This window comes from Stenotrophomonas sp. Steno-Z2, assembly GCF_056393235.1.
In genome coordinates this window covers 170,410-395,634 of record NZ_JBWJOY010000001.1, presented here as the reverse complement: position 1 = coordinate 395,634, position 225,225 = coordinate 170,410, and the positions used below count along the sequence as shown (strand labels likewise).

The 225,225-nt window shown below is 70.2% G+C and carries 199 protein-coding genes, 1 other RNA gene, 1 pseudogene and 2 riboswitches (2 of these 203 cut by a window edge); of the genes and pseudogenes, 102 read left to right on the top strand and 99 right to left on the bottom strand.

What is annotated here, in order from left to right:
* Positions 1 to 164: the beginning of an alpha/beta hydrolase gene (locus AC06FP_RS01730; protein WP_456117069.1), read on the bottom strand. The gene continues 664 nt to the left of window position 1, outside the view; 164 of the gene's 828 nt are visible here — the first part of the coding sequence; it begins with the start codon at positions 162 to 164; its stop codon lies off the left edge, out of view.
* Positions 165 to 273: 109 nt separating this feature from the next.
* Positions 274 to 1,719, bottom strand: a complete 1,446-nt coding sequence (gene ahcY, locus AC06FP_RS01725) for an adenosylhomocysteinase (RefSeq protein ID WP_478074252.1) — start codon at positions 1,717 to 1,719, stop codon at positions 274 to 276.
* A 32-nt stretch (positions 1,720 to 1,751) separates the two neighbouring features.
* A riboswitch (S-adenosyl-L-homocysteine riboswitch) is annotated at positions 1,752 to 1,856 on the bottom strand.
* Between the two features lie 110 nt (positions 1,857 to 1,966).
* On the opposite strand from ahcY, the gene AC06FP_RS01720 reads away from it, so the two are divergent.
* From AC06FP_RS01720 to AC06FP_RS01710, 3 genes are all read left to right on the top strand, one after another.
* Positions 1,967 to 4,468: a S9 family peptidase gene (locus AC06FP_RS01720; protein ID WP_478074251.1), complete on the top strand. Its 2,502-nt coding sequence runs from the start codon at positions 1,967 to 1,969 to the stop codon at positions 4,466 to 4,468.
* Positions 4,469 to 4,645: 177 nt separating this feature from the next.
* Complete coding sequence (gene ppc, locus AC06FP_RS01715; protein ID WP_478074250.1) at positions 4,646 to 7,357, top strand: phosphoenolpyruvate carboxylase; 2,712 nt, start codon at positions 4,646 to 4,648, stop codon at positions 7,355 to 7,357.
* 27 nt (positions 7,358 to 7,384) lie between these two features.
* On the top strand, positions 7,385 to 10,273 hold the full coding sequence (locus tag AC06FP_RS01710) for a protein kinase domain-containing protein (RefSeq protein WP_478074249.1): 2,889 nt from the start codon (positions 7,385 to 7,387) through the stop codon (positions 10,271 to 10,273).
* A gap of 37 nt (positions 10,274 to 10,310) precedes the next feature.
* On the opposite strand, the gene AC06FP_RS01705 is transcribed toward AC06FP_RS01710, so the two are convergent.
* Both AC06FP_RS01705 and metK read right to left on the bottom strand, forming a co-directional pair.
* The gene (locus AC06FP_RS01705; RefSeq protein ID WP_478074248.1) at positions 10,311 to 10,817 is read right to left on the bottom strand and encodes an acyl-CoA thioesterase; all 507 of its coding nucleotides are present in this window, start codon (positions 10,815 to 10,817) and stop codon (positions 10,311 to 10,313) included.
* 218 nt (positions 10,818 to 11,035) lie between these two features.
* On the bottom strand, positions 11,036 to 12,271 hold the full coding sequence (gene metK, locus AC06FP_RS01700; protein ID WP_456117063.1) for a methionine adenosyltransferase: 1,236 nt from the start codon (positions 12,269 to 12,271) through the stop codon (positions 11,036 to 11,038).
* A gap of 231 nt (positions 12,272 to 12,502) precedes the next feature.
* Between metK and olsF the strand changes: the two genes are divergently transcribed.
* The 8 genes from olsF to AC06FP_RS01660 all read left to right on the top strand — a co-directional run bounded on the left by olsF (position 12,503) and on the right by AC06FP_RS01660 (position 21,784).
* The gene (gene olsF, locus AC06FP_RS01695) at positions 12,503 to 14,212 is read left to right on the top strand and encodes a bifunctional ornithine lipid synthase OlsF (protein ID WP_478074247.1); all 1,710 of its coding nucleotides are present in this window, start codon (positions 12,503 to 12,505) and stop codon (positions 14,210 to 14,212) included.
* Entirely contained in the window at positions 14,209 to 15,012 is an 804-nt protein-coding gene (locus AC06FP_RS01690) for a UDP-2,3-diacylglucosamine diphosphatase (RefSeq protein ID WP_478074246.1), read from the top strand. The genes olsF and AC06FP_RS01690 overlap by 4 nt, the downstream gene beginning before the upstream one ends.
* Before the next feature lie 74 nt (positions 15,013 to 15,086).
* Positions 15,087 to 16,469 (top strand): TolC family protein, encoded by a 1,383-nt coding sequence (locus AC06FP_RS01685; RefSeq protein ID WP_478074245.1) that lies wholly within the window; start codon positions 15,087 to 15,089, stop codon positions 16,467 to 16,469.
* Positions 16,466 to 17,476, top strand: a complete 1,011-nt coding sequence (locus AC06FP_RS01680; protein WP_478074244.1) for an HlyD family secretion protein — start codon at positions 16,466 to 16,468, stop codon at positions 17,474 to 17,476. The genes AC06FP_RS01685 and AC06FP_RS01680 overlap by 4 nt, the downstream gene beginning before the upstream one ends.
* Positions 17,461 to 18,645, top strand: a complete 1,185-nt coding sequence (locus tag AC06FP_RS01675; RefSeq protein ID WP_478074243.1) for an ABC transporter permease — start codon at positions 17,461 to 17,463, stop codon at positions 18,643 to 18,645. The genes AC06FP_RS01680 and AC06FP_RS01675 overlap by 16 nt, the downstream gene beginning before the upstream one ends.
* Positions 18,642 to 19,751, top strand: coding sequence for an ABC transporter permease (locus AC06FP_RS01670; protein ID WP_478074242.1), 1,110 nt, complete (start codon positions 18,642 to 18,644; stop codon positions 19,749 to 19,751). The genes AC06FP_RS01675 and AC06FP_RS01670 overlap by 4 nt, the downstream gene beginning before the upstream one ends.
* A 226-nt stretch (positions 19,752 to 19,977) precedes the next feature.
* Entirely contained in the window at positions 19,978 to 21,039 is a 1,062-nt protein-coding gene (locus AC06FP_RS01665) for a metal-dependent hydrolase (RefSeq protein ID WP_478074241.1), read from the top strand.
* A gap of 145 nt (positions 21,040 to 21,184) precedes the next feature.
* Positions 21,185 to 21,784: a nitroreductase family protein gene (locus AC06FP_RS01660; RefSeq protein ID WP_456117055.1), complete on the top strand. Its 600-nt coding sequence runs from the start codon at positions 21,185 to 21,187 to the stop codon at positions 21,782 to 21,784.
* A 252-nt stretch (positions 21,785 to 22,036) separates the two neighbouring features.
* Here AC06FP_RS01660 and dusB read toward each other — a convergent pair whose 3' ends face one another.
* From dusB to AC06FP_RS01645, 3 genes are all read right to left on the bottom strand, one after another.
* Entirely contained in the window at positions 22,037 to 23,023 is a 987-nt protein-coding gene (dusB, locus tag AC06FP_RS01655) for a tRNA dihydrouridine synthase DusB (protein WP_456117054.1), read from the bottom strand.
* Between the two features lie 128 nt (positions 23,024 to 23,151).
* A complete protein-coding gene (locus AC06FP_RS01650) occupies positions 23,152 to 24,105 on the bottom strand; it encodes a ribokinase (RefSeq protein ID WP_456117053.1) in 954 nt (317 codons plus the stop codon).
* Positions 24,106 to 24,161: 56 nt separating this feature from the next.
* A complete protein-coding gene (locus tag AC06FP_RS01645; RefSeq protein ID WP_456117052.1) occupies positions 24,162 to 25,460 on the bottom strand; it encodes a NupC/NupG family nucleoside CNT transporter in 1,299 nt (432 codons plus the stop codon).
* 133 nt (positions 25,461 to 25,593) lie between these two features.
* On the opposite strand from AC06FP_RS01645, the gene AC06FP_RS01640 reads away from it, so the two are divergent.
* From AC06FP_RS01640 to AC06FP_RS01625, 4 genes are all read left to right on the top strand, one after another.
* Positions 25,594 to 26,634 carry a potassium channel beta subunit family protein gene (locus AC06FP_RS01640; RefSeq protein WP_478074240.1) on the top strand — a complete coding sequence of 347 codons (1,041 nt, stop codon included), beginning with the start codon at positions 25,594 to 25,596 and terminating at the stop codon, positions 26,632 to 26,634.
* A 125-nt stretch (positions 26,635 to 26,759) separates the two neighbouring features.
* Positions 26,760 to 26,957: a hemin uptake protein HemP gene (hemP, locus tag AC06FP_RS01635; RefSeq protein WP_456117050.1), complete on the top strand. Its 198-nt coding sequence runs from the start codon at positions 26,760 to 26,762 to the stop codon at positions 26,955 to 26,957.
* A 145-nt stretch (positions 26,958 to 27,102) separates the two neighbouring features.
* Entirely contained in the window at positions 27,103 to 29,286 is a 2,184-nt protein-coding gene (locus tag AC06FP_RS01630; RefSeq protein ID WP_478074239.1) for a TonB-dependent hemoglobin/transferrin/lactoferrin family receptor, read from the top strand.
* A gap of 76 nt (positions 29,287 to 29,362) precedes the next feature.
* Positions 29,363 to 30,295: a DUF6607 family protein gene (locus AC06FP_RS01625; RefSeq protein ID WP_478074238.1), complete on the top strand. Its 933-nt coding sequence runs from the start codon at positions 29,363 to 29,365 to the stop codon at positions 30,293 to 30,295.
* Between the two features lie 61 nt (positions 30,296 to 30,356).
* On the opposite strand, the gene AC06FP_RS01620 is transcribed toward AC06FP_RS01625, so the two are convergent.
* Positions 30,357 to 30,710 carry a DMT family protein gene (locus AC06FP_RS01620; protein WP_478074237.1) on the bottom strand — a complete coding sequence of 118 codons (354 nt, stop codon included), beginning with the start codon at positions 30,708 to 30,710 and terminating at the stop codon, positions 30,357 to 30,359.
* 141 nt (positions 30,711 to 30,851) lie between these two features.
* Here AC06FP_RS01620 and AC06FP_RS01615 point away from each other — a divergent pair, with 141 nt between their 5' ends.
* The 10 genes from AC06FP_RS01615 (at position 30,852) to AC06FP_RS01570 (ending at position 38,857) form a co-directional block, all read left to right on the top strand.
* Positions 30,852 to 31,565: a response regulator transcription factor gene (locus AC06FP_RS01615; RefSeq protein ID WP_057505422.1), complete on the top strand. Its 714-nt coding sequence runs from the start codon at positions 30,852 to 30,854 to the stop codon at positions 31,563 to 31,565.
* A gap of 101 nt (positions 31,566 to 31,666) precedes the next feature.
* Positions 31,667 to 32,968: a sensor histidine kinase gene (locus tag AC06FP_RS01610; protein ID WP_456117046.1), complete on the top strand. Its 1,302-nt coding sequence runs from the start codon at positions 31,667 to 31,669 to the stop codon at positions 32,966 to 32,968.
* Between the two features lie 272 nt (positions 32,969 to 33,240).
* Complete coding sequence (locus AC06FP_RS01605; protein WP_456117045.1) at positions 33,241 to 33,621, top strand: diacylglycerol kinase; 381 nt, start codon at positions 33,241 to 33,243, stop codon at positions 33,619 to 33,621.
* A gap of 50 nt (positions 33,622 to 33,671) precedes the next feature.
* Positions 33,672 to 34,421 (top strand): TerC family protein, encoded by a 750-nt coding sequence (locus AC06FP_RS01600; protein ID WP_456117044.1) that lies wholly within the window; start codon positions 33,672 to 33,674, stop codon positions 34,419 to 34,421.
* A gap of 133 nt (positions 34,422 to 34,554) precedes the next feature.
* A complete protein-coding gene (locus tag AC06FP_RS01595; RefSeq protein ID WP_456117043.1) occupies positions 34,555 to 35,190 on the top strand; it encodes a LemA family protein in 636 nt (211 codons plus the stop codon).
* Between the two features lie 4 nt (positions 35,191 to 35,194).
* Complete coding sequence (locus AC06FP_RS01590; RefSeq protein ID WP_478074236.1) at positions 35,195 to 36,076, top strand: TPM domain-containing protein; 882 nt, start codon at positions 35,195 to 35,197, stop codon at positions 36,074 to 36,076.
* On the top strand, positions 36,076 to 36,567 hold the full coding sequence (locus AC06FP_RS01585; protein WP_478074235.1) for a TPM domain-containing protein: 492 nt from the start codon (positions 36,076 to 36,078) through the stop codon (positions 36,565 to 36,567). Before AC06FP_RS01590 ends, AC06FP_RS01585 begins: the two co-directional genes overlap by 1 nt.
* Positions 36,568 to 36,631: 64 nt before the next feature.
* Positions 36,632 to 37,537 (top strand): prolipoprotein diacylglyceryl transferase, encoded by a 906-nt coding sequence (gene lgt, locus AC06FP_RS01580; RefSeq protein WP_456117040.1) that lies wholly within the window; start codon positions 36,632 to 36,634, stop codon positions 37,535 to 37,537.
* Between the two features lie 28 nt (positions 37,538 to 37,565).
* Positions 37,566 to 38,360 (top strand): thymidylate synthase, encoded by a 795-nt coding sequence (locus AC06FP_RS01575; RefSeq protein ID WP_478074234.1) that lies wholly within the window; start codon positions 37,566 to 37,568, stop codon positions 38,358 to 38,360.
* Positions 38,360 to 38,857 carry a dihydrofolate reductase gene (locus AC06FP_RS01570; protein ID WP_478074233.1) on the top strand — a complete coding sequence of 166 codons (498 nt, stop codon included), beginning with the start codon at positions 38,360 to 38,362 and terminating at the stop codon, positions 38,855 to 38,857. The genes AC06FP_RS01575 and AC06FP_RS01570 overlap by 1 nt, the downstream gene beginning before the upstream one ends.
* Positions 38,858 to 38,902: 45 nt before the next feature.
* Here the strand turns inward: AC06FP_RS01570 and AC06FP_RS01565 are convergent, their stop codons facing one another.
* From AC06FP_RS01565 to AC06FP_RS01525, 9 genes are all read right to left on the bottom strand, one after another.
* Positions 38,903 to 39,889, bottom strand: a complete 987-nt coding sequence (locus AC06FP_RS01565) for a symmetrical bis(5'-nucleosyl)-tetraphosphatase (protein ID WP_478074232.1) — start codon at positions 39,887 to 39,889, stop codon at positions 38,903 to 38,905.
* On the bottom strand, positions 39,889 to 40,272 hold the full coding sequence (gene apaG, locus AC06FP_RS01560; RefSeq protein ID WP_153193194.1) for a Co2+/Mg2+ efflux protein ApaG: 384 nt from the start codon (positions 40,270 to 40,272) through the stop codon (positions 39,889 to 39,891). The genes AC06FP_RS01565 and apaG overlap by 1 nt, the downstream gene beginning before the upstream one ends.
* Positions 40,273 to 40,308: 36 nt before the next feature.
* Positions 40,309 to 41,121 carry a 16S rRNA (adenine(1518)-N(6)/adenine(1519)-N(6))-dimethyltransferase RsmA gene (gene rsmA, locus AC06FP_RS01555; protein WP_478074231.1) on the bottom strand — a complete coding sequence of 271 codons (813 nt, stop codon included), beginning with the start codon at positions 41,119 to 41,121 and terminating at the stop codon, positions 40,309 to 40,311.
* Positions 41,118 to 42,098: a 4-hydroxythreonine-4-phosphate dehydrogenase PdxA gene (gene pdxA, locus AC06FP_RS01550; protein WP_478074230.1), complete on the bottom strand. Its 981-nt coding sequence runs from the start codon at positions 42,096 to 42,098 to the stop codon at positions 41,118 to 41,120. Before pdxA ends, rsmA begins: the two co-directional genes overlap by 4 nt.
* Positions 42,099 to 42,102: 4 nt before the next feature.
* A complete protein-coding gene (locus tag AC06FP_RS01545) occupies positions 42,103 to 43,452 on the bottom strand; it encodes a peptidylprolyl isomerase (protein ID WP_478074229.1) in 1,350 nt (449 codons plus the stop codon).
* Complete coding sequence (gene lptD / locus AC06FP_RS01540) at positions 43,449 to 45,881, bottom strand: LPS-assembly protein LptD (protein ID WP_456117033.1); 2,433 nt, start codon at positions 45,879 to 45,881, stop codon at positions 43,449 to 43,451. Before lptD ends, AC06FP_RS01545 begins: the two co-directional genes overlap by 4 nt.
* 100 nt (positions 45,882 to 45,981) lie before the next feature.
* Positions 45,982 to 46,899, bottom strand: coding sequence for a histone deacetylase family protein (locus AC06FP_RS01535; RefSeq protein ID WP_478074228.1), 918 nt, complete (start codon positions 46,897 to 46,899; stop codon positions 45,982 to 45,984).
* A gap of 67 nt (positions 46,900 to 46,966) precedes the next feature.
* Positions 46,967 to 47,521, bottom strand: a complete 555-nt coding sequence (locus tag AC06FP_RS01530; protein ID WP_456117031.1) for a cob(I)yrinic acid a,c-diamide adenosyltransferase — start codon at positions 47,519 to 47,521, stop codon at positions 46,967 to 46,969.
* Between the two features lie 15 nt (positions 47,522 to 47,536).
* Positions 47,537 to 48,118, bottom strand: coding sequence for a hypothetical protein (locus AC06FP_RS01525; protein WP_478074227.1), 582 nt, complete (start codon positions 48,116 to 48,118; stop codon positions 47,537 to 47,539).
* Between the two features lie 117 nt (positions 48,119 to 48,235).
* Here AC06FP_RS01525 and ubiH point away from each other — a divergent pair, with 117 nt between their 5' ends.
* Together ubiH and AC06FP_RS01515 are read left to right on the top strand one after the other, a co-directional pair.
* A complete protein-coding gene (gene ubiH, locus AC06FP_RS01520) occupies positions 48,236 to 49,447 on the top strand; it encodes a 2-octaprenyl-6-methoxyphenyl hydroxylase (RefSeq protein ID WP_478074226.1) in 1,212 nt (403 codons plus the stop codon).
* Positions 49,444 to 50,622, top strand: coding sequence for a UbiH/UbiF family hydroxylase (locus AC06FP_RS01515; RefSeq protein ID WP_478074225.1), 1,179 nt, complete (start codon positions 49,444 to 49,446; stop codon positions 50,620 to 50,622). Before ubiH ends, AC06FP_RS01515 begins: the two co-directional genes overlap by 4 nt.
* Before the next feature lie 140 nt (positions 50,623 to 50,762).
* Here AC06FP_RS01515 and AC06FP_RS01510 read toward each other — a convergent pair whose 3' ends face one another.
* The 7 genes from AC06FP_RS01510 to AC06FP_RS01480 all read right to left on the bottom strand — a co-directional run bounded on the left by AC06FP_RS01510 (position 50,763) and on the right by AC06FP_RS01480 (position 57,476).
* Positions 50,763 to 51,119, bottom strand: coding sequence for an EF-hand domain-containing protein (locus AC06FP_RS01510; RefSeq protein WP_478074738.1), 357 nt, complete (start codon positions 51,117 to 51,119; stop codon positions 50,763 to 50,765).
* A gap of 90 nt (positions 51,120 to 51,209) precedes the next feature.
* On the bottom strand, positions 51,210 to 51,521 hold the full coding sequence (locus tag AC06FP_RS01505; RefSeq protein ID WP_478074224.1) for a hypothetical protein: 312 nt from the start codon (positions 51,519 to 51,521) through the stop codon (positions 51,210 to 51,212).
* A 127-nt stretch (positions 51,522 to 51,648) separates the two neighbouring features.
* Positions 51,649 to 52,371 (bottom strand): hypothetical protein, encoded by a 723-nt coding sequence (locus tag AC06FP_RS01500; RefSeq protein ID WP_456117025.1) that lies wholly within the window; start codon positions 52,369 to 52,371, stop codon positions 51,649 to 51,651.
* A 72-nt stretch (positions 52,372 to 52,443) separates the two neighbouring features.
* Entirely contained in the window at positions 52,444 to 53,358 is a 915-nt protein-coding gene (locus AC06FP_RS01495; RefSeq protein ID WP_478074223.1) for an SMP-30/gluconolactonase/LRE family protein, read from the bottom strand.
* A gap of 254 nt (positions 53,359 to 53,612) precedes the next feature.
* The gene (gene rlmM / locus AC06FP_RS01490; RefSeq protein ID WP_478074222.1) at positions 53,613 to 54,662 is read right to left on the bottom strand and encodes a 23S rRNA (cytidine(2498)-2'-O)-methyltransferase RlmM; all 1,050 of its coding nucleotides are present in this window, start codon (positions 54,660 to 54,662) and stop codon (positions 53,613 to 53,615) included.
* A gap of 330 nt (positions 54,663 to 54,992) precedes the next feature.
* Complete coding sequence (locus tag AC06FP_RS01485) at positions 54,993 to 55,553, bottom strand: nucleoside deaminase (protein WP_478074221.1); 561 nt, start codon at positions 55,551 to 55,553, stop codon at positions 54,993 to 54,995.
* A gap of 171 nt (positions 55,554 to 55,724) precedes the next feature.
* On the bottom strand, positions 55,725 to 57,476 hold the full coding sequence (locus AC06FP_RS01480; RefSeq protein WP_478074220.1) for a glutamine--tRNA ligase/YqeY domain fusion protein: 1,752 nt from the start codon (positions 57,474 to 57,476) through the stop codon (positions 55,725 to 55,727).
* Between the two features lie 97 nt (positions 57,477 to 57,573).
* On the opposite strand from AC06FP_RS01480, the gene AC06FP_RS01475 reads away from it, so the two are divergent.
* Genes AC06FP_RS01475 through AC06FP_RS01460 form a run of 4 tightly spaced genes read left to right on the top strand, consistent with a single transcriptional unit; the run spans position 57,574 to position 59,731 of the window.
* Positions 57,574 to 58,242 (top strand): glutathione S-transferase, encoded by a 669-nt coding sequence (locus AC06FP_RS01475; protein WP_456117020.1) that lies wholly within the window; start codon positions 57,574 to 57,576, stop codon positions 58,240 to 58,242.
* Between the two features lie 24 nt (positions 58,243 to 58,266).
* The gene (locus tag AC06FP_RS01470; protein ID WP_478074219.1) at positions 58,267 to 58,533 is read left to right on the top strand and encodes a putative signal transducing protein; all 267 of its coding nucleotides are present in this window, start codon (positions 58,267 to 58,269) and stop codon (positions 58,531 to 58,533) included.
* 33 nt (positions 58,534 to 58,566) lie between these two features.
* Complete coding sequence (msrA, locus tag AC06FP_RS01465; protein WP_478074737.1) at positions 58,567 to 59,217, top strand: peptide-methionine (S)-S-oxide reductase MsrA; 651 nt, start codon at positions 58,567 to 58,569, stop codon at positions 59,215 to 59,217.
* Position 59,218: 1 nt separating this feature from the next.
* Positions 59,219 to 59,731, top strand: a complete 513-nt coding sequence (locus tag AC06FP_RS01460) for a flavodoxin family protein (RefSeq protein WP_478074218.1) — start codon at positions 59,219 to 59,221, stop codon at positions 59,729 to 59,731.
* A gap of 110 nt (positions 59,732 to 59,841) precedes the next feature.
* On the opposite strand, the gene AC06FP_RS01455 is transcribed toward AC06FP_RS01460, so the two are convergent.
* The 5 genes from AC06FP_RS01455 to ahpC form a co-directional block, all read right to left on the bottom strand.
* Positions 59,842 to 60,801, bottom strand: a complete 960-nt coding sequence (locus AC06FP_RS01455; RefSeq protein ID WP_478074217.1) for a transaldolase — start codon at positions 60,799 to 60,801, stop codon at positions 59,842 to 59,844.
* Between the two features lie 35 nt (positions 60,802 to 60,836).
* Positions 60,837 to 61,262, bottom strand: coding sequence for a nucleoside diphosphate kinase regulator (rnk, locus tag AC06FP_RS01450; RefSeq protein WP_433852422.1), 426 nt, complete (start codon positions 61,260 to 61,262; stop codon positions 60,837 to 60,839).
* Between the two features lie 264 nt (positions 61,263 to 61,526).
* On the bottom strand, positions 61,527 to 62,432 hold the full coding sequence (locus AC06FP_RS01445) for a LysR substrate-binding domain-containing protein (protein WP_478074216.1): 906 nt from the start codon (positions 62,430 to 62,432) through the stop codon (positions 61,527 to 61,529).
* A 187-nt stretch (positions 62,433 to 62,619) separates the two neighbouring features.
* Positions 62,620 to 64,212: an alkyl hydroperoxide reductase subunit F gene (gene ahpF, locus AC06FP_RS01440; protein WP_478074215.1), complete on the bottom strand. Its 1,593-nt coding sequence runs from the start codon at positions 64,210 to 64,212 to the stop codon at positions 62,620 to 62,622.
* Between the two features lie 177 nt (positions 64,213 to 64,389).
* Positions 64,390 to 64,953: an alkyl hydroperoxide reductase subunit C gene (gene ahpC / locus AC06FP_RS01435; protein WP_104939538.1), complete on the bottom strand. Its 564-nt coding sequence runs from the start codon at positions 64,951 to 64,953 to the stop codon at positions 64,390 to 64,392.
* 303 nt (positions 64,954 to 65,256) lie between these two features.
* On the opposite strand from ahpC, the gene prmC reads away from it, so the two are divergent.
* Positions 65,257 to 66,105: a peptide chain release factor N(5)-glutamine methyltransferase gene (gene prmC, locus AC06FP_RS01430; RefSeq protein ID WP_478074214.1), complete on the top strand. Its 849-nt coding sequence runs from the start codon at positions 65,257 to 65,259 to the stop codon at positions 66,103 to 66,105.
* 245 nt (positions 66,106 to 66,350) lie between these two features.
* A complete protein-coding gene (locus AC06FP_RS01425) occupies positions 66,351 to 66,572 on the top strand; it encodes a SymE family type I addiction module toxin (protein WP_478074213.1) in 222 nt (73 codons plus the stop codon).
* Between the two features lie 117 nt (positions 66,573 to 66,689).
* On the opposite strand, the gene AC06FP_RS01420 is transcribed toward AC06FP_RS01425, so the two are convergent.
* The 15 genes from AC06FP_RS01420 to AC06FP_RS01350 form a co-directional block, all read right to left on the bottom strand.
* The gene (locus AC06FP_RS01420; protein WP_478074212.1) at positions 66,690 to 67,202 is read right to left on the bottom strand and encodes a hypothetical protein; all 513 of its coding nucleotides are present in this window, start codon (positions 67,200 to 67,202) and stop codon (positions 66,690 to 66,692) included.
* A gap of 70 nt (positions 67,203 to 67,272) precedes the next feature.
* Complete coding sequence (locus AC06FP_RS01415) at positions 67,273 to 67,989, bottom strand: hypothetical protein (protein WP_478074211.1); 717 nt, start codon at positions 67,987 to 67,989, stop codon at positions 67,273 to 67,275.
* Positions 67,990 to 68,047: 58 nt separating this feature from the next.
* The gene (locus AC06FP_RS01410; protein ID WP_478074210.1) at positions 68,048 to 68,860 is read right to left on the bottom strand and encodes an abortive infection family protein; all 813 of its coding nucleotides are present in this window, start codon (positions 68,858 to 68,860) and stop codon (positions 68,048 to 68,050) included.
* Between the two features lie 388 nt (positions 68,861 to 69,248).
* A complete protein-coding gene (locus AC06FP_RS01405; RefSeq protein WP_478074209.1) occupies positions 69,249 to 69,713 on the bottom strand; it encodes a hypothetical protein in 465 nt (154 codons plus the stop codon).
* Between the two features lie 514 nt (positions 69,714 to 70,227).
* Positions 70,228 to 70,998 carry a TIR domain-containing protein gene (locus AC06FP_RS01400; RefSeq protein WP_478074208.1) on the bottom strand — a complete coding sequence of 257 codons (771 nt, stop codon included), beginning with the start codon at positions 70,996 to 70,998 and terminating at the stop codon, positions 70,228 to 70,230.
* 298 nt (positions 70,999 to 71,296) lie between these two features.
* Positions 71,297 to 72,646, bottom strand: coding sequence for an NADP-specific glutamate dehydrogenase (gene gdhA / locus AC06FP_RS01395; RefSeq protein ID WP_478074207.1), 1,350 nt, complete (start codon positions 72,644 to 72,646; stop codon positions 71,297 to 71,299).
* Positions 72,647 to 72,721: 75 nt separating this feature from the next.
* Entirely contained in the window at positions 72,722 to 73,783 is a 1,062-nt protein-coding gene (gene leuB / locus AC06FP_RS01390) for a 3-isopropylmalate dehydrogenase (protein ID WP_478074206.1), read from the bottom strand.
* 169 nt (positions 73,784 to 73,952) lie between these two features.
* The gene (leuD, locus tag AC06FP_RS01385; RefSeq protein WP_456117008.1) at positions 73,953 to 74,531 is read right to left on the bottom strand and encodes a 3-isopropylmalate dehydratase small subunit; all 579 of its coding nucleotides are present in this window, start codon (positions 74,529 to 74,531) and stop codon (positions 73,953 to 73,955) included.
* A 169-nt stretch (positions 74,532 to 74,700) separates the two neighbouring features.
* Complete coding sequence (leuC, locus tag AC06FP_RS01380; RefSeq protein ID WP_478074205.1) at positions 74,701 to 76,119, bottom strand: 3-isopropylmalate dehydratase large subunit; 1,419 nt, start codon at positions 76,117 to 76,119, stop codon at positions 74,701 to 74,703.
* Positions 76,120 to 76,155: 36 nt separating this feature from the next.
* The gene (locus tag AC06FP_RS01375; RefSeq protein ID WP_478074204.1) at positions 76,156 to 77,709 is read right to left on the bottom strand and encodes a 2-isopropylmalate synthase; all 1,554 of its coding nucleotides are present in this window, start codon (positions 77,707 to 77,709) and stop codon (positions 76,156 to 76,158) included.
* Positions 77,706 to 78,803, bottom strand: coding sequence for a threonine dehydratase (locus AC06FP_RS01370; RefSeq protein WP_478074203.1), 1,098 nt, complete (start codon positions 78,801 to 78,803; stop codon positions 77,706 to 77,708). The genes AC06FP_RS01375 and AC06FP_RS01370 overlap by 4 nt, the downstream gene beginning before the upstream one ends.
* A gap of 240 nt (positions 78,804 to 79,043) precedes the next feature.
* The gene (locus tag AC06FP_RS01365) at positions 79,044 to 79,301 is read right to left on the bottom strand and encodes an ACT domain-containing protein (protein WP_478074202.1); all 258 of its coding nucleotides are present in this window, start codon (positions 79,299 to 79,301) and stop codon (positions 79,044 to 79,046) included.
* A complete protein-coding gene (ilvG, locus tag AC06FP_RS01360; protein WP_478074201.1) occupies positions 79,285 to 81,012 on the bottom strand; it encodes an acetolactate synthase 2 catalytic subunit in 1,728 nt (575 codons plus the stop codon). Before ilvG ends, AC06FP_RS01365 begins: the two co-directional genes overlap by 17 nt.
* Before the next feature lie 37 nt (positions 81,013 to 81,049).
* Positions 81,050 to 82,024, bottom strand: a complete 975-nt coding sequence (gene ilvC / locus AC06FP_RS01355; RefSeq protein WP_456117002.1) for a ketol-acid reductoisomerase — start codon at positions 82,022 to 82,024, stop codon at positions 81,050 to 81,052.
* A 53-nt stretch (positions 82,025 to 82,077) separates the two neighbouring features.
* Positions 82,078 to 82,293 (bottom strand): hypothetical protein, encoded by a 216-nt coding sequence (locus AC06FP_RS01350; RefSeq protein ID WP_478074200.1) that lies wholly within the window; start codon positions 82,291 to 82,293, stop codon positions 82,078 to 82,080.
* 488 nt (positions 82,294 to 82,781) lie between these two features.
* On the opposite strand from AC06FP_RS01350, the gene AC06FP_RS01345 reads away from it, so the two are divergent.
* Entirely contained in the window at positions 82,782 to 83,603 is an 822-nt protein-coding gene (locus AC06FP_RS01345) for an AfsR/SARP family transcriptional regulator (protein ID WP_478074199.1), read from the top strand.
* 239 nt (positions 83,604 to 83,842) lie between these two features.
* Here the strand turns inward: AC06FP_RS01345 and AC06FP_RS01340 are convergent, their stop codons facing one another.
* Genes AC06FP_RS01340 through AC06FP_RS01270 form a run of 15 tightly spaced genes read right to left on the bottom strand, consistent with a single transcriptional unit; the run spans position 83,843 to position 102,068 of the window.
* Entirely contained in the window at positions 83,843 to 85,180 is a 1,338-nt protein-coding gene (locus AC06FP_RS01340; protein WP_478074198.1) for a type II secretion system protein, read from the bottom strand.
* Complete coding sequence (locus AC06FP_RS01335; protein ID WP_478074197.1) at positions 85,177 to 86,277, bottom strand: prepilin-type N-terminal cleavage/methylation domain-containing protein; 1,101 nt, start codon at positions 86,275 to 86,277, stop codon at positions 85,177 to 85,179. The genes AC06FP_RS01340 and AC06FP_RS01335 overlap by 4 nt, the downstream gene beginning before the upstream one ends.
* The gene (locus AC06FP_RS01330; protein WP_478074196.1) at positions 86,274 to 89,465 is read right to left on the bottom strand and encodes a hypothetical protein; all 3,192 of its coding nucleotides are present in this window, start codon (positions 89,463 to 89,465) and stop codon (positions 86,274 to 86,276) included. Before AC06FP_RS01330 ends, AC06FP_RS01335 begins: the two co-directional genes overlap by 4 nt.
* A 53-nt stretch (positions 89,466 to 89,518) precedes the next feature.
* The gene (locus tag AC06FP_RS01325) at positions 89,519 to 90,271 is read right to left on the bottom strand and encodes a type II secretion system protein (protein WP_478074195.1); all 753 of its coding nucleotides are present in this window, start codon (positions 90,269 to 90,271) and stop codon (positions 89,519 to 89,521) included.
* Between the two features lie 10 nt (positions 90,272 to 90,281).
* Entirely contained in the window at positions 90,282 to 91,538 is a 1,257-nt protein-coding gene (locus tag AC06FP_RS01320; RefSeq protein WP_456116995.1) for a type II secretion system F family protein, read from the bottom strand.
* Positions 91,535 to 93,241 (bottom strand): GspE/PulE family protein, encoded by a 1,707-nt coding sequence (locus AC06FP_RS01315; protein ID WP_478074194.1) that lies wholly within the window; start codon positions 93,239 to 93,241, stop codon positions 91,535 to 91,537. Before AC06FP_RS01315 ends, AC06FP_RS01320 begins: the two co-directional genes overlap by 4 nt.
* Entirely contained in the window at positions 93,228 to 94,667 is a 1,440-nt protein-coding gene (locus tag AC06FP_RS01310) for an AAA family ATPase (protein ID WP_478074193.1), read from the bottom strand. The genes AC06FP_RS01315 and AC06FP_RS01310 overlap by 14 nt, the downstream gene beginning before the upstream one ends.
* Positions 94,664 to 95,602 carry a tetratricopeptide repeat protein gene (locus AC06FP_RS01305; RefSeq protein ID WP_478074192.1) on the bottom strand — a complete coding sequence of 313 codons (939 nt, stop codon included), beginning with the start codon at positions 95,600 to 95,602 and terminating at the stop codon, positions 94,664 to 94,666. The genes AC06FP_RS01310 and AC06FP_RS01305 overlap by 4 nt, the downstream gene beginning before the upstream one ends.
* Positions 95,599 to 97,353: a pilus (MSHA type) biogenesis protein MshL gene (gene mshL, locus AC06FP_RS01300; protein ID WP_478074191.1), complete on the bottom strand. Its 1,755-nt coding sequence runs from the start codon at positions 97,351 to 97,353 to the stop codon at positions 95,599 to 95,601. Before mshL ends, AC06FP_RS01305 begins: the two co-directional genes overlap by 4 nt.
* Positions 97,354 to 97,407: 54 nt before the next feature.
* Positions 97,408 to 98,196: a type II secretion system protein gene (locus AC06FP_RS01295; protein WP_478074190.1), complete on the bottom strand. Its 789-nt coding sequence runs from the start codon at positions 98,194 to 98,196 to the stop codon at positions 97,408 to 97,410.
* A gap of 1 nt (position 98,197) precedes the next feature.
* Entirely contained in the window at positions 98,198 to 98,794 is a 597-nt protein-coding gene (locus AC06FP_RS01290) for a hypothetical protein (RefSeq protein WP_478074189.1), read from the bottom strand.
* The gene (locus AC06FP_RS01285; RefSeq protein WP_478074188.1) at positions 98,791 to 99,309 is read right to left on the bottom strand and encodes a hypothetical protein; all 519 of its coding nucleotides are present in this window, start codon (positions 99,307 to 99,309) and stop codon (positions 98,791 to 98,793) included. The genes AC06FP_RS01290 and AC06FP_RS01285 overlap by 4 nt, the downstream gene beginning before the upstream one ends.
* Complete coding sequence (locus tag AC06FP_RS01280) at positions 99,306 to 100,706, bottom strand: hypothetical protein (protein ID WP_478074187.1); 1,401 nt, start codon at positions 100,704 to 100,706, stop codon at positions 99,306 to 99,308. Before AC06FP_RS01280 ends, AC06FP_RS01285 begins: the two co-directional genes overlap by 4 nt.
* On the bottom strand, positions 100,703 to 101,239 hold the full coding sequence (locus AC06FP_RS01275) for a hypothetical protein (protein ID WP_456116986.1): 537 nt from the start codon (positions 101,237 to 101,239) through the stop codon (positions 100,703 to 100,705). The genes AC06FP_RS01280 and AC06FP_RS01275 overlap by 4 nt, the downstream gene beginning before the upstream one ends.
* Before the next feature lie 4 nt (positions 101,240 to 101,243).
* Positions 101,244 to 102,068 (bottom strand): prepilin-type N-terminal cleavage/methylation domain-containing protein, encoded by an 825-nt coding sequence (locus AC06FP_RS01270; RefSeq protein ID WP_478074186.1) that lies wholly within the window; start codon positions 102,066 to 102,068, stop codon positions 101,244 to 101,246.
* A 263-nt stretch (positions 102,069 to 102,331) separates the two neighbouring features.
* Here AC06FP_RS01270 and ggt point away from each other — a divergent pair, with 263 nt between their 5' ends.
* On the top strand, positions 102,332 to 104,035 hold the full coding sequence (gene ggt / locus AC06FP_RS01265) for a gamma-glutamyltransferase (RefSeq protein ID WP_478074185.1): 1,704 nt from the start codon (positions 102,332 to 102,334) through the stop codon (positions 104,033 to 104,035).
* 72 nt (positions 104,036 to 104,107) lie between these two features.
* On the opposite strand, the gene AC06FP_RS01260 is transcribed toward ggt, so the two are convergent.
* Positions 104,108 to 105,685, bottom strand: coding sequence for a BCCT family transporter (locus tag AC06FP_RS01260; RefSeq protein WP_478074184.1), 1,578 nt, complete (start codon positions 105,683 to 105,685; stop codon positions 104,108 to 104,110).
* Positions 105,686 to 106,052: 367 nt separating this feature from the next.
* Positions 106,053 to 106,153, top strand: a riboswitch (TPP riboswitch).
* 99 nt (positions 106,154 to 106,252) lie between these two features.
* Here AC06FP_RS01260 and thiC point away from each other — a divergent pair.
* From thiC to AC06FP_RS01240, 4 genes are all read left to right on the top strand, one after another.
* Positions 106,253 to 108,160, top strand: coding sequence for a phosphomethylpyrimidine synthase ThiC (gene thiC, locus AC06FP_RS01255; protein WP_478074183.1), 1,908 nt, complete (start codon positions 106,253 to 106,255; stop codon positions 108,158 to 108,160).
* A 432-nt stretch (positions 108,161 to 108,592) separates the two neighbouring features.
* Complete coding sequence (locus AC06FP_RS01250) at positions 108,593 to 110,923, top strand: winged helix-turn-helix domain-containing protein (RefSeq protein WP_456116981.1); 2,331 nt, start codon at positions 108,593 to 108,595, stop codon at positions 110,921 to 110,923.
* A gap of 112 nt (positions 110,924 to 111,035) precedes the next feature.
* Positions 111,036 to 111,938 carry a helix-turn-helix transcriptional regulator gene (locus AC06FP_RS01245; protein ID WP_456116980.1) on the top strand — a complete coding sequence of 301 codons (903 nt, stop codon included), beginning with the start codon at positions 111,036 to 111,038 and terminating at the stop codon, positions 111,936 to 111,938.
* A 45-nt stretch (positions 111,939 to 111,983) separates the two neighbouring features.
* The gene (locus tag AC06FP_RS01240; protein WP_478074182.1) at positions 111,984 to 114,842 is read left to right on the top strand and encodes a TonB-dependent receptor; all 2,859 of its coding nucleotides are present in this window, start codon (positions 111,984 to 111,986) and stop codon (positions 114,840 to 114,842) included.
* 312 nt (positions 114,843 to 115,154) lie between these two features.
* On the opposite strand, the gene AC06FP_RS01235 is transcribed toward AC06FP_RS01240, so the two are convergent.
* Positions 115,155 to 116,270 carry an HDOD domain-containing protein gene (locus tag AC06FP_RS01235; protein WP_456116978.1) on the bottom strand — a complete coding sequence of 372 codons (1,116 nt, stop codon included), beginning with the start codon at positions 116,268 to 116,270 and terminating at the stop codon, positions 115,155 to 115,157.
* A gap of 153 nt (positions 116,271 to 116,423) precedes the next feature.
* The gene (ppa, locus tag AC06FP_RS01230; protein WP_456116977.1) at positions 116,424 to 116,960 is read right to left on the bottom strand and encodes an inorganic diphosphatase; all 537 of its coding nucleotides are present in this window, start codon (positions 116,958 to 116,960) and stop codon (positions 116,424 to 116,426) included.
* A gap of 149 nt (positions 116,961 to 117,109) precedes the next feature.
* Between ppa and AC06FP_RS01225 the strand changes: the two genes are divergently transcribed.
* From AC06FP_RS01225 to AC06FP_RS01215, 3 genes are read left to right on the top strand one after another with little or no spacing between them, the layout of a single operon-like run.
* Positions 117,110 to 117,808 carry a hypothetical protein gene (locus AC06FP_RS01225; RefSeq protein ID WP_478074181.1) on the top strand — a complete coding sequence of 233 codons (699 nt, stop codon included), beginning with the start codon at positions 117,110 to 117,112 and terminating at the stop codon, positions 117,806 to 117,808.
* Positions 117,784 to 118,326 carry a hypothetical protein gene (locus AC06FP_RS01220; protein WP_478074180.1) on the top strand — a complete coding sequence of 181 codons (543 nt, stop codon included), beginning with the start codon at positions 117,784 to 117,786 and terminating at the stop codon, positions 118,324 to 118,326. Before AC06FP_RS01225 ends, AC06FP_RS01220 begins: the two co-directional genes overlap by 25 nt.
* A gap of 47 nt (positions 118,327 to 118,373) precedes the next feature.
* On the top strand, positions 118,374 to 119,048 hold the full coding sequence (locus AC06FP_RS01215) for a Vgb family protein (protein ID WP_478074179.1): 675 nt from the start codon (positions 118,374 to 118,376) through the stop codon (positions 119,046 to 119,048).
* Positions 119,049 to 119,342: 294 nt separating this feature from the next.
* On the opposite strand, the gene AC06FP_RS01210 is transcribed toward AC06FP_RS01215, so the two are convergent.
* Positions 119,343 to 121,373, bottom strand: a complete 2,031-nt coding sequence (locus tag AC06FP_RS01210) for a sodium-translocating pyrophosphatase (protein ID WP_478074178.1) — start codon at positions 121,371 to 121,373, stop codon at positions 119,343 to 119,345.
* A gap of 245 nt (positions 121,374 to 121,618) precedes the next feature.
* Here AC06FP_RS01210 and AC06FP_RS01205 point away from each other — a divergent pair, with 245 nt between their 5' ends.
* Positions 121,619 to 122,140, top strand: coding sequence for a hypothetical protein (locus AC06FP_RS01205; RefSeq protein ID WP_478074177.1), 522 nt, complete (start codon positions 121,619 to 121,621; stop codon positions 122,138 to 122,140).
* Positions 122,141 to 122,254: 114 nt separating this feature from the next.
* On the opposite strand, the gene AC06FP_RS01200 is transcribed toward AC06FP_RS01205, so the two are convergent.
* Complete coding sequence (locus AC06FP_RS01200; RefSeq protein ID WP_478074176.1) at positions 122,255 to 123,511, bottom strand: 6-phosphofructokinase; 1,257 nt, start codon at positions 123,509 to 123,511, stop codon at positions 122,255 to 122,257.
* A 149-nt stretch (positions 123,512 to 123,660) separates the two neighbouring features.
* Between AC06FP_RS01200 and AC06FP_RS01195 the strand changes: the two genes are divergently transcribed.
* Both AC06FP_RS01195 and mpl read left to right on the top strand, forming a co-directional pair.
* The gene (locus AC06FP_RS01195) at positions 123,661 to 124,224 is read left to right on the top strand and encodes an adenylate kinase (protein ID WP_456116971.1); all 564 of its coding nucleotides are present in this window, start codon (positions 123,661 to 123,663) and stop codon (positions 124,222 to 124,224) included.
* A gap of 299 nt (positions 124,225 to 124,523) precedes the next feature.
* Positions 124,524 to 125,987: a UDP-N-acetylmuramate:L-alanyl-gamma-D-glutamyl-meso-diaminopimelate ligase gene (gene mpl, locus AC06FP_RS01190; RefSeq protein ID WP_478074175.1), complete on the top strand. Its 1,464-nt coding sequence runs from the start codon at positions 124,524 to 124,526 to the stop codon at positions 125,985 to 125,987.
* A gap of 94 nt (positions 125,988 to 126,081) precedes the next feature.
* On the opposite strand, the gene AC06FP_RS01185 is transcribed toward mpl, so the two are convergent.
* Positions 126,082 to 126,915, bottom strand: a complete 834-nt coding sequence (locus AC06FP_RS01185; protein ID WP_456116969.1) for an IclR family transcriptional regulator — start codon at positions 126,913 to 126,915, stop codon at positions 126,082 to 126,084.
* A gap of 57 nt (positions 126,916 to 126,972) precedes the next feature.
* Positions 126,973 to 127,641 (bottom strand): hypothetical protein, encoded by a 669-nt coding sequence (locus AC06FP_RS01180; protein ID WP_478074174.1) that lies wholly within the window; start codon positions 127,639 to 127,641, stop codon positions 126,973 to 126,975.
* A 149-nt stretch (positions 127,642 to 127,790) separates the two neighbouring features.
* Here AC06FP_RS01180 and AC06FP_RS01175 point away from each other — a divergent pair, with 149 nt between their 5' ends.
* The 8 genes and pseudogenes from AC06FP_RS01175 to AC06FP_RS01140 all read left to right on the top strand — a co-directional run bounded on the left by AC06FP_RS01175 (position 127,791) and on the right by AC06FP_RS01140 (position 135,139).
* Positions 127,791 to 129,056, top strand: a complete 1,266-nt coding sequence (locus AC06FP_RS01175) for an MFS transporter (protein WP_456116967.1) — start codon at positions 127,791 to 127,793, stop codon at positions 129,054 to 129,056.
* 19 nt (positions 129,057 to 129,075) lie between these two features.
* A pseudogene (locus AC06FP_RS01170) lies at positions 129,076 to 129,279 on the top strand (tautomerase family protein); the annotation flags it as partial.
* Positions 129,276 to 130,073: a fumarylacetoacetate hydrolase family protein gene (locus tag AC06FP_RS01165; protein ID WP_478074173.1), complete on the top strand. Its 798-nt coding sequence runs from the start codon at positions 129,276 to 129,278 to the stop codon at positions 130,071 to 130,073. The pseudogene AC06FP_RS01170 and the gene AC06FP_RS01165, both read left to right, overlap by 4 nt.
* Positions 130,074 to 130,111: 38 nt before the next feature.
* Positions 130,112 to 131,050 (top strand): acetaldehyde dehydrogenase (acetylating), encoded by a 939-nt coding sequence (locus tag AC06FP_RS01160; protein WP_456116964.1) that lies wholly within the window; start codon positions 130,112 to 130,114, stop codon positions 131,048 to 131,050.
* Positions 131,051 to 131,060: 10 nt separating this feature from the next.
* Positions 131,061 to 132,101 carry a 4-hydroxy-2-oxovalerate aldolase gene (dmpG, locus tag AC06FP_RS01155; protein ID WP_478074172.1) on the top strand — a complete coding sequence of 347 codons (1,041 nt, stop codon included), beginning with the start codon at positions 131,061 to 131,063 and terminating at the stop codon, positions 132,099 to 132,101.
* A complete protein-coding gene (gene dmpH, locus AC06FP_RS01150) occupies positions 132,098 to 132,886 on the top strand; it encodes a 2-oxo-3-hexenedioate decarboxylase (protein WP_478074171.1) in 789 nt (262 codons plus the stop codon). Before dmpG ends, dmpH begins: the two co-directional genes overlap by 4 nt.
* Positions 132,887 to 133,082: 196 nt before the next feature.
* Positions 133,083 to 134,450, top strand: coding sequence for a DcaP family trimeric outer membrane transporter (locus AC06FP_RS01145; RefSeq protein WP_478074170.1), 1,368 nt, complete (start codon positions 133,083 to 133,085; stop codon positions 134,448 to 134,450).
* Between the two features lie 80 nt (positions 134,451 to 134,530).
* Positions 134,531 to 135,139 (top strand): LON peptidase substrate-binding domain-containing protein, encoded by a 609-nt coding sequence (locus AC06FP_RS01140; protein ID WP_478074169.1) that lies wholly within the window; start codon positions 134,531 to 134,533, stop codon positions 135,137 to 135,139.
* A gap of 60 nt (positions 135,140 to 135,199) precedes the next feature.
* Here the strand turns inward: AC06FP_RS01140 and AC06FP_RS01135 are convergent, their stop codons facing one another.
* On the bottom strand, positions 135,200 to 137,203 hold the full coding sequence (locus tag AC06FP_RS01135) for a bifunctional DedA family/phosphatase PAP2 family protein (protein WP_456116959.1): 2,004 nt from the start codon (positions 137,201 to 137,203) through the stop codon (positions 135,200 to 135,202).
* Positions 137,204 to 137,337: 134 nt separating this feature from the next.
* Here AC06FP_RS01135 and AC06FP_RS01130 point away from each other — a divergent pair, with 134 nt between their 5' ends.
* On the top strand, positions 137,338 to 138,000 hold the full coding sequence (locus AC06FP_RS01130; protein WP_478074168.1) for a phosphotransferase: 663 nt from the start codon (positions 137,338 to 137,340) through the stop codon (positions 137,998 to 138,000).
* Between the two features lie 258 nt (positions 138,001 to 138,258).
* Here AC06FP_RS01130 and AC06FP_RS01125 read toward each other — a convergent pair whose 3' ends face one another.
* Entirely contained in the window at positions 138,259 to 138,951 is a 693-nt protein-coding gene (locus AC06FP_RS01125; RefSeq protein WP_478074167.1) for a hypothetical protein, read from the bottom strand.
* Between the two features lie 140 nt (positions 138,952 to 139,091).
* Between AC06FP_RS01125 and AC06FP_RS01120 the strand changes: the two genes are divergently transcribed.
* Positions 139,092 to 139,910 (top strand): SDR family oxidoreductase, encoded by an 819-nt coding sequence (locus AC06FP_RS01120; RefSeq protein ID WP_433852364.1) that lies wholly within the window; start codon positions 139,092 to 139,094, stop codon positions 139,908 to 139,910.
* Between the two features lie 51 nt (positions 139,911 to 139,961).
* On the opposite strand, the gene AC06FP_RS01115 is transcribed toward AC06FP_RS01120, so the two are convergent.
* Positions 139,962 to 140,837, bottom strand: a complete 876-nt coding sequence (locus tag AC06FP_RS01115; RefSeq protein ID WP_478074166.1) for an ion transporter — start codon at positions 140,835 to 140,837, stop codon at positions 139,962 to 139,964.
* A gap of 72 nt (positions 140,838 to 140,909) precedes the next feature.
* Here AC06FP_RS01115 and AC06FP_RS01110 point away from each other — a divergent pair, with 72 nt between their 5' ends.
* Positions 140,910 to 142,136 (top strand): acetylornithine transaminase, encoded by a 1,227-nt coding sequence (locus AC06FP_RS01110; RefSeq protein WP_478074165.1) that lies wholly within the window; start codon positions 140,910 to 140,912, stop codon positions 142,134 to 142,136.
* Positions 142,137 to 142,593: 457 nt separating this feature from the next.
* Here the strand turns inward: AC06FP_RS01110 and AC06FP_RS01105 are convergent, their stop codons facing one another.
* Both AC06FP_RS01105 and hemL read right to left on the bottom strand, forming a co-directional pair.
* On the bottom strand, positions 142,594 to 143,193 hold the full coding sequence (locus AC06FP_RS01105) for an HAD family hydrolase (RefSeq protein WP_478074164.1): 600 nt from the start codon (positions 143,191 to 143,193) through the stop codon (positions 142,594 to 142,596).
* A gap of 88 nt (positions 143,194 to 143,281) precedes the next feature.
* A complete protein-coding gene (gene hemL, locus AC06FP_RS01100; RefSeq protein WP_478074736.1) occupies positions 143,282 to 144,571 on the bottom strand; it encodes a glutamate-1-semialdehyde 2,1-aminomutase in 1,290 nt (429 codons plus the stop codon).
* Between the two features lie 154 nt (positions 144,572 to 144,725).
* Between hemL and AC06FP_RS01095 the strand changes: the two genes are divergently transcribed.
* Positions 144,726 to 146,000 (top strand): dipeptidase, encoded by a 1,275-nt coding sequence (locus tag AC06FP_RS01095; protein ID WP_478074163.1) that lies wholly within the window; start codon positions 144,726 to 144,728, stop codon positions 145,998 to 146,000.
* Positions 146,001 to 146,468: 468 nt separating this feature from the next.
* On the opposite strand, the gene thiE is transcribed toward AC06FP_RS01095, so the two are convergent.
* The gene (gene thiE, locus AC06FP_RS01090) at positions 146,469 to 147,101 is read right to left on the bottom strand and encodes a thiamine phosphate synthase (protein ID WP_478074162.1); all 633 of its coding nucleotides are present in this window, start codon (positions 147,099 to 147,101) and stop codon (positions 146,469 to 146,471) included.
* 70 nt (positions 147,102 to 147,171) lie between these two features.
* Here thiE and AC06FP_RS01085 point away from each other — a divergent pair, with 70 nt between their 5' ends.
* Positions 147,172 to 147,363, top strand: coding sequence for a rubredoxin (locus AC06FP_RS01085; RefSeq protein WP_433852357.1), 192 nt, complete (start codon positions 147,172 to 147,174; stop codon positions 147,361 to 147,363).
* 90 nt (positions 147,364 to 147,453) lie between these two features.
* Here AC06FP_RS01085 and AC06FP_RS01080 read toward each other — a convergent pair whose 3' ends face one another.
* The 3 genes from AC06FP_RS01080 to AC06FP_RS01070 all read right to left on the bottom strand — a co-directional run bounded on the left by AC06FP_RS01080 (position 147,454) and on the right by AC06FP_RS01070 (position 149,468).
* Positions 147,454 to 148,302: a SirB1 family protein gene (locus AC06FP_RS01080; protein WP_456116950.1), complete on the bottom strand. Its 849-nt coding sequence runs from the start codon at positions 148,300 to 148,302 to the stop codon at positions 147,454 to 147,456.
* Between the two features lie 136 nt (positions 148,303 to 148,438).
* A complete protein-coding gene (locus tag AC06FP_RS01075) occupies positions 148,439 to 148,891 on the bottom strand; it encodes a DUF192 domain-containing protein (protein ID WP_478074161.1) in 453 nt (150 codons plus the stop codon).
* A 55-nt stretch (positions 148,892 to 148,946) separates the two neighbouring features.
* Positions 148,947 to 149,468, bottom strand: coding sequence for a hypothetical protein (locus AC06FP_RS01070; protein WP_478074160.1), 522 nt, complete (start codon positions 149,466 to 149,468; stop codon positions 148,947 to 148,949).
* 135 nt (positions 149,469 to 149,603) lie between these two features.
* Between AC06FP_RS01070 and AC06FP_RS01065 the strand changes: the two genes are divergently transcribed.
* Both AC06FP_RS01065 and AC06FP_RS01060 read left to right on the top strand, forming a co-directional pair.
* Positions 149,604 to 150,002, top strand: a complete 399-nt coding sequence (locus AC06FP_RS01065) for a hypothetical protein (RefSeq protein ID WP_478074159.1) — start codon at positions 149,604 to 149,606, stop codon at positions 150,000 to 150,002.
* Between the two features lie 82 nt (positions 150,003 to 150,084).
* Positions 150,085 to 151,059, top strand: a complete 975-nt coding sequence (locus AC06FP_RS01060) for a hypothetical protein (protein WP_478074158.1) — start codon at positions 150,085 to 150,087, stop codon at positions 151,057 to 151,059.
* Positions 151,060 to 151,092: 33 nt separating this feature from the next.
* Here AC06FP_RS01060 and rpiA read toward each other — a convergent pair whose 3' ends face one another.
* The 6 genes from rpiA to AC06FP_RS01030 form a co-directional block, all read right to left on the bottom strand.
* Positions 151,093 to 151,740, bottom strand: coding sequence for a ribose-5-phosphate isomerase RpiA (gene rpiA, locus AC06FP_RS01055; RefSeq protein WP_478074157.1), 648 nt, complete (start codon positions 151,738 to 151,740; stop codon positions 151,093 to 151,095).
* Positions 151,741 to 151,845: 105 nt separating this feature from the next.
* A complete protein-coding gene (locus tag AC06FP_RS01050; RefSeq protein WP_478074156.1) occupies positions 151,846 to 152,331 on the bottom strand; it encodes an EVE domain-containing protein in 486 nt (161 codons plus the stop codon).
* On the bottom strand, positions 152,328 to 152,918 hold the full coding sequence (locus AC06FP_RS01045; RefSeq protein WP_478074155.1) for a 5-formyltetrahydrofolate cyclo-ligase: 591 nt from the start codon (positions 152,916 to 152,918) through the stop codon (positions 152,328 to 152,330). The genes AC06FP_RS01050 and AC06FP_RS01045 overlap by 4 nt, the downstream gene beginning before the upstream one ends.
* Positions 152,919 to 153,191: 273 nt before the next feature.
* Positions 153,192 to 153,376, bottom strand: a non-coding RNA gene (ssrS, locus tag AC06FP_RS01040) — 6S RNA.
* Between the two features lie 86 nt (positions 153,377 to 153,462).
* Positions 153,463 to 153,762: a cell division protein ZapA gene (locus AC06FP_RS01035; RefSeq protein WP_478074154.1), complete on the bottom strand. Its 300-nt coding sequence runs from the start codon at positions 153,760 to 153,762 to the stop codon at positions 153,463 to 153,465.
* On the bottom strand, positions 153,759 to 153,980 hold the full coding sequence (locus AC06FP_RS01030) for a TIGR02449 family protein (RefSeq protein WP_104939479.1): 222 nt from the start codon (positions 153,978 to 153,980) through the stop codon (positions 153,759 to 153,761). The genes AC06FP_RS01035 and AC06FP_RS01030 overlap by 4 nt, the downstream gene beginning before the upstream one ends.
* 125 nt (positions 153,981 to 154,105) lie before the next feature.
* Between AC06FP_RS01030 and AC06FP_RS01025 the strand changes: the two genes are divergently transcribed.
* The 3 genes from AC06FP_RS01025 to AC06FP_RS01015 all read left to right on the top strand — a co-directional run bounded on the left by AC06FP_RS01025 (position 154,106) and on the right by AC06FP_RS01015 (position 158,090).
* Positions 154,106 to 154,651 (top strand): YecA/YgfB family protein, encoded by a 546-nt coding sequence (locus AC06FP_RS01025; protein ID WP_478074153.1) that lies wholly within the window; start codon positions 154,106 to 154,108, stop codon positions 154,649 to 154,651.
* A gap of 6 nt (positions 154,652 to 154,657) precedes the next feature.
* Complete coding sequence (gene pepP / locus AC06FP_RS01020) at positions 154,658 to 155,989, top strand: Xaa-Pro aminopeptidase (protein WP_456116941.1); 1,332 nt, start codon at positions 154,658 to 154,660, stop codon at positions 155,987 to 155,989.
* 115 nt (positions 155,990 to 156,104) lie between these two features.
* Positions 156,105 to 158,090 carry an MGH1-like glycoside hydrolase domain-containing protein gene (locus AC06FP_RS01015; protein WP_478074152.1) on the top strand — a complete coding sequence of 662 codons (1,986 nt, stop codon included), beginning with the start codon at positions 156,105 to 156,107 and terminating at the stop codon, positions 158,088 to 158,090.
* 75 nt (positions 158,091 to 158,165) lie between these two features.
* Here the strand turns inward: AC06FP_RS01015 and pepQ are convergent, their stop codons facing one another.
* The 7 genes from pepQ to rph form a co-directional block, all read right to left on the bottom strand.
* Positions 158,166 to 159,503, bottom strand: coding sequence for a Xaa-Pro dipeptidase (pepQ, locus tag AC06FP_RS01010; protein ID WP_478074151.1), 1,338 nt, complete (start codon positions 159,501 to 159,503; stop codon positions 158,166 to 158,168).
* A gap of 80 nt (positions 159,504 to 159,583) precedes the next feature.
* Positions 159,584 to 159,931 (bottom strand): PilZ domain-containing protein, encoded by a 348-nt coding sequence (locus tag AC06FP_RS01005; protein ID WP_456116938.1) that lies wholly within the window; start codon positions 159,929 to 159,931, stop codon positions 159,584 to 159,586.
* The gene (locus tag AC06FP_RS01000) at positions 159,928 to 162,408 is read right to left on the bottom strand and encodes a DUF1631 domain-containing protein (RefSeq protein WP_478074150.1); all 2,481 of its coding nucleotides are present in this window, start codon (positions 162,406 to 162,408) and stop codon (positions 159,928 to 159,930) included. Before AC06FP_RS01000 ends, AC06FP_RS01005 begins: the two co-directional genes overlap by 4 nt.
* A gap of 79 nt (positions 162,409 to 162,487) precedes the next feature.
* On the bottom strand, positions 162,488 to 163,699 hold the full coding sequence (gene hemW, locus AC06FP_RS00995) for a radical SAM family heme chaperone HemW (RefSeq protein WP_456116936.1): 1,212 nt from the start codon (positions 163,697 to 163,699) through the stop codon (positions 162,488 to 162,490).
* 7 nt (positions 163,700 to 163,706) lie between these two features.
* Positions 163,707 to 164,306 carry an RdgB/HAM1 family non-canonical purine NTP pyrophosphatase gene (gene rdgB, locus AC06FP_RS00990; protein ID WP_478074149.1) on the bottom strand — a complete coding sequence of 200 codons (600 nt, stop codon included), beginning with the start codon at positions 164,304 to 164,306 and terminating at the stop codon, positions 163,707 to 163,709.
* Positions 164,303 to 164,692 carry a VOC family protein gene (locus tag AC06FP_RS00985; protein WP_456116934.1) on the bottom strand — a complete coding sequence of 130 codons (390 nt, stop codon included), beginning with the start codon at positions 164,690 to 164,692 and terminating at the stop codon, positions 164,303 to 164,305. Before AC06FP_RS00985 ends, rdgB begins: the two co-directional genes overlap by 4 nt.
* Positions 164,689 to 165,417: a ribonuclease PH gene (gene rph, locus AC06FP_RS00980; RefSeq protein ID WP_456116933.1), complete on the bottom strand. Its 729-nt coding sequence runs from the start codon at positions 165,415 to 165,417 to the stop codon at positions 164,689 to 164,691. Before rph ends, AC06FP_RS00985 begins: the two co-directional genes overlap by 4 nt.
* Before the next feature lie 157 nt (positions 165,418 to 165,574).
* On the opposite strand from rph, the gene AC06FP_RS00975 reads away from it, so the two are divergent.
* The 10 genes from AC06FP_RS00975 (at position 165,575) to AC06FP_RS00930 (ending at position 177,361) form a co-directional block, all read left to right on the top strand.
* A complete protein-coding gene (locus AC06FP_RS00975; protein ID WP_478074148.1) occupies positions 165,575 to 166,435 on the top strand; it encodes a YicC/YloC family endoribonuclease in 861 nt (286 codons plus the stop codon).
* A gap of 239 nt (positions 166,436 to 166,674) precedes the next feature.
* Positions 166,675 to 167,940: a serine hydrolase domain-containing protein gene (locus AC06FP_RS00970; protein ID WP_478074147.1), complete on the top strand. Its 1,266-nt coding sequence runs from the start codon at positions 166,675 to 166,677 to the stop codon at positions 167,938 to 167,940.
* Positions 167,941 to 168,040: 100 nt separating this feature from the next.
* Positions 168,041 to 168,652, top strand: coding sequence for a guanylate kinase (gmk, locus tag AC06FP_RS00965; RefSeq protein ID WP_456116930.1), 612 nt, complete (start codon positions 168,041 to 168,043; stop codon positions 168,650 to 168,652).
* A 199-nt stretch (positions 168,653 to 168,851) separates the two neighbouring features.
* Entirely contained in the window at positions 168,852 to 169,151 is a 300-nt protein-coding gene (gene rpoZ, locus AC06FP_RS00960; RefSeq protein WP_054667378.1) for a DNA-directed RNA polymerase subunit omega, read from the top strand.
* 236 nt (positions 169,152 to 169,387) lie between these two features.
* The gene (locus AC06FP_RS00955) at positions 169,388 to 171,547 is read left to right on the top strand and encodes a RelA/SpoT family protein (protein WP_456116929.1); all 2,160 of its coding nucleotides are present in this window, start codon (positions 169,388 to 169,390) and stop codon (positions 171,545 to 171,547) included.
* A 299-nt stretch (positions 171,548 to 171,846) separates the two neighbouring features.
* A complete protein-coding gene (locus AC06FP_RS00950; protein ID WP_433852296.1) occupies positions 171,847 to 172,230 on the top strand; it encodes a RidA family protein in 384 nt (127 codons plus the stop codon).
* Between the two features lie 9 nt (positions 172,231 to 172,239).
* The gene (gene recG, locus AC06FP_RS00945) at positions 172,240 to 174,384 is read left to right on the top strand and encodes an ATP-dependent DNA helicase RecG (protein ID WP_478074146.1); all 2,145 of its coding nucleotides are present in this window, start codon (positions 172,240 to 172,242) and stop codon (positions 174,382 to 174,384) included.
* 65 nt (positions 174,385 to 174,449) lie between these two features.
* On the top strand, positions 174,450 to 175,391 hold the full coding sequence (locus tag AC06FP_RS00940; protein WP_478074145.1) for a nucleoside hydrolase: 942 nt from the start codon (positions 174,450 to 174,452) through the stop codon (positions 175,389 to 175,391).
* A gap of 83 nt (positions 175,392 to 175,474) precedes the next feature.
* Complete coding sequence (locus tag AC06FP_RS00935; protein WP_250060891.1) at positions 175,475 to 175,717, top strand: type B 50S ribosomal protein L31; 243 nt, start codon at positions 175,475 to 175,477, stop codon at positions 175,715 to 175,717.
* 369 nt (positions 175,718 to 176,086) lie between these two features.
* Positions 176,087 to 177,361: a citrate synthase gene (locus AC06FP_RS00930; protein ID WP_478074144.1), complete on the top strand. Its 1,275-nt coding sequence runs from the start codon at positions 176,087 to 176,089 to the stop codon at positions 177,359 to 177,361.
* 490 nt (positions 177,362 to 177,851) lie between these two features.
* Here the strand turns inward: AC06FP_RS00930 and AC06FP_RS00925 are convergent, their stop codons facing one another.
* Both AC06FP_RS00925 and AC06FP_RS00920 read right to left on the bottom strand, forming a co-directional pair.
* Positions 177,852 to 178,478, bottom strand: coding sequence for a hypothetical protein (locus tag AC06FP_RS00925; protein ID WP_478074143.1), 627 nt, complete (start codon positions 178,476 to 178,478; stop codon positions 177,852 to 177,854).
* 79 nt (positions 178,479 to 178,557) lie between these two features.
* The gene (locus AC06FP_RS00920) at positions 178,558 to 180,990 is read right to left on the bottom strand and encodes a penicillin-binding protein 1A (RefSeq protein ID WP_478074142.1); all 2,433 of its coding nucleotides are present in this window, start codon (positions 180,988 to 180,990) and stop codon (positions 178,558 to 178,560) included.
* A 216-nt stretch (positions 180,991 to 181,206) separates the two neighbouring features.
* On the opposite strand from AC06FP_RS00920, the gene AC06FP_RS00915 reads away from it, so the two are divergent.
* The 15 genes from AC06FP_RS00915 to AC06FP_RS00845 all read left to right on the top strand — a co-directional run bounded on the left by AC06FP_RS00915 (position 181,207) and on the right by AC06FP_RS00845 (position 197,849).
* Complete coding sequence (locus AC06FP_RS00915; RefSeq protein WP_456116923.1) at positions 181,207 to 182,265, top strand: pilus assembly protein PilM; 1,059 nt, start codon at positions 181,207 to 181,209, stop codon at positions 182,263 to 182,265.
* On the top strand, positions 182,265 to 182,978 hold the full coding sequence (locus AC06FP_RS00910) for a PilN domain-containing protein (protein WP_478074141.1): 714 nt from the start codon (positions 182,265 to 182,267) through the stop codon (positions 182,976 to 182,978). Before AC06FP_RS00915 ends, AC06FP_RS00910 begins: the two co-directional genes overlap by 1 nt.
* Entirely contained in the window at positions 182,975 to 183,655 is a 681-nt protein-coding gene (locus AC06FP_RS00905) for a type IV pilus inner membrane component PilO (RefSeq protein WP_456116921.1), read from the top strand. Before AC06FP_RS00910 ends, AC06FP_RS00905 begins: the two co-directional genes overlap by 4 nt.
* On the top strand, positions 183,652 to 184,188 hold the full coding sequence (locus tag AC06FP_RS00900) for a pilus assembly protein PilP (RefSeq protein ID WP_456116920.1): 537 nt from the start codon (positions 183,652 to 183,654) through the stop codon (positions 184,186 to 184,188). The genes AC06FP_RS00905 and AC06FP_RS00900 overlap by 4 nt, the downstream gene beginning before the upstream one ends.
* A gap of 21 nt (positions 184,189 to 184,209) precedes the next feature.
* Complete coding sequence (locus AC06FP_RS00895) at positions 184,210 to 186,078, top strand: type IV pilus secretin PilQ (protein WP_456116919.1); 1,869 nt, start codon at positions 184,210 to 184,212, stop codon at positions 186,076 to 186,078.
* 113 nt (positions 186,079 to 186,191) lie between these two features.
* Entirely contained in the window at positions 186,192 to 187,202 is a 1,011-nt protein-coding gene (locus AC06FP_RS00890; RefSeq protein WP_478074140.1) for an AAA family ATPase, read from the top strand.
* 113 nt (positions 187,203 to 187,315) lie between these two features.
* Positions 187,316 to 188,194 carry a DUF58 domain-containing protein gene (locus AC06FP_RS00885; protein WP_478074735.1) on the top strand — a complete coding sequence of 293 codons (879 nt, stop codon included), beginning with the start codon at positions 187,316 to 187,318 and terminating at the stop codon, positions 188,192 to 188,194.
* Positions 188,191 to 188,646, top strand: coding sequence for a DUF4381 domain-containing protein (locus tag AC06FP_RS00880; protein ID WP_478074139.1), 456 nt, complete (start codon positions 188,191 to 188,193; stop codon positions 188,644 to 188,646). The genes AC06FP_RS00885 and AC06FP_RS00880 overlap by 4 nt, the downstream gene beginning before the upstream one ends.
* The gene (locus tag AC06FP_RS00875; protein ID WP_478074138.1) at positions 188,646 to 189,641 is read left to right on the top strand and encodes a vWA domain-containing protein; all 996 of its coding nucleotides are present in this window, start codon (positions 188,646 to 188,648) and stop codon (positions 189,639 to 189,641) included. The genes AC06FP_RS00880 and AC06FP_RS00875 overlap by 1 nt, the downstream gene beginning before the upstream one ends.
* Positions 189,620 to 191,407: a VWA domain-containing protein gene (locus AC06FP_RS00870; protein ID WP_478074734.1), complete on the top strand. Its 1,788-nt coding sequence runs from the start codon at positions 189,620 to 189,622 to the stop codon at positions 191,405 to 191,407. The genes AC06FP_RS00875 and AC06FP_RS00870 overlap by 22 nt, the downstream gene beginning before the upstream one ends.
* Entirely contained in the window at positions 191,404 to 193,104 is a 1,701-nt protein-coding gene (locus tag AC06FP_RS00865) for a BatD family protein (RefSeq protein WP_478074137.1), read from the top strand. The genes AC06FP_RS00870 and AC06FP_RS00865 overlap by 4 nt, the downstream gene beginning before the upstream one ends.
* A 196-nt stretch (positions 193,105 to 193,300) precedes the next feature.
* Positions 193,301 to 194,623, top strand: coding sequence for a dicarboxylate/amino acid:cation symporter (locus tag AC06FP_RS00860; protein ID WP_478074136.1), 1,323 nt, complete (start codon positions 193,301 to 193,303; stop codon positions 194,621 to 194,623).
* 171 nt (positions 194,624 to 194,794) lie between these two features.
* Positions 194,795 to 196,801 carry a transketolase gene (gene tkt / locus AC06FP_RS00855; RefSeq protein ID WP_456116912.1) on the top strand — a complete coding sequence of 669 codons (2,007 nt, stop codon included), beginning with the start codon at positions 194,795 to 194,797 and terminating at the stop codon, positions 196,799 to 196,801.
* Between the two features lie 274 nt (positions 196,802 to 197,075).
* Entirely contained in the window at positions 197,076 to 197,456 is a 381-nt protein-coding gene (locus AC06FP_RS00850) for a VOC family protein (protein ID WP_478074135.1), read from the top strand.
* A 24-nt stretch (positions 197,457 to 197,480) separates the two neighbouring features.
* The gene (locus AC06FP_RS00845; protein WP_456116910.1) at positions 197,481 to 197,849 is read left to right on the top strand and encodes a VOC family protein; all 369 of its coding nucleotides are present in this window, start codon (positions 197,481 to 197,483) and stop codon (positions 197,847 to 197,849) included.
* Positions 197,850 to 197,864: 15 nt separating this feature from the next.
* On the opposite strand, the gene AC06FP_RS00840 is transcribed toward AC06FP_RS00845, so the two are convergent.
* Entirely contained in the window at positions 197,865 to 199,820 is a 1,956-nt protein-coding gene (locus AC06FP_RS00840; RefSeq protein WP_478074134.1) for an acetyl-CoA hydrolase/transferase C-terminal domain-containing protein, read from the bottom strand.
* A gap of 121 nt (positions 199,821 to 199,941) precedes the next feature.
* Here AC06FP_RS00840 and AC06FP_RS00835 point away from each other — a divergent pair, with 121 nt between their 5' ends.
* Genes AC06FP_RS00835 through AC06FP_RS00825 form a run of 3 tightly spaced genes read left to right on the top strand, consistent with a single transcriptional unit; the run spans position 199,942 to position 202,479 of the window.
* Complete coding sequence (locus tag AC06FP_RS00835; protein ID WP_456119469.1) at positions 199,942 to 200,313, top strand: BlaI/MecI/CopY family transcriptional regulator; 372 nt, start codon at positions 199,942 to 199,944, stop codon at positions 200,311 to 200,313.
* On the top strand, positions 200,300 to 201,886 hold the full coding sequence (locus AC06FP_RS00830; protein ID WP_478074133.1) for a TonB family protein: 1,587 nt from the start codon (positions 200,300 to 200,302) through the stop codon (positions 201,884 to 201,886). The genes AC06FP_RS00835 and AC06FP_RS00830 overlap by 14 nt, the downstream gene beginning before the upstream one ends.
* Positions 201,883 to 202,479, top strand: coding sequence for a hypothetical protein (locus AC06FP_RS00825; protein ID WP_478074132.1), 597 nt, complete (start codon positions 201,883 to 201,885; stop codon positions 202,477 to 202,479). Before AC06FP_RS00830 ends, AC06FP_RS00825 begins: the two co-directional genes overlap by 4 nt.
* Before the next feature lie 51 nt (positions 202,480 to 202,530).
* Here the strand turns inward: AC06FP_RS00825 and AC06FP_RS00820 are convergent, their stop codons facing one another.
* Together AC06FP_RS00820 and AC06FP_RS00815 are read right to left on the bottom strand one after the other, a co-directional pair.
* Complete coding sequence (locus AC06FP_RS00820) at positions 202,531 to 203,361, bottom strand: S1/P1 nuclease (protein ID WP_478074733.1); 831 nt, start codon at positions 203,359 to 203,361, stop codon at positions 202,531 to 202,533.
* 146 nt (positions 203,362 to 203,507) lie between these two features.
* Positions 203,508 to 204,152 (bottom strand): OmpW/AlkL family protein, encoded by a 645-nt coding sequence (locus AC06FP_RS00815; protein WP_456116906.1) that lies wholly within the window; start codon positions 204,150 to 204,152, stop codon positions 203,508 to 203,510.
* A 250-nt stretch (positions 204,153 to 204,402) separates the two neighbouring features.
* Here AC06FP_RS00815 and gap point away from each other — a divergent pair, with 250 nt between their 5' ends.
* From gap to AC06FP_RS00800, 3 genes are all read left to right on the top strand, one after another.
* The gene (gene gap, locus AC06FP_RS00810; protein WP_478074131.1) at positions 204,403 to 205,404 is read left to right on the top strand and encodes a type I glyceraldehyde-3-phosphate dehydrogenase; all 1,002 of its coding nucleotides are present in this window, start codon (positions 204,403 to 204,405) and stop codon (positions 205,402 to 205,404) included.
* Between the two features lie 184 nt (positions 205,405 to 205,588).
* Positions 205,589 to 208,324: a DUF2339 domain-containing protein gene (locus tag AC06FP_RS00805; RefSeq protein ID WP_478074130.1), complete on the top strand. Its 2,736-nt coding sequence runs from the start codon at positions 205,589 to 205,591 to the stop codon at positions 208,322 to 208,324.
* Positions 208,321 to 209,700 (top strand): DUF3999 domain-containing protein, encoded by a 1,380-nt coding sequence (locus tag AC06FP_RS00800; RefSeq protein WP_478074129.1) that lies wholly within the window; start codon positions 208,321 to 208,323, stop codon positions 209,698 to 209,700. The genes AC06FP_RS00805 and AC06FP_RS00800 overlap by 4 nt, the downstream gene beginning before the upstream one ends.
* A gap of 110 nt (positions 209,701 to 209,810) precedes the next feature.
* Here the strand turns inward: AC06FP_RS00800 and AC06FP_RS00795 are convergent, their stop codons facing one another.
* A complete protein-coding gene (locus AC06FP_RS00795; protein WP_478074128.1) occupies positions 209,811 to 210,371 on the bottom strand; it encodes a GNAT family N-acetyltransferase in 561 nt (186 codons plus the stop codon).
* 82 nt (positions 210,372 to 210,453) lie between these two features.
* Here AC06FP_RS00795 and AC06FP_RS00790 point away from each other — a divergent pair, with 82 nt between their 5' ends.
* The 4 genes from AC06FP_RS00790 (at position 210,454) to AC06FP_RS00775 (ending at position 215,276) form a co-directional block, all read left to right on the top strand.
* Positions 210,454 to 211,632: a phosphoglycerate kinase gene (locus AC06FP_RS00790; protein WP_478074127.1), complete on the top strand. Its 1,179-nt coding sequence runs from the start codon at positions 210,454 to 210,456 to the stop codon at positions 211,630 to 211,632.
* Positions 211,629 to 212,273, top strand: a complete 645-nt coding sequence (locus AC06FP_RS00785; RefSeq protein ID WP_478074126.1) for an HAD hydrolase-like protein — start codon at positions 211,629 to 211,631, stop codon at positions 212,271 to 212,273. The genes AC06FP_RS00790 and AC06FP_RS00785 overlap by 4 nt, the downstream gene beginning before the upstream one ends.
* A gap of 368 nt (positions 212,274 to 212,641) precedes the next feature.
* On the top strand, positions 212,642 to 214,108 hold the full coding sequence (pyk, locus tag AC06FP_RS00780) for a pyruvate kinase (protein WP_456116899.1): 1,467 nt from the start codon (positions 212,642 to 212,644) through the stop codon (positions 214,106 to 214,108).
* A gap of 163 nt (positions 214,109 to 214,271) precedes the next feature.
* Positions 214,272 to 215,276, top strand: coding sequence for a class I fructose-bisphosphate aldolase (locus AC06FP_RS00775; protein WP_478074125.1), 1,005 nt, complete (start codon positions 214,272 to 214,274; stop codon positions 215,274 to 215,276).
* Positions 215,277 to 215,641: 365 nt separating this feature from the next.
* On the opposite strand, the gene AC06FP_RS00770 is transcribed toward AC06FP_RS00775, so the two are convergent.
* The 3 genes from AC06FP_RS00770 to cysG form a co-directional block, all read right to left on the bottom strand.
* Entirely contained in the window at positions 215,642 to 216,223 is a 582-nt protein-coding gene (locus tag AC06FP_RS00770) for an O-acetyl-ADP-ribose deacetylase (protein ID WP_456116897.1), read from the bottom strand.
* A 238-nt stretch (positions 216,224 to 216,461) separates the two neighbouring features.
* A complete protein-coding gene (gene cysK / locus AC06FP_RS00765) occupies positions 216,462 to 217,421 on the bottom strand; it encodes a cysteine synthase A (protein ID WP_456116896.1) in 960 nt (319 codons plus the stop codon).
* A 21-nt stretch (positions 217,422 to 217,442) separates the two neighbouring features.
* A complete protein-coding gene (gene cysG / locus AC06FP_RS00760; RefSeq protein WP_478074124.1) occupies positions 217,443 to 218,906 on the bottom strand; it encodes a siroheme synthase CysG in 1,464 nt (487 codons plus the stop codon).
* A gap of 160 nt (positions 218,907 to 219,066) precedes the next feature.
* On the opposite strand from cysG, the gene AC06FP_RS00755 reads away from it, so the two are divergent.
* The 4 genes from AC06FP_RS00755 to AC06FP_RS00740 all read left to right on the top strand — a co-directional run bounded on the left by AC06FP_RS00755 (position 219,067) and on the right by AC06FP_RS00740 (position 223,322).
* Positions 219,067 to 220,050 carry a LysR family transcriptional regulator gene (locus AC06FP_RS00755; RefSeq protein WP_456116894.1) on the top strand — a complete coding sequence of 328 codons (984 nt, stop codon included), beginning with the start codon at positions 219,067 to 219,069 and terminating at the stop codon, positions 220,048 to 220,050.
* Between the two features lie 175 nt (positions 220,051 to 220,225).
* Entirely contained in the window at positions 220,226 to 220,663 is a 438-nt protein-coding gene (locus AC06FP_RS00750; RefSeq protein WP_478074123.1) for a DUF2946 family protein, read from the top strand.
* Between the two features lie 70 nt (positions 220,664 to 220,733).
* Complete coding sequence (locus AC06FP_RS00745; RefSeq protein WP_478074122.1) at positions 220,734 to 222,794, top strand: TonB-dependent copper receptor; 2,061 nt, start codon at positions 220,734 to 220,736, stop codon at positions 222,792 to 222,794.
* An 81-nt stretch (positions 222,795 to 222,875) separates the two neighbouring features.
* The gene (locus AC06FP_RS00740; RefSeq protein WP_478074121.1) at positions 222,876 to 223,322 is read left to right on the top strand and encodes a BLUF domain-containing protein; all 447 of its coding nucleotides are present in this window, start codon (positions 222,876 to 222,878) and stop codon (positions 223,320 to 223,322) included.
* A 74-nt stretch (positions 223,323 to 223,396) separates the two neighbouring features.
* Here the strand turns inward: AC06FP_RS00740 and AC06FP_RS00735 are convergent, their stop codons facing one another.
* Both AC06FP_RS00735 and cysI read right to left on the bottom strand, forming a co-directional pair.
* Positions 223,397 to 224,131, bottom strand: coding sequence for a phosphoadenylyl-sulfate reductase (locus AC06FP_RS00735; RefSeq protein WP_478074120.1), 735 nt, complete (start codon positions 224,129 to 224,131; stop codon positions 223,397 to 223,399).
* Positions 224,128 to 225,225, bottom strand: partial view of an assimilatory sulfite reductase (NADPH) hemoprotein subunit gene (gene cysI, locus AC06FP_RS00730; protein WP_478074119.1) — the 3' portion only. Its footprint extends 609 nt past the window's final position; only the last 1,098 of its 1,707 coding nucleotides appear in the window; the start codon falls outside the window, past its right edge — the gene reads right to left on this strand; its stop codon occupies positions 224,128 to 224,130. Before cysI ends, AC06FP_RS00735 begins: the two co-directional genes overlap by 4 nt.

Sequence of the window (225,225 nt, the reverse complement as noted above, 5' to 3'; positions counted from 1 at the left end):
GCCGCGTCGGCGGGCGGCAGGTAGACATTGATGGTGCGCGCTTCCTGCAGCCGCTGCGACTGGATGACGAAGCTCTCGTGCGCGGGTGCCGCCGGCTGCGCGTGGGCGGTACTGGACAGGGCCGCCATCAGCAGCGCCGCGATGGCCGGGAACATCGTTTTCATCGTCGCCTTCGGGGCCGGATCGGAGCAGGGCGCGCAGCGTAGCAGCAAAAATGCGACGGGCGCCGCGCGGCGCCCGTCGTGTATTGCACGCGGTGACCCGGCAGGCCGGTCAGTAGCGGTAGTGCTCCGGCTTGAACGGGCCTTCCACCGGCACGCCGAGGTAGTCGGCCTGTTCCTGGGTCAGGGTGGTGAGCTTCACGCCAATCTTCTCCAGGTGCAGGCGCGCCACTTCCTCGTCCAGCTTCTTCGGCAGGCGGTAGACGTCGGCCTTGTAGCTGTCCCTGTTGGCCCACAGGTCGATCTGCGCCAGGGTCTGGTTGGCGAAGCTGTTGGACATCACGAAGCTCGGGTGGCCGGTGGCGCAGCCCAGGTTGACCAGGCGGCCTTCGGCCAGCAGGAAGATCGCATTGCCGTTCGGGAACACGTACTTGTCCACCTGCGGCTTGATGTTGATGTGCTGCACGCCCGGGAACTTCACCAGCGCATCGACCTGGATCTCGTTGTCGAAGTGGCCGATGTTGCAGACGATGGCCTGGTCCTTCATCGCGCTCAGGTGCTCGATGCGGATGATGTCCTTGTTGCCGGTGGTGGTGACGTAGATGTCGGCGCGGCCCAGGGTGGATTCGATGGTGTTGACCTCGAAGCCCTCCATCGCCGCCTGCAGCGCGCAGATCGGGTCGATCTCGGTGACGATCACGCGCGCGCCGTAGGCGCGCAGCGAGTGCGCCGAGCCCTTGCCGACGTCGCCATAGCCGCAGACCACGGCCACCTTGCCGGCCAGCATCACGTCCATCGCGCGCTTCAGGCCATCGGCCAGCGATTCGCGGCAGCCGTACAGGTTGTCGAACTTGCTCTTGGTGACCGAGTCGTTGACGTTGATCGCCGGCACCAGCAGGGTGCCGGCTTCGGCCAGCTGGTACAGGCGGTGCACGCCGGTGGTGGTTTCCTCGGACACGCCCTTCCAGTCCTTGACCACGCGGGTCCAGTAGCCCGGGCGCTCGGTGGCCACTCGCTTGAGCAGGTTCTTGATGACCTGTTCCTCGTGCGAGCCGGACGGGGTGTTGACCCAGTCGCTGCCGTTTTCCAGCTCATAGCCCTTGTGGATCAGCAGGGTGACGTCGCCGCCGTCGTCGACCACCAGTTCCGGGCCGAGCAGGGTGCCATCGCTTGCCTTGAAGGTCAGCGCCTCCAGGGTGCAGTCCCAGTATTCCTCCAGGGTCTCGCCCTTCCACGCGAACACCGGGGTGCCGGTGGCGGCGATGGCGGCGGCGGCCTGGTCCTGGGTGGAGAAGATGTTGCACGAAGCCCAGCGCACGTCGCCGCCGATGTCCTTCAGCGTTTCGATCAGCACCGCGGTCTGGATGGTCATGTGCAGCGAGCCGGTCACGCGCACGCCCTTGAGCGGCTGCGAGGCGGCGTACTTGCGGCGGATCGACATCAGGCCCGGCATCTCGTGCTCGGCGATGTCGATTTCCTTGCGGCCCCAGTCGGCCAGCGAGATGTCGCGGATCTTGTAATCGCCTTCGGTGGAGAAGGTCTTGGCAACAGCGTTCATGTAAAGCTCCGGTGTGGTGCGAGCAGGCTCGCGTTCGCCGGGCGCCGTTGTTGCATGCGGGCCGTCCGAGCCTGGCCGCCGTGCCGGTCCGGCCCTTGCGGGGGACTCGCACGACGGTCGCAGCGCCCCTCGGACGGGCCGGCGATTATATCGCGGGCCGGCCTGGCCCAACCAAAGGCAGGGGAGGCGGCGGCCGGGGATTGTTAACGTGGGCGGTCGATTCAGCCGAGAGAGGATTGCCATGACGATGTTCGCTTCCCGCCGCGCCCGGCGCGCTTCCGCGGCGCTGGTGCTGTGCGCCGGCCTGCTGCTGGCCGTGCCGCCGCTGCTGGCCGCCGCCCCGGCAGCCAACGCCCCCGCCGGCGACGCCCAGGGCTACCGCCTGCCGTCGGCCGCGCTGCAGGCGGTGGTGGATGCCCCGCGCGCGCCCACCCTGCGGCTGTCGCCGCGCCGCGACCTGGCGGCGGTGCTGCAGACCCCGCCGCTGCCGTCCATCGCCCAGGTGGCGCAGCCGGAGCTGAAGCTGGCCGGCCTGCGCATCAACCCGAAGACCTTCTCCGACAGCCGCTTCTCCTTCGGCAGCAGGCTGTGGCTGATTTCCACCGTGGATGGCAAGGAGCGCCAGATCAGCGGCCTGCCGCAGCCGCTGTCGGTGGCCTCGCTGGCCTGGTCGCCGGACCAGAAGTACCTGGCCTTCAACCAGGTCGACCCGGCCAGCGGCAGCAACGAGCTGTGGCTGGTGGACGTGACCGCCGGCAGCGCGCGCCGCGTGGCCGAACGACTGAACTCGGTGGTCGGCAATGGCTACGCCTGGCTGCCCGGCGGCGACGCGCTGCTGGTGCTGCAGCGCCCGGCCGGGCAGGGCGCCGCGCCGGTGGGTGACGGCATTCCCACCGGCCCGGCGGTGCAGCAGACCGAGGCGGGCACGGGCGTGCGCTCGGTGCGCACCTACCAGGACCTGCTGAAGAACGAACACGACGCGCGCCTGTTCGAGTACTACCTGCAGGCGCAGCCGGTGCGGGTGGCGATCAACGGCGAGAGCCGGCCGCTGGGCGCGGCCGGCCTCTACCTGGGGCTGTCGTCCTCGCCGGACGGCAACTACCTGCTCAGCCAGCGCGTGGAGCGGCCGTTCTCCTACGCGGTGCCGGTGAGCCGCTTCCCGCGCCGCATCGAAGTGCTGGACGCGCAGGGCCGGGTGGCGCACACGGTGGCGAAGCTGCCGCTGGTCGAAGGCCTGCCGACCGGCAACGACGCGGTGCCGACCGGCGTGCGTTCGATCGGCTGGCGCGCCGACGCGCCGGCCACCCTGGTGTGGGCCGAGGCGCAGGATGGCGGCGATCCGGCGCGCGAGGCGGCGATCCGCGATGCGGTGCTGGTGCAGGCCGCGCCGTTCGACCGGCCGCCGGTAACGCTGGCGCGGCTGGGGTCGCGCTATGCCGGCATCACCTGGGGCCGCGGCGACGTGGCGCTGCTGGACGAATACTGGTGGAAGACCCGCCAGGTGAAGCAGTGGAAGATCGCGCCGGACCACCCGGAGCAGGCGCCGACGCTGCTGTACGCGCGCTCGGAGGACGACCGCTACGGCGATCCGGGCGAACCGCTGCTGCAGCCCGACGACGGCGGCCGCGCGCGCCTGCAGTTCACCGCCGACGGCACCGGCTTCTACCGCGTCGGCGACGGCGCCTCGCCCGAAGGCGACCGCCCGTTCCTGGATCGCGTCGACCTGGCCAGCGGCAAGAGCGAGCGCCTGTTCCATTCGCAGGCGCCGTACTACGAGGCGCCGGTGGCGGTGACCGACGGCGACGCGCCGCGCGTGCTGTACAGCCGCGAGTCCAACGACGAGCCGTCCAACCTGTATGCGCGCGCGCTCGGTGGCGATGCGGCGCCGGTCGCCCTGACCCACACCCCACACCCGCTGCCGCAGCTGCGCGGGGTGAAGAAGGAGCAGATCCGCTACAAGCGCAACGATGGCGTCGAACTCACCGCCGACCTGCTGCTGCCGCCCGGCTACGACCCGAAGAAGGACGGCCCGCGCCCGCTGCTGATGTGGGCCTACCCGGCCGAGTTCAAGTCGGCCGACGACGCCAGCCAGGTCATCGGCTCGCCGCACCGCTTCAACGCGATCAGCTACTGGGGTCCGCAGGCATTCCTGGCCAAGGGCTACGTGGTGCTCAACAACCCGACCATGCCGATCGTCGGCGAGGGCGACGCCGAGCCCAACGACACCTATGTGCAGCAGCTGGTGGCCAGCGCGCAGGCGGCGGTGGACGAGGTGGTGCGCCGTGGCGTGGCTGACCGCGGGCGCATCGCCGTCGGCGGCCATTCCTATGGTGCGTTCATGACCGCCAACCTGCTCGCGCATACGCGCCTGTTCAAGGCCGGCATCGCCCGCTCGGGCGCCTACAACCGCACGCTGACCCCGTTCGGTTTCCAGGCCGAGGAGCGCAACTACTGGCAGGCGCAGGACACCTACCTGAAGATGTCGCCGTTCAACTACGCCGGCGACATCAAGGACGCGATCCTGTTCATCCATGGCGTGGACGACAACAACTCCGGCACCTTCCCGATGCAGAGCGAGCGCATGTTCGCGGCGGTCAAGGGCCTGGGCGGCAATGCGCGGCTGGTGATGCTGCCCAACGAATCGCACGCCTACCGCGCGCGCGAATCGATCATGACCATGCTCGCCGAGAGCGAGGACTGGCTGGACCGCTGGCTGGCGGCACCGGCCAGGGACGAAAAAAGGCGCTGACATCCCGGCGTCATGGCATGACCACGACGGGGCGTTCGCGCCCCGTCGTCGTGTCTGTGCGGACAGCGCGCGGACAACATGCAGATGCAACCATTTTGCGCATTGGTGCACTGCAAAAACCGCGGGATTTTTCGGGTAGGCTTGGGGCGTTCCCGCTCTTCAGGTCCTGCTCCCCGGATGAACGAGTACCGCAGCAGCGTCGTCTTCGCCACGCCCGATCTGCCCCTGCGCGACGATGTCCGCCGCCTTGGCGCGATGGTCGGCGATCTTCTTTCCGAACAGGTTTCGCCCGCGTTCCTCGATGAAGTGGAAGAGGTGCGCACCGCCGCGATCGCGCGCCGCGAGAGCCAGGCGCCGCTGGCCACGCTCAGCGCGCAGCTGGCCGGGCGCACGCCACGCCAGGCCGAGGCGCTGGTGCGCGCGTTCAGCACCTACTTCCAGGTGGTGAACATCGCCGAGCGCGTGCACCGCATCCGCCGCCGCCGCGACTACCAGCGCGCCGGCACCAAGCGCCCGCAGCCCGAAGGCCTGCAGGACGCGCTGCAGCAGCTCAAGGCGCAGGGCGTCACGCTGGACGAACTGGTGCAGTGGCTGCCGCGCATCGACATCGAGCCGGTGTTCACCGCGCACCCGACCGAAGCGGTGCGCCGCGCGCTGCTGGAAAAAGAGCAGCTGATGGTGGCCAGCCTGGTGGACAACCTCGACGGCCAGCGCACGCCGGGCGAGCAGGCCGCCGACGCCGCGCGCCTGCGCATGGCGCTCACCGCCTCGTGGCAGACCGCCGATTCCTCGCCGGTGCGGCCCAGCGTGGAGGACGAGCGCGAGCATGTCGGCTTCTACCTCACCCGCGTGCTGTACCGGGTGATGCCGGTGTTCTACGAATCGCTGGAACAGGCGCTGCTCGACACCTGGGGCCGCAGCCTGCCGCTGCCGCGGCTGGTGCGCTTCGGCACCTGGGTGGGCGGCGACATGGACGGCAACCCCAACGTCGACGCGGCCACCATCGCCGCCACCTTGAACGCGCAGCGCGCCGCGGTGCTGGAGCTGTACCAGAAGGACCTGCTCAAGCTGGCCAGCCTGCTCAGCCAGTCCACCGAACTGGTGGGCGTGAGCGATGCGGTGCGCGCGCGGGTGGAGCAATACCGCGCGCTGCTGCCGCAGGTGCAGTCGCGCCCGCGCCACGCCGACATGCCCTACCGCCTGCTCAACGACCGCATGCGCGCGCGCCTGCAGGCCACGCTCGACGACGCGCACGGTGCCTACGCATCGCCGGAGGAACTGACCGGCGACATCCAGCTGATCCTCGACAGCCTGGACGCCAACAAGGGCCGCCATGCCGGCTGGTTCTCGGTGCGCCGCCTGCTGTGGCGCGTGCGCACCTTCGGCTTCCACCTGGCGCGGCTGGACGTGCGCCAGGAGTCGAGCGTGCATGCGCGCGCGCTGGCCGAAGTGCTGGGCGGCCAGGACACGTTCGACGCGCTGGACGGCGCGGCGCGCGCGCGGCTGCTGACGCCCTATGCCGCCGGCGAGGCCGCGCTGCCGCGTGGCGCCGACGAAGCCGGGCAGCGCCTGGACAAGGTGTTCGCGGCGCTGGCCGACGCGCACCGCCGCCACGGCGCCGATGCGCTGGGCAGCTACATCATCTCGATGGCGCACGACCGCGGCGACGTGCTGGCGGTGCTGGCGCTGGCGCGGCGCGGCGGCCTGGTCGACGCCGGCAACGCGGTGCCGCTGGACATCGCGCCGCTGTTCGAGACGGTGGACGACCTGCGCCGCGGTACCGCGACCCTGCGCGACCTGCTCGCCGACCCGGTGTACCGCGCGCACCTGGCCGCGCGCGGCGACGTGCAGATGGTGATGCTCGGCTATTCGGACAGCGGCAAGGACGGCGGCATCGCCGCCTCGCGCTGGGGCCTGCAGCAGGCGCAGGTGGAACTGCTGGCGGTGGCCGCCGGGCACGGCGTGCGCCTGACCTTCTTCCACGGCCGCGGCGGCTCGATCAGCCGCGGCGGCACCAAGACCACGCATGCGGTGGACGCCTCGCCGCGCGGCAGCATTGATGGCCGCCTGCGCGTGACCGAACAGGGCGAGGTGATCCACCGCAAGTACGGCATCCGCGCGCTGGCGCTGCGTTCGCTGGAACAGTCGGCCGGCGCGGTGCTGCGCGCCAGCCTGCGCCCGCGCGCGCCCGAGCCGCGCGAGCGGCAGTGGACGCCGGTGATGGACATCGTCGCGGCGGAAAGTTCGCGCCGCTACCGCGCCTTCGTCGGCGACGCGCGGTTCATGGACTACTTCCGCGCCGCCACCCCGATCGACGTGATCGAGCGCATGACCCTGGGCTCGCGGCCGTCGCGCCGGCTCGGTCAGGACGCGGCGCTGTCCAACCTGCGCGCGATCCCGTGGGTGTTCGCCTGGAGCCAGGCGCGGGCGGTGATCCCCGGCTGGTTCGGCGTGGGCAGCGGCCTGCAGGCCGCCGCCGACGCGGGCAACGAGGCGCTGCTGCGCGAGATGGCGCACGACTGGCCGTTCTTCGCCACCTTCATGGACGACATGGCGATGGTGCTGAGCAAGGGCGACATCCACATCGCCGAGCAGTTTTCGCGCCTGGCCGGGCCGCTGCACGAGCGTTTCTTCCCGCTGATCCGCGAGGAACTGGCGCTGACCGCGCACTGGGTCAAGCGCCTGAGCGGGCAGCAGGAACTGCTCGAGCACGATCCGCGGCTGGCGCTGTCCATCCGCCTGCGCAACCCCTACATCGACCCGATCAGCGCACTGCAGGTGGACCTGCTGCAGCGCTGGCGGGAAAGCGGCCGCGAGGACGAGGCGCTGCTGCGCGCGCTGGTGGCCTGCGTGAACGGCGTGTCGCAGGGCGTGCAGAATACCGGCTGACGGCAGCACGCCGCACGGGGGCGGACGATGCGCGAGGGGGAGGGGAACCGGGGCGACGCGGCGCGTTACCACCGGGTCAAGCAGATCGTGCTGCAGGCGCTGGACCTGCGCGGGGAGGCCCGCGAGGCGCTGATCGCGCGCGAAGCGATGAACGACACGGCAATGGCGCGCGAGGTGCGCGCGCTGCTCGCCGGCATGGAGGCCGACCAGACGCTGGTGGTGTCGTGGCGTTCGCCCGGAGCGCCGGCGCCCGATGCCGGGCAGGACCTCAGTGGCCAGCAGACCTCGGCCGATGCCGCGCGCGACTACCGGTTGCTGCAGCGCCTGGGCGCCGGCGGCATGGGCGTGGTCTACCTGGCCGAACGCCGCCACGGCGGTTTCGTGCAGAAGGTCGCGTTGAAGCTGCTCAATCCGGTGGCCGAGGCCTCGCCGGAACTGCGCGAGCGCTTCGCCCGCGAACGCGAACTGCTGGCGCGGCTGGACCACCCGGGCATCGCGCGCCTGCTCGACGGCGGCATCCTCGCCGATGGCCGCCCGTTCCTGGCGATGGAATACGTGGAAGGCGAACGCGTGGACGCCCATGCCGCGCGCCTGCCGCTGGACGCGCGCATCGCACTGTTCGTCAAGGTGTGCGAGGCGGTGGCCGAGGCGCACCGCTGTCTGGTCATCCACCGCGACCTCAAGCCGGCCAACATCCTGGTCGACGCGCGCGGCCAGCCGCGCCTGCTGGACTTCGGCATCGCCCGCCTGATCGACGAGGACAGCGCGGCCGGCGACACCCGCACCGGCCAGCACGCGCTCACCCTGGCCTATGCCAGCCCCGAGCAGCTCGCCTGCCAGCCGCTGACCACCGCCACCGATGTCTATTCGCTGGGCGCGGTGCTGTACCAGCTGGTCTGCGGGCAGCTGCCGTTCGCCGACATCGACAACCCGGCCGGCCTGTACAACGCCATCGCCCATACCGACGTGCCGCCGCCCAGCCGGCGGCTGCGGCGCGACGGCGGGCCGCGTGCGCAGGCCCGCGCGCTGCCGGCCGACATCGACGCCATCGTGCTCAAGGCGCTGCGCAAGGAGCCGGAGCGGCGCTACGCCTCGGTCGCGGCGCTGGCCGAGGACCTGCGCCGTTACCTGGCCCATTGCCCGGTCAGCGCGCGCGACGGCGAACGCGGCTACCGCGCGCGCCGTTTCCTGCGCCGCCACGCCTGGCCGCTGGCCGCCGCGGCGCTGGTGCTGCTGTCGGTGCTGGGCGGCCTGCTGGCCTCGGTGCTGGCGCTGGGCCAGGCGCGGGCGCAGCAGGCGCTGGCGGAAAGGCGCGGCCACGACCTGCAGCGGCTCACCGACTTCCAGCAGGCGATGCTGGAAAGCGTGGACATCGACGCGATGGGCCATGCCATGACCGATACCCAGCAGCGCAAGGTGCTGGAGGTGCTGCAGAAGCAGGCGCCGGGCCAGCCGCTGGACGTGCGCCTGCGCCAGGCCTTCGCCCAGGTCGGCGCGCCGAGCATCGCCCGCGACGCGCTGGACCGGCAGGTCGTCAGCCACGCGCTGGCGCGGCTGGATGCCGACTTCGCCGATGCGCCGCTGCTGGCCGCCGACATGCGCCAGTCGCTGGCGCGGGTGCTGATCGCCATCGGCCAGTACCCGCATGCGGTGGCCGAACTGCGCCGGGTGCTGCAGGTACGCGAAGCGGCCTTGCCGGCCACCGACGCGCGCGTCGTGTCCGCGCGCATCGACCTTGGGCAGGCGTTGTCGCTGCAGGGCGAACTGGCGCCGGCGGCGCAGGCCTTCGAGCGCGCGCTGGCGGCCACGCGCACCCTGCCGGCGCTGGACCCGCAGCGCCGCGCCGCCGAGGCGGGCGCGGCGCGGGTGCTGGCCGCGCGCGGCGAACCGCAGGCGGCGCTGGCCCGGCAGCACGCGCTGCGCGAGGCGTGGATGGCCGCGCTGCCGGCCGACGACGAAGCCCTGCTGCTGCTGCGTGGCGACTACGCGCGCACGCTGGACACGCTGGGCCGGCGCGACGAGGGCAGCGCCGAGATGGAGGCGCTGCTGCCGCTGTACCGCGCCCGCTTCGGGCCGGACTCCAACCGCACGCTGGCGGCGATGGATACGCAGGCCGGGCTGCGGTTCGCCTATGCCGACTACGAGCACGCCGCGGCCCTGGCGCGGCAGGTGGCCGAGGTGCGCGAGCGCCGCCTCGGCGCCGAGCATCCGGACACGCTCAAGGCCTGGGGCACCGCCGCCACCAGCCTGGTGCGCCTGGCCGAGTCGCCGGAAAGTTACGCCGAAGCCGAGGCGCTGCTCGACCGCCTGCTGCGCGCGCAGGGGCAGGTGCTGGGCATCGAGCACCCGGCCACGCGCCAGTTCGTCGTGGACAGGATCCGCCTGCTGTCCAAGCAGGAGCGCAAGCAGGAGGCGATCGCGCTGCAGCGCCGGCATCTGGCCGACTGCCTGCGCGTGCTCGGGCCCGATCACCCCGACACGCTGTTCGCGCGCGGCGGCCTGTCCAGCATGCTCAGCGACCAGCCCGGCGGGCTGGACGAGGCGCGCGTGCTGGCGCAGGCGACACTGGCCGCCATGCGCCGCCAGCTCGGGCCGGAACACCCGCGGGTCACCGCCACCCTCGACCTGGTGGGGCGCATCGAGCGCAACGCGGGCAACTGGGAAGCCTCGCGCGACGCCCATGCGCAGGCGCTGGAGATCCGCGCGCGCACGCGCGGCCAGCTTGACGGGCATACCCTGGAAAGCGCGACCCGGCTGTACATCGCGCTGTACCGGCTGCACGACGAGGCCGGCATGCGCGATCTCCGTACCCGCTTCCTCGATCCGCTGCTGGCGCTGGACCCGGCCACCCTCAATGCCAGCCGGCGCAGCCACCGCCGGGCGATCCTGATGGCGCTGGAAGGGCGCTGGGACTAGGCGGCGCGACGACCGGCCGGCGCGTGGCCCGGCGCCTTCAGCCCTCCGGCGTGGAGGACGGGGAGCTCCTGAGCAGTTCCAGGTGCCGCTGTTCCATCTCCTGCCGCAGCTGCCGGCGGATCTGCGCGGCGGCGTAGCGGCGCTGCTCGTCGCCGCTGCGCGGCTGCAGCGGCGGCACCGGCGTGGGCCTGCCGTCGTCGTCCACCGCCACCATGGTGAAGAAGCAGCTGTTGGCGTGGCGCACGCTGCCCTTGCGGATGTCCTCGGCCACCACCTTGATGCCCACTTCCATCGACGAGGTGCCGGTGTAGTTCACCGAGGCCAGGAAGGTGACCAGTTCGCCCACCGCGATCGGCTGGCGGAACGTCACCTGGTCCACCGACAGGGTGACCACGTAGTTGCCGGCGTAGCGGCTGGCGCAGGCGTAGGCGACCTGGTCGAGCAGGCGCAGCACCGCACCGCCATGCACCTTGCCGGAGAAGTTGGCCATCTCCGGCGACATCAGCACGGTCATCGACAACTGGTGGGGCGTGGGTTCGGACATGGTCGGCGCCAGACTGGGACGGAGCCGCAGGCTACTCCAGCGCGGCAACCGGATGCACGCAGAACCCCGTAGGAGCGGCTTCAGCCGCGAAGGGGCATTCCCGGTAAAACCCCCTTCGCGGCTGAAGCCGCTCCTACGGGAAGCGAAGCGTGGCCCGTCAGAAACGAAAAGGCCGCCCCTGCGGGCGGCCTTTCCGGTCACGCGGTGCCTGGCTTGCCTTACTTGAGCTTGGCGGCCTTGCGCAGCGCTTCGGCGCGGTCGGTCTTCTCCCACGAGAACGCCGTGGCGTTCTGGGCCTTGCCGTCGCCGTCGACGTACGAGAATTCCTTCGGCTTGCGGCCGAAGTGGCCGTAGGCGGCGGTCTGCTGGTACATCGGGTGGATCAGATCGAGCATCTTGATGATGCCGTACGGGCGCAGGTCGAAGTGCGCGCGGATCAGCTTCTCGATCTGCGCGTCCGGAATCCTGCCGGTGCCGAAGGTGGTGACCGAGATCGAGGTCGGCTCGGCCACGCCGATGGCGTAGGAGACCTGCACTTCGCACTTGTCGGCCAGGCCGGCGGCAACCACGTTCTTGGCGACGTAGCGGGCGGCGTAGGCGGCCGAACGGTCGACCTTGGACGGGTCCTTGCCGGAGAACGCGCCGCCACCGTGGCGGGCCATGCCGCCGTAAGTGTCGACGATGATCTTGCGGCCGGTCAGGCCGCAGTCGCCCACCGGGCCGCCGATCACGAAGATGCCGGTCGGGTTGATGTGCACCTTGTTCTTCGGCAGCTTGTCCAGCCAAGCCTTCGGCAGGACCGGCTTGAGGATGTGCTCGCGCACGGCCTCGATCAGGTCCTTCTGCTTCACGCCCGGGTCGTGCTGGGTCGACAGCACCACCGCGTCCAGGCCTTCGATCTTGCCGTCCTGGCCGTAGCGCAGGGTGACCTGGCTCTTGGCGTCAGGGCGCAGCCACGGCAGCGGCGAGTTCTTCTTCTTGCGCACCTTGGCCTGCTGCTCGACCAGGCGGTGCGAGTAGTAGATCGGCGCCGGCATGAACTCCGGGGCTTCGTTGCAGGCATAGCCGAACATCAGGCCCTGGTCGCCCGCGCCCTGTTCTTCCGGCTTCTTGGCCTTCTTGTCGGTGCCGTCCACGCCGGCGGCGATGTCCGGCGACTGCTTGCCGAGCATGTTGATGATGGCGCAGGTGTGGCCGTCGAAGCCGACGTTGGAGTTGTCGTAGCCGATCGAGTTGATGACGTTGCGGGTCAGCTCCTCGATGTCAACCCACGCCGAGGTGGTCACTTCGCCGGCGACGATGGCCGCGCCGGTCTTGACCAGGGTTTCGCAGGCGACGCGGGCGCGCTTGTCCTGGGCCAGGATCGCGTCCAGCACCGCATCGGAAATCTGGTCGGCGATCTTGTCCGGATGGCCTTCGGAGACCGACTCGGAAGTGAAGAGATAGCTGGACATGAGCTTGTATCCCTGTATGCGGATGAAAAGATAGCCGCGCATGATACACGGCCGGGGCGCCCCCGGAATAGTGCAGGGGCGGCTGTTGCCATCCGGTTAATAAACCGGTTCACCTGCCGCGCCGCAGCGGCAGGTGGCAGGGCGCGCGTCATGGAACTGCCGCAAAACCGCAACCGCAGTGCCGCCTGGCGGGCGCAGGCTGCCGGCCAACCGGGCCGTCGGACTACCGTCATGCACCAGATCGAACACCGCCTGCAGCAGCGCTATCCCGATTGGTTCCACGGCCCGCGCGGCCACCTGGCGCGGCCGCTGCTGCGCACGGTGGGGCGCTGGTCGCGGCTGGACCGGGTGCAGGACTTCCTGCGCCGCAACGACCGCAGCGGTCTGGACTTCGTCGCCGCGGCGCTGGACTTCCTCGGCAGCCGCTACGAAGTGGAGGTCGCCGCGCTGGCGCGCATTCCCGCCAGCGGGCGCCTGCTGGTGGTCGCCAACCACCCCTCCGGCGCGCTCGACGCGCTGGCGCTGCTGGACGCGGTGGGCCGGGTGCGGCGCGACGTGCGCATCGTCGCCAACGACCTGCTGGCCGAGCTGGAACCGCTGCGCGAGCTGCTGCTGCCGGTGCGCATGCTCGGCGGCCGCGCCGGGCGCGCCAGCCTGCAGGCGGTGGAGCAGGCGCTGGCGGCCGGACAGTGCGTGATCGTCTTCCCGGCCGGGGAGGTCTCGCGGCTGTCGCTGCGCGGCATCCGCGACGGCCGCTGGAACCGCGGCTTCGTCCGCTTCGCCAACGCCACCCGGGCGCCGGTGCTGCCGGTGCGGGTGCAGGCGCGCAACTCGGCGCTGTTCTACGGCGCCTCGACCCTGTTCAAGCCGGCCGGCACCGCCCTGCTGGCGCGCGAGATGTTTGCCCGCGGCGGGCGCCCGCTGCGGCTGCAGGTGGGGCAGGCGATGCAACTGGACCCGGCGCTGGACCCGGCGCTGCAGCTGCAGGCGGTGCGGCGCGCGCTGTACGCGCTGGGCCGCGATGCCGCGCTGGCCGACGCCGCCAGCGGCGGGCCGGAACCGCTGGCCGCGCCGGTCGCGGTGGAGCAGGTGCAGGCCGAAATCGAGGCCGCCGAGCTGCTCGGCCAGACCGGCGACGGCAAGCAGATCCGGCTGGCGCGCTGCGCCGCCGGCTCGCCGCTGCTGCTGGAACTGGGCCGGCTGCGCGAGCTGACCTTCCGCCGGGTCGGCGAAGGCACCGGCCGCAGCCGCGACCTGGACGACTTCGACCCGCTGTACCAGCACATCGTGGTCTGGGATGCGGCGCAGCGGCGCATCGCCGGCGCCTACCGCATCATGCGCGGCGCCCAGGCGCTGGCGCGCAGCGGGCTGGCCGGGCTCTACACCGCCGGCCTGTTCCGCTATTCGGACGACGCCATCACCCGCATCGCCGAAGGCATGGAGCTGGGCCGCAGCTTCGTCGTGCCCGACTACTGGGGCAGCCGCAGCCTGGACTACCTGTGGCAGGGCATCGGCGCCTACCTGCGCTGCCGGCCGGGCATCCGCTACCTGTTCGGCGCGGTGTCGATCAGCGCGGCGCTGCCGCGCGAGGCGCGCGAGCAGCTGGTCGCGTACTACCAGCGCTACTACGGCGGCGGCCACGGCCTGGCCGAATCGAACCGGCCGTTCCAGTACTTCGCCGCGCCCCCGTGCTTCGGCGACATGGACGCCGAGGCCGCGTTCGAGGTGCTCAAGGCCAACCTGGCCGCGCTGGGCGCGGGCGTGCCGACGCTCTACCGCCAGTACACCGACCTGTGCGAACCCGGCGGCGCCCGCTTCCTGGCGTTCGGCGTGGACCCGGACTTCAGCGATTCCATCGACGGCCTGATCGAAGTGGACCTGCAGGCGATCCGGCCGAAGAAACGCAAACGCTACCTGCACGACGCCGGGGCCGTGGCATGAGCGCGCCGGCGCAGCTGCTGCCGCACCGGCGCGCGGTGTTCATCTCGGACACGCACCTGGGTGCGCGCCACTGCCATGCCGCCGAACTGGCGCGCTTTTTGTCCACGCTGCGCTGCGAACGGTTGTACCTGGTGGGCGACATCGTCGACCTGTGGTGGCTGGCGCAGCGGCGCGCCAGTTGGACGGCGGCGCACAACGAGGTGATCGAGGCGCTGCATGCGCTGCGCCGCGCCGGCACCGAGATCGTCTACATCCCCGGCAACCACGATGCGCCGCTGCGCCGCACCTGCGGGCTGATGCTGCCGGCCATGCAGGTGCGCCGCCGCGCCATCCACGTCACCGCCGACGGCCGCCGCCTGCTGGTGGTGCATGGCGACGACTACGACGGTGCAACGCATTTCGGCGGCCTGCAGGAGCGCTTCGGCGACTGGCTCTACTACCGCATTCTCACCGGCAACCGCCTGCTCAATGCCCTGCGCCGCCGCTTCGGGCTGCGCTACTGGTCGCTGGCCGAGTTCCTCAAGCGGCGCAGCGCCGCGGCCGAGCGTTATATCGAGCGCTTCGTGCAGGCCGGGCTGGACGACGTGCGCCGCCGCGGCCTGGACGGCATCGTCTGCGGCCATATCCACCGCGCCGCGCTGGTCGAGCGCGACGGGCGGGTGTACGCCAACGACGGCGACTGGGTCGAGAGCCTCACCGCGCTGGCCGAGGACCCCAACGGCACGCTGCGCCTGCTCGACCACGCCGGCCGCAGCCTGGCGTGGCTGCCGCCGCGGCCCGCGCTGGCGCGCGCTGCCTAGGTGCCGGCGCGCATGCTTCTTCCTCACGACACCGGCGCTATGCTGGCGCGGGTGTGGGGAAAGGAGCATCCGCGGTGGCAGGCAAGCAGCCGACAACGAGGGGACGGGCGCGGCTGGTAGCAGCAGCCTGCCTTCTGCTGGCGGGCGGCGGCGCCGCCGATGACGCGCCGGTACTGAGTTTCGAGCAGGCGCGCGAACGCCTGGAGCAGGTGTCCGACGCGCTCGCCGCGGCCCAGGCCGGGGTGCGCAACAAGCAGGACCTGCAGGACGCCACCCGCTACCTGCGGCTGCCGGAAATCACCGGCGACGTGCGCCGCATGCAGTTCCAGAAGACCCTGGAACTGCCGCTGGGGTCGCTGGCGCCGGTGGCCGAGGCGTTCGGCATCGAATCGCCGCTGCGCTTCGTCGAGCGCGACTGGCGCACCCGCCCGATCGTCACCGCCAGCGTGCCGCTGTACAGCGGCGGGCTGATCCCGGCGGCGCAGCAGGCGGCGCAGGCGGCCACCGCGCAGGCGCAGGCCGAACGCGAGGCGCAGCGGCAGTCGCTGGCGCTGCAGCTGGTGCAGGCCTACTTCGGCCAGCAGCTGGCCGGGCAGGCGGTGCAGGTGCGGCGCGAGGTGCGCGACGGCCTGCAGCGGCACCTGGACGACGCGCTCAAGCTCGAGCGCGAGGGCTTCGCCAGCCGCGCCCAGCGCCTGCAGGCCAACGTCGCCCGCGACAAGGCCGAGCGCGACTACCAGAAGGCGCTCAACGACCTGGCCACCCTGCAGCAGGCGCTGGCCACCCTGCTGCGCAGCGGCGGCGCGGTGGCCACCGCCTCGCCGCTGTTCGTGATCGACGCGCCGCTGGGCGCGCGCGAGGAGTTCGAGCGCAGCGCGCTGCAGCGCCACCCGCAGATCGAGCGCCTGCGCGCGCTCGCCGCGCAGGCCGAACAGGGCGTGCGCGTGCAGCAGGCCAGGCTCAAGCCGCAGGTCTACCTGTTCGGGCAATACGACCTGCACCGCCGCGACGCGCTGCTGACCGACGCCGACTGGGCGTTCGGCATCGGCCTGCGCTACACCTTCCTGTCGCCGACCGCGCGGCCGCTGCAGGTCAGCGCCGCGCGCGCGCAGCTGGACCAGGCGCGCGCGGGCGTGGGCGAGGCCGAGAACCAGCTGCGGCTGGGCGTGGCCAAGGCCTGGAACGAGCTGGACACCGCGCGCACCCAGTTCCGCCTGCTGGACAGCAGCATCGCCCAGGCCGAGGAAAACCTGCGCCTGCAGGAGCTGTCCTTCCGCGAAGGCCAGGCCACCTCGCTGGACGTGATCGACGCGCGCCTGGCGCTGGGCGGCGCGCGGGTGGAACGGGCGCAGGCCGCCTACCAGTTCGACGTGGCGCTGGCGCAGCTGCTGGAAGTGAGCGGGCAGATGGAACGATTCGACGACTACCGCCGACGTGCGGACAAGGTGCTGGAATGAGCGACTCCCTGGGACAGGGCGCGGGCCCGCGGCATCGCCGCGCCTTCGCCATCGGTGGCGGCCTGTTGTTGGTACTGGTCGCGCTCGGCCTGTGGCTGGGCCTGCGCACCCCGGCCGACCAGGTGCAGGGCATGGCCGATGCCGACAACGTCAACGTCGCCGCCAAGGTCACCGCGCGGCTGCAGAAGCTGCACGTGCGCGAGGGCGACCGGGTCGCGGCCGGGCAGGTGCTGTTCGAGCTGGACAGCCCGGAAGTCGCCGCCAGGGAGCGCCAGGCCGACGCCGTGGTGGCCGCCGCGCAGGCGGTGGCGGAGAAGGCCGAGGAGGGCGCGCGCAGCGAGGACATCCGCGCCGCCGAGGCCAACTGGAAGCGTGCCGTGGCCGGCGCCGAGCTGGCCACGGCCACCTTCCGCCGCGTGGACAACCTGTTCCGCGAAGGCGTGGTGACGCGGCAGAAACGCGACGAGGCGCAGGCGCAGGCGCGCAGCTCGGAGGAGCTGGCGCGCGCGGCAAAGGCGCAGTACGACCAGGCGCTGGCCGGCGCGCGCCGCCAGGACAAGACCGCGGCGCTGGCGCAGGTACAGCAGGCCGAAGGCGCCAGGGCCGAGGTCGAGGCCGCGCGGCAGGAAACGGTGGGCCGCGCGCCACTGGCCGGCGAGGTGGGCAAGCGCCTGTCCGACATCGGCGAACTGGTGCCGGCCGGCTACCCGGTGTTCACCCTGGTCGACATCGACCATATGTGGGTGGCGCTGACCCTGCGCGAGGACCAGTTGCACGGGCTCACGCCGGGCGCGACGCTGCAGGGCACGATTCCCGCGCTGGGCGGGCGCAGGGCCGCGTTCGAGGTGTACTTCATCAGCCCGGCCGGCGACTACGCCACCTGGCGCAGCACGCGCCAGTCGTCCGGCTACGACGTGCGCAGCTTCGAGGTGCGGGCGCGGCCGCGGCAGCCCATCGATGGCTTCCGCCCGGGCATGAGCGTGCTGTTCGCATGGCCGCAGGGCTGACAGCGGGCACGCTTGCCGCGTTCTCCGCCGCGCTGCGGCGCGAACTGCGCCATTGGCGCGAGGACCGCTGGGAACTGGCGCTGGTCACGCTGATGCCGCTGCTGCTGATGGCGCTGATGATGTGGCTGTTTTCCGCCTCGGTGCTGCGCCAGGTGCCGGTGGCGCTGGTGGACCTGGACGGCAGCGCGGACAGCCGCGCGCTGGCGCGCGCCATCGACGCCAGCCCGGGCGTGGCCATTGCCAGCCAGCCGGCATCGCTGCCGCAGGCGCAGGCGCAGCTGCGCGCGCTGGAGGTGTTCGCCATCGTGCTGGTGCCGCGCGACATGAGCCGGCGCGCGCTGCGCGGCGAGGCCGCGCCGGTCTACGCGTTCTACAACGCCACCTACATGGCCACCGGCCAGTCGGCCGCGCGCGACATCGCCGACGCGGTCGGTGCCTTCAACGCGCGCATGCTGCGCGAGCGGATCGGCCGCCAGGTGGGGCCGGCGCGCCTGCGCGCGGCGCCGGTGACGGTGCAGGCCACGGTGCTGCACAACCCGGCGCGCAGCTATGAACTGTTCCTGCTGCCGCTGATCTTCCCGGCGGTGCTGTCGCTGCTGGCCGCGCTGGCCGCCGGCGGCGCGGTCGGCCGCGAGCGCCGCGATGGCCGGCTGGCCGCCTGGCTGGGCGCGCGGCCTTGGGCCGCCATCGCCGGCAAGCTGGCGCCCTACGTGGCGCTGTTCTCGCTGTATGGCGCGCTGGGCGTGCTGTACGTGGCCTGCGTGCGCGGCGACGGCGTGGCCGGCAGCCTGTGGCTGCTGTTGCTGGCGCAGCCGCTGTTCTACCTGGCCTGCTGCTGCTTCGCGCTGCTGTTCATCGCCGTCACCCGCGACATGGGTACCGGCCTGTCGCTGGTGGGGCTGAGCATCGGCACCGCGCTGGCGTTTTCCGGCGCCACCTTCCCGGTGATCGAGGCGCCGCTGTTCACCCGCGTGTGGAACGCGCTGCTGCCGCTCACCGCCTATGTGCAGGTGCAGATGCAGCAGCTGTTCATGGGCGCGCCGTGGGCGCTGTCGCTGCGGCCGCTGGGCGTGCTGCTGCTGATGGCGGCGCTGGCCGGCGGCCTCGGCGCGCTGCTGCTGGTGCGGGCCGCGCGCCCGCCCGCCGATGCGCCGCCGGTGCCGGCATGAGGCGCGTCGCCGCCACCTTCCGCGCGACGTTGCAGGCGGTGTTCGCCGATTCCTCGGCGCGCGCGGTGATGATCGGCGCGATCCTGCTGTATTCGTTCTTCTACCCGGCCGCCTACCGCCACCAGGTGGCCAGCGACCTGCCCATCGCGGTGGTCGATGCCGACCGCAGCGCCACCAGCCGCGACCTGGTCCGGCATATCGACGCGCTGCGCGCGGTGCGGGTGGTGGCGCAGCCGGCGGACCTGGCGCAGGCGCGCGCGCAGCTGGAAGCCGGGCAGGTCGATGGCATCGTGCTGATCCCGGCACGGCTGGAGCGCGACATCCTGCGCGGCGGCAGCGGCCAGCTGGTGCTGCTGGGCAATGGCGCCTACCTGAGCCGCGCCAGCGCCATCCTCAACGGGCTGGCCGAAGCCGTCACCGCCTTCGCGCGCGGGCAGGCGGTGCGCCAGGCCGCCTTCATGGGCGCGCCGCAGGCCGCGCCGCTCCAACTGGTGCAGCGGCCGCTGTACAACACCCGCGAGGGCTATGGCAGCAGCGTGGTGCCGGGCGTGGCCGAGCTGATCGTGCACCAGACCCTGCTGCTGGGCATCGGCGTGCTGCTGGGCAGCCGCCGCGCGCAGCTGGGCCGGCGCCTGCATTTCGCGCCGCCGGTGCTGCTGGGCATGGCGGCGGCGTTCGCGCTGGTCGCGGTGTGCGGGCTGCTCTACTACGCCGGCTTCACCGCCTGGGCGCAGGACTATCCGCGCGGCGGCAACGTGCCCGGCCTGCTGCTGGCGGTGCTGCTGTTCGCGTTGGCGACGGTGCCGTTCGGGCTGTGCGTCGGCAGTTTCTTCCGCACCCGCGAGCGCGCGTTCCAGTACGTCACCGCGGTCTCGATCCCGCTGTTCTTCCTGTCCAACCTGTCGTGGCCGGCGCTGGCCTCGCCGCCGGCGCTGGTGGCGTTGGCGAAGCTGCTGCCGACCACGCCGGGCATCAACGCCATCGTGCGCACCCAGCAGATGGGCGCACGGCTGCCCGAGATCGGCGGCGAACTGCTCAACCTGCTGCTGCTGGCGCTGCTGTACGGCGCGCTGGCGCTGTGGCGGTTCCGTCCACCGCAACCGTAGGAGCGGCTTCAGCCGCGAAGAGGCTTTCCCAACGGAATCAAGCTCCCGGTCTGCGGGAACAGTCATTGGCAAGCCCCTCGCGGCTGAAGCCGCTCCTGCGAGGTGGGCCGGGCGGCCAGTGGGCTGGAATGGCTGCGTACGTCGAGTGCTCGGTGTTCGTCGGGGCCGCTCCTTCGGCCGAAGCGGTTCCTGCGGGAGGAGGGCAGTGGAACGGCATAATGCGGGCATGGATTCCCTGACCCAGATCGTCCTCGGCGGCGCGGTCGCCGCCGCCATCGCGCCCGCCGGCCACCGCCGCGCGGCCCTGCTCGCCGGCGCCGCGCTGGGCACCCTGCCCGACCTCGATGGCCTGCTGATCGCCGCCTTCACCGCGGACCCGGTCAGCCTGATGACCGTGCACCGCAGTTTCAGCCATTCGCTGTTCGTGCTGCCGCTGCTGGGCACGCTGATCTGGTGGCTGTACCGGCGCTTCGGCCACGGCCGGGTGGCGGCGGCGCCGGCGCGCTGGTGGTGGGCCATGGTGCTGGCGCTGGTCACCCATCCGCTGCTGGACGCCTTCACCGTCTACGGCACGCAGCTGTGGTGGCCGCTGATGCCGCACCCGACGATGTGGTCGAGCGTGTTCATCATCGACCCGCTGTATACCGTGTGGCTGGCGCTGGGCTGCGCGGTGGCGTGGTTCGCGCGCGCGCGTCCGCTGGCGCAGCGTGCGCTGGTGGCCGGGCTGGCGCTGAGCTGCGGCTACCTGGGCTGGTCGCTGCTGGCCAAGGGCATGGTCGAGCGCGAGGCCGACCGCGCGCTGGCGGCGATGGGGCTGGCCGACGCGCCGCGCTTCTCGGTGCCGATGCCGTTCAACACCCTGCTGTGGCGGGTGGTGGCGATGACCCCGCAGGGCTATGTGGTCGGCGACCGCTCGCTGTGGGCCGACCACGGGCCGATGCGCTTCAACGGCCATCCTTCCAACGTGCAGGCGCTGCGGCAGGCCGCGCCGGTCCCGGCGGTGGCGCGGCTGCAGTGGTTCAACCGCGGTTTCATGCGCGCGCAGGTGCTGGACGGCGAACTGGTGCTCAGCGACCTGCGCATGGGCCTGGAGCCGGACTACAACTTCAGCTTCGCCGTGGCCCGGCAGGACGGCGACGGCTGGGTCGCGATCCCGCCCCGGCAGCTGCGCCCGGTTTACCGCGAGGCCGGTGGCCGCGCGCTGCTGGAGCAGCGGCTGGCGCGGGTCTGGCACCGTATCTGGAACGATGAGGGCATTGCGCCCGCGGAGGTGATGGCTGGCGGATAGAAGGTTTCCGGACAGGAAAAGTCATTGTTTTGAATTTGGAACAAATAGTGGTTTCTATGCTGTTTGTCCTGAATTTGATGGCAATTACACTGGCGCCCAATCCACGAACGGCCGCCTGCCGGCTTTCCTTCCTTCCGGAGTCAACATGAACAGCCAAGCCATTGCCCTGTACAAGCAGCGCCGTTCCCAGTACGCGCTCGGTCGCAACCTGCCCATCGGCCAGGACGCGGTCACCGACTTGATCAAGCATGCCGTGCGCGAGGCGCCGTCGGCCTTCAACTCGCAGCCCACCCGCGCGCTGATCCTGCACGGCGCGCAGAGCGTGAAGTTCTGGGAGCTGGTCAAGGACGCGCTGCGCCCGATCGTGCCGGCCAACGCCTTCGCCGCCACCGAGGGCAAGCTGGACAGCTTCGCTGCCGGCGCCGGCACCGTGCTGTTCTTCAACGACGTGGACGTGACCAAGGGCCTGCAGGACCAGTTCCCGTTGTACGCCGACAACTTCCCGGTGTGGGCCGAGCACGCCAATGGCATCGCCCAGTTCGCGGTGTGGACGGCACTGGCCGAGGCCGGCGTCGGCGCCAGCCTGCAGCACTACAACCCGCTGGTGGACGAAGCCGTGCGCCGCGAGTGGGGCATCGCCGCAAACTGGCAGCTGCGCGCGCAGATGCCGTTCGGCTCCAACGAAGCTCCCTTCGGCGAGAAGAACTACATGGAAGACGAGGCCCGCTTCAAGGTCTTCGCCTGACCCTTCCGGCGCGCGCCTCCCCCCGCGCCGATCCAGGCCCGCCGGCTCCGCTGGCGGGCCTTTTTGTTGCGGCCTTCTCATGGCCGCAAGCCTTCGGCTTCGCCTGTGGGGAAGCCCGAAGGCCGCGCAGATCCGTGGCCGTGCCGCGTAATCGCAAGCGCGGGATCGGGGCGTCGCAGGTGCGGGGCTGGCCCCGCGCACGCAAGCCCCCGCGGCAACGCCCCATGCGGGGCCAGCCCCGCCTCTGCGGAATCAGGCGGCCAGCGGCTGCCCGGCGATCAGGCCGTCGAAGTAGTCGCGGGTCAGGCGCAGCTGCGCCTCGGCGCTCTCGGCGGCATTGACCACGGCGCGGAAGGCCGCGTTTTCCGGCCGGTCCTTCGCGTACCAGCCCAGGTGCTTGCGGGCGATGCGCACGCCCTGCGGCTCGCCATAGAAGGCATGCAGGTCGGCGAGGTGGCCGAGCAGGATGTCGCGCACCTCCTGCAGCGTCGGCGGCGGCAGTTCCTCGCCAGTGGCCAGGTAATGCGCGATCTCGCGGAAGATCCACGGCCGGCCCTGCGCGGCGCGGCCGACCATCACCGCATCGCATCCGGTATGGGCCAGCACCTGCGCGGCCTTGCGCGGCGAATCGACATCGCCGTTGGCCAGCACCGGGATGTCGAGCATCGCCTTGATCGCGGCGATGGTGTCGTACTCGGCGCTGCCGGTGTAGTGCTGGTCGCGGGTGCGGCCGTGGATGGCCAGCGCGGCGATGCCGCTGTCCTGCGCGATGCGCGCGATGGCCGGCGCGTTGCGCACCTCCGCGCACCAGCCGGTGCGGATCTTCAGCGTGACCGGCACCTCCACCGCGCCCACCACCGCCTCCAGGATGCGCGCCACCAGCGCCTCGTCGCGCATCAGCGCCGAGCCGGCCCAGGCGTTGCACACCTTCTTGGCCGGGCAGCCCATGTTGATGTCGATGATCTGCGCGCCGTGGTCGACGTTGTAACGCGCCGCCTCGGCCAGCTGGCGCGGTTCGGTGCCGGCGATCTGCACGCTGATCGGCGCCGGCTCGCCGGCGTGGTCCATGCGGTGGATGGATTTGCGGGTATTCCAGAAGCGCGGGTCGGAGATGGTCATCTCCGAGGCGGCCAGGCCCGCGCCCAGCCGCTTGCACAGCTGCCGGAACGGCTTGTCGGTGACGCCGGCCATAGGCGCGAGCACCACGTTGGGCGCAATGGTGTAGGGACCGATCTGCATGCGGCGCATTGTAGTGCCCTGGGCCGGCAGCCTGTTTCCGCCCGCGTAGGAGCGGCTTCAGCCGCGAAGGGCTTCACCGGTAGAGCCTCTTCGCGGCTGAAGCCGCTCCTACGGGAGGGGGCGGCCGCTCAGCCGGCGTCGGCCGGCGTCATGCGCGGCATCGCCGCGGCGGCGCCCTCGCTCTCGGTGGAGCGGGCGGCGTACTGGTTGGCGAAACGCACGTGCTTGATGAAGGCCGCGTCCGGCGCCTGCGCCAGCGAGGCGACCAGCGCGCCGTTGAAGGCGTCGCCGGCGCCGGTGGTGTCCACCACCTGCACCGATTCGGCGGCCACGCGGTAGTAGGGCTGGCTGTCGCCGCGCAGGCGTTCCTCGTCGTGCGAGACGAACACGCCGACCGCGCCGAGGGTGACCACCACGGTGTTGCCCGACAGCTTGCGGCACAGCGCATGCAGGCTGGCGCCGTCCAGCGCGGCCACGTCGTCGGCCTCCACGCGCTCGCCGACGTGGCGGCCGAGCAGCGCGGCGAACTCGGTTTCGTTCGGGGTCAGCACGTCGGCCAGCTTGAGCAGGCCGATGGTCGAGGGCGCGTTGGCCGGGGCGGCGTTGAGCACGGTCAGCACGCCGGCTTCGCGGGCGACGCCCAGCGCCGCCTCGATCGACTCCACCGGCGATTCCAGCTGCGCCAGCAGCACCCGGGCGCCGCCGATCAGCGCCGCGTTGGCGGCCATGAATTCCGTGCTCAGCGAGGCGTTGGCGCCGGGGCCGATGACGATGGAGTTGCGGCCGCGGCTGTCCACGTAGATGCCGGCGGTGCCGGTGGGTTCGCTGCTGGCCTCGGCGGCCAGCGCGATGCCGTCGGCGGCGGCCAGCTGGCGCGCCAGCGCGCCGCCGGCGTCATCGCCCAGCGCGCAGACGAAGGTGATGTCGGCGCCGGCGCGGCGCGCGGCCACCGCCTGGTTGAAGCCCTTGCCGCCGGGGCCGGTGCTGTAGCGCCCGGCAATGGTCGCCCCCGGCGCGGGCAGGGCATCGCAGCGCCAGACGTGGTCGACATTGAAGGAACCGGCAACGACAACAGACTTCATGGAATCTACTTCTCTTCGGATAGCGGTGGGGGAGCCGGAAGGGACAGCGCCGGGGCTCAGCCGAAGTGGCTGAGCACGCCGGCGATGGTGGCCGTCATCAGCGTGGCGATGGTGCCACCGAGCACCGCGCGCAGGCCGAACTTGGCCAGGTCGTGGCGGCGGTCCGGGGCCAGCCCGCCGATGCCGCCGATCTGGATGGCGATCGAGCTGAAGTTGGCGAAGCCGCACAGCGCGTAGGTGGCGATCAGGCGGCCCTCGTCGCTCAGCGCGACGCCGGCGACATTGCCCTTGATGATCTCCGACAGCTGCAGGTAGGCGACGAACTCGTTGATCACCACCTTCTGGCCGATCAGCGAGCCCACCGTGGTGGCGTCGGACCACGGCGTGCCGATCACCCAGGCGATGGGCGCCAGCACGTAGCCGAAGATGGTGGCCAGGTTGGTCGGCTTGCCGATGGCCTGGGCCAGGCCGGTGACTTCGCCCAGCCAGGTCAGCGGCGCGTTGAGCAGGGCGATCAGGGCGATGAAGGCCAGCAGCATCGCGCCGATGTTCAGCGCCAGCTTCAGGCCGTCGCCGGCGCCGGCGGCGGCGGCGTCGATGATGTTGGAGGAGGTCTTCTCCACTTCCATCTTCACCGTGCCGCGGGTCAGCGGGGTGCCGGTCTCGGGCACCAGCAGCTTGGAAATCACCAGGGTGGCCGGCGCGGCCATGATCGAGGCGGCCAGCAGGTGCTTGGCGTAGAACGCCTGCGCCGCCGGGTCGCCGCCGCCGAGCATGCCGACGTAGGCCGCCAGCACGCCGCCGGCGATGTGCGCCATGCCGCCGATCATCATGGTGATCAGCTCGGACTGGGTCATCTTCGGGATGTAGGGGCGCACGGTCAGCGGCGCCTCGGTCTGGCCGATGAAGACGCTGGCGCAGACGCTGGTGGTCTCCGCACCGGACACGCGCATCACCTTGGTGATCGCCCAGGCCATGACCTTGACCACCGCCTGCATCACGCCCAGGTGGTAGAGCACGCCCATCAGCGCCGAGAAGAAGATGATGGTCGGCAGCACCTGGAAGGCGAAGATGAAGCCGTACTTCGGCACGTCCATCAGGCTGCCGAAGATGAAGCTGGAGCCTTCGTTGACGTAGCTCAGGATCTTGACGAAGCCCTGGCCCAGCCAGTCGAACACGTCGCGCCCGCCCGGCACCAGCAGCACCAGCGCGGCGAAGGCGACCTGCAGGGTGATGCCGGTGGCGACCAGCTTCCAGTCCACCGCCTTCTTGTTGTTGGAAAACAGCCAGGTGATGCCGATGAGCACCGCCAGACCGAACAGGCCGAAGCCGATCCTGCCCAAACCTTCGACCATGAGTATTCCCCGGGCCAGCCCGCAAAAGCGGCAAGCCTAGTGCAGCGGCCAGTGCCGGGCAACAATCCTGATGCCCGCCGGGGGCAACGGCGGCGATCAGGCCGTCATCGGCAAGGTCCGGGGCGTTATCGGCATGGCAGCGGCGGTTACACTGGCGGCCCCGTCCGCGCCGCCCGCGCGCAACGCGTTCCAGGAGCCTGCCATGCACTACCGCCGCCTCGGGTCGTCCGGCCTGCAGCTTTCCGCCCTGTCCTTCGGGGCCTGGGTCACCTTCGGCGGCCAGATCGCCCGTGGCGAGGCGCGCAACCTGATCGCCGCGGCCTGGGACAACGGCGTCAACTTCTTCGACAACGCCGAGGTCTATGCGCAGGGCCGCGCCGAGCAGGTGATGGGCGACGTGATCGCCGACCTGCGCCTGCCGCGCGATGGCTACTGCGTGTCCAGCAAGGTGTTCTTCGGCGCGGCCGAGTCGCCCAGCCCGCTGCAGCGCGGGCTGTCGCGCAAGCACGTGCACGACGCCTGCCACGCCGCGCTCAAGCGCCTGCGGGTGGACTACCTGGACCTGTACTACTGCCACCGCCCGGACCCGGAGACGCCGATCGCCGAGACCGTGCAGGCCATGGACGTGCTGATCCGCCAGGGCAAGGTGCTGTACTGGGGGACGTCGGAATGGTCCGGCGCGCAGATCGCCGAGGCGGTGGCCTTCGCCCGCGGCAACGGCCTGCATGCGCCGACCATGGAGCAACCGCAGTACAACCTGCTGCACCGCGAGCGGGTGGAACGGGAGTACGCGCCGCTGTACGCCGACGCCGGCCTGGGCACCACCATCTGGTCGCCGCTGGCCTCGGGCCTGCTGACCGGCAAGTACAACGACGGCATCGCCGCCGACAGCCGGCTGGCGCAGACCACCATGGACTGGCTGAAGGACGCGGTGCTGGGCACGCCGGAGCAGGACCGGCTGGGCAAGGTGCGGCGCTTCACCGCGCTGGCCGCGGAACTGGGCGAGTCGCCCGCGCAGCTGGCCATCGCCTGGTGCCTGCGCAACCCGAACGTGTCCAGCGTGATCCTGGGCGCCAGCCGGGTTTCGCAGCTGGAGGAGAACCTGCGCGCGCTGGAGGTGCTGGCGCGCCACGGCGAGGACGTCTGGCACAGGCTGGAAGCCGCATTCGACTGAGGCGGCCGCGGTCGGGGCGCCTTCACCCCGGGCGAGGGCGGCCGGGCGGAAAATTCTCGACGCCCTCTTGCGTCGCGGATGAGAATCATTATCATCAATTCCGTCCCCGCCACGGAACCGCCGCGATGTTCGCCCAACCCGTCCTGCTCCGCCCCCGTACGCTGCACCTGCCGCAACGTCCCGCCCCGCAGCAGCTGGCCGCCGATGGCGCCATCGACAGTGGCGCCCTGCTCAAGGGCCAGCGCGAGATCCTGATCCGCCATGGCGACCGCGTGTATCGCCTGCGCCACACCAGCAACGACAAGCTGATCCTCACCAAGTAAGCCCCGGCCGCATTCGCCGCCAGCCGGCGCGCCGCTGCGCGTCATGCCCGCCTGAATCGCAACGCTCTCTCCCCCTCGGCCGCGGCCGGGCCGCTGCTGCGGCCGGCCGCTCCGCCGGGGGTCAACCTTTCGATTCCAGGTACCCATGATCCGTCCTGCTGCCTTGAGCGTCGCCCTGTGGGCGGTGCTGTCCCCCGCCCGTGCCGAAACCGCTGCACCGGCCGATGCCCACCAGTTCGACCGCGTCCAGGTCACCGCCACCCGCACCGGGCGCGCGGTCGGCGACGTCGCCGCCACGGTCGACGTGATCGACCGCGAGCAGCTGGACCGGCAGCTCGCCCACGACATCGGCGACCTGGTCCGCTACGAACCCGGCATTTCGGTGACCCGCAGCGTGGCCCGCTTCGGCCTGGGCGGTTTCCGCATCCGCGGGCTGGACGGCAACCGCGTGCTGATCCAGACCGACGGCATCGCCATGCCCCGCAGTTTCGCCATCGGCAGCTTCGCCAGCGCCAACCGCGATTTCACCGACCTGGAAACGCTCAAGCGCGTGGAAATCGTGCGCGGCCCGGCCAGTTCGCTGTACGGCTCGGACGCGCTCGGCGGCGTGGTCGCCTTCGTCACCAAGGACCCGGCCGATTACCTGGAGGACGGCAAGGGCCGCCATGTCGGCCTGAAATTCGGTTACGACGGCGACTGGCAGGGCCTGCTGGCCGGCGCGACCGTGGCGTTCGGCGACGGGCGCTGGAGCGGCATGGTCAACGCCAACCACCGCCAGGGCCAGGAAACCGGCAACAAGGGCCGGGTGCGCAGCCGCGACAACACCCGCACCGCGCCCAACCCGCAGGACCGCGACGGCCGCAGCGTGCTGTCCAAGCTGGTCTTCGCGCCGGACGAAAGCCAGCGCTTCCGCCTGACCGTGGAAGGCAACGAGGATGTCACCGATACCGACGTGTATTCGGCGATCGACCACGCCACCACTACCGGCATGAAGGCGCACGACCGGCAGACCCGCGCCCGCGTGTCCTTCGCCCACGAGATGGATGCGCTGGACGCCGCATTCGCCGACAGCCTGCGCTGGCAGCTGTACCGGCAGGACAGCGAGACCACCCAGATCACCGACGAAGACCGCGCCAACCGCAGCCGGCGCCATCGCGAGTTCAATTTCGACCAGCGCGTGTACGGCGCGCAGGCGCAGTTCGACAAGGGCCTGGCCACGGGAACGGCCGAGCACACGCTGACCTGGGGCTTCGACGGCGCATGGACCGAGATCCGCCAGAAGCGCGACGGCTACCAGGTGCTGGCCAACGGCAGCACCAGCAGCACGATCCTGCCCGATGTGTTCCCGGTGCGCGATTTCCCGATCAGCCGGACCACCGAGCTGGGCCTGTACGTACAGGATGAAATACGTTTCGCTGGCGGCAACGTGTCGCTGGTGCCGGGCGTGCGCGTGGACCACTACCGGCTCTCGCCCGAGGCCGATGCGATCTTCAGCGGGGACAACCCCGGTGTCGCGCTGGCCTCGCTGCGCAAGACCAGCGTGTCGCCGAAGCTGGGCATGGTGTGGCGCCTGGACGAACGCTGGTCGCTGTTCGCCGGCTACGCGCGCGGCTTCCGCTCGCCGCCGTACAACGACGTCAACCTGGGTTTCACCAACGTGATGTTCGGTTACACCGCCATCCCCAACCCGGACCTGAAACCGGAAACCAGCAATGGCCTGGAACTGGGCCTGCGCTACCTGGGGCCGGTGCTGTGGGCCAGCCTCGGCGGCTACTGGAACGACTACCGCGACTTCATCGAATCGCAGCGCTACGTCGGCACCAACGCGCAGGGGCTGATGGTGTTCCAGTCGCAGAACATCGCCGATGCCCGCATCCACGGCGCGGAGCTGAAGGCCGGCGCCGACCTGGGCGCGTTGAGCGACAGCCTGGCCGGCTGGTCGCTGCGCGGCGCGGCGGCGTGGTCGCGCGGCCAGAACCGCAGCGAAGGCGTGCCGCTGGATTCGGTGGACCCGCTGCGCGGCACCCTCGGGCTGGCGTACGACCGCGACGACTGGGGCGCGGAACTGGCCGGCAGCTTCGCCCGCCGCAAGCACCGCGTCGCCAGCGCGGACGCGTTCCGCCCCGCCGGCTACGGCGTGTTCGACCTGATGGCGCACTGGCATTTCGCGCCGGGCGCCACGCTCAACGTCGGCGTGTTCAACCTGGCCGACCGCCACTACATCGACTGGTCCAGCCTGGCCGCGACGCTGTCGGCCTCCAGCGGCGTGATCGACCGCTACGGCAACCCGGGCCGCACGCTGTCGGCCAGCCTGTCGCTGGCCTGGTGAGCGGCCCCGCACCCTTTCCTCCCCCGATGGAGCGCCAGCGGCCATGGATGGCCTTCCTTCCACGAGAGAACCCACGATGAAACCGCATTGCGCCAGCCTGCTGCTGTTGTGCGCCACCGCCGGCGCCCACGCCGCGCCCGCCGACCCCGCCCGCGACCACGACGCCATCCTGCGCATGCAGGGCGAATACACGGTGGATTTCGCCTTCGACGAAACCGTGCTGCTCCAGCCCGGCTACGAACGCGCCCCGGCGATGCGCAGCGGCGGCAACGAACTGGTGGTGGTGGTCGAGGACACGCCCACCCGCATCGTGCTGCAGCACCTGCTGGTGGATGCCAGGAGCGGCCACGTCACCAAGCACTGGCGGCAGGACTGGACCTACGAGGCGCCGACCCGCTTCGAGTTCAGCGCCGACCAGACCTGGCGGGTGCGTGCGATCCCGGCGTCCGTCACCCGCGGCGCCTGGACCCAGTGCGTCTACGAAGTCAGCGACGCGCCGCGCTACTGCGGCACCGGCCGCTGGAGCTACGACAACGATGTGCCGACCTGGACCAGCGACCCGGGCTGGCGCCCGCTGCCGCGCCGCGAGTACACCCGGCGCAGCGACTACAACGCGCTGGCGATGGTCAACCGGCACACGCTCACGCCCGGCGGCTGGACCCACGAGCAGTTCAATACCAAGGTGCGGCGCGACGCCGACGGCACGCAGCACGAGATCGCGCGCGAGTTCGGCTTCAACGACTACGTCCGCACGACGGACGTGGATTTCAGCCCGGCCCGCGACTACTGGAACGCCACCGCCGGTTACTGGGCGCGGGTGCGCCGGCACTGGGACGGCCTGCTCGGGCAGGCGCCGGGCGTGCGCCTGAAAACCAGGGTGGACGGCATGGCGATGATCATCCCGCTGTTCACCCAGGCCGCGGACGTGCAGGCCGGCAAGCGGGTCGAGGACCGGCAGATCGACGAGGTGTTCGCCGCCTGGGCCGAGAAGGCGCCGGCCGGAGACTGAACGCTGGCGCGGCGGCGTCCGCGGGGCCGGCACGGGCCGCCCCGCCGGGCGCCGCGCGCGTTCACTCCTTGAACATCAGCAGCGCGGCGACCACGATCAGGGCGAACGCCGCCCAGTGGTTCCATTTCAGCGGCTGGCCCAGGTAGGCCGCCGAGAACCCGGCGAACACCAGCAGGGTGATGACCTCCTGCATGCCCTTGAGCTGCGGCGCCGAGTAGACGGCCGCCCCCAGCCGGTTGCCCGGAACCTGCAGGCAGTACTCGAAGAAGGCGATGCCCCAGCTGACCAGGATCACCGCCAGCAGCGGTGCCGAGCGGTATTTCAGGTGCCCGTACCAGGCGACGGTCATGAACACGTTGCTGGCGACCAGCAGCAGTACCGGGTACAGATAGGCGGTGAAGGGCGGGCTGGGCATGTCCGGGTCCGGGGGGCGGGGCGCGCATAGCATAGGGGCAGCACTGGCTGGCCGGACGGCCCGCCCGTCGTCGTCTTTTCTTCACATGGGATCCACCCCGGGTACGGCATCTTTCACAAAGCTGAAGAACGAGGAGGCTCCATGCGACAGACCAAGGAATCGTCCGGACTGGTGCTCGTCATCGAGGACAACCGAAACATCTCCGAGATGATCGGCGAGTACCTGGAAGGCAAGGGATTCGAAGTGGATTACGCCTGCGATGGCCTGGACGGCTATCGCCTGGCGGCGGAAAACAGCTATGACGTGGTGGTGCTGGACCTGATGCTGCCGCGCCTGGACGGCATCGAGGTGTGCCGCCGCCTGCGCAACGAGGCGCGCAAGTCCACGCCGGTGCTGATGCTGACCGCGCGCGACACGCTGGACGACAAGCTCACCGGGCTGGGCTTCGGCGCCGACGACTACCTGACCAAGCCGTTCGCCATCCAGGAGCTGGAAGCGCGGCTGCGCGCGCTGATCCGCCGCGAGCGCCGCCAGGTGGGCGCGGAAGTGCTGAAGGTCGCCGACCTGGTGCTGGACCCGGTCAGCATGCGCGCCACCCGCGCCGGCACCGAGCTGCAGCTTTCGCCCATCGGCCTGCGCCTGCTGACCATCCTGATGCGCGAATCGCCGCGCGTGGTGACCCGCCAGGAGATCGAGCGCGAGATCTGGGGCAACGGCCTGCCGGACTCGGACACCCTGCGCAGCCATCTGTACAACCTGCGCAAGATCATCGACAAGCCGTTCGACCGGCCGCTGCTGCACACCGTGCAGAGTGCGGGTTACCGCATCGCCGACATCGCCCAGCCGATGGGCTGAACATGCGGTCGAACGCACTCCGTCGCGAAGGGAAGGGCCGTGCCGCGGCCCGTTCCCGGGTGCGCTTTCCTTAACCGCACAGGATCACCGACGGGGCTGCAATGCTGCACGGGTTGCCGCGCAAGATCAGGACCGCTTTCATGCTGCAGGCGCTGCTGGCCGGCCTTGCGGTGCTGCTGGGCGGCTACCTGGTGCTGCTGGTGGTCAAGTTCGGCCTGGTCAACGCCGTGCTCAAGGAGGAGGCCGCGCACTTCTGGGAGCTGCACGAAGCCTCGCCGGTGCAGCCGCCGCCCAATACCAGCAACATCCGCGGCTACCTGCTGGAGACCGGGCAGTCGCCGTTGAGCCTGCCCGCGGACCTGCGCGCGCTGGCGCCGGGCTTCCACGAGGTCGGCGACGCCGACGAACTGGTGCTGGTGGACGAAAAGCCCGCCGGCCGGCTCTACCTGGTGTTCCTGCGCTCGCAGGCCCAGCGCCTGGCGTTCTGGCTGGGAGTGGTGCCGGTGCTGCTGATCCTGCTGGCGGTCTACGGCGCCTCGTGGCTGACCTACCACGTCTCGCACCGCGTCGTGTCGCCGGTGACCTGGCTGGCGCGGCGTGTGTCGCAGTGGGACCCGCAGTACCCCGACGCCAGCGAGCTGGCGCCGGAGCGGCTGCCGTCCGACGTGCAGGGCGAGGTGCGGCAACTGGCCGGGGCCCTGCACACGATGGCCGGGCGCATCGGCGACCATGTCGCGCGCGAGCGCAATTTCACCCGTGACGCCAGCCACGAGCTGCGCACGCCGCTGACCGTGATCCGCATGGCCAGCGACATGGCGCTGGGCGTGCAGGAACTGAGCCCGGGCCTGCAGCGCAGCCTGCAGCGCATCCAGCGCGCCGGCCGCGACATGGAGGCGCTGATCGACGCGCTGCTGATCCTCGCGCGCGAGGCCAATATCGAGCCGCAGGCCGAATGGGTCGACGTCGCCGACGTGGTCCGCTACGAAGCGGCCAACGCCCGCGGCAGCCTGGCCGGGCGGCCGGTGGAGCTCGAGGTCCACGTCGCCGCGGCCAGCCCGCTGCGGGTGCCGCCGCAGGTGCTGCACGTGGTGATCGGCAACCTGCTGCGCAATGCCTGCAATTACACCGACGTCGGCCGCGTCGACGCCTACGTGGAGGCCGACCGCGTGGTGGTGCGCGACACCGGCATCGGCATGTCCCCCGAAGCGCTGGCCCGGATCTTCGAGCCGTTCTTCCGCGTCGAGCCGGAACGGCGCCAAGGCCATGGCCTGGGCATGCCCATCGTGCACCGGCTGTGCGAGCGTTTCGGCTGGCGCATCGAACTGGACAGCGCGCCGGGGCAGGGCACGACGGTGACGGTGCGCTTCTCCCGCCCGTCCCCGGCAGACGGCCCGGCCGGATAGCCGGCGACCCGGGCCGGGGCGTGGTCAGGCGCACGGCGCCCGCGCGATGCGGCGTCGACAGGCCGGCGCCGGCCATTGCCATCTCCAGGCGGGGCCCACCCGCAGCGGCGCCGGCTCCCGGAAGAAGGGAGCCCCGCGCCGTGACGGCAGGGCGCCGACGGGGCGCCTGTGGCAGAATCCCGCGCTGTTCATCGTCACGGCCGCCCGCATGGATCCTTCCCGTTCCCGCCCTGTTCCGGCCGTCCGCGCCGGCTCGACCGAGGGCTGCGTGCATGGCTGACGAAATCGGCAACCTGCCGCGGGGGCCGGCGCGCGTGCTCAAGGCCGCGGTCTGGTCCTGGCAGGGACTGACCGCGGCGTGGAAGCACGAATCCTCGTTCCGGCTGGAGGTCTACCTGTTCGTGGTGCTGGCCCCGCTGGCGCTGTGGCTGGGGCGCACGCCGGTGGAGCGCGTGCTGCTGGTCGGCTCGATGCTGCTGGTGATCGCCATGGAGCTGGCCAATTCGGCGATCGAGGCGGTGATCGAGCGCTATGGCCCGGAGTTCCACGTGCTGGCCGGGCGCGCCAAGGACATGGGCTCGGCGGCGGTGTTCGTGCTGATGATGAATGTCCTGCTGTGCTGGGGCCTGATCCTGGCACCCCGTATCCTGTGACCCCCTGCCGCGCGATGGCGGCCTACGGCCTTTGTTGAAGGATTGCCTGCATGTCTTTTGAGTTCCTTGCCGACCCGAACGTATGGGTCACCCTGTTCATGCTCAGCGCGCTGGAAATCGTGCTCGGCATCGACAACCTGGTGTTCATTTCCATCGCCGTGGGCCGCCTGCCCGAACACCGGCGTCCGCTGGCGCGCCGCGTCGGCATCGCCGTGGCCTGCATCACCCGCATCCTGCTGCTGGTCTCGCTGGCCTACCTGGCGCACATGGAGAGCAACCTGTTCACCATCGCCGGCATGGGCATCTCGATCCGCGACCTGGTACTGATCGTCGGCGGCCTGTTCCTGCTCTACAAGGGCGTCAAGGAGATCCGCGAACTGGTGAGCGGCGGCGAGGACCAGGACCCCACCACCACCCGCGCCTCGGCCAGCTTCGGCATGGTGATCGCGCAGATCGCCGTCATCGACATCGTGTTCTCGCTGGACTCGGTGATCACCGCCGTCGGCATCGCCGACCACATCCCGGTGATGGTCTGCGCGGTGCTGCTGGCGGTGGCGGTGATGCTGCTGGCGGCCAACCCGCTGGGTCGCTTCATCGACGCCAACCCCACCGTGAAGCTGCTGGCGCTGGCCTTCATCCTGCTGGTCGGCGCGGTGCTGGTGCTCGACGGCCTGGACCTGCACGTGCCCAAGCCTTACATCTACGCGGCGATGGGCTTCTCGGTGCTGGTGGAGTGGCTGAACCTGCTGATGCGCCGCAATGCCAGGGAGCACCACGTCCCCGGCTCGGACAACTGGTAAGCCGTGGCCTGCCGCCGGCCCCGGGCCGGTGGCGGCGGACTGACAAGGGCCGGCCCATGCCGGCCCTTGTCGTATGCACACACTGAACACCGGGGGTGGCATGCTGCCGGCTCCAGTTGCCCAGGGGCCCGCCATGCGCCAGTTCTTCCGTCTGATGTTGCTCGCCCTCGTGGCGGGTTCGGTTTCCGGCTGCGGCTACAACGCCATCCAGCAGAAGGACGAGGCGGTCAAGGCCGGCTGGTCCGAAGTGGTCAACCAGTACAAGCGCCGCGCCGACCTGATTCCCAACCTGGTCAATACCGTGCAGGGCTACGCCCAGCAGGAGCGGCAGGTGCTGACCGAAGTGACCAACGCGCGCTCGCGGGTCGGGCAGATCCAGGTCAACGCCGACGACGCCGCCTCGCTGCAGCAGTTCCAGCAGGCGCAGGGCGAACTGGGCAGCGCGCTGTCGCGGCTGCTGGTGGTCAGCGAGAACTACCCGACGCTGAAGTCGGACCAGAACTTCCGCGACCTGCAGGCGCAGCTGGAAGGCACCGAGAACCGCATCACCGTCGCGCGCGGGCGCTACATCCAGCTGGTGCAGGACTACAACACCTACATCCGTTCGTTCCCGCAGGTCATCACCGCCAAGCTGTTCGGCTACCAGGCCAAGCCCAACTTCACGGTGGAGAACGAGGCGCAGATCGCGCAGCCGCCGGCAGTGGACTTCGGCACCCGCCCGGCGCCGCAGCCGCAGCCGCAGAACCCGCCGCCCGCGCCGGCGCAGTGAGTCGATGACGCGCCTGCCGTACCTGTTGCTGCTGGCCCTGCTCTGCTTCGGCGGGGCAGGGGCGGCCATGGCGCAGCCGCTGGCGCCGATCCCGTCGCTGGATTCGCCGGTGGTGGACACTACCGGCACCCTGGACGCCGCGCAGCGGCAGGCGCTGGTGCAGCAGGCGCTGGCCCTGCAGCAGCGCAAGGGCAGCCAGCTGCAGGTGCTGATCGTGCCCAGCACGCAGCCGGAAGATATCGCCCAGTACGCCACCCGCGTGTTCGAGCAGTGGCGCATCGGCCGCAAGGGCGTGGACGACGGCGTGCTGCTGCTGGTGGCGAAGGACGACCGCCGCGTGCGCATCGAACCGGGTTACGGGCTCGAGGGCGCGATTCCCGACGCCATCGCCAACCGGGTGATCCAGGAATACCTGGTGCCGCGTTTCCGCAACGGCGACTATGCCGGCGGCATCGCCGAGGCGACCGCGGTGCTGGTGCGCCTGGTCGATGGCGAGCCGCTGCCGGCGCCGGTGGCCAGCAACCGCGACCCGGGCGGCGGCGATGCCACCTTCTTCGTCGCGCTGTTCATCGGCGGCATCGCCTCGATGCTGGCGCGGCTGCTGTTCGCACGCCGCTCGCGCCCGGCGAAGGGCGTGCTGGCCGCGCTGCTTGGCGGCGGCGCGGGCTGGCTGCTGCTGTCGCTGGCCGGTGGCGGCATCGCCGCGGCGGTGGCCTTCTTCCTGTCGCTGGGCGGGCTGTCGCCCGGCGGCTTCGCGCGCGGCGGCGGTTTTGGCAGCGGTGGCTTCGGCGGTGGCGGGTTTGGCGGAGGCGGCTTCGGTGGAGGCGGCGGCTGGTCCGGTGGCGGTGGGCGTTCGGGAGGCGGCGGCGCCTCGGGGAGCTGGTGATGCGCTGGTTGCGCCATCTTTTTTCGCCCTCGGCCCATGCGCGGTTCCCCGCGCCCAGCCTGGACCGCATCGCCTGCGCCATCGCCGACGGCGAACGCCGGCACGCCGGGCAGGTGATGTTCGCGGTCGAATCCGACCTGCCGCTGGCGGAACTGTGGCGCGGCGTGTCGCCGCGCGAGCGCGCCGAACATGCCTTCGCCGTGCTGCGTACCTGGGATACCCAGGCCAACAACGGCGTGCTGCTCTACCTGCTGCTGGCCGACCACGCCGTCGAGATCGTCGCCGACCGCGGCCTGCACGGGCACATCGAGCCGGCACGGTGGCGGCAGGTCTGCGAGGACTTCGGCCGCCGCCGGCGCGAGGGCGACCTGGAGGCGGCGGTGCTGGCGGCCGTGGCGGAGATCTCCGCGCTGCTGGCCGAGCATTTTCCAGCCGGTCCCGGCGAGGTCCGCGACAACGAGTTGCCTGACCGCCCGCAGCTGCTCGGTTGAAGCAGCGGTTGAGCCGTGCGGGCGCTGCCCCGAGAATAGGGGCTCGTCCGCCGGACCTGCCTGCATGATCTATCTCCACGACATAGACCCCATCGCCTTTTCCCTGGGGCCGATCAAGGTGCACTGGTACGGCATCATGTACCTGCTGGGTTTCGCCGCCGCCTGGTGGCTGGGGCGCAGCCGCATCCGCGCCGGGCGCCTGCCGGGCGTGGACATGAACGGTTTTTCCGACCTGCTGTTCTACGCCATGCTCGGCGTGGTGCTGGGCGGGCGCATCGGCTACATGCTGTTCTACGCGACCGCCGATTTCCTGCACAACCCGCTGATCCTGCTGCGCGTGTGGGAAGGCGGGATGAGTTTCCACGGCGGCCTGCTCGGGGTCATGGCCGCCGGCTGGTGGTGGACCCGCAAGCACGCGCTGCACTACTTCGACACCCTCGACTTCGTCGCGCCACTGGTGCCGCTGGGGCTGGGTTTCGGCCGGCTCGGCAATTTCGTCGGCGGCGAGTTGTGGGGCAAGTTCACCCACGCCGGCTGGGGCGTGGTGTTCCCGCATGCGCCGCTCAAGGACGTGCCGGCCGGCCTGCCGACCATGGAGCAGCTGATGTCGGCCGCGCAGATCCGCCAGGACTACGCCGCCGGCCTGCTCGCCCAGTACGCGCGCCACCCCTCGCAGCTGTACGAGGCGGTGCTGGAAGGGCTGGTGATGTTCGTCGTGCTGTGGGTCTATTCGATGAAGCCGCGCCCGCGTTACGCCGTGTCCGGCCTGTTCGCGCTGATGTACGGCTGTTTCCGCTTCCTGGTGGAGTTCGTGCGCATGCCCGACAACGGCGTCTACCTGGCCTTCGGCTGGTTCACCCGCGGCCAGCTGCTGAGCCTGCCGCTGATCGCGCTGGGGCTGGCGCTGCTGGCGATGTCGCGCCGCGCGCCGACGCTGCAGCCGGTGCTGCCGGCGGGAGACAGGGCGTGAGCATGAAGCCCGTTGCCGGAGGCAAGAAGTGAAGCAATACCTGGACCTGCTGCGGCACGTGCTCGAACACGGCACGGAAAAGGCCGACCGCACCGGCACCGGCACGCGCAGCGTGTTCGGCTGGCAGATGCGCTTCGACCTCAACGAAGGGTTCCCGCTGGTCACCACCAAGAAGCTGCACCTGCGCTCGATCATCCACGAGCTGCTGTGGTTCCTGAAGGGCGATACCAATATCGCCTACCTCAAGGACAACAAGGTCAGCATCTGGGACGAATGGGCCGATGCCAACGGCGACCTCGGCCCGGTGTACGGCAAGCAGTGGCGCAGCTGGGCCGCTGCCGACGGGCGCCAGATCGACCAGATGCAGTGGCTGGTGGACGAGATCCGGCGCAACCCGGATTCGCGGCGGCTGGTGGTCAGCGCCTGGAACGTGGGCGAGTTGTCGCAGATGGCGTTGATGCCCTGCCACAACCTGTTCCAGTTCTACGTGGCCGACGGCAGGCTCAGCTGCCAGCTGTACCAGCGCAGCGGCGACATCTTCCTCGGCGTGCCGTTCAACATCGCCAGCTACGCGCTGCTGACCCACATGGTGGCGCAGGCCACCGGGTTGGGCGTGGGCGATTTCGTGCATACCCTGGGCGACGCGCACCTGTACTCCAACCACTTCGAGCAGGCCCGCGAACAGCTTTCGCGCCAGCCGCGCGCGCTGCCGGCGCTGTGGCTGAACCCGGCAGTCACCGACCTGTTCGGCTTCAGCTTCGACGACATCCGCATCGACGGCTACGACCCGCTGCCGGCGATCAAGGCGCCGGTGGCGGTGTGATGAAGCTGTCGCTGATCGCCGCGCTGGACCGCAACCGCGGCATCGGCCGCGACAACGGCATGCCCTGGCATCTGCCGGACGACTTCCGGCATTTCAAGGCGCTCACCCTCGGCAAGCCGATCCTGATGGGGCGCAGAACCGCGCAGTCCCTCGGCCGCGCGCTGCCGGGGCGGAGCAACCTGGTGCTGACGCGCAGCGGGCAGGTGCCGTTCGCGGGCATGCGGGCGGTGAGGTCGCTGGAGGAAGCCAGGGCCATTGCCGCCGCCGAAGGCGCCGACGAGCTGTGCGTGATCGGCGGCGGCGAGATCTACCGGCTGCTGATCGACCAGGCCACCGACCTGCACCTGACCTGGGTGGATGCCGAGGTCGCCGCCGACACGCATTTCCCGGAGGTCGACCCCGCGCTGTGGCAGGAAGTGGCCAGCCAGCCGCACCCGGCCGACGAGCGCCACGCCTTCGCCTTCCGTTTCGTCCATTACCTGCGGCGTTCCCCGTAGCTGCGGGGAACGCCCCGCAGCACGCATTCCCGGTGAAACCCGGCGCTACGGTTTCCCGCTGGGCGTTCCGCCGCCGTTTCCGCCGTTGTGCGGGCGATGCCGGCGCGGCCGGCGCCGCGCATCACGGCGTTCGCCCTGCGCTTCGTTGCGCGGTTCCGGGCGGCGCTCGGCCGGCGGTCTGCGCGGCGGATGCGCGCCGGGCACCGGCGCCGGCACGTCGCGGCCCGGCACCTGCACCACGCGCAGTTCCTCGCTGTCCAGCTGCAGCGCGGTGAGCTTGCCGCCCCATACCGCGCCGGTGTCGATGGCGTGCACGCCCTGGGTGATGGTCAGGCCCAGCGCCGACCAGTGGCCGCAGACCATCTTCAGTTCGCGCTCGACCCGGCCCGGGACCTCGAACCACGGGTACATGCCCTGCTGCTGGGTGCCCGGCGTGCCCTTGTCTTCCATGCCGATGCGCGCGCGCGGCGTGCAGTAGCGCATGCGGGTGAAGAAGTTGATGATCGCGCGCGAGCGGTCGTAGCCGGTCAGGTTCGGCGCCCAGCTGGGGCCGTCGCCATACATGTTGCGCAGCAGCTTGCGGTAGCCGTTGCCGTGCAGCTGCTGCTCGACCTCGCGCGCATGCTTTTCGGCCATCGCCACGGTCCACTTCGGCGCCAGCCCGGCATGGAACATCATCCAGCCCAGCTCGCGGTCCACGTGCACCAGCTTCTGCTGGCGCAGCCAGTCCAGCAGCACGTCGCGGTCCTCGGCGAGCACCACGCGCTGCAGGTCCGGGTTGACCTTGCGCTGTTCCTCGGCGCTGCGCGCGCCCACGGCCAGCAGCGACAGGTCGTGGTTGCCCAGCACCACCACGCACTGCTCGCGCAGCGAATGCACCAGGCGCAGGGTTTCCAGCGACTGCCCGCCGCGGTTGACCAGGTCGCCGCAGAACCACAGCCGGTCGGCGGCCGGGTCGAAGTTGATCTTCTCCAGCAGCCGCTGGGTGACGTCGTAGCAGCCCTGCAGGTCGCCGATCGCCCAGGTCGCCATCAGTGCAGGGTCCTGGGAATGGAGAGCACGAACGGCGCGACCGGCGCGGCGAACTCGGTGCCGTCGTCGGCCAGCATGTCGTAGTGGCCCTGCATGGTGCCGCGCTCGGTGCCGAGCATGACCCCGGAGGTGTAGCGGAACTCCTCGCCCGGGCGCAGCCGCGGCTGCTCGCCGACCACGCCATCGCCATCCACGTGCTCGGTGCGGCCGTTGCCGTCGGTGATGCGCCAGTGGCGGCTGATCAACCGCGCCGGCACGGTGCCGCGGTTGTGGATGCGGATCGTATAGGCGAACGCGTAGCGCCCGTCCTCGGGGGCCGACTGTTCGTCGACGAAACGAGGCGATACCTCGATCTCGATCGCGTAGTGGCGGGAATCGTCCATGCGGGCAAGTGTAAGCAAAAGCGGGTGGAACGGACGTCAGGCGACGGTGGCGTTGGCCAGGGCGATGAACCCGGCCACGTCCAGCTGTTCGGCGCGCGCGTCGCTGCGCACGCCGGCGGCGGCGAAACCGGCCTCGTCGACGATGCCGTTCAAGGCGTTGCGCAGGGTCTTGCGGCGCTGGCCGAAGGCGGCCTTGACCACGTTGGCGAAGTGCCGCGAATCGACGATGCCGACCGTGGCCGGGTCGCGCGGCACCAGCCGTACCACCGCCGAGTCCACCTTCGGCGGCGGCCGGAACGCGCCGGGCGGCACCACGAACAGCGAGGTTACCTGGCACCAGGCCTGCAGCATCACGCTCAAACGGCCATAGACCTTGCTGCCCGGCGCGGCGGCCATGCGGTCCACCACTTCCTTCTGCAGCATGAAGGTCATGTCCGAGATCGCCGCGGCGTGGTCCAGCGCGTGGAACAGGATCGGCGAGGAAATGTTGTAGGGCAGGTTGCCGACCAGCCGGATCGGCGCGCCGCCGGCCAGCTCGGTGAAATCGACCTGCAGCACGTCGCGGTGGACGATGGTCAGCTCGCCCAGCGGCGCGGCCGCGGCGGTGAGCGGCGCGATCAGGTCGCGGTCGAACTCGATCACCGTCAGCTGCGGGTGGCGGCGCAGCAGCGGGAAGGTGATGGCGCCCTGGCCCGGGCCGATCTCGACCAGCCGGTCGCCGGGCTTCGGGTTGACCGCCAGCACGATCTTCTCGACGTAATGCGCGTCGGCCAGGAAGTGCTGGCCCAGCTGCTTCTTCGCCGGCGCGGTGAAACCGGCGCCGGCGCGCGGGGAATGGGAGGAGTTCATCGGGCGATTTTACGTTGTGCGGCCAGCCGCGCGCACAGCGCGGTGGCCGCCAGCAGGCTGGAAGGGTCGGCCGTGCCCTTGCCGGCCAGCTCGAGCGCGGTGCCGTGGTCGACCGCCACGCGCGGATAGGGCAGGCCCAGGGTGATGTTCACCGCCTGCTCGAAGCCGCTGTACTTGAGCACCGGCAGGCCCTGGTCGTGGTACATCGCCAGCACCGCGTCGAAGCCGCGCAGCTTTGCGGGCAGGAAGGCGGTGTCGGCCGGCAGCGGGCCGACCAGCTCCAGGCCTTCGCCGCGCAGCCGTTCCAGCAGCGGGATGACCACGTCCAGCTCCTCGCGGCCCAGGTGGCCGTCCTCGCCGGCATGCGGGTTCAGGCCGAGCACGGCGATGCGCGGGCGGTCCAGGCCGAAGTCGCGGCGCAGCGCGGCGTGCGTGGTGGCGATGACCTTGCGCAGGCCGTCGGCGGTGATAGCTTCGGGCACGGCGCGCAGCGGCAGGTGGGTGGTGGCCAGGGCCACGCGCATGTGCTCGTTGGCCAGCATCATCACCACCTCGACCCCGGCCTGGTGGGCCAGCAGCTCGGTGGTGCCGCTGTAGGCGATGCCGCCCTGGTTGATCACCGCCTTGTGCACCGGGCCGGTGACCACGCCATCGAGTTGGCCCGCCAGGCAGGCCTGGCCGGCGCCGAGCAGGGCGTCGATCACCGCGTGCGCATTGGCGGCATCGGGCTGGCCGAAGCGGGACGGGGCGGCGTTGCGGATCGGTCGCAGGCGCAGGTCGCCCGGCGCACATGCCTGCGCGTCCTCGGGCAGCAGGTTCAGCGGCAGGCCGAGCGCGGCCGCGGCGGCGCGCAGCGTATCCGGGTCGGCGAACGCCAACAGCCGGCAATCGCTGCGCGGCTGTTGGATGAGGCGGATGCAGAGTTCCGGGCCAACCCCGGAAGGCTCGCCCGGGACCAGAGCGAGCTGGGGAACCATGGGATCAGGGCTTGGCGGGCTCGGCCGCCGGCTCGGCGGTGCCCTCGGCGCGGTCGCCGGTGCGGAAGCTGACGTAGGCGTCGCCGCGCAGTTCCTGCAGGAAGCGGTTGTACTCGTCGTCCAGCTTGCGGCGGCCGATCTGGTCGCGGATCTGCGCGCGCTTGTTGTCGTCGGTCACGTCGGTCTGGCGGGTGGCCACGCGCTGCACGATGTGCCAGCCGGCATCGGTGCGGAACGGCGCGGTCACGCCACCGTCCTGCACGCTCTCCACCTGGCGGCCGAAGTCCGGGCCGAAGGCGTCGGCCGGGAACCAGCCCAGGTCGCCGCCCTGGCCACGGCTGTTGGCGTCGTCCGAGGATTCCTTGGCCACGGCCTGGAAGTCGGCGCCGCCGGCGATGCGCGCGCGCAGGGTCTCGATCTTTGCCTTGGCCGCCGCGTCGTCCACCTGGTCGGTCACGCGCACCAGGATGTGGCGGGCGTGGTACTCGGTGACGGTGTGGGTGCCGGCGGCGCTGTCGCTGTCGCGCACTTCCACCAGCTTCAGCAGCTGGAAACCGCTCGGGCCGCGGATCGGGCCGATCACGTCGCCGGCCTTCATCGCCTTGATCTGCGCGGAGAACGCGTTGGGAATCTCGTCCAGGCTGCGCCAGCCCAGGTCGCCGCCTTCCAGCGCGTTGGGGCTGTCGGAGTAGCGCACCGCGGCGGCGGAGAAGTCCAGCTCGCCCTTGTCGACCAGGTTCTTGATGCCGTCGATCTTGCTCTGGCCGGTGGCGATCTGCTCGGCGCTGGCGCCGTCGGGCAGCGCCACCAGGATGTGCGCCAGGTGGTACTGCATGCCGCCGGCGTTCTGCTGCGCCAGCGCCGCGTCGACCTCGCCCTCGCTGACGCTGATGCGGCTCTGCGCGAAGCTCTGGCGCAGGCGCTGGGTGACGATTTCCTCGCGCACCGAATTGCGGAAGTCCTCGAAGCCGATGCCGTCCTGGGCCAGGCGCTGGCGCAGGCCGTCCACGTCGGTGCCGTTCTGCTGGGCGATGCTGGCGATGGCGTGGTTCAGTTCCTCGCCGCTGACGCGGATGCCGCTGCTCTCGGCGCGGGCCACCTGCAGCTTGACCAGCACCAGGCGCTCGAGCACCTGGCGCTCGAGCACGCTTTCCGGCGGCAGCTGGTGCTCGCGGCCGGCGTACTGCGACTTGATGTTGTTTACCGCGCGCTGCAGCTCGCTCTGCAGGATCACGTCCTCGTCGACGACGGCGGCGATGCGGTCCAGCGGCTGCGTCTGCTGCGCGGCAACCGGTGCGGACACGCCGGCAAGCGCCAGCAGGGTGGCGAGGACTGCAGATAGGGTCTTGGTCATGGAATCAGGTTCGGATCGTAGTCGTCGTCGTTCGCCTCGATGTTGCTGGGCGGAACGAGGTACAGGTCGTCTCGGTTGTAGCCGAGAATAGCACGGCGCAAGGTGCGGTCCGTGTCCTGCCCGACCGAGCTCAGGCCCTTGAGCACGAACTCGACCTGGAAGGAGTTGTTCATCTCGCCCTCGCGGTTGCGCACGTAGCGGCGGGCCAGGGCGCGCACGGCCAGGCAGCAGCTGTCCCACTGCACGCCGCCGATGATCTCCAGCGGCTTGTGGTCGAGCATCGAGTAGTAATAGCGGCCGACGATGCTCCAGCGCGGGTTGATCGGGTACAGGAAGGACAGGTCGGCCTGCTTGAGCTGGTCCGCGCCGGTGTTCGGGTTGCGCCGGTAGCGGTAGGCCAGGTTGACCACGCCGTCTTCCGGCATCAGGTAGCGGGCACGGATGCTGGCCAGGTCCTCCTTGCGGTACTTCGGGTTCCACTGGTAGGTGCTGCCCAGGGTCCAGCGGTCGTTGATCGCCCAGTTCACGTCCGCCACCCACGCCGATTTGCCTTGCTCGACGATGGCCTCGCGGTCGTTCAGGGTGACCCGCGAATCCTCGAAGTAGGTGATCTGGCCGATGCTGGCCGAGAGCTTTTCGCGGCCGTCGGCCTGGCGGATCAGGCGCGTGGTCAGGGCGGTGGTCAGCTGGTTGGCGTCGTTCTGGCGGTCGGCGCCGCTGTAGCGCGAATCGCGGAACAGCTGGCCCCAGCTGAAGGTGAAGGCGCGGGTATCGAACAGCGGCAGGTCGTCCTGGTCGCGGTACGGCGTGTTCAGATAGAACAGGCGCGGTTCCAGGGTATGCAGGTAGGACTTGCCCCCGATGCTGGTCTCGCGGTCGAAATAGACCCCCATGTCCACGCTGGCGATGGGCAGGCTGCGGTGCGGCGCGGTATTGCCGCGCAGCTGTTCCGGGGTGGCGGTGGCCGGGTTGATGCCCGCCGCGACCAGCTGGCTGCGGCGGATGCTGTCGGCCAGGCCGCGCTCCAGTTCGTAGGCGGTGTAGCGCCAGGCCAGGGTCGGGGTGATGTACCAGGCGGCGCCGGCCAGCGGCATCGACACGTAGGGCTTGATGTCCAGGCGCGAGCCGCCATCCATCGGCGTCACCGCTCCGGTGCGCACGTACTCGCCATCGACGACGCGCTTTGCGCGCACGTCATCATGGGTGAAGCGCACCGCCTCGGCATAGACCCCGGCCTCGAACCAGCGGCCGAAGCTGTCGTCCCAGGTGCCGAACAGGCGCGGCTGGCGGTTGTAGGGCAGGGAGGACTCGGTCAGGGTGTAATCGGTCAGCTGCCAGCGGTCGGCCATGAGCCCGGCCGTCCAGGTCCGCCCGGTGCCATACAGGCCGGCGGTACTCTGCAGGTTGGAGGCGGTCACGCCGAGCAGGCGGTTGGCGAAATCCTCGATGTAATACTCGTCGCTGACCCAGCTGAGGCCCGCACGCGCCTGCCAATGGCTGTCGATGTTGTGGTAGCCGCGGTATTCGACCTTGCCGCGCTCCTTGTCGCGCAGCGAGTCGTGCGGCATCCAGCTGGTGTCCAGCTGCCCCCTGCCACCGTCGTACAGGTAGCGGAACTCGTTGGTCAGCATGCCCCCGCGCTTGCTCATCCAGCGCGGGGTCAGGGTGTCGTCGTAGTTCGGCGCCAGGTTGAAATAGATGGGCTGCGCGTAGTCGAAGCCGTTGCGCCCGGACACGCTCAGCTTGGGATAGAGCAGGCCGGTCATGCGCCGGTCGTCGATCGGGAACTTGAACCAGGGCATGTACATCACCGGCACCTTGCCCACGCGCAGCACCGCATTGCGGGCGGTGCCGAAGCCCTCGTCGTTGTCCACCTCGATCTGCGGCGCCACCAGTTTCCATACCGGCTGCGAGGGGTCGCAGGTGGTGTAGGTGGAGCGGTGCATCTGCCCGACCGACCCCTGCAGGTCGATGGAGTCGGCGCTGCCGTTGCCGCGGCGCGAGACCAGCTGGTAGCGGATGTCGCTGATCTTGTGGCTGTCCGTTTCCTGGTTGCCCTCGGCGCGCCTGGCGGTCAGGCGGATCGACGAGTCGGAGTAGCGCACGTTGCCGTCGGCGATGTAGTTGCCGGTTTCGGTGTCGAAGCGCAGGTTGTCGGTGCCCATGAACTGGTCGCCGCGCTTGAGCGCCACGTTGCCCGCGTACTGCGGGATCGTGCTGGTGCCGGAAAGCTGGTCGCCCTCGATGTCGGTCGGCAACTGGTCGCGGGTGGCGGCCGTGCCCGGGTCGGCCGCCGGCGCCTCGTCGAAGGCCGGCAGCACGTCGGTGGCCGGGCACAGGTTCCAGTTCATCGGCTTCTCGCTGGCCATCGCCGACAGGCTGAAGGCGATGCTCAGGGGCAGGGGAAGCAGGCGAAGGGCTCGGCGCACGCGGGATCGGATTCAGGGAAAACGGCCGCTAGCTTGCCGCATCGACTGCATGGGGGCAATGAAGGACCTGCCTGGGCGGGGGGTGGGGTTCATGCACCCGTCACCGGGCCAGCAGGGCGCCCACATGGGCCACGCTGCATTCGGCCAGCGCCTGCAGGTCGTAGCCGCCCTCGAGCAGCGACACCAGCCGGCCGTCGGCATGGCGGTCGGCCAGCGCCGCCAGTTCGGCGGCCAGCCAGCCGAAATCCCCGGTCTCCACCATCAGGTCGGCCTGCGGGTCGCGCATGTGCGCGTCGAAACCGGCCGAGACCAGCAGCAGCTGTGGGCGGAAGGCATCCACCTGCGGCAGCAGCTCGTCGGCCCAGGTGTTGCGGAAGCGGAAGCCGCCGCTGCCCGGCGGCAGCAGGATGTTGCAGACGTTGCCCACGCCACGCTCGCGCATGCTGCCCGAGTAGGGGAACAGGCCGGATTCGTGGCTGCTGTAATAGGCCACGCGCGCATCGGTCTCGAAGATCGCCTGGGTGCCGTTGCCGTGGTGGACGTCGAAATCGACGATGGCGATCCGCTCCAGCCCGTGCACGTCGCGCGCATAGGCGGCGGCCACGGCGACGTTGTTGAACAGGCAGAAGCCCATCGCAGTGCCGGCGGTGGCGTGGTGGCCGGGCGGCCGCACCGCGCAGAACGCGCGCCGCCCGGGGCCGCGCATCACCGCGTCGACCGCCGCCACGCCGGCGCCGGCGGCATGCAGTGCGGCGCTGGCCGAACCGGGCGAGGTGAAGGTGTCCAGGTCGATCCGCCGCAGCGGCGCGGTCTGCGCCTGCAGCACGCTGTCGATCAGCTCGCGCTCGTGCACCCGCGCCAGCTCGCCGAGCTTGGCCGGCGGCGCCTGGCGCCAGTCCAGCTGCGCCGGGAATGCCTGGTGCAGCGCGTCCAGCACCGCGCGCAGCCGCTCGGGCGATTCGGGGTGGTCGGGGCCGGGGTCATGGCCCAGGCAGGCCGGGTGGGTGAATACGAGCATGCCCGGCACTGTAACCGAAGCCCCGGGCGATGCCGGGGCCGGGCTTCATCGGCGCTGCAGCGGCGCGTCAGGCGCGCCGGCGCTCGTGGTTCCAGAGTACCTCGCCGTGGCCGTCGGCACGGGCCAGCACCCGCGCCAGCACGAACAGCAGGTCGGACAGGCGGTTCAGGTAGCGCACCGCCTCGCCGCGCACGGCCTCGACCCGGGCCAGCGCGACGGTCTCGCGCTCGGCGCGGCGCACGATGGTGCGGGCCAGGTGGCAGCGCGCCGCGGCCTCGCCGCCAGCCGGCAGGATGAAATCCTTCAGCGGCGGCAGGTCGTCGTTGTAGCGGTCCAGGTGCCGTTCCAGCGCGTCGATGTCGGCGGCCTGGATCGCGGCGTGGCCGGGGATGCACAGCTCGCCGCCGAGATCGAACAGCTGGTGCTGGATCGTGGTCAGCAGCGCGCGCACGTCCTCCGGCAGGGCCACCGCCAGCAGCACGCCGATGGCCGAGTTGGCCTCGTCGACGGTGCCGTAGGCGTTGACCCGCAGCGAGTCCTTGCCGGTGCGGCTGCCGTCGCCCAGGCCGGTGCTGCCGTCGTCGCCGGTACGGGTGTAGATCTTCGAGAGCCGGTTGCCCATCGTGCGCCGCCGCGGTCAGTGCGCGACGCGGTCGGCGGCCGACTGGCGCGCGAACGCCTCGGCGGCGACCTGCGCCAGCGCGGCCATGCCGGTGTACATCGCCGCAGTGCGCATGTACGGCAGCAGCCAGTCGCTGTAGTTCTTGAACCAGCCGGCGACGGTCGGCTCGGCGACGACGCTGCTGGTCCAGTAGAAGCCGCCCTGCGCGAACAGGTGGCAGACCACCACCGCGCCGACCAGGGTGGCGGCGAACAGGCCCAGCGCGCGCCAGCTGGCGCCCTTGTAGGAACGGCGCAGCAGCATGCCGCCGGCCCACATGGCGAAGTAGGCCGGGACCAGCGCCCAGTAGCCGGCCGAAACGCAGTAGTGGCTCCAGAAGTCCATGCCCTGGCTGCTGATCACCGTCCAGTCAACGGCCACCGCCAGCGCCATCAGCAGCGGGAATGCCCAGCGGGTCCAGCTGCGCAGGTAGAAGCCGCCGATGAAGAACACCGCCCAGGACGCATCCGGGATCGGCGCGAAATGGTTGATGCGGGTGCCGACCATCAGCAGCACGAGCAGGGACAGGACGAAGGCGCGTTGGACGTTGGCGGTCATGGTGATGAGGGATCTGGCGGAATCAGGCCGCCATTCTAGCCGCAGTCGCGCCGTGGACGCGGTTGCGGCGCGGCATCGCCCCGGCGCCCGCGGCGGCCGAGCCTTTATCATGGCGGCATGAGCGACCTTCATGATGTGGTGATCGTCGGTGGCGGACTGGTCGGTGCCAGCCTGGCCATCGCGCTGGACCGGCTGGGGCTGGACGTGGGACTGGTGGAAGCGACCCCGGCCGGCGAGCTGCCGGCGGTGTTCGACCAGCGCAACCTCAGTTTCGCCGCGGCCACGGTCAATGCGCTCACCGCGCTGGGCGTGATGCAGCGCCTGGAAGGCGCGCCGGGCCCGATCCGCCGCATCCACGTCAGCCGCGCCGGCGATTTCGGCCGCGTGGTGATGGACGCGCGCGACTATGGCCGCGACGCCTTCGGCCAGGTGGTGGTGGCGCGCGACTTCGGCCGTGCGCTGGAAGCACGGCTGGGCGACCTGTCGCGGCTGACCCGCTACCGCCCGGCGAAGTTCGTGGGGCTGGGCGGATGCGCCGACGGCCGCCGCGAGGTGCTGATCGCCGACGCGGCCGGCGAACGCCGCCTGCGCGCGCGGCTGGTGGTCGGCGCCGACGGTACCCGCAGCGCGGTGCGGCAGGCGCTGGGCATCGAGGCCAGCGAGCACGACTACCTGCAGACCCTGTTCGTGGCGCGGGTGCGCAGCGCGCGGGCGCCGGACGGCACCGCCTGGGAGCGCTTCACCGACACCGGCCCGACCGCGCTGCTGCCGCGCGGCGACCGCCACTATGGTCTGGTCCATGGCGTGGCCCGCGACGAAGCCGACGCGGTGGCCGCGCTGGACGACACCGCCTGGCTGGCGCGGCTGCAGGACGTGCTGGGCTGGCGCGCCGGGCGGCTGCTGGAAAGCGGCCCGCGCAGCGCCTACCCGCTGATCCAGGTACTGGCGCAGCGGCTCATCGGCGAGCGCGCGCTGCTGCTGGGCAACGCCGCGCAGACCATCCATCCGCTGGGCGCGCAGGGGTTCAACCTGGGCCTGCGCGATGCGCTGACCCTGGCCGAACTGATCGGCGACGCCGCGCGGGACCCGGGTTCCGACGACCTGCTGCAGGCCTACGTGCAGCGCCGCGGCCCCGACCGCGAGCAGACCCTGGCCTTCTCCGACGGCCTGGCGCGCCTGACCGGCAACGCGGCGGCGCTGCTGCGGCCGCTGCGCAGCCTGGGCCTGGTGGCCGCCGCGCAGGCCGCGCCGCTGCAGTCCTTCCTGGTCGGCGGGGCGATGGGATTCCGTGGGCAGGTGCCCGAACTGTGCAGGAGCCAGACGCCATGAGCCGGCGGGGACGGTTGGACGCGGTGGTGGTCGGCGGCGGCGTGGTCGGCACCGCCTGCGCGCTGGCGCTGGCGGGCGAAGGCCTGCAGGTGGCCCTGGTGGAAGGGCGCGAGCCGTCGTCGTGGTCGGCGCAGCGGCCGGACCTGCGCGTTTTCGCCTTCGCCCACGACAACGCGGCGCTGCTGCAAACGCTGGGCGTATGGCCGCAGGTGGCGCAGGCGCGGGCGTATCCCTACCTGCGCATGCGGGTATGGGACGCGGCCGGCGGCGGCGAGCTGGCCTTCGATGCCGACGCGCTGGGCCGCCGCGAGCTGGGCTGGATCGTCGAGAACGGCCTGTTGGTGGACCGGCTGTGGTCGGCGCTGCCGGCGGCCGGCGTGCAGCTGCATTGCCCGGCGCGGGTCGAGTCGATGGAACAGGACGAAGGCGGCGTGCGCCTGCGCCTGGACGACGGCCGCCGCGTGGAGGCCGCCGTGGCCATCGCCGCCGACGGTGGCGAATCCACCCTGCGCGCGCTGGCCGGGCTGGCCGTGTCGCGCCACGACTACGGCCAGCGCGGCGTGGTCGGCTACGTCGACAGCGAGCGCCCGAACGAGGCCACCGCCTGGCAGCGCTTCCTCGATACCGGCCCGCTGGCGGTGCTGCCGGTGGACCGGCACCGCAGTTCCATCGTCTGGACCCTGCCCGACGCCGAGGCCGAACGCGTGCTGGCGCTGGACGACGACGCCTTCGGCCGCGAGCTGGGCAACGCCTTCGCCGGGCGCCTGGGCGCGATGCGCCCGGCCTCGCCGCGCGCGGCCTTCCCGCTGCGCCGGCAACTGGCCAGCGACTACGTCGCCGGTCGCGTGCTGGTGCTGGGCGATGCCGCGCACGTGGTGCATCCGCTGGCCGGGCAGGGCGTCAACCTCGGCCTGCGCGACGTGGCCGGGCTGCGCGCGCTGGTGCGCGACGCGCGCCTGCACCGCGCCGACTGGACCGCGCCGCACCGGCTGCGGCGCTGGGCGCGGGTGCGGCGCAGCGACAACACGGTGGCCGCCTACGGTTTCGACGCGATCAACAAGGTGTTCTCCAACGACGAGATGCACCTGACCCTGGCGCGCGGCGCGCTGCTCGGCCTGGCCGGGCGCATGCCACCGTTGCTGTCGCTGTTCTGGAAGCGCGCCTCGGGCGTGTGACGGTGCCGGAACAGCGGAAGCCTAGCGTCGCATTCGTCGTAGGAGCGACTTCAGTCGCGATGCTTCCGGAGCTTTCGCGGGCGTCTGAAGGCTTTCGCGACTGAAGTCGCTCCTACGGGGGCAGGCGGGCGCGGGCGAGGTCAGCGGACCAGCCAGCCGGCCAGCTGTTCGCGCGCCAGCCTGCCGCGCCGCGCGGTGTCCAGCGCGTTGAATTCGTCGGCCAGCGCCGGATTGGCCTGCGCTTCGTCGCGGCTGATGAAACCGTCGCCATCCACGTCGAGCGCGTCGAAATCGATGCGGTAGTTGCCGGCCACGCTGTCCGGCTGGATCGAGCGCACCGTCACCGCCGCCTGCCCGGGTTCGGCCGGCAGCTGCACCTGGTGGGTGACCGCGCCGCTGGCCAGCGGCTGGGCGCGCACGTTGACCGGCGCCGCCGGCAGCGGCGCGGTGACGGCGGTGTCGCGGGGCGCGTTCTGCGCGGACACGGCCGTCGCCATGGAAAGCAGGACGATGACGGAAAAGCAGGGACGGAACACGGGCAACCTCGCATGCGGACGACGGGATTCCGCCTGCCGGCCCGCCCGGCCTCACTTCATCCAGCCCTCCAGCTGCGCCCGGCTCAGGCGGCCGCTGCGGTGGGTGTCCAGCGCATCGAACTCGCGCGCGAGCGTGGGGTTGGCCTGGGCTTCCTCGCGGCTGATGAAGCCGTCGTGGTTGCGGTCCAGCGTGGCGAAGTCGATATGGTAGTCGTCACGGACCGAATCGGGTTCTTCCGAGGTGACCGTGACCGGCGTGCCCTTGTCGGTGAGCGTGGTCCTGCCGGTTTCCTGCGCCAGGGCCGGAACACTGGCGGCGGCGCACAGCAGCAGGGCGGGAAGCAGGCGGCGGGAGAGGTTCATGGGCGCACTCCAGGTTGGGAAACCACGCGCACGATGCTTGGCCCGCTGCCGTTAAACCGGCCGCAAGAACGCATGCAGGCCCGTTGAACGTTGCCGCCGGTTCAGCGCCGCGCCATCCGCGCGTTGCTCAGCCCGGAATGAACGGAAACGCCAGTTTCAGCAGGCCCTTCAGGCCGCCCTCGACGGTGGAGCTGACCGCCTTGGCGCCCAAGCTGTTCAGGGCGCGGCGCACGTCGTCCCAGCGCAGCTGGGCGACGTCCTTCTTCAGCAGGTCGGCCACTTCCTCCGAGGCGGGCGCCAGCTTCTTCAGCGCCGCCACCGTCGCCTGCGGGTCGGGCTGCAGGTAGCCCCAGCGCTCGGCGATCTTCAGCAGCGTGTCGAAGCGCACCGCCACCACCTCGCGGTTGCGCTCGTACACCGGCAGCGCGCCGACCTCGAGGATGGCCTGCTCGAAGCGCTGCGCGTCGTCGGGGTGTTCGATGCGGATGGCGAGGAAACCTTCCTTGCGGCTGCGCTCGCTCACGTGCTTCGCCCCCGAGCGCAGGTTGGCCTCGGTCAGCACGGTGGCGACGATGCGCTGCAGGGCGTCGTCGGCCTCCTCGGGCACCAGCGCGCGCCAGCGGGCATAGCCGTCGCGGCGCAGGCCCTTGACCTTGGCCGGCGTCACCCGCAGCTGCAGCGCCACGCTGGCGTTGGAATCGCCGCGGTCGATGGCCCCGTCGCGTTCCAGCAGCACGAAGATCAGCAGTTCCAGGTCGCGCTTGGTCAGCGACTGGAAGCCCTGCAGCAGGGTCAGCCGCAGGAATTCATTGCCGAAGCCGGCCGGGTCTTTCAGTTCGATGGCGTGCATGCGTGTCCTCCCAGGGGTGACAGCATGCCCGATCGCGGTTGCGCGGATTGAGACGCCGCGCGCCCGGTCGCGTCAATGTCCGTATTCACGTCCGGGGCGGTCGGCGCGGAAGGTCTCGATGGCGCCGCGGTCCTGCAGCGTCACGTACACCTGCCGGCCGTCGGCGCCGCCGAAGGCCACATTGGTCGGCTTGCGGCCCTTGAGCGGCACCTCGCGCAGCAGCTCGCCGGCGGGCGAGACGATGGCGACGACGCCGGCGTCGTAGCGGGCGATGTACAGGTTGCCGTCGGCGTCGCAGCGCATGCCGTCCATGCCGTGCGCATCGAAGCGGATCAGCAGGCGCTTGTTCGACAGCGCGCCGTCGGCATCGCGGTCGTATACCCAGACGTTGCGCTGCACGCTCTCGTTGACGTACAGGCGGCGCCCGTCCGGGCTGACCTCGATGCCGTTGGTGGTGCCCATGCCCGATTCCAGCCGCTGCGCGCTGCCGTCGCGGTCGATGCGCCACAGCTGGCCGTTGTCGGGATTGGCCCAGTCCGGGTCGCTCGCATAGAGCGTGCCGTCCGGCGCCCGCGCGATGTCGTTGGGCTGGTGCGCGCCGTCCAGGCGCGCGAACACCGACACCGCGCGCGTGGCCGGATCGACGCGCAGCACGGCATGGCCCTTGTAGTCGGCCACGAACATCGCGCCATCGGCGCCGAAGCGGATGCCGTTGCCGACGCTGCCTTCGGGCAGGGTGACGAACAGCCCGGCCCCGCCGTCCGCATCGACGTGGCCGATGGTGCCGTCGCGGCCGTAGTTGACCACGTACAGCGCGCCGTCCGGGCCGGTGGCCGGGCCCTCGATGCCGGCGGTGAACACACCGTCGCCGACGTGGTCGCGGACGAGGAAATCAGGTGCGGCGATGGCGTTGCCGTAGAGAGCCAGGCACAACGCGGCGACGGCAGGGCGCAACAGGACGTGACGGGCGATGGCGGCGCTCTCCATGCGGGACAGGCCCGCAGTGTGCCAGAGCCGCCGGCCGGTGGTTGCGGTGACAACGACGCACGATCGTAGATGCGTGGCTCGCCCCGCATGGGACATTGCCGGGAAGGCCTCTGCGAGGCTGGGCCCATGCCCTCAGCCGCCCCTTCGGGGCACCTCGCTCCGCGCCCCGGCCCGGCGCAGCGCGCCGGGCGTTCAGTCGTGTGCGGGCCTATGGCTCGCAAGCCACATGCCTTCACCCCAACGGGAGAAGGGACTCACGCGCGCGCCGGCATCGCCAGCACGGTGATCTCCTCGCGGTCGTGGTACAGCTGCTTGGCGCGCACGGTCAGCGGCCGGCCGGCCTGTGCGGCGAACAGGTCCAGGCACAGGCGGGTCTCGTCCCAGCGCTTCTTCATCGGCAGCTTGAGGTTGAAGATGGCGTAGCGGCACCAGCCTTCGCGCAGCCAGGTGGCCATGCGTTCGGCCACGCGTCGCGGCTGTTCGACCATGTCGCAGACCATCCAGTCCAGCGGCGTTTCCGGCTGCCAGTGGAAGCCGTCGGCGCGCAGGTGGTCGACCAGCCCGGTGTCGAGCACGTGCTGGCGCAGCGGGCCGTTGTCGATGCTGGTGACATGCAGGTGCTGGCGTGTCAGCACCCAGGTCCAGCCGCCGGGCGCGGCGCCGAGGTCGGCCGCGCGCATGCCGGGCTTGACCAGCGCCTCGCGTTCCTCGGGCGTGAGCAGGGTCAGCAGCGCCTCGTCCAGCTTCAGCGCCGAGCGCGAGGGCGCTTCGGGCAGCAGTTTCAGGCGCGGGATGCCCAGCGCCCACGGCGCGCTGTCGCGGGTGTCGGCGACGCCGACGAAGGCATGGGTGCCATCGACGAACACCACGTGCAGCCGCGGCAGCCTGTTGTTGTCCTTGTCGGCGAGCAGGCCGGCTTTGCGCAGCGCCGGGCGCAGCGCATTGCCGAAACTGCGCGCCAGCCCGGCCAGCGGCTTGCCCGCGTCCGAATCGGGGTGCTCCACCCACAGCTCGCCGAAGCGCGGCTGGCCCTGCAGCGCGGCGATGATCGGGCTGATGCGGTCGGCCGGGTCCAGCTGCGGCAGCTCAGCCAGCAGGCGCAGCTTCTGCCGGGCGAAGATCAGCCCGCGCCAGGGCAGGGCGCGGTCGAGCGCGTCGGCGTCGTCGCTGACGAACACCACGTAGCCGTCGTTGCGCTGCGTGCGCGCATAGCCGGCGATGCCGGCATGACCGGCGCGCTCGGTCAGTTCGGCGGCCAGTTCCGGCTCGAAGCCTTGGCGGCAGTAGCAGAGCAGGCCGGTCATGTGAGTCCTTTTGAAATGGGGCGAAGCGGTGGTGTGCCTTCTCCCGTTGGGGTGAAGGCGTGTGGCTTGCGAGCCATAGGCTCGCACACGACTGAACGCCCGGCGCGCTGCGCCGGGCCGGGGCGCGGAGCGAGGTGCCCCGGAGGGGCGGATGAGGGTTCGGGCGAAGCCTGGTGCAATTTGGCATCACGAGGGCTTCGCCCCGTACCCTCACCCCCAACCCCCGCTTCGCGCCCCGGCCCTTGCGCTGGCGCAAGGGCGTTCGAGGGACAGCGAACCGGGGGTTCGCAAGCTGCCCCTCTCACCCCAAAGGGAGAGGGGCATAAAGGCTCAATACCGCGCGCCGTCGCTCTGGCCGTAGTGGCGCAGCACGGCGCGGGCGGCGTCGCGGTGCAGGCCCTGCACGACCTCGATGCCGCGCCGGTTCAGTTCGCCGACCCAGTCGGCCGGCAGCGGGCCTTCGTCGAACGGGGTCAGTTCCTCGACGTCGGCGGCGCTGGCGCCGATCAGCAGGCGGTCGATGCCCGCCCAGATCGTCGCGCCATAGCACTGGCAGCACGGCTGCGAGGAGGTGGCCAGGGTCACCGGCGACAGCGCGTCGTTCAGGCGCGGGGTCTGCAGCCGCTGCTGCGCCAGCATGTAGGCCATGTTCTCGGCATGCGCCAGCGAAGTGCAGTGCGGCACCACGCGGTTGACCGCGGCGGCGATGACGCGGTCGTCCGGGCCGAACACCACCGCGCCGAACGGACCGCCGGTTTCCGCGTCCACGTTCAGCCGCGACAGCTCGACCGCCAGCGCGACCTTGGCCTCGTCGCCGGGATACACGCGGCGGGTGTCGACGACTTCGTGGATCCAGGCCGGCAGGGTCAGGTGGACTTGCGCGTACAGCATGCGGGGCGGTGCCTCGTGAGCGTTGGACAGGGGAATGCGGCGGCCAGTGTAGCCCGGCGCGCCGGTGCGGACCGTGCAGGGCGCGGCCGCGCGGCCCGGCCCGCAGGGCGGGCACGGGCGTGTCGTCCTGCGATGGAACGGGCGGCGGGCCTCATGCCCGCCGCCCTGCGGTCAGCCGGCCCAGGTGTCGCGCAGGGTCACGCTGCGGTTGAACACCGGCGTGTCCGCCGTGTGGTCGCGGCGGTCGGCGACGAAATAGCCGGTGCGCTCGAACTGGAACGACTGCTCCGGCACGGCGCTGGCCGCGGCCGGTTCCACGTAGCCGGTGACCACCCTGCGCGATTCCGGGTTCAGGTAATCGCGGTAGGTCTTGCCCTCGGCTTCGTCGTCCGGGTTCGGCACCGAGAACAGGCGGTCGTACAGGCGGATTTCCGCCGCCACCGCGTGCTTGGCGCTGACCCAGTGGATGGTGCCCTTGACCTTGCGGTTGGCGCCCTCCATGCCCGGGCGCGATTCCGGGTCCAGCCAGCCGCGCAGCTCAATGATCTCGCCGGCCTCGTTCTTCACCACCTCGTCGACGCGGGCGATGCCGGCGCCGCGCAGGCGCACTTCGCCGCCCGGCACCAGGCGCTTCCAGCCCTTGGGCGGGACTTCGGCGAAATCCTCGCGCTCGATCCACAGTTCGCGCGAGAACGGCACCTGGCGCTCGCCGAAGGATTCGTCCTTGGGGTGGTTGCTGAAGGTCAGTGTTTCCTCATGGCCTTCGGGCAGGTTGGCCAGCACGAACTTCAGCGGCTCGATCACCGCCATGCGGCGCGGCGCGGCGCTGTCCAAGTCCTCGCGCAGCGCGCCTTCCAGCACGCTGAAATCGATCAGCGAGTTCTGCTTGGAAATGCCCACGCGCTCGGCGAACAGGCGCATCGCCGACGGCGTGTAGCCGCGGCGGCGCAGGCCCTGCAGGGTCGGCATGCGCGGGTCGTCCCAGCCGTCCACCAGCTGCTCGGTGACCAGCGCCATCAGCTTGCGCTTGCTCATCACCGTGTAGTTGATGTTCAGCCGCGAGAACTCGATCTGGCGCGGCTTGGCCGCCTCGCGCGGCAGGCCCTTGTCGGCCAGCGGCTGGGTCAGCGCGTCGTCGTGGGCGAAGTCGACGTTGTCCACGCACCAGTCGTACAGCGGGCGGTGGTCCTCGAACTCCAGCGTGCACAGCGAATGGGTGATGCCTTCCAGCGCATCGCCCAGCGCGTGCGCGTAGTCGTACATCGGGTAGATCGGCCAGGCGTTGCCGGTGTTCTGGTGCTCGACGTGCTTGATGCGGTAGAGCGCCGGGTCGCGCAGGTTGATGTTGCCGCTGGCCATGTCGATCTTGGCGCGCAGGGTGCGGGCGCCATCGGCGAACTCGCCGGCGCGCATGCGCGCGAACAGGTCCAGGTTCTCCTCGACGCTGCGCTCGCGGTACGGCGAGGGACGGCCCGGCTCGGTCAGGGTGCCGCGGTAGGCGCGCACTTCCTCGGCCGACAGGTCGCAGACATAGGCCTTGCCCTCGCGGATCAGCTTCTGCGCGCCCAGGTAGTAGGCCTCGAAATAGTCCGAGGCGTGGCGCAGCTCGTGCCATTCGAAGCCCAGCCAGCGCACGTCGTCCTGGATCGCGGCCACGTACTCCGGGTCCTCCTTGGCCGGGTTGGTGTCGTCGAAGCGCAGGTTGCACACGCCGCCGAACTCGCCGGCGATGCCGAAGTTCAGGCAGATCGACTTGGCGTGGCCGATGTGCAGGTAGCCATTGGGCTCGGGCGGGAAGCGGGTCTTGATCGCGGTGTGCTTGCCGCTGGCCAGGTCCTCGCGGACGATCTGGCGGATGAAATCCCGCTTTTCGGCAGGAGCGGTCTCCGGCGTGGCGGCAGCGGCAGGCGTGTTCTCGGACATGGGGGCGCAGCGTATTGAAAGAACGCAAGTTTAGCCGAGCCCGGCGCCGGCTGCCGGACCGGCGCTATGCTGGGCGCCCCGCCCGCAGGTTGCGCCCATGAACCGCCCCGTCCTGGTGATCGGCAACAGGAACTACTCCTCCTGGTCCCTGCGTCCCTGGCTGCTGCTGCGCCAGTTCGGCGTCGAGTTCGACGAGGTGCGGCTGGCGCTGGACGCGCCGGACTTCGCCGCCCAGGCCCTGCGCCACTCGCCCACCGGCAAGGTGCCGGCCCTGCACGATGGCGCGCTGGCGCTCTGGGACTCGCTGGCGATCTGCGAATACGCCAACGAGCGCTGGCTGGACGGCAACGGCTGGCCGGCCGACCTGCACCGGCGCGCGCTGGCCCGTGCCGCCGCGGCGGAAATGCACTCCGGCTTCACCGCGCTGCGCACCCAGCTGCCGATGAACAGCCGCCGCCGGCCCGATGCCTACCGCTGGGACGCCGCCGCGCAGCGCGACATCGACCGCGTGCAGGCGCTGTGGCGCGGGCTGCGCCGCGACCACGGCGCCGGCGGCGATTTCCTGTTCGGCGGATTCGGCATCGTCGACGCCATGTTCGCGCCGGTCGCGATCCGCTTCGACGGCTATGGCGTGGCGGTGGACGACACCGCCGCGGCCTACATGCAGGCGCTGTTCGCCCTGCCGGCACTGCGGCAGTGGCGCCAGGCGGCGGAACAGGAAAGCGAGCGCGTGGCCGCCACCGACGCGCTGTGCCGCCCGGCCTGACGCCGGTTTCCAGGGAGAAGCCCGATGCAACTGGTCTACCAGACAAGCAACCTGTTCGACGCGCACCTGGTCCGGCACGCGCTGGAAGACGCCGGCATCCCCGCCTTCGTGTTCGGCGAATCGCTGCTGGGCGCCGGTGGCGAGCTGCCGCTGTTCGGCCTGCTGCGGGTCTGCGTGCCCGACGCGGCCAAACCGGAGGCCGACGACATCGTGGCCGCGCTGGGCTTGGACGACGCCGCGGCCGGCCCCATCTGTGACGATGACGAAGCGCCGGGACTGCTGCCGGCCTGAGAGGAGCGGATCATGCTGGGTATCGGACAAGGGCTGTTGGGCATCGGCGCGTTCAAGCAGCGTCTGCCGCGGCCGGAAGAAGCGTTGCCGGGGCGCGAGACGCCGCTGCCGCTGCACAACGTGCATTACGTCAACGGCCAGCCGCTGCGCGGCGAGTTCACCGGCCTGCAGGTGCTGGACGTGGGGCTGGGCTGCTTCTGGGGCGCCGAACGCAGGTTCTGGCAGCTGCCGGGCGTGGTGACCACGGCGGTCGGCTACCAGGGCGGCGTCACCCCCAACCCGACCTACGAGGAAGTCTGTTCCGGGCTCACCGGCCACACCGAGGTGGTGCGCGTGGTGTTCGACCCGGCGCAGGTCGCGCTGGACACGGTGCTGCGCACCTTCTGGGAAAGCCACGACCCCACCCAGGGCATGCGCCAGGGCAACGACACTGGTACCCAGTACCGCTCGGCGCTGTACTGCCATACGCAGGCGCAGTTCGATGCCGCCATCGCCAGCCGCGATGCCTACCAGCAGCAGCTCGGCGCCGCTGGCTATGGCGACATCACCACCGAGATCCTGTTCCCGGCGCCGCCGTTCTACTACGCCGAGGACTACCACCAGCAGTACCTGGCCAAGAACCCGAACGGCTACTGCGGCATCGGCGGCACCGGCGTGAGCTGCCCGATCGGGTTGGACATGTGAGGTGACCGACACCGCGCCACGGCGGTTGCTGGTGGTGTGGCATGGCTTCACCGGCGCCACCCGGGCGATGGCTGAAGCGGTCGCCTCCGCCGCGCGCGGGAACGCCGGCGACGCGCTGGACGTGCGCCTGCTGCGCGCGGCCGACGCCGGTGCCGAGGACGTGCTGGCCGCCGATGCGGTGGTGTTCGCCACGCCGGAGACGCTGGCCTCGATCAGCGGCGCGATGAAGGATTTCTTCGATCGCAGCTACTACCCGCTGCTGGGCCGCTGCGACGGCAAGCCGTATGCGCTGGTGGTCTGCGCCGGCTCGGACGGGCAGCCGACCATCGCCCAGCTGCGCCGCATCGCCACCGGCCTGCGCCTGCGCGAAGTGGCCGAACCGGTGCTGGTCTGCACCCATGCGCAGACGCCGGGAGCGATTGCGGCATCGAAAGTGCTGCCGGAAACGGAACTGGCGCGCGGCCGCGACTTGGGTGCGTTGCTGGCGGCGGGGTTGGAACTGGGGATTTTCTGAAGCCGGCACCGTAGAGGCGGGGCTTGCCCCCCATGCGCCTTCGCGGCCCCCCCCGTCAGGCTTTTGCCGGATTGTCTGCAGGAGCGCACCTAGGTGCGCTCCTGCGAGGTTCAGCGGGCCAGTTCGTCGGCGATGCGCTGGCGCAGCGCCTGCAGGTCCTTGGCGAAGGCGTCGATGCCGGTGGCCAGCTTCTCGGTGGCCATCGGGTCGGCGGCCATGTCCGCATCGAACTTCGCTTCATCGATCGCCGCGACGTTGACTGCCTCGGTCGGCTGCGGCGAGAGCTTGCGCGGCAGCTCGCCCATGTCGGCGTCGAGCTTCTCCAGCAGGTCCGGCGAGATGGTCAGGCGGTCGCAGCCGGCCAGCGCCTCGATCTGTGCGGTGGAGCGGAACGAGGCGCCCATCACCACCGTGGCCGAACCGCGGCGCTTGAACTCGGCGTACACGCCGCGCACGAACTTCACGCCCGGGTCTTCATCGATGGTGGCCGGCGCCTGGCCGTTGGCCACGTACCAGTCCAGGATGCGGCCGACGAACGGCGAGATCAGGAACGCGCCGGCTTCCGAGCAGGCCAGCGCCTGGGTCGGGTTGAAGATCAGGGTCAGGTTGCAGTCGATGCCCTCGGCCTGCAGCACGCGGGTGGCTTCCACGCCGGCCCAGGTGGCGGCGATCTTGATCAGCACCTTGTCGCGCGGCACGCCGGCCGCTTCGTACATGGCGATGAACTGGCGCGCCTTGGCGATGGTCGCTTCCGTGTCATGGGCCTGGTCGGCATCGACCTCGGTGGAGACGCGGCCCGGCACCAGTTCGGCCAGCATCGTGCCCACGCCGATGGTCAGGCGGTCGACCACGGCCTTGGCGACCTCGGCACGATCGCCGGCCTGGGCGCGGCCCCATGCCAACTCGCGCTCGATCAGCCCGGCATAGACCGGCAGGTCGAGGGCCTTCTTCACCAGCGTCGGGTTGGTGGTGCAGTCGACGGGGCGCAGGCGCTTGATGGCCTCGTAGTCGCCGGTGTCGGCGACGACGACGGACAGGTCACGCAGCTGGGCGAGCTTGGATCGGGTCATTGCGGAATTCCTGGTACGGGGCCGGCGCGCGGCGCTCAGCGGTGGAAATCGCCCGCGGCTTCGGGCTGGTAGTGGACGGCGGTCACGCGCAGGCGCAGCTGGCGGCCACCGGGCGCGGTCCAGTCGATGGTCTGGCCGACGGCCAGGCCCAGCAGGGCGCTGCCGACCGGAGCGAGCACCGAGACGCGGCCCTTGTCGAAATCCGCCTCGTGCGGATAGACCAGGGTCAGGGAATGCTGTTCGTCGTGCAGTTCGTCCACGCAGTCCACGCGCGAGTGCATGGTGACGATGCCTGCGGGGATTTCCTCCGGCGGCAGCACCTGCGCGCGTTCGAGCTCCTGGGACAGGGCGACGGCGGCCGGGTGCCGGCTCAGGGCCGGGGAATCGAGCATGGCCTCGAGGCGGGCCATGTCGCGGCTGGAGACGATGATCGATGGGGGCAGGCCGCTGTTGGTCGGCATGGAAAAAACTCCTGCAATTGTTGAGAGACAAGCAAAAGGCGGCGCCAAGCCGGCACCGCCCGGGCCTATTGTGCTGGGAATGTGGAACGGATGCGACCCACCCCGATCATGGGGGCGGGGCGGCGGGGATGCAATGCGCCGGCGGCCCCGGTTCAGGCGTGCACGGGCGCCCTGGCAGAGCCGTAGGAGCGACTTCAGTCGCGATGGGGCTTTGCCGGGAAAGCCTCATCGCGACTGAAGTCGCTCCTACAGGGGCAAGGCGCGTTACAGGGCCAGCAGGTCCGGCGGCAGGCTTTGGAAAATGCCCGCCAGCTGCTGCAGGAAATCGCCCATGGCCGAGCTGCGGCGCCAGACCATGGCGATGCGCCGGCTGGGCGCATCCTCGCTGGTGAAGCCGAGCAGGCGGATGTTTTCCGAGCGCGCGACCGGCGGCTTCACCGCCAGCATCGGCAGCAGGGTCACGCCGACATTGGCCGCCACCATCTGCCGCAGCGTTTCCAGGCTGGTGGCCTGGAACTCGGATTTCTCCAGCGCGCCGGCCAGGTGGCAGACGTCCAGCGCCTGGTCGCGCAGGCAGTGGCCGTCCTGCAGCAGCAGCAGGCGCTGGTCGGCCAGGTCGCCCATGCCCAGCGTCGCGTGCGCGGCCAGCGGGTGGCTTTCCGGCGCGGCCAGCACGAACGGTTCCTCGAACAGGAATTCGGCGTGCAGCTGCTCGTCGTGCAGCGGCAGCGCCAGCAGCGCGGCATCGAGCTGACCGTTGCGCAGCTGGGTCAGCAGCACGTCGCTCTTTTCCTCCACCAGCAGCAGTTCCAGCTGCGGGAAACGCTCGCGGATGGCCGGCACCACGTGCGGCAGCAGGTACGGCCCCAGCGTGGGGAAGATGCCCAGCCGCACCGTGCCGGCCTCGGGGTCGCGGCTGCGGCGCGCGGCCTCCTTCATCTGTTCGACCTCGGCCACGATGCCGCGCGCACGCGCCGCCGCTTCGCGCCCGGCCGGGGTCAGCATCACCTTGCGCGGCGCGCGCTCCACCAGCGGCACGCCCAGCTCTTCCTCCAGCTTCCTGATCTGGGTGGAGAGCGTGGGCTGGCTGACGAAACAGGCGGCCGCGGCCCGGCCGAAGTGCTTGTGCTCGGCCAGCGCCACCAGGTATTTGAGGTCACGCAGGTTCATTTCGACGGCCTCGCAACAGCGGAGAGGATCGTAGGAGCGGCTTCAGCCGCGATGTGGCATGCCCGTTGAACCCGGCAGCGGGGTGGGCAGCTTCATGGGGGAGAGAGGGCCGCATGAAAGCCTCATCGCGGCTGAAGCCGCTCCTACACAAGGAGGATGCCGCCGGGCGGGCCGGCGGCATCGGGGTTTACGCCGTCTCCGCCACCGCCGCCACCGGCTGCGGCGCCGACGTGCGGATCAGGTGGTCGAAGGCGCTCAGCGCGGCGGTGGAGCCGGCGCCCATGGCGATGATGATCTGCTTGTACGGCACCGTGGTGCAGTCGCCGGCGGCGAACACGCCCGGTACGCTGGTCTGGCCGCGTTCGTCGATGACGATCTCGCCGCGCCCGCTCAGCTCCACCGTGCCGCGCAGCCACTCGGTGTTCGGCAGCAGGCCGATCTGCACGAAGATGCCTTCCAGTTCCACCCGGTGCGAATCGCCGCCGACGCGGTCGGTGTAGACCAGGCCGGTCACCTTCTGGCCGTCGCCCAGCACCTCGGTGGTCTGCGCGTTGAGCACCACCTTCACGTTGGGCAGGCTGTTGAGCTTGGCCTGCAGCACCTGGTCGGCGCGCAGCTTGCTGTCGAACTCGAACACGGTGACATGGCTGACGATGCCGGCCAGGTCGATGGCCGCCTCGATGCCGGAGTTGCCGCCACCGATCACCGCCACGCGCTTGCCCTTGAACAGCGGGCCGTCGCAGTGCGGGCAATAGGCCACGCCCTTGTTGCGGTATTCGTTCTCGCCCGGCACGTTCATCTGCCGCCAGCGCGCGCCGGTGGAAAGAATCACCGACTTCGACTTCAGCGAAGCACCATTCTCCAGCTGCACTTCCACCAGGCCATCGGCACCGGCCGGTACCAGTTTGGTGGCGCGCTGCAGGTTCATGATGTCCACCTCGTACTCGCGCACGTGCTGTTCCAGCGCCGCGGCCAGCTTCGGGCCTTCGGTGTGCTGCACCGAGATGAAGTTCTCGATGGCCAGCGTATCCAGCACCTGGCCGCCGAAGCGCTCGGCCGCCACGCCGGTGCGGATGCCCTTGCGCGCGGCGTAGATCGCCGCCGCCGCGCCGGCCGGGCCACCGCCCACCACCAGCACGTCGAACGGGTCCTTGGCGTTGATCTTCTGCGCATCGCGCGCCGCCGCGCCGGTGTCCAGCCTGGCGACGATCTGCTCCAGCGTCATGCGCCCGGAATCGAACATCTCCCCGCCCTGGAACACCATCGGCACCGCCATCACCTGGCGCTGCTCCACTTCCTGCTGGAACGCGCCGCCCTCGATCACCGTGGTGCTGATCTTCGGGTTGAGGATGGCCATCAGCGCCAGCGCCTGCACCACGTCCGGGCAGTTGTGGCAGGTCAGCGACATGTACACCTCGAAGGCGAACTCGCCGTCCACCGCCTTGATGCTGTCGATCACCTCCTGCGCCACCTTCGGCGGATGGCCGCCGGTCCACAGCAGCGCCAGCACCAGCGATTCGAACTCGTGGCCCAGCGGCAGGCCGGCGAAGCGCACGCCGTGGTTTTCGCCTTCGCGGGCGATCACGAACGAGGGCCTGCGCGCGTCGGTGCCCGAGGCGTCCAGGCTGATCTTGCCGTTGCCGGCGGCGACGATGTCGTCCAGCAGGCCGCGCATCTCGCCGCTGGCGGCGCTGTCGTCGAGCGAAGCCACCAGGCGCAGCGGCTGGCGCAGCAGGCCCATGTACTGCTGCAACTGGGTCTTGAGGGTGTCGTCGAGCACGGCGCAACTCCTTGTTCGAGGCAAAACGGGGGAGGGCGCGGTTGCGGCAGGCAACGCGCCGGGAAAGTAGGGATGAACCGGAACCGCGTCTGGCGGGCGACGAGCGGGCTGGCTCGACGCGGCTTCGGTTCACCCCCACGCCCGCCGCGGGGGGCGGGGTGGGAGCGAGGGACGGCCTTAGATCTTGCCGACCAGGTCCAGCGACGGGGTCAGGGTCTTTTCGCCTTCCTTCCACTTGGCCGGGCACACTTCGTTCGGGTGCGCGGCGGTGAACTGGGCGGCCTTCAGCTTGCGCAGGGTCTCGGACACGTCACGGGCGATCTCGTTGGAATGGACTTCCATGGTCTTGATCACGCCTTCCGGGTTGATCACGAAGGTGCCGCGCAGGGCCAGACCTTCTTCCGGAATGTGCACGCCGAAGGCGTTGGTCAGCTGGTGGGTCGGGTCGCCGATCAGCGGGAACTTGGCCTTGCCCACGGCCGGCGAGGTCTCGTGCCACACCTTGTGCGAGAAGTGCGTGTCGGTGGTGACGATGTAGACCTCGGTGCCCGCCTTCTGGAACTCGGCGTAATGCTCGGCCGCGTCCTCGATCTCGGTCGGGCAATTGAAGGTGAAGGCCGCCGGCATGAAGATCAGCACCGACCACTTGCCCTTCAGGCTTTCCTCGGTGACTTCGATGAACTTGCCGTTGTGGAAGGCGTTGACCTTGAACGGCTGGACCTGGGTGTTGATAAGGGACATGGAACTTCCTCTTGGTTGAAGGGACGGGTGGTGAACCGTGGAGCACAGGCTAATAGGCAGCGCCTAATAAAACAAATGAATTGAATGCATCGCATCAATAGATGTTGGCTATTGATTCAGCCCGCCAGACAGGCCCTGACCCCGATATCGGGCACTTTTCCGGCTTTCCAAGCCGCCGCGGCCGCCAAACTGAACGGGCAGGCATAGGCAGGCTCGATCCCGGCCGGCGCCGCCGCGGTAGGCAGCGACAGGCCGGGTGACTATCCTCCCGGTCCCGGAAACATCCCGCGAAGAGGTAGTGAAGTGTCCAGCCCGAAGGTTGCCGAGCTGTTGCGGGAAGGCGCCGCCACGCTGCCCGGCGAGGACGCCCGCCATGAGGCCGAACAGCTGCTGCTGCACGTACTGGGCGTGGACCGCGCCTGGCTGTTCGCCCACGCCACCGACCCGGTGGACGACGACGCCCGCCAACGCTTCGAGCTGCTGCTGCAGCGCCGCGCCCAAGGCCACCCGCTGGCCTACCTCACCGGCCGCCGCGGCTTCTGGACCCTGGACCTGCAGGTCAACACCGCCACCCTGATCCCGCGCCCGGAGACCGAACTGCTGGTCGAACAGGCGCTGGCGCGGCTGCCGGCCGACGACATGGCGCGCGTCGCCGACCTGGGCACCGGCAGCGGCGCCATCGCCCTGTCCATCGCCAGCGAACGCCCGCTGGCCACGGTGATGGCCACCGACCTGCTCGGCCCCACCCTGGCGGTGGCGGTGAAGAACGCCCAGGCCCACGGCCTGGACAATGTCTGGTTCCGCCGCGGCCACTGGTACGCCGCGCTGGGCGCGGACCGCTTCGACCTGATCGTCAGCAACCCGCCCTACATCGCCGCCGGCGACCCGCACCTGCAGCAGGGCGACCTGCGCTTCGAACCGCCCCCGGCCTTGGCCTCCGGCGCCGACGGCCTGGACGCCATCCGCGAAATCATCGCCGGCGCCCCCGACCACCTCGTCCCCGGCGGCTGGCTGCTGCTCGAACACGGCTGGGACCAGGGCCCGGCCATCCGCGCGCTGCTGGAGCGGGGCGGTTTCGACGAAGTGGAAACCGTGCAGGACCTGGAGCAGCGGGATCGGGTAACCCTGGGGCGGCTGCGGGGGATTGCCTGACGTTGACCCTGCCGAAAGGCAGTGTTTAGATCCTGCGCAGGTGCTGAACACACCTTCGTAGGCGGAAGCCACTCCCGACAGCCCAGTGGCTTTTTTGTACCCCGCGCTTTCTATGGCCGGGTGGCGCGCAGTCATGCAACACCCGAAAGGGAAAAGCTGCGGGCGGCCCTACGACCGTGTTCAAGCACCCGGCCGCCTCTCTGAACAGGAGGCGAAATAGACAGAACGAATCGTAGGAGATCGTCATGACCGAACAGACCGAACCCCGGTTTACGTCGCGCATCCTGAGAGTCGGCTGCCAGTACTACGAAAGCCGAGCCAAGGAAAAGGATCGCCGCTTCAAGACCCGACAGGTGCCCTACCTGCGACTGTGCGGTGACTGGCTGGAGGCCGCGGGCCTCAAAGTCGGCCAGAACGCGCGTGTGATAGTGACCCGGCGCGGCATCGTGATTGCTGCTGAGGAATAGCTTGTTTCATGCCGTGGGCGGGCAATGCCCGCCCACGGCATTCGATCGATACGATGCAGTGCCGCGCTTGAATCAAGCTGTACCCAAAAGAAGTGTCGATCTGAATGAATTGTTTGGTCACTGGATCACGGAGGTGGCGATCTTGGCCGTGCCCGGGAGCCGGTGTGTGTAGAGCTTTGCCAAATCACTCGCTCGAGAAATATGTTCGAATTCTTCGCGTCGAATTGCGAGAAACTTCAAGCCATCGCTGCCCCTCTCGCGGACCTCTCCCACCTCAATGGCTTTAAGTGCGCTTATCCAATACCAGGATTCTTCTTCATTCTCCTGATCGTAATACGCATACCAAAGTGGAAGTCTGAAAAGTCGCTCGAACACAAGAGATCGCCGGAGCTCTGCCTCAAGCTCAAGCGTGTAAACGCCGCGGTAGCAGTGGTAATTTTTAACGTCCACGGCAAGCAGTCCGACCGACTCAAATAGCACTAAGAAATCTGGTCGTTTGACGTTTATTGAAAAAAGTGGAGTGAATGTATCTTGCGCTTGGCAGATTGAAACATAAGACATTCCAGATTGAGAAAGCCAGCGATTGAAGGCCTCTTCCCCTGTTCTGCCTTGATCAGTGATTGTTGACATTTTTACTCCTAAGCTCCTGCGCTCGAGCTGAATCGTGCTGCGAGCGCATCAGCTTGAATTGGGTTTGCAGTCACCGACCAAAAATAATTGAGTCCGGATGATATTCAATCTCTCTTGGCTCAGGGTCTGGCAGTCCATTGGGAAAGCCATTCTGCTTTGCCCATTCATTCTGAGCAGATTTAAGGAAGTTTCTCGAGCGTCTTTGTCTGGCGCTGTAGGTTAGGTCAAGAAGCAATGGATACGGCAATAGTCTATTGTTGATTCTTGCGAAGTGAGACTCAAAAACTAGTAGGCAGTAGTGGATGTTTGTGACCTTTGATCTTGTGAAGTCGACTACGCGATCCGCTACCGCCCGTGGATGAAGGTCGCTCAAATTCTCGTTGATGAGAATCAGGACTCCCGTTGCGAGATGTGGAAGCCTGTTGAACTCCGCGCCGATCTGCTCATCTGCGCTCTTACATACTCTCTCAATGCCGCGCGTCATGCGTCTGGAGATGGTCTTATCAAGGGCTAGCAGATGTTCGTCGCTTCTAGCGATGCGAGACAGCGGGAGTGTTCCGAAGATTTTGACCTTAATATGATCAAGATATTCGTTTACTACTGACTCTCCCTTCTGGCTCTGTGGCTCCTTCAGTGTTTTGATCTCTGCGACAATCTTTCCTCCATGCAGTAGGTAGTCAGCCTGCTTCTCGCCGTGCCCCACATTTGGTCGGCCCGGGGCAATCTTCTGCGAGTAAGGCAAGCCGTCAAGAAAGCTTTGGAATCGATCTTCTAGTGAGGCTTTCATGCAGACCTAACACCTGATTTAAGCCGCGCCACGAAGCGGCGTCGGCTTGGACGAATTGTTAGCCCCCGCCTCGACGTACTTGCCAAGTTTCCATAGCAAAGAGACAAAGAGTGTGAGCTGAGTGAACAGCCAGACGGGCGTGACGAGGGGCGACGCGATAGGATCGGCTGACATGCCCGTGGGCGCTGCCCGCATGAGTTCGGTAGGAGCCGATCCCATCAACGATGGAGCTAAGGCCAGAAAGTATCCGCTTTAGATCATCTTCCTCGACACTCTCAGGTGCTAAGCGCAGGTGCTTGGAGACGGCACCCCATAGAGGCTTGATGGTCTGATTCGCGGGCAGGTCCAAACTATTCTCAGCGATGTAGCTCTTACAGAAGGCTTCCACGATTGCACAGGCAGCCGTTACCGCTGCGGGAGGATCGGAATCAATGGTGCGGTAAGCACGCTCGAACTCTTCTTCGATCTCGCGAATCGAGATTTCCCGGAGCTTCTCAGCGAGCGACCTAGAGGGCGCCGTAACAGTTGCGCCATAGATGCGGCCGCCGAAGCCATATGTGAGGTTGTAGCGACCCAGCGCAGCCTCTAGGCGCGCCTTATCCTTCGCCTTATCTCCGCTTGCGCGAGGCATGTCGCCGTCCATGAACTCCTCTAAGACCTTCCCGAGTATCGAGAGCGTCTTGTTCGGATCGGCGCGGCCCTCCCGCATTAGCCACTCCGTGACCTTCGTTACGCAACTGCCCTCCGGCACTTCACCCGATGCGCCGGCCTCGTAGAACAAGGCCTCAATAGTCCGGTGGTGATAGTAGTAACCGCCGATCACCTCGCCGACGATGGTTGCAAGTGGTCTCGGGAATTCCTTGAGCATCATGCGAGGGGCTATCCCATGAATTAAGCTGTGCCATGAAGTGGCATCAACCTGGATGAGCTGTTAGGCACTACAGGTTCTTAGGTGTGCCAAGAGTGTTGTAGGTTGCCCAGTCTGTGACCTCAACTACGCTCAGGCCATCATCCGAATCAATGAATTGCTTGAAGTGATCGCGGAGCCCGGCGCATGTTGTATTGAATCGATGGAAGCACCAAGATGACTCAAGAACTCTAATGGATTTGAAATTAACTAGCTCATCGTAAAGTGGCTGGTAATTGCGGGTCTTGCGAAGATCGTAGTCGATAAAAAAGAGAGCCATGATCTTTTCCCTTGGGTGTTTAACGCCTGAGTGTAAGTTGCGCCGTGAAGTGGTGTCGTTTTGAACGAATTGCTAGCCTTCACTCTTTGCGATGCCTTGAATCAAACGCCGCATAGCGGAAGACGCATCCTGCATGTTGTGGAAGTGCTCCATGCTTGAACTATATTCACGATTATTCGTCTTTAGGCATCCTGAGTTTTCACATAAGGCTGCAGCTCGCGCGTACGTGTCAGGAAGTTCGGCTTTGTGTTTTTCCAAAAACGACAGAGACGCGAGCATAAAGCCGGACATCGAGCCGCTTGTCGTAAAGTCGAAGTCAGAAAGTAACTTGGCGGCTTCCCTTTCGATTTTCTGCATTTCCTTAATTTTGTGCTCTGCCTCGAGCGCCTGTTGTTGATACGAGACCATTCCGCCCGCGAGTGCGGTGATGAAAACCGCATACGCCAGGTGCACAATACGCGACTTGCATGTCGGGGCAGCGATTAGAAGCCCAATAACAGACGCAATTGATCCGGCGATTCCAAGTGCAATGATCATCGAGAAGTTCCGTTGTGGAGGCTGACGCCTGAATTAAGCTGCGCTATGAATGCAGATTCGGCTTGGATGAACTGTTAGGCGTTGGAGTGCGGAAGGTTGTAGGCGATTTACGTTGCATGTTTGGAGTCCGGCATGGTCGGGCTGGTTGATGAGTCAGTCTCGACTTGATGCGAGATTTCACCGTCAGCGACGAGCATGCTAAGTCTGACCTCGGATATGCCGTAAATGTCGCATTTGCAGGATTGCGAAAGCCATAGATCAAGCAATGATAGATTTGAGGTCACCGGGAATGCGGTGCCAATAGGATTCGGATGGATAGGGCAAGAGCTTGATCCGGGCTTCAGCTTGAAATATGGGAAGTCGAGTATTTGCCGAAATCGGATCATTCGACGCTGATCATCCATATTCGAAATTCTCCTATTTTTCTGCTCTATCCGCTAGCTCATACATTACGGCTGGCGCCTAGCGCCTGAATTAAGCCGCGCCGCGAAGCGGCGTCGGCTTGAATGAATTGTTAGGGGGCATCCTTTTTGGGCTTCGGACGCGTGATCCCGTAGTACGTTTTTAGCAACTCGTCTGGGAGGCCGTGCTCACTTCTGAAAGCAGGGTCATTTGCGAATCGTTCAAGCATCAAGCTGTGGAGGGTTTGCTCGCTGAGCGGGGTCGGGGAGTGCATGCCTGAATTGCCAAGCCGAATCGTTTGCTCTTCTAACTTTCTTATGCGACTAGAAAGAGATCTCGTGTTGTCAAGAATCTCTGAAAGCACGTCATCTTTAGCTCTCGGCTTAGTCTGAATGTTTGGCGTTGAAGTGAGAATCTCTGAGAACTCTGATTCAAACTGCGGCCAGTATGTATCAAACACCCTTCTCAGTACCTGATCATCAAGAAGTTTCGTCCCTGATGCCACGTTTAATGTTGACACTAGGTCAAGGATGCCCGCCTTATCTGGGGCCGTGTGATTGAACTGAGCAAGAGGATCGCCAATATCTTTCGGCTCAAGATCAATAAGCAGCGTGCATACACGATTTGAGTTAAGCCCCTTGGCCAGAGCTCCCGCCTCAAAAAGAATCCACGGCTTCTCTTTGTTCTCTTGAGTGAGGCAAATGATACCGACAGCAGTCTCACCCAGCTTTTGACTTATCTCGGAGAACCATAACGATCCGCGGTCTATATCCTTGGAAGACACCCATGGATTAACGTTTTGTAGGACACAGGAGAGCCACTCCCTAAGAAAGAGCGCAACTCTTTTGCTGCGCTCCCCAGACCAGCTAATAAAGACGTTCATGAAACCTCCTATGCCCCCTAACGCCTATTCCGCCGCCTGATCGCGGCATTGCCCAAGTGTCCCGCTTTCTGGTTCTAATGTGAAGATGCGTTGATGCTATAAATATCAATGACTTGGAATGGGTGGGGGTGTGGTGTGGTCCCACGGCCGACGGCTAACACCGCGCGTTTGCGGGCATACCGGTTACGCCACGACTTGCTCGGCATAACGCAAGCGCTCAAGCGCTTGAAGGGATGATTTGCTTTGACCGGGACCGGCGGTGTCCCTTCTTCCGATCAGAAGAAGGGATCAGCAACCCTCAATACAACCCCTGCGCCAACATCGCATCCGCCACCTTCACGAACCCCGCGATATTCGCGCCATCGACGTAGTTGACGCTGCCGTCCGCGCGCTTGCCATGCTGTACGCAGTTGGCGTGGATCTCCTTCATGATCACGTGCAGGCGTTCGTCCACGTCGGCGTGGCGCCAGGACAGGCGCAATGCGTTCTGGCTCATTTCCAGGCCGGAGGTGGCGACGCCGCCGGCGTTGCTGGCCTTGCCGGGGGCGTAGAGGGTGCCGGCCTGCAGGAAGACGTCCACCGCTTCCAGGGTGGAGGGCATGTTGGCGCCTTCGGCCACGCACAGGGCGCCGTTGTGCACGAGGGTACGGGCGTCGCTTTCGTCCAGTTCGTTCTGGGTGGCGCAGGGCAGGGCGATGTCGGCGGGGATGTGCCAGGGGCGGCGGCCTTCGAGGAACTCGAAGCGTTTGTCGCCGGCCAGTTCGGACAGGCGGCCGCGGCGTTCGTTCTTCAGCGCCATCACGTCCTGCATGGCCTGTTCGTCGAAGCCGTCGCGGGCGTAGAGGGTGCCGCCGGAATCGGAGAAGGTGAGGACCTTGCCGCCGAGTTCGGCGGCCTTGAGCGCGGCGAACTGCGCCACGTTGCCGGAGCCGGAGATCAGCACCCGGGCGCCATGGGTTTCGCGGCGGGCGTGGTGCAGCATCTGTTCGACGAAGTAGACGGTGCCGTAGCCGGTGGCTTCCGGGCGCATCAGGCTGCCGCCGTAGGCCAGGCCCTTGCCGGTGAACACGCAGGCGGCGTTGTTGCTGAGTTTCTTCATCATGCCGGCCATGAAGCCGACCTCGCGCGCGCCCACGCCGATGTCGCCGGCCGGCACGTCGGTGTCCGGGCCGAGGTGGCGGTACAGCTCCAGCATCAGCGCCTGGCAGAAGCGCATCACCTCGCCTTCGCTCTTGCCCTTGGGGTCGAAGTCGGAGCCGCCCTTGCCGCCGCCCATGGGCAGGGTGGTCAGGGCGTTCTTGAAGGTCTGCTCGAAGGCCAGGAACTTCAGGATCGACAGGTTCACCGAGGGGTGGAAGCGCATGCCGCCCTTGAACGGGCCGATGGCCGAACTGTGCTGCACGCGGAAGGCGCGGTTGACGTGGGTGCGGCCGCTGTCGTCGGCCCAGGCCACGCGGAACTGGATGACCCGTTCTGGCTCGACCAGCCGCTCCAGTAGGCCATGCCGCGCATACTGCGGGTGCTGCTGCAGGAACGGCCAGAGACTGTGGGTGACTTCCTTGACCGCCTGCAGGAACTCGGGCTGGTCAGGGTCGCGGCGGGCGACATGGGCCAGGAAGGCGTCGGGACTGCGGTGGTTCAAGGGCATTCCTCCTGAAGGTGGGGAAGGGACAGCAACAGGACAGCCGGAACGAAAACGCGGCCCGTAGGCCGCGTCGTGGAGTCATTGCAGGCGGGCGAGTACCGCCTGCGCCGCCTGGGATGTGGAAAGCGCTCGTCCCTGCGCGGCAAGGTCGGCGGTGAACAGGCCATCGTCCAGCGCGGCGGCCACCGCCTGCTCGACGGCCGCGGCTTCGGCCTCCAGCCCCAGCGAGTGGCGCAGCAGCATGGCCGCGCTGAGGATGGTGGCATAGGGGTTGGCGATGCCCTTGCCGGCGATGTCCGGCGCCGAGCCGTGGATGGGTTCAAAGATGCCGACCTTGCCCTGTTCGCCCAGCGAGGCCGACGGCAGCAGGCCCAGCGAGCCGGCCAGCATCGAGGCCTCGTCGGTGAGGATGTCGCCGAACATGTTCTCGGTGACGATCACGTCGTAGGCGCGCGGCTTGGCGATCAGGTGCATGGCCATGGAATCGACCAGCTGGTGTTCCAGTTCCACGTCCGGGAATTCCTCGCGGCCGATGCGCGCGGCCACGTCGCGCCACAGCCGCGAGGTCTCCAGCACGTTGGCCTTGTCCACCGAGGTCAGTTTGCCGCGGCGCTGCTGCGCCAGGCGGAAGGCGCTGCGCAGCACGCGCTCGATCTCGGCCACGGTGTAGCGGCACAGGTCGCTGGCGCTGTCGGCATCGCGGGTCTTGTCGCCGAAGTAGATGCCGCCAGTGAGCTCGCGCACGACCACGAAGTCCACGTCGGTGAGCAGCTCGGCCTTGATCGGCGAGGCGTGCAGCGCGGCCGGGTGAGTGCGCACCGGGCGCAGGTTGGCGAACAGGCCCAGCGCCTTGCGGATGGCCAGCAGGCCCTGTTCCGGGCGCACCTTGGCGTTGGGGTCAGACCACTTGGGCCCGCCGACGGCGCCGAGCAGCACGGCGTCGGCTTTGCTGCAGGCCTCCAGCGTGGCGGCCGGCAGCGGCTCGCCGTGCCTGTCGATGGCGATGCCGCCGATGTCGTGCTCGGCGAAAGTGAAGTCATGGCCGAAGCGCGCGGCGATGGCCTTGAGCACGTCCACCGCGGCGACGGTGATCTCGGGGCCGATGCCGTCACCCGGCAGTACGACGATGTTGGCTTGCATGGGGTTTCCGGTTGTTTTGTTTTTTGTCATTTAGCCCCTCTCCCTCCGGGAGAGGGGTTGGGGTGAGGGTACGGGCGAAGCCCTTGCGTTGTTTGGGTGCAAGAGGCTTCGCCCGTACCCTCATCCGGCGCTGCGCGCCACCTTCTCCCGGAGGGAGAAGGCAAAAGCGTCACGCTGCCTGTTGGCTCTCGTAGCGTTCGATCTCCGGCACCCGCCCCAGCAGCCAGCCCAGCTGGTCCACGCCTTCCAGCAGGCAGGTCTGCGAGAAGCCGTCCAGCGGGAAGGCATAGACCTTGCCGGCCGGGGTGCGTAGTTCGCGCGCGGCGACGTCGATGGTCAGTTCGTCGTCCGGGCGCTGCATCAGTTCCTGCACGTCGGCTTCGTCCAGCACGATCGGCAGCAGGCCGTTCTTCAGCGCGTTGCCGCGGAAGATGTCGGCGATCTCGCTGCTCACGATGGCCCGCAGGCCCAGGTCGGTCAGCGCCCACGGCGCATGCTCGCGCGAGGAGCCGCAGCCGAAGTTGCGGCCGGCCAGCAGGATGCTGCGGCCCGCGTTCTGCGGCTGGTTGAAGGCGAACTCCGGGTTCGGCGAACCGTCGGCCTGCCAGCGCCAGTCGTTGAAGGCGTTCCTGCCCAGCCCCGCGCGTTCGGTGGTGGACAGGAACCGCGCCGGGATGATCTGGTCGGTGTCGATGTTGGTCTGGCGCAGCACCACGCTGCGCGAAACGAGTTGGGTGAAAGCGGCCATCAATGCAGTTCCTGGGCGTTGCCCTTCTCCGCGCGGGAGAAGGTGGCGCATGGCGCCGGATGAGGGTGCGGTTGCGTGGTTGGCGGGACGATCGGAGAGGGGGCGCGAGTGGCGGCCCTCATCCGCCCCTTCGGGGCACCTTCTCCCGCAGGGAGAAGGAAGCGGGCCATCACGCCACCTCCTGGTTGAACAGCTCGCGCGGGTCGGCGACCTTGCCGTTCACCGCGGCCCACGCCGCGCTCAGCGGCGAGGCCAGCAGGGTGCGCGAACCCGGGCCCTGGCGGCCCTCGAAATTGCGGTTGCTGGTGCTCACCGCCAGCTGGCCCGGCGCGACCAGGTCGCCGTTCATGGCGATGCACATCGAGCAGCCGGGTTCGCGCCATTCGGCGCCGGCGGCGCGCACGATCTCGTGGATGCCTTCGGCCTCGGCATCGCGCTTGACGATCTCCGAGCCCGGCACCACCAGCATGCGCACGCCGGCGGCGACGCGGCGGCCGCGCAGCACCTGCGCCACTTCGCGCATGTCGCTCAGGCGGCCGTTGGTGCAGGAGCCGACGAACACCACGTCCACCGGCGTGCCGGCCAGCGCGTGGCCGGCTTCGAACTTCATGTAGTCCAAGCCCTTCTGCGCGGCGGCGTCGTTGGCGGCCGGGATCGGCGCGTCCACGGCGATGGCCGTGCCCGGGTGCGTGCCCCAGGTCAGGGTGGGGCGGATGTCGGCGGCGTCGATGCGCACTTCGACATCGAAGCGCGCGCCCTCGTCGCTGCGCAGCGTCTTCCAGTAAGCGACGGCGGTGTCGAAGTCGGCGCCCCTGGGGCCGCGCGGGGTTTTCGCCACCCAGTCGAAAGTGAGCTGGTCCGGCGCCACCATGCCGGCGCGGGCGCCGGCCTCGATGGACATGTTGCACAGGGTCATGCGCTGTTCCATGTCCATCGCGCGGATCGCCGAGCCGCGGTATTCGATGACGTGGCCGGTGCCGCCGTTGACGCCGATCACGCCGATGATGTGCAGCACCACGTCCTTGGCGCCGACGCCGGGCGCCAGTTCGCCGTCGACGGTGATGGCCATGGTTCTGGCCTTGCGCTGCAGCAGGCACTGCGTGGCCAGCACGTGGCCCACTTCGCTGGTGCCGATGCCGAAGGCCAGCGCGCCGAACGCGCCGTGGGTGGAGGTGTGGCTGTCGCCGCAGACGATGGTCATGCCCGGCTGGGTAAAGCCCTGTTCCGGCGCGATGACGTGCACGATGCCGCGGTTGCTCGAGGCCATGTCGAACAGTTCGATGCCGTACTCGGCGCAGTTTTTCGCCAGCATCTCCACCTGCGCTTCGGATGCCTTGCTCGCGTAGGGCAGTTTGCCGTCGGCGCCGGCCGGCAGGGTCGGCGTGGAGTGGTCCATCGTCGCCTTGGTGCGCTCCGGGCGGCGCGGCTTCAGGCCGCGCTCGCGCAGTTCGGTGAAGGCCTGCGGCGAGGTGACTTCGTGGATCAGGTGCAGGTCGATGTACAGCACGGCCGGCGCGCTGTCGCTTTCGGGGACGACGACGTGCGCGTCCCACAGCTTGTCATACAGGGTCTTGGGTGCGGAGCTCATTGCGTCTTGTTCCGTTGCCTGGTGGGGCCGTCGCGCTCAGGCGCTGACGGCTTCCTGGGTCTTGCTGCCTTCGCGCTGGCGCAGCAGGCGGTTGGTGACGTCCAGCCAGGCCAGCGCGCTGGCCTCGATGATGTCACGGCTGGTGCCGGTGCCCTCGTAGATGTTGCCCTCGTGGCGCACGCCCAGGTTGGCCTCGCCGCGCGCGTCGGCGCCGATGCCGACGCTGTGCACGTGGTAGCTGTCCAGGGTCAGCTGCACGCCGGTGGCGGCCGACAGCGCCGAGAACAGCGCGTCCACCGGGCCGTCGCCCTGCGCGGTCTCGGCCACGCGGTTGCCGTCCGGGTCGGACAGTTCGACCAGCGCGTTGGCGCGGCTGCCGACGTCGCTGATGGTCATCGATGCCAGGCGGTAGCCGTCGCCGCCGGAGTTGCCCTGCATCAGGGTCTGCAGGTCGGCGTCGGTGACCACGCGCTGCTGCTCGCACAGCGCCTTGAACTGGTCGAACACCAGCTTCAGCTCTTCTTCCTCCAGCCAGTAGCCCAGCGCGCGCAGGCGCGCCTCGACCGCGGCGCGGCCGCTGTGGCGGCCCAGCACCATCTGCGAGGACTCCCAGCCCACGTCTTCCGGGCGCATGATTTCGTAGGTGTTGCGGTTGCGCAGCATGCCGTGCTGGTGGATGCCCGATTCGTGCGCGAAGGCGTTGGCGCCGACGATGGCCTTGTTGCGCTGGACCGGCATGCCCACCAGGCGCTGCAGCAGCTGCGAGGTCGGCACGATGCGGCGGGTGTCGAAGCCCGTGTCGAAGTTGTAGAAGGCGTTGCGCACCTTCAGCACCATGGCGATCTCTTCCAGCGCGCAGTTGCCGGCGCGCTCGCCGATGCCGTTGATGGACCCTTCCACCTGGCGCGCGCCGCCCTCGATGGCGGCCAGCGAGTTGGCCACGGCCAGGCCGAGGTCGTTGTGGCAGTGCGCACTGAAGACGACCTTGTCGGCGCCGGCGGCGTTGCCGATGACGTGCTTGAACATCGCGCGGATCTCGTCCGGCGTGGTGAAGCCGACGGTATCGGGCAGGTTGATGGTGCGCGCGCCGGCGGCGATGGCCACCTGCGCCACCTCGGTCAGGAACTCCAGCTCGGTGCGGGTGGCGTCCTCGGCCGAGAACTCGACGTCGTCGACGTAACCGCGCGCCATCGTCACGTGCTTGTGCACCGATTCCAGCACCTGCTCCTTGCTCATGCGCAGCTTGTGCTCGCGGTGCAGCGGGCTGGTGGACAGGAACAGGTGCAGGCGCGGGCGCGCCGCTGCTTCCAGCGCCTTGACCGAGGTCTCGATGTCGGCGGCCAGGCAGCGCGACAGCACCGCCAGCACCGGCTCGCGGACCTCGCGGCCGATCAGCGCCATGGCCTCGCGGTCGGATTGGGAACTTGCCGGGAAACCGGTTTCGATCACGTCCATGCCCAGCTCGGCCAGGGCGCGCGCCATCACCAGCTTCTGCGGTGGGGTCATGCTGCAGCCCGGTGACTGTTCGCCATCGCGCAGGGTCGTGTCGAAGATGGTAATTCGGGGGGTGTTGATGGTTGGAGTAGTCACCAGAGGGTCTCCTCGACAGCGGGTGCGATGATGTTGGGGTGTTCGTTTCGGGTGGGCCGCGGCGCGTTGGGGGCGACGCGGCTTCTAAGTCGTTCGGCGTTGCGCCGTCGCGGCTTGCGCGGCGGGCTGGGGCGCACTTCGGACAGCAGCGTGGACAGCACGGTGGCGTCGATGTTGCCGCCAGAGACCACCGCGCACTTGCGCTTGCCGGCCACGCGGCGGCCGGCGGCCAGCGCCAGCGCGCCGGCGCCCTCGGCGATGACGTGTTCTTCCAGCGCCAGCCGCACCAGGGTTTCGCGCAGTTCGGCCTCGCGCACGATGACCACGTCGTCGAGCAGGCTGGCGCACAGGCGGCGGGTGAGGAAGCCGGGGATCTTGACCTTGACGCCGTCGGCCAGCGTGGCCACCGGCGCGATCTCGCGCACGTCGCCCTTGATCGCGCGCGCCATCGAGTCCACGCCTTCGACCTGCGCGCCGACGATGCGCACGCCCTGCGATTTCAGCGCCAGCGCCACGCCCGAGGCCAGGCCACCGCCGCCGATCGGCACGATCACCACGTCCGGCGCGTGCGGGGCGATCTCGATGCCCAGCGTGCCCTGGCCGGCGATCACGTCCGGGTCGTCGAACGCGGACAGGAAGCGGTAGCCGTTCTGCTCGGCCAGTTCGCGGGCGAAGGCGTAGGCCTCGTCGTAGCCGTTGCCGTGCTGGCGCACGGTGGCGCCCCAGTGCTGCACGCCGGCGATCTTGGTGGCCGGCGCGCCGTGCGGCATCACCGTGATGGCCTGCACGCCCAGGCGGAAGGCGGCCCAGGCCACGCCCTGGGCGTGGTTGCCGGCCGAGGCGCAGATGACCGGGCGTTCGTCGCCGCGCTCCAGCGCGGCCAGCATCGCGTTCAGCGCGCCGCGTACCTTGTAGGAGCCGGTGCGCTGCAGGTTCTCGAGCTTGAGCCAGGTGCCGAAGCGCTCGGCGTAGTGCAGCGGGGTGGGCGGCAGGAAGCGGCGCAGGCGCGCCTGCGCGGCCAATACGTCGGCGACGCTGACGGTTACGTCGCCGGCGCTGTCGGCTTCTGCGGTGGCGCGGCCGCGGTCAGGCATGGAGCGGCCGGGAATAGGGAACGGGGAATAGGGAATGGAGGGGCGTCGTGTGGCGTTGAAGAAGACGCCTCCGCAGCAGGGAGGTGGAAGCCCCTCTCCCTGCGGGAGAGGGGTTGGGGTGAGGGGGGATGGAGTACGTATGGTTCAGACGCACTGACTCCGTTTGCCCCTCATCCGGCGCTGCGCGCCACCTTCTCCCGATGGGAGAAGGGAACAGCGGCGTTACGGCTACGTCCGGGTTCATGCCGCTACCCCGGCCGGGTCCAGCGGCACGATCCGCACCGACTCGCAGTCGTAGACCTTCTCCAGCTGCCGGCACAGGGTTTCCGGCGGGCGCTCGCCGCTGACTTCCAGCTGCACGTGCCAGCGGCCGGCGTCGGCGGCCTGGCGGCTGCCGGCGATGTTGCGGGGGGAGAAGCCCCGGCGTTCGACCATGCCCAGCACGCGCAGCAGCGCGCCTTCGGCGGGCGTCAGCACCAGGTCAAGCCGGTATTGCATTGGAACTCTCCTGAGTGGCCCGGGCATGGGCGGGGTTGCCGTCCAGCATGGTGCTGTTGGCGTTGTTCGGCGGCACCAGCGGCCACACGTTGGCGCGTGCGTCGATGGCCACGTGCAGCAGCGCCGGGCCGGGGGTGTCGAGCAGCGCGGCCAGCGCGTCCTCGACGTCGGCGCGCTGGGTGATGCGCGTGGCCGGGATGCCGAACACCTGCGCCAGCGCGGCGAAATCCGGGTTGTCGGACAGGTCGATCTCGCTGTAGCGCTCGGCGAAGAACAGCTCCTGCCACTGGCGGACCATGCCCAGCGAGGCGTTGTCCAGCAGCACGATCTTCACCGGCAGGCGGCAGCGGGCGATGGTGGCCAGCTCCTGCACGTTCATCATGAAACTGCCGTCGCCGGAGACCAGCACCACGGTGCGGTCCGGGCAGGCGAACTGCGCGCCCATCGCCGCCGGCAGGCCGAAGCCCATGGTGCCCAGCGCGCCGGAGGTCAGGTGGTTGCGCGGGTGGTTGAAGCGGCAGTGCTGGGCCACCCACATCTGGTGCTGGCCGACGTCGCAGGCGATGACGGTGTCCGGCGGCGCGATCTCGCTCAGCCGCTTGAGCAGCGCCGGCGCGTAGATGTCCTGGCCGGGCGCGTCGTAGCGCGCGGCGAACTTCTCGCGGTTGGCGGCGCAGCGCGCGCGCCAGGCATTGCAGTTGCCGCGCAGCCCGGACAGCGCGCGCAGGCCGGCCCTGAGGTCGCCGGGCACGCCGATGTCGGCGCCGCGCAGCTTGTCGATCTCGTAGGCGTCGCCATCGAGGTGGATGACGCGCGCGAACGGCGCGAACTCGGCCAGCTTGCCGGTGGCGCGGTCGTCGAAGCGCGCGCCGACCACGATCAGCAGGTCCGATTCCTGCACCGCCATGTTGGCGGCGCGGGTGCCGTGCATACCCAGCATGCCCAGGTACTGCGGATGGTTGGCCGGCAGCGCGCCCAGCCCGCGCAGGGTCAGCACGGTGGGAATGCCGGAGGCTTCGACGAAGCGGCGGAACTCCTCCACCGCGCCGGCCAGGGCGATGCCGCCGCCGCCGTAGATCACCGGCTTCTCGGCGGCGGCGATCATCTCCACCGCCGCGGCCAGGCGCTGCGCGTCCGGCGCCGGCAGCGGGTCGACCGAGGCCGGCACGTGGTCGGGCAGGTGCGAGGCGTCGGCCAGCTGCACGTCCTTGGGCAGGTCGATCAGCACCGGCCCGGGGCGGCCCTCGCGGGCGACGCGGAACGCCTCGGCCACCACCTGCGGCAGGTCGTCGACGCGGCGCACCAGCCAGCTGTGCTTGACGATGGGCAGGGTCATGCCGAACACGTCCAGCTCCTGGAAGGCATCGGTGCCCAGCAGCGGCGTGCCGACCTGTCCGGTCAGGCACACCATCGGCACCGAGTCGAGCATCGCATCGGCGATGCCGGTGACCAGGTTGGACGCGCCGGGGCCGGAAGTGGCCACGCATACGCCGACCTTGCCGCTGGCGCGGGCGTAACCGTTGGCGGCCAGCGCCGCGCCCTGCTCGTGGCGCACCAGGATGTGCTTGAGGGTGGAATCCACCAATGCGTCGTAGAACGGCATGATGGTGCCGCCCGGGTAGCCGAACAGCGTCTGCACGCCTTCGGCCTCCAGGGCCTGCGTCAACCAGCGTGCGCCGTTGCGTGGCGCGCCGTGGGTGGGAGTGTTCATGCAGCGACCTTTGCCTTTGCGGGTGGGGGACCGCGGGTTACGCGCTCTGCGCCTGCAGCCAGACCATCTTGGCGCGCAGTTCCTTGCCGACCTTCTCGATCGGGTGCTCCAGGTCGGCCTGCTTGAACCGCTTGTAGTTCGGCAGGCCGGCTTCGTACTCGGCCACCCAGTTCTTGGTGAAGGTGCCGTTCTGGATATCGGTCAGCACGTCCTTCATGCGCGCCTTGGTGCCGGCGTCGATCACCCGCGGGCCGCTGACGTAGTCGCCGTACTGCGCGGTCTCGGAGACGAACTCGAGCATGCGGGTGATACCGCCTTCGTAGAACAGGTCCACGATCAGCTTCAGCTCGTGCAGCACTTCGTAGTAGGCGATCTCCGGCTGGTAGCCGGCTTCCACCAGGGTCTCGAAGCCGGCCTGCACCAGCGCCGAGGCGCCGCCGCACAGCACCGCCTGCTCGCCGAACAGGTCGGTCTCGGTTTCTTCCTTGAAGGTGGTGCGGATCAGGTTGGCGCGGGCGCCGCCCAGGCCGGCGGCGTAGGCCAGCGCGAACTGTTCGGCTTTGCCGCTCCTGTCCTGGTAGACCGCCCAGATGCACGGCACGCCGCGGCCGATTTCATATTCGCGGCGCACCAGCGCGCCCGGGCCCTTGGGCGCGACCAGCACCACGTCCAGGTCATCGCGCGGGGCGATCATGCCGTAGTGCACGTTCAGGCCGTGGGCGAACAGCAGGCAGGCGCCCTGTTTCATGTTCGGCGCCAGCACGTCCTCGTAGAGCTTCTTCTGCACCATGTCCGGGGTCAGCACGGCGACCAGGTCGGCGTCCTTGACCGCCTCGGCCGGCGCCTTGACCACGAAGCCGTCGGCCTGCGCCTTGGCTTCGGTCGGGCCGCCGGCACGCAGGCCGACGGTCACCTCGAAGCCGGACTCGCGCAGGTTGAGCGCATGGGCGCGGCCCTGGCTGCCGTAACCGATGACGGCGATCTTGATCTGGGGCAGTTCGTTGGAGCTCATGGGACTGGATTCCTTGCGGTGATGAGGGAGCGGAAAAGAAAACGGCCGTCGCGTCAGGACGCGGCGGCCGCCGGGGGAGGAAGGAGCGCCATGCACGCCGCGGCGGTGCGCATGGCATCGCGGGCGGTGTGTTTGTGCGTGGCGGTATCGGTGGCGAACATGGTTTCAGTTGAAATGGATGCTGGAAACGAAAAACCCCGCACCGGGGCCGGTGCGGGGTCTTTGATCGAATCTGGCTTTTTTCTGCTACGCGCCAGCTCGTCCCGCACCTGTGGGTTCGGTAATAAGCACGAGTACGAGCAGCGACGCCGCGGCGCAGGCCGGGGTGCGGGTCGGGTGGGCGGTGGTGTGGCGTTGCAGCATGCGGTCGAGATAACCACGGCGCTTTCGGCGTTGTCAAGCGCGGTGGCCGCCCGCCGACACGCGCCGGGCCACGATCGCCGGAAACGGTTGCCGCTGCGGCATGGTTGCCGTTGAAAGTGCTTCGGCGGCGCTGCGGCGTGGTGCCGCAGGCGGCCTGCGTGCGCGGATTCCGGGCCCTGCCTGCCGGTCCGGCGAGCGGCGGGTGCGGCGGCAGGAAAGAAATTGCAAGCCAGTGATAGGAACCGGGCGCTTTTCGCGGTTTGGTGGATAAGGCCCGCGAAAACAGCGGGCCGCCGATTCGAACACCGGGGATCCACATGAACCGTTTTCTCGCCTGCCATATGGGGAATGGAAGCCTGTGCAGACCGTCCGACTTCGCCGCGGGGGCGAGGCCATGAGCGCGTGGCCCGGCGATGCACCGCCGCTGATCCGCCTGCTCGGGGACTGCCGCATCGGCAGCGCCGGGCGGCTGCTTTACCGCAAGGGCTGGGCGCTGCTGGCGTACCTGGCGATCGAACGCCCGCGCGTCCACCGCCGCAGCCGGATCGCGGCGATGCTGTGGCCCGACCTGCCGCATGCGGCCGCGCTGACCAACCTGCGCCAGGTGCTGGCCGACCTGAACCGCGCCATCGTCGCGGCGGCGGGCGAGGGCGTGCTGCTGATCGACCGCGAGACCGTGCGCCTGTGCCCGCATGCCTCGCAGGGCCTGTTCGACATCGACCTGCTGGAGCCGGGCACGCCGGTTGCCGCGATGCGGCCGCAGGCATGGCTGGAGGATGCCGGCGAACTGCTCGAGGGCGTGGTGCTGGAGCAGTGCGACGAATTCAACGAGTGGCTGCCGGGGGCCCGGACCTGGACGATGCAGCGCCTGCTCAAGGCGCTGGAGCGGGCGCGCGAGGCGGCCGCCGCCGATGGCAGCCTGGACGTGGCGGTGAACCTGGCGCGCCGCCAGGTGATGCTCGATCCCTGGGACGAAGCGCAGCAGCGCAGCCTCATGCGCCTGTACGCGCGCCGCGGCGAGCCGGACCTGGCGCTGGACTGCTACCGGGTGCTGGAGCGCGGGCTGGAGCAGGAACTGGCGGTGGAGCCGCAGATGGCGACGCGCACCCTGGCCATGGAGATCGCGCAGCGGCACGCACACGCCGCGCCGCTGCGCGGCTATGGCCGCACGCGTCCGCTGCACGTGGCGGCGCAGGGCCGGGCGCTGCGCGCCTGAAACCCGGCCGTCGGGCTCCTGCCGGCGCATGGCGCGCCGGTGTACCCGGCCGGCCGTGCCGATCGTCCACGCACGCTGAAGCCGCCATCGCGGGCCGATGGCGGCTTCTTCGTTCCGGGCGTTCGCCGCGCGTCGTTGCGCCGGGGACTTGCCCGAGGGAGCGCGGGATGCGCGAGGTGGCAGGTGGCGTGCTACCGGCGTCGATCCGGTTTCCGCTCGATGGCCGGCGCATCATCCGCTCAGGGGCCGGTGTACTGGAGATTCCGCGCGGCGCTGCGCACGCTGGCATCGGGGAAGCCGCCGAGCATGTCCGCGCGGCGCGCGTTGCTGACGATCTGGTCCTCCAGGCGCCTGGCTTCGGCGGGGAAGCGGGCGGCGAACTGGTCGCGGTACTGCCTGGAGGTCGCGGCGTAGGTGCCCGCCGCCGCCAGCGCCGCGCCGGCGGCGATGGTGCTGCCGACGGCGGTGCCGATGCTGCCGCCGGCCACCGCCACGCGCCAGTTCCAGCCGCCATAGGTCTCGAACATCTCGGCGATGGTGTCCAGGGTTTCGGAGGTGGTGTTGATCAGGTCGGCGGTGGCGTCGATCAGCGCCACCGAGGCGTTCATGGCCTCGGCCACGCCCAGCTCGACCATGATGTCCAGCTGCGTTTCGTGGTTGGCCATGGCCGGCGTGGTCAGGCGCGCGGCCATGGCCACGTTGGCGTGCGCGTAGAGCGCCGGGGCGTAGTGTTCGCCGCAGCGCAGGCGGCTCCACAACTGGTCGATGCCCACCGCCAGCACCTTGTCCTGGTAGCCGTCGGCGCCGCCGCCGGGGCGGCGCGGGGACTGGAAGACCGGCGAGCTGGCGTCGTGCGCGGGCGCGAGCGGATTGACGATGGCCAGCGCATAGGCGACGTTGCCGGCGATCTGCGCGGGGTCCAGGTCGCGGCGCGTATGCACGTGCCGGGCGCTGGCCGGCAGCATCGCCGCGTTGCGGATCGCATCGCAGAAATCCATGCTGTTCAGGCTGTTCTGGCCGCTGTGCGGCAGGTTCGCGCAGTCCACCACGCTGCAGTTGTCCCACGGCTCGATCCTGCTGAAGGGGACGAAGCGGGGCGCGTTGATGGTCACCTGCAGCGGAACGGCCTGGTCGCCGATGTGGGCCAGGTCGGCGGGCAGCGCGGTGGCGACGTTGGCCACGCGCTGGCTGGCCGTGCTCCAGCCGGCCAATGGCGCGCTGTCGCCGCTGCGGCGCAGGACGCCGTAGCGGATGTTGCCGGCGCGTTGGTCGGGCAGGCTCAGCGTGCGCCAGGGCAACGTGCCCACTTCGCCCTGGGCGCAGTCCTCGCGCCCGTCGCTGAGCGGGCTGGCCGGGCAGGGCAGGCGCGCGTGGATGGTGGCGTAGCCCATCACCGCGTCGTCGGCGCGCTGCAGCAGGTCGCGCTGCGCCACCTGGCTGCGCTCGTGCGCGGTGTCGCTCAACCAGCGTGCCAGCAGGATGCCGATGAGGCCGAGGATGACCAGGGCCACGGTCAGTTCGATCAGCGAGAAACCGCGCTGGCGCGCGCGGGCGATGCGGGCGGAAACGGGCGTCATGGGTTCAGTCCTGCGCGGTCCAGGGTGAGGGTGGTGTCGCGGGCGTCCTGGTAGAGCGTGTCGACCCGGTTCATGAAATTCCTGACCTGGTCGCGCCGGGTCCTGGCGTCCTCGACGCCGTCCTCGGCTTCCTTGAAGGTCTCGACCGCGCTGGCCAGGCTCTTGGCCGCCTTGACGATGGACACCACCGACTTGGCCAGCTGCTTGGCGCCCGCGGAAAGGGTCAGCCCGTCCGGCGGCCAGCCCGAGGCCAGCAGGGTGATGGCGATGGCCTCGTTGGTGATGGCCTCGGCCATGGCGTAGACCGCCAGCGCCAGGCCGACGCCGGCCTGGTCGCGGGTGGTTTCGGCGATGTGGATGTCGAACTCGCGGAACTCGAAGTTGAAGCGGGTCAGTTCCAGCGCGCTCCAGGCCGACTGCGCGGCCTGCGCGCTGCCCTGGGTGCGCGCCAGGCGGTCGGTGCAGGCCAGGCGGCTGGCCAGTTCGCCCGGGCCGGCGGCGACGGTGGCCAGGCCGGTGTCGGCGGGCGTGCCGGGCATGGCCTGCGCCGCCGGCTTCCATTGCGCGTCGGCCTCGGCGCGGCCATGTCCGGCCATGCCGGAATGGCCCAGGTAATAGGCCACGGGCATGCCCAGCCCGGCCAGCGGCGCGGCGCTGCGTTGCTCCAGCAGCAGCTGCATGCACAGATCCAGGCCGTTGCGGCTGCCGGTGACCGCCAGCGGGTCACCTTCGGGCAGCAGCGGGTCGAACGCATTGGCGGGCGCCTGCGCCAGGCGCGGTTGCACCTGGTAATGGATGCGCATGCGTGCCGGCAGCCCGAGGTCGGCCACCGGCAGCCAGCCCTCGGCGGCGCCGGTGCCGCGGCCGTTGCCATCGCCGTCGGCCGAAGGCAGCTGGCCCATGCTGCGCATGTAGCCCAGCAGCGCCTGTTCGGCCTGCGCCAGTTCCTGCTGCTGGCGCTCGGCGTCGAGCACCTTGTTGCCCAGCGGCAGCAGGGTGAACAGCAGCACGGTCAACAGCGCGGCGATGGCCAGGGCCACGGCCAGTTCCACCAGGGTGAAGCCGGCCGGGCGCACACGCGGAGACGGGCACCTCATGGCTGCACCAGCGGCTGCGGGCCGGCCGAGCCCCGCGAATCGGCCCATTCCAGCGCCGGCTCCGCGCCGAATGCCATGGGGACTTCATCGCCGCCACCGGCGCTGCCGCTGCGCATGTCCTCGTATTCCTGCTTCAGCTTTTCGTACTGGGCCTTGAGGTCCTCGTAATGTTTTTTGGCATTGCTGGCGCCGAGTTTGGCGCGCTTCCAGTCCTCGAAGGCGCGGCTGTAGGGATAACGCTGGCAGTACAGGCCCACCTCGTAGGTATTGCCCCACAGGATGGTGCCTGGCCACCACCAGTGGCTGCCATTCCATTGCCGGCTGCTGAAGTACGCGCAGACGCGTTCGGGCAGCAGCTCGTACAACTGCAGCGACCCGAACGGCGTGCCACTGGCCGGGCGGGTGATCAGCAGCGGCGAACGGCCGCTGGTGTAGGGCTCGGGCGCGTAGAAGGGCAGGCGGCGGTCGGCCGTGCAGGTGCCGTCCACCTCCACCCAGTTGTCCTTCCAGTAACCGGTGGTCGGCGGCGAGGCATTGGCGTCGCCCGGCACCCAGATGGGGTGGTTCTCCTGCTTCTTGCAGGAATAGGTGTACGTCTCGATGATCGGCGACTGCTTCCAGGCATAGCTGACCGGGTTGTCGTCCTTGTCGCGGGTGATCTCGATGGCCCATTCGGACCAGTCGTAGCCGGGGCCGGCGGGATAGGTCAGCCAGGGCGCCTCTTTGCGGCTGATGCGCCGGTCGTAGGCATCGCTGGCATTGTCCATGCCCTGTTGCAGCCCGGCCCGTTCGGCCTTCAGTTCGTTGATGCGGTCCTGCATGTTGGGCCTGCAGACGGCATCGGGCGTGGGATCGCGCGGATAGGGCGGCGGCTGCAGGGTTTCGACCCAGCCGTAGTTCTTGTCGGCATCGCTGCCGCTGCGGTCGGTGCAGGCCGCGTCCCGATAGCGGCCGGTGCCGGGGCTGACCGCGGTGCAGACGCGCACCGGTTCGGGTTTCTGGCAGGTTTCTATGTAGAGCACCGTCAGTTTGGCGTTCTCGCACTTCTGCCGGGTCATGTCGGTGGCGGGGCTGGCGCCGCAATGCTGGTTGTCGTCGCGCTGCGCCTTCATCTTGGACAGGATGGCGTCGCTGCCGTTGAACCAGCTCTTGAAGTTGTCCTCGCGCAGGGCGATTTCCTTGTCCAGCTCCTCCTTGCGCATGCGCAAGGAGGACCAGTCCTGGGCGAGGCCGCGCAGGGCGATGGCGTCGGCTACGGCCTGGTCCTGGTTGTAGACGTAGTCGGTGATTTCCACGCGGTCGCGGTCGCCCTTGTCGCGGGTGATCGTCTTGGTGGGATCGTCGGGGTCCGGCACGGTTTCAGTGCCGACGAAGAGGCAGTTGCCCGCCTGTTGTTCGTATTGACCCGAATTTGCCCCGACGTACCGGCATTCCACGCGGGTCACCGCCTTGCCGTAGCGGCAGTCCTTCCAGTTGCCGCCGCAGATGTTCCTTTTTGTCTCGTTGACATCGATGCGCTCGACGATGCGGCCGTTCTCGGTCAGCTCGCCGTTGCCGGCCACGCCCACGCCCCATGGGGCCAGGCGCCAGCTTTCCAGGGCGTCCACCTGCACCTGCAGGGTTTCCCAGCTCTTCCTGGCCTCCCCGGTTTCCTGCTCCAGCCCCTTGCGCGGCGCGCCGGTCTCGTATTCGGGCTCGTAGACCGGGTTGCCGCTGCTGTCGTGCATCGGGTTGCCGTCGGCGTCGAGCCTGGGAATGAGGTTGCCGTTGGCATCGCGCCGGTAGACGATGCGGCATCTGTCCGCGGGCGGACGCGTATCGTCGCATTCGGTCTTGACCGCGCCTTCGTCGTTGGCGCAGTTGCGTGCCCAGAGCGTGCACTCGAGCTGTCGGCGGGCTTCGTCGGGATTGCTGACCGGCGGGATGACGGATTTCCTGGCCATGTCGCGCGCCTTGATCGTGGCCGCCAGCGCGGCGGTGACCAGCGGCAGCGAGGCGGCCTTGGCCGCCAGCGTCACGCCCTTGGTGCCCAGGCCGACGATGGAGGTCACCACCGCGGCGGTCTTGAGCGGCACCTCGGCGCAGGTCGCGCCCAGCGAGGCGATGCAGGTGACGATGGCGCGGACCAGCGACACCGAAGACGTAATCAGGGTGGTGATGTTGTCGGACAGGCTGACGGCGGTGGTCACCAGTTTGAAGATCACCGAGATCTGCGCCGCGACCGCGCCCTGCACCGCCGATTCGGTGGCGTCGATGTTGCTGGCCTGCAGTTCGCCCAGCGCGTCGTGCAGGGTGACGGCGGCGGCCAGCACGTCGATGCCGGCCAGCGAGACGTTGTACGGCGTGGCGGTTGCCGCGGCCGCGGCGGGCAGGCCCAGCGGCGTGGCGTAGGCGCGCGCGAGCGACGCCGGCGCGGTGCCGCCGAGCAGGCGGCAGCCGAGCATCTGCCCGGCGCCGTCGAAAGTGCGCACGCGCACGCGGTCGTCGTAGCCGCTGTCCCATGCCTGCCACGGCGCCGCCATCTGCGCGCCGGCGTTGCTGTTGGCCTCGTCCAGGCGCGCCGGCCCGGACTGCGGACCGGCCGCGGCGATGCCGTAGGCGACGTTCCAGGGCACGCCGGCGGTGCCGGCCCTGGCCGGATCGTGCGGAAGCGCCTGCGCCAGTTCCAGCGTGCGGCACAGGTCCAGGCCGTTGATGGCGACGAACGCGCGGCGGCCGGTTTCCTTGCCGTCCTCGTCCCTGGAAATGATCTCGCGCGCGCTGCCGTCGGTCAGCGGCGGCTGGTAGGTATTGCCGGGGGCGGTGAGGTCCAGGTGCGCGGCGGCGTCGCCGCGGTAGACCATGTAGGCCACCGGGCCGAACCGCATGCCGTTGCCGGAGGCGCCGAGCAGGGTGCGCGCCGGCAACCAGCCCTTTGCGTTGCCGGAAGCGCAGTTCTCCTCGCCGTTGGCGGTGTCGGCCGGGCACGGCAGGCGCGCGTTGGCGGCGGCGAAGGCGGCGATGGCCTCGTCCGCCCAGCGCAATGCCTGTTCCTGCGCGACGGCCTGCGCGGGCGCGCGCTTGGACTGCCAGAGCAGGGCGCCGGCGGCCAGCGCGCTGCCGACCAGCAGCAGGATCAGCATGACCTGCAGCACGCCGAAGCCGGCATGCGCGGTGGCGGGACGGGGACGATGCGTGGGCTGGTTCATGACGGGTGTCCTGAGGGCCGCAGTGGCGAAGCGTGGGCGGGTGGGCATGGCAGTCACTGGTTCATCCGCAGATAGCCGGTCATCACCTTGACCTGGCCGTCCTCGCGGCCGTTGCGGGTCTGGGTGTCGTCCTCGCTCCACGGGCGCGGCTGCGGCGCGTTGCCGGCGCCGATGGCGACCGTGCACAGGCTGCTGGCGCCGCTGTACTTGGCGACCGGCGCCTGCTCGCGCAGGCGGCCGAAGCAGGCGTCGATGCGGCCGTCGATGCGCGCGTCGAGCTGGTTGGCCAGTTCCGGGGTCATGCCCTTGAGCGCCATCACGTTGCGCACGCGCGGCTGGTAGCCGCCATCGGCCCTGGGCTCGGCCCAGTCGACGACGGTGCTGAAGCACACCTGCAGCTGCTGCGGATTGCCTTGGCTGTCGCGGTAGACGTAGAACGACTCCATGCCTTCGGCGCGCCCCTGCGGCAGGGCGACGCCGCGTTCGAGCATGGCCCTGCGCAGGGCGAAGTCGCCGGGGCTGTCGCACAGCTCGCGGCCGTTGCGGTCGAGCTCGCCGTTGATGCGGCCGCTGGGATTGGCCGGGTTGTCGCCCGGCACCACGCCGCTCTGCTGCACGTAGCGGTCGTAGGCGACGATCCAGCCCTGCACGAACTCGCTGCCGATGCGCTCGGCCTCGGCGCTGCGGTAGACGTCGCGGCCGACGCTGACCGCGCCGATGATCAGCGCGATGATCACCAGCACCACCGACATCTCCATCAGGGTGAAGCCGGCGGCCGACGCGCGGGGGCGGGAAGGACGGTGCATTGCGGGATCCTCAGAACTGCGGGGAAGCGATGGCCTGCTTGACCAGGTCGTAGACGGGCAGCAGCAGGGCGACGATCAGGAACACGAACATGCCGCCGGCCAGCAGCACCACCACCGGCTTGATGACTTCGGACAGGTTGGTGATCAGCCGCTGCAGGCGCAGGCTGTACTCGGCCGACAGGCGCGCGAACTGCGAGTCGAGCGTGCCGGTTTCCTCGCCCACGCCGATCATGCGCACCATCATCGAGGGGAAGCCGCCGACCTGGCGCATCGCCGCCGATACGCGGTCGCCGCGCTCGAGCACCTGGCGGATGGCGATGATGCGGTCGCGGTAGTACTCGTCGCGCATCGCCCGCTCCATCACCTGCAGGCTGCTGACCATGTCCACGCCGGCGCGGATCAGCAGCGCCATGTACTCGGTGAAGAAGGCCAGGCCCGAGGAATACATGATGGTCCTGGCGATGGGCAGCTTGTGCAGGGTGTAGTGCGCGGCGCGGCGGAAGCCGCGGCTGTAGCGCCAGGCCACCCACAGCACGAAGGCCGACACCAGCATGGCGCCGATGATGAAACCGATGTGGCCGATCAGCCATTCGGAGCCCTTCATCACCGCGATGGTCAGCGGCGGCAGCTTGGCGTTCATCTGCTTGAAGAGGTCGGCGAGGTTGGGGATGACGTAGTAGATCCAGAAGCCGCCGGCGGCGAAGATCGCCGAGAACACGAAGGCCGGGTAGATCAGCGCCTGGCGGGTGTCGGCGGTCATCTTGGAGATGCGTTCGATGTGGTCGGCCGACTCCATCAGCATCCTGTCCATGGTGCCGGTCTCGTCGCCGATCATCACCAGGTTGCGCACCGTCTCCGGGAACGAATCCGGGTAGCGCGACACCGCGTCGCTGAGCGAGGCGCCGGCATCGAGTTCGTCCAGCAGCCGGCGCGCCAACCGCGCGGCGTTGGAGGCGCGGCCGCTGCCCACCTCGTTGGCGACCGCGCGCAGCGCTTCCATGATGGGGATGCCGCTGGAGGTCATCACCGCCAGGTCGCGCAGCATGCCGGCCAGCTCGACCGGGCGGATGCTGGGCTTGACCAGCTGGGTGATGGAGCGCTGCGCCTCGGCCAGCCAGCCGGGGAAGCGGTACAGGCTCAGCACCACCGCATCGAAGTTCTTTTCCAGCCACATCCGCGCCGACGCGTCGTGCTCGACCGACAGCTGGGTGACGCCGCTGCGCACGCGGCCGCTGGAGAGCAGCAGGCGGTAGTAATAGACGTTCATGGCGCCGGCCCCACGCCGGCCACGCGCATCACTTCCTCGCTGGTGGTCTGGCCGGCGACCACGCGCGCCCTGGCGACATCCTCGATGCCGCGGAAGCCGGCGTTCATGGCCAGGTTGCGCAGCGCCTCGCGGCCGACGTCGTCGGCGATGCCGTTGGCCAGCGCCTCGTCCACCAGCATGATGTCGTACACCGGCAGGCGGCCGAGGAAGCCGCTGCCGCGGCAGCGCTCGCAACCGGCGCCGCGCTTGCCGCAGCTGCCTGCGGGCAGGTCCAGCCATTCCAGTTCGCGTTCGCCGAAGGGCACGTCGTGGGCGCAGAACGGGCAGTTCTGGCGGACCAGGCGCTGGTTGACCACGGCCAGCAGGTTGTCGGCGATGACCTGCGCCTCCAGGCCCAGCGGGCGCAGGCGCGGCACCACGCCGAACACGCTGGTTACGTGCAGGGTCGAGAGCACCAGGTGGCCGGTGGCCGCCGCTTCCAGCGCGGCCTGCGCGGTCTCGGCGTCGCGCATTTCGCCCAGCAGGATCACGTCCGGGTCGTGGCGCAGGAAGTGGCGCAGCGCCGAGCCGAACTCGTAGCCGGCGCGGCGGTTGACCTCGGTCTGGCCGGCGCCGGGCACGCGGTATTCGATGGGGTCTTCCACGGTGAGCACGTTGCGCTCGATCAGCGACTGCATGCGCAGCGCGGCGTGCAGCGACGAGCTCTTGCCCGAGCCGGTGGGGCCGGTGATCAGCACCAGCCCGGCGGGACGGGCGAACAGGCGCTCGAGCACGGCCACGTCCTCGGCGAAGAAGCCCAGCTCCTCCAGCCCGGCCAGGTCGCTGTGCTCGGGCAGCAGGCGCATGACCGTGCGTTCGCCGGCGTCGGTGATGAGGGTGGACACGCGCACGGTGACCGCCGAATCCAGCACCGTGGCGCGGAAGCTGCCGTCCTGCGGCCGGCGCTGCTCGGAGATGTCCATCTCCGCGGCCAGCTTGATGTAGCCGAGCAGGCGGTTGAGCGTGGTGGGCATGGCGAACATCGGCCGCAGCACGCCGTCGACGCGGAACAGCACATGCAGGCTGTCGTCGGACGGGGCCAGGTGGATGTCGGTGGTGCGCTCGCGCACGGCGTAGTGCAGCAGGTAGTCCAGCAGCTTCTCGGGGCTGTAGGCGTGGTCGTTGTCCGCCGACAGGCGCTTGATCTCGCGCTCGAGCAGGCTTTCGACCGGGTTCTGCGCGAAGTAGTAGGTGTGGCGGATCAGCCGCGCGACCTTGCCGTACTCGCCCTGCAGGAAGCGGCAGCGCAGGCCGCAGCGCTGCAGCACCAGCTGCTCCACCGCCTGGGTGTCGGCGTCGCCGAGCAGCACTTCCAGCGCGTCGCCGGCGCGGCGCAGCGGCAGGAACTGGCGCAGCTGGCACAGCTCGCGGTTGAACATCGCCAGCACCTGCGGCTCGGCATGCGCCAGCGTGTCCACCTGCACGTACTCGATGCCGTTCATCTCGGCCAGCACGCGCACGATGTCCGATTCGTTGGCCAGGCCGTGGCGGATCAGGATGCGGCCCAGGCGCTGTTTCTCGACTTCGTTCTTCTGCAGGGCGTACTGCAGCTGGGTGGCGTCGATCAGGCCGCGTTCGAGCAGGCGTTCGCCCAGGCGCGGGCCGTCCTTCTGCACGGCGGAGGGGGGCGCGGAGCGGGCGGGAAGGGGATCAACCGTTGCCATGGTGCTGCGTTTCCGGAGAAAGGGGCGAGGCGGCGGCGCGTGCCGCCAGCAGGGTGTCGAACAGGAACAGCGTGGCCGGGTCGGGCGCGCCGCTGGACGGCAGGCCGCTGCGTTGCTGGAAGCGCGCGATGGCGCTGCGCATCCGCGGGCCGTACAGGCCGTCGAGCGCGCCGTCGTAGAGGCCTTCGGCGTGCAGCAGCGCCTGTACCGCCTGCAGCCGCGCGCGCTGGTGCTGCGCGGCGAGGAAATCCTCCGCGCGCAGGCCGCTGCGCCATCCCGCCTGCCAGCCGCCGGCAAGGCGGCGCAGGCACAGGCCCTCGCGCGTGGGCAGGCGTGCCAGCCAGGCGTCGGAGACCGTGTGTACCTGCACGTCGGCCCCGCCCAGGCCGCGCAGGCAGGCGTTCCAGTCCGCGTCGTCTTGGCCGGCGGAGGCAGCGGCCGGAACAGATATGGCGCGAAGCGCTGGCGGCGCATCTTCCGCGCGCGTATCGGCGCCGCGCAGGGCCAGGACCAGCAGGGTCGCGGCCACGGCGCCGGCCAGCGAGGCGGCGGTCGCCAGCGGCAGGCGCGCGCGCCGGGCGCGGCGCGGCAGCGGGCGGGCGCCGGCTTCGGCGGCGGCGGTGCGGACCAGCGCCGGATCGATCACCCGCGCCTGCGCCGGCAGGGCATACAGGCCGTACAGGCAGCGGTCCATGATCTGGTGGATGCGGCGCGGGTTGCCGCCGCTGGCGCGGTGCAGGGCCTGCGCGGCGTCGGCGCGCAGGCGGATGCCGGGGCTGGGGTTGCCGGCGGCCTGGAGGCGGTAGTGCACGTAGCGCTGCACCTCGTCGGCGGCCAGCACGTCCAGCTGCACGTGCTTGCAGATGCGGCTGGTCAGCTGGCGGATGCCGGGCTGTTCCAGGTTGGCGCGCAGTTCCGGCTGCCCGGCCAGGACGATCTGCAGCAGCTTCTCCTGGCCGGTTTCCAGGTTGGTGAGCAGGCGCAGCAGTTCCAGGCTTTCCAGGGTCAGGTTCTGCGCGTCGTCGATCATCAGCACGCAGGTGACCTGCGCGCGCCATTGCTGGACCAGGAAGCGGTTGAGGGTTTCGATGTCGGCCGCCGGCGTGCCGCGTGCTTCCAGGCCGAAGTCGCGCAGCACCGCGGCCAGCAGGTCCGGACCCTGCAGGAAGGTGTTGAACACCATCGAGGTGACCACGCCCTCGCCGTCGAGCGAGAACAGCAGCCGGCGCAGGAAGGTGCTCTTGCCGGTGCCGATCTCGCCGGTCAGCAGCACGAAGCCGGCGCGGCTGCGCAGGCAGTGCGCCGCTTCCACCCGCTCGGCCTCCAGCCGCGCGGTCTGGAACCACGCCGCCGCATCGGGCGTGGGCGGGAACGGCGCGCGTTCCAGTCCCAGTGTCTGCAGGTGGCGGGCGAGGGCCGGGTTCATGGCGCGGCGCTGTCCAGTTCGGCCAGCGCGCGGGCGACCTGCGGTGAGCGCGGGTAGCGCCCGGACAGCCGCGCCAGCCGCTCGCGGGCGGCGTCGGCATCGCCACGGCGGGCGTCGAGCAGGGCGATGTTGACGCCGGCGTTGACGTCTTCGGGAACGCGCTCGGCGATCCGGCGGTACAGCGTTTCGGCCTGGGCGGTGTCGTTGCCGGCATGGGCGATCCAGGCCTGCATGCGCAGCAGGGTCAGGCTTTCCGGCGGCAGCAGGCTGTCCAGCCGCGCCAGCGCCTGGCGCGCGGTGGCCAGGTCGCCGCCGGCCATCGCGCGCTCGACCTCGGCCACGGCCTGTTCCACCGCGCGGTGGTCCATGCCGGCATCGACGGGCGCGGTACCGGTGCGGTGTTCGACCTGGATGCGGATCGCGGGGGTGGCGCCATCGCTGGCGGCGACGGCGGTGGCCGGCACCGGCGTCGCGGCGGGGCGGGTGGGCGCTGGCGCCGCCGGCGGCAGCGCGTCTGCGCCGGCGTCGGGCAGCGCAGGTTGCGCCTGCGCGGCGATGGCCGGCGCGGCGGGATGTTCTGCCGCCTGCGGGGCGACGGCCTCCGCACGCGCGGTCGCCGGCGCGCTGGCCGGAGGCGGTGGCGCGGCCGCGGCGGTGGCGATCACGGGGGCGGCTGCGATGTTGGCGGTTACCGGCAGGACCGCGTCGACAGCATCCACGGCGGCGACAGGCACCGGCGGTCCGGCTTCGCCGCGCCCGCCGAAGGCCAGCAGCAGCGTGCCGGCGAGCAGGAAGCCGGCCACGCCGGCCGCGGCGAACAGCGCCGGGCCGCGCACGGCCGCCGGCTGCCGCGCCCACCAGGACGCGCGCGGCGCGGGGCGGACCGGCAGCGCCGGGCCGTCCTGTTCCCGCAGCGCGTCGTGGATCAGGCTCATATCACCTTCACCCGCAGCACCAGCACCAGTTCGCGCGTGCTCTGCTGCTTGGCGCGCGAGCCGAACAGCTTGCCGAAGGCCGGCACGTCGGACAGGCCGGGGATGCCGCTGTCGTTGAGGTTGGCCTTCTGGTCGATCAGGCCGCCGAGCAGCACGGTGTCGCCGTCGTGCAGGTTGAGCGTGGTGGTGATGCCCTTGACGTTGACCACCGGCAGGGTGACGGCGTTGCCGTTGGGGAACTTCTGCAGTTCCAGGCTGCCCGGCACCACTTCGGTCTGCATCGGGTGGACCAGCAGTTCGACGCCGCCGTTGTCGTGCACGATCGGCGCCACGCCGATCACCACGCCGGAGAACAGCGAGTCGGTCTGGATGTCGGTGGACTGGTTGTAGGCGCTGCCGCCGCCGGTGTTGGAGAAGTTGCTGGTGGACTTGGTGACGTAGCGGATGTTGGAACCCACGCTCAGGTAGGCCGGGCTGCCGTTGCGCACGCGCACGCTGGGGTTGGACAGCACCTTGACGTTGCCGAAGGTGCGCAGCGCGTTGAGCGCGGCCGAGAAGGTGTCGGTGAGGTAGCTGATGCCCAGCCCGCGCCCGGCCACCGAGCCCAGCGTCTGGTTGGGGAAGATGATGTTGCGCGCCTGGTCGCCGTAGCGGCCATAGCGCTGGTAGGGCAGCAGGTTGGGGTTCTCGGGGATGCCCAGGTCGGGGTTGGCCGGCGTGCCCGGCATCGGCGCGATGGTGGCCGGGCTGTCGCCGTAGATGCCGGCCACGCGGTTGCGCAGCAGGTTCCAGTCCACGCCGTACTGGAAGTTGTCGTTGAGCGACACGTCCAGGATCTGCGCCTCCACCAGCACCTGGCGGCGCATCTTGCGGGTGGTGTGGCCGACCAGTTCCTCCACCGCGCGGATCTGCGAGGGGCGGGCGCGCACGAACAGCGTGCCGGAGCCGGGGTCCAGGCTGTAACGGCCCTTTTCCGGCGCCGGCGGATCGTCCGGGCCGCGCGCGGTGGCGGCCTGTTCGTCGCTGCCCAGGATCACCTTGAGCGCGGCGTCCAGCTGCTTGTACGGGTCGTTGTCCTTGCCGACGCTGCCGCTCATGGTCAGGGTGCCGCGCAGCGACTGGCCGCCGCCGCCGGCGCTCTGGATGCCGGCGCCGAACACGTCGCCGCCGGTGGAAAGGTCGAAGGAGGTGCTGGCGTTGAGCAGGTCCACGTTGAAGATGCGTTCGCGCATCTGCCCGACCACCAGCGCGCCGCCGCGGATCTCGCCGTGCAGGTCGAAGGCGTCGAGGATGTGGTTGTAGACCTCGCGCGCGCTGACGTTGCGCAGGTGCAGGCTGGTGCGCTGGCGCTGCTCGAGCACGTGCGGGTCCACGATCAGGTTCATCTTCAGCTCGTCGGCCAGCGCCCACAGCAGCTGGCCGACGTCGGCGTTGAACATGCTGATGCTGACCACGGTGTTTTCCAGCGGGTCGTAGGCCGGCGCCACCGGCGCGGTGGTCTCGGCGCGCTGCTGCAGGCGCTGCTCGACCTGTTCGCGCATGCGGTCCTGCTGGCTGGCGAGCTTCTTCGATTCCTCGACGATGGCCGTGCCGCTGCGCTCCAGCGCCTTGTATTCGGTCGGCGGCAGCTCCTGCACGCTGCGCGGCGGCATGTTGCTGCACGCGGTCAGCGCCAACGCGCCGACCGCGCTGACGAGCGTTCTGACCGTGGGGCGGCGTGGGACGCGGGCGGTGCGGGCGTTGGCATTCATCGGTTCTGTACCTTGGAAGGAGGCGGTGGAAGGCAGAAGGAAAGGCATCGGCGGTCAGCGCGTGATGGCCATCAGCCAGCCGAGCAGGGCGGTGGCGCTTTCGGCGACGACGAGGTCGTCGTAGCGCTCATCGCCGGGGTAGTCGGGCGGGGTGACGCAGGTGCCGGTGCCCTGGGCGAAGGCGCGGTTGTTGCTGCCGTCGAAGCCGGCATCGCCGCTGCCGCCGTCGCGCGCGCCGACCGGGGCCACCAGCACGAAGGCGGGATTGACCCGCCGCGTGCCGGCGCCGCTGCTGCCGCACTGCGTGGGCGTGCCGCCGCTGACGTAGTGCGGCTGGCTGGCCAGCGGCGCGGTGAGCGTGCTGGCGGCCATGCGCGACAGCGCCGCGCCAAAGCCGCCGGTGTACTCCAGGTCCGGCTGGTCGGCCGATTCGCGCGCGGGCGCGACCAGGTCGGTGGTGGCCGTGCCGCGATGCACGCCATAGCGCAGGCGCTCGCCGCGCACCGGCACGTCCAGCCCGAGGCTGGCGTAGGGAAGCCAGCCGACATTGGCGCTGGCGGTGCAGCTGCCGTTGTCGCCCTCGAAACCGGTGTCTCCGGTGCCCGACAGGTCCGGGCAGGGCAGGCGCTTGTTGCGCAGCGCGAAGGCGTACAGCGCCTGCCGCGCGGTCTCGGCGTGGGCGCGGGCGGCGTTGTGGCGGCGCGCCTGGCCGAGGTTGTCGAAGGCGGACAGCGCGGTCATGGTCAGCAGACCGAGCACGCCCACGACCACGGCCAGCTCCACCAGCGAGAAGCCGCTGCGCGTGCCGGGGCCGAGCCGTGCGGGGCGGTGGCGTGGGCGCATGTCACTGCGTCCGTCCCGGGCCGGCGGGCAGGCCGGCGGGGGCCACGTCGTAGCGCAGCTGGCCCTGCAGCTGCTGCAGTTCGGCCAGGATGTCGGCATTGCGCCGGCGCTGGGCGGGGCTGTCCGGCTTCTGCGTGGACTCGGCCAATTCCACCGCCAGCGACTGCGCGCGCCTGGCGATCAGCAGGTTGTTGCGCAGCGCGTCCAGGCGCACGTCCGGCGGCGTCTTGCCGGACTTTTCGAGCTGGTCGAGCTGGGCCAGCAGGTCGTCGGCCATGCGCACGTTGTGGTCGGATTTCAGGCGGATGTCGGCCAGCGAGCGGCCGATGTCCGTCGCCGACGCGGCAGGCGCGGTGGCGGCCGCGGCCCGTTGCACGGCGGTGCCGCCAGCCACGGCTTCGGCCTGCATCCACGGCGGTGTCTCTTCGCGTGAAGGCGGAGCCGCCACGGGTGCGGCGCTGGCGGCCGCCGCCTCGGCAGGCGCTGGTGCCGGCGCAGCGGCATCGCCACCGAAATGGCGCGCGGCCAGCAGCGCCAGCGCGCCGCCGGCGGCCAGGCCGACGCCCCACAGCAGCGGCTTGCGGTAGGCGGGGTTCATCGGCCTGCCCCCGTTCCGGTCGTGTATGGCGACGGCACCGGCAGGGTGGTCTGTTCGCCGGCTGCGTTGCGGATGCGCACCCAGTCCGGACCGATGGCGAGCACGCGCGCGCCGCTGGCCAGCCGCGAACCGCGCTGGACGCGCTGGCCGTCGATGACCGCGCTGCGGCGGCCATCGGCGATCAGCACCAGCGAGACGCTGTGCGCGGTGTCGCTCTCCGCGCCGGCGGCGAGGGTGGACGACGGGCCGACCTCGCTGGCCGGCGGCGTGGCCAGCGGCAGCGCCAGCAGCGGCTGGCCGTCACCGACCGGCGCGCCGCGGCGCAGGCGCTCGACCTGCGCCTGCATCTGCTGGTTGCGCGCGATGGCCGCGCGCAGTTCCACCATGGCGGCGGTTTCGTCGGCGTCGTTGCCCAGCTGCAGCACGGCCGGCTTGACCACGACCATCGTCGCCAGCCAGCCGGTGACCGCCAGCCAGACCACGAGCGCGATGGCGGCGATGAACTTGATCTTCATGGGCGGACCTCTGCCGCCGGAGCCGGCGGACGCTTGAGCAGGTAGGAGAAGAAGCCGCCGGCCGAACGGGTATTCAGGCCGCCGCCCTGCGGATCGACCGGCTGCGGATCGAACCCGGCCCGGCGCAGGCCCTCGACGAAGGCCGGCACCTGCATGCCCGGCGTACCGCGCCAGGCGTCGGCCACGCCGTCCACGCGCAGGGTGTAGTCGCCCGCGGGCGGGGCCGGCGCGGCCGGCATGCCGGGGGGGGCGACGGCGACGGGCGGTTCTTCCAGCTTCACGCGCAGGATGCGCACCTGCCCGGCGGCGGCATCGCGCACCAGCGCCAGGCTGGCACCGGGGTCGGCGCCGTCCTGCAGGCGCACGGCGCGTTCGACGAAGGCCTGCACGGGGGCGAACCCTTCCGGCATGGCCTGCTGCGCCTGCATCGTGGCGATCCGCTGTTCGATGGCGTCGATTTCCGTGCCCAGCTGGTCGGCACGCGCATTGGCCTCGCTGCCGGTCAACGCCCAGCGGGCGCCGAGCGCGGCGAGGATCAGCGCGAATACCAGCGACGCGGCGCTGGCCATGGGCAGCAGCGACTCGGCGCTCCAGGCCAGGCGGCTGGCCGCCGGGTTGACCGCGATGCCGGGGCCGGCCTGGGACTGGATCCAGCCGATGCCGCTGCGGTACTCGTTGCCGTCCGCATCGCGCACCACGCGCAGCGGCACGCTGTCGACCTTCAGGCCGCTGCGCGCGGAAAAGACCTCGCGCAGGGCGTCGTCGCCCCACGGCTGGCCCTCGGCCGGGCGCGGCACCAGCACCGGACACCATTGCAGGACCAGCGGCTCCAGGCTGTCCTCGCCGTTGCCGAGGTCCTCGGCGAACTGCTCGGCGAGCGCGCCGACGGTCATCGCCAGGTCGGCCGGATCCTCGCTGTAGGCCAGCGCGCTGCGGTAGACCATGTCGTGCCTGAGCACGGCCAGCACGCTGACCTGGCGGCCGGACTGCAGCACCAGCCCCAGGCCCGGCCTGAGCGCCTTGAACAGCAGCGAGGTGAAGGGAATCAGCAGGCAATGGTCCGGCTGCGCCTCGGCCCACGCATAGGTCTGCTGCCACAGGTCCAGCGGAACCGCGGTGAACAGGGTCTGGTAGCCGGCGCCGATGCTGCGCGTGCGGTGGATCAGGATCTTGCTTTCGCCGTCGATCATGCCGTCCGAACGCAGCCGCCGTTCGATCAGGGCCACCGCGTGCGCGGGGCTGCCTTCCAGCGAAATGACGTTGCTGACCGCATTCTCGAAATCGCCGACCACCACCGCCGCGCCGGCCAGGCGCGGGCGGCCCTCGCTGCGGGCGACGGTGGCGCCGTCGAACAGCAGCCAGTGGCCCTGTTGCTGGATGACGTGGAGCAGGCTCATGGCAGCGGATTCCCGTGGTTGCCGGCGTCGTTGGCGGTCTGGAACAGCAGGCTGCCGCGCAGGGTCAGCGACAGCGGTGCGGGCCGGCGGTCGAGGCTGCCCGGCGGGTCGAACAGCCCTTCGTCCGGATGGGTGACGGCGATCTCGAAGGATTCGGCGCCGAACAGGTGGTCGGGCGAGCGCTGCACGCTGGCCAGCAGCGGCAGCGCCTCCTCGCGGTTCATCTGGCTCTGGCGCAGGTTGATCAGGCGTTCGCCCCAGGCTCCGGGCACCAGCCCGTTGGCCTGGGCGCCGGCCAGCAGCTGGCGCGCGGAGTTGGCGTGCTCCACGCGCAGCCGCGTCTCCTGCTCGCGCACCTTGGCTTCGGACAGCAGCTGGTTGCGGTCGCCCAGCCGCTGGTAGGCGTCGGCCAGGGCCGAGCGTTCCTTGATGAACCACACCGCCGCCGCCACCAGCGAGGCCAGGGTGGCGGAGAACAGCAGCAGCGAGGTGCGGCGCGAATGGCGCAGGCGTGCGAGCAGGGCCGGGCGCATCGGCTTACTGATTCATCTTGTAGCTGGCGACGACGGTCATCACCTGGTCGTCGTCGGTGCCGCTGCCGAAGGTGTTGCCGTCGGTGACGGCCGACGCCATCGACCCGGTGTTGTTGCCGCCCCATTCGGCGCCGATGGCGTTGGCCGAGGTGGCGCCGCCCGAGCCGGTGGCGGTGCGGGCCTGGATGCCGACCTGGCGGAAGGCGCCGTTGCTGGCGTCGGGCTTGCCGTCGATCATCTGGTCCAGCGCGCGGGCCAGGTCCGGGGTCAGCCCGGTGATGATCATCGAGTTGCCCGAGCCCCACAGCGTGCCGGGCCGGTTCCAGCCGAAGCACACGCGGATTTCCTGCGGGTTGCCGTTGGTGTCCAGGTAGGCGTAGCGGTCTTCCTTGCCCTCGCCGCGGCCCGGCGGCAGGGTGATGCCGGCCTTGCGCACCAGGTCGCGCAGGTCGAAGCCGGTGTCGCCCTCGCGGGTGCGGGTCAGGCCGTTGCTGGTCGGCAGCGCGTCGGTGCCGGAGCAGATCAGCGCCGGCTCGGTGGCGTTCTGGCTCATGTCGCCGCCGGAGAAGCCAGTGAAGTGGCTGCCATTGACCATCAGCTGCGGCGCGGACTGGTTGTCGCCGATCGGCGCGCCGTAGCGCTGGTGGTAGCTGTTGTAGGTGACCACCCACTGGTCGATGAACTTCTGCTTGATGCGGGTGTATTCGGCGTTGCGCTGCACGTCGCGGCCGATCATCACCGCGCCGATGATCACGCCGATGATGACCAGCACCACGGCCATTTCGACAAGAGTGAAGCCGCCCTGGCGGCGCTGGGAAGACATTTGCATTGGATTGCCCCTTTGATGGAAACCTGCGCGGCCCACCGGGAACCGAGGCTCCGGCGGGCGTGTGGTGTTTCGGGGCAACGTGATAGGGCACGGCCGTAAGAGGAACGTAAGAGCGGCCGCGGCGCGCCTTTCGGATGCGGCCCCTGCGGCACGGCCCGCGCGCGGATGGCGCGATGGAAACTGCCGCGTATGGAACGGCGGGTGTGCGCGGACAGCGGCGGTCCGGTTATCGTCCGGGTCCGACTCCGCTTCCGGTCCCGCCGATGAAACGCCTGCCGCTGCTGCTGCTGTCCTGCCTCGCCATCCCCGCCCTGCACGCCGCCGACCGCATCACCGGGCCGGGCTTCGCCACCCGCTCGGAAGTGATCGCGCCGCACGCGATGGCGGCGACCTCGCAGCCGCTGGCCACGCAGATCGCGCTGGACGTGATGAAGTCCGGCGGTTCGGCGGTGGACGCGGCGATCGCCGCCAACGCCGCGCTCGGGCTGATGGAACCCACCGGCAACGGCATCGGCGGCGACCTGTTCGCCATCGTCTGGGACCCGAAGACGCAGAAGCTCTACGGCTACAACGGCTCGGGCCGCTCGCCGCGCTCGCTCACCCTGGCCGAGTTCCAGCGCCGCGGGCTGAAGGACATTCCCGCCACCGGGCCGCTGCCGGTGTCCGTGCCCGGCGCGGTCGATGGCTGGTTCGCCCTGCACGGGCGCTTCGGGCGCAGGCCCATGGCCGACAACCTGGCCCCGGCGATCCGCTACGCGCGCGAGGGCCACCCGGTGGCCGAGGTGATCGCGTACTACTGGGACCGCTCGGTACCGCGCCTGTCGCAGTACCCGGGCTTCAAGGAGCAGTTCACCGTCGACGGCCGCGCGCCGCGCAAGGGCGAGCTGTGGCGCAACCCGAACCTGGCCGACACCCTGCAGAAGATCGCCGATGGCGGCCGCGACGCGTTCTACAAGGGCGACATCGCCCGCACCATCGACGCCTACTTCAGGGCCAACGGCGGTTTCCTCAGCTACCAGGACATGGCCGCGCACCAGGGCGAATGGGTCGAGCCGGTGAGCAGCAACTACCGCGGCTACGACGTGTGGGAGCTGCCGCCCAACAGCCAGGGCATCGCCGCGCTGCAGATCCTCAACATCCTGGAGGGCTACGACTTTACGAAGATCCCGTTCGGCTCGCCCGAACACGTGCACCTGTTCGTCGAGGCCAAGAAACTGGCCTTCGCCGACCGCGCGCGCTTCTACGCCGACCCGGCGTTCTCACCGGCGCCGGTGCAGCGGCTGGTGTCCAAGGACTACGCGGCGCAGCGGCGCGCGCTGATCTCGATGGACAGGGCGCTGAAGGAAGCGCAGCCGGGCACGCCGAAGCAGCTGGAGGAAGGCGACACCATCTACATGACCGTGGCCGACGCCGACGGCATGATGGTCTCGCTGATCCAGTCCAACTACCGCGGCATGGGCAGCGGCATGGCGCCGCCGGGGCTGGGCTTCATCCTGCAGGACCGCGGCGAGATGTTCGTGCTGCAGAAGGACCACCCCAACGGCTACGCGCCGGGCAAGCGCCCGTTCCAGACCATCATCCCGGCCTTCATCACCAAGGACGGCAAGCCGTTCGCCAGCTTCGGCGTCATGGGCGGGGCGATGCAGCCGCAGGGCCATGCGCAGATCGTGATGAACCTGGTGGACTTCGGCATGAACCTGCAGGAAGCCGGCGATGCGCCGCGCATCCAGCATGAGGGTTCCACCGAGCCGACCGGGCAGGGCACGGCGATGCGCGACGGCGGCGAGGTCAACCTGGAAACCGGCTTCCCCTACGAGACCATCCGCGCGCTGATGCGCAAGGGCCACCGCGTGGTGTTCGCCGACGGCCCCTACGGCGGCTACCAGGCGATCATGCGCGACCCTGAAACCGGCGTGTACTACGGCGCGTCGGAAAGCCGCAAGGACGGGCAGGCGGCGGGCTACTGAGGCGCGCTCCGGGCGCGGCGCCGGCTGCGGACGCGGCTTCCCTGGCACGGGGAGCCGCGCTCTCCCGGGGCGTCAGCCCCCTTCCTTCACCTGCGCCGCTTCCACGCGGGCGTCTTCCTGCGCGGCCATCTCGCGTTCGATCCAGGACTGCACGGCATGCCGCGCGCGCTGCGCGCGGCGTCGTTCGAGCTGGTATTCCAGGTCCAGCACCCGGTACAGGCAGACCATCACCAGCACCATCAGCAGCGCGAACGGCAGCGCGGCGATGGTGATCATGCCCTGCAGCGCGTCCAGCCCGCCGGCCAGCAGCAGGACCGCGGCGATCAGCGCCACCGCCACGCCCCACACCGCCTTGCGCGACAGCGGCGGGTCGCCGGCCTCGTCGGTGGACATGCTGGCCAGCACCAGCACCGCCGAATCGGCCGAGGTGACGAAGAAGATCACCAGCAGCACCAGGGCGACGATGGACAGCAGCAGCGAGGCGGGCAGGCTGTCGAACAGGGCGAACAGCACCGTCTCGTAACCGCCGGACAGCGCCTGCAGCAGGTCGGCATGGCCGGTGATCTGCGCCCACAGCGCGCTGCCGCCGAACACCGAGAACCACAGGAAGCCGAGCAGGGTGGGCGCCAGCACCACGCCGACCACGAACTCGCGCACGCTGCGGCCGCGCGACACGCGCGCGATGAACGCGCCGACGAACGGCGCCCAGGCGATCCACCAGGCCCAGTAGAAGATGGTCCAGTCCGCCACCCAGGTGCTGCCCGAGAACGGCGACATGCGCAGGCTCATCGTCACCAGCTGGTTGAGGTAGGCGCCGAGCGTGGTGGTGAAGGTGTCGAAGATGAAGCCGGTCGGGCCCAGCACCAGCACCGCGGCCAGCAGCAGCGCGGCCAGCAGCAGGTTGAAGTTGGACAGCCACTTGATGCCGCGCTCCACGCCGCTGAGGGTCGAGGCCATGTACAGCACGAAGGCGATGGCGATGATGGTCAGCTGCACCGGCACGCTGGCGGTGATGCCGAACACGCGCTGCAGGCCGGCGGCGATCTGGATGGTGCCGAAGCCCAGCGTGGTCGCCACGCCGATCGCGGTGGCCACCACCGCGGCGATGTTGACCGCATGGCCGACGGCGCCGCGGTGATGGCGGCCGATCAGCGGCTGCAGCATGTCGCTGATCAGCCCGCGGCCGTTGCGGTTGTACTGGAACCAGGCCATCGCCAGGCCGATCAGTCCATAGATCGCCCAGGGGTGCAGGCCCCAGTGGAAGAAGGCATAGCGCATCGCCGCGCGCGCCGCGTCCACGCTCTGCGGCGCCAGTCCTTCCGGAGGCTTGCTGAAGTGCGAGATCGGCTCGGCCGCGCCCCAGAACACCAGGCCGATGCCCATGCCGGTGGCGAACAGCATCGCCAGCCAGCTGGCGCGCGAGAAATCCGGCTCGGCGTCCTCGCCGCCGATGCGCAGGTTGCCGAAGCGGCCGACGGCCAGGTACAGCAGGAAGCTCAGCGTCAGGAACACGATCAGCAGGTACATCCAGCCGACGCTGCGCACCACCTCGGCCAGTGCGACCTGGACCACGTCGTTGAAGGGGCCGGGCGCGATGCCGGCCAGCAGCACCAGTGCGGCGACCAGCGCGATGGAAACACGAAACACCATGGAGGAGCTTCTCCGATCTGGGGATGGGGGGAGCGAGCCAGGGCTTGCAGCGGAACCGGCACCGGGAGGCGCGGAAGGAAGGGCCGGCACGGCGGCACAGGGGCGGCATGAATGCGGCAGCGGCGCATCCTACTGAAAGGCATGTCACGGTTTCGTTAGAACGGGCTTCACGCTCCGCGGTGGAAATGCCATGCAGGAGCGTACTCCCGGTGCGCGCAAGGGCCTGCATGCGGGCCTTTCCAGGACAGCACGTGCATCCACATGCAGGGGGAGGGCGCGCACTTGAGTGCGCTCCTGCAACAGGCGCGTTCCCGCACGCGGGTTGCCGGATGTCGGTGCCATTGTTTCCCGCTTCATGCTCTAATGCGGCCCGAAGCGGGGGTACCGCGGCCATGCGCCACGGTTGAGACAGTCCCTTGGAACCTGATCCGGTTGATACCGGCGTAGGGAAGCTTCGCAATGCCCGGCCGCGTGGATGCCCGAAGGTGCGTTCATGCGCCTGCGGCAGTGCGCCTTCGCTTCGTCCGGCCCATGCATCCGCGCGGGCCACGCACAGGACGACGCCCGATGAACGCACCGCTTTCCGACCTGCAACGGCAGGCCCGGCAACTCTCCGAATCCGTGACCCGGCCGATTCCCGGTTCGCGCAAGATCCACGTGCCCGGCTCGCGGCCGGACCTGTGGGTGCCGATGCGCGAGATCGCGCTGTCCCGCACGCCCACCCTGTTCGGCGGCCAGGACAACCCGCCGGTCACCGTCTACGACACCTCCGGCCCCTATACCGATCCGGACGCGCGCATCGACCTGTCCGCCGGCCTGCCGCCGCTGCGCGCGCGCTGGATCGAGGAACGTGGCGATAGCGAACGCCTCGATGGCCTGGGCTCTGCGTTCGGTCGCGGCCGCGAGCATGATGCGAAGCTCGACGCGGTGCGTTTCCCTTCGCGCCGCCTGCCGCGCCGCGCGCGTGCCGGCGCCAACGTCACCCAGATGCATTACGCGCGCCGTGGCATCGTCACCCCGGAGATGGAGTTCGTCGCCATCCGCGAGAACCAGCGCCTGGACGCGCTGCGCGAGACGCTGCGACAGGATCCAGGCGCGCAGGAGCCCGCCCTGCTGCGCCAGCACCCCGGCGAAGCGTTCGGCGCCGCGCTCCCGCGGGTGATCACGCCCGAGTTCGTGCGCGCGGAAATCGCCCGCGGCCGCGCCATCCTGCCGAGCAACATCAATCACCCGGAAAGCGAGCCGATGATCATCGGCCGCAACTTCCTCACCAAGATCAACGCCAACATCGGCAACAGCGCGGTGTCCTCGGGCATCGCCGAGGAAGTGGAAAAACTGGTGTGGGCGATCCGCTGGGGCGGCGACACGGTCATGGATCTTTCCACCGGCAGGCACATCCACGAGACGCGCGAATGGATCGTGCGCAACTCGCCGGTGCCGATCGGGACGGTGCCGATCTACCAGGCGCTGGAAAAGGTCGACGGCCGCGCCGAGGAGCTCAGCTGGGACATCTTCCGCGACACGCTCATCGAACAGGCCGAGCAGGGCGTGGACTACTTCACGATCCACGCCGGCGTGCTGCTGCGCTACGTGCCGCTGACCGCCGGGCGCGTCACCGGCATCGTCTCGCGCGGCGGCTCGATCATGGCCAAGTGGTGCCTGGCCCATCACAAGGAGAATTTTCTCTATACGCACTTCGAGGACATCTGCGACATCATGAAGGCCTACGACGTGGCCTTCTCGCTGGGCGACGGCCTGCGCCCGGGCTGCATCGCCGATGCCAACGACGCGGCCCAGTTCGGCGAACTGGAGACGCTGGGCGAACTGACGAAGATCGCCTGGAAGCACGACGTGCAGACCATGATCGAAGGCCCCGGCCACGTGCCGATGCAGCTGATCAGGGAAAACATGGACAAGCAGCTGCGCGAGTGCGGCGAGGCGCCGTTCTATACGCTGGGGCCGCTGACCACCGACATCGCGCCCGGTTACGACCACATCACCAGCGCCATCGGCGCGGCGATGATCGGCTGGTACGGCACGGCCATGCTCTGCTACGTGACGCCGAAGGAACACCTGGGCCTGCCCAACCGCCAGGACGTGCGCGACGGCATCATGGCCTACCGCATCGCCGCGCACGCCGCCGACCTGGCCAAGGGCCACCCCGGCGCGCAGGTGCGCGACAACGCGCTGAGCAAGGCGCGCTTCGAGTTCCGCTGGCAGGACCAGTTCCACCTCGGGCTGGATCCGGAGAAGGCCAGGGAGTTCCACGACGAGACCCTGCCGAAGGACGCGCACAAGCTGGCCCACTTCTGTTCGATGTGCGGCCCGCATTTCTGTTCGATGAAGATCACCCAGGAGGTACGCGACCACGCGGCCGCTCAGGGCTTGGACGAGGCGGATGCGCTGGAGGCGGGCATGGCCGCCAAGTCGGCCGAGTTCCGCGCGCAGGGCGCCGAGCTGTATCGAGCGGAGTGAGGCGCAGCGAAGGCGCGGAGGGGCGTTCGCTCCGCGCCGTCCCTTTAGGTTTTCTTCAGCTTGTTGAATTCGATCGTGCGGCGGCGTCCATACCGCGCCGCGGCACATCGTCCGAAGCCCTGCACGGGCTGCGTTTTGTCGGGTTTCACGCCGCTGACGCCTTCCGGCACGTGGCGGCGCAGGATGAACGGCAGATAAAAATATCGCGCCCTGGGGCGCGAATTCTGAAGCGGATTATATGGATTGCGTCGGCGAGAGAGGGCCTGATGTCGACCTGCATGGCTCTACAGGTAACTTCCATAGGCTAATATCCGCGCGCCTTGAAACATTTGCTCATCGCGTTGACGCCATTTGCGGAATCTGGCGGTTCACTGGCGGCGAAGCCTCCAGGGGGCGGGTCCCGGCGGTCTTCAAGCGATTCACCCCAGCGGCATGGAAATCATCGACAGCGGCCTTCCCCCCTCTGATCGCCTGCATATCGGCGATTGCCTGATCGTCCTGCCATCGCGCGAGGTGCATGCGCCCGGCGCGCGTCGTCCCGTGCGGCTCACGCCCAAGGCGACCGGCGTGCTGCTGGTGCTGGCGCGCGGTGCGGGCAACGTGGTCACCCGCGACGAGCTGTTCGCGCAGGTGTGGCCCGACACCCTCCCCACCAACGATGTACTGACCCAGGCGGTCACCCAGCTGCGCAAGGCCTTCTCCGCGGGCGGCGCCTTCCCGCAGGGTCAGGAATACATCGAGACCATCGCCAAGACCGGTTATCGCCTGCTGGCGCCGGTGGCATGGGAGCAGGAGGAAGAGCGGATGCCCGAAGCCGGCGCAGCCGCGGCGGTGGAAGAGGGCCGGCCCGTGCCCGCTCCGGATGCGCTGGCGCCGGATGCGCAGGTGGCAGCGGCTTCTCCGGTGCAGCGCGGCAGGGAACTCTGGCGCCGGGCGCGGCGCAGGCTGCTGCTGGCGGCGGGGCTGCTGCTGCTGTGCAGTTCGGTGACGATGGCCTGGCTGCTGTGGCAGCGCCCGGTGAAGGAAGACGCGCTGGAGGCGGCAACCGCGGACGGCACCGGCGTGATCGGCAGCCCGGAGCGGCCCTACCGGCTGATCACGGCCAGGCAGGGGTTCGGGACCTTCCCCGCGCTGTCGCCCGATGGCGCGCTGGTCGCCTTTGCCGACGAAAGCGACGGCGGCTCCACGCTCAAGGTGCAGAGCACCGGCAGCACGGCCTCGACGACGCTGGTGGCGACCCCCGCCGATGCGCTGGACCGGTTCCCGGCCTGGTCGCCGGATGGGCGCGAGATCGCGTTCGCGCGCTTCCATGCCGATGGCAGCTGCGAGGTGCTGGTCATCGGCGCTACCGGCGGCAGCGCGCGTCGCGCGACCGCCTGCGACGGCGCGGAGATGCTGAGCTTCGACTGGACGCCGGATGGGCGCGGGCTGGTGTTCGGTTCGATGACCGGCAGCCAAGGCGCGCCCGGCATCCGCACGCTGGATCTGGCGACGGGACGCTGGACGGCGCTGGACTACGAAAGGGACGACGGCGACTTCGACTACGCGCCGCGTTATTCGCCCGATGGCCGCCAGCTGGGGTTCGTGCGCAACCCGCAGGTGGGCGGCGTGTGGGTGATGGCGGCGGGCGGCGGCGCGGCCCGCCCGGTTACCGGCGGCAGCGCGGAAATGCGCGGCTGGGGATGGCTGGGCGAGGACGCCATCGTATTCGGGCGGCGCGTGGACAGCGAGTCCCGGCTGTACCAGGTGGACCTGCATACGGGCCTGCTGAAGGATCTGGGCGTGGACGACGCGCAGAGCCCGAGCGTGGCCAGCATGGGCAAGCTGCTCGCTTTCGTGCATCGCGCGCCGCAGTTCGGCCTGTTCCGGATTCCGCTCGATCATCCCGAGCGCAAGGAGCGGCTGTTCGCGTCGTCGGGCCGCGACGCCCAGCCGATGGTCGCGCCGGACGGGCAGCAGCTGGTGTTCACTTCGAGCCGTTCCGGGACGTTCGCCCTGTGGTGGGCGCGGCTGGGGCAGCCCGATTCCCTGCACCCGATGGAGGGGTTGCGCCCCGAGGCGCGGCAATCGCCGGACTGGTCGGCCGACAGCCAGAAGGTGCTGGTCAGCGGGCGCGACGATGCCGGCAAGCCGGGCATCTACGAGGTGGCGCCGGAACAGGGACAGTGGAAGCGGCTGCCGATTCCGGTTTCCGAACCGCTGCAGGCGATCTACGGTCCCAGCCCCGACCTGCTCTTCGTGATCGGGCGCGAGGGAGAAGGCCCGGTCACCCTGTCGCTGTTCGATCGCGGCGGCGGCAGCTGGCAGCGCCTTGCCCAGGTGCCGGGCGCATCGCAGGTGCGCTACGACCGCAGGACGCAACGGGTACTGTTCACCCGGCTGGCGGGAGGCGGCCTGTGGTCGGCCGATGCCGGCCTGTCGCCGGACAGCCTGCGCGAACTCAGCGAGGAGATGCCGAGCCGCTGGCGGTTCCGGACCTGGGCCGTCGGTAGCGACGGTCGGGTGGCTTACCTGCACCAGGAGGCAGGCTGCACCGTGCAGATGAGCCGGCTGGACCAGTCGCAGGCGCCACGCTGCCTGGAGGCCAGCGCGGCGGGCTCGACCAATGGCTTCAGCGTGTCGCCCGACGGCAGCGCGATCTACGTGGCGCTGGCCGTGTCCGACGGTACCGACATCGGCGTCATGCCGGTGCCGGAACGCTCCTCACGGCCCCTGCTCGGCGTGCTCAAGTGGTTGCCGGCATTGAGAAAACCGGATTCGTGATTTCTTCGTGCCGCGCTCCGGAAGAATTCGTGAGGTTATCGTGGGAACTTCCTGACGGCTGCGGCCAGAGTTGGCAAAACCATCGGCCATTGAAGGCAAGTGATGGTGAGTCATGCGACAGGTGGCCTGGGTCGATCGTGGTCAGTCGGTTTCGTTCGAGAAGCAGCCGGAGGACGGTCCGCGCCCGAACTGCGTGGGCGTCGCCCGGCTGGGCAGCCTGCAGACCTCTGGGACGGTGTTCACCGTCTGGATGCAGCTGCGCGGCAGCGCCTGGGTGGAATCCAAGGAAGGCCGCTTCCGCCTGAAGCAGCGCGAATGGATCGCGTTCGAGAAGGAGTCGCGGCCCCTGATCCAGGCCAGCCGTGACGGCCTGTGCATCGGTGTTGCCCTGGACGCCGATGCGTTGCGCACGCTGGGCGACCTGGCCGACAGCGGGCTCTACGCCGGTCACGGCCAGATGAGCCGGGCCGAGGCGCGGACGGCGCTGCGCCTGTGGCGCGAAGCGCAGGCCCGCGGGCCGGGCACCCATATCCTGCGGCCCCTGCTGCTGCACGTGGCGTCGCTGCAGCGGGGCTTTTCCGACGGCGTGCAGCGGTGTCCGGGGCGCTCGCGCCTGCGCAAGCGCCAGGTGTTCAGCCGCATGCAGCGCGCGCGCATGTACCTGGAGGGCAACAGCCACCGCGTGGTGCGCATCGGCGAACTGGCCGAGCTGACCAATTTCTCCAGCTGGTACCTGTCCAAGACCTTCCAGAGCCTGTACGAGGAAAGCCCGCAGTCGCTGTCCGCGCGCCTGCGCCTGGAACGGGCGGCGATGCTGCTGCGCGACACCGACATGATGATCAGCGAGGTCGCCTCGGCCAGCGGCTTCGACAACTGCTGCAGTTTCGCCCGCGCCTTCCGCGCGCGCTTCGGCGTTCCGGCCAGCCGTTACCGTGAAGCCGCCGTCAGTCTTCCGCCACAATCGGCAAAGTCTGCGACTGCTTCGCGCAAACCCATCACTTCGGTACAAACGTAACGTTCAGGGGTGTTTAACACACCACTAACGTAACCGGAGAGATTGATGAAATTTCGTACTCCCGCAATGCGGCTGGGCCTGCTCCCGGCTGGCATCGCGATCGCGTTGACGCCTGCCTTCGCTTCCGCGCAGGACGCCGCCGCTGGCGCCACCACGCTGGACCGCCTGGAAGTGACCGGTTCGCGCATCCGCAGCGCGAACGTGGAAACCCAGCAGCCGATCCTGACGCTGAGCCGCGAGAACCTGGAGAAGCAGGGCTTCACCTCGGTCGCCGACGTGCTGCAGAACCTGACCTCGGCCGGCTCGCCGGCGATCTCCCGTTCCGAAGCCCTGGCCTCGGGCGAGAACGTGGGCGGTTACTACATCGACATCCGCAACCTGGGCGCCACCCGTACCCTGGTGCTGATGAACGGCAAGCGCCTGGGCGCCACCAGCGGCGGTTACCAGGACCTGAGCCAGATCCCGATGTCGGCCATCGAGCGCATCGAGATCCTGAAGGACGGCGCCTCGGCCATCTACGGCTCCGACGCCATCGCCGGCGTGGTCAACGTGATCACCCGCAAGCGTTTCGACGGCGCCGAAGCCAGCGCCTACGTCGGCCAGTTCAGCGAAGGCGACGGCAAGACCGACCAGTACTCCTTCACCCTTGGCGCCGAAGGCGAGCGCGGTGGCGTGACCCTGTCGGCCGAATACTCCAAGCAGGATCCGGTGTGGGCGAAGGACCGCTGGTTCTCGCGCGATGGCGGCCTGGGCCCGAACTCCACTCCCGAAGACTGGAGCCCGATCGGCCCGAACAGCGTCTGGTGCGATCCGCGTGTGTTCGGCGACTGCAAGCCCGGCAAGGACAAGCCGACCCCGATCTGGCAGACCCTGAACCCGGGCGGCGATCCGACCAACCCGAACGACTACCACCCGCTGACCCCGGCCGAGTACGCCAACGCCAACCAGCAGATGATGCTGCAGACCGGCATCGAGCGTAAGTCGGTGTACGTCAACGGCAACTACGACTTCACCGACTCGGTGACGTTCAACGCCGACCTGCTGTACAACGACCGCACCACCAACCAGCAGATCGCCGGCTATCCGTACCAGTCGCAGTCGTTCGGCACCCCGCTGTCCGCCGACAGTGCGTTCAACCCGATCGGCCAGGACGTCGAGTTCCGCCGCCGCCTGTGGGAAGTGCCGCGCACCACCGAGAGCAAGCTGAAGACCCTGCGCTTCGCACCGTCGGTCAGCGGCTTCTTCGAGTTCGCCGACAAGAGCTTCGACTGGAACGTCGGCGCGCTGTGGAACCGCAACGAAGTCACCAAGACCAACCACGGCGACATGAGCCTGATCGCCGCGCGCCAGGCCCTCGGCCCGTCGTTCGTTGACGCCAACGGCGTCGCCCGCTGCGGCACCGTCGACAAGCCGATCGACGGCTGCTACGCGTGGAACCCGCTGCTGCCGGCCGGCGTCGCTGGCCCGGGCTCGCTGGACAGCAAGGAACTGCAGCAGTTCCTGTTCCCGATCTTCACCACCACCGGCGTGAGCAAGACCACCTCGTTCACCGCCGACCTGAGCGGTTCGATCGTGACCCTGCCGGCAGGCGACCTGGGCTTCGCCATCGGCGTGGAGCACCGCAAGGAAGAAGGTCGTTATGTTCCGGACGCGTTCGCGCAGTCGGGTGAGTACACCGGCCTGGCGTCGACCACGACCAACGGCGAATACAGCCTGGACGAGGTGTACCTGGAGCTGAACGTTCCGGTGCTGGCCGACATGGCCTTCGCCAAGGAACTGACCGTGAACGTCGCCAGCCGTTACTCGGATTACAGCAACTTCGGCGATACCACCAACAGCAAGTTCGGCATCACCTGGCGTCCGACCGACGACCTGCTGGTGCGCGGCACCTACGCCGAAGGCTTCCGTGCCCCGACCATCGACAACATGTACGGCGGTACCGGCTCGAGCTTCGAGAAGTACATCGATCCGTGCGGCGTGGGCGCCCCGGGCAGCGTGAACGGCAATGCCGCCTGTAACGCCGCCGGCGTGCCGCTGGGCTATGTCCAGCTGGGCCAGGGCCTGGTGCCGTGCTCGACCTATCCGTGCGCGACCCCGGACCAGTTCATCAATGGTTCCAACCCGAACCTGAAGCCGGAAACCTCCAAGAGCAAGACCGCTGGTCTGGTGTGGAGCCCGCGCTGGGTGCAGGGCCTGGACATCTCGCTTGACTGGTACAACTACCAGATCAAGGACATGATCATCCAGGACAGCGTCGACCGCATCCTGCGCGACTGCTACACCCTGGGCAACAGCGCCCGCTGCGCCGGCATCGTGCGCGAAGCCGATGGCCACATCAGCCAGATGTTCTACGGCCTGGCCAACCTGGGCCAGATGGAGACCGAAGGCTACGACCTGGGCATCAAGTACCGCCTGCCGGAGCTGGCGATCGGCCAGTTCAGCATCGACTGGCAGACGACCTACACCGCCAAGTACGACGAAGTCGGCCAGAACTCCGCTGGCGAGAACATCATCATCGGCAATGTCGGTACGCCGGGCATCTTCCGCCTGCGTTCCAACGTGGGCGTGAACTGGGAGTACGGCGATTTCGGTGTCAACTACACCGCGCGTTACTACTCCGGCATGAAGGAAGGCTGCATCGACCTGGATTCGTTCTGGTGCAACGCTCCGGACCACATCGCCAACGGCGAGGATGATCCGCTGCGCAAGACCGGTTCGAACACCTTCCACGACCTGCAGGTCAACTGGAAGGCGCCGTGGGATGCCACCATCGCCCTGGGCGCGAACAACGTGTTCAACCACCGCGCTTCGCTGCAGTACTCGGCACCGAACAGCGATTTCGCCTACTACGGCGGCTTCGACATCGGTCGCTTCATCTACATGAAGTACACCCAGCGCTTCTGATCCATCGAAGTTCTGTGCAACACGACGAAGGGCGGGCCGCAAGGCCCGCCCTTCTTCTTTGCGCTGCGTCGCAGGTGCGGTCCGTGGGTGTTCGCGGGCGGACCGGCCGGCTGCCTCGATCAGGCCGCAGCGCCGCGCCGCGAGCGCGGATACCCGGTGCGGAACCCACCCGCCGGTGGCGCTTCCATGATGGGCCGGCGCCCACCAGGCATCGTGGACGACTCGACGCCCTCCCACGCGCGCGGACGGACGGCGAAAACAAAAACGGCCGCATCGGATGCGGCCGTTCCAGACTGCGCGTGCGGGTGCCGCCTAGGCGGTGGCGGCCAGCCCGGCCAGGTCGTTGGCCATTTCGCGCCAGCCATCGAGCCGCGGCAGCACCGCGGTGCGTTCCAGGTACTGCTCGTCCACCGGGCCGCCGCTGGCCAGGGCGGTGGCCACGTGCACGGCGCCGGTGACCCAGAAGCTGCGCACGTTCGAGCGCTGCGGCTGCAGCTGGAAGGCGACCGCCTCGATGATCGGCATCGGCAGGCCCCACAGGCCCAGCAGGTAGGCGCCGGCCTCGGCGTGGCCCGGGCGCTCGTCGCCCTCTGCCGCCGGCTCGCGCTCGTCGCGCACGCCGGGCAGCAGCAGGCCGATGTCGGCCAGCAGGGCCGCGGTCGAGCCGAGTTCGGCGCTGGAGGACGGCAGCATCTTCGCGGCCAGGCGCGAGGCGGTCAGGGCGCGTGCCTGCAGCGCGTTGCGCTCGGCCGGGGACACCGACGGCACCGAGAACACTTCGCTGGCGAGCACCAGGTCGCGCAGGGTGGACAGGCCCAGCCGGGTCACCGCGCCGCGCAGGTCGGAAATCGCGCGGCCGCTGTTGAAGAACGCGGAATTGGACAGCTGCAGCACCTTGGCGGCGATGGCCGGGTCGGCCGCCACCAGCTTGGCGATGTCGTTGGCGTCGCTGTTCTCGTCCTCCTCCAGCGCGTGCATCAGGCTCAGGTAAAGATGCGGCGGCGAGGGCAGCTTCTCGATGCGGCCGATGGCGGCGCGCAGGCGCGGGCTGTCCAGCAGGTCGCGCAGTTCTTCCAGGCTGGTCAGCGCCTCGAGCAGCACCTCCGGCGCCAGCGGCAGCGGCAGGAAGCGGTGTGCCACCCCGATGATGCGGGCCGAGGGCGCGCGCTGGCTCTGCGCGGCGTCGATCAGCGCGATGCGGATCGTCTCCGGGCGCAGGGTCCGGATCTGGCCGAGCAGGGTAGCGGGGGTGAGGTCGGGCAGGGCCGGGGCGACGATGACCGCATCGACCGTGCTGGACGCCACCGTGGCGATGGCGGCATTGCCGTCCGGGGCGGTCTGGACCTGCCAGTCCTCGCCCAGGTCGGTGATGTATTCGAGGAGATCGGCCGACAGGCTGGCTTCGTCGCCGACTAGCAGGATACGCAAGACATTTCCCCCAATGGAACCGTCCGGCCGAACTGGAACAGGCCGGGAAACCGGCCTGTCAATGTAGCGGAACACCCCGCCGCGGTCATGCACTCCGCGGATGAAACGTGATGTTCGTCGCTGGCGGCGGCACGGCGCCGCCGCCGGCGTGGCTCAGCCCTGCTTGGACACGAAGGTCTCGTGCGCCTGGACCAGGATGCGCTTGGCCTCGGCGGCGTCGCCCCAGCCCTCGATCTTGACCCACTTGCCCTTTTCCAGGTCCTTGTAGTGCTCGAAGAAGTGGCCGATGCGCTCCAGCCAGTGGCTGGACACCTGGGCGATGTCTTCCACGTGGCCGTAGCCGCTGAAGATCTTCGCCACCGGCACGGCCAGGATCTTCTCGTCGCTGCCGGCCTCGTCGCTCATCTTCAGCACGCCCACCGGGCGGCAGCGCACCACCGAGCCGGGCACCAGCGGCAGCGGCAGCACCACCAGCACGTCGGCCGGGTCGCCGTCGCCGCACAGGGTGCTGGGCACGTAGCCGTAGTTGCAGGGGTAGCGCATCGGCGTGGACAGGATGCGGTCGACGAAGATCGCGCCCGATTCCTTGTCCACTTCGTACTTCACCGGCTCCGAATCCTTCGGGATCTCGATGATGACGTTGATTTCTTCCGGCGGGTTCTTGCCCGCGGAAACGAGTTCCAGACCCATGCGCTGCTCCGAATCGTGCGTTTGACAGAAAGGCGGCATTCTACGCCTGCCGCTGGTGCGGCGCACCAAAGGCCGTCGGCCGGGGCGCCGCCCCGGGTCTCCATGTCCGTGCCTGTGCATGCCCGGGAACGGGCGGGTAGCCTGCCGGCATGGATTCGCTGATCGCCGCTTCCGCGCGCGCCCTGGCCTCTGGCGATGTACTGGCCGCGCTCAACCACGTCGCGCTGCGCGAGGACCCGGCGGCGCTGGCCCTGCGCGGCATCGCCATGGCACGGCTCGGCGAGCTGGCGCGGGCGCGCGGGCTGCTGCGCCGGGCGCAGCGTGGATTCGGGGCGCACGAGGCGCTGTCGCGCGCGCGCTGCGCGCTGGCCGATGCCGAGGTGGCGCTGGCGATGCGCGAGCTCGGCGGTTCGCCGGAGCCGCTGCTGGCCGTCGCGGCGCAGCTGCAGTCGTGCGGCGACCACGGCAACGCGCTGCAGGCCTGGCTGATCCTGGCGCGCCGCTGGCTGCTGCTCGGCCGGTTGCCGCAGGCCGCCGATGCGTTGTCGCGCCTCGACGGGCAGCGGATGCCGCCGGCGCTGGCGGCCATGGCCGGGCTGACCGCCGCGGCGCTGGCGCTGCGCGCGCTGCGGGTCGCCGAGGCCCGCGCCGCGCTCGAGGCCGCGCGGCCGCGCGCAGCGCAGGCATCGCCGCCCTGCAGGCGGAGGTCGAGGCCGCCTGCGCGGTGCTGGACCAGCCCGCCGCACGTTGCCTCGGCGGCGGCATCGACGCGCCGCTGCGCCTGGACCAGGTGCGGGCGCTGCTGGATTCCGGCGCCCTGGTCGTGGATGGGTGCCGTCGCGGCGTAAGGCTGGGCAACCGCTGGCAGTCGCTGGCCCGGCGCCCGGTGCTGTTCGCCCTGGTCCGCGCGCTGGCCGAAGCCTGGCCCGGCGATGTCGAACGCGAGGTACTGGTCGGCCGCGTATTCGGCATGCGCCATCGCGACGAGAGCCTGCGTGCGCGGCTGCGGGTGGAGATCGGCCGCCTGCGCGCGCTGATCGCGGCGATGGCCGGCGTCGCCGCGACGCCGGACGGCTTCCGGCTGGTGCCGCATGCCACGGACACGGTGAGGGTGCTGGCGCCGCCGTTCGAGGGCGAGCAGGCCGCGCTCGCGGCGCTGCTCGCCGACGGCGCCGGCTGGTCCACCTCGGCGCTGGCCCTGGCGCTGGGCGGCAGCCAGCGCAACGTGCAGCGCGCCCTGGTGGAACTGGAGGCCGCCGGGCGCGTGCGTTCGGGCGGGCGCGGGCGCGCGCAGCGCTGGTGGTCGCTGCCGCCCGGCGGATTCACGACGATCTTGTTACTCCCTGCCGCGCTGCCGATTGACTAGTGTCGCCAGCGGGCACCGGATCCCCGATGTGCCAGGAGACTGCAGCGATGAACACTGGAACCCCTGATCCCGAAACGAGCGCGACCAAGGTGCGCCCCGCCGAAGTGGTGCGCGATTACGGCCCGTTCGCCGGTTCGGATTGCATCCATGGCGTCAGCTTCGACGGACGCAACGTCTGGGCCGCCACCGGCGCGGCGCTGGTGGCCTTCGATCCGGCCGATGGCGCGCCGGTGCGCACGCTGGCGCTGGCCTGCGACGCCGGCACCGCGTTCGACGGCACCCACCTCTACCAGATCGCCGAAGCGCGCATCGACAGGATCGATCCGCGCAGCGGCGAAGTGCTGTCCTCGATTCCCGCGCCCGGCGCCGGCGCCGATTCGGGCATGGCCTGGGCCGAGGGCAGCCTGTGGGTGGGGCAGTACCGGCAGCGCCGCATCCACCAGATCGACCCCGCCGACGGCGCCATCCTGCGCACCATCGAATCGGACCGCTTCGTCACCGGCGTGACCTGGGTGGACGGCGAGCTCTGGCATGCCACCGGCGAAGGCGGGGAGAGCGACATCCGCCGCATCGACCCGCAGACCGGCGCGGTGCTGGAGCGCCTGCAGATGCCGGCGGGCATCAGCGTCAGCGGCCTGGAGGCCGATGGCGGGGAACTGTTCTATTGCGGCGGCGGCCGCAACGGCCGCGTGCATGCGGTGAAGCGGCCGCGCAGGCGCTGAAGCGCTGTCCGTGCGCGCGGCGAAGCGCGCTTTCCTGCCGGCCTTCCCGCAGGAGGGGAACGGCCGTCTGCCGCGATGACGACGGCCGCCCGTTCGGCCAAAGGTTTCCCTTCCCCCGCAGGCGGGGGAAGGGCGAAGGTGCGGTGCGCAGCCGGCTTCGGTTACAGCAACGGGACCAGCAGCAGCGCCACGATGTTGATGATCCTGATCCGAGCCTCGCGGCTCGCCCCCATCCCGTTCCCTTCCCCCGCAGGCGGGGGGAAGGGCGAAGGTGCCGTGCGCAGCCGGCTTCGGTTACAGCAACGGCACCAACAGCAGCGCCACGATGTTGATGATCTTGATGAGGGGGTTGATCGCCGGGCCGGCGGTGTCCTTGTAGGGGTCGCCGACGGTATCGCCGGTCACCGCGGCCTTGTGCGCCTCGCTGCCCTTGCCGCCGAAGTGGCCGTCCTCGATGTACTTCTTGGCGTTGTCCCAGGCGCCGCCGCCGGTGGTCATCGAGATCGCCACGAACAGGCCGGTGACGATGGTGCCGATCAGCAGCCCGCCGAGCGCGCGCGGCCCCAGCAGCAGGCCGACGATGATCGGCACCACCACCGGCAGCAGCGAGGGCACGATCATTTCCCGGATCGCCGAGCGGGTGAGCATGTCCACCGCCCTGTCGTACTGCGGCTTGCCGGTGCCCTGCATGATGCCGGCGATCTCGCGGAACTGGCGGCGCACTTCCTCCACCACCGCACCGGCGGCGCGGCCCACTGCTTCCATCGCCATCGCGCCGAACAGGTAGGGGATCAGGCCGCCGATCAGCAGGCCGATGATCACCGTGTGGTCGGACAGGTCGAAGGCGAAGCTCTCGCCCGGGTGCGCGGCCTGCAGGTTGTGGGTGTAGTCGGCGAACAGCACCAGCGCGGCCAGCGCCGCCGAGCCGATCGCATAGCCCTTGGTCACCGCCTTGGTGGTGTTGCCCACCGCGTCCAGCGGGTCGGTGATGTCGCGGATCTCGCTTGGCAGTTCGGCCATCTCGGCGATGCCGCCGGCGTTGTCGGTGATCGGGCCGTAGGCGTCGAGCGCGACGATCATGCCGGCCATCGACAGCATCGCGGTGGCGGCGATGGCGATGCCGTACAGCCCGCCGAAGTGGAACGCGCCCCAGATCGCCGCGCAGACCGCCACCACCGGCAGCGCGGTGGATTTCATCGATACGCCCAGGCCGGCGATGATGTTGGTGCCGTGGCCGGTGGTCGAGGCCTGCGCCACGTGCTGCACCGGTTTGTACTGGGTGCCGGTGTAGTACTCGGTGATCCATACGATCAGCCCGGTCAGCACCAGCCCGATCAGCGCGCACAGGTACAGGTTGGTGGCGCCGTAGCTGGAGTCGGCCATCAGCTGCGTGGTCACCGGCCAGAACGCGATGGCCGCCAGCACGCCGGAGACGATCACGCCCTTGTACAGGGCGCCCATGATCGAGCCGCCCGCTTTTACCTTGACGAAGAACGCGCCGATGATCGAGGCGATGATCGACACCCCGCCCAGCACCAGCGGGTACAGCACCGCGTTGCGGCCGGCCTCGGCCATCATCAGCCCGCCCAGCAGCATGGTGGCGATCACCGTCACCGCGTAGGTCTCGAACAGGTCGGCGGCCATGCCGGCGCAGTCGCCGACGTTGTCGCCGACGTTGTCGGCGATCACCGCCGGGTTGCGCGGGTCGTCCTCGGGAATGCCGGCCTCGACCTTGCCCACCAGGTCCGCGCCCACGTCCGCGCCCTTGGTGAAGATGCCGCCGCCCAGGCGCGCGAAGATCGAGATCAGCGAACTGCCGAACGCCAGCCCGACCAGCGCGTGCAGCGCCGCCTCGCCGGTCACGCCCAGGTGGCGGGTCAGCAGCAGGTAGTAGCCGGCCACGCCCAGCAGGCCCAGCCCCACCACCAGCATGCCGGTGATCGCGCCGCCCTTGAACGCCACGTCCATCGCCGCGCTCATGCCGTTGCGTGCGGCCTCGGCGGTGCGCACGTTGGCGCGCACCGAGACGTTCATTCCGATGTAGCCGGCCGCGCCGGACAGCACCGCGCCGACCGCGAAGCCGACCGCGGTGTACCAGCTCAGGAACACGCCCACCAGCACGAACAGCACCACGCCGGCGATGGCGATGGTCAGGTACTGGCGGTTGAGGTAGGCGCGCGCGCCTTCCTGGATCGCCGAAGCGATTTCCTGCATGCGTGCGTTGCCGGCCGGCTGGCGCAGTACCCAGCGTGCGGCGAACAGACCATAGGCGATGGCGATGACCGCGCACGCCAGGGCGAAGACGAGACCGTAGTGTTCCAGCATGAACCCCTCCAGCACAGGTGGATGTCGTCCAGCAGCGCTGAACGCGGGACACGCCGGGGATGAAGCACTGGAACAGACCCGGAGCCATGCAGCGGCCGTGGTACGTGTCGCGGTGTTCAACTCTTCCTGGAGCCGCAGCGAGTATGGGTCAGCTGCCGTTCACTGTCACGGGCCGGCCACGCTTTGCCGTTCCGTTCAGCGCCGGGCTGGCACCGTGCGGCTTTCCGTGACGAGCGAGGCTGGCGATGAAGATGGGGCGTGGAATGCTGTCGATACCGTTGCTGGCCCTGCTGCCGCTGGTCGCCGGCGCGCAGGCGCCCGCCGCGGCGCAACCGGAGATACAGCGCCCGCCGGGCGCCGCGCAGGCGGTGGGGGCGGTGCATACCGTGCGGCAGATTCCCGAAGCCTGCGCGCGCATCGAAGGCCGCTTCACCGGCCAGGCCGACGCGCCTTACGACATGCAGCTGGTGCGCACCGACGCGCGCTGCCAGCCGCGCGCGGCGCTGCTGGATTTCGCCCAGGTCCAGCCGGGCGGGAACGGCTGGCGGCTCAACGACCGCATCCGCATCCCGGCCGCGGCCTGCCCGGGCCAGCAGGCGGTGGTCGAGGTCTGGCGGCGGCCGGTCGAACAGCCGCTGACCCGCGACGGCCAGGGCCAGGTGCGCGTGTATCTGGGCGAAGCGCGGCAGCAGGCCGAAGCCGGCAAGCTGGCATCGCTGCCGGCGTTCGCGGTGAACATGGCGGTGGAGGGCAGGCCCTGCCGCTGACGCAGGCCTGCCCTCGTAGGAGCGGCTTCAGCCGCGAACGCTTTTTGCCGGCCAAATGTGGAGAAGCGAAAACAGGAGCGTTCGCGGCTGAAGCCGCTCCTGCCGAGGCCGGGCTCAGCCTTCCCAGTCCGGCAGCTTCTTCGCCACCGCCACGTTCTTCAGCGTGACGTACTTCGGCAGGCCGTCGCGGCCCCAGGGCAGCGGCGCCTCGCCGCGGATCAGCGGCTGCAGGTAGCGGCGCGCCTTGTCGGTGATGCCGAAACCATCCCTGCGGATGAAGCCGGCCGGCATCTTCTTCTCGTGGTTGGCCACCTTGGACAGCGGCGCGGCCTCGATCTTCCAGCGGTACGGCGCATCGGCGGTGCGGGCGATCACCGGCATCACCGAATTGCGGCCCTCCAGCGCGAACCGCACCGCGGCCCTGCCCACCGCCTGCGCCTGCTCCCAGTCGGTCCCGCTGGCGACGTGGCGGGCCGAGCGCTGCAGGTAGTCGGGCAGGGTCCAGTGCACCTTGTAGCCCAGTTCCGCCTTGACCCGGCCGGCCAGGTACGAGGCCACGCCGCCGAGCTGGGTGTGGCCGAAGGAGTCGGTGGCGCCGCCGGCATCGGCGACGAAGCGGCCGTCGGCGGTGTGGATGCCTTCGCTGGCCACGACCACGCACCAGCCCACCTTCGCCACCACCTGCTTCACCTTCGCCAGGAAGGCGGCCTCGTCGTAGGCGCGTTCGGGCAGCAGGATGATCTGCGGCGCGTCGTCGGGATTCTCCCCGGCCAGCCCGGCCGCGGCGGCCAGCCAGCCGGCGTGGCGGCCCATCGCCTCGTAGATGAAGACGCGGGTGGAGGTCTCGGCCATCGCCGCCACGTCCAGCGCGGCCTCGCGCACCGACACGGCGGTGTACTTGGCGGCCGAGCCGAAGCCCGGGCAGGTGTCGGTGACGGCCAGGTCGTTGTCGATGGTCTTGGGCACGCCCACGCAGGTGAGCGGATAGCCGAACTCCCGGGCCAGCTGCGAGACCTTCAGCGCGGTGTCGGCCGAATCGTTGCCGCCGTTGTAGAGGAACCAGCGCACGTCATGCGCCCTCAGTACCTCCAGCAGGCGCTCGTACTTGGCCCGGTCCGCCTCCAGCGACTTGAGCTTGTAGCGGCACGAACCGAACGCGCCGCCCGGGGTGTGGGCCAGCGCGGCGATGCTGGCCGCCGACTCCTTCGAGGTATCGATCAGGTCCTCGCGCAGGGCGCCCAGGATGCCGTTGCGCGCGGCCAACACCTTGATTTTCTTCGCCCTGGCTTCGGCGATCACGGCCGAGGCGGTGGCGTTGATGACGGCGGTGACGCCACCGGACTGGGCGTAGAGCAGGGTACCTCGGGACATGGGCGGGACTCTCCGGGCGGGGACATTTCCGGGACATTGGCCGGATGCGGTAAGCTGCGTTATTGCGGTGCAGCGTGAATCGGCCCATGAGTCTAACGCCGCTGTCCGTCCCTGAAAGAAACGTCCTCTACATATCAAGGGAGTCAGGAATGCGATTGGTTCTGTTGGGACCGCCCGGTTCGGGCAAGGGCACGCAGGCGACCCGCCTGAAGGAAGAACTGCAGATTCCGCACATCTCCACCGGCGACCTGCTGCGCGCCGAAGTGGCCGCCGGCACCGAGCTGGGCAAACAGGCCAAGGCGGTGATGGATGCCGGCAACCTGGTGTCCGACGACATCCTGCTGGGCATGCTGGAAGCGCGCCTGGCCCAGCCCGACGTCGCCAACGGCTTCATCCTCGACGGCTACCCGCGCAACGTGGCCCAGGCCAACGCGCTGGGCGAACTGCTGGCCCGCCTGCAGCAGCCGCTGGACGCCATCGTGCAGCTGGACGTGCCGACCGAGCTGCTGGTCGAGCGCATCGCCGGCCGCGCCAAGGAGCAGGGCCGCGCCGACGACAACCCCGAATCGGTGCGCCAGCGCCTGCAGGTCTACAACGACTCCACCGCGCCGGTGATCGATTTCTACGCCGCCAGGGGCACCCTGGCCCGTGTCGACGGCGTGGGCGCGCTGGACGAGGTGCTGGCCCGCATCCTGGCCGCCATCAAGCGCTGATGCCCGTGCCCTCCGCGCCGGTCGACGGCCGGCGCGGACACGAAAACGAACGCCCCGGACCATGCGCTGGTCCGGGGCGTTCGTCGTACAGGGGCCAGCAGATGGGCGTGCTCAGGGCCCCGCAGCATGAGCTCCCTGGGGATGGCCTCTTGGGGAGTAGGACCTGAGGGATACTGCGGCTGGCCCGTGCATTTTCGGGATGAACGCCCCCTGGCGGTATAGGAGTTTCCCCTACACATCAGTAGGGGTAATGCGGGGATGGCGTACCCGCGCGCCGGCGCATCGGCGACAATCGGCGCATGAGCAAGATCCATATCCTCGGCATCGCCGGTACTTTCATGGGCGGCGTGGCCGCCCTGGCCCGCGAACTCGGCCACCAGGTCGAAGGCAGCGACCAGGCGGTGTACCCGCCCATGTCCACCCAGCTGGAGACGCTGGGCATCACCCTGTCGCAGGGCTACCTGCCGGGCAACATCGGCGCCGACTGCGACGAGGTCGTGATCGGCAACGCGCTCTCGCGCGGCAACCCGGCGGTGGAGGCCGTGCTGGACGCAGGGCGGCGCTATGCCAGCGGCGCGCAGTGGCTGGCCGAAAACGTGCTGCCGGGCCGCGACACCCTGGCCGTGGCCGGTACCCATGGCAAGACCACGACCACGACGATCCTGGCCTTCCTGCTGCAGGCGGCCGGGCGCGAGCCGGGCTTCCTGATCGGCGGCGTGGCCGAGGACTTCGGGGTGTCGGCGCGGCTGGGCGGGGCGAGGGAGGCATCTTCCGCTGTCGTACCCCCATCCGCCCCTTCGGGGCACCTTCCCCCGCAGGGGGAAGGGGACACGGTGTCGATGCTGCCGCATCGACCGCTTTTCGTTGTCGAAGCCGACGAATACGACACCGCGTTCTTCGACAAGCGCAGCAAGTTCGTCCACTACCGGCCGCTGGTGGCGATCCTCAACAACCTGGAATACGACCACGCCGACATCTTCCCGGACGTGGCGGCGATCCAGCGCCAGTTCCACCACCTGGTGCGCACCGTGCCCGGCCGCGGCCGGCTGATCGTCAACGGCGAGGACGCGCGCCTGGCCGAGGTGCTGGCGATGGGCTGCTGGACCCCGGTGGAGCGCTTCGGCTTCGACCCCGCGCTGGAATGGAGCGCGCGCCTGCTCGAGCAGGACGGCAGTGCGTTCGCGGTGCTGCACCGTGGCGCGGAGGTGGCGCAGGTGCGCTGGCCGCTGCTGGGCCGGCACAACGTGCTCAACGGCCTGGCCGCGCTGGCCGCCGCGCATGCGGTGGGCGTGGACGTGGCGGCGGTGGCGCCGGCGCTGGCCGGCTTCCACAGCGTCAAGCGCCGCCTGGAAGTGATCGGGCAGGCGCGCGGCGTGACCGTCTACGACGATTTCGCCCACCATCCCACCGCCATCCGCACCACGCTGGACGGCCTGCGTGCGAAGGTCGGCGATGCGCGGATCGTGGTGGCGATGGAGCCGCGCAGCAATTCGATGCGGCTGGGCGCGCACGCCGAAGCGCTGGCGCCGTCGCTGGACATCGCCGATGCGGTGGTGTTCCTGGCCCGCCCGGAACTGCCGTGGGACGCGGCCCGGGTGATCGCGGCGGTGCGCGGCGACGCGCAGGCGGTGGCCGATACCGACGCGCTGCTGGCGCGGCTGGGCGAGGCGGCGCGCGACGGCGACCACGTGGTGTTCATGTCCAACGGCGGTTTCGACGGCGCGCCGCGGCGCTTCCTGGCGCAGCTGCAGGACCCGCGCTAGGCGCGGCCGCGCCGCGGCCGGCATTCCGCCACGGCGTCGCGGGCGCGCCCGGCCGCGCAGGTGCCTGCGCCGGAGGCGCTGACCCGCGCCGGCGTCAGCGCGTATGTCCCATCGCGGCGGAGATCTGCGTCGCCGCTTCCAGCAGGGCCTGCACGTGCGCCGGGTCCGGCGTGCTGGGCAGGTAGTGGATGGAGCCGACGATCGCCAGCGTGCCGAACAGTTCGCCATTGGCCTGCAGCAGCGGCGCGGCCAGCGCATTGATACCGATATACAGCTCTTCCGGCGCGTCGGCCCAGCCGCGCCTGCGCACCAGTTCGATCTCGGCGGCGAGCCGGTCCGGGTCGACGATGGTATGCCGCGTGCTGGCCGGCAGCGCCTGCGCCAGGTAGGCGCGGCGCAGTTTCTCCGGGCCGTAGGCCAGGGCGATCTTGCCCTGCGCCACGCTGTTGTGGTGGAAGCGGGTGCCGGGGCGCAGGCTGATCTCCACCGGCGCGGTGCCGCGCAGCAGGTCGATCACCACCACTTCGTTGTCGGAGAACGTGGAGATCACCACGGTCTGCCCGACCCGGTCGCGCAGGTGCTCCAGGATGGGCCTGGCCAGGCTCATCACGTCGAAGCGGCTGGTGCAGGCGCGCCCCAGCAGGAACATCTGCCAGCCGACGCGGTACTGGTTGGTATCCGGGTCCTGGTCGACATAGCCATGCTCGCGCAGCACGCTGAGGTGGCGGTGCACGCGTGCCTTGGGCATGCCCAGCAGCTGCGCCAGGCGGGTGACGCCGAGCCCGTTAGGGGCCGAGGCGAGGGCTTCGATCACCTTGAGCGACACGATGGCGGTAGGCAGGCCCTGCTCGGCGGTGTCGTCCTGGGCATCCACGCCGGCAGCGGCGGGGGGCACATCCTTGTTGTCGGGCGCGGCGTTGCGGGGCATCGGCTACCTGTTCGGCGGTGGCGGAGGGCGCGGCACCGGGTGCCGCGTCGACGCCGATTATGGCAGGTCGATGTATCGCTCTGCGAAAACCTTGTACCGCTGGGTCTTCCGCGCGGCGGCATCCTCGGGGCGGACATAGCGGATCGAACTGCGTCCCTTGAGTTGCCGTGGCAGCAGGAAGCAGCGGATGAAGCGGGTTTCCTCGTCCTCCGTTGTCGGTGCCAGCACCGGCGCGTGGCCCAGCTCGAACCAGGCGTGGCCGGCCGGGTGGTCGTGGCGCTGGCCCAGCGTCTCGATGCTGATCCGGCCGTAGTCGCAGATGCGGATGCCCGGGCCCTGGTGGACGTGGGTGAGGGCGACGCCGCCCTTCGGGAAGTCGACGCGGTCGCAGCGCATCAGCCATTCGTAGCGCGCATCCAGCGTGATCGGCGCTTCCAGCTTGAGTTCGCTGTGGGTAGCCGGGGCCGAAGGCAAGGCGCCGGCCGGCTGGCGCGCATCGGTCAGGTCCCAGCGCCACAGCACGGTGTCCTCCTCGCCGTTGAGCAGCGCGACCTGCTCCTGGCCGACCCGCGCCTGGGCCGGGTCGAGCGACTGCGCGTCCTGCGGGGATTCGACCATCAGGCCGCCCCGGCGCACGTACAGCGCGCGCGGCCCGGCGGGGAGGTAGACCGGCGGGCAGCCGGCCGGCAGGTGGTCTTCGTGGAGGCGGAGGATCAGCTCGGACATCGGAATCTCGCGTTTGTAACGACTCTTGTATCGTATATCGATACGAAAACGTTTGTCATGTTCCAATTTTCAGAAAAGTGGGTTAGTTTGTACCCGCAGTATCGTTCACCGATACTTTCGTTTCAGCCAAGATTCCGGAGGGGAAGCCCATGGCGCAGCGTGGTTCAACGATCCAAGAGGTACCGGCCGCCAGCGGCGGCCGCTGGTGGCAGGGCGCCAGCAGGCAGCAGTGGGGCACGTTCCGTTCGGCCTACCTGGGCTGGATGCTGGACGTGATGGACCTGATGCTGTTCGCGATGGTGCTCAAGCACGTCAGTGCCGACCTGGGCATCGACAAGTCGCAGGCGGGCATGGTGATGTCGGCCACGCTGCTGGCCACCGCGTTCGGCGGGCTGGTGTTCGGCTATCTGGCCGACCGCATGGGCCGGGCCAGGTCGATGATCCTGAGCATCATCTGTTACTCGATCGGCACCGCGCTGTGCGGCCTGTCCGACACGCTCGGCCAGTTGATGCTGTTCCGGATCATCGTCGGCCTGGGCGTCGGCGGCGAATGGTCCGCCGGTTCGGCACTGGTGAGCGAAAGCTGGCCGGCGCAGCACCGCGGCAAGGTCCTGGCGTGGATCCAGAGCGCGTTCGCGTCCGGCTACGCGGCCGCGGCGATCGTCGCCGCGCTGGTGGTGCCGACGCTGGGCTGGCGCTGGGTGTTCGTGGTCGGCCTGCTGCCGGCGCTGCTGGCGTTCTACGTGCGCCGCCACGTCAAGGAGCCGGAGATCTGGGCCAACCAGACGCAGCGGCTGAGCTTCGGCCAGACCATGGGCCAGCTGTTCGGCGCGCATGCGCGCAGCACCCTCGTCGGCCTGGCCTTCGTCACCGCGGCGATGTGCGGCTACTGGGGGCTGTTCACCTGGATCCCGACCTATCTGGCCACGCCGGTCGCCGACGGCGGCCCCGGGCTGGACATGGTCAAGTCGACGATCTGGATCGTGATCATGCAGGTGGGCGCGGCACTGGGCTTCGTCACCTTCGGCTACATCGCCGATGCGATCGGGCGCAGGAAGGCCTTCATGCTGTTCTTCGTGTGCTCGGCGCTGACCGTGCCGGTGTTCGTGATGATCAAGTCGCCGATGATGCTGATGGCCTTCGGCATCGTCGTGGCCTACTTCGGCACCGGCTTCTACAGCGGCTTCGCGCCCACCTTCGCCGAAATGTTCCCGACCACCGTGCGCGCCACCGCGCAGGGCTTCGTCTACAACGGCGGCCGCGCCATCGCCGCCATCGCGCCGGCGCTGATCGGTTTCCTGGCCAACGGCTACGGCGTGGCCAGCGGACTGATGGCCACCGCCGGGTTTTTCGGGCTGGCCGCGGTGATCGTGCTGCTGTTCCTGCCCGAGACCAAGGGCGCCGAACTGACCTGACCGCAACCGCAGGAGCAACCCCATGCCGATCATCCAGGTGACCCTGGTGCAGGGCCGTGACGAAGAGAAAGTGCAGCGTTTCATCCGCGCCGTGGCGCGGGTGGCGCATGCCGAGCTGGACGCGCCGATGAGCGCGATCCGGGTGATGGTCAACGAAGTGCCGCCGCAGCGTTTCGCGGTGGGCGACGTACTCAAGAGCGATGCGGAGGAAGTGAAGGCATGAGTGCCGTGTCCCTGGGCGCCGACGCCATCGCCCGCCACGGCGCCGAGCTGCATGCCGCGCTGCGCAGCGGCGTGGCGGTGGAGCCGCTGAGCGAGCGCATCGCCGGGCTGTCGCTGGGCGACGCCTATGCGATCTCCAGCGATCTGCTGGCGCGGCGCCTCGCCGATGGCGAGCGTGTGGTCGGCAAGAAGATCGGCGCCACCTCGGCGGCGGTGCAGCGCATGCTCAAGGTCGACCAGCCGGATTTCGGCTTCCTCACCGACCGCATGCAGGTGGCCGACGGCGGCGTGCTGTCCACCGCCGGCATGATCGCGCCGCGCGCCGAGGGCGAGATCGCCTTCCACCTCAAGCGCGACCTGGTCGGGCCGGGCATCACCCACCACGACGTGCTCGCCGCCACCGACGCGCTGTCGGTCTGCTTCGAGATCGTCGATTCCCGCATCCGCGACTGGCGCATCGGCATCACCGACACCGTGGCCGACAATGCCTCGGCGGCGGCCTTCGTGCTCGGCGAACTGCGCGTGCCGCCGAAGAACCTGGACCTGGGCACGCTGGGCATGGTGGTCGAGAAGAACGGCGAACTGGCGGCCACCGGCGCCGGTGCGGCCGCGCTGGGCTCGCCGGTGAACTGCGTGGCGTGGCTGGCCAACACCCTGGGCCGGCTCGGCACGCCATTGAAGGCCGGCGAGGTGATCCTGTCCGGTGCGCTGGTGCCGCTGATCCCGGTCGCCGCCGGCGACCACATGCGCGTGCGCGTCGGCGCGCTGGGCAGCGCCGACATCCGTTTCGCATGACGCCTGCTTCCTCCCCCAATGAACGACAGGAGTTATGCATGACCCTGAAAGCGGCCATCATCGGTTCCGGCAACATCGGCACCGACCTGATGATCAAGATCCTGCGCCACGGCAGGCAACTGCAGATGGCGGCACTGGTCGGCATCGATCCTGCTTCCGATGGCCTGGCACGCGCCGCCCGCATGGGCGTGGCGACCATTTCCAGCGGCGTGGCCGGCTTGATCGAGTCGGACCTGTTCGCCGACATCGACATCGTGTTCGATGCGACCTCGGCCTCGGCGCACGTGGCCAACGACGCACTGCTGCGCGCGGCCAAGCCGGGCATCCGCGTGGTCGACCTGACCCCGGCGGCGATCGGCCCGTACTGCGTGCCGACCGTGAACCTGGAGGACAACATCGAGGCGGCCAACGTCAACATGGTCACCTGCGGCGGCCAGGCCACCATCCCGATGGTGGCGGCGGTGGCCTCGGTGGCCAGGGTCGCCTACGCCGAGATCGTGGCCAGCATTTCCAGCAGGAGCGCCGGCCCGGGCACGCGCGCCAACATCGACGAGTTCACCGAAACCACCTCGCGCGCCATCGAGAGCGTGGGCGGCGCGCAGGTCGGCAAGGCCATCATCGTGCTCAATCCGGCCGAGCCGCCGCTGCTGATGCGCGACACCGTGTACGTGCTCAGCGAGGTGGTCGACACCGCCCTGATCGAAGCGGCCGTCACCGAGATGGCCGCGCGCGTGGCCGCCTACGTGCCGGGCTACCGGCTCAAGCAGCAGGTGCAGTTCGAGCGCATCGACGCGCCGGTCAACGTGCCGGGGTTGGGCCCGAGCACCGGCCTGAAGACCTCGATCTTCCTGGAAGTGGAAGGCGCCGCGCACTACCTGCCGGCCTACGCCGGCAACCTGGACATCATGACGTCGGCCGCGCTGGCCACCGGGGAGCGCATGGCCGCCTCGGTGCTGGCCGCGCGCGCAGCGGCGTGAGGACGAAGACATGACCTCCGACAAGCTCTACATCTCCGACGTCACCCTGCGCGACGGCTCGCACGCCGTGCGCCATCGCTACAGCCTGGAACAGGTGCGCGCGATCGCCACCGCGCTGGACCAGGCCCGGGTCGATTCGATCGAAGTGGCCCATGGCGACGGCCTGCAGGGTTCCTCGTTCAACTACGGCTTCGGCGCGCACAGCGACGTCGAATGGATCGAAGCGGCGGCCGCCTCGGTCTCGCACGCGAAGATCGCCACCCTGCTGCTGCCGGGCATCGGTACCGTGCACGACCTGAAGAACGCCCATGCCGCCGGCGCGCGCATCGTGCGCGTGGCCACGCACTGCACCGAGGCCGACATCTCGCGCCAGCACCTCGAAGCGGCCAATGCGCTGGGCATGGACGCGGTGGGCTTCCTGATGATGAGCCACATGACCACGCCGCAGGCGCTGGCCGTGGAGGCGAAGAAGATGGAAAGCTACGGCGCGTCCTGCGTGTACGTGGTCGATTCCGGTGGCGCGTTGAACATGAACGATGTGCGCGACCGGGTCGGCGCGCTGCGCCAGGCACTGCGGCCGGACACCCAGATCGGCATCCACGCCCACCACAACCTGTCGCTGGGCGTGGCCAACTCCATCGCCGCGGTCGAAGCCGGCGCGATCCGCATCGACGCCAGCCTGGCCGGCATGGGCGCCGGCGCCGGCAACGCGCCGCTGGAGGTGTTCATCGCCGCCGCAGAGCGCATGGGCTGGAACCACGGCTGCGAGCTGTACACGCTGATGGACGCGGCCGACGACATCGTGCGCCCGCTGCAGGACCGCCCGGTGCGGGTGGACCGCGAAACCCTGGCGCTGGGCTATGCCGGCGTCTATTCCAGCTTCCTGCGCCACGCCGAGATCGCGTCCGCGCGCTTCGGCCTGAAGACCGCCGACATCCTGGTCGAGCTGGGCAGGCGCCGCATGGTCGGCGGACAGGAGGACATGATCGTGGATGTCGCGCTGGACATGCTTCGTGCGCGCGGCGAACAGGCGCAGGAGGCACGGGCATGACCCTGGACCGTTCCCTCATCGAGCACTGCGCCCTGCAGCTGCTGGCCGCCGAGCAGGACGTGCGCGAGGTGACCCGGATCACCGATGCGCATCCGCAGATCGACGTGCGCGCGGCGTACGACATCCAGGACTGCCTGCGCGGCCTGAAGCAGGCCGCGGGCGTGCGCATCGTCGGCATGAAGATGGGCCTGACCTCGAAGCCGAAGATGCAGCAGATGGGCGTGGATACGCCGATCTATGGCTTCCTGGGCGACGACAATGCCGTGGACGATGGCGCGGCGGTCGATACCGCGCGCCTGATCCACCCGAAAGTGGAGGCCGAGATCGCCTTCGTCATGCGCGACGCGCTGTCCGGCCCTGGCTGCGACGCGGCCCGGGTGCTGGCCGCGACCGACTACGTGGTGCCGGCCATCGAGCTGATCGATTCGCGCTACGAGAACTTCCGCTTCGACCTGCCCAGCGTGATCGCCGACAACACCTCGGCCGCACGCTACGTGCTGGGCTCGCGCCCCACCGCGGTGCAGGGGCTGGACCTGGAAACGCTCGGCGTGGTGATGGAAAAGAACGGCCAGGTGGTCGAGGTGGGCGCCGGCGCCGCGGTGCTGGGCAATCCCGCCGAGGCGGTGGCGATGCTGGTCAACATGCTGGCCGCGCGCGGCCAGTCACTGCCGGCCGGCAGCGTGGTGCTGTCCGGTGCGATTACCGCGGCGGTGGCGGTGGCCGCCGGGGACAACGTGCTGGTGCGTGCGGATGGCATCGGTACGACCTCGATGCGGTTTGTGTGAGGGCCGAAGGCGCGGCGCCGTGGCGGCTTCAGCCACGCGCGCCTGCCTGCACCGCGTCCTTCCCGCGCAGGCGGGGATGACGGCCTGAAGGCCACCCGGGCTGCCCGGGCGGCCACTGCAAGAAAACCACGTTCTCCATGACCGGCGCTGCAGCGGCGCCGGAACGGTGTCCTGTTGCCCTGGGAGGGGAAAAACAATGATCGGTAACAAGAAGCTGGCCGCCCTGGCCACCACTGCAGTCCTGGCGGCGATGCCGCTGAGCGCCCTGGCCCAGGCCATGGACGCACAGGCCATGGAGGCGCGCATGGCGCAGCTGGAAAAGGAGATGCAGCAGATGCGCGACCTGCTGCAGGCCTACCAGCAGCGTGACGCCGCCAATGCCGCCAATGCCGCCGCTACGTCGACGCCGAGCGCGCTCGATGCCACCCGCGTCGCCGCGCCGGCGGCGCCGGCCGTCGTGATGCCCAACGCGATGCCGGGCACGAAGTTCTCCTTCGGCGGCTTCATCAAGCTGGATTCGATGTACACCCGCACCAGCGATGGCGAGATCGCCGATGGTTCGGCCGGGCGCCTGTTCTACTTCCCCGGCGCCACGCCGGTGGCGGCCGACGGCAAGGGCCGCAGCGCCAGCTATACCGACATGCACGCGCAGTTCTCGCGCTTCTGGCTCGGTGCCGATACCACCACCGAGCGCGGCGACAAGCTCAAGGCCTACATCGAGGCGGACATGTACGGCGGCGGCAGCAACGCGTTCGCCGGCAACGAGGTCATCACCAACACCTATGCGCTCACCCTGCGCCAGGCCTACGTGAGCTGGAACAACTGGCTGGCCGGCCAGACCTGGTCCAACTTCCAGGACGTGGCGGCGCTGCCGGACACGGTCGACTTCACCGGTCCCTCCGAAGGCACCATCTTTTCGCGCCAGGCGCAGCTGCGTTATACCCGCGGCGCATGGTCGTTCTCGGCGGAGAACCCGCAGACCACCATCACCCCGTTCGGCGGCAAGGGCGCGCGCATCAACAGCGGCGCCGACGTCATGCCGGACCTTACCGCGCGCTGGCTCGCCCGTGGCGACTGGGGCCACTTCACCGTCGCCGCGCTGCTGCGCAGCTTCCGCTACGACGGGCACGACGAAAGCGGCGGTGCCCTGAGCGTGTCGGGCAAATTCAACATGGGGGCCAACGACGACCTGCGCTACATGGTCAGCGGCGGCGCCGGCGTGGGCCGCTACCTCGGCTTCGCGCTGGGCAGCGACACCGTGCTGGACGAGGAGGGGCGCCTGCATGCGCTGGACGGCTATGGCGGCTTCGCCGCCTGGCGCCACGCGTTCTCGCCCAAACTCCGCGGCAACCTGGTCTATTCGGTGGCCGTGCTCGACAACGACACCGCCTGGACCGGATACGAAGTCACCGACAAGGCACAGTCGGTGCGCGCCAACCTGATCTATTCGCCATTTCCCAAACTGGACCTGGGCGTGGAGCTGAGCCATGCGCAGCGCCGCCTGGAGAATGGCGAGAAGGGCGACATGAACCGCGTGCACACGCACGTGAAGTACAGCTTCTGACGGCATCGTCCTGACGCCTTCAACGATGGCCCACGGCGGGCTGGGGTAACATCGACCCCGGTCCGCCGTTTCCGTTGCCGATGACTGCCACGCAGAGCCTGCCCCTGTTCCCGCTGCACGGCGTACTGCTGCCCGGCGCCGCGCTCGGCCTGCGCGTGTTCGAAGCGCGCTACCTGGACCTGGTGCGCGAATGCGGCCGCCAGGGTGGCACCTTCGGCATCTGCCTGATCCTGGAGGGCGAGGAAGTCGGCGCGCCGGCCACGCCCGCGGCCTGGGGCGTGGAGGCGCTGGTCGAGGATTTCGATGTCGGCGCCGATGGCGTGCTGCAGCTGCGCCTGCGCGGCGCGCGGCGTTTCCATGTGAGCCGGACGCGGGTGCGCGACAACGGCCTGGTGGTGGCCGATGTCCAATGGCGCGACCCGGACCACGACGACGAACTGCGGCCCGAGCATGCGCTGCTGGGCCTGCTGCTGGAACGCATCCTCGAGCAGGCCGGCGGCGAATTCGCCGGCGCCGGCCCGGCGCAGCTGGACCAGGCGGCGTGGGTGGGCTGGCGCCTGGCCGAACTGCTGCCGCTGGAAGACGAGCAGCGGCTGGTGCTGCTGCAGGAAGACGATCCGCACCAGCGGCTGGATCGCCTGCTCACCTGGATTCCCGATTTCGAGCCGCCGGCCGAATCCGACCTGTAGAGGCGGGGTTCGCCCCGCCTGCGGCTTGCCGGGGCAGCATGATGCGGGCGTGCCCCGGCTCTACGGTTGCGGTTCGCTGTGGATCATCAGCAGCGGCAGGCCGGTCTCGGGCTGCACCTGCTGCTGGTTCGGCATGCCGTCGAGCGACCGCTTGAGCGTATCCAGCGCGGGGTCCACGCCCGGCAGCGGCCGCCACATGCCGAACAGCTTCAGGTGGCGCTGGAAACGCAGCGTCTGCGCGCTGCCCAGCCAGACCGGGGATTGCCCCGGCTCGAGGCGCACGGCCGACGGCCACAGCCGCAACGCATAGACTTGGTCGGGCTGCGCGCCCGGGTGCAGCAGCAGCAGTGCTTCGACGTTGCTGTCCAGGGTGGCGGGCAGCACCGGCACGTCCCGCGGTGCCGCCGTCTGCTCCAGCATGGCCAGGGCCTGCTGCCAGCCGGCCTGCGGCTGCACGCTCCAGCCATTGCGTTCCAGTTGCTGCTGCAGGGGCGCCAGCGGCCCGGCCACCTGCACGTCCAGCGGCCAGCGCTGGTCGTCGTCGAACTCGTTGCGGCGTGCCGGCAATTCGCGCCAGCCGTCCTGCCACCAGGCGGCCGCGTCCATCATCCGCGGCGCTTCGGCCGCCGGTTCGAACTTGGCCAGCTTGGCCGGCACGTTGCGTGGCGCGTACCAGAAGCCGGCTAGCACGAACGCGCCGTAGAACAGCCACGTCACCGGCTTGACCCAGAACGAGCGGTTGAAGCGGCGGCGGTAGGCGATGCCCAGCACCAGCAGCCAGAAGATGCCGAACAACATGCCGCCGATGACGTCGCTGAGCCAGTGCGCGCCCAGGTAGAGGCGGGCAAACCCGATGATCGTCACCACGATGCCCGACACCAGGTACGGCCACACCCGCGTGCGGCCGGGCAGTTCGCGGCCGATCAGCACGGCGAAGAAGCCGAAGGTGATGGTGGCCATGGTCACCGACACCGACGGGAAACCGAAGCCGCTGCTGGCCGCCGGCGGCCGCACCACGTCCACGGTGGTGCCGAGCAGCTTGGTCAGCGCCAGGCCGAACGCCAGTGCCGCCAGCCAGTGCGCGGCGGCCATCCAGCGCCGGCGCCAGCACAGGTAGCCCATGCCCGCGGCGGTGGCCGGCAGCAGCACCTGCCAGTCGCCCAGCGAGGCCAGCGCCGCCATCGGGTAGTCGGCCAGCGGATTGCGCAGGGCCAGCATCAGGTGGTGCACGGCCAGGTCCAGCGCCAGCGGCTCGCCATGCCCCACCACCACCATCAGCAGCACGAACCAGCCCCAGCCCAGCAGCAACAGCATCAGCGCCAGCATCGCCAGCGGCACCGATTCGCGCCGGCGCGGATCGAACAGGTCGTTCCAGTAGCGGCCGAGCAGGTGCGGGTGGCGCTGCGACCAGCGCAGCAGGCGCGCCAGCCAGCCGTCCATGCGCGCGGCCGACCAGCGGTAGCCGTACAGCACGATGGCCCACACCAGCCCCAGCATCACCCCGAGCAGGGCCACCACCACGAACAGCCGCCCGGCCACCGCCGCCACCGCGTCGTAGGCCTGGCCCAGCGCCCAGCCCGGCAGCAGGAACAGCACCGCCCACGACAGGCTGGCCACGGCGCTGGGCTGCGCGTACCGCGCCAGCGGCATCTTCGCCATGCCGGCGATGGCCGGCACGAACGGGCGGATCGCGCCGACATAGCGCGCCACCAGGATGCTCTTGAACGCATTGCGCCTGAACAGCAGTTCGCCGCGCTCCAGCAGCTGCGGGTAGCGGCTGAACGGCCACACCCCGCGCAGGCGGTCGCCCCAGCGCCGGCCGACCCAGTAGCTCAGGCCGTCGCCGCAGAACGCGCCGAGCGCGGCGCAGGCCACCGCGTAGGGGCCGGATATCTCGCCCATGCCGATGAGCACGCCGATGGCGATCATCAGCGGCAGCGCCGGCACGATCGCGCCGAGGATGATCACGGCGTCGCAGAAGGCGATGGCGAAGACGACGGCGCCGGCCAGCACCGGGTGCGCGGCGATCCAGGCCAGGGTGGAGTCGATCCAGGATGAATTCATCGACGGATTATAAAAGGGCGCGGGCGCCGGACCGTCGCCCGGCGATGGCTGCCCGGACAGCGGCGGTGCAGGTAGGAGAAGTCCGCATGCATGCGCCGCCGGTCCCGGCGGGACGGCCCGCTAGAATGGCGGCGATGGCGAATACGAACGACGACGGCCTGCAGATCCTCAAATCCGACAGCTTCGGCCGCATCCTGCTGGTGCGCGAGGGCGGGCGCCGCTTCGTGCGCCGCGATCTCGGCGCCACGCCGTGGTGGCTGCGGCTGCCGGCCTGGTGGCTGGCGCGGCGCGAGGCCCGCGCGCTGGCGAAGCTCGGCGGCATGGAGGCGACCCCGCGGCTGCTGGGCTGGGACGGGCGCTGGCTGGACCGCAGCTACATGGAGGGCGCAGCCATGCACCAGCGCCCGCCGCGCGGCGACGTGGCCTGGTTCCATGCCGCGCGCCGCCTGCTGCAGCAGGTGCACCGCCAGGGCATCGCCCACAACGACCTGGCCAAGGAAGCGAACTGGCTGGTGCGCGCCGACGGCTCGCCGGCGCTGATCGATTTCCAGCTGGCGGTCTGCGGCGACCCGCGCTCGCGCTGGATGCGCCTGCTCGCCCGCGAGGATCTGCGCCACCTGCTCAAGCACAAGCGCATGTACTGCCGGCAGGCGCTGACGCCGGTGGAACTGCGCCTGCTCAAGCGCCATTCGTGGGTGCGCGAACTGTGGTTCGCCACCGGCAAGCCGGTATACCGCTTCGTGACCCGGCGTCTCCTGCGCTGGGAGGACAACGAGGGGCAGGGGCCGAAGATGTGACGCAGCCCGCGTAGCGGACTGCGTCCCCAAAGTTCTGCATGGCAGAACTTTGGGCCCCGACTCCTTGCCTGCCTATCCCCCGCGCCTTTGGCGCGCCCCCCTTAACAAAGGGGGGCTTCGCTCCATCACGTTGGCAATGCGCGTGGAGCGGGCTCGCCCCGCTGGGCCTTGCCGGGAAATCCACAGCGGGGCAAGCCCCGCTCTAAGGTGGGTTCGCTGGTTGCGGCCTTGTGGGGTGCTGCCTTGCGTCGAGCGGACTCAGCGCACTTCCACCACCTGCCTGCCGAGATAGTGGCGCTGGGCGTCGAAGTCGTAGCCCAGGGTGAGCGTGCCCGCGTCGGCGCAGGCGTGGCAGCTGCGCAGCGCGGTGGCGTAGAGCAGGCGCACGCCGCCGTCGGGCAGCGGCGCGGTGCCGGCGGCCTGTGCCGGCGCGAACGGCACCACATCCGGATGCGCGTCGAGGAAGGCCTTGAGCGCCGGCTCGGCGCGCGCGCTGCCGTCCAGCACGTCCGCGTCCACGTCGATGGTCCGGCCGCCGGCATCCACCAGCCAGGTGCCCTGGTTGGTGTTGGCGCGCAGCGGGAATTCCAGGGTTGCCACGCCCACGCCGGACGCGTCGTCCCAGGCGCTGACGTAGCCGGGGTCGCCCTGCGCGGCCAGCCGTTGCGCGGCGGCGATCGCCGCCGGCGTCGCGCCGGCGCCGCGCATGGCCTCGACCACGCAGTCGCCGCCGCCGGGCGGCGCGTCGCTGCGGCAGGCGTCGGTCGAACCGCTCCACACCGCGCTGGCATCGATCCGCGATGGCGCAGCGTCATTTCCGCCCAGCCCGGTGGTCTGCCCGGCCACGTCGCGCGGGCGTGCGGTGTCGGCCGGCGCTGCGGGCTGCTTCTGGCAGGCGGTCACGGAAAGAAAGAGCAGCAGGGGAGCGGCAACAGCGGGCAACGGTTTCATTGGAACGCACGATGGATACGGAAAGGGCGCCAGTATCGGCATCGCGCATTAACGCCAGGTGTTCGGTGCGCGTGTCCATGGGCGGCGTCGGGCATGGCGCATAATGCGCTCCGCTTCCATCGGGTATCGCGGAGTCGCGCATGAGCAGCCTGCAAGGCAAGACCCTCTTCATCACCGGCGCCTCGCGCGGCATCGGCCTGGCCATCGCGCTGCGCGCCGCGCGTGACGGCGCCAACGTCGCCATCGCCGCCAAGTCGGCGGTGCCCAATCCCAAACTGCCCGGCACCATCCATACCGCGGTGGAGGCGGTGAACGCGGCCGGCGGCCGCGGCCTGGCGCTGAAGTGCGACATCCGCGAGGAGGACCAGGTGCGCGCGGCGGTGGCGGCCACCGTCGACACCTTCGGCGGCATCGACATCCTGGTCAACAACGCCTCGGCGATCTGGCTGCGCGGCGCGCTGGACACGCCGATGAAGCGTTTCGACCTGATGCAGCAGGTCAACGCGCGCGGCAGTTTCCTGTGCGCGCAGGCCTGCCTGCCGCACCTGCTGCAGGCGCCCAACCCGCACATCCTCACCCTGGCGCCGCCGCCGAGCCTGGACCCGAAATGGTGGGGGCCGCATACCGGCTACACCCTGGCCAAGATGGGCATGAGCTTCGTGACCCTGGGCCTGGCCGCCGAGTTCGGCCCGCAGGGCGTGGCGGTCAACGCGCTGTGGCCGCGCACCATCATCGCCACCGATGCGATCAACATGATCCCCGGCGTCGATGCCGCCGGCTGCCGCCGCCCTGAGATCATGGCCGACGCCGCGCACGCGGTGCTGGTGCGCGAGGCGGCCGGTTTCAGCGGCCGCTTCCTGATCGACGACGAGGTGCTGGCGCAGGCCGGCATCACCGACCTGTCCGCCTATGCGGTGGACCCGTCGCGGCCGCTGCTGCCGGACCTGTTCCTGGATTGACCGGGGTTCCGGATGGGGCCGCTCGAATCCTGCGCCCCGCCGTAGGAGCGGTCAGGGTTCCAGCGGTTCCGGCAGCTCGTGCCCGCAGCGGTTGCAGTAGCGCGCCTCCGGGTCGTGGCCCTCGTGGCCGCAGACGATGCAACCGCGGTCGTCGCGGCGGCGCCGGCCGGCTTCGGCCTGGCGCATGCCGTTGGCCAGCTCGGCGGTGTAGATGCCGGTGGGCACGGCGATGATGCTGTAGCCGATCAGGATCAGCACCGAGGTGACGAAGCGCCCCAGCGTGGTCTGCGGCACGATGTCGCCGAAGCCGACCGTGGCCATGGTCACCACCGCCCAGTACATGCTGGACGGGATGCTGCTGAAGCCGCGGCTGGGGCCTTCGATCACGTACATCAGCGAGCCGGCGATGATGGCGATGGTGATCACCATCGACAGGAACAGCAGGATCTTGCGGCGGCTGCGCCACAGCGCCCGCAGCAGGACGCCGCTTTCCTCGATGTAGCGGGTCAGCTTGAGGATGCGGAACACGCGCAGGATGCGCAGCGCGCGCACCACCAGCAGGGACTGCGCGCCGGGCACCAGCAGCGACAGGTAGGTGGGCAGGATCGCCAGCAGGTCGATGATGCCCCAGACGCTGAGCGCATAGCGCAGCGGCCGCCGCACCACCAGCAGGCGCAGCGCGTACTCGGCGGTGAACAGGGCGGTGAAGCCCCATTCGACCACGTAGAACCACGACGCCCAGGCGGCGTGGACGTGCTGCACGCTGTCCACCACCACCACCAGCACGCTGGCGACGATGGCGTAGACCAGCAGCAGGTCGAAATTGCGCGAGGGGCGGGTGTCGTGCCGGTAGATGATGTCGAACCAGCGGCGGCGCCAGCCGGTCTCGGACGCGGGGTTGAGCTGCGGGGTGGAGAACAGGCGCATGGCGGCATTGTGCCGCAGCCCCGTGTAATGGGGGACAATGCCGCTTTCACCCACCACACCTACCGGAACGCCATGACCGCCGTCGCCGAACCGCTGCTGTCCCTGTCCCAGTACTACCTGCCGGTGTACCGGCCCCGCCAGCTGGTGCTCGAGCGCGGCCAGGGCGCGCGGCTCTGGGACACGCAGGGGCGCGAGTTCATCGACCTGGCGGCCGGCATCGCGGTGTGCAGCCTGGGCCACAACAACCCGGAACTGAAGGCCGCGCTGCTGGCCCAGGCCGACAAGCTCTGGCACACCAGCAACATGTTCTACAGCGAGCCGCCGCTGCACCTGGCGCAGGAGCTGGTGGAGGCCTCGCGCTTCGCCAGCCGCGTATTCCTGTGCAATTCCGGCGCCGAGGCCAACGAGGTGGCGATCAAGCTGGTGCGCAAGTGGGCCGCCGCGCAGGGCCGGCCGCCGGAGAAGCGCGTCATCCTCACCTTCCGCGGCAGCTTCCACGGCCGCACCCTGGCCACGGTGAGCGCCACCGCCCAGCCCAAGTACCAGGAAGGCTACGAGCCGCTGCCCGGCGGTTTCCGCTATGCCGATTTCAACGACGTGGCGCAGCTGGAAGCGGCCATGGCCGGCGGCGACGTGGCCGCGGTGATGTTCGAGCCGGTGCAGGGCGAGGGCGGGGTGATGCCGGCCTCGGCGGAGTTCATGCGCCGCGCCCGCGAGCTGTGCGACCAGCACGACGCGCTGCTGGTGCTGGACGAGATCCAGGTGGGCATGGGCCGCACCGGCGAGCTGTTCGCGCACTGGAACTGGGGCGTGACCCCGGACATCGTCAGCCTGGCCAAGGCGCTGGGCGGCGGCTTCCCGATCGGCGCCATGCTGGCCGGCCCGAAGGTGGCCGAGGTCATGGGCGTCGGCGCGCACGGCACCACCTTCGGCGGCAACCCGCTGGCCGCGGCGGTGGCGCGGGTGGCGCTGCGCACCCTGGCCTCGGATGGGATCAAGGCCAACGTGGCCCGCCAGTCGGCCGCGCTCAAGGCCGGGCTGGAGGCCATCGGCGCCGAGTTCGGCGTGTTCGAACAGGTGCGCGGCATGGGCCTGATGATCGGCGCGGTGCTCAAACCCGAGTACGTGGCCGACATCGGCGCGCTGCTGGACCTGGCCGCCGAGAAGCAGGTGCTGATCCTGCAGGCCGGCACCAGCGTGCTGCGCTTCGTGCCGCCGCTGAACATCACCGACGAGGAGCTGGCCGAAGGCCTCAGGCGCGTGCGCGAGGCGATCGCGGCCTACGTGGCGTCGCGCTGACGCACGCACCTTTCGGCTGCTTCCCGTAGGAGCGGCTTCAGCCGCGACCTGGCTTTCCCGTGAAGGCTCTTGTCGCGGCTGAAGCCGCTCCTACGCTTTTACGGGACGGCGGGAGTTTCCGGTCGACGTGTGCCGGCTGCGAGACATTGGGGCCTTTTGCGGGATGCGGGTTGCTTGCGCCCCGTAGGAGCGGCTTCAGCCGCGACCAGATTTTTTCGCGAAGGCCTCAATCACGGCTGAAGCCGCTCCTGCGACAGGCCGAGGGCTGGGTTCCCGGCGCGCTACCCGGCAGGCGGGTGCCATGCTGCCCACCCGCTTCCGGAACAATGCTTTGGACATGACCTGGCCGGCGTTCTGCGGCAGGGTCGCTCCGACGCGTTTCACGGCAGCAACCGCCCCGTTCGGCCCATCGCGGCACTGCTCCGCCATCGCGCGACGAAGCGAGCCGGCCGCTGCTTCAGTCCAGCAGCCGGTAGCGCCGCAGCACGCGGCGCAGTGATTGCGTGTGGTGCGCGGTGTCGGCGTGCAGGCCGGCCGCGCGCGCGCCCTGCACATGGCGGAACAGGTGGTCGACGAACAGCGTGCGTGCCGGCGCGCTGCCGAGCTTTTCAGTCGCGGCCAGGTAGATGCGCGGATCGGGTTTGCGCACGCCCAGCGCGGCGCTGCACAGCACCTCGATGCCAGGCAGCAGCGCGGCGATCGCGGCCGCGCTCAGGGGGCCGTTGTTGGTCAGCACGGCGACGCGCACATCCGCGCGCAGCCGCTGCAGCAGGGCGAGCGTGTCGCGGCGCGGGGCGCTGGCGTGGGTACGCGCGGCGCGCCAGTCGTCGGCGGACAGCTGGCTGCCGAGGCGGGCGTTCAGCGCCTGCAGCAGCGCCCCGCCATCGAGTTCGCCGCGCGCGTGCGCCAGCTCCAGGCCTTCGCCGCGCAGCAGCGCGTCGATCTGCGCGGGCGCGCAGCCGGCGGCTTCCGCCAGATGCCGGAGATGGCGCGGGTGGTCGTAGTCGGCAAGCAGGCCGTCGAAATCGAGCAGCAGGGCGTGGAGGGTGGGAATCATCGGGGCACGGCAGGAGCGACTTCAGTGGCGATGGGGCTTTCCCGGGAAGTCCCCTTCGCGACTGAAGTCGCTCCTACGGGGGCAGCGCTCAGGCGGCGACCACCTTGAACGCCTCGCGCGCGGCGGCCAGGGTGGCATCGATCACCGCGTCGTCGTGCGCGCTGGACAGGAAGCCGGCCTCGTAGGCCGACGGCGCCAGGAACACGCCGCGCTCCAGCATCGCGTGGAAGAAACGGTTGAACGCGGGAATGTCGCAGGCGGTGGCCTGGGCGTAGGTTTCCACTTTCTCATGGGTGAAGAACAGGCCGAACATCGCGCCGACGCGGTTGGTGGTGACGGCGACGCCGGCCTCGCGCGCGGCCGCTTCCAGGCCCTCGCACAGGCGCGCGGTGCGCGCGGCCAGCGCATCGTGGAAACCCGGCTGCTGGATCAAGTGCAGCATCGCCAGGCCGGCGGCCATCGCCACCGGGTTGCCGCTGAGCGTGCCGGCCTGGTAGATCGGGCCGGCCGGGGCGATCTGCTGCATCAGCTCGCGACGGCCGCCGTAGGCGCCCACCGGCATGCCGCCGCCGATGATCTTGCCGAAGGTGGTCAGGTCCGGGGTGATGCCGTAGTGCGCCTGCGCGCCGCCCAGCGCCACGCGGAAGCCGGTCATCACCTCGTCGAAGATCAGCAGCGCGCCGTGCTTCGTGCACAGTTCGCGCAGGTGCTGCAGGTAGCCCGCGCGCGGCGGGATGCAGTTGGCGTTGCCGACCACCGGCTCGATGATCAGGCCGGCGATCTCGCCGCCCTGCTGCTCGAACAGCGCGGTGGCCGCGTCGAAATCGTTGTAGGGCAGGGTGAGGGTGAGTTCGCTCAGGCCCGCCGGCACGCCCGGCGAGGTCGGCACGCCCAGGGTCAGCATGCCGCTGCCGGCCTTGACCAGGAACGAATCGCCGTGGCCGTGGTAGCAGCCTTCGAACTTGACGATCCTGCTGCGCCCGGTGGCGCCGCGCGCCAGGCGGATCGCCGACAGCGTGGCCTCGGTGCCGGAGTTGACCATGCGCACCATCTCGCACGAGGGCACCAGGGCGGTGATGGTCTCGGCCATGGTCACCTCGGCCGCGCACGGCGCGCCGAACGACAGGCCGTTGCCGATGGCCTGCTGCACCGCCTCGCGCACCGCCGGGTGGTTATGGCCGACGATCATCGGGCCCCACGAACCGACGTAGTCGATGTAGCGGTTGCCGTCCACGTCGAACAGGTACGCGCCATCGGCGCGCTGCACGAAGAACGGTTCGCCGCCGACCGACTTGAACGCGCGCACCGGCGAGTTGACGCCGCCGGGCAGCAGCTGCCGGGCGCGGGCGAACAGGGCGTGGGACTGGTCGTGGTTCAGGGACATGGCAGGCACGGGGATGACGAAAGAATGCGCCCATTGTCCGCTTTCGCGCCGGGCGCCGCCATGCGCCGGGGCATGCATGACCAATGGCCTGCAAGGGCGCGCGGGGCGCATGCAAGAATGCGGGACGATCCGTCCCGAAGGGAGAGCCATGAAGTTCGATACGACGTTCAAGGCCGGCGCGCTGTCGGCCGCGCTGCTGCTGGCCTTCGCCGCCACCGCCCACGCCGGTACCGGCCCGGCGCAGATTTCCGAGCGCGCGCGCGCCATCCAGGCCAGGGCGATCAACCTGGACACCCACCTGGACACGCCGGCGCTGTTCTCCAAGCCGGGCTGGAAGATCACCGACCGCCATGCCTTCCAGGACGACGGTTCGCAGATCGACTACCCGCGCATGGTTGAGGGCGGGCTGGATGGCGGCTTCTGGGTGGTGTTCACCGGCCAGGGCGAGCGCGATGCCGCCGGCAACCTGAAGGCGCGCGACGCCGGCCTCCGGCGCCTGTCCGAGATCCGCGAGATGGTCGCGGCCAATCCGGACAAGTTCGAACTGGCCACTACCGCCGACGATGCGGCGCGCATCAAGGCCGCCGGGAAGAAATCGGTCTACATCAGCATGGAGAACGCCTACCCGCTGGAGTACGACCCCAGCCTGCTGAGTTTCTATTACAAGCAGGGGCTGCGCATGATCTCGCTGGCGCACATCAGCCACAACGATTTCGCCGATTCGGCCGGCATGGGCGTGGCGCCGGAAGGCGAGCACGGCGGCCTGAGCGAGAAGGGCAAGGCGATGATCGCCGAGGCCAACCGGCTGGGCATCATCATCGACCAGTCGCACGCGTCCAACGCGGTGTTCGACCAGATGCTGGAACTGAGCAAGGCGCCGATCATCCTTTCGCACAGCGGCGCCTACGACGTGTTCGCGCACTCGCGCAACATCGACGATGCGCGCATCCGCGCGCTGGCGAAGAAGGGCGGCGTGATCCAGGTGAACTCGCTGGGCGGCTACCTGATCGACACCGGCGCCACCCCTGAGTACCGCGCCGAGCGGCGCAGGCTCTACGAATCCTTCGGCGGCCGCGACGACCTGGGCGACGCCGAGCGCGCGCAGCTCAAGGCGCGCCTGGCCGAGCTGGACGCGAAGTACAACATCCGCAAGGCCGATTTCGACGACTACATGCGCCACCTGCTGCACATCATCAAGGTGGCCGGCTGGGAGCACGTGGGCCTGGGCGCGGACTGGGACGGCGGTGGCGGCGTGGAAGGCTACGAGGACATCGCCGCCCTGCCCAAGGTGGTGCAGGCCCTGCTCGATGCCGGCTACGACGAGCGGCAGATCGGCGGCATCCTCGGCGGCAACACCGTGCGCCTGATCCGCGAGGTGCAGGCCCTGGCCGACCCGGCGGCGGTCAAGGCGGCGCTGGAGTAAGCGCTGCTCAAGCCCCTCTCCCCATGGGGCGAGAGGGCACGGTCTGCGCGCCACGGGCGCGCGTGCCTTCGAGCGCCCACGCCGCTGGCGTGGGCCGGGGCGCGGAGCGCGGTAAAGTCCGTGGCGCTCTGCCATCGGAGGCGTCCGCCGCGCCTGCATCCGTTCTTCCGGAAACCGCTGCAGGCGACCCATCCGTCGGCCGACCCTTCGGAAGGCTTGGCAGTGCAGCCTGGCAAGCCGGCGACCTGCTCAAGCCCCTCTCCCAATGGGAGAGGGGTTGGGGTGAGGGTGCGCGGCGAAGCCCCGGGGTTTTGCCGTCAAGCGCTTCCACAGCACCTCGGTCCAATGCCCGGAGCCGCTGCACGCGGCACATGCGTGTGCCGATCCTTCGGAACGCTTCGCCGTGCAGCCTGGCAATCCGTCCGGGCTGCCCCTCGACGGTGTCGGGAAGCAACGCGCCGCGGCCGCTCAGCGCGGAGAAAAACACGCCTGGTAGCCGCGCAGCGCCGCCACCGGGTCGGCGGCGGCATACACGCCGCTGATGACCGCCAGCAAATCGGCGCCGGCGGCGACCAACGGCGCGGCGTTGTCCGCGGCCAGGCCGCCGATGGCCACGCGCGGCACGCCCAGCGCCGCGGCCTCGCCCAGCAGCGACGGGTACGCGCGCCGCGTGGTGGCCTTGCTGCGGCTGGGAAAGAACGCGCCGAAGGCGACATAGCTGGCGCCGGCGGCCACCGCGCGCTGCGCCAGCCCGATCTGGTCGTAGCAGGACGCGCCGACGATCGCATCCGGGCCGAGCAGGGCGCGCGCCGCGGCGATATCGCCGTCGTCCTCGCCCAGGTGCACGCCGGCCGCACCGACGGCGGCGGCCAGGGCGGCATCGTCGTTGACGATCAGCGGCACGCCGGCGGCGGCGCACAGCGCCTGCAGCGCCTGTGCCTGTTCATGGGCGGTGGCGGCATCGACCGCCTTGTTGCGGTACTGCAGCCAGGTGGCGCCGGCGGCGAGCAGCGGCCGCGTGCGTTCCAGCAGGCGCGCGGTGTCGGTTTCGTCGGGGGTGATCAGATAGACGCCGCGGGCGGCGGGGATGGGGTGGGGCATGGATGGCTACCTGTACGGCGGCGGGAATGGGACAATCTGCGGCCGCCCCCTGTGTTGCCGTGATTATCCAATGTCCGACGCTTCCGCCTCCACTTTCCGCACCTGGATGTGCGTCGTCTGCGGCTTCATCTACCGCGAGGCCGACGGCCTGCCCGAAGAGGGCATCGCCCCGGGCACGCGCTGGGAAGACGTGCCGGAGACCTGGACCTGCCCGGACTGCGGCACCACCAAGGACGATTTCGAGATGGTGGAGCTGGACTGAGCCGGGCCGGCACCGGAATGCCGCAGGGGCGCCCCGCACGCGCCCTGCGGGCGAAGGAGGCTGCACGCGGGGCGAGCCCGCAGGCAGGGATCAATGCAGCCGCGGCCTTTCGCCGCCGATGTCGATCAGGCGTTCGCGCACCTGCGCCGCGTCGGCGGCATCCGGCTCCCGCCGCAGGTACTGCGACAGGTCGGCGCGCGCGCCGGCCAGGTGGTCCAGGCGCAGGTAGGCCAGGCCGCGGTCGCGCAGCGCATCGTTCTGCTCCGGCGCGAGCTTGAGGATGCGGTCGGCGCTGCGCGCGGCGCGGTCCCATTCCTCGCGTTCGGCGTAGACGCCATACAGGTTGCGCAGCATGCGCATCAGGATCGCGCGCGCCGGCGCCGGGTCCAGGATCTGCGCCAGCACCTGGTCGTCGGGCGTCTCGCCGCCGAGGTTGCTGCGCGCGCGCTCGCGCAGTTCGTCCACGCCCAGCGGGCGGCCGCCGTTGAACGGGTCCATGACCAGCACCCCTTCCTCCACCGGCAGCCGCACCAGGAAATGGCCCGGGAAGGAAATGCCTTCCAGCGGCAGGCCGAGCCGGCGCGAGACTTCCATCTGCACCAGCGCCAGCGAGATCGGGTTGCCGAGCCGGCGCGTGACCACCTCGTTGAGGTAGCTGTTGCGCGGGTCGTAATAGGCGTCGTGGTTGCCGCTGTAGCCCAGTTCGTTGAACAGGTGGTGGTTGATGGCGGCCACCTTCAGCGGCCACTCGGCGATGGCCTCCACTTCCACCCGCAGGTGGTCGGCGTGGGCCTGCAACAGGCGGTCGCAGCGGGCCGGGTCCAGTTCCGGGTATTCGTCGCGCGCGATCAGCAGCGCGGTGGGCAGCAAGGGCAGTGCGTCGTCGGCCAGCTCGGCCAGCGCGTCCCAGTGCGGCAGGGTGAGGCGTGTGTCGGACATGGCCCAAGACTGGCGGCAAAGCGCGGCCGGTTCAAGGCGTGCGGCCTGCGCATGCCGGGCAGGCGCGACTTCAGTCGCGATGGGGTGTTGCCGGGAAAGCCCCTTCGCGACTGAAGTCGCTCCTACGTGGGACGGGTCAGTTGCCCTTCGGGATGCCCGGGCCGAACACCAGCTCGGTGCCGTCTTCCAGTTTCAGCTTCGCCGCCTGGCCGGCATTGAGTTCCAGCACGTAGCGCGCCGGTCCGGCGCTGGGATAGGGCGGGCAGGCATCGCCGGCCGAGCACGGCGGCACGTCGCGCTGCTGGCTGACCAGCCGGCGCGCATCGTCGAAATAGAGGATGTCCAGCGGGATGCGGGTGTTCTTCATCCAGTACGCCTGCGGTTCCAGGCGGTCGTGGATGAACAGCATGCCGCGGTCGCTGTCCATGCTGTCGCGGAACATCAGCCCGCGCGCGCGGCTGGCGTCGTCCTGGGCCAGTTCCACCTTGTAGCGGGTGCCGGCCAGTTCCACCCAGTGCCCGCCGGCGCTGGCGCAGCCGCTGAGCAGCAGCAACAGGGACAGGCAGGCGATGCGGCGCGGCAGGGACATGGCGGACTCTCGGGTGAAAGGGCGTTGCGCACCTTCACGGATGCGTGGCGCGGCGTCAAGCGTCCCCGCGCGCGGGTTCCGGCCTGCCTGGCGTGGCGGCGAAGGCGGCATGCAACGCGGAAAACAGGCCGTGCACGTCCTCGCGCAGCCATGCCCGCGTGGCGGCGGCGGGCTGCACGAACAACTGGCAGGACAGGGCCAGCGCGGCGGCGTCCAGGCCGAGCGGATCGTCGCGGTGGCGGCCGAGCTGGAAGAAACGGTCGTACAGGTCGAAGCGGCTCTCCAGCAGGTGCGCGTGCCAGGCGCCCAGCGTGTGGTCGATGTCCAGGCCGCCAGCCTGTCGTGGCGGCGTCCAGCCGGGCGGCAGGTACAGCGGCGGCGTGGCCGCGGGCAGGGCGCCGGCATGCGCATAGGCGCGGCAGGCCAGCCAGAAGCGGAACAGGCACAGCTCGGCGATCGCTTCGCGCGGCGCCGGATGCAGCCGCAGCACGCTGGCGTAACGGCCGTGGTAGTCCACGTCCAGATAGTCGCGGACGAGCCGCTCCGATGCCGCGCCGGCGGCGGGAATGCCTTTCATGCCTGCTTCTCCTTGGCGGGGCGCGCGCCCGGGCAGGCGCGCGCGTGGGTCCATGCGCCAATGAAAGCAATTAGTTCACTCAAATGAAAGTGATTGGTGACCTTGCCGCGGAAGCGGTCCGTAACGTTGCCGGCCATGAGCGACGAACGCTTCGAATTCTCCCGACGCTTGGGACAGGCGATGAGCGCGGCCGGTTACGAACCGCGGCCGGCGGTCCTCTTCCGCCTGTTCAATGCGCGCTACCGGGGGCGTTCGGTGAGTTTCCAGAGCGCGTCGCGCTGGCTGGGCGGTCGCTCCATTCCCGAGCAGGACAAGCTGCAGGTGCTGGCCGAACTGTTCGGTGTGACGCCGCAGGCGCTGCGCTTCGGCGAGTCGACCACGCGCGTGGCCGAGGCCCGCGCCGAATGGAACAGGATGGGCGCGCGCGAACGCGCGGTGATCGACACCTATCTGGCGCTGCCGGTGCGGCAGCGCGAGCTGGTCGGCGAGCTGGTGAAGGCGCTGGCGCTGGCGGACAGGAAATCCACGCGCTGACGGCGCGGCGCGCGATCGCGCGCGGCTGGACACATCCGCCGGGTCGATGCGTCAGGGAAGCATCCCATCCGGAGATGCGCGCATGCTTCTTTGTCGTTCCCTTACCGCTGCATTGGTGCCGTTCCTGCTGCTGCTCGCGGGCAATGCCCAGGCCGATGCGGATTGCCCGCCGCTGCCCGGCCTGGAGCAGTGCGCGGCCGGCGCGCATGGCTGGGTCTACGGCCGCGATGCCGGGCAGGTGCGCCTGCTGGCCGGCGACCTGGCCGCCAGCGCCGCCGCCTTCGCGCGTCACTTCGCCCGCCCACCGCTCCGGCTCGCCGTGCTGCTGGACGCGCCGGGGGACATTGGTGCCGACGACCGCGCGCGGCTGCTCGCTGCCGGGGCCGCGCAGGTGATCGACTGGCCCGGCATGCAGGCCTTCCAGGCCGCGCGCCAGTCGGCGGTGGCGGCCGACGATCCCGGCAGCCGCCTGCTTGCCGCCAACCCGGCCATCGTCCAGGCGATCTGGCGCAACCTGACCCGCCACGAGCTGGGCCACGTGGTCTTCAATCTCACCTACTGGCCGGACCTGGGCAGGACGTCCGGGCACGGCCATGCGCGCAGCCCGGACTGGCTCAACGAAGCGGCGGCGATGCTGCTGGAGGCCGACGAACTGGTCGCCCAGCGCCGGCGGATGCTGCGCGGCATGCGGGCCGATCCGGCCCATCCGCTGCCCGGTCTTGCCGACTTCCTGGTCATGGCCAACCCCGCCCGTCCCGACAGACAGGCCGCGCCCGCCACCCAGGGCATCCGTCTGGTGTACCGCAGCCCGGCCGAGGCCGGCGATGCGGCGGCCGGTGCGCGCTACTACGCGCAGGTGCAGGGCTGGGCCGATTTCCTGGTCCAGGCCACGGCCGCGGCGCGCCCGGGCGTGCTGGGCAGCCTCAGCGGGCGCATCGCGTCCGGCGGCCGTTTCGACGATTGGCTGGCCGACACCGGCCCGGCATTCGGCCTGCCCGACAATCTGCCCGCGCTGGAACGGCAGTGGCGAGCCTGGCTGGACGCCACGGCCGGCTGACGCGCCATGGCGACCGTCGTCGCGTGTGCGGGCTTACAGCACCTGCGGCGGTTCGCCGCCGACGATGACCACATCGGCCGGACGCCGCGCGAACAGGCCGACGGTGACCACGCCCGGGATCTGGTTGAGCTGCTGTTCCAGCTTCACCGGGTCGGTGATGGACAGGTTGTGCACGTCCAGGATCAGGTTGCCGTTGTCGGTGACCACGCCATCGCGCCACACCGGCTGGCCGCCGGTCAGCGCCAGGATCTCGCGCGCCACCAGGCTGCGCGCCATCGGGATCACTTCCACCGGCAGCGGGAACCTGCCCAGCACCTTGACCTGCTTGCTCGGATCGACGATGCAGACGAACTGCCTGCTGGCCTCGGCGATGATCTTCTCGCGGGTCAGCGCGGCGCCGCCGCCCTTGATCAGGTTCTTGTTACCGTCGCACTCGTCGGCGCCGTCCACGTACAGCGACAGGCCGCCGGTGTGGTTCAGGTCCAGCACCTCGATGCCGTGGCCCTTGAGCAGGGCGGTGCTCTGCTCGGAGCTGGAGACGGCGCCTTCGATCTGGTCCTTGATGCGCGCCAGCGCTTCGATGAAGTAGGCGACGGTGGAGCCGGTGCCGACCCCGACGATCATTCCCTTCTGGACGTATTCGATGGCTTTTTCGGCGGCCAGGCGCTTGGCTTCGGACATGGTGGGCTCGATGGTGGGATGAATGCGTTCGTGGGAGCGCACCTCAGGGCGCGCAAGGGCCTTGCCGGGAACGCCCGTCGCGCACAGAGGTGCGCGCGGGCGGCGTCAGGCCGGCTTCTTCTTTTCCAGCGCCAGCAGCAGCTTCCACTGCGCGGCGGTGACCGGGAACACCGACAGGCGGTTGCCCCTGGCGGTCAGCGGGAAGCCCTCGCCCAGTTCGTCGGCGTGGCGCTTGATCTCGTCCAGCGGGATCACCTGCGCCAGCTTGCGCTCGAAGGCCACGTCCACCAGGTACCAGCGCGGCTGTTCGCGGCTGGCCTTGGGGTCGTGGTAATCGGACTTCGGGTCGAACTGGGTGTCGTCCGGGTAGGCCTCGCTGGCCACCGTGGCGGTGCCGACGATGCCCGGCACCTTGGTATTGGAGTGGTAGAACAGGATGCCGTCGCCGACCTTCATGCCGTCGCGCATGAAATTGCGCGCCTGGTAGTTGCGCACGCCGTTCCACGGTTCGGTGCCCACGCGCTGCAGGTCGTCGATGGAAAAGGCGTCCGGTTCGGACTTCATCAGCCAGTAGCGCTTGCGGGCGGTCATGCGTGCGACGGTTCCGGGTAGAGAGTGGCCTGCTCGGTGCAGATGGCATCCACCGCCACGTCCCAGTCCTCGGCCGGCAGCGCCGGCACCTGCTGGGCGGCGAAGCCGGCGCCGACCAGCCACGGCGGCGCGCTCTGCCGCTGGCGGAAAGCGAAGCTGCGATCATACCAGCCGCCTCCCATGCCCAGCCGCCGGCCCTGCGGGTCGAAGCCGACCAGCGGCGCGACCACCAGCGTCATGTCCTGCGCGTGCAGGGTGCGTTCGGGATCGACGTCCGGCTCGGGGATGCCGTAGCGGTTGGTGCGCAGCGGCTGCCCGGGCCGCCACGGCGCGAAGCGCAGCAGGCGGCCGTGCAGCACCGGCAGGCAGTAGGTCTGGTGCGCGGGCAACTGCATCTGCCAGCGGTGCAGGGCGATCTCGCCGTCCATCGCCCAGTAGCCGGCCACCGGGCCGCCCACATCGGCGAAGGGCAGGGCGAGCAGCCGCGCGGCCAGCGCCTCGGCGGCGGCGATGCGCTCGGCGGCCGGAATGTCGCGGCGGCGCTGGCGCAGGTGTCGGCGGAGGTCCTGTCGATTGTCGGAAGTCATCGATGGTTCCGTGCAGGGAGCGTTCAAGCCCCTCTCCCGTCGGGAGAGGGGTTGGGGAGAGGGTACGGGCGAAGCCTCGTGCAATCGAATGTCACGAGGCTTCGCCCGTACCCTCATCCGGCGCTTCGCGCCACCTCGCTCCGCGCCCCGGCCCGGCGCAGCGCGCCGGGCGTTCAGGCGTGCGCGAACCAATGGTTCGCAAGCAACACGCCTTCACCCCGGAGGGAGAAGGGAAAAAGAAACGGCGCCTTGCGGCGCCGTTCCGGAATAATTGCATTCTCCGCCATGACGATGCGTGCGAAACGACCTTGAACCCGGGGTTCAAGTGGGGACGCTGGGGAACCATCGGGCTTCCCGCTGCAAGGCGGACCTGCACACCCGGTGCCGTCGCGCCCCCGTGGTCGTCATTAAGGGACAAGGCGAATGTTTGCACACGCCGTCGTTCACGGCAGAGAACGCGACGCCAGTATAGCCGTGTTGCGCGCGCGTGGCAGCCCGTGGAGGCAGCGCAGCCGGAACCGTCCGTCGGATGAATGCGGCGCGGTCAGCGGCTGTCGTCGATCGCGCCGTCCAGGCGGCGGTTGAGATCGTTCATCGCGGTCTGGAAGCGCTGCTGCTGCTGCGCCAGTTCATCGCGCATCAGGTGCAGTTCGTGCGCCAGGTTCAGCGCGGCCAATACCGCCACCCGGTCCACCGCGGCCATGCGGTTGTTGCCGCGGATCTCGCGCATGCGCGCATCGAGCATGCGCGCGGCGGCGGTGAGGCTGTCGCGCTCGGCCGGCTCCACGCCGACGGTGTATTCGCGGTCGAGGATGCGGACGCTGACCGGCTCGTTCTGGCTCACGTGTGCTGCTCCAGCGACTTGAGGCGGGTGATCATCGCTTCCACCCGCGAGCGCGCCTGCTCGTTCTTGGCCAGCAGCTGCGCGCGTTCGGCCACCAGCTGTTCCTGCTGCTGGCGCAGGCTGCGGTTCTCGTCGGCCAGGCGCTGGTTGCGCTCGAACAGCAGTTCGAGGCGGGCGGCCAGGGCCTGCAGCTGGGCGGCGGGGTCGAAGGAATCCATGCCCGGCACGATAGGCATGCGCGTCGGGGGTGGTCAAGATGGCGCGCACGGCGCCGTTGCTACACTGTGCAGCCGCCGCCGCGCGCCGCGCGGCGCGGGCCTTCCCGCTTCCAGACCCATGTGACATGACCGATCTTCCCGCCGTGAACGACATCCTCCAGGCCAGCCAGGCGCTGGACCTCGGGGCCACCCCGGCCGAACTCCACGGTGGACTGTGCGGCTGGCTGGCCGCCGGCGGCGCCGATCTGCCGGCCTGGCCGGCCAAAGTGCTGGCCGACGACAACCTGCCCGCGCCCGCACCGGGCAGCGCGCTCGACCGCCTGCGCGAAGCGGTGGTGGCGCAGCTGGAAGACCGCGATTTCGCCTTCGAACTGGTGCTGGCCGCGCCGGCGGCGACGCTGCAGGAACGCACCGACGCGCTGTTCGACTGGTGCCGCGCGTTCCTCGGCGGCTTCGGCCTGGCCGCGGGCAAGCGCCCGGCGCTGAGCGAGGAGGGCGAGGAAGCCCTGCAGGACCTGGCGCGGCTGGCGCAGGCTTCCAGTGATGAGTTCGACAGCGCCGACGAGGACGAGGACGCGCTGGCCGAGATCGAGGAATTCGTGCGCGTGGCGGTGCTGCTGCTGCACGGCGACTGCGTGATGGGCGCGCGTCACCGCCAGCGCCTGAACTGAGCCGCCATGCACACGCTGACCGGCATCGCCCCCGCCGAGTACGCGCACCGTCGCCGCCAGCTGATGGAGGCGGCCGGCGACGACGCCATCCTGGTGCTGCCGGCCGCGCCCGAGCGCGTGCGCAGCAACGACACCCACTACCCGTACCGGCAGGATTCGGACTTCTGGTACCTGTGCGGCTTTCCCGAACCGGAAGCGGTGCTGGTGCTGATCCCCGGCCGCCGCCATGGCGAGACGATCCTGTTCTGCCGCGAGCGCGATGCCGAGCGCGAAGCCTGGGACGGCCCGCGCGAAGGCCAGGAAGGCGCGGTGGCGCGCTACGGCATGGACGATGCCTATCCGATCGAGGACCTGGACGACATCCTGCCCGGCCTGCTCGAAGGCCGTTCGCGCGTCTACTACCACTTCGGCCGCGACGCCGATTTCGACCTCAAGCTGATCGGCTGGGTGAACCGGGTGCGCTCGCAGGTGCGCCACGGCGCGCAGCCGCCGCACGAGTTCCTGGAACTGGGCCACCTGCTGCACGAGCAGCGCCTGTTCAAGTCGCCGGCGGAGATCGCGCTGATGCAGCAGGCCGCCGACATCAGCGTGCGCGCGCACCGCGCGGCGATGCGCGCCGCGCGCGCCGGCATCCGCGAATACGAGCTGCAGGCCGAGCTGGAACGCGAGTTCCGCCGCCACGACGCGGTGCCGGCCTACAACAGCATCGTCGGCGCCGGCGCCAACGCCTGCGTGCTGCATTACCGCGCCAACGGCGGCGGCAGCCGCGACGGCGACCTGGTGCTGATCGACGCCGGCGCCGAGTACCGCGGCTATGCCAGCGACATCACCCGCACCTTCCCGGTCAACGGCCGCTTCAGCGCCGAGCAGCGCGCCCTGCACGACCTGGTGCTGGCCGCGCAGGCGGCGGCGCTGGAACAGGCGCAGCCGGGCATCGCCTACGAGGAAGGCCACCTGGCCGCGGTCGAGGTGCTCACCGAGGGCCTGCTGCGGCTGGGGCTGCTGAAGGGCGACCTGGAAGAGAACCTGATCGAAGGCCATTACAAGCGCTTCTACCGGCACAAGACCGGGCACTGGCTGGGCCTGGACGTGCACGACGTGGGCGACTACAAGCTGGCCGGCGAATCGCGGCTGCTGGAGGCGGGCATGGTGTTCACCATCGAGCCGGGCCTGTACGTGTCGCCGGACGACAGCAGCGTGGAGGCGCGCTGGCGCGGCATCGGCATCCGCATCGAGGACGACGTGCTGATCACCGGCGACGGCCACCGTGTGCTGACCGGTGCGCTGGAGCGCAGCGCCGAGGAGATCGAGGCCTTCATGGCGCGTGCGGAGCCATAGGGACTCGCGGGAGCGTCCTTCAGTGCGCGTCGGGCTTTTTCGGAGTGAGGCTTCACCGCACACAGAAGTGCGCTCCTGCAGAGCCTCGGCGCGGCCACGAATCAAGGAGACCCGGATGTCAGTGAATTTCCCCCTGCGCCTGCTGCTTGCCGCAATGCTGGCCTTCGCCTCGCACGCCGCGGCCGCCTCTTCCCATGCCGATCCCTACGCCGATGTGCTCGACCTGCACGGCACGCCGGCCAACGCCGCCGATCGCAGCTTCAACGTGTTCTTCGACGCCGGCGCCTGGCACGGCTACAGCCTGCCGGCGGCGGGTGACGCCGGCAGCGGCTTCTCCGGGCCGTTCGTGCACAGCCTCGGCGCCGGCCGCTGGGTCGGGCGGCGGATGGCGAAGGTGGAACTGAAGGACGCCGCCAGCGGCAGGCCGCTGGCGCTGCGCGAGGTCGCCAGCCACAGCCTGCCCGGCTGCCTGGAGCGGCGCTTCGAGGGCGAGGGCGTGCGCCTGCGGCAGGTGCTGTACTTCGCCGATGCGCGGCGCGCGCTGGTGCGCATCGAACTGGAGGCATCCACCGCGCGCGGGCTGGACGTCGCCGTGGAAGGCGAGTCGATGCCGGCGCCGGGCGATGCCGTCGCGCTGCGGGACGGTGCGCTGCTGCAGACCTTCGCCGGCAGCGGCGAAACCCTGCTGACCCGGCTGCACGCCACGGGCGGAGAGATGCGGCCGCGGCAGGAACGGCAGGGCTATCGCTTCGCCTCGGCCGCGCCGCTGCGATTGCAGCCCGGGCAGCCGCTGGCGCTGGTGCTGGAGCAGTCCCTGTTGCCCGAAGCGGGCGCCACCGTGCCGCGCCTTGTCGACGAACCGGCGCTGTGGCGGCGCAACCGCGCGCGCTGGGAGGGCTACCTGCAGGCGACCGCCGCCGCGCATGTCGAGGGCGTGGATGACGCGACCGCGCGCCGCATCGCGGTCAAGGCGGTCCAGACCCTGATCGGCAACTGGCGTTCGGCGCGTGGCGACCTGCGCCACGACGGCGTCATTCCCTCGTATTCGGCCGACTACTTCAACGGCTTCTGGGCCTGGGATTCGTGGAAGCATGCCGCCGCGCTGGCGTGGGTGGCGCCGGACCTGGCGCGCGACCAGATGCGCGCGATGTTCGACTTCCAGGCCGCCAACGGCATGGTCGCCGACAGCGTCTACCTGGACGCGAAGGAGAACAACTGGCGCAACACCAAGCCGCCGCTCGCGGCCTGGGCCACGCGGGAAATCCACCGCGCCACCGGCGATGCGGCCTTCGTCGCCGAGATGTACGACAGGCTGGTGCGCTACCACCGCTGGTGGTTCGCCGAGCGCGACCACGACCGCAACGGCCTGGCTGAATTCGGCGCCACCGACGGCACCCGCATCGCCGCGGCGTGGGAAAGCGGCATGGACAACGCGGTGCGCTTCGACGAGGCGAAGATGCTGGCCAACGGCGAGGGCGCGTGGTCGCTGGACCAGGAATCGGTGGACCTCAACGCCTACCTCTACCGCGAGAAACGCGATCTGGCCGAGCTGGCCGGCATCCTCGGCAGGACCGCCGAACGCGATGCATGGCGGCGCGAGGCCGAGGCGATGAAGCAGCGCATCGGCGCGCGGTTCTTCGACGCCGCCGCCGGCTGGTTCTTCGACGTGCGCCTGGGCACGGGCGAGCGCATCGGCGTGTTCGGGTCCGAGGGCTGGGCGCCGCTGTGGGCCGGCCTGGCCAGCGAAGCGCAGGCGCGGGCGGTGATCGCGACCATGCTCGACCCGAAGCGTTTCGCCACGCCGATGCCGCTGCCGACCCTGGCGGCCGACGATGCGCGCTTCTCGCCGATCAAGGGCTATTGGCGCGGGCCGCTGTGGCTGGACCAGGCGCGTTTCGGCGTCGAGGCGCTGCGCCGTTACGGCCGCGTGGCCAAGGCCGACGCGCTGAGCGCGCGCCTGCTGCTGGCCGCCGACGGGCTGGCCGCGCAGGCGCCGATGTACGAGAACTACGACCCGACCACCGGCAAGGGCTACCAGGCGCGCAACTTCAGCTGGTCGGCGGCGAGCTACCTGTGGCTGCTGGGCATCGGCCGCGAATGACGCATCCGCAGGCGCGCGCGGATATGCGCGCCCGCAGGGCAGGCGGGGCAGGCCCGGCCGCCACGAACGCTGGGCTCAGGCCGCGAACACCGGCCGGGTGAGGTTGTCGGCCTCGCCGTCGGTGCACAGCACCTCGTCCTCGATGCGGATGCCGCCGTAGGGACGGAAGAAATCCACCCGCTCCCAGTTCACGCTGGCGGCGTTGCCGGCCTGCTTCACCTCGTCCAGCAGCATGTCGATGAAGTACACGCCCGGTTCGATGGTCACCACCATGCCGGGCTCCAGCACACGGGTCATGCGCAGGTAGGGGTGGCCGGCCGGGCGTTCGATGCGGCCGCCGCGGTCGCTGGCGGCGAAGCCGGCCACGTCGTGCACCTGCGCGCCGATCAGGTGGCCGATGCCGTGCGGGAAGAACGCCGCGCTGACGCCGCTGGCCAGCGCCGCTTCCGGCGAGACGGTGATGACGCCGAAGTCCTTGAGGATGCCCATCAGCGCCAGGTGCGCATCGACGTGCAGCTGTTTGTAGTCGAAACCGCTGCGCACCGCCGCGCACAGCTTGCGCTGCGCCGCGTCCACCGCGTCGATCAGCGCCTGGAACTCGTCGTGGCCGGCGGCGGCATAGGTGCGGGTGATGTCGCTGGCATAGCCATACGCGGAGGCGCCGGCATCGATCAGGAAGCTGCGCGCCGGCTGTGGCGCGGCATGGCCCAGGTCGGTGTAGTGCAGCACCGCCGCATGCTCGTTGAGCGCAATGATGTTCCCGTAGGGCAGCTCGTTGCTGTCCTGGCCCACGGCGCTGCAGTAGGCCATGTGGATCGCGAACTCGCTGGCGCCGGCGCGGAACGCGGCTTCGGCGGCGCGGTGGCCGCGCACCGCGTGCACCTGCGCCTGGCGCATCAGCGCGATCTCATAGGGCGTCTTGAACGCGCGCTGGTACTCCAGGTAATCGATGACCGGCTGTGGGTTGTTGGGCACGAACTGCCTGCCGGACGCCTGGCCCAGCGCGCTCTGCGGCTCGCCGAGGATGGCGCAGCGCGCCGGGTCCTTCGGCAGCAGCGCCAGCGCTTCTTCCGGCGTGCGGATGACGTGGATATCGAAATGCGCGACCCACCAGCCGCTGGGCGCGGCCGGCACCGCGTGCCAGTAATCGTGCGGCTGGTGGTAGACCAGCTGCGGGCGGCGGCCGGGCGTGTATACCAGCCAGCTGTCGGGCAGGCGGGTCAGCGGCAGCCAGGTCTTGAACTGCGGGTTGACCGCGTAGGGATAGTCGCGGTCGTCGAACAACTGGTAATGCAGGCGGCCGCTGGGCACGACCAGGTGGTCGAAGCCGCCGCGGGCCAGGGCTTCGTCGGCGCGTTGGGCGAGCACGCGCAGGTGGTCGGAATACAGAGCGCCGGGGTCGGGCAGGTTCATCGTGGGGGCTCGCGGCAAGGCGGGAATCAGGCCACGATTCTGCCGCAATCGACGCCGCGCCGCTGTGCCGGTTCCGTCGCTCAGGACGCCGGAAGGCTCGATTCGATCCACTGCCGCAGGCGTTCGCGGTGGTCTTTTTCCAGGGTGAGGAAGCGGAAGCCGGCCCAGAAGTGGCCCGGCGCCTGCGCCGCCTCGCGCCACAGCAGGTGCACGCCGACGTCGACCGGCTGCTCGCCGCCGCGGCCATCGGGGACCGGGAAGCGCAGCTGGTAGAGCGCGTCCTCGTTGAGCGGTTCGGAGGCGATCAACAGCATGCCGGTTTCGGACACGTTGCCGAGCCGCCCGATCACGCCGGCGGTCATCATGTCGGTGACCGGCACCAGGGCCGGCACCTGCAGGCGCGGAGCGCGGCGGGTTTCGGGGATCATGCGGACTCCGGAGCGGCGTGGCCGCTGGCGAGCGAGCGCAGGGCGCGCACGGTGGCCTGCCAGGCGCGGTCGATCAGGCGGCCGCGGTCCTCGGTGACGATGCGCAGCTGGTCGCGCGCCATCAGCCGCGCCAGCGCGTCGAGCGAATGCTCGGCCATCTTCTGCCCGCGCTGGTTGACGAACAGCGCGTTGTCGGTGACCAGGCTGTACCAGGACAGGCGCAGGCGGCGGGTGTCGCCCTGTTGGTTGGTGGTGAATTCGAACCAGGTGCCGAACGGCAGCGTGCGCAGCTGGCGGTAATGGCCTTCCTCTGCCGGCGTGCGCCCGGGCGGGGGCGGCGCCTGCGGGTCGGCGCCGTCCTTGCCGTCGCCGCCGCCGAGCCGGGCGCGGGCCTTGAGCCGGGCGGCCAGTTCGGTGCGCGAAGTGATCTCGTCCTCGCCGCCGGGGGTGGACAGGCGGCGGGCGATGGCGCCGGCTTCGTCCGCGTGGTAGCCCACCTGCAGCAGCGATTCCTCGATCTGGCCCTGCAGCGCCGGGTCGGCCGCGCCGTCGGCGCTGGCGGTGATTTCGCCGATGCGGCGGGTGGCTTCCTGGCGCTGGCGCCATTCTTCCGAGTCCTCGCCCTGGCGCAGCAGGGTCAGGGTCAGCACGTCGCTCCAGGCTTCGTGCAGCAGGGTCTGCACGAACTTCGGCGGCGCCGCCGCGCGGCACAGCTGGCCGATGGTGCGGCCGGCCAGCTGCTTGGCCGCCTCCAGCCGCTCCTTGCCGCGCGCGGCCTCGATCTGCCGGCGTTCGGTGACCTCGGCCTTGCGTACCGCGGCCTGCAGGTGCGACTGCACCTGGCGGTTGGCGGCGGCGAACACGGCCTCGTCGCCCTGGTATTCGGCGACCACGCGGTCCACCGCTTCGCCCAGTTTCTGCAGCAGCGCCGGGTCGCCGTCGTCCTCGCCCAGCCACACCGCACCGGACTCGGCCACGGTGTTGAGCAGTTCGCGCGCCGGGTGCTGGTCGCGGACGAAGAACGCCTCGTCGCCGACGGCGGCGCGCGCCAGCGGCACCTGCAGGCGGTTGAGCAGGTCGCTGGCCGGACCGTCGGCGCGCACTTCGCGCTGGATCTGGCCGTAGAGCATGCCCAGCAGGTCCAGGGTGTTGCTGTCGCGGGGCGAGAGCGCGGCGCCGTCGCCGTGCTCGGCGCGCACCTGCGACAGCAGCGCTTTCTGGATGTCGCCGAAGCTGCGCCGGGTGCCTGCGGCCGCGCCCTGCGGCTGCAGGCGCGCGAGCACGTCCATCACCGCTTCGCTGGGAACGGCGCGCGCCGGCGCGGATGCCGTGGCGGCCTGCAGCGTGGCGGCCATGCCGGCCAGCTCGGCGACCGGGGCGGTTGCCGCGGGTGGGCCGCCGGCGGCCGCACGCGCCTGGCCGACGAGGGAGGGCAGGCTGGCGGGCACGCTGGCGGGCACGCTGGCGGGCGCCGCGCCGCCGCCAGGGCCGGCACCGGACTGCAACTGCTGCGCCAGCAGCTGGCGCGCGGCGTCGAGCAGTTCGTGCAGCGAGGCCATGCCGGCCGCCGTCGCGGGGGAGGCCGGGCCGTGCCCCGCGGCGGACGGCGTGGACGACGCCGGCGCGGCCGTGCCCTCCATCGCGGCATCCGCCCACGACGCCGCCGGCGCCTGCCCCTGCCACTGGGTCAGTGGCCGCGGCGCGGTGGCGGCCTGGCCTTCGCGCGCGGCACCCGCGGGCTGCACGCCGACGGTGCGACGCTGTCCTGCAGGCCGCGGCAGATAGGGGATATAGACCAGCCCGGGCAGCACGCCTTCGCGCGCCAGCAGGATGTTCAGCCGGTCCAGCAGTTCGACGTGCCGTTCCAGCGCCTGCCGTTCGAACACGTGGTAGAGCTGCCGCTGCGCCTCCAGGTTCAGGCCCAGCCGCTCGCCGCAGGCGCGCAGTATCCGGCACAGCCCGTGCGGCCCCACCGGCAGGCGTTCGGCATCGAACGCCGGCTGCGCGGCGAGCACCCCGAAGCGCTGCCCGAGCAGCTGCAGGTGCGACTGCGCGCGGTAGCTTTCGCGCCGCGCCATCTCGTGCAGCACGATGTCGCGGTCGATGTCGCTGTCGGTGACCAGGGTCATCGCCGGCTTCGCCGGGGCGGCCGCGCTGCCGGGCGCGGGCGGTTCGCGCAGCCGCGCCAGCGCGTCGGCCAGCGCGTCCAGGAACCCGCCGGGGAACTCGGCCGCATGCACACCCAACTGGCGGATCTGCGCGTAGGCGTCGGCCTGGACCTGGCTGTTGCGCGCCTTCTCGGCCAGGCCGAACAGCTCGCGTTCCAGCTGCATCATGGTCAGCTGCAGCGGCGGTGCCAGGACCTGCGCGGCGATGCCGTGGACGGCCTGCAGCAGGTGGCGGACGCGTTCGGGAAGCGGCGCGCCGGCAAGCCGCGCCAGCGCCTGGCTGGAGGAAGTTGCTGTGGTGCCTGACATCCGCTGTGCGTTCCGCCCCTGGTGGACGATTTCTATCATTTCGCCGGTGGCGCCGCTACTTGCGGGCCGGCCCGCCCGGTCAGGGCAGGAACAGTTCGACCACGTCGTTGGTGAAACGCCGCCCCAGCTCGGTGGGGACGATGCGCTCGCCCTCCTGCAGCAGCCAGCCGCGTTGCACCGCGGTGGCCAGCGCCGGCCGCAGCACGGCGCGGTCCAGGCCAGTGCGCGATTCGAAATCGCGCAGGCCGAAGCCCTCATGCAGGCGCAGCAGGTTGAGCATGTACTCGAACGGCAGGCGCGCGGCGTCGATCACGTCGTCGCCGCCGATCGCGGCCGGCGTGCCGGCGGCGTCCATGAACGCCTGCGGGTGCTTGTGCTTCCAGCGGCGCAGCACCTGCTGCTGCGCGCCGGAGCTGATCTTGCCGTGGGCGCCGGCGCCGATGCCCAGGTAATCGCCGAAGCGCCAGTAGTTGAGGTTGTGCGCGCACTGCCAGCCGTCGCGGGCATAGGCGCTGACCTCGTACTGGCCGTAGCCGGCCTGCGCCAGCAGCGCCTGGCAGTGCTCCTGGATGTCCCAGGCGCTGTCCTCGTCGGGAATGCCCTGCGGCGGCCGCGCGAAGAACACCGTGTTCGGCTCCAGCGTGAGCTGGTAATGCGAGATGTGCGTGGGGTCCAGCGCGAAGGCGCGCTCCAGGTCGTGCTCGGCCTGGGCCAGGGTCTGCTCCGGCAGCGCGTACATCAGGTCGATGTTGAAGTTGCGGTAGCCGGCGTCCTGCGCCAGCTTGACCGCGCGCTCGGCCTCGGCGCTGTCGTGGATGCGGCCCAGGCGCCGGAGCGCCTCGTCGTCGAAGGTCTGGATGCCGAAACTGATGCGGTTCACGCCGGCGGCGCGGTAGCGGTCGAAGCGGCCGTGCTCGGCGGTGCCGGGGTTGGTCTCCAGCGTCACTTCCAGGTTCGGCGCGAACCGCAGCCGCGCGCTGGCCTGCTGCAGGAAGCGGTCGATGGCCTCGGGCGGGAACAGGCTGGGCGTGCCGCCGCCGAAGAACACGCTGTTGACCACCCGCCCCCAGACCAGCGGCAGGTCCTGGTCGAGGTCGCGGATCAGCGCGTCCACGTAGGCATCGAACGGCAGCGCGCCCTTGCCGGCGTGCGAGTTGAAATCGCAGTACGGGCATTTGCGCACGCACCACGGCAGATGCACGTACAGCGACAGTGGTGGCGGGACCAGCTGCACCGTGCCGGCCGCGGCGCAGCCGCAGGTGTCGTCATGTACGTGGGAAGGCGCGCTCATCGCCGGCTCAGCGCGCCAGCTGGCTGGAAAGCCGCTGCAGCAGCAGGCGCAGCGCGATGGCGCGATGACTGCGCGCGTTCTTCTGCTCCGGCAGCATCTCCGCCGCGGTCAGGCCCAGTTCCTCGTCCAGGAACACCGGGTTGTAGCCGAAGCCGTGGCTGCCGCGCGGCGCGTCGATGATGCGGCCTTCCCAACTGCCTTCGCAGATCAGCGGCTGCGGGTCGTTGGCATGGCGCAGCAGCACGATCACGGCGTAGAAGCGCGCGCCGCGGCGCTCGGCCGGCACCTCGCGCAGCGCCTGGAGCAGCTTGGCGTTGTTGGCGGCATCGTCGGTGGGGCTGCCGGCGTAGCGCGCGCTGTACAGGCCGGGCGCGCCGTCGAGCGCATCGACGATCAGGCCCGAGTCGTCGGCCAGCGCCGGCAGACTGGTGACCGCGCAGGCGTGGCGCGCCTTGATCAGCGCGTTCTCGACGAAGGTCAGGCCGGTTTCCGGCACGTCGTCCACGCCCAGCTCGCGCTGCGGCACGATCTGCAGCGGCAGGCCGGCGAGCATGGCCTGCAGTTCCTTCAGTTTGCCGGCGTTGCCGCTGGCCAGTACCAGTTTCATTGCTTGGGCTCCAGCAGGTCCCAGGTGTTGCCGTACAGGTCGCGGAACACCGCGACGGTGGCATAGGGTTCCTCGCGCGGGGCTTCGAGGAACTCGACGCCCCGCGCGGTCATGGCGGCGTGATCGCGCCGGAAGTCATCGGTGTTCAGGAAGAAGCCCACGCGGCCGCCGGTCTGGTTGCCGATGCGGCTGCGTTGCTCCTCGTCGCTGGCACGGGCCAGCAGCAGGGCAGCGGCGTTGCCATCGGCCGGCCCGACCACCACCCAGCGCTTGCCGCCCTGGTCGATGTCCTCCAGCAGCTGGAAGCCCAGCCTGCTGGTGTACCAGGCGATGGCCTCGTCGTAGTCGGCCACCACCAGCGTGACCAGGGCGATGCGCCGGCTCATGCCTGGGCCAGTGCCGCCTGCTGCGCGGCGAACAGTTCGCCGATGCCCTTCTCGGCCAGCGCCAGCAGCGCGTCCAGTTCGTCGCGGCGGAAGGCATGGCCCTCGGCGGTGCCCTGCAGTTCGATGAAGCCGCCGCCGTCGTTCATGACGACGTTCATGTCGGTGTCGCAGTCGCTGTCCTCGGCGTAATCCAGGTCCAGCACCGGCACGCCCTTGTAAACGCCGACCGATACCGCGGCGACCGCGCCGAACACCGGGTTGCGCTTGATCTCGCCGCGCTTGAGCAGCGTGTTGACCGCATCCACCAGCGCCACGTAGGCGCCGGTGATGGCCGCGGTGCGGGTGCCGCCATCGGCCTGCAGCACGTCGCAGTCCAGGGTGATGGTGCGTTCGCCCAGCGCGTTGCGGTCGATGCAGGCGCGCAGGGTGCGGCCGATCAGGCGCTGGATCTCCAGCGTGCGCCCGCCCTGCTTGCCGCGGGCGGCTTCGCGGTCGGAGCGGGTGTGGGTGGAGCGCGGCAGCATGCCGTATTCGGCGGTGACCCAGCCCTCGCCCTTGCCGCGCAGGAACGCCGGCACGCGGTTCTCGACGCTGGCGGTACACAGCACGCGGGTATGGCCGAAGCTCACCAGCACCGAGCCTTCGGCATGGCGGGTGAAGCCGCGTTCGAGGGTGACGCTGCGCAGCTGGTCGGCCTGGCGGCCGCTGGGACGGGAAAAGGTCATGTGAAGTCCGGGTTGCGATGGCTTCCTTCTCCCTCCGGGAGAAGGTGCCCCGAAGGGGCGGATGAGGGTAAGGGCGCCGCCTCGTGGCAATGAGCTGTGTGCTGGGGAAAAGGGGTGCTAGGGTACCATTCGCCCTTTGCAACGCACCGGAAATCACATGATCCGAAGCATGACCGCCTATGCCGGCGGCGAACGCGCCACGCGCTGGGGCACCCTCGGCTGCGAGCTGCGCTCGGTCAACCATCGTTTCCTCGAAGTGGGGGTGCGGTTGCCGGAGGAACTGCGCGCGCTGGAGCCACAGCTGCGCGAGCGCGTGGCCGCGCGCATCAGCCGCGGCAAGCTGGACCTGGTGATGCGCCTGCGCGCGCCGGAAGCGGCGCCCACGCTGTCGGTGGACGAGGCGCTGGTGGAACAGCTGGGCGACCTGGCGCGGCGCCTGCACTCGCGGTTCCCGGACATGCGCATCGGCTTCACCGAACTGCTGGCCTACCCGGGCGTGCTGCGCGGCGAGGCGGTCGATGCCGCGGCGCTGCACGCCGAGGCGCTGGCGCTGCTGGACGAAACCGTCGACGGCTTCGTCGCCGCGCGCGAGCGCGAGGGCGCCAAGCTGACCGCGGCGATCAGCGAGCGGGTGGACGCGATCGAACGCATCGCCGGCGAGGTGCGCGACCTGATCCCCGCCATCCGCGAGGGCCAGCGCGCCAAGCTGGCCGCGCGCCTGGCCGACCTGCCGCACCCGGTCGACCCGGGCCGCGCCGAGCAGGAACTGGTGCTGTGGCTGCAGAAGCTCGACGTGGACGAGGAGCTCGACCGCCTGGGCAGCCACATCGGCGAGATCCGCCGCGTGCTGCGCCAGCGCGAACCGGTCGGCCGCCGCCTGGATTTCCTGCTGCAGGAGTTCAACCGCGAGGCCAACACGCTGGGCTCCAAGTCGGTGGACAGCCGCACCTCCAACGCCGCGGTCGAGCTGAAGGTGCTGATCGACCAGATCCGCGAGCAGGTGCAGAACCTGGAGTAGCGCCCGGGCGTGGCCTTTCTGCCGGCCAAGCCCGGCTGCGGTGCCCCCGGCGCGGCGGGCGAATCCCCCGGTCCTGATCCGCGGTGTCGCGGTGCGCGTCGGTTCCAGACCGGGCGGACGGCGGGCGCATGATCGACCGGCGCCGCCCTGCCGGGCAGGCGGCGCCCGCCGCAGGCGTTGCGCGGACGCGCCGGCAATCGCGTAGCCTCCACCATGACGACACTCGCCGGGGGGCATGCATGCAGGGAAGGGTTGCCAAGCCGATATGCCGGCGCAGGTTCCTGGCCACGGCCGCGTCCTGCGCCTCGCTCGCGCTGCTGCCGGCCCCGGCGTGGCCGGCGGCCGCGCCGGGGCGCGACGACCGCCCATGGATTCCCTCCGATGCCTTCCTGGCCGCACTGCCGGAATGGATGCGCGCGTTCGGCGTGCCCGGCGTCGCCATCGCGGTGGTGGAGCGGGGTGAACTGGCCTGGCACCGCGGCTTCGGCGTGGCCGACGTGGAAAGCGGCGCGCCGGTGGACGCGGACAGCGTGTTCGAGTGCGCTTCGCTGAGCAAGCCGGTGTTCGCCTACCTGGTCCTGCAGCTGGTCGAGGCCGGCGTGCTGCAGCTCGACCGCGCGCTGGTGGACTACCACCGCCCCGACTTCCTGGCCGCCGACGACCCCCGGCTGGAGCGGATCAGCGTGCGCGACGTCCTGCGCCACAGCAGCGGCCTGCCGGGCTGGCGGGCGCACCCCGACCGTGAACCCCTGCGCACGATCACCGAGCCCGGGCAGCGCGTGGACTATTCGGGCGAGGCCTTCTTCTGGCTGCAGCGGGTGGTGGAGACCGCCACCGGCCAGAGCCTGGACCAACTGGCGCGCCGGCGCCTGTTCGAGCCGGCCGGCATGCGCGGCAGCACCTACACCTGGAACGCGCACGCCGCGCGCCATTCGGTGACCGGCGTGCCCGCGCCCGGCGCGCAACCGGTGGTGCAGACCTTCGGCGCGCAATGGCCGCTGCTGCAGCCCCTGGCCGAGGCGCAGGGCAAGCCGCTGTCGGCCTGGACCTGGGACGATGCGGTGCGTGCCCTGCCGCAGGCGCGTGCCGCCGCGCCCGAGGGCATGTTCGTGTGGCCGGGCGACCTGCTCGCCAACGCCGCCGCCAGCCTGCGCGGGCCGGTGCAGGACTATGCGCGCTTCATCGCCCACGTCATGCGCCGCGAACCGCGTCAGCACTGGGAGATCGGCGAGGCGACCCGGCAGGCGATGCTGACGCCGCAGCTGGCGGTGCGGCCGGGCTGGCTGGACAAGGGCCTGGGCTGGAACCTGGAGCGCGTGGACGCGGATACGCGCTGGTTCTTCCATGGCGGCTCCAATGCCGGCCGCTACAAGACCTTCGCGGTGGGCGACCCGCAGCGCCGCCGCGGCCTGGTGGTGATGACCAGCGGCGGCGGTGGCACCGGCGTCTACCAGCGCATCGTGCGCGCGGCGACCGGCCGCGACATGCTGGCCTTCGACCTGTGATCCGGCCCCGGCGCGCCCACCCGGCGGCGCCGGCATTTGCAGCGGCGGCCCCGGCTGGTTATCGTGCGCCGCCCGAACCATCGACCCGGAGATCCGCGCGATGCGTGGCACCCTCTTTATCGTCGCGGCACCCTCCGGCGCCGGCAAAAGCAGCATCGTCAACGCCACCCTGGCGCGCGATGCGCAGATCGCGCTGTCCATTTCCTTCACCTCGCGGGCGATGCGCCCGGGCGAGGAGAACGGCCGGCACTACCACTTCGTCAGCGCCGGCGAGTTCGAGCGCATGATCGCCGCCGGCGATTTCTTCGAGCACGCCCGCGTGCACGGCGACTGGAAGGGCACCGCGCGGCAGTCGGTGGAGCCGCAGCTGGCCGCCGGCAAGGACGTGCTGCTGGAAATCGACTGGCAGGGCGCGCGCCAGGTGCGGCAGAAGGTGCCGGACGCGGTCAGCGTCTTCATCCTGCCGCCGTCCAGGCAGGCGCTGGACGACCGCATGCGCAAGCGCGGCCAGGACAGCGAGGCGGTGATGGCGCAGCGGCTGGCCGCCGCGCGCGAGGAAATGCTGCATTACGACGAATTCGACTACGTCATCGTCAACGAGGTGTTCGACACCGCGGTGGACGAAATGTGCGCCATCTTCACCGCCAGCCGCCTGCGCCGGGCGCAGCAGCAGATCCGCCACGACGGCCTGATCCGCTCGCTGCTGGACTGAGGCGGGCGGCCCTGCGCCCGGCCCCGGCCGGGTATCGAGAGCGGGCGATGGCCGGTTCGGGAGCGGGGTTTGGACGGCAACTTGTTGATTCCAAAGGACGGGGGTGCGCGGCGATTTGAATCCGCCGGCGTCCGCCTGTACAATCCGCGACCTTTCCCTCATCCGATCGAGCGGCCGCTGCTGGTCGCCGGGAGCTCGCATGGCCCGCATTACCGTAGAAGATTGCCTGGAAGTCGTTAACAACCGTTTCGAGCTGGTCATGATGGCGTCCAAGCGCGCCCGCCAGCTCGCCAACGGCGTGCAGGCCACCCTCGACAACAGCGAGACCGAGGACAAGCCGACCGTGCTGGCGCTGCGCGAGATCGCCGCGCGCAAGATCGACAACGCGCTGATCGAGGAAGTCGAGAAGGCCGAGCGCGAGCGCGCCGAGCGCGAGGCGCTGGAATGGGCCGCCGCCGAAGTCGTCGCCGACGAGGACATGTCCAAGAACGACGACTGATCCCCGCCGGTCATCGTCGTGCACCGACAGCCCGCCGCGCGCGGGCTGTCTGCTTTTTGGACACCCGGCACCCGCCAAAGCCCGCACCACCGGACGTATCCGGAGGAAAACCCCCGAGTCAGGGTGGCGCCGCGAAGCGGCGGGTGTGGACGGGCGCAAACCGTGGGGCGGCAGCGCGAGAGCCATGTCGCATCCCGGCGTTGCCGTGTTGTTGCCGCTGGCATATCTTCCAAGCCATGAACCCAGGCCCCTCTGCCCAGGTCGCTGCGCCCGCGGGTGGCGCGGTGCCGGATTACGTACTCCAGCTCGAACGCGCAGCCAGTTACCTGCCCGCCGAGCAGCTGCCGATGCTGCGCCGCGCCTGGGAAGTGGGCGCGGCCGCGCACGCGGGGCAGACCCGCAAGTCCGGCGAGCCCTACATCACCCATCCGGTCGCGGTGGCCGGCATCCTGGCCGAGCTCGGCCTGGACGTGGAGGCGCTGGTCGCGGCGATCCTGCACGACACCATCGAGGACACGCCGCTCACCCACGATGAGCTGGCCGGGCAGTTCGGGCAGACCGTGGCCGAACTGGTCGAAGGCGTCACCAAGCTGGACAAGCTGCGCTTCCGCGACCGCCAGGAAGCGGCGGCGGAAAGCTTCCGCAAGATGCTGCTGGCCATGTCGCGCGACCTGCGCGTGATCATGATCAAGCTGGCCGACCGCCTGCACAACATGCGCACGCTGGGCGCGCAGAGCGCCGAGGCGCGGCGCCGCATCGCGATGGAGACGCTGGACATCTACGCGCCCATCGCCCAGCGCCTGGGCATGAGCCTGATCAAGTCCGAACTGCAGAACCTGGGCTTCAAGGCGCTGTACCCGTGGCGCCACGCCATCCTGGAAAAACACATCCGCAGCCAGCCGGTGGTGCGCCGCGAGGCGATGGCGCAGGTGGAGGTGCAGCTGTCGCAGCGACTGGCGCGCGAAGGCCTGGAACACCGCCTGGTCAGCCGCATCAAGACGCCCTGGAGCATCTACACCAAGATGCGCGAGGAGAACAAAACCTTCGACCAGGTGATGGACGTGTTCGGCTTCCGCCTGGTGATGCGCTCGGTGCCCAGCTGCTACCACGCGCTGGGCGCGGTGCACGCCGCGTTCAAGCCGCTGGACGGGCGCTTCCGCGACTTCATCGCCATTCCCAAGGCCAACGGCTACCAGTCGCTGCACACGGTGCTGTTCGGGCCCTACGGCTCGCCGATCGAGGTGCAGATCCGCACCGAGGAAATGGACCTGATCGCCGAGCGCGGCGTGGCCGCGCACTGGACCTACAAGTTCGGCGGCGACTCGCCCAACAGCGCGCAGAGCCGGGCCCATGCGTGGATCGTCGAGCTGATCGACTCGCAGCGCTCGGCCGGTTCCTCGCTGGAGTTCCTGGACAACGTCAAGGTCGACCTGTTCCCGGACGAGGTCTACCTGTTCACCCCGAAGGGCAAGATCCTCGCGCTGCCGCGCAATTCCACCGCGCTGGACTTCGCCTACGCCGTGCATACCGACGTCGGCAACCGCGCGGTGGCTTCGCGCGTGGACAAGAAACTGGTGCCGCTGCGCACCCGGCTGGTCAGCGGGCAGACGGTGGAGGTGATCACCGCGCGCTCGGCCACGCCCAAGCCGCAGTGGCTGGAGTTCGTGGTCAGTTCCAAGGCGCGCACCGCCATCCGCCACCAGCTCAAGCAGCTCGAGCACGAAGACGCGGTGCAGCTGGGCCACCGCATGCTCGACCGCGCGCTGGAGGCGATGGACAGTTCGATCGAGCGCCTGCCCAAGGGCCGGCTGGACGCCTTCCTCGGCGAGCACCGCTACCCGCGCCTGGAAGCCTTCCTGGCCGACGTGGCGCTCGGCAACTGGATGCCGACCCAGGCCGCGCAGGCGCTGATGGCGCACGGCGAGCCGCGCGCCGGCGGCACCGCGCAGCGGGCGCAGGAGAAGATCCTGATCAACGGCAGCGAGCGCGGCGTGGTCAGCTTCGCCGGCTGCTGCCAGCCGATTCCGGGCGACGAGATCATGGGCTACCACACTGCCGGCAAGGGCATCGTGGTGCACCGCATGGACTGCCCGAACCTGGCCGAGCTGCGCAAGTCGCCCGAGCGCTGGGTGCCGATCGGCTGGGACAGCAGCGTGGTCGGCGACTACGACACCGCGCTGGTGGTGGAAGTGGAGAACGGCACCGGCGTGCTGGCGCAGCTGGCCGCGGCCATCGCCCAGAGCCAGTCCAACATCGAGCGCGTGGACTACCTGGACCGCGACTTCAACGCCGCGGTGCTGTGCTTCAACATCCAGGTGCGCGACCGCAACCACCTGGCCGAAGTGATGCGCCGGCTGCGACGCCTGAGCGTCGTGCAGTCGGTGCGGCGCCAGTGAGCGTGGCGGACGCGTAGAGCGGGGCTTGCCCTGCGCCTGTGCGGCTCGACAGCGCACCAGCAGGCGCGCGCCACGCGCCACCCGGGCACACCGCGGCGCGGTTCTCCACAGCCGGTGTGCAGCGCCATGCCGACAAGTTGTGGATAAGCCTCCGCAGGCATTGCGCGGCGGGCTTCCGCCAGGGGTGGCGAAAATTTGTCCAGCGCGTCCCGCGATGGCGTCGCCCGCCGGCGCCCGCGGTCCGGCGTGGCGGAAGCGGACGTTACAATGGTCCGTCTTTTCCCAACCGGAGCTCCCCCATGTCCCGCCAGATCATCAACACCGCCAACGCGCCGGCCGCCATCGGCCCGTACTCGCAGGCCGTGCGCGCCGGCAACACCGTGTACTTCTCCGGCCAGATCCCGCTGGACCCGGCCACCGGCGAGATCGTCGCCGGCGACGTCGCCGCGCAGGCGCGCCGCGCCTTCGACAACCTCAAGGCGGTGGCCGAGGAAGCCGGCGGCTCGCTGGACAGGATGGTGCGCCTGGGCCTGTACCTGACCGACCTGGGCGAGTTCGCCAAGGTCAACGCGGTGATGCAGGAATACTTCCAGGCGCCGTTCCCGGCCCGTTCCACCATCGAGGTGTCGGGCCTGCCCAAGGGCGCGGCGTTCGAAGTCGATGCGGTGATGATCCTCGACTGATCCACCCGCATGGCGCGTACCCGGCCGGCTGCCCCCGCACTGGCGGCCAATGGCGAGACGCCGGTGACGGCGCTGCCGGGCGTCGGCCCGGCGGTGGCCGCCAAGCTGCAGGCGCGCGGCATCGGCAGCCTGCAGGACCTGTGGCTGCACCTGCCGCTGCGCTATGAGGACCGTACCCGGCTCAGCGCCATCGCCGCGCTGCAGCCCGGCACCGCCGCGCAGGTCGAAGGCCGGGTGGTCGCGGTGGAGCGCGGCTTCCGCTACCGGCCGATGCTGCGGGTGGCGGTGGAGGACGATTCGCGCGGCACGCTGGTGCTGCGTTTCTTCCATTTCCGCGCCGCGCAAGTGGCGCAGTTCGCGGTCGGCGCGCGACTGCGCTGCTACGGCACGCCGCGCCCCGGCCAGCACGGCCTGGAGATCGTGCATCCCAGTTACCGCATGCTCGGCGATGGCGAGGACGCTGGCCTTGGCGACGCGCTGGACCCGGTCTACCCGGTCGTGGAAGGCATCGGCCCGGCGACCCTGCGCCGGCTGATCGGGCAGGCGCTGGAACGGCTGCCCGGCGAGGCCGCGCTGGAACTGTTGCCGGCGCACCTGCTGGCCGGCCTGACTCTGCCGTCGCTGCGGCAGGCGCTGCTGACCATGCACCGCCCGCCCGCCGATGCCGATGTGGCCGCGCTCGCCGCCGGCACGCATCCGGCGCAGCGGCGGCTGGCGCTGGAAGAACTGCTCGCCCACCACCTGAGCCTGCGCCGCCAGCGCATCGCCCTGCAGCAGCATCATGCGCCGGCGCTCACGGGCGGCGACAGGCGCGTGCGGCAGTTGCGCCAGTCGCTGCCGTTCCGCCTCACCGGCGCGCAGCAGCGCGTGTTCGCGCAGATCCGCGCCGACCTCGCGCGCCCGCATCCGATGCTGCGGCTGGTGCAGGGCGACGTCGGTTCCGGCAAGACCGTGGTCGCGGCGCTGGCGGCGATGCTGGCGGTGGAGCAGGGCAGGCAGGTGGCGCTGGCGGCACCCACCGAACTGCTGGCCGAGCAGCACCTGGCCAACCTGCGCGGCTGGCTCGAACCGCTGGGCGTGCGCGTGGCCTGGCTGGCCGGCAAGGTCACCGGCAAGGCGCGCGCCAGGGTGCTGGAGGAGATCGCCTCCGGGCAGGCGCAGGTGGTGGTCGGCACCCATGCGCTGATGCAGGACAACGTGGTCTTCCACGACCTGGCGCTGGCCATCGTCGACGAGCAGCACCGCTTCGGCGTGCACCAGCGGCTGGCGCTGCGCGACAAGGGCGCCGACGGCCGCAGCGTGCCGCACCAGCTGGTGATGACCGCCACGCCGATCCCGCGCACGCTGGCGATGGCGGCGTATTCCGACCTGGACGTGTCGGCGATCGACGAACTGCCGCCCGGCCGCACGCCGGTGCGGACCATCGTCATCAGTGCCGAGCGCCGGCCCGAACTGGTCGAGCGCATCCGCCTGGCCTGCGCGCAGGGGCGGCAGGCCTACTGGGTGTGCACGCTGATCGACGAGAGCGAGGACGAGGACGGAAAATCCGGGGCGAACGCGGGGCGCATGGAAGCGGTGGCCGCGCAGGCCACCTTTGAGGCGCTCTCGGCGCAGCTGCCCGGCGTGCGCGTCGGGCTGGTGCACGGGCGCATGAAGGCCGCCGAGAAGCAGGCGGCGATGCGCGCGTTCAAGGCCGGCGAGACCGGCCTGCTGGTCGCCACCACGGTGATCGAGGTCGGCGTGGACGTGCCCAATGCCTCGCTGATGATCATCGAGAACGCCGAGCGCCTGGGCCTGGCGCAGCTGCACCAGCTGCGCGGGCGGGTGGGGCGCGGCGCGGCGGCGTCCAGCTGCGTGCTGATGTACCAGGGCCCGCTGTCGGCGATGGCGCGGCAGCGCCTGGAAACCATGCGCCAGACCAGCGACGGCTTCGTGATCGCCGAAAAGGACCTGGAACTGCGCGGCCCCGGCGAACTGCTCGGCACCCGCCAGACCGGCCTGGCCGCGTTCCGCGTCGCCGACCTGGCCCGCGACGCGGCGCTGCTGCCGGGCGTGCACGCCCTGGCCGAACGCCTGCTGGCCGAAGCGCCGGCCATCGCCGACCGCGTGGTGGCGCGCTGGGTGGGCGGCGCGGCGCGCTACGCCTCGGCCTGAACGCGGGCTTCCCCTGTCATGACCCAGGTGCCAGACTCCATGGCCGACCAGAAGACAAGCATGAGATGAGCAAGAAGATTCCGTTGCTGATTGATACCGACCCGGGCGTGGACGATGCGCTGGCGCTGTTGATGGCCTTTGCCGACGAACGCCACGAGGTGGTCGGATTGACGGTGGCGGCGGGCAACGTCGGCCTGGACTACACCGTGCGCAACGCGCTGAAGCTGTGCGAAGTGGCCGGCCGCGAGGACGTGCCGGTGTTCGCCGGCGCCCCCGACCCGCTGGTGCATCCGGCCGAGGACGCCGCCCACGTGCATGGCCGCGACGGCTTCGGCGACGTCGACCTGCCCGCGGCCGCGCGTGCGGTCGAGCGCGAGCACGCCGCGCTGGCGATCCTGCGCCTGTCGCACCAGTACGCCGGCGAGCTGCTGCTGGTGGCGCTGGGGCCGCTGACCAACATCGCGCTGGCGCTCAAGCTCGACCCGACCCTGCCGCAGCGCGTGAAGCGCTTCCTGGTGATGGGCGGGGCGATCACCGGCCACGGCAACATCACCCCGGTGGCCGAGTTCAACATCGCCTTCGACCCGGAGGCGGCGCACATCGTGTTCACCGCCTTCCCGCACGCCGACGTGGCCGACTGGGAAGCCACCGTGGCCCATGGCCTGCTGCACCGGAAGGTGGAGCAGTGGCTGGCCGCCGACACCGGCAAGGCGCGCTTCTACGAGCTGATCTCGCGCCAGACCCGGCTGTGGTCCGAGGACAGCCGCGGCGAGTACTGGTATGCGGCCGACGCGCTGGCGATGGCCTGGGCGCTGCAGCCGGAAGGGGCGACGAAGCTGGAACGGCGCCCGCTGGCGGTCGAGATGGCCGGCAGCCGCACCCGCGGCGCCACCGTGGTGGACTGGAACCGCCAGACCGGCGCGCCGGACAACACCACCTTGCTGATCGGCTACGACCAGGAACGCTTCGAACGCCAGGTGCAGCGGGCGCTGGGGCTGGTTTCCTGACGTTGCGCATTCCCGGCTTGCCCCGACGGGCCGGCCGGGCCTATAATGCCGCTCTTGACCACCAGCCCACACGGTGTGAGCCCATGAAGGCCGACATTCATCCCGATTACCACAGCGTCGTGTTCCACGACGTCACCTCCGATTTCAAGTTCCTGACCCGTTCGACCATGTCCTCCAAGGAAACGGTCAAGTGGGAAGACGGCGAAGAGTACCCGCTGATCAAGGTCGAAATTTCCTCGGCCTCGCACCCGTTCTACACGGGCAAGCACAAGGTCATCGACACCAGCGGCCGTATCGACAAGTTCCAGAAGCGCTACGCGCGCTGATCGAATCCGTCGTTCCGCCCGAGCAACGGCCGCGCCCTGCGCGGCCGTTGTTTTGTCGTGCCCCGTCCATTGGCCGTAATGCCGGGCGGGCCAGCACGGCGATGCCGGCTGCGCCGGTGCGGGGAAGGGCGCAGTGCCGCTCCCTGCGTGGCGTGCGGCGCGCCTGAACCATTGCGCAATGCCGGCCGGCGCATGCGCGCGACGCAGTGTCGCGGACATGCGCCGTCCATAGGACTTTCGTCTGGCAACCGGCAAATGCTGCTGTGCGATAATGGCGCGAACCGCGGTGGAAAACCGCGGAACTTCCTTCACGCGTCTGCCCGTCAATCCTCGTCAGGACAGGCGCCTTCCACTTGAGGAGCGCACACTGTGTCCGATCTTGATCAGGTCACGCTCAACGCCGGCGACAAGTCGGTCGTTCTGCCTGTAGTCAAACCCGTCCTGGGCAACGACTGTGTCGATATCTCGAAGCTGACCAAGGAAACCGGTCTCTTCACCTACGACTCCGGTTACACCGCCACCGCCAGCTGCAAGTCCGCCATCACCTACATCGATGGCGACAAGGGCGTGCTGCTGTACCGCGGTTACCCGATCGAGCAGCTGGCCGAGAAGTCCAGCTTCGTCGAAGTCGCCTACATGCTGGTCAATGGCGAGCGCCCGGACGCCGCGCAGCTGAAGGCCTTCGAGGCCGAGCTGGCCGAGGAAGCCGGCGTCGACGCCTCGATCAACACCCTGATCGGCAGCTTCGCCAGGGACGCGCACCCGATGGCGATCCTGGCCGCCTCGATCGCGCAGCTCTCGGCCAAGTACCACGCTTCGCTGGACCTGGCCGATGCCGAGCAGCGCCGCAAGGCCGCCGTGCGCCTGATCGCCAAGGTGCCGACCCTGTCGTCGCTGATCTACCGCCACGGCAAGGGCCTGCCGGCCAACGCCCCGGACACCTCGCTGGACTACGTCAGCCGCTTCCTGAAGCAGACCTTCGAGTCGGCCGACGGCAAGTACGATCTGAACCCGAACGTGGTGAAGGCGCTGGACCTGCTGTTCATCCTGCATGCCGACCACGAGCAGAACGCCTCGACCTCGACCGTGCGCCTGGTCGGCTCGACCGGCGCCAACCCGTATGCCTCGGTCGCCGCCGGCGTCACCGCGCTGTGGGGCCCGGCGCATGGCGGCGCCAACGAGGCCGTGCTGAAGATGCTGGAAGAGATCGGCAGCGCCGACAACGTTGAGTCCGCCGTGCTCAAGGCCAAGGACAAGACCTCCGGCTTCCGCCTGATGGGCTTCGGCCACCGCGTCTACAAGAACTTCGACCCGCGCGCCAAGGTCATCGGCGAGATGACCAAGCAGGTGCTGGGCCAGCTGGGCGTGACCGATCCGCTGCTCGATGTCGCCATCAAGCTGGAGCAGGCCGCGCTGCAGGACGACTACTTCGTCGCCCGCAAGCTGTACCCGAACGTGGATTTCTACAGCGGCATCATCTACAAGGCGCTGCAGATCCCGACCGAGATGTTCACCGTCATGTTCGCCCTCGGCCGCACCGCCGGCTGGGTCTCGCACTGGCTGGAACAGCAGGTCGATCCGGAAATGAAGATCGGCCGTCCGCGCCAGGTCTACACCGGCCACGACGTGCGCGATTACAAGTAAGCATGCAGGCGCGGCGATGCGCCGCCATGGCAACGAAAGCCCCGCTTCGGCGGGGCTTTTCGTATCCGTCGTTCCAGGCAGGCGTCCTGCGCGGCAGAGAAGGCAGCGCGCATTGCAGCCGGCGACCCGGCATCCGGCGGGTACAGGCGTCGGCGGGGTTTGCAGGCAGCCCGCGCGCACCCCTTTTCCACAACGCCTGTGCGGCACTTCCGGCAGAAGTTGTGGATAACGCCAGTGCCACCTTGCGGGGCGGGCCTTGGCGGGGCGTGGTGAAAAAACCGCCAGGGGCGGTTTTCGACAACGGCCTGTCGATGGCCCGAAGGGTCTCCACCCTGGAGCGCGCGAACAGAGAATAGCCGGGCGCATTCCGGGGCCGCCTGCCGATGGCGGGGAGCGCCTTGGACGGCGGGAACAACCTTGTCCGGCGAGCGGCGCGCCTGCCTGCAGGGGAGGCCGCGGCCACGCCGCCACGGTCCCTCCGTGGCGCCAGCTACGCCTGTCCGCCGGCCAGCAGTTGCCGCAGCTGCGTGAGCGTCGCCCTCGGCAACGGCTTGCCGTCGTCGCTGGAAACCGGCGGGTGCCGCAGTGCGTCCCCGGGCAGCACGACCAGCTCGAAGGCGATGCCGTCGGCGGCGAATTCCCAGCGCGGATAGGGTTGCCGCGATACATGCCCGGCCAGTTGCAGCAGCGTCGTGCGCGCTTCGGCGGGAATGCGCTGCTCGTGCAGGAAACGCGGCACGGCGTCGGTGTCGTCGCAGTGCAGGTGCAGCACCACCGGGGTGGAGGCATCGGCGGTCCCGGCCAGCACGGCGCCGGCCAGGCGGGGCTGGAAGGCCTGCAGGAACTGCATGGCCTGCAGGGCCGATTCGCGGCGTTGGCGCAACGCCGCCGGCTGCGCGTGCGCATCGAACAGGCGCTGCTGTTCGCGCAGTACTTCTTCCACCTGCGCCTGGCGCGGCCACAGCGCTTCGTCGTGGATGCCGAGGCGGCTGGCCGCCTTGCGCCGCGCCTGCTCGAGGTCGTGGATGCCGCCCTCGCGCACCAGGCGGGCGGCCTCCTGGGCGATCAGCCGCCGCTCGCGGCTGCCGCGCTGCGCATTGGGTGCCGTGCGTGGCATCGCTCGTTCTCCGGTTGTCGCGGCCCGCCGGAACCCGGGCCGGTGCGGGAAGGCGGCCGGGCCGCCTTCCCGGCGCAGGTCAGAAGATATCGAACGCGGCGTCGTCGGCCTGCGGGTCGTGCTGGTCGAAGTCGAATTCCTGCATCCGGTCCAGGTCCTCGACCTTGATCCATTCGGTGGCGCCGTTGATCGTGGCCTCGACCATGCCCGACGGCGGGTCGTTTTTGGCGATCGGCGCATCCTTCAGCGCCACGCGCATGTAGTCGATCCAGATCGGCAGCGCGGCGCGGCCGCCATACTCGCGGTAGCCCAGCGAGCGGAAGTCGTCGCGGCCGACCCAGACGGTGGTGGCGAGCGCGCCGCCGAAGCCGGAGAACCAGGCGTCGCGGTGGTCGTTGGTCGAGCCGGTCTTGCCGCCCACGTCCTCGCGCCCCAGCACCTTGGCCGCGGTGCCGGTGCCGCGCTGGACCACGTCGCGCATCATCGACACCAGCTGGTAGGCGGTGCGCTCGTCGATCGCGCGCGGCGCGGTACGGGCATCGGGGTTCGGCGCTTCCGGTTCGGCCTTGGGCCCGATTTCACCGGCGACGGCATCGGGCTTGGCTGGCGCGGGCGCCGCTTCGGCGCCGAAGTTGAAGCCGTCCACGACCTGGCTGGCCGGCGCCGCGCCGGCCGCGCCGCCACCGCAGCCGCGGCAGGCCAGTGCCGGGTTCTGCTTGAACACCACGTTGCCGTCGCGGTCCTTGACCTCGTCGATGGCCCAGGTGTCCACGCGCGAGCCGCCGTTGGCGAACACCGCGTAGCCGCGCGCCACCGACAGCGGGGTCAGCGAGGCGGTGCCCAGCGACATCGACAGGTTCGGCGGCAGCTCGGCTTCCTGGAAGCCGAACTCGCTGATGTACTTGCGGGCGAAATCCACGCCGATGCTGTCCAGCAGGCGCACCGACACCAGGTTGCGCGACTGCACCAGCGCTTCGCGCAGGCGCATCGGGCCGCGGAAGCCGCCGCCGTCGTTCTTGGGTTCCCAGGTCTTGCCGCGGCGGTCGCGGAACACCACCGGGGCGTCGAGCACGATCGAGGCCGGGTTGAAGCCCTTGTCGAACGCGGCCGCGTACAGGAACGGCTTGAAGCTGGAGCCCGGCTGGCGGCGCGCCTGGGTGGCGCGGTTGAACTTGTTGCCGGCGAAGCTGAAACCGCCGACCAGGGCGCGCAGCGCGCCGTTGCCGGCATCGAGCGAAACCAGCGCGGCCTGGCCGACCGGCAGCTGCTCGATCAGCCATTCGCCTTCCTTCTCGCCGGCGCGCACGCGGATCATGTCGCCGCGCGCGACCAGCTTGGCGGGCGAGCGCGCGGTCCAGCGGCTGGCGGCCACCGGCAGGACCAGCTCGGTCCGGTCGGCCAGCACCACGCTGATGCCGCCATCGGCATGGACCGCCGACACCACGGCCGGCAGCAGGCCCGACTGCGAGGGGATCGCGGCGATGTGGCGGGCGAGCGCGGCGGCGTCGGCATCGGCGGGCACGTCGAAATGCTGTTCCGGCCCACGCCAGCCGTGGCGGTGGTCGTACAGCAGCAGGCCGTCGCGTACCGCGATGTTGGCCGCTTCCTGCATCTGGCTGTCGATGGTGGTGGTGACCCGGTACCCCTTGTTGAGCACGTCGCCGCCGTGCAGGGCGATCATCTCCTGGCGGACCATCTCCGCCACATAGGGCGCGTTGACCTCGATCGGCGGCTCGTGCGGCGTGGCGTGCATCGGCACCGCCTTGGCCGCGTCGGCCTCGGCCTGGGTGACGAAGCCCAGCTCGGCCATGCGCTGCAGCACGTAGTTGTTGCGGCGCTGGCGCGCGCGCTCCGGGTTGCTGATCGGGTTGCCGCTGGACGGGAACTTGGGAATGCCGGCCAGCGAGGCCATCTCGTCCAGGTCCAGCTCGCCGAGCTTCTTGCCGTAGTAGTACTCGGCCGCGGCGCCGATGCCGTAGGCGCGGTTGCCGAAGAAGCTCTTGTTCAGATAGAGCTCGAAGATCTCGTCCTTGCTCAGCTCGCTCTCGATCTTGCGCGCCAGCAGGATCTCGGCCAGCTTGCGGGTGTAGCTGTACTCGGAGCTGAGGAAGAACTGGCGCGCGACCTGCTGGGTGATGGTCGAGCCGCCCGGCACGCGCTTGTCGCTGGTGGTGGCCAGCAGCCACACCGCGCGGGCGATGCCCTTGTAGTCGACGCCGCCGTGTTCGTAGAAGCGGGCGTCCTCGGTGGCCAGGAAAGCCTGCTTCAGGCGTTCCGGCACGTCCTTCATCTCGATCGGGTAGCGCCGGGTCTCGCCGAACACGGCCATCAGCTTGCCGTCGCTGGCGTAGACGTACATCGGCTCCTGCAGTTCCACCTCGCGCAGGGCCTGCACGTCGGGCAGCTTCGAGGAGACGATGTAATAAAGGGCGCCCGCGGCGATGGCGCCTACCAGGGCGAGGGCGACGGACAGAGCCAGCAGCCAGCGCAGCCAGCGGCGGAAACGGGGCATCAAGCAGGATCCCGATTGCGGATTTCGTGGCCGCAGAGTATAGAGTACGCGGGGGAGCGGCTGGGGCCGCCCCCGGGGAGATGCGATAGGGGATGGCTCTGCTGGCGTGACGGATTTCTCGGCCTGCGCGCGGAGCGGTTGCCAATCGCCGCAAATTCATTATTAATGCGCGGGCGCAATAAATGCGTCCAAGTGCCCGTCGGCAGGGGAGAAACCGTGGGGCTTATCCCAAAGAGTCAACCACCGATCATCGGTGTTGACATCAGCTCGACTGCGGTAAAGCTGCTTCAGCTTGCCCGCAGCGGCAATCGTTTTCGCGTGGAACATTACGCTGTGGAACCACTTCCGCCGAATGCGGTGGTGGAAAAGAACATCGTCGAGGTCGAGGCGGTCGGCGAGGCGATCCGCCGTGCCGTGGCGCGCTCGGGGACCCGCGCCAAGGGGGCGGCGGCCGCGGTGGCCGGTTCGGCGGTGATCACCAAGGTGATCCCGATGCCGGCCGAGCTGGACGAGGCTGACATGGAGGCCCAGGTCGAGCTGGAGGCGGTGAACTACATCCCGTATCCGATCGAGGAAGTGAGCCTGGACTTCGAGGTGCTCGGGCCGGTGCCCAACAACCCGGAAATGGTCCAGGTGCTGCTGGCGGCCTCGCGCTCGGAGAACGTCGAGCTGCGCCAGTCGGCGCTGGAGCTGGGCGGGCTGGTGGCCAAGGTCATGGACGTGGAGGCGTTCGCGATCGAGAACGCCTTCGCGCTGGTGGCCAGCGAACTGCCGGTGCCCGGCGATGGCGTCGTGGCGCTGGTGGACATCGGCGCGACCATGACCACGCTCAACGTCCTGCGCGGCGGCCGCAGCCTGTACAGCCGCGAGCAGGTATTCGGCGGCAAGCAGCTCACCGACGAGGTCATGCGCCGCTACGGCCTGAGCTACGAGGAAGCCGGGCTGGCCAAGCGCCAGGGCGGCCTGCCGGAGAGCTACGAGGTCGAAGTGCTGGAGCCGTTCAAGGAGGCCACGGTCCAGCAGATCGGCCGCCTGCTGCAGTTCTTCTATGCCGGCAGTGAGTTCAACCGGGTGGATCACATCGTGCTGGCCGGTGGCTGCGCTTCGCTGCCGGGGCTGCCGGCGATGGTCGAGGAGCAGCTGGGGGTGGGCACGTCGGTGGCCAATCCGCTGGCGCAGATGACGCTGGGGCAGAAGGTGCAGGCGCACGCGCTGGCCCAGGACGCCCCGGCCCTGATGATCGCCACCGGCCTGGCCCTGCGGGGGTTCGACTGATGGCGCGCATCAATCTATTGCCATGGCGCGCCGAACGGCGCAAACAGCGCCAGCGCGAGTTCTACACCATGCTGGGCATGGCCGCGGTCGCGGGCGTGCTGCTGTCGCTGCTGCTGTACTTCTATTACGACGGGCAGGTCAGCGGCCAGAACGCGCGCAACGCCTATCTCGAGGCCGAGATCGCCAAGGTCAAGGAGCAGAACAAGGAAATCGAGCGGCTGGACCGGCAGAAGGACCGTCTGCTCGCCCGCAAGCAGGTCATCGAGGAACTGCAGGGCAAGCGTTCGCAGATGGTGCACCTGTTCGACGCGCTGGTGCGCACCATCCCCGATGGCGTGGTGCTGACCTCGCTCAAGCAGGAAGGCGAGACGCTGACGCTGGAAGGCCGTACCCAGTCCAATGCGCGGGTCAGCACCTATATGCGCAACCTTGAAGGCTCGGGCTGGATGTCCAACCCGGAGCTGTCGGTCATCGAGGCCAAGGCGCAGGAAGCCTCCGGCAGCGCGGTCGACATCAAGTCGCTGCCCTATGTGTTCATGCTGAAGGTGAAGCTGCCCGCGCCGGGCGAGAACACGGGGGCCGAAGCGGCACCCGCGCAGGCGCCGGCAGAGGCTGCCGCCCCGGCCGCCGCAGGCGCTGCGGCTCCCGCTGCCGATGCGGCACAGCCGGCCGGCGGGGCGCCGGCCGCCGCGCAGAAGGAGGCTCGCCCGTGAGCCAGAAGAAGAGCGGTTTCAACAATCTGGACCTCAACAACATCGGCAATTGGCCGCAGGGTCCGAAGCTGGTGTTCTGCGCGGTGCTGGCGGTGGTGATCCTGGGGCTGTCCTATCTGCTGGTGATCCGCGGCAAGGCCGAGGAACTCCAGGGTCTGGAGGCCAAGGAAGTCACCCTGCGCAAGAACTTCGAAGAAGAGCAGAGGCGCGCGGTCAACCTCGAGCCGCTGAAGCAGCAGCTCGCGCAGATGGAACAGGTGCTGCAGCAGATGCTGCGCCAGCTGCCCAGCAAGACCGAGATGCCCGACCTGATCATCGACGTGTCGCAGACGGCGCTGTCCAGCGGCCTGAACAACGAGTTGTTCAAGCCCGGCGACGAGCAGTTGAAGGAGTTCTACGCCGAGAAGCCGATCGCGTTGCGCCTGGTGGGCAGCTACCACCAGTTCGGCGCCTTCGTCAGCGGCGTGGCGTCGCTGCCGCGCGTGGTGATCCTGACCATGCACGACATCAACCTGAAGCCCAAGGATCCCAAGGCCGGCATCTCCGCGCGCAGCGGGGCGCTGGAGCTGTCCGGGACGGTCAAGACCTACCGCTACCTGGATGATGCCGAGCTGGAAGACCAGGAAAAGAAGGCCGCCGAAGAAGAAGCGGCGCGCAAGAAGGGGGGCAGGCGATGAACGGTTCCCTTCGCATCCGCGCGCTCGCTGCGGCGGCGCTGCTGCTGGCCGCGACCGGTTGCTCGCGCGGCATCACCAGTACGCCGGGCGATGCGCCCAATCTCGAAAAGTGGGTGGCCGACGTGCGTGCGCGCCCGGCCACGCCACTGGATCCGCTGCCGGTGATGCAGCAGTTCGAGACCTTCGAATACTCGGCGCAGGGGCTGCGCGATCCGTTCAGCGATGCCTGGGTCAACCCGGAAGGGAACAGCGCATTGCGGCCGGACCCGAACCGGCGCAAGGAGCCGCTGGAAGCCTTCCCGCTCGACAGCCTGGACATGGTGGGGACGATCGGCAATGGCGCCGGCATGGTCGCGCTGGTGATGGGGCCGGACAAGGTGACCTACCGCGTGCGTCCGGGCGTGTACCTGGGGCAGAGCGATGGCCGCGTCACCAGCGTGCGCGAGGACGGCATTGAGCTGATTGAACTGGTGCCCGACGGTGCCGGCGGCTGGCTGGAACGCCCGGCCTCGCTGGCGCTTGACGATCGATGAATGATTATTGGGGATAGCACGATGACTTTTTCCAAAGCCCTGAGCCTGCGTCCCGCCCGGCGCCAAGCGATGGTCCACGCCCGCGCATTGGGAGTTGCGCTGGCGCTGGCCTGCGGCTCATCGTTCGCGGCCTTCGCCGCGGACGTCGCTCCGCCCGTCGCCGCGCAGCCTGCGGCGACCGTCGCGGTCACCAAGGTCGACTTCAAGCGCGGCGATGATGGCGCCGGCCGCCTGGTCCTGCAGTTCGACGGGCAGGGCGCCAGCCCCGACCTGCGGACCCAGGGCAACAGCGTCGTGGTCGACATGGGCAATGCGACCCTGCCGGCCGAACTGCAGCGCCCGCTGAACGTGGTGGATTTCGCCACGCCGGTGCAGCGCATCGATGCCAGGCCCTCGGGTCATGGCTCGCAGCTGGTGCTGAGTACCCAGGGGGCGTTCGAGTCGCTGGCCTACCAGTCCGGCAACGAGTACGTGGTGGAGATTTCGCCCCGGCAGGAACAGGCGGCGACCGGTGCGGTGACCGCACGGACCGTGGCGCAGGCCGCGGCCACGGTGGCCGCGCGCGGCTACAGCGGCCGCCCGGTGACGTTCAATTTCCAGGACGTGCCGGTGCGCACCGTGCTGCAGCTGATCGCGGAGGAATCCAACCTCAACGTGGTCGCTTCGGACACCGTGCAGGGCAATGTGACCCTGCGCCTGGTCAACGTGCCCTGGGACCAGGCGCTGGACATCGTCCTGCGCGCCAAGGGCCTGGACAAGCGCCGCGACGGCGGGGTGATCTGGGTCGCGCCGCAGCAGGAGCTGGCCAAGTTCGAGCAGGAGAAGGAGGATGCGCGCATCGCTCTGGAAGAGCGCGAAGGCCTGGTGACCGAATACATCCAGATCAACTACCACAACGCCGATGCGATCTTCAAAGCCCTGACCGAAGCCAAGGGAATCGGCAACAGCGGCAGTGGTGGTGGCAGTGGCGGCAGCGCGCAGCGTGAGAACGGCTTCCTGTCCCAGCGCGGCATGATCGTGGCCGATGAGCGCACCAATACGCTGATGATCAGCGACATCCCGAAGAAGATCGCGCAGATGCGCGAGCTGATCGCGGTGATCGACCGCCCGGTCGACCAGGTGCTGATCGAGGGGCGCATCGTCATCGCAACCGATACCTTCGCCCGCGATCTGGGCGCGAAATTCGGTGTCAACGTCAACAACAGGGATCCCGTTACCGGAAGGGGCGATGCCTATGGCGGCACCCTGGGTACGATTGGCAATACCAGGGACGGGCGCGGGCTCAACGTGAACCTGCCGGTCGACAACCCGGCCGGCTCGATCGCATACACCCTGCTGCGTGGTGGCTTTTCGCTGGACGTGGAGCTGTCGGCAATGCAGGAAGAGGGGCGCGGTGAAGTGGTTTCCAATCCGCGCATCGTCACTGCCAACCAGCGTGAGGGCGTGATCAAGCAGGGCAAGGAAATCGGCTACGTCACCATTTCCGGTGGTGGTGGTGCCGGCGGTGCGCCCACGGCCAACGTCCAGTTCAAGGAAGTGCTGCTGGAACTGAAGGTCACCCCGACCATCACCCAGGACAACCGTATCTTCCTCAACATGAACGTGAAGAAGGATGAGGTCGATCGTTTCATGGAAGTGACCGACTACGGCACCGTGCCGATCATCAACCGTCGCGAAGTCAACACGGCGGTGCTGGTGGACGATGGTCAGACCGTGGTGATCGGCGGTGTGTACGAATTCACCGACCGCAGCAGCGTCACCAAGGTGCCGTTCCTGGGCGACATCCCCTTCTTGGGCAACCTGTTCAAGAAGCGTGGCCGCAGCAAGGACAAGGCCGAGCTGCTGGTGTTCGTGACGCCGAAGATCCTGCGCGTCGCCAAGCCGCACTGAGCCGGATCCATCCGGCTGACGGGAAGGCCGCCGCAAGGCGGCCTTTTCCGTTGCACGACCGTTGCCGTCGCGCGCGATGAACCATTTCATCGTGGATCGGTCAAACTGCGCCTATGAACCTGCCCCCGCACATGCCCGAAACGCCGGCCGCCGAAAACGGCCTGCACGCGGCCTTCATCGCCCTGCGCGATGCCCTGGCCACCGAAATCGTAGGCCAGTCGGTCCTGGTCGAACGCCTGCTGGTCGCGCTGCTGGCCGATGGCCATCTGCTGGTGGAAGGCGCGCCCGGGCTGGCCAAGACCACGGCGATCCGTGCGCTGGCCTCGCGCATCGATGCCAGCTTCGCGCGCATCCAGTTCACCCCGGACCTGCTGCCCGCCGACCTGACCGGTACCGACATCTGGCGCCCGCAGGAAGGCCGCTTCGAATTCCAGCCCGGGCCGGTGTTCCACCCGATCCTGCTGGCCGACGAGATCAACCGCGCGCCGGCCAAGGTGCAGTCCGCCCTGCTCGAGGCGATGGGCGAGCGGCAGGTGACGGTGGGCCGCAGGACCTATCCGCTGCCGGCGGTGTTCCTGGTCATGGCCACGCAGAATCCGATCGAGCAGGAAGGCACCTTCCCCCTGCCCGAGGCGCAGCTGGACCGGTTCCTGATGCATGTGCGCATCGGCTACCCGGATGCGGGCGCGGAAACGGAGATCCTGCGGCTGGCGCGCGAACGCGCGCTGCGCGAGATGGAGGCGGTGCCCGTGCCGGTGGAGAAGCTGTCGCTGCAGCAGGTCGAACAGGCGCGACGCGCGGTGCTGGAACTGCACATGGCGCCGCAGCTGGAGCGTTACCTGGTCGAACTGGTACTGGCCTCGCGCGATGCCTCGGCCTACGACGCGTCGCTGGCGCGCCGCATTGCCTGGGGCGCAAGCCCGCGCGGCTCCATCGCGCTGGAACGCTGCGCGCGGGCCAAGGCCTGGCTGTCCGGGCGCGATTACGTGACGCCGGACGACGTGCGCGCGGTGGCGCCGGACGTGCTGCGGCACCGTATCCTGCCCAGTTACGAAGCGGCGGCCGAGGGCTGGGACGGCGAGCGCCTGGTCGCGGCGCTGCTCGACCGCGTGCCGTTGCCGTGATGAAGCAGGGAAGCGGGAAGGGGGAGAGGGGAAGGGCGGTATCTCCCGGGTCATCGGCCCACGGCGGAGCGTCGTTCCCCGTTCCCGATTCTCCTTTCCCCGCATCCGAGGGCATCGCCCCGTCGCTGGCCGAGCTGATCGCATTGCGGCGCTTGGCATTGCGCGCGCGCGACCCGCGCCGCGGGCGGCGCGGCGTTGCCGCCCGCGCAACCTCGGCGCAGCGCGGGCGCGGCATGGAGTACGCCGAATCGCGCGAGTATGTCGCCGGCGACGACGCCCGCCACATCGATTGGAAGCTGAGCGCGCGCACCGGCTTCACCCATACCAAGACCTTCCAGGCCGAACGCGAGCGCCTCACCCTGCTCGTGGCCGATACCGCACCGGCGCTGTACTTCGGCACCCGTGCGCGGTTCAAGTCGGTGCAGGCCGCGCGCGCCGGGGCCGTCGCGGCCTGGTCGGCGCTGCGCGATGGCGATCGCGTGGCGGCGCTGTGCAGCGGCCGCGAAGACGGCCTGGTGCCGCCCGCCGGCGGCATGCGCGGCGTGCTGCGCGTGCTCGATGCCCTGGTGCGCTGGTACGCCGCGCCGTCCGCCGCCGGCGCGGGCCTGCAGTCCGCGCTGGAGCGCGCGACGCGCCTGCTGCACCCGGGCGCGCGGGCGCTGGTGCTGGCGGACCCGGCCAGCGCCCTGGCCGTCGCGCCGGCCACCTGGTCGGCGCTGTCGATGCACGTGGACGTGCGCCTGGTGCTGCTGGTCGATCCGCTGGAGATGCAGCCGCCGCGCTGCCTGCTGCCGGTGGCGGCATCGGGCGGACGCATGGAGCTGGACCTGGCGGCCGGCGCCATGCGCGATGCCTGGCACGACGCCTTCGTCGCCCCCGTCGAAACCCTGCGCAAGGCCCTGCCGGGCCGCAGGATCCAGGTGCAGGTGCTGGCCTCGGACGACGCCAGCGATGCCTGGCTGGGGGCCGCCGCCGCGAAGGTGCAGGCATGATCGCCACCACGTTGCCGCTGCGCGATGTGCATCTGCCCGCGGCGCCGGGCTGGTGGCCGCCAGCGCCGGGCTGGTGGCTGCTGCTGGCCGGCGCGCTGCTCGTCGTTCTCGTGATCGCGGCGGTGCGGCTGCACCGCCTGCGCCGGCGCCGGCGCTGGGAATCCCTGTTCGACGGAACGCTGGCGGCCGCCGGTGGCGCGGCCGCCCGCGTCGGCATGGCGTCGGAACTGCTGCGCCGCGCGGCCCGCCGCCGCGACCCGCAGGCGGCGCTGCTGCAGGGCGAGGCCTGGCTGCGTTTCCTCGACGGCGGGCAAGGCCATGACTTCAGCGCGGGCGACGGACGTGTGCTGCTCGACGGCGGTTTCCGCCGCGAGATCGACGACGCGCAGGCCGCGCGTGCATGCGCGCTGGCGCGCGGGCGCTTCATCGCCCTGATGGAGCGGCGCCGGTGATGGAGCAGGCGCGCATGCTGCTGGGCGGCCTGCCGGAATTCGCCTGGCCCTGGCTGTGGCTGGCCGCGCCCGCGCCGCTGCTGATGGCGCTGTGGCCGCTGCGCGCGGGCGGTGGCCCGGCGCTGCGGGTGCCGTGGGAACCGGCAAGGCTGCAGGTGGCGTCGCCGCGCCGGCGCGCGCCCTCGCTGCGCGCGGTGCTGCTGTGGCTGGCGTGGCTGTGCCTGTGCGCCGCCGCCGCGCGGCCGCAGCAGCTGGGTGAGGCGGTCGAACCGCCACGGCAGACGCGGCAGATGATGCTGGCCGTGGACCTGTCCGGCAGCATGAGCGAGGACGACATGCAGCTCGGCGGCCGGGTGGTGGACCGGCTCACCGCGGCCAAGGCGGTGCTGGCCGACTTCCTCGACCGCCGCGAAGGCGACAGCATCGGCCTGCTGGTGTTCGGGCAGCGCGCCTACGCGCTGACCCCGCTGACCCGAGACCGCGCCAGCGTGCGCGAACAATTGCGCGACAGCGTGGTCGGGCTGGCCGGGCGCGAGACCGCGCTGGGCGATGCCATCGCGCTGGCGGTCAAGCGCCTGCGCGAGCAGGCCGAAGGCCAGCGCGTGCTGATCCTGCTGACCGATGGCGTCAATACCGCGGGCGTGCTGGAACCGCTGAAGGCGGCCGAATTGGCCAGGGCCGAAGGCGTGCGCGTGTACACCATCGCCTTCGGCGGCACCGGCGGCTTCTCACTGTTCGGCATGCAGATGCCCGGGGGCGAGGACCAGATCGACGAGGACACGCTGACGCGCATCGCCGAGCAGACCGGCGGGCGCTTCTTCCGCGCGCGCGACACCCGCGAACTGGTCGGCATCTACGCCGAGCTGGATCGCCTGGAGCCGGTGCGCGGCGCCGGGCCGGCGCTGCGTCCGCGCCTGGAGCGCTATGCCTGGCCGCTGGCGGCGGCGCTGCTGCTGGGCCTGCTGGCACTGGCCTGGCCGGAGCGGCGCCGATGACCGCGTTCTGGAACAGCCTGCATTTCATCCGGCCTGACTGGTTGTGGGCGCTGCTGTTGCTGCCCGCCGCGCTGCTCGGCGCCTGGTACCGGCGCCGCCGTCGCGGCGACTGGCGCAGCGCGGTGGACGCGCACCTGCTGCCGCACCTGCTGGTGGGCGGCGGCAGGCGCGGCATCGGTGGATGGCTGGCCCTGCTGGCCGGCCTGCTGCTGGCGGTGCTGGCGCTGGCCGGGCCGAGCTGGCGCCAGGTCGAACAGCCATTGTGGGAGTCGAAGACGCCGCTGGTGGTGGTGCTGGACCTGTCCAGCCGCACCGGCGCGGTCGACCTGCCGCCGAGCCGGCTGCTGCAGGTACGGGCCAAGCTGGCGACGCTGCTGCGCGAGCGCCGCGGTGGCGGCGTGGCGCTGGTCGCCTACGCGGACGAGCCGTTCACCGTGGCGCCGCTCACCGACGACGCCGCCAATGTCGCGCTGTTCCTCGACGCGCTGGCGCCGGACATCATGCCGGTGGACGGACAGCGGGCGGACAGGGCGCTGGAATGGGCCGGCGACCTGCTGCACCAGGCCAGCGCGCGCGAGGGCGTGATCCTGCTGGTCAGCGACCATGCCGATGCCGCCGCGCAGGCCGAAGCCGTGCGCCTGCGCGCGGCCGGTCATCGCGTGTCGGCAATGGGATTGGGCACGCCGGTGGGCGCGGCCTACCAGGACCGCGAAGGGCGCATCGGGCAGGCGCGGCTGGATGAAGGCTCGCTGCGTGCGCTGGCCGCTGCCGGCGGTGGCAATTATGCGCGGCTGTCGGCCAACGACGCGGATCTGCAGCTGCTGGGTGTCCTGCGGCCGCAGGCGGCCGATGGCGAGCGGCCCGGTCGCGGCACCGACAGGACCTGGCAGGACGAGGGCTACTGGCTGCTGCCGCCGCTGATGCTGGTCGCGCTGCTGGCGTTCCGGCGGCGCCGGCAGGCGCTGGCCGCCATGGTGCTGTGCCTGTGGCTGCCACTGGCCCTGCCGGCGCAGGCGGCCGAAAACGGAGGCTGGTGGCAACGTGCCGACCAGCGCGACCACCAGCGCCTGGCCGAAGGCGTCGAGGCCTACCGCAAGGGCGATTTCGCCACCGCGCAGCGTCGTTTCGAGGGCATCGACAACGAACAGGGCTGGTACAACCTGGGCAACGCGCTGGCGCGGCAGGGCCGCTACGACGAGGCGATCGCCGCCTACGACCGCGCATTGGAACAGCGGCCGGACATGGCCGATGCGAAAGCCAACCGCGCCGCGGTCGATGCCGCGCGCAGGCGCCAGCCGCCGCCGGGCCAGCAGGGCGGCGGCAAGCAGGACAAGCCCGATACGCAGCAGGGCAAGCCAGCGCCCGGGCAGCAGTCGCCGGGCCAGTCGCAGGACGGCAGGTCGCAGGATTCGCCGTCGCAGCAGGGGCAGTCGCCGTCGCAGCAGAAGGACGCGCAGCCGCCGCAGCCGGGCCAGGGCCAGCCATCGGCGGATGCGCGGCAGAAGGCGCCGCAGGCGGAAGATGCCCGGGGCCAGCAGCAGGCCGACCAGGCCCAGCGCGAGCGCATGGCCGAGGCGATGCGCCGGCAGCAGGCCGGCGACGACGATCCGGCAAGACGCGCGGCGCAGGCGGCGATGAGCCCGCAGGAGCGCGAGCGGCGCCAGGCGATCGAAGCGTGGATGCAGCGCGTGCCCGACGAGCCGGGCGATCTGTTGAAGGCGAAGTTCCAGCTCGAATACGAGCGGCGCAGGCGGGAAGGGCGATGAAGCGGCGAAGCGTTTTCATGAAAGTGTGGTTGGTCGCGTTGCTGGCCTGCGCCGCCGGCGTGCAGGCGCAGACCCGCGCGTGGCTGGACCGCGACCATGTCGGCGAAGGCGACGTGGTCACCCTCAACATCGAGACCGACCAGGCCGGCGCGGCGCCGGACTACGCGCCGCTGCAGGCCGATTTCGCGCTGGGCGGACGCACCAGCGGCCGGCAGACGCGCCTGGTCAACGGCAGCGTCAGCAACACCGCCCTGTTCGGCGTGGTGCTCACCCCGCGCCGCAGCGGCGTGCTGGAAGTGCCGCCCTTGCGCGTCGGTGCGACGCAGACCCCGCCGCTGCGGCTGACGGTGGAGGCCGCGCCGGTGTCCAGCCGCGCCGGCGATGCCGTGGCCTTCGTGGAAACCGAAGTCGACGACCCGCAGCCGTACGTGCAGCAGAGCGTGGGCGTGGTGGTGCGGCTTTATTTCGCGACCCAGCTGGCGTCGGGCGAACTGGACCTGGCGACGCCGGCCTCGGCCTCGCTGCAGCGCGTGGGCGAGGACCGCACCTCGTCGCGCGAGGTCGGCGGCCGCCGCTACAACGTGGTCGAACGGCGCTTCCTGCTGATTCCCGAGCGCAGCGGCCCGTTGCGGCTGGAAGGCGCGCGCTTCAGCGGCCGCGGCGCCGGCGGCTTCTTCGACGATTTCTTCGGGCGCGGCAACGGCATGCTCAACGCGCGCGCGCCCGACCAGACCCTGCAGGTGCGCGCCGTGCCCGACGCCGCGCCGCAGCCCTGGCTGCCGCTCAAGGACCTGCGCCTGCGCTATACGGCCGCACCGCAGTCGGCGCGTGTCGGCGAAGCGGTGACGCTTGAGGTGGAGGCCACCGCCGTCGGCGCGACGCGCGCGCAGTTTCCGGACCTGCCGGTGCCCTCGCTCGGCGACGCCGCGCAGGTGTTCGCCGAGCCGCCCCGGTACGACGAGACCTTCGACGGCAACGGGCCGCAGCTGAAGCTGACGCGCCGCTACTCCATCGTGCCGCAGCAGTCCGGCACCTTGGCGGTGCCCGGCATCCGCCTGCGCTGGTGGGACGTGCGCGCGGCCGAGGCGAAGACCGCCGCGCTGCCCGACCTGGCCCTGCCGGTGGCGCCGGGGACCGCGGCGGCAATGCCGCCGCCGGTCGTGCCGGGCACCACCGTCGCCGCGGCGCCGCCGCCGGAAGCCGGCGACCGTGCGATCGCGCTGCCCGGCGGCCGGTACCTGCCGGAGCGGCTGTGGCCGCTGCTGGCGGCCGGGTTCGCGCTGCTGTGGCTGGCGACCCTGGTCTGGGCGCTGACCCGGCGGCGTACGCCGCAGGCGCGGGGAACTGCCGCAGGAAACGACGCGGCCCCAGGCGCCACCGGCGCGGCCACGCATTCGCTGGCCGACCTACGGCGCGCGTTGGACACCGGTGATCTGGACGATGTCGAACAGGCGTTGCGGGGCATGGCCCGCCCCCCGGTCGCCGACCTGGACGCGCTGGCCACGCGCCTGGACAGTGCCGCGCAGCGCGAAGCGCTGGATGCGCTGCGCCGGGCACGCTGGGCCGACGGCAGCGGGACCGCGGCCCGCGCCGCGCTGCGCGCCGCATTCAGCAGCGGCCCCGCATGGCGGGCGGATAAGCAGGCGCCGGCAGCGCCGTTGCCGCCGCTCTACCCCGATCACCGGAAATCCGGCTGAGCGGCCTCCGGTGGTTGGCCTCGCAGGTGCGGGGGTTCGCCGGGAAAGCCGCATGCGGGGCAAACCCGCGCATCTAGGGGAACGCGGCGGTTTGGCAGCGCGCCGCAGGCGCCGGGCGCACTGGCCCATATGGCAGGGGTGGGCCGTGTGCAGCTTTTGTTAAGCTACGCGACCTTTCGCCCGCGAGTACCGCCGCATGCCCAACGCCCACGCGCCAAGGAAGCCCTCCATGCCCCTGCACATCAAGGTGCTGCTCGGGTTCATGCTCGGCACGATCGTGGGCCTGGTCGCACATGCCACCGCGGCCGACGCGGCCTGGGTGAGTACGACGATCGATTACGTCACCCAGCCGTTCGGCCAGATCTTCCTCAACCTGCTGTTCATGCTGGTGGTGCCGCTGATGTTCTCGGCGCTGGTGCTGGGCGTGGCCGAACTGGGCGACATCGCCTCGCTGGGCCGGCTGGGCTGGAAGACGCTGAACTACACCGCGGTGGTGACCGCGCTGGCGGTCGGCATCGGCCTGCTCTGCGTCAACCTGCTGCAGCCGGGCACGCACATGGATCCGGCCCTGGTCGAGCAGGCCATGAGCAGCGCCAAGACCGGTGAGATCATCAGCAAGGGCAACGAACTGCGGCTGATGGACCTGCTGGTCAACATCGTGCCGCACAACATCGTCAATGCGATGGGCGACGACAGCAAGAAGCTGGGCATCGTGTTCTTCGCGCTGATGATCGGCATCGGCCTGGTGATGAGGCCGACCGCGGGCACCACCGCGTTCAAGAACGCCGTGCAGGGCCTGTTCGAGGTGTGCATGCACCTGATCGGCATGTTCATCAAGCTGGCGCCGTTCGCGGTGGCGGCCTTCATGTTCAACCTGACCGCGCGGCTGGGCTGGGACGTGATCCAGAGCCTGATGTGGTTCGTGGTGACCGTGCTGCTGGCAATCGCCATCCACGGCTTCATCGTGCTGCCGCTGTGGGTGCGCCTGCTGGGCGGCATGTCGGCGCGCAGCTTCTTCCGCGGCACCCAGGAAGCCACGCTGACCGCTTTCGCCACCGCGTCCTCGTCGGCCACCCTGCCGGTGACCCTGCGTGTGGCCGAGGAAAACCTGAAGCTGCCGCGCAAGGTCTCGCGCTTCGTGCTGACCGTCGGCGCCTCGGCCAACCACCACGGCACCGCGCTGTTCGAGGGCATCACCGTGCTGTTCCTGGCGCAGGTCTACGGCCTGCACCTGGGCCTGCCGCAGCAGCTGATGGTGCTGCTGCTGTGCATCCTGGGCGGCATCGGCACCGCCGGCATCCCGTCCGGCTCGCTGCCGGTGATCGCGATGATCTGCGGCATCATCGGCATCAAGCCCGAGGGCATCGGCATCATCCTGGGCGTCAATACCTTCCTGGACATGTGCCGCACCTCGCTCAACGTCACCGGCGACCTGGCCACCGCCGTGGTGGTCTCCCACCGCAGCGGCGTGGCCGACGACGAGGTACCGGACGTGCCGGAAAACGCCGGCCACCATTGACCGGGCCGGTCGTCCGGACCTGCGCGAAGGCCGCCCGATGGGCGGCCTTCGCCGTTGTGGAAACAGGCCCGGCCTGCCCCGGCGGCGGGCGACCCCGGCCTGACCTGCCCGGTGCTCTGTGGGACAATAGGCCGCCCGCAGCTCCGCGGGAGCCTCCCGACCCGACGAACCATGACGCAGCCCTCCCGCCGCCAGTTGGCGAACGCCATCCGTTTCCTCGCCGCCGATGCGGTGCAAGCCGCCAACTCCGGCCACCCCGGCATGCCGATGGGCATGGCCGACATCGCCGAAGTGCTCTGGAACGACTACCTCCGGCACAACCCGAACAACCCGAAGTGGTTCAACCGCGACCGCTTCGTGCTGTCCAACGGCCACGGCTCGATGCTGCAGTACGCACTGCTGCACCTGAGCGGCTACGACCTGCCGATCGAGCAGCTCAAGGCCTTCCGCCAGCTGGGCAGCAGGACCGCCGGCCACCCGGAGCGCCATGAAACACCGGGCGTGGAGACCACCACCGGCCCGCTGGGCCAGGGCTTCGCAAATGCGGTGGGCTTCGCGCTGGCCGAGAAGCTGCTGGCGCAGCGCTACAACCGCCCCGAGTTCGAAGTCGTCGACCACCGCACCTGGGTGTTCATGGGCGACGGCTGCCTGATGGAAGGCATCTCGCACGAGGCCGCCTCGCTGGCCGGCACCTGGGGCCTGGGCAAGCTGGTCTGCTTCTGGGACGACAACAACATCTCCATCGACGGCGAAGTGGAAGGCTGGTTCACCGACGACACCCCGGCGCGCTTCGAGTCCTACGGCTGGAACGTGGTGCGCGGCGTCGACGGCCATGACCCGGAGAGCATCAAGGCCGGCATCGACGCGGCGCTGTCGCAGTTCGACAGGCCGACCCTGATCTGCTGCAAGACCACCATCGGCTTCGGTTCGCCGAACAAGGCCGGCCAGGAATCCAGCCACGGCGCGCCGCTGGGCAAGGACGAACTGGAAGCCACCCGCAAGGCGCTGGGCTGGGAATACGGCCCGTTCGAGATTCCCGAGGAGATCTACGCCGGCTGGCGCGCGGGCGGCACCGGCACCCTGCGCCAGGCCGAGTGGGAGCAGCTGTTCGACAAGTACGCCGCGCAGTTCCCGGCCGAGGCCGAGGAACTGACCCGCCGGTCGCACGGCGAGCTGCCGGCCGACTTCATCGCCCAGGCCGATGCCTACATCGCCCAGGTGCAGGCCGAAGCGCCGACCATCGCCTCGCGCAAGGCCTCGCAGAACGCCATCCAGGCCTTCGCGCCGCTGCTGCCGGAAATCGTCGGCGGCTCGGCCGACCTGGCCGGCTCCAACCTGACCCTGTGGAAGGGCGCACACACCGTGGTCGGCGAAGACCCGCAGGCCAACTACGTGCACTACGGCGTGCGCGAGTTCGGCATGAGCGCGATCGCCAACGGCCTGGCCCTGCACGGCGGTTTCCTGCCGTTCGACGCCACCTTCCTGGTGTTCAGCGACTACGCCCGCAACGCGCTGCGCATGAGCGCGCTGATCCCGGCGCAGGTCATCCACGTGTTCACCCACGACTCCATCGGCCTGGGCGAGGACGGCCCGACCCACCAGCCGGTCGAGCACATCGCCTCGCTGCGCTACATCCCCAACAACGACGTGTGGCGCCCCTGCGACGCCACCGAGTCGGCGGTGAGCTGGAAGGCCGCGATCCTGCGCAGGGACAACCCGAGCTGCCTGATCTTCAGCCGCCAGAACCTGGCCCCGCAGCAGCGCAGCGCCGAGCAGGTCAGGCTGATCGAACGCGGCGGCTACGTGCTGGCCGACGCCGCCGGCACGCCGGATGTGATCCTGATCGGCACCGGCTCGGAAGTGGGCCTGGCCATGGCCGCCAAGGCCGAGCTGGACGCGGCCGGCATCAAGGCCCGCGTGGTGTCGATGCCGTCCACCAACGTGTTCGACCGCCAGGACGCGGCCTACCGCGAATCGGTGCTGCCCAACGCGGTGCGCGCGCGCGTGGCGGTGGAAGCCGGCGTCACCGGTTTCTGGCGCCAGTACGTGGGCCTGGACGGCGCCGTGGTCGGCCTGGATACCTTCGGCGCCTCGGCCCCGGCCGACAAGCTGTACCAGCACTTCGGCATCACCACCGAGGCGGTGGTCGCCGCGGCGAAGGCGCAGCTGGCGAAGTGATGCGCCGCATCGCGGCGTGGTGAGAAAAGGCCGGGATTTCCCGGCCTTTTCTTTGCTCCTCTCCGGCGGAAGCGCGTCCCGCTCCCTCCGTAGGAGCGACTTCAGTCGCGAAGAGGCTTTCCCGGCGCTGCCCTTTCGCGACTGAAGTCGCTCCTGCGGGGTGGGTTCTTGGCGCGCGGGTCCAGGTACGACGGAGCCCATTGGCTCCGGCTCCGCCCGCATGCGAGCATCGACCGCACGCCCCCATCGCGGGCGGCACATCCGGAGAAGCACCATGAAGCGCGTGACCGGTATCGGCGGCATCTTCTTCAAGGCGAAGGACCCGGCCGCGCTGGCGGCCTGGTACCGCGATCATCTCGGGCTCGATGTCGCCGGCTGGAATGGCGCGGTGTTCCGGTGGGGCGGCGAGGGCAGCGCGCCGGGCATGACGATCTGGAGCCCGTTCGCCGCCGACACGAACTACATGGCGCCAGGCACGGCGTCCTTCATGGTCAATTTCCGCGTCGCCGACCTGGACGCGCTGCTGCCGGTGCTGCGCGCCGAGGGTTGCGACGTCGTCGACAGGACCGAGACCTCCGAGCAGGGAAAATTCGGCTGGGTCATCGACCCGGAGGGCAACAAGGTCGAACTGTGGGAGCCGCCGGCCGGGCAGTAGCGCAGGCACACCTTGGAGAATCCGATGAAAGTGAAGCGCATCGTCGCCAACATCCGTACCGACCAGCTGGACGCCGCTGATGCGTTCTACCACGCGATCCTCGGCCTGGAACCGGTCATGGACCATGGCTGGATCCGCACCTACGCGGCGCCATCGCGCATGACCACGCAGCTGAGTTTCGCCACCGAAGGCGGATCGGGAACGCCGGTGCCGGATCTTTCGGTGGAGGTGGACGACCTGGACGAAGCGCTGGCCCGCGTCCGCGCCGCCGGCATCGCCCTCGAGTACGGGCCGGCGCGCGAGCCGTGGGGCGTGCGCCGGTTCTTCGTGCGCGATCCGTTCGGCGGGCTGGTGAACATCCTGCAGCACGATCCGTCCGCCGCGGACGCCTGAGCGACGCGCCGCCTTTCAGGGCCGCGCGGTGCGTGCCAGCGCCAGGCGCAGCAGGCGCGCATCGAGCCACTCGCCGAAACCGACCGGCTGTTCCAGCGCCATGCGCTGCAGGTACATGGCGTCGTTGTCGCCGGCGCGCTGGCGCAGGGCCGCGAGCACGGTGCGCAGCTTGCCGCCGGCGCTGGCGGTGCGGGTCTTGAGCCAGGTCAGGGCGCGCAGCAGGTCCTGCTCGACCGGGGTGAAATCGCTGCCCAGCGGGTAATCGGGCAGGCTGCCGTCGCGGCGGAACGGCGCCAGCGCGGCGGCAAGCACCTCGGCGCGGTTGCGCTGCCAGCGCGCCGGCGCGGTGAAGCCGCGCGCCAGCTTCTTCGCCGCCTTCGCCTGTTCCAGCAGCGGCGCCTGGAAGGCGGCGTCGGTGATGCCGGCCATGGCGATCACGCAGTCCTCGTCGGTCGCGCCGCGCAGGTCGGCGATGCCGTATTCGTCGATGAAGACATCGCGCAGGTGGCGCGGAATGGTGGTGTGGCCGTAGTTCCAGCGGACATTGGAGCGCGCGCTGCCCGCCGCTTCGCGCACGGCGCGGAACATCAGCACGCTGCGCGCATCCGGCAGCGCGTGCGCCATCGCCACGAAGTTGTACTGGCCGCCGACGCCGGACACCACGCGGCCGTCGTCCAGCGCGTCCGATACCGCCGCGCCGAGCGCGGTGGCCATCATGCAGGAATTGAAGAAGCGCGCGTCGCGGCGCTGCAGCCGCTGCAGGGTTTCATCGCCGCCATAGAGCTGGTTGATCTCGCTGATGCGGCGCATGCCGATGGCGCGGCATTCGTCCTCGGGCAGGTGCCGCAGCCAGTCGTAGAACTCCGGCGAGCCGAGGTAGAACGCGCCGTGCAGGTATTCGCCTTCCTCGGCCAGCCGCGCATGGTCGGCGGTGTAGGCGCTGCCGTTGGCCAGGCGCTGCATCAGCGCCAGGTCGTCGTGCACCTTGCGGCGGATCACGCCGCTCTGCACCAGCCTGCGGAAGCCCTCGTTGAGCATTTCGCTGCAGCCGTACAGGCCGGTCTCGAACGGCGCCAGCCCGCCGGCTTCGCGCACCAGCGGGTGCTCTGCCAGCGTCGGGTCGAGCGCATGCAGTATCCGCCGGTAGCGGGCATTGTCGGTATGCCGCAGCACCAGCGCGTGGCTGAGCGCGTCGGCCAGCGCGCCGATGCCGATCTGCAGGGTGCCGCCGTCGCGCACCAGCGTGCTGGCGTACAGGCCGATGGCGTAATCGGCATCGTTCACCGGCTGCCGCGGCAGCCCGAACAGCTTCGGATACGGGCCGGGCGGGGTGAGCACCAGGTCGAAGAACGCCGCGTCCACCGTGGCGGTGCCGCCCAGCCACGGCAGCTCCGGGTCGATCTCGGCGATCAGCAGCGGCCGCGGCAGGCCGCGCGCGGCGATGGCGTCGAGCGTGTCCTGGGTGATGTCGTTGTTGCACGACAGGGACAGCCGCGCGCTGCCTTCGCGCGCGGCCACCTTCTGCACGATGGCGTGCGGCGCGCGCTGCGCCACCGCGTCGGCGGCGTGGGTGTAGTTGAGGCTGGTGTAGGCGCGCTGCGCCTGCGTGGAGCCCAGCAGCGCGCCGGACTGCATGTAGAACTCCTCCACCTGCACGTGCGCGGGCAGGGCGTCGCGCGCCACCGCCTGCGCATAGGCCAGGCGCGGGAAGTCCGCGCCGAAATGGCGCTCGACGAACGGCCGCAGGAAACGCGCCTGCAGGTCGTTGCCGCTGGCCTGCGGCGGATCGAGCGAGAGCGCCGTATAGAGCTGCAGCGGGCGCGAGGGGTCCTGCTCGATGCGGGCATAGAGCGCGTTGAGCAGCCGGTGCGGCTTGCCCAGCGCCAGCGGCGCGCCGATGCGCAGCGGTCCCTCGACGTGGGCCAGCAGCCACGCCACGGCGGCATCGGGATCGGTCACATGATGGGGCATGGCGGTGCGTTGTTGCGGAGAGCCGGCATTACAGCACCGCGGCGATGAAGCCCCGGTCGGGATGCTTGACAGGCGAATCGTTTACTCGTGTAATCGATAAAAATTACGAGCGTAAACGATGATCCGGATCAGCGAGGCCGAAGCGGTGGTGATGGAGATCCTGTGGGAGGCGCACCCGCTCGCCGCCGAGGACGTGGTGGCGCGCCTGGCCGGCCGCAACGGCTGGGCCGAGGCCACCGTCAAGACCCTGCTCAACCGCCTGCTCAACAAGGGCGCGATCAGCGCGATGAAGGAGGGGCGGCGCTACCTGTACGCACCGCGGGTGCAGCGCGACGCATGGCTGCTGGAGGAAAGCAGCAGCCTGCTCGAGCGCCTGTTCGACGGCCGCGTCGCGCCGCTGGTGGCGCATTTCAGCCAGCACCGCAGGCTGAGCCGCGACGACGTGGCCGAACTGCGCAGGCTGCTGGAGGAACTCGACGATGACCAGCCCTGAGTTCCTGCAGGCCTTGCTGGCGACCACGCTGGCCAGCAGCGCGGCGATGGCCGTGGTGCTGCTGCTGCGCGGCGTGGTGCGGCGCCGGCTGGGCGCCAGCGCGGCCTACCTGTTGTGGCTGGCCGTGCCGGTGGCGTGGGGCGCCGTGCTGCTGCCGGCGCCGCGCAGCGCGGTGCTGCCGATGACGGCCCTGGACGCGCTACTGCCGGCAACCCCTGCCGCGATGGTGCAGGCCGCGCCGATGCTGCCGTGGGCGCCGGTGCTGGGTGGAATCTGGGCGGCGGGCGCGCTGCTGATGATGGCATGGCAGCTGCGCCAGCAGCGGCGTTTCGTGCGTGGGCTGGGCACGCTGCAGCGTGGCGGCGAGGGCTGCTGGCGGGCGCAGGCAGCGGCGGGGCTGCCTGCCGTGGTCGGCCTGTGGCGGCCGCGGATCGTGCTGCCGGTGGATTTCGAGCAGCGCTACACCGCGCAGGAACGGCGGCTCGTGCTGCTGCACGAACAGGTGCACCTGCGCCGTGGCGACATCGCGGTCAACGCGCTGCTGGCGGCGATGCAGTGCGTGTACTGGTTCAACCCGCTGCTGCCGCTGGCGCTGCGTCGCTGCCGCGAGGACCAGGAGTTTTCCTGCGACGAGCGCGTCATCGCCCGCGGCGACGGCGCGCGCCGCAGCTATGGCAGCGCCATGCTCAAGACCGGGCTGTCGCTGTCGCCCTTGCCGCTCGGTTGCCACTGGCAGGGCCCGCATCCGTTGAAGGAGCGTATCGCCATGCTGAAGCGTCCGGTGCCGGGAAAGCAGCAGTGGTTCGCGATGCTGCTGCTGTCGGCGGGGCTGTCGACGGGGCTGGGGTATGCGGCGTGGGCCGCGCAGCCGGCGCGGGCGGAAAAGGGCGCCGCCGGTGCGGTCCATTACGGCGTGAAGCTGCAACTGGACGTGGACGGTGAAGCGCGCAGCTTCGAGGTGCGCGGGCCTGCGGGCAGGCCGTTCGCGTTTTCCATGGACACGCCGGCCGGCCGCAGGTGGGAGGGCGAATTCACGGTGGAACCGCTGGACGCGGCCCGGCTCGTGCTGTCCGGTACCCTGCGCGAAGGCGGGCAGGTGGTCGCCACGCCGACGCTGGTGGTGACCACCGGCAGCCCGGTCGGCATGCGCGTCGATACGAAGGACGCCGGTTCGCTGTTCAAGATGGAGGCCATCGTCGTGGATCTCGGCAGCGAGGCCGGCGCCGTGGCGGCTCCCGCACCTGCATCGCAGGCGCGCATCGGCGCGGAACCTGCGGATGCGCCGGCCAGCACGGTAGGCTTCGCCGACATGTCGCCGCCGCGCTATCCGCCGAGCATGCACACCGGCGAGGTGGTGCTGAAGGTCGAGGTGGCCGCCGATGGCACGGCCGCCGGTGTCGTGCTCGACCGCAGTTCGGGACACGCCGACCTGGACGAGGCGGCGATGGAAGCGGCGCGCGGGTGGAAGTTCAACCCGGCGCGGAAGGACGGCAGGCCGGTAGCCGGCAAGGTGCGCATCCCGGTGCGTTTCGACATGGACGCGCCCGGCACGCCCGGCGCAGGCGCGCCATGACGCGGCGCGCTCCGGCGGCACCCGCGTTCATCACGCTGTGCCTGCTGCTGGCAACGGCCGGCTGCGCGACGCGCCTGGCCGCCACCGCCGACGTGGCCGACACCTACAACGTGGGACAGCGCCTGCTGCCGGCCGAATCCACCGGCGGACAGGGCGGCGGCGTGCAGCCGTACACGCTGTCGGCCAGCGAGGTCTTCCGCATGCCCCGGCCGACGCATGCGCCATTGCCGGAGCTGCCCGACATGCCCGCGCAACGATCGCTGCCGCCGGTGACGGTGTGCCTGAATGTCGTCCTCGATGCGCAGGGACAGGTGCAGCGCAGCTTCCCGCTGCTGGCGCACAGCCAGTGCGGTGCCGGCAACGACGCGGCGAATGGCCACCTGCTGCAGGCCGCGGGCGATGCCGTGCGGCAATGGCGCTTCGGGCCTGCGGCGATCTGCCATTTCGCCGCGGGCACGTCGCCGGCCGCGCCGGACGACTGCACCGGCGCCACGACGGTGGAGGAGGTGCCGGTGACGCTGCCTTATGCGTTCACCTTCGAGATCGTGCAGGGACGGGCACGCGTGCAGCTGGGCAAGCCGCCGCAGCCGTAGGCGCCGGGCTTGCCCGGCACGGCCCGCTGGCGACGCAGCACCGCAGGCCGGTCAACGCGGCTTCGGCGCCGTATCCAGCAATTCGTTCAACAGCGCCGCCAGCCGCTCGCCGGCCAGGCGCAGCTGCGCTTCGGCCACCGGGCGCCAGCTGTCGGCGTAGGCCTGGCCGACCTTGCGGTTGGCCGGATAGACGCCCTCGCGCGTGGCGATGCCGCAGCTCTGCTCGGCCCACAGGGATGCATCGCGCTGCAGCTGCGGCGCGGCGACGCCGTCCGGCGCCGGCAGCGCCTGCAGGCGCTGCAGGTACTGCCCGTCGTCCAGCTGCAGGGCGTAGAACATGCCGCTGTCCCACAGCGAGTGCAGGTTGGTGCCGCGCTCGTTGAACTGCAGCTGGTAGTTATTGCCGCCCTTGTCGTGGCCGTAGCCGGCGTGCATCGGCTGGTGCATGTCGCCGACCAGGTGCACGACGAACTTGAGCGCCTGCAGGCGCTCGGCGTCGGACAGGCCGCGGTCGGCCAGGCGCGCGCTCTGCGCCTTCAGCGCCTCGATCACGCAGTCGCCGTCGCGGCAATGCTTCGGCGGGTCGTAGCGGCAGCCATCCTCGGCCATGTTGACGTAGTGCCAGCCGGCCGAGCGCTTGCCCAGGTCGGGGTCCTCGGCGCGCAGCTGGTCGGCCCAGGGCGCGATGCTGGCCAGGGTGGCGCCGGCTTCGGTGGCGAGCAGGCGCGCCACTTCCGCCCTTGCGGAAGGGTCCAGGCGCGTTTCGGCGATGCGCGCGACCAGGCGGTGGCCCTGCGCGCCCCAGGCGAAGGCCGGTGTGGATACCAGGGTGGAAGCGGCCAGGACGGTGGCGGAAAGGAGCAGGGGCAGGCGGGCGCGGATTTTCATCGGCGCATTCTAGCGGCCGCACCACCGCGGCCCTGTGCCGAAAGTGGCGGGCTTGCCCACGGTTCCGCCGCGCTTGGCTCGCGGCGGGGCGTGGACAGGCCCTGGGAAGCGGCTTTCCCCGCGCTACCGGGGAGGCAGGATCAGAAGGTGCGGACGTAGGCCACGCCGTACACCAGCGGGTCGATGTTGGCGGTGCCCAGCGTGTGGCCGTTCACCTTGACCTTGGTGTCGATGTCGGCCCAGCGCAGGTCCACGCGCAGCGCGTCCCTGTCGGTCAGCGCGAAATCCAGGCCGGCATGCGCGGCCAGGCCCCACGAGTCTTCCAGTTTGAGTCGGGTGCCCTGCAGCGCGCCCTTGCTGTCGGTGCTGAAGAACCTGGTGTAGTTCACGCCCAGGCCGACGAACGGGGTGACCTTGCTGCTGTTGGTGAAGTGGTACTGCAGCGAGACCACCGGCGGCAGCTGCTTGGTACGGCCCACCGTGCCGACGCCGTCGATGCTGACGTCGTGCTGGAACGGCAACGCGGCCAGCACTTCCACGCCCACCTTGTCGGCGACGAAGTATTCGAAGGTCACGGTCGGGCGCACGCTGTTGTCCACCCGGGCCGGCAGCGCGCCCAGGCCCAGCGCCGAGCCGTCGAGATCGCCGGCGCGGGATTTCGGATCGACGTTGTGCACGCCGACGCCCAGCGTCCAGTCGCCCTTGGACTGCGCCATGGCGGGGGAGGCGGCCAGGGCCAGGGCGGCGGCGAGGCCGGACAGCAGCAGGGCGGGGGTCTTGCGCATGGTGCGTTTCCATTGCTTGGTGGGGTTGGCGCCAGTCTCCGCGGCGTGCTCCGCGCACGCCTTGATCCGGATCAAACCTGCGCCCGGGCTCATTGGGCGTTCATGGTCCTGCCCCGCAACGGTCGCCGTCCTGGCCATACGCGGTGCGGTGCGGTGCGGGGCGGAGGCCAGCGGGGCAGGCCCGGCTGTTACAATGCCGGTCCCTTTCCACCCCCGCCGCAGCGGTCTGCGGCCGCAGGAGTTCGTGAACATGGCAATCAAGGTCGGCATCAACGGTTTCGGGCGCATCGGGCGCAACGTGCTGCGTTCGGCGGTGTTGAACTTCGGCAACGACATCGAGGTCGTGGCCATCAACGACCTGCTGGAGCCGGACTACCTGGCCTACATGCTCAAGTACGACTCCGTGCACGGCCGCTTCAAGGCCGATGTCGCCATCGAAGGCGGCCACCTGCTGGTCAACGGAAAGAAGATCCGCCTGACCCAGGAACGCGACCCGGCCAACCTGAAGTGGGACGAAGCGGGCGTGGACGTGGTGATCGAGTCCACCGGCCTGTTCCTGACCAAGGAAGCGGCGCAGAAGCACATCGATGCCGGCGCCAGGAAGGTGATCATGTCCGCGCCGTCCAAGGACGACACGCCGATGTTCGTGTTCGGCGTCAACGACAGGACCTACGCCGGCCAGGCCATCATCTCCAACGCCTCGTGCACCACCAACTGCCTGGCGCCGCTGGCCAAGGTGATCAACGACAAGTGGGGCATCAAGCGCGGCCTGATGACCACCGTGCACGCCGCCACCGCCACCCAGAAGACCGTCGACGGCCCGTCCAACAAGGACTGGCGCGGTGGCCGCGGCATCCTGGAGAACATCATCCCGTCCTCCACCGGCGCGGCCAAGGCCGTGGGCGTGGTGATCCCGGAACTCAACAAGAAGCTCACCGGCATGAGCTTCCGTGTGCCGACCTCGGACGTGTCGGTGGTCGACCTGACCGTCGAGCTGGAAAAGCCGGCCACCTACGCCGAGATCTGCGCCGAAGTGAAGGCGCAGAGCGAAGGCGCGCTGAAGGGCGTGCTGGGCTACACCGAGGACAAGGTGGTGGCCACCGATTTCCGCGGCGAGACCCATACCTCGGTGTTCGACGCCGAAGCCGGCATCGCGCTGGACTCCACCTTCGTCAAGCTGGTCAGCTGGTACGACAACGAGTGGGGCTACTCCAACAAGTGCCTGGAAATGGTGCGCGTGGTCGCGGCCTGATCGACCGGTATTGCAGCTGGATGAAGAAGGGCGCCGGAAAGGCGCCCTTCTTTTTTGTCCCGCCGCCTCGATTTTCCTGTCACGTGCCACGGATCGGCCGGGCGGCATCTTGCGTTTCGGCGAGGCGCGGATAAGGTGGTGCCGCACCTCCCGGTGACAAGGACGAAGAATGGATGGCGCGGTGATGTTCTTTGGGTTGCTGGTGGTGGCCGTGGTGCTGGCGGTGCCGGTGCTGCTGGTCATGGCCCTGGTGTCGGTGTCCTCGCTCAAGCGGCGCGTGGCCGCGCTCGAAGCGTCGCTGGCGCGCGGGCAGGTGGGCGACGCGGTGCCGCCGCCGGCCACGGAAGGGCGCAACGCCTGGGAGGAGCCGCTGCCGGAGGCGGGGGAGTTCGCGCCTTCCGGAGCCGGGTCAGAGCGCGAACCCGGACCCGAGCCCGAACCCATGCCTGCCCCGGCGATGGAAGCGCCCGAGCCGCCGCGGCCGGCGGTCGCGCCGCCATTGCCGCCGCTGCCGGACCCCGTGGCGCCGCCGCCGGCGCGTGCCCTCCCGTCAGCCGCACCGCCGCCGGCATCCCGGGTGCCGGAGGAACCGAATGTCATCGAGCGCGGCCTCGCGCGCGTCAGGCAGTGGTTCACCACCGGCAACGTGCCGGTCAAGGTCGGCATGCTGGTGCTGCTGGCCGGCGTGGCGGCGCTGCTCAAGTACGGCAGCGACGCCGGCTGGTTCAGTTTCCCGCCCGCGTTCCGCCTGGCTGGCATCAGCCTTGCGGCATTGGCCGGGCTGGTGTTCGCATGGCGCAAGCGCGAGAGTCATCGCGCCTTCGCCCTGGCCCTGCAGGGCGGTGCGATCGGCGTGCTGCTGCTGGTGGTGTTCGCCGCGTACAAGAACCACGGCCTGATCGACGCGTTGCCGGCGTTCGCGATCAGCGTGGTGCTGATCGCCGGGCTGTGCGTGATGGCGGTGCTGCAGGAGTCGCGCACGCTGGCCATCCTCGGCGTGCTGGCCGGCTTCATGGCGCCGGTCTGGCTGTCCGACGGCAGCGGCAACCACGTCGGCCTGTTCTCGTACTACGCGCTGCTCAACGCCGGCATCTTCGCCATCGCCTGGGTGCGGCCGTGGCGCATCCTCAACCTGCTCGGTTTCGCCTTCACCTGGGGCATCGGCACGATCTGGGGCGTGCTGGACTACGCGCCGGCCAAGTTCGCCAGCACCGAGCCGTTCCTGGTGCTGTTCTTCGTGTTCTACCTGCTGTTGCCCCTGCTCTACGCGCGCAGGGCGCAGACGCCGGGCGGCGCGCGCATCGACGGTTGCCTGCTGTTCGGCACGCCGCTGGTGGCGTTCTCGCTGCAGGCCGGCCTGCTGCAGGGCGAGCGCATGCCGCTGGCGCTGTGCGCGCTGGGCGTGGCCGTGCTCTACGCGGTGCTGGCGCGCGCGCTGCTGGGCCGCGAACGCCTGCGCCTGCTGGCGCAGGGCTACGCCATCCTCGCGGTGGGGTTCGCCACGCTGGCGGTGCCGCTGGCGCTGTCGGCCAAGGCCACCGCCTCGGTGTTCGCGCTGGAAGGCGCCGGCCTGGTCTGGCTGGGCCTGATGCAGCAGCGCCGGCTGGCGCGCTGGACCGGCATCGGCCTGCAACTGGCGGCGGCGTTCGCGCTGGCGGTGGGCATCGATGGCGCCCATGCGGTCCGCGATGGCGTGGCGTTCGCGGTCGCCAACGCGGCCTTCATGGGCGCGCTGCTGATCGCGCTGGCGGGCTTCGCTACCGCCTGGCTGTATCGCGCCACCGGCAACCGGCCGGTGGCGGTGGCCGCCTACGTGTGGGGCCTGGCCTGGTGGATGGGCAACGCCGGTACCGAGATCGCGCGCTTCGTCGAGCCGCGCAGCACCCTGCACGGAATGCTGGTGCTGCTGGGCGTCAGCGGCTGGCTGGCGGCCGAGGTGCACCGGCGCCGTCCGGCGCTGGCGCTGTCGCTGACCACGCTGGGCTGCTTCGTGCTGGCGTTCCCGCTGGCCTTCCTGCAGCTCGGCGCCTACGGCCAGCCCTTCGCCGGCCATGGCGCGTGGGCCTGGCCGCTGTTCGCGGCGCTGGGCGTGCGCAGCCTGCTGTGCCTGCGTGCGGCCGGCGATGCCATCGCCGGTGCCGCACAGCTGGCGTGGTGGCTGCTGTGGCCGACCGTGCTGTCGCTGCTGTCCTGGTACCTGGGCAAGCGCTTCTGGCTGGCCGGCGGCTGGGTCGGCATGCTGCTGGCGCTGCCGTGGCTGCTGCTGGCGGCGCTGTCGATCCACCGCTGGCACTGGCTGGCGCAGCCGCTGGGCGCGGCGTTCGACCGCTACCGGGCGGTCCTGCAGGCGGCGACCTTCGCCGTGCTGGGCCTGTGGTGGCTGGTATCGCTGGCCAGCGACGGCGCCTCGGCGCCGCTGCCGTGGATCGCGCTGCTCAATCCGCTGGACCTGGCGCAGCTGGCCGTGCTGGTGCTGGCGGCGCTGCGGCTGTGGTCGGTCGATGCGCGCTCGCGCCTGGCCGGGCTGCGCCTGGGCCTGCTGCCGCTGGCGGCGCTGGTGCTGGTCAGCACCATCACCCTGCGCGCCGTGCACCATTGGGGCGGCATCGCCTGGAACGGCCGGCTGATCGATACCAGCCTGGCGCAGACCAGCCTCACCGTGGTGTGGAGCCTGCTCGGCGTGGTCGGCTGGGTCAGCGGCTCGCGGCGCGGGCAATGGGGGCTGTGGCTGGCCGGCGCGATCCTGATGGGCGTGGTGCTGGCCAAGCTGCTGCTGATCGACCGCGGCAACCTGGGCGACCTGCTGGGCATCGGCGCCTTCATCGCCTATGGACTGCTGTGCACGCTGGTCGGCTGGCTGGCGCCGGCACCGCCGCGCAAGCGCGGCGACGACACGCAACAGGAGGAAGCTTCCGCATGATCAGGCGTCTGTGGTGGATGGCGCTGCTGCCGTTGACGGCGCAGGCGGCCGACGATTTCGCGGCGCAGTGGCCGCTGCAGCTGGGCCAGGCCGATGCCGGCGCCTATCGCGTCACCCTGGAGGCCGGGGTCTATCGCGCCACGTACTGGCGCGACCTGCGCGACGTGCAGGTGATCGACGCCGACGGCAGGCCCATGGCCAGCGCCGTGCAGGCCGCGGCCACGCCGATCGCCGGACCGGCGCGGCAGGTGCCGCTGGACTGGTTCGCCCTGCCCGCCAGCGCGGCCACGACGACCGGCGGCGACCTGAGCGTGGTGGTACAGCGCGATGCCGGCGGCAATGTGGTGTCGGTGCGCAATTCGCCGGGCGCCGCCGGCACGGCCAGGAGCGATCCGGCGTGGCTGGTGGACCTGGGCCGGCAGGCCGGGCAGGTGCAGGCGCTGCGCGTGCAATGGGAAGGCGAGCCGACGGCGCTGGACCTGGGCTATCGGCTGGAAGGCAGCGACGACCTGCGCCGCTGGCAGGTGCTCGACCCGGAGGTGCGGCTGGTGCGCCTGCACAACCAGGGGCGGCAGTTGAACAGCGACCGCGTCGCGGTGTCCACGTCGCTGCGTTACCTGCGGCTGGTGCCGCTGCAGCGCGACGGCGCGCCGCCGCTGCGCGCGCTGCAGGGCGAGCTGGCCGGCGACATGGCCGCGGACGACTGGCAGTGGGTCGAACTGGCCGCTGCGACGCCCGACAAGGGCGCGCCGGCCCGTTTCCGTTACCGGCTGCAGGGCCGCTTCCCGGTGCAGCGCGTGGACGTGGCGATGCCGCCCAACACCGCGGTGGCGTGGACCGTGTCCAGCCGCGACGACGACCGCAAGGTGGCCGACGCCGAGCAGGCCTGGCAGGTGCGGGCCAGCGGCTGGAACACCTGGACGCTGCAGGAAGGCGAACGCAGGCAGGCGTCGGCGCCGCTGGAACTCGGGCAGGAAACCAGCGACCGCGACTGGCAGTTGCAGGCCGAACCGGCGGTGGCCGGCACCCCGGCGCCGGCCCTGAAGCTGGGCTACCGGCCCGGCAGCGTGGTGTTCCTCGCCCAGGGTCGCGCGCCGTACCTGCTGGTGGCCGGCAATGCGCGCGCCGGCGTGCGCGGGAGCAACCTGGAGCCGATGCTGGCCGCGCTGCGTGCCCACAACGGTGCGCAGTGGCAGCCGGCGGCCGCCCGCCTCGGCGACGGCACGGTGCGCGCCGGCGACAGGGCCTATGCGCCGGCCGCGCCGGTGCGCGACTGGAAGAACCTGGTGCTGTGGGCCGTGCTGGTGGCCGGCGCGCTGGCCGTGGCCGGTTTCGCGCTGAGCCTGCTGCGCGGCAACCGCCCCGCGGGCGACTGAAATCGCTGCTGCCCCGCAGGAGCGACTGCAGTCGCGAGAGGCCTGCCTGCTGATCCGTCCGAGCGCGGAGATTCCAGCAGGCAAGCCCCCTCACGCACTGATAAGCACTCCTACGCGCGGGCGATGAAATCCCGGCGCAGCAGGCCGTACAGCGCGGTGTCGCAGATTTCGCCATTGACGTGCCAGCGTTCGCGCAGCACGCCCTCGCGGACGAAACCGAGCCTTTCGACCAGCCGGCACGAAGCCTGGTTGCGCGGGTCGATGTCGGCTTCGATCCGGCGCAGTCCCATGCCGTCGAACAGGTGGCGCAGGATCAGGCGCAGGGCCTCGCTGGCCAGCCCGCGCCCCTGCCAGTCCGGATGCACGCTGTAGCCGATCTCGGCGCGGCCCTGCTCCAGATGCATCGCGAACACCGCGCTGGTGCCGATCAGCCGGTCGTCGTGCGCTTCGGTGATGGCCCAGGCCAGCATGTCCAGCTCGCGGCGCTGGCGCTGGATGTCGGCCACCTTGCATTCGGCCTGCGCCAGCCCGGTCCAGGCCGGGTAGCTCCAGTAGCGCATCACCCGCCGGTCGCTGTGGATGGCGAACAGCGCCGGCGCGTCGTCCGCGCGCACTTCGCGCAGGCGCAGGCGGGCGCTGGACAGCTCGGGTTGCGGCAGGCGCGGCGGCATGCGGTACACCTCGGGTTTGCCCCGCCTGCGGGGGCGGGCGAGAATTGCGGTTTCCCCACAGTCTTCCGGAGCCGACCCCGCCATGTCCATCGTCCGCATGACCGACCTCGACCTCGCCGGCAAGCGCGTGCTGATCCGCCAGGATCTCAACGTGCCGATCGACGAGAACGGCAGGATCACCTCCGAACAGCGCATCACCGCCTCGCTGCCGACGCTGAAGCTGGCGCTGGCCAGGGGCGCGGCGGTGATGGTCACCTCGCACCTGGGCCGGCCGAAGGAAGGCGTGTGGAGCCAGGCCGATTCGCTGGCGCCGGTGGCCGCGCGCCTGTCCGAACTGCTGGGCGTGGACGTGCCGCTGCTGCGCGACTGGGTGGATGGCGTGGAGGTCGCGCCGGGCAGCATCGTGCTGCTGGAGAACTGCCGCATGAACGTCGGCGAGGGCAAGGACGACGAGGCCCTGTCGAGGAAGTACGCCGCGCTGTGCGACGTGTTCGTGATGGACGCCTTCGGCACCGCGCACCGCGCCCAGGCCTCGACCCACGGCGTGATCCGCTTCGCCCCGGTCGCCGCCGGCGGCCCGCTGCTGATGGCCGAGCTGGACGCGCTGGACAAGGCGCTGGCCAACCCGGCGCGGCCGCTGCTGGCGATCGTCGCCGGCTCCAAGGTCTCGACCAAGCTGGAACTGCTGTCCAGCCTGGTCGGCAAGGTGGACCAGCTGATCGTCGGTGGCGGCATCGCCAACACCTTCATCGCCGCCGAAGGTCACGGCGTGGGCAAGTCGCTGGTCGAGAACGACCTGCTCGACACCGCACGCAGCATCGATGCCGCGGCCAGGGCGCGCGGTGCCGAGATCCCGCTGCCGGTCGACGTGGTGGTCGCCCCGGCGTTCGCTGCCGATGCCCCGGCCACGGTCAAGGCGGTCGCTGCGGTGGGCGCCGACGACATGATCCTGGACATCGGCCCCAAGACCGCCGCGCACTATGCCGAACTGATCGCCAGGGCCGGCACCGTGGTGTGGAACGGCCCGGTCGGCGTGTTCGAGTTCGACGCGTTCGGCAAGGGTACCGAGGCGCTGGCCCGCGCCATCGCCGCGTCCAGCGCGTTCTCCATCGCCGGCGGCGGCGACACGCTGGCCGCCGTGGACAAGTACGGCATCGCCGATGAGGTGAGCTACATCTCCACCGGCGGCGGTGCCTTCCTCGAGTTCCTGGAGGGCAAGACCCTGCCGGCCGTGGCCGCGCTGGAGGCCCGCGGTTCGTGAGCCGAGATGTGCTGTTCTTCGATCTCGACGGCACGCTGATCGATTCGGCCGTCGGCATCACCCGCTGCGTGGCTTACGCGCTGGAGAAGATGGAGCAGCCGGTGCCCGGCGATGCCGAACTGCGCAAGTGGATCGGCCCGGCGCTGCGCACCAGCTTCACCCCGGTGTTCGGCGACGCGCAGCGCGTCGAACGCGCGGTGGCGCTGTATCGCGAACGGTTCGACCTGCACGGCTGGCTGGAGCACGACGTCTACGCCGGCATCGGCGAGGTGGTACAGGGCCTGCATGCCGCCGGCCACCGTCTGGCCGTGGTCACCGCCAAGAACGAGCCGCATGCGCGGCGCATCGTCGCGCACCTGCCGTTCGGCGGCTGCTTCGAGGACGTGATCGGCGCCACCGAGGACGGCGTGCGCAGCCACAAGCCGGAACTGATCGCCGAAGCGCTGCGGCGCCTGTCGTTGTCTTCCGGGCAGTGCTGGATGATCGGCGACCGGCGCATGGACATCGAAGGCGCGCGCCACCACGGCATGCGCAACGTCGGCGTGCTGTGGGGCTTCGGCGGCCGCGAGGAACTGGCCGCGGCCGGTGCCGGCGTGCTGGCGTCCACCCCGGCGGAACTGGGGCGGTTGCTCTCGCCGTAGCGGGCGACGGGCTCCCCGGGGGCCCTTGCCGGAGGTGCCCGCGTGCCCGTCCGGACAGCGCCATTTCTTTTTCGCGTCGGGTCAGGTCCGGTGCTGTTGCCGCCGTGCCAGAGCGCGGTCGCGGCAGCGCAGCGGCGCGATGTCCCGGCTGGCCCGTCCGTTGTCCCGCGGTGCCCCGCAGGTGCAGGCGGGTGTCCTGCCGGCGCGGGTGCGCAGGACAGCATCCGGCACCCGCCTCGCGCTGTCCGGACAGGCTGTCCGTCCTGTCTGCGGGACAGCGTGGAAAGTGTCTTCTGAAATCGTATGCGACATCGTTGTCATGCACTGGATATGCTAATTTCGGCGGCCTTTCCGGGAGTTTTCGCACCATGATCGAACGCCAGCGCCGCACCAAGATCCTCGCCACCCTCGGACCGGCCACCGATGCGCCGGGCGTGCTCGACGATCTGTTCCGCGCGGGTGTCAACGTGGTGCGGCTGAACTTCTCCCATGGCGATCCGTCCGGCCAGGCCCGGCGCGCCGCCGAAGTGCGCGCCGCGGCCAACCGCGTCGGCGTGGAAGTGGGCATCCTGGCCGACCTGCCGGGCCCGAAGATCCGCATCGAGCGTTTCGCCGAGGGCAAGGTGCAGCTCAAGGCCGGCGACCGCTTCGACCTGATCGCCAACGCCGACGCGGCGCCCGGCGATGCCACCCAGGTGGGCGTGAGCTACCTGGGCCTGCCGCAGGACGTGGGCCCGGGCGACGTGCTGCTGCTCGACGACGGCCTGATGCAGCTGCAGGTGGTGGAAGTACAGGGCGAGCGCATCGTCAACACCGTGCTCAACGATGGCGTGCTGTCCGACCGCAAGGGCCTGAACAAGCAGGGCGGCGGCCTGTCGCTGGGCGCGCTGACCGAGCGCGACAAGGAACTGATCGGCATCGTGGCCAAGATCGGCGTGGACTTCATCGCCGTCTCGTTCTGCCGCAACGCGCAGGACATGAACGATGCGCGCGCCATCGCCCGCCAGCACGGCTGCGATGCGGCGCTGGTGTCCAAGATCGAGCGCACCGAGGCGATCGAGAACCTGGAGGAGATCGTCGAGGCCAGCGATGTGGTGATGGTCGCGCGCGGCGACCTGGGCGTGGAGATCGGCGACGCCGAGCTGCCGGGCCTGCAGAAGAAGATCATCAAGGCCGCGCTGGCGCACAACAAGGTGGTGATCACCGCCACGCAGATGCTGCAGTCCATGGTCGAAAGCCCGATCCCGACCCGCGCCGAGGTGTTGGACGTGGCCAACTCGGTCATCGACGGCACCGACGCGGTGATGCTGTCGGCCGAAACCGCGGCCGGCGCCTATCCGGTCAAGGCGGTCGAGGCGATGGCGCGCATCTGCCTGGGCGCCGAGCGCCAGTTCCAGATCGATACCGATTTCAACGCGTCGCCGCGCAACCTGGAGCGCGCCGACCAGGCCATCGCCATGGCCACCATGTTCCTGTCCCAGCACGTGGGCGTGCGCGCGATCGTGGCGATGACCGAATCCGGCGGCACCGCGCGCTACCTGTCGCGCTTCCGCGCCAAGGCGCCGGTGTTCGCGGTGACCCGCCACGACGGCGCGCGCCGGCAGATGGCGCTGATGCGCGACGTGTTCCCGATCAACTTCGACAGCCGTGGCTTCACCCCGCGCGAAGCCGCGCGCGGCAGCATCCGCCTGCTGGTCGAAGCCGGCCTGCTGCAGCCCGGCGACCGCGTGGTGTTCACCAGCGGCGAGCACATGGAAACCCACGGCGCCACCAATACCCTGCGCCTGCTCGAAGTCGGCAGCGACGGCCGCGCCAGCGGCCTGGGCGAGCTCTGACGAAGCCCGCGCACGGGCCATCGCGATGGCCCGTGCGTGACCGCAGCGGACAGGTTTTGTCCTGCGGCGTGCATTGGAACCGGTTCCAGGCCGTGCTCACGGCCGGCCCACCGGCGGCGCGGGCTATAATCAGGGTTTTCCCGCACCCCGTTACAGGAACTTCATGAGCATCGAACTGCTGGCTGAAACCGCCCAGGCCATGGTCGCCCCGGGCAAGGGCATCATCGCCATCGACGAATCCACCGGCACGATCGCCAAGCGCTTCGCCAGCGTCGGCATCGAGAACACGGAAGAGAACCGCCGTGCCTACCGCGAGCTGCTGCTGACCACGCCCAAGCTCAACGAGCACATCTCCGGCGCGATCCTGTACGACGAAACCATCCGCCAGAGCACCCGGGACGGCGTGCCGTTCGCCAAGTACATGGCCGACCACGGCATGATCCCGGGCATCAAGGTCGACAAGGGCGCGCACCCGCTGGCCGGCTGCCCGGGCGAGCTGGTCACCGAGGGCCTGGACGGCCTGCGCGAGCGCCTGCAGGAGTACTACAAGCTTGGCGCCCGCTTCGCCAAGTGGCGCGCGGTCATCAACATCGGCGAGAGCATCCCGTCGGGCACCTGCATCGAATCCAACGCCCACGCGCTGGCCCGCTACGCCGCGCTGTGCCAGGAATGCGGCCTGGTGCCGATGGTCGAGCCGGAAGTGATCATGGACGGCGACCACGACATCGAGACCTGCTACGAAGTCACCGAAGCCACCCTGCGTTCGCTGTTCGACGCGCTGTACCAGCAGAACGTGCTGCTGGAAGGCACCATCCTGAAGGCCTCGATGGTCATCTCCGGCAAGGACTGCGACGAGCAGGCCGACGTCGAGGAAGTGGCCGAAGCCACCGTGATGTGCCTGAAGAGCACCGTGCCGGCGATCCTGCCGGGCGTGGTGTTCCTGTCCGGCGGCCAGAGCGACGAGCAGTCCACCGCGCACCTGAACGCCATGAACCAGCTCGACAAGCTGCCGTGGCCGCTGAGCTTCTCCTACGGCCGCGCCATGCAGCAGGCCGCGCTGAAGCTGTGGGCCAAGGACATGCAGGGCAACTACGCCGCCGCGCAGAAGACCGTGTACGAGCGCGCCAAGGAAAACGGCCTGGCCGCGCTGGGCAAGTGGGAAGGCTGATCGCCCACCGCCCGCGATGCACGTGGAAACGCCGGCCTTGCGCCGGCGTTTTCATTTGCGGGCAGGCCCAGGAGCGGCATGTCCGGTTCCCTGGTGCCGGGCGATGCCGGGTTTTTGCGGCAATGCTCCAGCCGGAAGCCCGCCACCGAGCCGCCAAGCGCTGCAGCGCCAGGCAACGCCCGGCAGGCCTGCGCAGGGAAGGCTCCATGCAGGGCAGGGCCCGCATCTGCAACGAATGACCGCAAGGTTCCCCGGCGCCGGGGCATTGCCCGCGGTGGCGTTGCCGGAAAGGATCAGCGGGGCATTGCCGCGCTCTGCGGGAACTGCGCTGCAGCGGTGGGCTGTGGACGCGATCCCGCGAGCGCTCAGCGTGCGAACGACGGCAGCGGCTCGTCCGTGGAAGGAAACGCCGGCCCGGCCTGCACCGCCGCGGCCAGCGCCTGCTGGTAGGCCTTGAAGGTGGCGGTGTTGTAGGCCACCAGCACGATGCGCACCGGCCGCGCATGGCTCTTCTGCCAGGTGACGGTCTCGGTGACGGCGATGGCGGCGGCCTGGTGCATCGGGTAGCCGTAGACGCCGCAGCTGATGGCCGGGAAGGCGATCGATTCCAGCCGCATCTGCTCGGCCAGCCGCAGCGACTGCCAGTAGCAGTTGGCCAGCAGCGCGGCCTCGTCGCGCTGGCCGCCGTGCCAGACCGGGCCGACGGTGTGGAAGACATGGCGCGCCGGCAGCGCGTGGCCGCCGGTGGCGCGGACCTCGCCGGTGGGGCAGCGCACGCCCGGGCGCAGTTCCGGCAGGCGCTCGCATTCGGCCAGCAGGCCCGGGCCGGCCGCGCGGTGGATGGCGCCGTCCACCCCGCCGCCGCCGAGCAGGCTCTCGTTGGCCGCGTTGACGATGGCGTCCACGTCGAGGGTGGTGATGTCGCCCTGCCAGATGTCGATGTTCATGCCCGCGATCTTCCCTTGCCGTATATGAGCAAAACGTGACGGATGCACGGCTTGCGGCCGCGCGCGGCAAAGTCTGAGGAAGAGGCGTCTCGGCGGCTGCGACAGGCGGCCGGACAGCACGAAGGCCGCGCGGGGCGGCCTTCGTACCGGGGGAGGAACAGGGACAGATGCAACCGGAGGACCGGCGGCGATGACCGGGACGACCGGGCGTCCCCGGTCGCGGCGTTGCGGGGGTGGCTTACGGCAGGCCGGCCAGCCAGTCGTCGTCGCTGCCCTCGTTGATGTCGGCGAACAGCGGGGTGGAGAAGTAGCGCTCGCCGGTATCGGGCAGCATCGCCAGGATCACCGAGCCGGCCGGAGCCTTGGCGGCCACGTCCAGCGCGGTGGCGGCGGTGGCGCCGGAGGAGATGCCGACGAAGATGCCTTCTTCGGCGGCCAGGCGGCGCGCGGTCTCGATCGCGCGTTCGTCCTGCACCGAATACAGCTCGTCGTAGACATTGCGGTTGAGCACTTCCGGCACGAAGTCCGGGGTCCAGCCCTGGATCTTGTGCGGCTTCCACTCATCGCCCTTGAGCAGCGAGGCGCCGGCCGGTTCGGTGGCGATGATGCGGGTGTCCGGGCGCGCCAGCTTCAGCACTTCGCCGACGCCGGTCAGGGTGCCGCCGGTGCCCCAGCCGCTGACGAAGTAGTCCAGGCGCCTGCCGGCGAAGTCGCGCAGGATCTCGGCGGCGGTGGTGTTGCGGTGATAGGCCGGGTTGGCCGGGTTGGCGAACTGGCTGGCCAGGAACCAGCCGTGTCTGGCGGCCAGCTCCTTCGCCTTCTCCACCATGCCGGTGCCGCGCGCCGCGGCCGGGGTCAGGATCACCTTGGCGCCGTAGGCGCGCATGGCCTTGCGGCGTTCGACCGAGAAGGTCTCGGTCATCACCGCGACGAACTTGTAGCCGCGCGCGGCGGCGACCATGGCCAGGGCGACGCCGGTGTTGCCGGAGGTGGCCTCGACGATGGTATCGCCGGGCTTGAGCACGCCGCGTTTCTCGGCGTCGAGCACGATCGCCAGCGCCAGGCGGTCCTTGACCGAGCCGCCGGGGTTGAACGATTCGACCTTGACGTAGACGTCCACGCCGGCCGGCGCCAGGCGGTTGAGCTTGACCACCGGGGTGTTGCCGACGGTCTCGAGGATGTTGCTGTAGAGGGCCATGGAGATCTCCTGGGAAGGGAATCAGGCGGCGTCGGCCAGTGTGGGCGGCGGCGTCTTTGCGGAAGGTGAGGAAGCCGGCGGCGCGGCCGGCAGCGGCGCGGCGCCGAACCAGTGCAGTTCGCCGGCCAGCGCGGCCACCTCGCCGAGGATCAGCAGCGCCGGCGACTGCACGGCGTGCCGGGCGGCGGCGTCGGCCAGCTGCCGCAGCGTGCCGCTGACCACGCGCTGCGCGGCGCGCGAGCCGTTTTCCACCAGCGCGAACGGCGTGGCGGCGGGCAGGCCGGCGTCGAGCAGGCGCGCCTGGATCTGCGCCAGCGCGGCCACGCCCATGTAGAACACCAGGGTCTGCCGCGGCGCGGCCAGCGCCGGCCAGTCCAGCGTGTCCAGCGAATCGCGGCAGTGCGCGGTGACCAGGCGCAGCTGCTGGGCATGGTCGCGGTGGGTGAGCGGGATGCCGGCATGCGCGGCGCAGGCCAGCGCGGCGGTGATGCCGGGCACCACTTCATAGGCGATGCCGTGCGCGCGCAGGAACTGCAGCTCCTCGCCGCCGCGGCCGAACACGAAGGCATCGCCGCCCTTGAGCCGCACCACGCGGCGGCCGGCGCGGACATGTTCCAGCATCAGCGCGTGGATGTGTTCCTGGCGGGTGCTGTGGCCGCGCGCGGACTTGCCGACCTCGATGCGCTCGGCATCGCGGCGGGCCAGCTGCAGCACCTCGGCGCTGACCAGGCGGTCGTGCAGGATCACGTCGGCCTGGTTGAGCGCACGCAGCGCGGCCAGGGTGAGCAGGCCGGGATCGCCGGAACCGGCGCCGACCAGCACCACCGAGCCGGCGGCGGTTGGCGGTTCGTCGGCCATCGCCTGCTGCAGGGCAAGCTCGGCGTCGGCCTGGCGGTGGCGGCGCAGCAGGTCCAGCAGCGGGCCGTCGAGCAGGCGGTCGAAGAAGCGGCGGCGCGCGCCGGTGTCGGGGAACCGCGCGCGGATGGCCGGGCGGTGGCGGCCGGCCAGTTCGGTCAGCTGGCCCCAGGCGCCATCGAACAGTTCCTCCAGCCGGCGGCGCACATGCCGCGCCACCATCGGCGCGGCGCCGCCGCTGGACACGGCGATCTGCAGCGGGCCGCGTTCGACCACGGCCGGCACGTGGAAGCGCGACAGCTGCGCGTCGTCCACCACGTTCACGAACAGCCGCTGCGCCTCGGCGGCGCTGGCGACCGCGCGGTTGACCACCGGCTCGTCGGTGGCGGCGATCACCAGCCACACGTCCTCGGCCAGCCAGCGTGTGTCGAACAGGCCCGGCAGCCATTCGATGCGGCCGGCCGCGGCCAGTTCGCGCAGCGCCGGCGACAGCCGCGGCGCGCCCACCCGCGGCCGTGCGCCGGCATGCAGCAGCGCCTCGACCTTGCGCCCGGCCACCGCGCCACCGCCGACCACCAGCACGGCACGGCCGTTCAGATCGGCGAACAACGGGAACAGGGGAGCGTCCAAGGCGGGGAAGCGGCGGTGGCGGAAGGGACGCTGACCGTAGCCCCGGCCCCAGAGCCCCGGAAATGACTTGCGCCGCCTTTCAGATTACTTTCGGTTATAAGTGGATGGGTCAATCTGACCTACAGTCGTCTGTTCCCGCCGAGCCGCCCTCCGACGCCCGATGACCCTGACCCAACTGCGCTACCTGGTGGCCATTGCCGACGCCGAGCTCAACATCACGCTGGCGGCCACGCGCGTGCACGCCACCCAGCCGGGGCTGTCCAAGCAGCTCAAGCAGCTGGAGGATGAACTGGGTTTCCTGCTGTTCGTGCGCAAGGGGCGCAGCCTGGAGTCGGTGACGCCGGCCGGCGAGGAAGTGATTTCCCGCGCCCGCCTGGTGCTGGCCGAGGCCAACAACATCCGGACCTACGCGGCCAACCAGCGCCGCGAGAGCCACGGCCAGCTGATCCTGACCACCACCCACACCCAGGCGCGCTTCGTGCTGCCGCCGGCGGTGGCGCGGATCAAGCTGGCCTATCCGCAGGTCAGCGTGCACCTGCAGCAGGCGGCCGAGAGCGACGCGCTGGACCTGCTCAGCCAGGGCGACGCCGACATCGCCATCGTCAGCACCGCCGGCGGCGAACCCAGCACCGGCATCGCGGTGCCGCTGTACCGCTGGCGGCGGCTGGTGCTGGTGCCCAAGGGCCACGTGCTGGACCGCGCCGGCAGGCTGCCGGACATGGCCGCGCTGGCGGCGCACCCGCTGATCAGCTACGAATCCTCGACCCGGCCCAGTTCCTCGCTGCGCCGCGCCTTCGCCACGCAGGGGCTGGAACCGGACCTGGCGTTGACCGCGCTCGACGCCGACCTGATCAAGACCTATGTGCGCACCGGCCTGGGCGTGGGCCTGCTGGCGGAAATGGCGGTCAGCGCCGGCGACAGCGACCTGCGCGCCTGGCCGGCGCCGGCGGCGATTCCCGAATGCACCGCCTGGGCGGTGCTGCCGCGCGACCGCGTGCTGCGCGACTACGCGCTGGAACTGGTGCATGTGCTGGCGCCGCAGATCGACAGGCGCGACCTGCGCCGCGTGCTCGACGGCAACCAGGACCCGGCCTGGCCGACGCCGCCGACCTGGGAAGAGCTGACCCAGACCATCACCAGTTAGCGGGAACCGGGGAACAGGGAACAGGGAACAGGGAACAGCAGAAGCGATCGCATTTGCCTGTCTGCTTTTGCCTTGGTTTTTTCTGGTTGCTGGTCGCTCCTACTGGTTCCTCGTTCGCCTCCCCTGCGTCGATGTGTCGCACATGGCGGCCGCGGCGACGCCTTAAAATCGCGGCGTGATCCGATTCCCGCTCCTGCACCGCTGGATGTTGCTGCTCGCGCTGGCGGCCACGCTGCTGATGGCGCTGGCGCCGGTGGTCAGCCGCTGGATGCAGGCCGGGCAGGACGCGCATGCGTCGATGGCGCACGCGATGCACGGGATGGCGATGGCGGGCGACGGGCCGGCCGATCACTCCGCGATGGACGCGCATGCTGCGCACATGGCGGGGGGCAGCGTCGTCGGCAAGACGCCTCCAGCCGACCCGCATGCCGCCCATGGCGAGGCCTGCGACTACTGCACCATGGCCTCGCGGCTGCTGCCGTGGCTGGCGGTGCTGCTGGTGCTGGCGCCGCTGCTGTACCGCATCGAGCCGCAACCGCCGCGCGCCGCCGTTTTCACCGCCGGCCTGCGCTGGCCGGCGCACCCGGCGCGCGGGCCGCCGCTGTTCTCCTGACGACACTTCCCTTTCTTCCCGCCGCCTGCTGCCCCCCGGCAGCGGGTGGCCTGTCGTACCGGAGAACTTCATGTACCCCGTTTCCCGAATGCCGGGCGCCCGTGCGTGCCTGGCCGTATGCGTCTGCCTGGCGCTGTTTCCCTTTGCCGCGCGTGCCGGTGAACCCGATCCGATCAGGACGCTGGACACCCTGGTCGTCACCAGCGCCGCGCCGTCCTCGCCGCTGAACTGGGTCACCGACCCGCGCCTGCCGCGGCAACCGGTGCCGGCCAGCGATGGCGCCGATTACCTCAAGACCGTGCCGGGCTTTTCCGCCATCCGCAACGGCGGCACCAATGGCGACCCGGTGCTGCGCGGCCTGTCCGGTTCGCGGCTGAACATCCTCAGCAACGACGGCAGCCTGATCGGCGCCTGCCCGTCGCGCATGGACAACCCGCTGTCCTACATCGCGCCGGAAACCTACGACCGGCTCACCGTCATCAAGGGCCCGCAGAGCGTGCGCTGGGGCGCCGGCGCGTCGGCCGGCACGGTGCGCTTCGAGCGCGACATGCCGCGCTTCGATGCGCCGGGCATGGAGCTGCAGGCCAGCGCGCTGGGCGGCTCCGGCAACCGCAACGACCAGATGCTCGATGCCAGTTTCGGCAGCAGGCCGGGCTATGTGCGGGTGAACGGCAACCGCTCCGAGTCCGGCGACTACCGCGACGGCAACGGCGAGGTGGTGCCCTCGCGCTGGCGCAAGTGGAACGCCGACGCCGCCATCGGCTGGACGCCCGACGCCGATACCGTGCTCGAACTCAATGCCGGCACCGGCGACGCGCTGGCCCGTTACGCCGGCCGCGGCATGGACGGCGCGGCGTTCAAGCGCAGCAGCTACGGCCTGCGCTTCGAGCGCGGCAACCTGCCCGGCGCCTGGGACAGGCTGCAGGCCAACCTGTACTACAACGACGCCGATCACCTGATGGACAACTACACGCTGCGCACGCCCAACCCGCACGGCAGCATGCCGATGCCGATGGCGTCGAACGTGGAGCGGCGCACCACCGGCGGCCGCATCGCCTCGGAATGGCGCTGGCAGGACGTGGCCATCGTCGCCGGCGTCGACGCGCAGGACAGCCGCCACCGCAAGCGCAACGGCATGGGGCGCGGCACCTGGAAGCAGACGCCGTGGACCCGCGATGCCGAGCTGCGCAACCAGGGCGCGTTCGCCGAGCTGACCTTCGGCGAGGGCAGGCCGCGGCGCTGGGCAAGCGGCCTGCGCGTGGACAGGGCGCAGGCCAGGGACCTGCGCCAGACCACCGGGATGATGGCCATGCCCAACCCCACCGCCGGGCAGAGCCGCGAGGAAACGCTGGGCAGCGGTTTCCTGCGCTACGAGCGCGACCACGGCCAGGCCTGGACCTGGTACGCCGGGCTCGGCCACAGCGAGCGCATGCCCGACTACTGGGAGTTGTTCTCGGCCGACGCCGGCCCGGCCGGCAGCGCCAACGCCTTCGCCGGGGTGAAACCGGAGAAGACCACCCAGCTCGACCTCGGTCTGCAGTTCCGCGGCCGCGCGCTGGACGCCTGGGTGTCGGCCTATGCCGGGCGCATCCAGGACTACATCCTGTTCGCCTACCGCAGCGGCGGCATGATGGGCAGCAGCACGCAGGCGGGCAATGTCGAGGCACGCATCGCCGGCGCCGAGGCCGGGCTGGAATGGCGCCCGGCGCAGGGCTGGAAGCTGGGCAGCACGCTGGCTTATGCCTGGGGCGAAAACCGCGACGGGCGGCGGCCGTTGCCGCAGATCCCGCCGCTGGAAGGGCGCTTCAGCGCGTCCTGGGAGCAGGCGCGCTGGTCCACCGGCGCGCTGCTGCGGGTGGTGGGCCGGCAGAACCGGGTGGCGCAGGACGAGGGCAACGTGGTCGCGCGCGACCTCGGCCCGAGTGCCGGTTTCGCCACGCTCTCGCTCAACGCCGCCTACCGCCTCGGCGATCGCCTGCGCGCCAGTGCCGGCGTGGACAACCTGTTCGACCGCGCCTACGCCGAGCACCTGAACCTGGCCGGCAGCGCCGATTTCGGTTTCCCGGCCGACCCGGTGCGGATCAACGAACCCGGCCGCACGTTCTGGCTGAAGCTGGATTACCGCTACTGACGCGGATGCCCCCGCTGCCGGGCAACCGGCGGCGGGGCGCCTGTGTCATGCTTGCGCGCCCAGGGAAGGAGCAGACAGGCGATGACGCAGCAGCACGCCGTGGCCTACATCAGTACCGCCGTGGCCGGCCTCACGCCGGCCGACCTCGACCACCTGCTGGTCGACGCGCGCGCCCACAACCGCCTGGAAGGCGTCACCGGCGTCCTGCTCCACGACGGCCACCGTTTCTTCCAGTATTTCGAAGGGCCGGAAGCCGGCGTGGCGCGCATCTACGCGCGTATCCGCGCCTCGCGCATGCATGTCGGGCTGGAGGAACTGCACGACGGCCCGGTGGAACAGCGCCATTTCAGCCAGTGGCACATGGGCTGCAGCCATGCCCGGGGCAGCGTGCTGCAGGAGCTGAGCAGCCGGCAGTGGCGGCAGGAGGCCGGGCATCTGCGCGAGGACGTGGCGCTGGCCGGCCATCCGCCGGGCCTGCGCGAACTGCTCGCGTTCTGGGAGCGGCAGCAGGAAACCGTGGCCGGCTGATCGCGCCGCACGGGCGGAGCCTGCTCCGCTTCGCCGCGAAAGCCTCTGCCGGGCACGCCCCGCGCCAAGGCCTCCTAGATTTCTTCGTGCAGTCCGCACTCGCGCTTGAGGCCGAAGAAGCGGGTGTCCTCCTCGCGCATGCCCGGTTCCCAGCGGCGGGTGGTGTGGTAGTCGCCGATGGAGACATAGCCCTGTTCCCACAGCGGGTGGTAGGGCAGATCGTGCTGTTTGAGGTACTGCCAGACGTCGCGGTCGTTCCAGTCGGCGATCGGGTTGACCTTCCAGCGCGCATCGCGGCGCTGCAGGACCGGGGTGCCGGCGCGGCTGGCCGACTGGCTGCGGCGCAGGCCGGTGAACCAGGTGCCGGCCTGCAGTTCGTCCAGGGCGCGCTTCATCGGCTCGACCTTGCGCAGGTTGTTGTACTGCTCGATGCCGACCAGCCCCTGCTCCCACAGGCGGCCGTGGCGGGCTTCCATCCAGGCGCGGCTGACCAGCGGCCGGTACACCTTCAGGTTCAGCCCCAGCCGGGCGGTCAGTTCGTCGGCGAAGCGGTAGGTTTCCGGAAACAGGTAGCCGGTGTCGATCAGGATCACCGGAATGTCCGGCTGCTCGCGGCTGAGCAGGTGCAGGGTCACCGCCGACTGCGCGCCGAAGCTCGAGGACAGCACGTGCGCGCCCGGCGTGTGCCGCAGCGCCCAGCGCACGCGCGCGGCCGCATCCATCGTTTCCAGCCGCGCGTTGAGCTTGGCGATGTCCTCGGCCGGGGCGATGCTTTCATCGTTGAGGGAAGGCAGGGACAGGGCGTTCATGCGTGCAGTTCCACGGCGATCTGGCGGTGGGTGGGGTAGGGCGGCAGCTCGATCAGACCGCTGCGGTGCAGGAAGTCGCCGAAGCGCTCGTCCGCTTCGCGCTCGGCGGCGTAGCGGGCCAGCAGCGGTTCCAGCGCCTCGAGGATCTGCGGCTCGGTGATGTTGTCGCGGTACAGCGTGTTCAGGCGCTGGCCGCGGTGGTCGCCGCCGAGGAACAGGTTGTAGCGGCCCGGCGCCTTGCCGACCAGGGCGATCTCGGCCAGGTAGGGGCGCGAGCAGCCGTTGGGGCAGCCGGACACGCGCAGCAGGATCGGCGCCTCGCGCAGGCCGTGCCGGGCGAGCAGCGGTTCCAGCGCGGCGAGGAAGCCGGGCAGGTAGCGCTCGGCCTCGGCCATCGCCAGCGCGCAGGTCGGCAGGGCCACGCAGGCGATCGCGCCGCGGGCGGTGGCGGTGGGCGCGTTGTTCTCCCGGTCCAGCCCGTGCCGGGCGACCAGCGCGTCGATGCGCGCGCGCTGCGCCGCCGGCACGCCGGCGATGATCACGTTCTGGTTGGCGGTCATGCGGAACTCGCCCTCGTGCACCCTGGCGATCTCGCGCATGCCGGTCAGCAGCGGGCGCCCGGGCGTGTCGGCGATGCGGCCGCTGGGCAGGGACAGGGTGAGGTGCCACAGGCCGTTTTCGCCCTCGACCCAGCCGAAGCGGTCGCCGTTGTGCTCGAACCGGAACGGCCGCGCCGGCTGCAGCCGGAAGCCGGCGCGCTCCTCCATCATCGCCACGATCCGTTCCGAGCCGTGGTCGTCGATGGTGTACTTGAAGCGCGCGTGCTTGCGGTCCTCGCGGTCGCCGAGGTCGCGCTGCACGGTGATGGCGGCCTCGGCGATGGCGAACACCTGGTCCGGCGCGACGAAGCCGATCACGTTGCCCACGCGCGGGTAATGCGCGGCGATGCCGTGGCTAGCGCCCATGCTGCCGCCGATGGCGACGTTGAAGCCGGCGAGCTTGCCGGCGTCATCGACGATGGCGACCAGGCCCAGGTCGTTGGCGAATACGTCCACGTCGTTGTACGGCGGCACCGCCACGGCGATCTTGAACTT

Coding starts and splice junctions, on each gene's coding strand:
- ahcY (WP_478074252.1), bottom strand. CDS start 1,719: ATGAACGCTGTTGCCAAGACCTTCTCCACCGAAGGCGATTACAAGATC.
- AC06FP_RS01720 (WP_478074251.1), top strand. CDS start 1,967: ATGTTCGCTTCCCGCCGCGCCCGGCGCGCTTCCGCGGCGCTGGTGCTG.
- ppc (WP_478074250.1), top strand. CDS start 4,646: ATGAACGAGTACCGCAGCAGCGTCGTCTTCGCCACGCCCGATCTGCCC.
- AC06FP_RS01710 (WP_478074249.1), top strand. CDS start 7,385: ATGCGCGAGGGGGAGGGGAACCGGGGCGACGCGGCGCGTTACCACCGG.
- AC06FP_RS01705 (WP_478074248.1), bottom strand. CDS start 10,817: ATGTCCGAACCCACGCCCCACCAGTTGTCGATGACCGTGCTGATGTCG.
- metK (WP_456117063.1), bottom strand. CDS start 12,271: ATGTCCAGCTATCTCTTCACTTCCGAGTCGGTCTCCGAAGGCCATCCG.
- olsF (WP_478074247.1), top strand. CDS start 12,503: ATGCACCAGATCGAACACCGCCTGCAGCAGCGCTATCCCGATTGGTTC.
- AC06FP_RS01690 (WP_478074246.1), top strand. CDS start 14,209: ATGAGCGCGCCGGCGCAGCTGCTGCCGCACCGGCGCGCGGTGTTCATC.
- AC06FP_RS01680 (WP_478074244.1), top strand. CDS start 16,466: ATGAGCGACTCCCTGGGACAGGGCGCGGGCCCGCGGCATCGCCGCGCC.
- AC06FP_RS01675 (WP_478074243.1), top strand. CDS start 17,461: ATGGCCGCAGGGCTGACAGCGGGCACGCTTGCCGCGTTCTCCGCCGCG.
- AC06FP_RS01670 (WP_478074242.1), top strand. CDS start 18,642: ATGAGGCGCGTCGCCGCCACCTTCCGCGCGACGTTGCAGGCGGTGTTC.
- AC06FP_RS01665 (WP_478074241.1), top strand. CDS start 19,978: ATGGATTCCCTGACCCAGATCGTCCTCGGCGGCGCGGTCGCCGCCGCC.
- AC06FP_RS01660 (WP_456117055.1), top strand. CDS start 21,185: ATGAACAGCCAAGCCATTGCCCTGTACAAGCAGCGCCGTTCCCAGTAC.
- dusB (WP_456117054.1), bottom strand. CDS start 23,023: ATGCAGATCGGTCCCTACACCATTGCGCCCAACGTGGTGCTCGCGCCT.
- AC06FP_RS01650 (WP_456117053.1), bottom strand. CDS start 24,105: ATGAAGTCTGTTGTCGTTGCCGGTTCCTTCAATGTCGACCACGTCTGG.
- AC06FP_RS01645 (WP_456117052.1), bottom strand. CDS start 25,460: ATGGTCGAAGGTTTGGGCAGGATCGGCTTCGGCCTGTTCGGTCTGGCG.
- AC06FP_RS01640 (WP_478074240.1), top strand. CDS start 25,594: ATGGCAGCGGCGGTTACACTGGCGGCCCCGTCCGCGCCGCCCGCGCGC.
- hemP (WP_456117050.1), top strand. CDS start 26,760: ATGTTCGCCCAACCCGTCCTGCTCCGCCCCCGTACGCTGCACCTGCCG.
- AC06FP_RS01630 (WP_478074239.1), top strand. CDS start 27,103: ATGATCCGTCCTGCTGCCTTGAGCGTCGCCCTGTGGGCGGTGCTGTCC.
- AC06FP_RS01625 (WP_478074238.1), top strand. CDS start 29,363: ATGAAACCGCATTGCGCCAGCCTGCTGCTGTTGTGCGCCACCGCCGGC.
- AC06FP_RS01620 (WP_478074237.1), bottom strand. CDS start 30,710: ATGCCCAGCCCGCCCTTCACCGCCTATCTGTACCCGGTACTGCTGCTG.
- AC06FP_RS01615 (WP_057505422.1), top strand. CDS start 30,852: ATGCGACAGACCAAGGAATCGTCCGGACTGGTGCTCGTCATCGAGGAC.
- AC06FP_RS01610 (WP_456117046.1), top strand. CDS start 31,667: ATGCTGCACGGGTTGCCGCGCAAGATCAGGACCGCTTTCATGCTGCAG.
- AC06FP_RS01605 (WP_456117045.1), top strand. CDS start 33,241: ATGGCTGACGAAATCGGCAACCTGCCGCGGGGGCCGGCGCGCGTGCTC.
- AC06FP_RS01600 (WP_456117044.1), top strand. CDS start 33,672: ATGTCTTTTGAGTTCCTTGCCGACCCGAACGTATGGGTCACCCTGTTC.
- AC06FP_RS01595 (WP_456117043.1), top strand. CDS start 34,555: ATGCGCCAGTTCTTCCGTCTGATGTTGCTCGCCCTCGTGGCGGGTTCG.
- AC06FP_RS01590 (WP_478074236.1), top strand. CDS start 35,195: ATGACGCGCCTGCCGTACCTGTTGCTGCTGGCCCTGCTCTGCTTCGGC.
- AC06FP_RS01585 (WP_478074235.1), top strand. CDS start 36,076: ATGCGCTGGTTGCGCCATCTTTTTTCGCCCTCGGCCCATGCGCGGTTC.
- lgt (WP_456117040.1), top strand. CDS start 36,632: ATGATCTATCTCCACGACATAGACCCCATCGCCTTTTCCCTGGGGCCG.
- AC06FP_RS01570 (WP_478074233.1), top strand. CDS start 38,360: ATGAAGCTGTCGCTGATCGCCGCGCTGGACCGCAACCGCGGCATCGGC.
- AC06FP_RS01565 (WP_478074232.1), bottom strand. CDS start 39,889: ATGGCGACCTGGGCGATCGGCGACCTGCAGGGCTGCTACGACGTCACC.
- apaG (WP_153193194.1), bottom strand. CDS start 40,272: ATGGACGATTCCCGCCACTACGCGATCGAGATCGAGGTATCGCCTCGT.
- rsmA (WP_478074231.1), bottom strand. CDS start 41,121: ATGAACTCCTCCCATTCCCCGCGCGCCGGCGCCGGTTTCACCGCGCCG.
- pdxA (WP_478074230.1), bottom strand. CDS start 42,098: ATGGTTCCCCAGCTCGCTCTGGTCCCGGGCGAGCCTTCCGGGGTTGGC.
- AC06FP_RS01545 (WP_478074229.1), bottom strand. CDS start 43,452: ATGACCAAGACCCTATCTGCAGTCCTCGCCACCCTGCTGGCGCTTGCC.
- AC06FP_RS01535 (WP_478074228.1), bottom strand. CDS start 46,899: ATGCTCGTATTCACCCACCCGGCCTGCCTGGGCCATGACCCCGGCCCC.
- AC06FP_RS01530 (WP_456117031.1), bottom strand. CDS start 47,521: ATGGGCAACCGGCTCTCGAAGATCTACACCCGTACCGGCGACGACGGC.
- AC06FP_RS01525 (WP_478074227.1), bottom strand. CDS start 48,118: ATGACCGCCAACGTCCAACGCGCCTTCGTCCTGTCCCTGCTCGTGCTG.
- ubiH (WP_478074226.1), top strand. CDS start 48,236: ATGAGCGACCTTCATGATGTGGTGATCGTCGGTGGCGGACTGGTCGGT.
- AC06FP_RS01515 (WP_478074225.1), top strand. CDS start 49,444: ATGAGCCGGCGGGGACGGTTGGACGCGGTGGTGGTCGGCGGCGGCGTG.
- AC06FP_RS01510 (WP_478074738.1), bottom strand. CDS start 51,119: ATGGCGACGGCCGTGTCCGCGCAGAACGCGCCCCGCGACACCGCCGTC.
- AC06FP_RS01505 (WP_478074224.1), bottom strand. CDS start 51,521: ATGAACCTCTCCCGCCGCCTGCTTCCCGCCCTGCTGCTGTGCGCCGCC.
- AC06FP_RS01500 (WP_456117025.1), bottom strand. CDS start 52,371: ATGCACGCCATCGAACTGAAAGACCCGGCCGGCTTCGGCAATGAATTC.
- AC06FP_RS01495 (WP_478074223.1), bottom strand. CDS start 53,358: ATGGAGAGCGCCGCCATCGCCCGTCACGTCCTGTTGCGCCCTGCCGTC.
- rlmM (WP_478074222.1), bottom strand. CDS start 54,662: ATGACCGGCCTGCTCTGCTACTGCCGCCAAGGCTTCGAGCCGGAACTG.
- AC06FP_RS01485 (WP_478074221.1), bottom strand. CDS start 55,553: ATGCTGTACGCGCAAGTCCACCTGACCCTGCCGGCCTGGATCCACGAA.
- AC06FP_RS01480 (WP_478074220.1), bottom strand. CDS start 57,476: ATGTCCGAGAACACGCCTGCCGCTGCCGCCACGCCGGAGACCGCTCCT.
- AC06FP_RS01475 (WP_456117020.1), top strand. CDS start 57,574: ATGAACCGCCCCGTCCTGGTGATCGGCAACAGGAACTACTCCTCCTGG.
- AC06FP_RS01470 (WP_478074219.1), top strand. CDS start 58,267: ATGCAACTGGTCTACCAGACAAGCAACCTGTTCGACGCGCACCTGGTC.
- AC06FP_RS01455 (WP_478074217.1), bottom strand. CDS start 60,801: ATGACCCGATCCAAGCTCGCCCAGCTGCGTGACCTGTCCGTCGTCGTC.
- rnk (WP_433852422.1), bottom strand. CDS start 61,262: ATGCCGACCAACAGCGGCCTGCCCCCATCGATCATCGTCTCCAGCCGC.
- AC06FP_RS01445 (WP_478074216.1), bottom strand. CDS start 62,432: ATGAACCTGCGTGACCTCAAATACCTGGTGGCGCTGGCCGAGCACAAG.
- ahpC (WP_104939538.1), bottom strand. CDS start 64,953: ATGTCCCTTATCAACACCCAGGTCCAGCCGTTCAAGGTCAACGCCTTC.
- AC06FP_RS01425 (WP_478074213.1), top strand. CDS start 66,351: ATGACCGAACAGACCGAACCCCGGTTTACGTCGCGCATCCTGAGAGTC.
- AC06FP_RS01420 (WP_478074212.1), bottom strand. CDS start 67,202: ATGTCAACAATCACTGATCAAGGCAGAACAGGGGAAGAGGCCTTCAAT.
- AC06FP_RS01415 (WP_478074211.1), bottom strand. CDS start 67,989: ATGAAAGCCTCACTAGAAGATCGATTCCAAAGCTTTCTTGACGGCTTG.
- AC06FP_RS01410 (WP_478074210.1), bottom strand. CDS start 68,860: ATGATGCTCAAGGAATTCCCGAGACCACTTGCAACCATCGTCGGCGAG.
- AC06FP_RS01405 (WP_478074209.1), bottom strand. CDS start 69,713: ATGATCATTGCACTTGGAATCGCCGGATCAATTGCGTCTGTTATTGGG.
- AC06FP_RS01400 (WP_478074208.1), bottom strand. CDS start 70,998: ATGAACGTCTTTATTAGCTGGTCTGGGGAGCGCAGCAAAAGAGTTGCG.
- gdhA (WP_478074207.1), bottom strand. CDS start 72,646: ATGCCCTTGAACCACCGCAGTCCCGACGCCTTCCTGGCCCATGTCGCC.
- leuB (WP_478074206.1), bottom strand. CDS start 73,783: ATGCAAGCCAACATCGTCGTACTGCCGGGTGACGGCATCGGCCCCGAG.
- leuD (WP_456117008.1), bottom strand. CDS start 74,531: ATGGCCGCTTTCACCCAACTCGTTTCGCGCAGCGTGGTGCTGCGCCAG.
- leuC (WP_478074205.1), bottom strand. CDS start 76,119: ATGAGCTCCGCACCCAAGACCCTGTATGACAAGCTGTGGGACGCGCAC.
- AC06FP_RS01370 (WP_478074203.1), bottom strand. CDS start 78,803: ATGCCTGACCGCGGCCGCGCCACCGCAGAAGCCGACAGCGCCGGCGAC.
- AC06FP_RS01365 (WP_478074202.1), bottom strand. CDS start 79,301: ATGCAATACCGGCTTGACCTGGTGCTGACGCCCGCCGAAGGCGCGCTG.
- ilvG (WP_478074201.1), bottom strand. CDS start 81,012: ATGAACACTCCCACCCACGGCGCGCCACGCAACGGCGCACGCTGGTTG.
- ilvC (WP_456117002.1), bottom strand. CDS start 82,024: ATGAGCTCCAACGAACTGCCCCAGATCAAGATCGCCGTCATCGGTTAC.
- AC06FP_RS01345 (WP_478074199.1), top strand. CDS start 82,782: ATGAGCGCGTGGCCCGGCGATGCACCGCCGCTGATCCGCCTGCTCGGG.
- AC06FP_RS01340 (WP_478074198.1), bottom strand. CDS start 85,180: ATGACGCCCGTTTCCGCCCGCATCGCCCGCGCGCGCCAGCGCGGTTTC.
- AC06FP_RS01335 (WP_478074197.1), bottom strand. CDS start 86,277: ATGAGGTGCCCGTCTCCGCGTGTGCGCCCGGCCGGCTTCACCCTGGTG.
- AC06FP_RS01330 (WP_478074196.1), bottom strand. CDS start 89,465: ATGAACCAGCCCACGCATCGTCCCCGTCCCGCCACCGCGCATGCCGGC.
- AC06FP_RS01325 (WP_478074195.1), bottom strand. CDS start 90,271: ATGCACCGTCCTTCCCGCCCCCGCGCGTCGGCCGCCGGCTTCACCCTG.
- AC06FP_RS01320 (WP_456116995.1), bottom strand. CDS start 91,538: ATGAACGTCTATTACTACCGCCTGCTGCTCTCCAGCGGCCGCGTGCGC.
- AC06FP_RS01315 (WP_478074194.1), bottom strand. CDS start 93,241: ATGGCAACGGTTGATCCCCTTCCCGCCCGCTCCGCGCCCCCCTCCGCC.
- AC06FP_RS01310 (WP_478074193.1), bottom strand. CDS start 94,667: ATGAACCCGGCCCTCGCCCGCCACCTGCAGACACTGGGACTGGAACGC.
- AC06FP_RS01305 (WP_478074192.1), bottom strand. CDS start 95,602: ATGAGCCTGATCCACGACGCGCTGCGGGAACAGGACGGCCCGGCGCTG.
- mshL (WP_478074191.1), bottom strand. CDS start 97,353: ATGAATGCCAACGCCCGCACCGCCCGCGTCCCACGCCGCCCCACGGTC.
- AC06FP_RS01295 (WP_478074190.1), bottom strand. CDS start 98,196: ATGCGCCCACGCCACCGCCCCGCACGGCTCGGCCCCGGCACGCGCAGC.
- AC06FP_RS01290 (WP_478074189.1), bottom strand. CDS start 98,794: ATGAACCCCGCCTACCGCAAGCCGCTGCTGTGGGGCGTCGGCCTGGCC.
- AC06FP_RS01285 (WP_478074188.1), bottom strand. CDS start 99,309: ATGAAGATCAAGTTCATCGCCGCCATCGCGCTCGTGGTCTGGCTGGCG.
- AC06FP_RS01280 (WP_478074187.1), bottom strand. CDS start 100,706: ATGAGCCTGCTCCACGTCATCCAGCAACAGGGCCACTGGCTGCTGTTC.
- AC06FP_RS01275 (WP_456116986.1), bottom strand. CDS start 101,239: ATGCGCCCGGCCCTGCTCGCACGCCTGCGCCATTCGCGCCGCACCTCG.
- AC06FP_RS01270 (WP_478074186.1), bottom strand. CDS start 102,068: ATGCAAATGTCTTCCCAGCGCCGCCAGGGCGGCTTCACTCTTGTCGAA.
- ggt (WP_478074185.1), top strand. CDS start 102,332: ATGAAACGCCTGCCGCTGCTGCTGCTGTCCTGCCTCGCCATCCCCGCC.
- AC06FP_RS01260 (WP_478074184.1), bottom strand. CDS start 105,685: ATGGTGTTTCGTGTTTCCATCGCGCTGGTCGCCGCACTGGTGCTGCTG.
- thiC (WP_478074183.1), top strand. CDS start 106,253: ATGAACGCACCGCTTTCCGACCTGCAACGGCAGGCCCGGCAACTCTCC.
- AC06FP_RS01250 (WP_456116981.1), top strand. CDS start 108,593: ATGGAAATCATCGACAGCGGCCTTCCCCCCTCTGATCGCCTGCATATC.
- AC06FP_RS01245 (WP_456116980.1), top strand. CDS start 111,036: ATGCGACAGGTGGCCTGGGTCGATCGTGGTCAGTCGGTTTCGTTCGAG.
- AC06FP_RS01240 (WP_478074182.1), top strand. CDS start 111,984: ATGAAATTTCGTACTCCCGCAATGCGGCTGGGCCTGCTCCCGGCTGGC.
- ppa (WP_456116977.1), bottom strand. CDS start 116,960: ATGGGTCTGGAACTCGTTTCCGCGGGCAAGAACCCGCCGGAAGAAATC.
- AC06FP_RS01225 (WP_478074181.1), top strand. CDS start 117,110: ATGGATTCGCTGATCGCCGCTTCCGCGCGCGCCCTGGCCTCTGGCGAT.
- AC06FP_RS01215 (WP_478074179.1), top strand. CDS start 118,374: ATGAACACTGGAACCCCTGATCCCGAAACGAGCGCGACCAAGGTGCGC.
- AC06FP_RS01210 (WP_478074178.1), bottom strand. CDS start 121,373: ATGCTGGAACACTACGGTCTCGTCTTCGCCCTGGCGTGCGCGGTCATC.
- AC06FP_RS01205 (WP_478074177.1), top strand. CDS start 121,619: ATGAAGATGGGGCGTGGAATGCTGTCGATACCGTTGCTGGCCCTGCTG.
- AC06FP_RS01200 (WP_478074176.1), bottom strand. CDS start 123,511: ATGTCCCGAGGTACCCTGCTCTACGCCCAGTCCGGTGGCGTCACCGCC.
- AC06FP_RS01195 (WP_456116971.1), top strand. CDS start 123,661: ATGCGATTGGTTCTGTTGGGACCGCCCGGTTCGGGCAAGGGCACGCAG.
- mpl (WP_478074175.1), top strand. CDS start 124,524: ATGAGCAAGATCCATATCCTCGGCATCGCCGGTACTTTCATGGGCGGC.
- AC06FP_RS01185 (WP_456116969.1), bottom strand. CDS start 126,915: ATGCCCCGCAACGCCGCGCCCGACAACAAGGATGTGCCCCCCGCCGCT.
- AC06FP_RS01180 (WP_478074174.1), bottom strand. CDS start 127,641: ATGTCCGAGCTGATCCTCCGCCTCCACGAAGACCACCTGCCGGCCGGC.
- AC06FP_RS01175 (WP_456116967.1), top strand. CDS start 127,791: ATGGCGCAGCGTGGTTCAACGATCCAAGAGGTACCGGCCGCCAGCGGC.
- AC06FP_RS01165 (WP_478074173.1), top strand. CDS start 129,276: ATGAGTGCCGTGTCCCTGGGCGCCGACGCCATCGCCCGCCACGGCGCC.
- AC06FP_RS01160 (WP_456116964.1), top strand. CDS start 130,112: ATGACCCTGAAAGCGGCCATCATCGGTTCCGGCAACATCGGCACCGAC.
- dmpG (WP_478074172.1), top strand. CDS start 131,061: ATGACCTCCGACAAGCTCTACATCTCCGACGTCACCCTGCGCGACGGC.
- dmpH (WP_478074171.1), top strand. CDS start 132,098: ATGACCCTGGACCGTTCCCTCATCGAGCACTGCGCCCTGCAGCTGCTG.
- AC06FP_RS01145 (WP_478074170.1), top strand. CDS start 133,083: ATGATCGGTAACAAGAAGCTGGCCGCCCTGGCCACCACTGCAGTCCTG.
- AC06FP_RS01140 (WP_478074169.1), top strand. CDS start 134,531: ATGACTGCCACGCAGAGCCTGCCCCTGTTCCCGCTGCACGGCGTACTG.
- AC06FP_RS01135 (WP_456116959.1), bottom strand. CDS start 137,203: ATGAATTCATCCTGGATCGACTCCACCCTGGCCTGGATCGCCGCGCAC.
- AC06FP_RS01130 (WP_478074168.1), top strand. CDS start 137,338: ATGGCGAATACGAACGACGACGGCCTGCAGATCCTCAAATCCGACAGC.
- AC06FP_RS01125 (WP_478074167.1), bottom strand. CDS start 138,951: ATGAAACCGTTGCCCGCTGTTGCCGCTCCCCTGCTGCTCTTTCTTTCC.
- AC06FP_RS01120 (WP_433852364.1), top strand. CDS start 139,092: ATGAGCAGCCTGCAAGGCAAGACCCTCTTCATCACCGGCGCCTCGCGC.
- AC06FP_RS01115 (WP_478074166.1), bottom strand. CDS start 140,837: ATGCGCCTGTTCTCCACCCCGCAGCTCAACCCCGCGTCCGAGACCGGC.
- AC06FP_RS01110 (WP_478074165.1), top strand. CDS start 140,910: ATGACCGCCGTCGCCGAACCGCTGCTGTCCCTGTCCCAGTACTACCTG.
- AC06FP_RS01105 (WP_478074164.1), bottom strand. CDS start 143,193: ATGATTCCCACCCTCCACGCCCTGCTGCTCGATTTCGACGGCCTGCTT.
- AC06FP_RS01095 (WP_478074163.1), top strand. CDS start 144,726: ATGAAGTTCGATACGACGTTCAAGGCCGGCGCGCTGTCGGCCGCGCTG.
- thiE (WP_478074162.1), bottom strand. CDS start 147,101: ATGCCCCACCCCATCCCCGCCGCCCGCGGCGTCTATCTGATCACCCCC.
- AC06FP_RS01085 (WP_433852357.1), top strand. CDS start 147,172: ATGTCCGACGCTTCCGCCTCCACTTTCCGCACCTGGATGTGCGTCGTC.
- AC06FP_RS01080 (WP_456116950.1), bottom strand. CDS start 148,302: ATGTCCGACACACGCCTCACCCTGCCGCACTGGGACGCGCTGGCCGAG.
- AC06FP_RS01075 (WP_478074161.1), bottom strand. CDS start 148,891: ATGTCCCTGCCGCGCCGCATCGCCTGCCTGTCCCTGTTGCTGCTGCTC.
- AC06FP_RS01070 (WP_478074160.1), bottom strand. CDS start 149,468: ATGAAAGGCATTCCCGCCGCCGGCGCGGCATCGGAGCGGCTCGTCCGC.
- AC06FP_RS01065 (WP_478074159.1), top strand. CDS start 149,604: ATGAGCGACGAACGCTTCGAATTCTCCCGACGCTTGGGACAGGCGATG.
- AC06FP_RS01060 (WP_478074158.1), top strand. CDS start 150,085: ATGCTTCTTTGTCGTTCCCTTACCGCTGCATTGGTGCCGTTCCTGCTG.
- rpiA (WP_478074157.1), bottom strand. CDS start 151,740: ATGTCCGAAGCCAAGCGCCTGGCCGCCGAAAAAGCCATCGAATACGTC.
- AC06FP_RS01050 (WP_478074156.1), bottom strand. CDS start 152,331: ATGACCGCCCGCAAGCGCTACTGGCTGATGAAGTCCGAACCGGACGCC.
- AC06FP_RS01045 (WP_478074155.1), bottom strand. CDS start 152,918: ATGACTTCCGACAATCGACAGGACCTCCGCCGACACCTGCGCCAGCGC.
- AC06FP_RS01030 (WP_104939479.1), bottom strand. CDS start 153,980: ATGGATTCCTTCGACCCCGCCGCCCAGCTGCAGGCCCTGGCCGCCCGC.
- AC06FP_RS01025 (WP_478074153.1), top strand. CDS start 154,106: ATGACCGATCTTCCCGCCGTGAACGACATCCTCCAGGCCAGCCAGGCG.
- pepP (WP_456116941.1), top strand. CDS start 154,658: ATGCACACGCTGACCGGCATCGCCCCCGCCGAGTACGCGCACCGTCGC.
- AC06FP_RS01015 (WP_478074152.1), top strand. CDS start 156,105: ATGTCAGTGAATTTCCCCCTGCGCCTGCTGCTTGCCGCAATGCTGGCC.
- pepQ (WP_478074151.1), bottom strand. CDS start 159,503: ATGAACCTGCCCGACCCCGGCGCTCTGTATTCCGACCACCTGCGCGTG.
- AC06FP_RS01005 (WP_456116938.1), bottom strand. CDS start 159,931: ATGATCCCCGAAACCCGCCGCGCTCCGCGCCTGCAGGTGCCGGCCCTG.
- AC06FP_RS01000 (WP_478074150.1), bottom strand. CDS start 162,408: ATGTCAGGCACCACAGCAACTTCCTCCAGCCAGGCGCTGGCGCGGCTT.
- hemW (WP_456116936.1), bottom strand. CDS start 163,699: ATGAGCGCGCCTTCCCACGTACATGACGACACCTGCGGCTGCGCCGCG.
- rdgB (WP_478074149.1), bottom strand. CDS start 164,306: ATGAAACTGGTACTGGCCAGCGGCAACGCCGGCAAACTGAAGGAACTG.
- AC06FP_RS00985 (WP_456116934.1), bottom strand. CDS start 164,692: ATGAGCCGGCGCATCGCCCTGGTCACGCTGGTGGTGGCCGACTACGAC.
- rph (WP_456116933.1), bottom strand. CDS start 165,417: ATGACCTTTTCCCGTCCCAGCGGCCGCCAGGCCGACCAGCTGCGCAGC.
- AC06FP_RS00975 (WP_478074148.1), top strand. CDS start 165,575: ATGATCCGAAGCATGACCGCCTATGCCGGCGGCGAACGCGCCACGCGC.
- AC06FP_RS00970 (WP_478074147.1), top strand. CDS start 166,675: ATGCAGGGAAGGGTTGCCAAGCCGATATGCCGGCGCAGGTTCCTGGCC.
- gmk (WP_456116930.1), top strand. CDS start 168,041: ATGCGTGGCACCCTCTTTATCGTCGCGGCACCCTCCGGCGCCGGCAAA.
- rpoZ (WP_054667378.1), top strand. CDS start 168,852: ATGGCCCGCATTACCGTAGAAGATTGCCTGGAAGTCGTTAACAACCGT.
- AC06FP_RS00955 (WP_456116929.1), top strand. CDS start 169,388: ATGAACCCAGGCCCCTCTGCCCAGGTCGCTGCGCCCGCGGGTGGCGCG.
- AC06FP_RS00950 (WP_433852296.1), top strand. CDS start 171,847: ATGTCCCGCCAGATCATCAACACCGCCAACGCGCCGGCCGCCATCGGC.
- recG (WP_478074146.1), top strand. CDS start 172,240: ATGGCGCGTACCCGGCCGGCTGCCCCCGCACTGGCGGCCAATGGCGAG.
- AC06FP_RS00940 (WP_478074145.1), top strand. CDS start 174,450: ATGAGCAAGAAGATTCCGTTGCTGATTGATACCGACCCGGGCGTGGAC.
- AC06FP_RS00935 (WP_250060891.1), top strand. CDS start 175,475: ATGAAGGCCGACATTCATCCCGATTACCACAGCGTCGTGTTCCACGAC.
- AC06FP_RS00925 (WP_478074143.1), bottom strand. CDS start 178,478: ATGCCACGCACGGCACCCAATGCGCAGCGCGGCAGCCGCGAGCGGCGG.
- AC06FP_RS00920 (WP_478074142.1), bottom strand. CDS start 180,990: ATGCCCCGTTTCCGCCGCTGGCTGCGCTGGCTGCTGGCTCTGTCCGTC.
- AC06FP_RS00910 (WP_478074141.1), top strand. CDS start 182,265: ATGGCGCGCATCAATCTATTGCCATGGCGCGCCGAACGGCGCAAACAG.
- AC06FP_RS00900 (WP_456116920.1), top strand. CDS start 183,652: ATGAACGGTTCCCTTCGCATCCGCGCGCTCGCTGCGGCGGCGCTGCTG.
- AC06FP_RS00895 (WP_456116919.1), top strand. CDS start 184,210: ATGACTTTTTCCAAAGCCCTGAGCCTGCGTCCCGCCCGGCGCCAAGCG.
- AC06FP_RS00890 (WP_478074140.1), top strand. CDS start 186,192: ATGAACCTGCCCCCGCACATGCCCGAAACGCCGGCCGCCGAAAACGGC.
- AC06FP_RS00880 (WP_478074139.1), top strand. CDS start 188,191: ATGATCGCCACCACGTTGCCGCTGCGCGATGTGCATCTGCCCGCGGCG.
- AC06FP_RS00875 (WP_478074138.1), top strand. CDS start 188,646: ATGGAGCAGGCGCGCATGCTGCTGGGCGGCCTGCCGGAATTCGCCTGG.
- AC06FP_RS00865 (WP_478074137.1), top strand. CDS start 191,404: ATGAAGCGGCGAAGCGTTTTCATGAAAGTGTGGTTGGTCGCGTTGCTG.
- AC06FP_RS00860 (WP_478074136.1), top strand. CDS start 193,301: ATGCCCAACGCCCACGCGCCAAGGAAGCCCTCCATGCCCCTGCACATC.
- tkt (WP_456116912.1), top strand. CDS start 194,795: ATGACGCAGCCCTCCCGCCGCCAGTTGGCGAACGCCATCCGTTTCCTC.
- AC06FP_RS00850 (WP_478074135.1), top strand. CDS start 197,076: ATGAAGCGCGTGACCGGTATCGGCGGCATCTTCTTCAAGGCGAAGGAC.
- AC06FP_RS00845 (WP_456116910.1), top strand. CDS start 197,481: ATGAAAGTGAAGCGCATCGTCGCCAACATCCGTACCGACCAGCTGGAC.
- AC06FP_RS00840 (WP_478074134.1), bottom strand. CDS start 199,820: ATGCCCCATCATGTGACCGATCCCGATGCCGCCGTGGCGTGGCTGCTG.
- AC06FP_RS00830 (WP_478074133.1), top strand. CDS start 200,300: ATGACCAGCCCTGAGTTCCTGCAGGCCTTGCTGGCGACCACGCTGGCC.
- AC06FP_RS00825 (WP_478074132.1), top strand. CDS start 201,883: ATGACGCGGCGCGCTCCGGCGGCACCCGCGTTCATCACGCTGTGCCTG.
- AC06FP_RS00815 (WP_456116906.1), bottom strand. CDS start 204,152: ATGCGCAAGACCCCCGCCCTGCTGCTGTCCGGCCTCGCCGCCGCCCTG.
- gap (WP_478074131.1), top strand. CDS start 204,403: ATGGCAATCAAGGTCGGCATCAACGGTTTCGGGCGCATCGGGCGCAAC.
- AC06FP_RS00805 (WP_478074130.1), top strand. CDS start 205,589: ATGTTCTTTGGGTTGCTGGTGGTGGCCGTGGTGCTGGCGGTGCCGGTG.
- AC06FP_RS00800 (WP_478074129.1), top strand. CDS start 208,321: ATGATCAGGCGTCTGTGGTGGATGGCGCTGCTGCCGTTGACGGCGCAG.
- AC06FP_RS00795 (WP_478074128.1), bottom strand. CDS start 210,371: ATGCCGCCGCGCCTGCCGCAACCCGAGCTGTCCAGCGCCCGCCTGCGC.
- AC06FP_RS00790 (WP_478074127.1), top strand. CDS start 210,454: ATGTCCATCGTCCGCATGACCGACCTCGACCTCGCCGGCAAGCGCGTG.
- pyk (WP_456116899.1), top strand. CDS start 212,642: ATGATCGAACGCCAGCGCCGCACCAAGATCCTCGCCACCCTCGGACCG.
- AC06FP_RS00775 (WP_478074125.1), top strand. CDS start 214,272: ATGAGCATCGAACTGCTGGCTGAAACCGCCCAGGCCATGGTCGCCCCG.
- AC06FP_RS00770 (WP_456116897.1), bottom strand. CDS start 216,223: ATGAACATCGACATCTGGCAGGGCGACATCACCACCCTCGACGTGGAC.
- cysK (WP_456116896.1), bottom strand. CDS start 217,421: ATGGCCCTCTACAGCAACATCCTCGAGACCGTCGGCAACACCCCGGTG.
- AC06FP_RS00755 (WP_456116894.1), top strand. CDS start 219,067: ATGACCCTGACCCAACTGCGCTACCTGGTGGCCATTGCCGACGCCGAG.
- AC06FP_RS00745 (WP_478074122.1), top strand. CDS start 220,734: ATGTACCCCGTTTCCCGAATGCCGGGCGCCCGTGCGTGCCTGGCCGTA.
- AC06FP_RS00740 (WP_478074121.1), top strand. CDS start 222,876: ATGACGCAGCAGCACGCCGTGGCCTACATCAGTACCGCCGTGGCCGGC.
- AC06FP_RS00735 (WP_478074120.1), bottom strand. CDS start 224,131: ATGAACGCCCTGTCCCTGCCTTCCCTCAACGATGAAAGCATCGCCCCG.